Source organism: Leisingera sp., assembly GCF_982940295.1.
Window position 1 is genome coordinate 1 of sequence record NZ_CEYXRG010000003.1, and the last position, 221,310, is coordinate 221,310.

Consider the following 221,310-nt stretch of genomic DNA (forward strand, 5'->3'; position numbering starts at 1 on the left):
GGAAGCGGGTGGCGCAATGGGCCACGGCGGTGGCATGCTCCGGCATCGGTTCCGGCATTCCGGCCACCGCCAGGTATGCGTCGCCAATGGTCTTGATCCGCTCGCAGCCGTATTGCTCGACGATGCGGTCGAAGGCGGTGAATATGTCGTTCAGCTCCCCCAGCGTTACCGTCGGATCGGTGCGGGAGGCGAAATCGGTGAAGTTGACAAAATCCAGCATCACCACCGATACCTGCGGGTAAAGCTGCGGGGTGACGACGCCGAAGGTCTTGAACTCCTCGTAGACCTGGCGCGGCATCAGGTTCAGCAGGAGCCGCTCCACCCGCTCCTTCTCGCGCTCCAGCTCGCGGGTGTTACGCTCGACCATGGCGGAATAGCTGTCGATCATGCTTTCCAGCTCGCGGATGCGGGTGATGTTCTGGCATTCCACCACCAAAAGCGGCTCATCCAGATGGCTGGCTTGCGAGATGTTGATGGCGAACACCAGCGTGCGGCGCTTGCGCTTGATCTTCAGCTCCGCCGAATAGCGCAGCCCCTCCTCGCACAGCGGACCCAGATCCTCGCGGTTCAGCCCCTCAATCGCGTCGGTCAGCGACGCCTCCGGTCCCGGAGTGCCGAACCATTCCGCAAACGGCTGATTGTGAAAGACAAACCCAAGGTCCGAGGACCGCACCACCGCCACCCCGACGCCAATTGCGCGCAGCAGCTGCTCATTGATGGCGGCAATGCTCATGCTGCGTTCCGGGTGACGATGATGTTGCGCTTGGCCTCAATCGCGGCCAGCGTCGTGCGCACATCCGGCTCAGCGAGGCCATGCTGCTCCAGCGCCTCCTTGAGCAGGGCAGCCATTTCGTCGAAGTCCTCGTGGGTGATGCCGAGGGCCCTGTGCACCGCCTCCAGCCGCTCGTCGCTGAAGGAGGCCGGGCCGCCCAAGAGCGAGGAGATGAACTTGGTCTGGTGATCAATCAGCCGCGCCATATCAACGTCGGCGAAGTAATCGCCGATCTGATCGGAGTCGAGCGCCATCTCGTAGAATGTCATCACGACGCGGCTGATGGCACTGAACCCGCCGTATTTCTCGTAAATGGTTTGCGGCATGGCAGCTTTCCCCCATCAGGAAGCAGTGCCGCCGATGTTACGACAGTTTTGCGCAAAAGTTAACGCCCCTGGAACCTGACCGGGTCCCGGGCCGGAAATCACCGCAGTTTGCCTTGGGCGCAAACCCTGCCCCGCCTCAGGCCGCGCTTTCGCCTGCGCCCTGGTCGGTGAAGGTCACCAGATCGGAAACGATGCCCTGCAGACCTTCGATCAGCTCAACCGTTGGCTGGGCTGTCAGCAACGGCGCCATTTCCTGGATCAGCGGCAGCGGCAAGTCCCACCAGCGCAGTTCCTGCAGCTTGCCGCAGACCGCGTCGTCGAACCGTTTGCGCACCAGCTGCGCAGGGTTGCCCGCCCAAACCTCGTAAGGGCCCACATCACTGGCGACAGTGGCGTTCGGGCTGATCACAGCCCCGTTGCCGATGGTCACGCCGGCGAGCACAGTGGTATTGGTACCAATCCAGACGTCATTGCCGATGACAACATCGCCGCCCCCGTGCCGCGGGACGTGAACCCCGGCGCCGCCCAGTTCTTCGGTGAAAACCTCACCAAAGGGAAAAGCAGTGATCCGGTCCAGCATCGGCGAGGCATCCAGCAGGATCCGCACCCCCCTGCCAATGGAGCAATACGAGCCGATCGACACATTGGCCCCGCCGCCCTGCTCCTGGATGTCCAGATCCTCATAGCCGTGGGTGAAACGGCCGATTTCCAGCTGCCCATTGCCGATTGGGGCAGTCTTGAAGTTTCCCGGTGTTGCCATGCTCTGTCCTGCCTTCGCTATATGGTCACTCGAATTCGGGAACAAAGTAGAAAAACTTTCTAAAAAAAACCTGAAAGCGTCCCGTAAAAGAGGAGCGGCGCAGAGGAAGGGCTGCTCAGCCGCGCGCCCTTCCGTACCCATTCCGATGATGAATCAGCGCTTCAGTGCGACAACTTCCATACACATCCTGTATCTTTCGCTGATGCCGAAGCGGACCGGTTCCATTCCGACCTCCCTCAGCAAGGAATACAGACGGTGGCGTGAAAAGTTATGGAAATGCTCCATCTCACTCCAATACGGGTTTTGCTTCATACCGGTCGCGTAATCCCAGCAGAAACTCTCGGAATTCGGAATCGAAATCAGCAGCGGCCCGCCCGGCTCCAGAAGATCCACCGCCGCCTTCAGGAACGGTTTTGGGAAAGGCACATGCTCCAGCACGTCCATCATGCTGACGACAGAGCATTGCCTTCCGAGATCCAGCTGCTGAATGTCCTCGCAATACGCCTCGATCCCGATCTGCAAAAGCGCGTCAACATTCGGCTTGCGGAGGTCGACTCCAATGGGTTCAAAGCCGAATTCGCGGGCAGTGAACAGCAGCGAAGCATTGCCAAAGCCGATGTCCAGCCAAGGGCCGCTGGAGGCATAGGGCAGAACCTTCTCCACCATCTTAGCCGACACATGGCGGTTCTTTTCCATTTCATGGCCTACGGTCTTGTTTGGCGTCGTCTGTGCAAACAGGACGTCAAACACCTCATTCGTGAAATAGCCGTTTGTGAAAACATGGGAGCAAGGCGCGCATTTGTTCCAAATGATTTCGGGCTTGAAAACAGGGTTGTATTTCGTCTCTCTGGAGCAATCGCCGCGGTAAATTTCCGAAAACTCAGTCGCTTCGCACAAGGGGCAGCTTGTAAAATCGTGCCGTTCCTTCAATCCCATAACTTCTGTCAAATTTATCAGGCGCCGCGCCAGCGGCACATGCGTGGAAATTGACGGGCAGAACTTAAGATGCGCCTAAAATCGAGCGGGAATACTGCATAGAAAAAGGGGCCGCCAAAAGGCAGCCCCTTCCAAAAAACGTGAAGCGAAAATCAGCGCTTGGAGAACTGGAACGAACGGCGGGCTTTGGCCTTACCGTATTTCTTACGTTCCACAACGCGGCTGTCGCGGGTCAGGAAGCCAGCAGCTTTCAGAGCGCCGCGCAGCGCGGGATCATAGAGCTGCAGCGCTTTGGAGATGCCGTGCTTGACCGCACCGGCCTGACCGGACAGGCCGCCGCCCTTGACGGTGGCATAGACGTCAAACTCGCCTTCGACGCCGGCAACCTGGAACGGCTGGCGCAGGATCATCTGCAGCACCGGACGGGCGAAGTACTTGTTGATTTCCTTGCCGTTCACCTCGACCTTGCCGGAGCCCGGCTTGATCCAGACACGGGCAACAGCGTCTTTACGCTTGCCGGTGGCATAGGAGCGGCCCAGTTCGTCACGAACCGGCTCACGCGCGATGGTTTCCTCAGCCGCTGCTTCCACACCGGTTGCAGCTGCGAGCTCTTCGAGAGTGTTGATCTGATCAGCCATCGATATCAGCTCCGGGTGTTTTTCTTGTTCATGGATTTGACATCCAGAACTTCGGGGGCCTGGGCTTCATGCGGGTGCTCGGCACCGGCATAGATACGCAGGTTGGTCATCTGCTGGCGCGCCAGGCGGTTGCCCGGCAGCATGCGCTTGACGGCCTGGAACACGACGCGCTCCGGGTGTGCACCTTCCAGGATTTCCTGTTTGGTGCGCGACTTGATGCCGCCCGGATGGCCGGTGTGCCAGTAGAATTTTTCGTCACGCTTTTTGCCGGTCATCTGCACCTTGTCGGCGTTGATGATGATGACGTTGTCGCCCATGTCCATATGCGGAGTGAACGAGGCTTTGTGCTTGCCACGCAGGCGCATGGCAACGATCGATGCAAGACGGCCCAGAACAACGCCCTCGGCGTCGATCAGGATCCACTTCTTCTCGATATCTGCCGGAGTAGCAGAGAAGGTTTTCATGGCAGGTCAATCCTGTTTGTCGTGAAGGCAGAATCCCGGAACGGGTCCGCCTGAATGCGATGGACGGGGTTTACGGGGATCAGACTGCCGCGTCAACAGGGGTAAACAAGAATAAATAGTTGTATTACAACACTTTACAAAATAGGTATTATTTTACCCCACGATTTCAGACGCTGATCTGCTCCGGCGGGTTGTCCAGCAGGGCGCGCAGCCGCAGCATCGCCTCCTCGAACTGCTTCAGCGGCACATGGGCATTGATGGCAATGCGCACCGCATGCGGAGCGCGGCCGTCGCGCAGAGCAAATTCATCGGCGGACCGGATCTGCACTCCGTTGGCCTCTGCCGCGCGGGTAAAGGCCGCCGCCCGCCAGCCCGACGGCAGACGCAGCCACAGGAACGGCACATCCGGGTTCCAGGTGAGGTCAAAGCCGCCAAGCGCGTTGACCGCGACCCGCACATAGCGGGCCATCTCGGCGCGCACATTCTCCACCAGCCCGGGCAGCCGCGGGTCCGTCAGCAGGATGCGGACCAGATCGGCCAGCGGCTGCGACAGCCCGAAATAGCCGTATTCCGCCACCCGCCGCAGATCCGCCGCCCGCCCCTCCGGCGCCAGCGCAAAGCCGACGCGCAACGCGGGCGTCAGGATCTTGGAGATCGAGGACACATGCCAAGCGAGTTCCGGCGCCAGCGCCCGGTAGCTGGGCGCGCGGGACTCGCCCAGGCGGTAGCAGTCGTCCTCAACGATCTGCACCCCGTGGCGGCGGGCAATCCGGATGATTTCCTTGCGCCGTTCCAAGGGCGTGTAAAGCCCGGTGGGATTATGCACCTCGGGGCTGGTGCACAGGACCGTGGCGCCGGTCTTGCGGATGGCCAGTTCCATCGAATCCGGGCGGATGCCATGTTCGTCCATGGCTACTTCGACCACCTGCGCCCGCAGCAGCTCCGCCGCGCGGCGGAACCCCGCATAGGTCAGGTCCTCGACCATGATCACCGGCTGCGGCCCCTGCAGGATCGCCTGCAGCACCACCATCAGCCCGTTCTGGCCGCCGTGTGTTAGTACAATGTCATTTTCGGTGACGGTGCCGACCGGAGACTGCGCCACCCAGGCGGCAGCCGCCTGGCGCACCGGCAGATAGGCGTCGCGGGTCGGATAATTCAGGAATTTGCGCGCGTCGCCTTCGGCCACCTTGTGCAGCGCCTCGCGCACCGCGGCCACCTGCCCCATATCGGCAATCCGCGGGCTGAACAGGCTGACATGGCCGGGATCGCGCGCCTCAGCCAAATGCAACTGCCGCGACCATACGTCATCCGGCACCGGTTTCTTTTTTTCGGCTACAAAGGTGCCGCGCCCGACCTCGGCCTCCAGCACGCCCTCATCTGTCAGGATGCTGTAAGCCCGGGCAACGGTGCCGGGCGTGATGCTCAACTGATACGCGAGATCGCGCACCGGTGGTAGCTTTGTACCGATTTTCAAACTGCCGGCGTCAATGGCGGACCGAATCGTGTCTGCCACCTTTTTGTACTTCGGTCCCTTGGCCTCTCCCAGGCTCTGCGGCCAAATTGTACCCATTACAATCCATCCTTGGACAATACGCCTACCCCTTTGTATCAGAACACCACGACAAATCAACAGGATTGTATCAACACAATACGAAGGAAGCCTCCCATGGCACAGCACACGCAAATGGCACAATCGAATATGTCCTTTCTGAACAGCCGCCCGGCCCTGCCGGTGCTGGCGCAGTGGGCCGTCCTGTTTGCCGTGCTGGTGACCAAGTGGAGCCTGCGCCACCGAACCCGGTGCCAGCTGAAACACCTGAGCGACGCGCAGCTGAAGGACATCGGCGTGTCCCGCGCCGACGCCCATTATGAAGCGACTCTTCCGTTCTGGCGCCCATGATCCCCTGGGCAATAGAACAACCTGACGGCCGGGGTTCGCCCCGGCCTTTTTTTTTGCGCCCGTTTTCTTTCACCTGCCGCCGCCAGGCGGACCCCCCCCGCCCATGCGTTACCAGCCATGCGGAAATTAAAGGTTGAACGAATCTTTCATGGGTCCTACATGCCCCCTCACTTTCGGCACCGATCCCAACCCCGGACCCTTATCCGGGGGGGCGCTAAGGGCCGTCTGGATTGTCATCTGCTGGAACGAAGGGGAGCGCCATGAAAGACGCCAACCTCTTCCAACTGGGGATCGGTCTGGAGACAGGCGCCCATGAGGAAGATACCGCCCGCGGTGTAACTGCCGCGAATCTTGATGCTGTTGTTGATTCCGATCGCGAAGACCATTTCATCCGCAAGGATGGCAAGGTGTTTGCCGGCACGCATCTGATCATCGAAGTGATGAAGGGCACCGGCCTGGACTGCGAAGAGCGCATCCAGAACGCCTTCCGCAAATGTGTTGAGGTCTGCGGCGCCACCCTGCTGCACATCCACACCCACAAATTCTCACCCCAGGGCGTGTCCGGCGTGGCCGTTCTGGCTGAAAGCCACATCTCTGTGCACACCTGGCCGGAAATCGGCTATGGCGCCTTTGACGTGTTCATGTGCGGCGATGCAGAGCCGTGGAAAGCCGTCGGCGTGCTGAAAGAGGCGTTCAACACCGATATGGTGGAAGTGCGCGAACTGCTGCGCGGGGAGGAGCTGATCGCCAAAGAGGTGGCAGCATGAGCGATGCCGTCAAGAAGGAGTGGGTCACCGAGAGCCTGCACGCGCATTACGCCCAGCGTCTGCGCGTGGACGAGATGCTCTATGACAGCAACACCGAGCACCAGCGCCTGAAAGTGTTCCAGAACGGCCAATTCGGCCGCATTCTGACGCTGGACGACGTGGTGCAGACCACCGAAGGCGACAACTTCATCTATCACGAGATGCTGACCCATGTGCCGATCCTGGCGCATGGCAACGCAAAGCGCGTGCTGATCATCGGCGGCGGCGACGGCGGCATGGCCCGCGAGGCGCTGCGCCACACCTCGGTCGAGCATGTCACCATGGTGGAGATCGACGGCGGCGTGGTGGATTTCTCGAAAGAGTATCTGCCGATGCTGAGCGACGGCGCCTTTGACGATCCGCGCCTCAACCTTGTGATCAACGACGGTGCGCTCTTCATGAAAGAGAACACCGAAAAGTTCGACGTGATCATCGTCGATTCGACCGACCCGATCGGGCCGGGCGAAGTGCTGTTCACCGACACTTTCTATGGCCATGCCGCGCGGTCGCTGACCGAGGACGGCATCATCGTCACCCAGAACGGTGTGCCGTTCATGCAGGGCGATGAGCTGACCGGCACCCTGCGGGCGTTCCAGGCGCTGTTTGCCGATGCGTCGTGCTATCTGGCAACCGTGCCGACCTATGCCGGCGGGCCGATGGCGTTCGGTTGGGGCAGCCACTCGGACAAGGCCCGCAATGTGAGCCTTGAAGATCTGGAGGCACGCTTTGCCGCCGCCGGGATCGACACCGGGTACTACAATCCGGAGGTTCACAAGGCCGCATTTGCCTTGCCGAACTACGTGAAGAAGCTGTTCCCGTAAGCGGGAGGCATGAGGGGGCTCCGGCCCCCTTTTTCATGTCAGCGGCTGAGCCGGGTGATCGCGTTCAGCATCCTCGACGCAAGCATGAATGAAACCTGAACTAAGCCCGTTCCATTCAATTCGCCTGTCGCGCCAGCGGCAGGCACGCGTCCGCCCGCCCCACGGCGGGCGCGTTCCGCGCCCACCCGGGCGAACGCTTAATTTATTGATCCGGCCGAGGGGACGGCCCCGGCCCTAACGTTGCGCGCCGATCCCCCTTGGCCTGACTGCCAGTCTTTGCTAGGCGCGGCGAGAGCTTAATCACACGTGGCAGGCCAAATGCAGCGCGACCCCATCCTTGTTGTTGACCGCGAGACCGGCGAGACCTTTGAAGAGGTTGTGCTGGGCGAGAAATGGATCCGCTGGGCCTATCAGAACGCCAGCGCCAGACCGGTGGAGAAACTGCTGTTCCGCTCCGCCCTTATCAGCCGGCTGATGGGCGCCTGGTTCGATTCTCGGTTCTCCAGGGGCAAGATTGCCAAGGTGGTCGAGGATCTGTCGATCGATATGTCGGAGGCCACGGCCCCTACGGATAGCTACGGCTGTTTCAACGACTTCTTCGTGCGCCACCTGAAACCCGAAGCCCGGCCCTTCAGCGATGACCCGAAGGACATCGTCTCCCCCGCCGACGGCCGGGTGCTGGTGTTCCCGGAACTGTCGGAGGACGTCTTTGTTCCGGTAAAAGGCTTCCCGATGTCGGTCCGCACCATGCTGCCCGGTATTGCCGAGCGTTTCATCGGCGGCACGCTGGCCATCGTGCGGCTGTGCCCGGCGGACTATCACCGCTATCACTTCCCCGCCGCTGGCCGGATCACTGCGGCAGAAGACATCCCCGGCGCGCTGCATTCGGTGAACCCGATTGCGCTGGGGGCCGGGCCGGATGTGTTCGGCGAGAACAAGCGGACCTGGACGCTGGTTGAGACCGGCACATTCGGCAGCTACTGCTTTGTCGAGGTGGGCGCCTTTGGCGTCGGCTCCATCGTCAACACCCGTACGACAGGCGCGGTGCAGAAGATGGACGAGAAGGGTTACTTCAAGTTCGGCGGCTCCACCGTGGTGGTGGTATTCGAGCCGGGCAAAGTCCGGTTTGCGGATGACCTGGCAGCCAACAGCGCTAAAGGCCGGGAAACGCTGGTCAAAGTCGGCCAGCCGCTGGCCACCGCGCTTTAACGCTTGGGCGGGATCGAATAGGTCATGGAGGCGCGGGCGACCGGCTCCTCCATGCCTTCGGAGTACATCAGCACATCCGCCACCGCCAGAACCCGGCCCAGCTTCAGCAACCGTGCCTCTGCGATCACATCGGCACCTGCCACGGGTTTACGCATGAAATCCAAAGAGCAATTGGTGGTCACCGCCAGCGCCTCGCGACCCAGCCGCGACAGGATCAGCGCATAGATCGCGCAATCGGCCAGCGCAAACATCGACGGGCCCGACACGGTGCCGCCGGGCCGCAGGTGCCGCTCCGCCGTCAGCAGGCGCATCCGCAGACCGTGTTCATCCATCGCGTCGATGGAAAAGTCGTCTTTCACCTGCGGAAAGATCTCATGCAGGTAGTCCGTCAGACCTGCGACATCAAATGCCAGTGCCATGCTTTTCCTTTCCCTTCGCGCTGACTAGAGTTGCCGCAAGCTTTGGGAGGAGAGCAAGATGGCAATTCTGGAACGTTGCGACACAGGGAATATTGCCCGGCTGACGATGAACACGCCGGAGAAGCTCAACGCCCTGTCGGACGAGATGCTGGCGGCGCTGCAGGAACAGATAGATGCCTTGCGCGAAGACAGCAGCATCAAGGTGGTGATCCTGTCCGGCGCGGGCAAAGGTTTTTGCGCAGGCCATGATATCAAGCAGATGACCGCAGGCCGTGCGGGCGAAGATGGCGGCAAGGCCTATTTCCAGGATCTGTTTGCCCGCTGCACCAGCGTGATGATGGGGCTGCAGTCCCTGCCCCAGCCGGTAATCGCCCAGGTCCATGGCATCGCCACGGCGGCGGGCTGCCAGCTGGTTGCCTCCTGCGATCTGGCGGTAGCGGCGGAGGGCACCAGGTTTGGTGTCAACGGGGTGAACATCGGCCTCTTCTGCTCCACCCCGATGGTGGCGCTGTCGCGCAACATCCCCCGCAAGCAGGCGTTTGAGCTGCTGACCACGGGCGAGTTCATCGACGCTGCCCGCGCGGTGGAACTGGGGCTGGCCAACCGTGCCGTCCCTTTGGCTGAGCTGGAGGCGGAAACCGCCAAGCTGGCAGAAACCATCGCTGCGAAATTGGGCGCGGCGGTGAAGATCGGCAAACAGGCGTTTTATGAGCAACTGCAGATGCCGCTGGACCAGGCCTATGCCTATACTAGCGGGGTGATCGTCGAGAACCTGATGTACCGCGACACCATCGAAGGCATGGCCGCCTTTATCGAAAAACGCGCGCCTGATTGGCAGGAATAAGTTTTTCGGAAAATTTTCGGAGAGCTTTAGGCTTTGTTTACCAATCGAAACCTATTGTTTCCCTAAGACGCCAGCCAACTGCCTTTCAATTCGGGCGGAAAGATGGCAAAGATTGGGCAAGGCCGACGCACTGTCACTGGCCTGCACAATTTGGGCTGCTGCTGCGGAAGGGTCCCTCCAACCGGTTCTCTCTCACCGGTCGATCATTCCCGCAGCGGCGGCCCCAAATTACCCTGCCCCCGACGAACTGACACCCGGACGTCGCGCGTGCGCGGTTTCCGGCAGCTCTGCCGCAGCCCCACGCGCCCAAGCCGGTTGCACAGGCCCTCACCCTGCCCTATGTGGCGGGCATGACAGATCATTCGGCACAAACACTGCATATCGTGGGCGGCGGCATGGCCGGCTCGGAAGCGGCCTGGCAGGCGGCGAACATGGGCGTATCCGTGGTCATCCACGAAATGCGCCCCAAGGTGGAGACGTTTGCCCACCAGACCGGCAACCTGGGCGAGATGGTGTGTTCCAACTCCTTCCGTTCCGACGATGATGAGCAGAACGCGGTCGGCCTGCTGCACTGGGAAATGCGCCAGGCAAACGGGTTGATCATGACCACCGCCGATCAGCACCGCCTGCCCGCCGGCGGCGCCCTGGCCGTGGACCGCGAGCCCTTTGCCGAAACCGTGACCGCCAAGCTGAAGGCGCATCCGAATGTGTCGGTCTCTTACGAGGAGATCACCGAACTGCCCGCCGACGGCCACTGGATCTTTGCCACCGGCCCGCTGACCTCGCCGGAGCTGGGCAAGGCGATTCAGGCTGAAACCGGCGCCGAGGCGCTGGCCTTCTTCGATGCCATCGCGCCGATTGTCTATGCCGAGTCGATCGACATGTCGAAGGCCTGGATGCAATCGCGCTATGACAAGGGCGAAACCGAGGAGGAGCGCACCGCCTACCTCAACTGCCCGATGGACAAAGACCAGTACGAAGCCTTCATCGACGCGCTGCTGGCCGCCGACAAGACCGAGTTCCACGAGGGCGAGACCGCTGGCTACTTCGACGGCTGCCTGCCGATCGAGGTGATGGCCGAACGCGGCCGCGAAACCCTGCGCCACGGGCCGATGAAGCCGGTGGGACTGACCAACCCGCATCAGCCGGACGTTAAAGCCCATGCCGTGGTGCAGCTGCGCCGCGACAACGCACTGGGGACGCTGTTCAACATCGTCGGCTTCCAGACCAAGATGAAATACGGCGCCCAGACCGAAGTGTTCAAAATGATCCCGGGACTGGAGAACGCCAGTTTTGCCCGCCTCGGCGGCATCCACCGCAACACCTTCATCAATTCGCCCACCCTGCTGGACGCACAGATGCGGCTGAAGTCCAAGCCTAACATCCGGTTTGCCGGCCAGATCACCGGCGTTGAGGGCTATGTCGAAAGCGCCGCCATGGGCCTGCTGGCCGGCCGCCTTGCCGCGGCAGAAATCCTCGGCCGGGACTTGCCCGAAGTGCCGCAGGACAGCGCTATGGGCGCGCTGATCCACCACATCACCGGCGGTGCCGAAGCCAAGACCTTCCAGCCGATGAACGTGAACTTTGGCTTGTTCCGCCCGGTGGACGGCCTGAAAGGCGGCCGCCGCGGACGCAAGCACCGCTACAAGGCCTATACCGACCGCGCCAAGACCGTCTGGCAGGAGTGGCTCAGCAACTTTTCCTAGACGGAATACGGCCGCGGGGCCTAAACTTGCGGCATGAGCGAAAAGTTTCTGAACAAGGCCTATGACCTTGAAACACCGGAAGCGACCCTCAAGCACTACGACCAGTGGGCCGCTTCCTATGACGCAGAGATTGCCGAAAACGGGTATGCGACACCGGGGCGGATTGCCCAGGCATTGGCGAAATTCCAGAAAGACCTGAGCGAACCTGTTCTGGATTTCGGCTGCGGCACCGGCCTGTCGGGCATGGCGCTGCGGCTGCAAGGCTTTGAAACCGTCGACGGAATGGAGCCTTCCGAGGAAATGCTCGCCCAGGCCCGCAGCAAAGGCGTTTACCGGAAGCTGACCCAGATTGATGTTTTCAACAAGAAGCCGATCCCGGAAGGCGCCTACCGCCTGATCACCGGCTGCGGTGTGCTGGGTACCGGCGCGGCTCCGCCCGTGGTGTTCGACATGATCATGCGCGCCTTGCCGCGCGGCGGGCTGTTTGCTTTCTCCTACAACGACCACGCGCTGGAAGACCCCGCTTATACCGGCAAGCTCAACGAATGGCTGGACTGTTCGGCGGCACGGCTGCTATTCCGGGAACATGGGGATCACCTCCCCGGAATAAACCTGAAGTCCACCGTTTATGTGATTGAGAAGGCGTGACATTCACCACCAGATTTGCGCCGTCGCCGACCGGACCGCTGCACTTGGGTCACGCCTATTCCGCGCTGCTGGCGCATGATATGGCCGCGGCTGAAGGCGGCCGCTTACTGCTGCGCATTGAGGATATCGACCAATCCCGCGCCCGGCCCGCCTGGGAGGCGCAGATCTATGACGACCTGCACTGGCTGGGCCTCACCTGGCCGCAGCCGGTGATGCGCCAATCAGAGCGGCTGCCCCGCTACCGCGCCGCTCTGGACCGGCTGACCGCACTGGGGCTCACCTACCCCTGCTGCTGCAACCGCGCCGATATCGAGGCCGCGGCCGGAGCACCGCAGGAAGGCGTGCCGCAATTCGGCCCCGACGGGCGCATCTATCCCGGCACCTGCCGCCCCCGCCTGCCTGGCGAGGCCACGGAGCGCGACGTGATCCGTTTGAACATGGAAAAGGCCATCCAGACCGCAGAGCTGCGCAGCTTCGCCGAGACCGGACCAGAATTTGCCGGAACTCACCAGCTCGACCCCGAACAACTGATCTCAAGCGTTGGCGATATCATCCTGGTGCGCCGCAGCATGGGAAGCTCCTACCACCTGTCTGTGGTGATAGATGACGCGGATCAGGGCATCACTCATGCGGTGCGCGGGGCCGACCTGTTCGAAGCCACCCAGATCCATGTGCTGCTGCAATCGCTGCTGGGCCTGCCCACGCCTGTTTATCACCACCACCGCCTGATCCGCGACGAACAAGGCAAACGGCTCGCCAAACGCGACGACGCCCGCGCCATCTCCAATTACCGCGCCGAGGGCGCCACCCCGCAGGACATCCGCGGCATGGTTGGCCTGCCGCCTTCCTCTTGCTGAAAATACCCCCGCCGGAGGCACGGCCCATCAGGGCCGTCTCCTTTGGTTGCGGCTCACTCCACAGGCTTCATCAGCTCGACCTCGCCCCCCTCCCGCAGCGCGGTATAGAAACAGGTCCGCCGGTTGGTGTGGCAAGCCGCCCCGGTCTGGCGCACCAGCGCAAGCAGGCAGTCGCGGTCGCAATCGACCCGCAGATCCACCAGTTCCTGCACGTGGCCCGAGGTCTCCCCCTTGATCCAGAACGCCTGGCGCGAGCGCGACCAGTAGGTGACCCGGCGGGTTTCCAGCGTGCGCGCCACCGCGTCTGCATTCATCCAGGCCATCATCAGCACCTCGCCTGACGCCTCATCCTGCGCGATGCAGGGGATCAGGCCGGCATCATTGTAGGACAGGCTGGCGGGATCAAAGGACGCGGCAATGGACATGGATAAAAACCTTTTGCATCTGCTGTTCGGCTCCCTATGTATGGGGAACCACCAAGCAGGGAAAGCCCGGGAAAGCGATGTCTGGCGAATCCGATCTGATCAAGCTGTATTCTTCGCGCATTCTGGCGCTGGCGGCGGATATTCCGCATCTTGAGCGTCTGGACGCCCCGGACGCCACGGTCAAGAAACGCTCGCCGCTGTGCGGCTCCACCGTCACCGTAGACGTCACTGTAGACGACGGACAGATCGCGGATTTCGGCCAGGACGTAAAGGCGTGCGCGCTGGGGCAGGCCGCCGCGGCTGTTGTCGGCGCCAATGTGATCGGCCGCTCGCTGGCTGAGGTCGAAACCGCCCGCGACCAGCTGAAGGCCATGCTGACCCAGGACGGCCCGGTGCCCGATGCCCCCTTCGACGGGCTGGAAGTGCTGCAGCCCGCGCGCGAGTTCAAGAACCGCCATGCCTCCATCATGCTGGCGCTGGAGGCCACCCTGGAAGCGATGCAGACCGCCGCCAAGGAGCAATGCGCCTGACGGCGGCACCTTGCGTCACTGATTGTCATAGACAACAGAACCCGCAACCACCCTTGCAGCTTTGCAAGGGAATGATTTTTGTTGCCTTCGCCCTTCCAACAAAAAACCGCCGCGCATCCGGGCAGGATGGCGGCGGCAGTCATGCTCTGCGGTGCGGGACCCGGGCGGGCCAGGCTGGATCTTGAGGCAATCCATTGGGGGATCGGGACAGGCGGTTGATCCCTTGAGCAGTCCGGGACAGGAAAGGGCCGGCCCGGCACAGCAGAGGCATTCAGGAATAGAAACAGCGGGTCAGAGCAGGCCCGGCAAGTGCAGCGCCGCCACCAGCATCACCATCAGCGAGGCCGCGCCGATGGCGTCCTGCAGCAGGGTGGAATGGGCATTCTGAATCGTGGTTTTGATCTGTGCAATCATGGCTCGGGCCTCCTCCAGTCTGTCTTTTCGCTCTTTGGCAAATTTGTTGCCCCTTTGTTCTCATTTTTACCGGCACCTGTAAAGAACTTTTTGAGAACATTTGCGAACAGAGTGGAACATCAACCGGGAACACGCGCCGGAACGCTGGTTAACCCACTGAAATCAAACGGATTGCCTGATCCTGCTTCATCAGCCATAACAGCACCCGCGCTGCCTTGCCGCGGGCGCTCTCGAGCTTGGGGTCCGCCGCCAGCAGCGCGCGCGCATCGCTTTGCGCCACCGCCATCAGCCCGGCCTGGCGCTCCAGGTCGGCAATCCGGAACCGCGGCAGCCCGGATTGCGCGGTGCCGATCATGTCGCCCGCGCCGCGCATCTGCAGATCTGTTTCCGAGATCCGGAAGCCGTCCTCGGTCTCACGCAAAACCTCCAGCCGCTTGCGCCCGCCTTCGGTCAGCGGCGGCTGGTACATCAGCAGGCAGGTCGACTCGGCGCTGCCGCGCCCAACCCGGCCGCGCAGCTGGTGCAGCTGCGCCAGGCCAAAGATCTCCGCCCGTTCAATCACCATGATAGAAGCATTGGGCACGTTTACCCCGACCTCGATCACCGTGGTGGCCACCAGAACCTTGGTCTTGCCCTCTTGGAACGCCGCCATCGCGGCATCCTTTTCCGCGGGCGGCATCTGGCCGTGGACCAGACCCGCGATCCCCTCACCCAAGACAGCGCGAAGATGCTTGAAACGCTCCTCCGCCGCTGTCAGGTCGCTCAGCTCCGACTCATCGACCAGCGGGCAGACCCAATAGCACTGCCGTCCCTCCGCGATGGCCTTGCGCAGGTGGTCGACCACCTCCTGCATCCGTTCGGTGCTGATGACCGCAGTCTTGACCGGTTTGCGCCCGGGCGGTTTCTCATCCAGCACCGAGACATCCATGTCACCGTATTGCGCCAACGCCAGCGAGCGCGGGATCGGTGTTGCAGTCATCACCAGCACATCGGCGCCCTTGCCTTTTTCCGCCAGCTCCATCCGCTGGCGCACGCCAAAGCGGTGCTGTTCATCGACAATCGCGAGCCGCAGGTCCCGGAATTCAACATCCTGCTGGAACACCGCATGGGTGCCGACCAGAACATGAATATCACCGCGCTTTAGCGCAGCCAGCTTGGCCTTTCGCTCAGCCCCCTTGTCGCGGCCTGTTAGGATCTCGATCACCACCCCGGCCTCTTCGGCAAGCGGTGCGAGCCCCTCCATGTGCTGCTGTGCAAGAATGCCGGTCGGGGCCATCATCACCCCCTGCCCGCCCGCTTCAACTGCGACCAGCAAGGCCATGAAAGCAACCAGGGTTTTCCCTGCGCCCACATCGCCTTGCAGCAGCCGGTTCATGCGCTTGGGCGAGGCCATGTCGGCGGAGATTTCCTCGATCGCCCGGGCCTGGGCGTTAGTGGGCTTATACGGCAGCGTCTTCAAAACACGCGACTGCAGGCGGCCGGTCGCATGGCTTTCGATGCCCCGGGCCTTGCGCTCAGTTTGCCGCGCCAGCGCCAGGGTCAGCTGATGCGAAAACAGCTCATCATAGGCCAGACGCGCCCGGGCCGGCGCCTGCGGGCTCAGGTCATCCAGGCCTTGCGGCGCGTGAGAGGATTGCAGCGCCTCGTGCCAGGCAGGCCAGTTCTCCTTCAGCATCTGCGCCGGGTCGATCCACTCATCCAGCTCAGGCATCCGCGACAGCGCGCTTTGCGCCGCCTTGTACATGGTTTTCTGCGTGACCCCATGGGTCAGGCTGTAGACCGGCTCATACTCCGGTATCTCATGCGCCTCTTCCACCGGCAGCATGTGATCGGGGTGGACCATCTGCGCCAGGCCGTCAAACAGCTCCAGCTTACCCGAGACCACGCGGCGCGATCCCTCCGGCAGCTGCGCCTCCAGATAGCGGCTGCGGCCATGGAAAAAGACCAGCTGGAACTCGGTCTCCGCGTCCTCCACGTGGATACGATAGGCGCCGCCCTTGTTGCGCGCGGGCCGGTGGCGGCCAACGGTCACCTCAACCGTCACCGTTGCGGGCAAGTCCACACCGCGAATAGTCTCGCGCCGCCGGCGGTCGACCACAGAATAAGGCAGGGAAAACAACAGGTCGCGCGGCGTTTCTATATCAATCTGGAGAAGGTTCTGCGCGGTTTTCGGGCCGACACCCTGCAAGGTCTCGGCGCCCGCAAACAGCGGAAACAGGATCTCCGGACGCCCGCTCATGCCCCTGCAATCAGCTCCAGCCAGCCGTCTTCGTCCAAGGTTTGGATACCCAGCTCCGCGGCCTTCTTGGCCTTGGAGCCTGCGCCGGGGCCAGCCACCAGAATGTCGGTCTTCTTGGAAACGGAGCCGGAGACCTTGGCCCCCAGTGCCTCTGCCCGTGCCTTGGCCTCGGCGCGGGTCATCTTCTCCAGCGTGCCGGTGAAGACGACGGTCTTGCCCGCCACCGGGCTGTCCGCAGCCGGCGCATCGGGCGGCACGATGGTCAGTTTCGCCACCAGCCGGTCGATGGCAGCGCGCTCCTCCGGGTTGGCAAAGGCATCGGACAGGGACAGGCCCAGCACCGCGCCGATCCCGTCGACGCCGATCAGGTCGGCCCAGGCAGCCGAAGCCTCGGCCGGGACTTCGCAGGCAGCAATGGCAGCGGCCCGGGTTTCCGAGATCCGGGGCCGACGGCCTTCATCCGATGCGGCCTGTCGCTCGGCCTCCTCGGCTTCATCGGCGGCCCGGTGCGCCAGGGCGGCCGGGCGGGCCGCGTCAATTGCATCCGCCATACCCTGCCAGTCCCGATAGTGCAGCGCCAGATCGCGGCCGGCTACCTCACCTGCATGGCGGATGCCAAGGGCAAAGATCAGCTTGGCCAGCGGGATCGTTCGTTTTTCCTCGATTGCGGCAAAGAGGTTGTCGGCGGATTTCTCCCCCCAGCCCTCGCGGTTCTTCAGCTGCTGCAGGCCAGAGCCGTAATTTTCTTGCAGATCAAAGATATCCGCAGGTTCCTTGATCCAGCCATCGCTGTGGAACTGCTCAACCTGCTTGGCGCCCAAACCTTCGATATCAAAGGCCGCGCGGGAGACGAAATGCTTGAGCTTTTCCACCGCTTGCGCGGGGCAGATCAGCCCCCCGGAACAGCGGCGCACAGCATCGCCTTCTTCCCGTTCCGCCGGGCTGCCGCATTCCGGGCAGGAGTGCGGGAACAGATAGGGTTCGGCCCCCTCGGGCCGCTTGGACAGATCCACATCCGCCACTTTTGGAATCACGTCGCCCGCGCGGTAGATCTGCACCCAGTCGCCGATGCGGATGTCTTTGCCGCCGCGGATCTCCTCCCCCTTGGAATCCCGGCCCTGGATGTAATCCTCGTTGTGCAGCGTGGCATTGGACACCACCACGCCGCCAACCGTCACCGGAGTGAGCCGTGCGACCGGGCTGAGCGCGCCAGTGCGCCCCACCTGGATGTCGATGGCCTCCAGCCGGGTCCAGGCGAGTTCGGCCGGGAATTTATGCGCAATGGCCCAGCGGGGCGTGGTGGAGCGGAACCCCAACCGCCCCTGCAGCGCCAGATCGTTGACCTTGTAGACCACCCCGTCGATGTCATAACCCAGCGTGGCGCGCTGTTCCTCAATGCTGCGGTAGTGGTCAATCATCTCCGCAACGCTGGTGCAGAGACGGGTCAGCGGGTTGGTCTGGAACCCAAGCGACCGCAGCCGCGCGATCGCGTCCATCTGCGTCTCCGCCAAAGGCGCGCTCAGCTCACCCCAGCTATAGGCAAAGAAACGCAAAGGCCGGGCGCGGGTAATTTCGGCGTCCAGCTGCCGCAACGAACCGGCGGCGGCATTGCGCGGGTTGGCAAAGATCTTGCCGCCGCGCTCCGCATGGCGGGCGTTCAGTGCTTCGAAATCTGCGTGGCTCATATAGACTTCGCCCCGCACCTCCAGCACCTCCGGCGCGCCGTCCAGCTGCTGCGGAATATCGGCGATGGTCAGTGCATTGGCGGTCACGTTTTCGCCCACACTGCCATCGCCGCGGGTGGCGGCCTGAACCAGTTTGCCATGCTCGTACCGCAGAGACAGCGACAGACCGTCGATCTTGGGTTCGGCTGTGTAGCCTAGCGCGGCCTCCCCGCCCAGGCCCAGGTATTTGCGGATGCTTCGGTCGAAATCGGTGACGTCCTCATCCTCGAAAGCATTGCCCAGTGAAAGCATGCGAATCGCATGGGAAACTTTGCCAAAGCCGGGCGCAACCGGGCCACCAACGGACTCAAGTATCTTTTCAACTTGCGGTCTAAACTTGGGGAACGCTTCAACTAGCGTAAACAATCTGCGCTTTTCGCGATCGAAGGTACCGTCAGAGATTGCAGAAATGTCGAAGCCATGATGGAGGCGATCTGCTGACCAAATAAGAATCCTTAGTTCATTTATCTCTTCTTGAACTTCGCTCTCTGAGAGATCTGATACTGATTTTTCCACGCGCGGTCCCTCTTCGTTCTCACCCTTGGTGATAGGACGCCGCGCGCGCCGCGTCCAGCGCCTCTGTCAGGGGGCGATCACGCCGCTGGCAAAAATGAAAAGACCCGCCGCTTGGCAGGTCTTTGCAACCGGCGGCACGAGGTCAAGCGCCGCCCGGATCGTCACCCTTTCAGGCGCCGACCGCCATCCGCTGGCCGCCGGACATATGATCCTCCTGCGGATCACGCAGCACATAGCCGCGGCCCCAGACGGTTTCGATGTAATTCTCGCCGCCCGTCGCATTGCTGAGTTTCTTGCGCAACTTGCAGATGAAAACGTCGATGATCTTCAGTTCCGGTTCATCCATACCGCCGTAAAGGTGGTTCAGGAACATTTCCTTGGTCAGCGTGGTGCCCTTGCGAAGGGACAGCAGCTCCAGCATCTGGTATTCCTTGCCGGTCAGATGCACCGCCTTGCCATCGGCCTCAACCGTCTTGGCGTCCAGGTTGACCGAGATCTTGCCGGTCTTGATGATCGACTGCGAATGGCCCTTGGACCGGCGGATGATCGCATGGATCCGCGCCACCAGTTCCTCACGGTGGAAGGGCTTGGTCAGGTAGTCATCCGCACCAAAGCCGAACCCCTTGATTTTGTTGTCGGTGTCATCTGCCCCGGACAGGATCAGAATGGGTGTTTCAATGCGGGACATGCGCAGCTGGCGCAGCACCTCATGGCCGTTCATATCCGGCAGCCCCAGATCCAGCAGGATCAGGTCATAGTCGTAAAGCTTGGCCAGATCGATCCCTTCCTCGCCCAGATCCGTCGAATAGACGTTCAGGTTGGCGTGGGTCAGCATCAGCTCGATGCTTTTCGCTGTGGTCGGATCATCCTCAACCAAAAGAATGCGCATATTTTATTCTCCGCCTGTACACTGTTTCCCTCAGGTCCCGTTAACCTTGGTGGAAAAAAGTTAATGCCCCGTTACCATGATGGTTAATTTACGAATGCAACTCAAGGGCGGCTCATACTATTTTGCATCCGGGTTACGGAATTTCTTCAGCCTTGTGGTTTTCAGCGCTTCTTCACCATGGTCGGCCACGGCGGCGACCCAGCTGCGGAACTCTTCCTCGCTAAGGCCGTAACGGCGCATTGCTTCGGTCTGCGGCAGCAGCCCGTAGAGCACGCCGCGCACAACCGCAGCCTTGCGCGAGGCCACCCAGCGCTTGGTGGTTTCCGGCGGCAAATCCGCCCGGGTCATAATGGTTCCGTCCGGCAGGGTAACGGCCCGCGGGCCGTCGACTTTCTTCAAAAACATCCGTCTTCCCTTTGAAGATCTTTTTCGTTGGGGTCCGGCAGAAGAATTTCCGAACAGGCTTAACGGCGCGTGAACCACCCCCCTTGAGAGTCGTTAGGATTTTCCTATATTCTGCGGCGCCTGCCCCCTTGCCTTCAGGAGCTGCCCCATGGCGCTGGACCACAACACCACCTTGAACTCGCTTGGCTTTGCCAAACCTCCCTCGGAAACCCGGGTGGTTGTGGCCATGTCCGGTGGCGTCGATAGCTCTGTTGTCGCTGCATACCTGGCCGATCAAGGCTATGACGTGGTCGGCGTGACGCTGCAGCTCTATGATCACGGCGCGGCTCTGGCCAAGAAGGGCGCCTGCTGCGCGGGAATCGATATTCATGACGCGCGCCGTGTGGCAGAGGAGCGCGGCTTCCCGCATTACGTCCTGGATTATGAGAACATTTTTAAAGATGCGGTGATTGACGAGTTCGCCGACAGCTATCTGGCGGGCGCAACTCCGGTGCCCTGCATCCGCTGCAACGAGCGGGTGAAGTTCAAGGACCTGCTGGAGACCGCCAAGGATCTGGAGGCCGACTGCATGGCCACCGGCCACTATATCCAGCGCAAAATGGGCGCAAACGGGCCGGAGCTGCACAGCGCCGAGGATGCCAACCGCGACCAGAGCTATTTCCTGTTCTCCACCACACCGGAGCAGCTGGACTACCTGCGTTTCCCTCTGGGCCACTTGCCGTCCAAGGACGCCACCCGCGAAATGGCAGCCCAGTACGGGCTGGCGGTGGCGGACAAGCCCGACAGCCAGGACATCTGTTTTGTGCCCGATGGCAACTATGCCAGCGTGATCGAGAAACTGCGTCCCGGCGCAGCAGAGCCGGGCGAGATCGTGCATTCCGACGGCCGGGTTCTGGGCAGCCACGAAGGCGTGATTCACTACACCATCGGCCAGCGCCGCGGCCTTGGCATCGGCGGGCTGTCAGAGCCGCTGTATGTGGTGAAGCTGGATGTGGACAAGAAGCAGGTCGTCGTTGGCCCCAAGGAATTGCTGGCGACCCGCACCATCCCGGTGCGCGAGATCAACTGGCTGGGCGATGAGCCGTTCACCAGCCGCGACGAATGGCATCTGAAGGTCAAGGTCCGCTCCACCCGCCCCCCGCGCGAGGCGATCATCCGGCCGCTCAGCGACACCACCGCCGAGGTGGAATTGCTGACCCCTGAGGAAGGCGTCTCCCCCGGCCAGGCCTGCGTGTTCTACGCCACCGAGGGCAGCCGGATCTTCGGCGGCGGCTGGATCTGGCGCGGCTACTGAGGCACGGCGCTCTGTCAAGGAAGGCGCAGCCTCCGCGCGGCACGCGCGGCTTGTCCTTTTCAGAGCATGCCAAACGAAAATTGTACATGCGCCTGAGGGCAGTCCTGCCCTCAGGCGCTTCTCAGCAAAAAAAGATCCAGCGTTTCAAGTTTTCACATCGCCCAGCGTTCAGCGCCTCCACGACGGCAAGCTCCGCGCGGGTGCGCAAGCGCCAGCGCCACCAGAAGCCGCGCGCCGGAGGCTCCAGCCTCCGGCGCGCTTGCGTCTTAACTCCCGGGCAAACGGTCCAGCACCGCGCGGGCGGCCCGCAGCCCGGGCGCTTCGCCGCCCTCGCCCAGCCGTTTCATGGTCAGCTGCATGGCCTCCAATTGCGCCCCAGGGTCCGCGGCCAGCGCCGCCAGCTGCCTGGCAATCTTCTCAGGCGTGCAGTCGGGCCCCAGGCATTCCGGCACCACACGGGTCTCGCTCACGAGATTGACCAGCGTCACCGTGTCGATCAGCGCCAAGCGCTTCATGATCTGCCAGGTCAGCCACTGGAACTTGTAAGCGATGACCATCGGGGTGCCGGCGGCGGCCAGCTCCAGCGAGACGGTGCCGGAGGCGGCCAGCGCAAGATCCGCCGCGGCAAAGGCCGCGCGTTTGTGTGCCTTGGCGGTGGCAGCCTCAAACCGGTTCGGATCGACCAGCACCGTGCCTGCGGGCCAGCTTTTCAGCGCCTCCTGCACCAGCCCGGCCACCGGCGCGGCGGCGGGCACGACGATACGGTACTCCGGGTGCTGCGCCGTGAAGCGGTGCAATGCGCCGCCGAAATCCGGCGCCAGCCGCGCAACTTCGGAGCGCCGCGAGCCGGGCAGAGCCAGCACAAACGGCGAATCGCCCAGATCGAATTCTTCCCGGAATGCAGAGATCTCCGCATCCGTGGCCTGCGGTTCGGCCACCACCGGATGGCCAACGAAATCGCAGTCCATCCCTGCGGCTTCCATGTAAGGCGGCTCAAACGGCAAGAGCGCCAGCACGTGGTCAATCACTTCCGCCATCTTCACGGCCCGTTTTGGCCGCCAGGCCCAGACCGAGGGTGCCACATAATGGACGGTGCGGATGCTGCTTTGTTCCTTGACCAGCCGCGCCACGCGCAAGGAAAAGTCCGGGCTGTCGATGGTGATCAGAACATCCGGGCGGGTCTCCAGCACCGCGTCAGCAGTTTCCCGGATCCGGCGCTTCAGATGGCGGTACTTGGGCAGCACCTCCGCCAGCCCCATCACCGACAGCTCATCCATCGGAAACCGCGAAACCAGCCCCTGCTCCGCCATCAGCGCGCCGCCGATGCCATCGAAGCTGACGCCAGGTGCCAGCTGTTTCAGCCCTGCCATCAGCGCCCCGCCCAGCCGGTCGCCCGAAGGCTCACCGGCCAGGATGAACACCCGAAGGCTCATGCCTCACGCAGCCACAGGAACAGGCCCAGCCGGTCACAGGCCGCAACCACCGCGTCCTGGTCCAGCACGATGACGCCGCCCGCCTCCAGCACGATGCCTGAGAGACCGGCCTTCGCAGCAGCCTCAACTGTTTCCACCCCGATCGTCGGCAGGTCAGCGCGGCGGTCCTGCGCGGGCTTGGGTGCCTTGAACAGCAGCCCGCCCTGCCCGTCCGGGCGATCCGCCAGCGCGGACAGCATCCAGTCGGTGCCAAAGACATTCTCCACCGCGATGGCCTGCCGCTTGCGCACGGCACAGGACTGGCCGATGTCGGCAGCGGACATGGCAGCGACGATCTCTGCGCCGCGCTCCGCATCCGTCTTGTCCAGCTCGCCCGGCTGCACCTTGGTCGGCACGCCTGCGGCCATCAGCAGATCCGGGGCAACCTCATGCGCGGCGAGCACATCGAAACCGGCCTGCTCGAAAATCCCGATGATCGCCCGCAGCGCGCCGTCATCGCCGGCGGCAAGCGCACCCTGCAGTACCGGCACCAGCGGCAGTGTGGCCGCATCAATCGCCGAGGGGTCGATATTCGGACGCTGCACCGCGCCTGCCATGCAGATTTCGGTGACCTCTGCGGCCTTCAGCCTTTCGAGAAAGGAGCCAAGCTGTTCGAACCGGAACGTGATTTCGGGATCCACCGCATCCGGTTCCGACCCCTCCATGGCACAGATCAGCGGACGGCCCACAGCGCGGGAGGCCACCTCAGCAGGCAAGCCGCCGGTGCCTGCAATCAAAGCCAGCATGGCATCAGCCCCCCGGTGTCAGGAAGGAGCGGTCGCTTTCACCGGTGATGAAGGCAACGATCTCCTGCACGTATTCGCTGTCGGTCTCCCCCCCCAGCCGCTTGGCGCGTTCCTGGAAGGTGCCTTCGCCCTGCGCCAGCATCTGGAAGGCCGCCCGCAAGGCGGTGATGTCGCTGCGGGCCACGCCACGGCGTTTGAGGCCGACCAGGTTGAGGCCGTCCAGCTCGCCACGCTGCGCCTGCACCAGGCCATAGGGGATCACGTCGTTGGTCACCATGGTGACCGCGCCGATGATCGCTCCCTTGCCGATCCGCACCCACTGGTGGATACCGGACAGGCCGCCGATGATGACGTCATCTTCCAGCACGCAGTGACCCGCCACCGCGGCAGAGTTCACCACGATCACCCGGTCACCGACCTGGGCATCATGGGCAATGTGGCAGCCTGCCATGAACAGGCCGTCGTCGCCGATTTTGGTCAGCCCGCCGCCGCCCTCGGTGCCGGCATTCACCGTCACATGCTCGCGGATACGGTTGCGCTTGCCGATCACGGTCCGGCACTTCTCGCCCTTGAACTTGAGGTCCTGCGGGATCTCGCCCAGCACGGCAAAGGGAAAGACGACCGTCTCGTCCCCGATTTCGGTGTCGCCGGTGACGACAACGTGGGACTTCAGAACAACCCGGTCCCCCAGCACCACGTCGGGGCCAACCACGCAGAACGGGCCGATTTCGCAGTCCTTTCCAAGTTTGGCGCCCTTTTCGATCACGGCACTGGAGTGAATCCGGCTCATGTTCATCCGTCCTTCTGCACGTCGACCATGGCCGAGAATTCGGCCTCTGCCGCCACTTCGCCATCGACGGTGGCGCGGCCGGTGAATTTGAAGATCTTGCCGCCGGGTTTGCCGCGCAGGGTCTCCACATGCATTTCCAGCACATCGCCCGGCACCACCTTGCGGCGGAATTTGCACTTGTCGATGTTCATGAAGTAGATCAGCAGATTGGTGTCGACCATATCCATGCCGACCCCCAGCATCACGCCTGCGGTCTGCGCCATCGCCTCGACGATGGTCACGCCCGGCATGATCGGGGTGCCCGGGAAATGGCCCTGGAAGTGCGGCTCGTTCATGGTGACATTCTTGATGCCGCGCGCCGATTTGTAGCTGTCGATATCGACCACCTTGTCGACCAGCAGGAACGGGTAGCGGTGCGGCAGGATCCGCTGGATCAGGTGAATGTCAGCGCTTTGCAGCTCGGTGGTCATGGTTGGTTTCCCATTTCTTCAAATGTGCTGCGCCGTCCCTAGCAAGCAGGCGGCGTTTGGGCAAGTTCGCCGGATCAGCGATCGCCATCCTCTTGCGCGGCGCCGTCCCCCAGCACCGCGTCAACCCGGGCGATGGCCAGACTGGTGATGTCGGCGGCATCCGCGCTCAGAAAGACCGAGGAATGATCAAGGATCGCGCCCGCGCCGGTTTCCCGCAGGATCTGCTGCAGCACCGGCAGCGAGGCGTTGATGAATTCGCGCCGGGCCTCTTCACCCATCTGGTTGATTTCGCGCAGCTTTTGCTCCTGACGGCGGCGGGTGTCCTGCACTTTCTGGTCAAAGGCATCGGCCAGAGCGCGGAACGCTTCCGGCTCCATCCCGCTGCGGCGCTCCGTCAGTTCCAGCTCTTCGCTGCGCAGTTCGGCCTCGATGCGGCGGTTTTCCGCGGTCAGCACCGCGCCCTCCGCCTCCATTTCCCGCTCAACCCGCTTGCCAAAGGCGCTTTCGGAGAACAGCCGCTCCGGCTGGATGGTGAGGATGCCGCTTTGCGGCAGCCCCAGCTGGTAGCCGCGCCCCGAACCCGGCGCCGGCTGCACCGTGTCCTGCGCCAGAACGGAAACAGGCCCGAAACAGGCCAGCGCCACGGCAAGACCGCGCGCCGCCCAACAGCCGGGAGCCTGCTGCCGCACCAGATCAGAACCTCGCCTGCAGGGTCAGGTCAAAGGGTTGCTCCTCGTCGAAGTCCTCTTTCTTGAGAGCTTTGGAGAAGTTGAACCGCAGCGGGCCAAAGCCCGTGGTCCACAAGAGCGAGAAGCCGACTACGTGACGGAAGGACCTGTCACGCCCCACGATGCCGTTGCCGGAGTTAAAACCTGCGGTGTTGACGTTCTGCAGCCCCCAGAGGCCGCCGACATCATAGAACAATGCGCCGCGCAGCCCCAGTTCTTCCGGCAGGCCGAGCGGGAACTCCGCATCAAAGCGCGCAACCGCATAATAGTTACCGCCGAGGAAATCATTATAAAATCCGCCATTCGGATTTCCGTTATTCTGATCCCGCGGCCCGATACCGCCGGGCTCAAAGCCCCGGATGACAGAGGGGGTCAGAACGAAGCGGTCGATCGTGCGGCTGTTGCCGCCGCCTTCCCATTGGAACGCCCCTGCTTCCAGGGTCGCGCGCAGGGTGACCTCCTCATTCCAGATGCGGCGCTGCGCAACAAGTTTGGTGGTTGCCTTGATGTATTCGGAATCACCGCCCAGCCCGGCATAATCAGCTCCGATTTCGACCAGAAAACCTGCGTTGGGGTCGAGCCCGGTCAGACGGCTGTCGTACCTGTAAGTGACACCGAGGGCGCTGGATGTAAGCTCACCCTGCCTGATTTCGCTTTGGATAACCGGACCCGCCAGATTCTGGTTGGTGTCATCATCATCAAACTGCATCTCGTCCGCGTCCCAGGTGTAGCGGACCTGCAGCGACGAATCCTCGCCTGTGTTGAATGTCAGCGCCGGACGGAAGAAGACGCGTTTGGTTTTATACTCCGAGAAGCTGGAGTCCGTTTCGTTCAGACCAAGGTCCAGATCGAACTTCAGCTCCCGTCCCAGCAGGAACGGTTCGGTGAAGCCAAGGACGTATGAATCCGACTCCGTCGCCGTGGCGATATTGAACGACAGCCGCTGGCCGCGGCCCAGGAAGTTGTTTTCGCTCAGACCAACACTGACACCGAAACCGTCGGTGACCGAGTATGCACCGCCGAGGTTCAATGAACCGGTCGGCTGCTCCTCGACGTCCACGTCGACAATGACCTGATCCGAAGAGCTGCCCTCGCGGGTTTCCACATCAGCGTTGGCGAAGAAGCCCAAGGCCCGGATCCGTTCGGCGCTGTTGCGGATCGAACGCGGGTTGAACGGGTCGCCTTCGACAGAGCGGAACTGCTGGCGGATCACCCGGTCCAGAGTGGTGGTGTTGCCCTCGATGTCGATCCGCTCGACAAACACCCGCGGACCGCGCGTCAGCACGAATTCGATATCCAGTGTCAGGTCCCGGTCGTTGCGGGTGACGCGCGGCTCGACCCGCAGAAAGTCGATTTCGTTGCGGACGGCCAGCCCCTCCATCCGGTCAATCGCGTTCTCGACCAGCGTCGGGGAATAGACCACTCCGGGGCGGATCTTCAGTGTGGAACTGAACAGGTCGGCGTCAGCTTCCGGCATTTCACTGGTCACCGAAATGTTGCCGAACCGGAACTGCTGGCCCTCGGTCACATCCACAACCAGGAAAACGGCGTCACGTTCCTGGGTGACTTCGGCATTGGCGCTGTTGACCCGGAAATCCACATAGCCGCGCGACAGGTAGAAGTCCCTCAGCACCTGCTTGTCGAACTCCAGACGGTCTTCGATCAGGGTGTCCGAGCGGATGAAAGTGCGCAGCAGACCGGCCTGCTTGGTTTCCAGAACCCGCCGCAGGCGGCGGTCGGAATAGACCCGGTTGCCGGTGAATGACACGCGCTCAACTTCGATGGTGTCGCCTTCGGAAATCTCGAAGACCAGATCGACGCGATTGTTGGTGCGGCGGATGATACGCGGGGTCACGCGGGAGGCCAGACGGCCCTGAACGCTGTAGGCTTCTGCAATCAGCCCAGCGTCGCGCTCAGCCTGCGTGGGGCTGAAGACCCGGCGCGGTGCGGACTCGATGATGTCGCTCAGCGCGTCGTCCTTAAGGCGGCGGTTGCCCTCGAAACTGATTTGATTGATGGTCGGAAACTCGGTGACCTTGATCACCAGAGTGTTGCCGCGCGGCACGATTTCGACTGTTTCAAATACGCCACTGTCAAGAATACGCTGATAGGCGTCGTTCAGCTCGCCCGCGCTGACTGTCTGGCCGCGTTCGATGCCGGTATAGGCGACGACAGTGGACGTCTGAATCCGCTGGTTGCCCTCAACCTGAACCGAGGTGAAGCGGTAGCTTTGCGCCTCCGCCGGCAGCGGCGACAACGCGTAACCCAGCGCAACTGCCAAAGAAATGGCAGAAACTTTACGGTACAATATATTGATGCCCGACTTGCGCTCACTACAGGACTTGCCTGTAACTTTCCCCCAAACCATTTTTTCTGAACCCGATTATTATAGCAGCTTTGGCAAGTGCGTACCGGGTTTGAAAGCGGTTGTCAAAACCATCAAAGCGCATTCTGGCAGCATCCGGCGCGGCGGGCTTGCGCGCCGGTTGCGGGAATCACAAAGTAGCGAGCCAGGCACCTGCGGTCAGGGCGCCGAGAATGGCAAATCCGGTCAGCGCCCGGTCCCAGTTCAGCCGCATCAGCAGCCCGAGGCCGCGATAAGAGTGCGAGAGTGTCTGCATCGGTCATCCCCCTGTCCAAGTCCACCTGCCCGCGGTGCAGCGCTTTGGCAGCCGCCGCGGGTTGATGAAACGTTAACGGGGGAATGTGGCAGCAGTTGGGCGGCACCGTGGCCGCCCCTTGGCACTCCTGCCTGCCGGATCAGCAGAACAGGTCGTTGCCGATCGCGAACACCATCAGCGACAGCACGATGGCAATGCCGAGCGACATCAGCACCCGCACCGCCCGGTCGCTTGGCGGACGGCCCGCCACAGCCTCATAGGCGTAAAACATCAGGTGGCCGCCATCCAGCGCAGGCACCGGGAACAGGTTCAACAGCCCGACTGCGGTCGACAGCACAGCGATAAAGCGGATAAAGCTTTCCGCCCCCTGACTGGCCATCGCGCCGGAGGTTTCGGCGATGCCGATCGGCCCCGACAGGTTGCAGGTGCTGATGGCGCCGGTGATCATGTGCTTCAGACCTGACAGGGAAGTCTCGACCACTGCCCAGACCTGGTAGGCGCCAGCCGCCAGAGACTCGCCAAAGCCGGCCGAGTCGGTCGCAGGCTCAAACGCCAGCCCGCCGATGATGCCGATCCGCCAGCGGGTGGTAAAGCCGCCGTCCGGCAGCGGCTCATCCGTGCGGCGGGGCGCCAGGGCCATTTCGACACTTTCGCCGCCGCGCAGCACATCCAGCACCAGAACCTTGCCGTCTGCGGCTTCGACGTGCTCCTTCAGCTGGTCGAAGGACACCAGCGGCTTGCCGTCTACCGCGACGATCAGGTCTTCCGGCTGCAACCCGGCGTCCGATGCCGCGCTGCGCGGCACCACGCCGCGGACATAGGGCGGGTACAGATACGGACCGATGACGCTGAGCTCAGACCCGCCGCGGCGCACCTGGTACTCCAGCGGCTGCTGCTGCGGCAGTTCCTTGCGGAAATCTTCCCAGGCATCGGCATCCAGGTAGCTTGGCACCGCCAAGCCGCCTGCTGCAATCAGCTCATCCCCCTCTTGCAGCCCGCTTTCGACACCTGGCAGCGGCGCCATGTCCCCAACGGTCAGCGGATCACGCATCACCCCCTGCGACATGGCAACGGCGGCAAAGATGATTGCCGACATCACGAAGTTGAAGACCGGGCCGGCCGCGACGGTTGCCGAGCGGGCCCAAAGGGGGGCGCCATGCATGGTCCGGCGCAGGTGCTCCGGATCCTCCGCAGCCGCCTGCATAGCCTGCGCATCCTTGCCCGAGGCCGCATCGGCATCGCCAAGGAATTTCACGTAGCCGCCAAAGGGAAGCGCTGCGATCTGCCAGCGGGTGCCATGCTTGTCCACCCTGCTCCACAGCACCGGGCCGAAACCGATCGAGAACACTTCTGCGTGAATGCCCGACCAGCGGCCGACGATGTAGTGGCCGTATTCATGAACGGCCACAATCACCGACAGCGCGACGACAAAGCTGGCGATCGTATAAAGAAAACCGCCAAACTGCGGGACAAAAGCAAGTATGTCCAAAGATCTACCCTATGTGTTTTTCTGCGGCCCTGGCGGCCTCTTGACGTGCGAGATGGTCAACCCGGGTCACGTTATCAAGTGTCATTGCGGCATCGATGAGGCCGCTCTCCGCCGCAAACCGCTCCAGCACGGCCTCGGTTACCGCGGCCATTTCGGTAAAACGGATGCGGCCGGCAATGAACTCATCCAGCGCCTGCTCCTTGGCCGCGTTGAACGCCGCGCCCATCATACCGCCCCGCTCCATTACCTCATAGGCCAGCCGCAGCGCCGGATAGCGGGCGGGGTCAGGGGCGCGGAAATTCAGCTGGCCGATCCGGGCCAGGTCCAGCCGTTCAACCGGCAGATGCTGGCGGTCCGGCCAATGCAGCGCATAACCGATGGCATGCCGCATGTCCGCCGCCCCCAGATGCGCCATCAGCGCGCCGTCGTTGAAACCGACCAGAGCGTGAACCAGGGATTCGGGATGCACCAGCACCTCGATCTGATCCGGGCGCGCACCGAAGTATTCCCGGGTTTCAATGACTTCCAGCGCCTTATTGAACATCGACGCGCTGTCGATGGTGATCCGCTGCCCCATGTCCCAGTTGGGGTGCGAGGACGCCTGCGCCAGGGTCGCTTTAGGCAGATCCTCCAGCGGCCAGTCGCGGAACGCCCCGCCTGAGGCGGTGATGACAATCCGCTCGACCGCTTCGATGTCCTCGCCGACCAGTCCCTGGAACACCGCCGAATGCTCGCTGTCCACCGGCAGCAGCCGGGCGCCATGCTTTTCCGCTGTCTCCAGCAGCAGCCGGCCTGCGCAGACCAGCGACTCCTTGTTGGCCAGCGCCAGGGTTGTGCCGTGTTTCAGCGCCTCCAGTCCCGGAGCCAAACCAGCCGCGCCGACGATGGCCGACATGATCCAGTCTGCCGGGCGCGCGGCCGCCTCGACCAGGGCCGCCTGCCCTGCGGCTGCCTCTACGCCGGACCCTTCCAGCGCCGCGCGCAGATCGGGCAGACGGTCTTCATAAGCGGTGACAGCCACCTCAGCCCGCAGCGCGATGGCGTCCTCCGCCAGTTGCGCGATATTGGCGCCGCCGGTCAGGGCCACGACATCATAGGCTTCAGGCGCGCGCCGGATCAGGTCGATGGTGTTCTGCCCGATCGACCCGGTAGCGCCGAAAATCGAAACTTTCCGCATAGTTTTTCCTGCCTGGTTATCCCCAGATGGCGGTCACGGCCAGGAACATGGCCGCGGCGCCCAGCATCCCGTCGAAACGGTCGAACAGCCCGCCGTGCCCGGGGATCAGCGCGCTGGAATCCTTGACGCCCATCTTCCGCTTCAGCGCGCTTTCCGCAACATCGCCGGCCTGGCTGGCCATCGCCAGCAGCACTGACAGCACCACGATACCAAAGCCCAGCCCCATCTGCGCGGCAAACAGTGCGCCCACGAGGGCGGCGGCCAGCCAGCCGGCAGCGGTGCCGCTCCAAGTCTTCTTGGGGCTGACGCGCGGCCAGAACTTGGGCCCGCCAATGATCTTGCCCGCAAAATACCCTGCCACATCGGTCGCAACCACAATGCCGATCAGCCACAGCATCCACTCGACCCCCATCTGGCCGCGCAGCCAGATGAAGCCGAAGCCCGCAAACAGGACCCAGATCGCGCAGCCGGAGAAATAGTGGCGGTTGCGTTCGAACTGGCTGAACCCGGCCGCAACCGGCGCAGCCAGCAAGGGAACCACCCAGATCACCGGCAGCAGCGCCGCCAGCAGCACCGCAACGGCAGAGACTGCGCCCAGCTGCAGCGCAAGGCCGCCGCGTTCCGGCGCCAGCATCCGCACCAGTTCCCAGATCATGCCGCCGCAGCAGAGCGCGATCATTCCGTCAAAGACCAGCCCGCCGGCCCAGACGGCATAGCCGCCCGCAAGGACCATCACGATGGCCGACAGCACCCGCGGCAGCAGGTCGGCCCAGCGGCCCTTGGCAGCGCTCATGTCTTGACTGCCCCGAAGCGGCGGTCGCGGCGTCCATAGCTGCCGCACAGCCGCGCCAGTTCCTCAGCGGTGAAATCCGGCCACAGGGTGTCGATGAACTCATACTCCGCATAGGCCGACTGCCACAGCAGGAAGTTCGAAATCCGCGCCTCGCCGCTGGTCCGGATCACCAGATCCGGGTCCGGCAGCACATGGGTGTCCAGATACCGCGGCAGGGTTTCCTCATCGACGTTTTCCGGGTCCAGACGGCCCTCGGCCACGTCCCGCGCCAGCCGCTTGGTGGCCCGGGCCACCTCATCGCGGCCGCCATAGTTCAGAGCGATGGTGAGCTGAGTGCCGCCGTTGCCTTCGGTCTTGCGCTCAAGCTTGTCCATCAGGTCAATCAGCTTGGCATCCAGCCGCACCCGGTCGCCAATAAAGCGCACCCGGACATTCTTTTCTGCCAAGGCATTCATTTCCTTGGAGATATAGCGGCGGAACAGGCTCATCAGACCGGCCACTTCGGTCTGTGTGCGTTTCCAGTTTTCGGTCGAGAAGGCAAAAATGGTCAGATATTCCACGCCCAGACTTGGGCAGCACTCGACAACTTCACGAACCCGGCGTGCACCGGCATGGTGGCCGAACAGCCGCGGCCGCCCGCGGGCCTGCGCCCAGCGGCCATTGCCGTCCATGATGATGGCCACGTGGCGCGGGCCAGAGCGGACCGCCGGAGCTTCTCCGGCGGGGCTCATCTGCGGATTTGCATCTCCCGGCATAATGCGCCGTCAGACCTGCATAATCTCGGCTTGCTTGGTCTCAAGCGCCTCGTCCACATGTTTGATCATCTTGTCGGTCAGCTCTTGCACCTCAGCTTCCCAGAACTTCTGATCATCTTCCGACATGCCGTCGGCCTTGGCCTTCTTGATCTGGTCCATGCCGTCGCGGCGGACGTTGCGGATCGACACGCGGGCGTGCTCGGCGTACTGGCCGGCAACCTTGCCCAGCTCGCGGCGGCGTTCCTCGTTCAGCTCCGGGATCGGCAGCATGATAATGGTGCCGTTCAGCTGCGGATTAATGCCCAGGCCGGATTCGCGGATCGCTTTTTCCACTTTGCCGACCAGGCCCTTGTCCCAAACATTGATGGTGACCATGCGCGGCTCAGGCACGTTGACGGTGCCGACCTGGTTGATCGGTGTCGGCGAGCCGTAGGCATCCACCATCACCGGCTCCAGCATCGAGGCCGAGGCGCGGCCGGTGCGCAGCGATGCAAATTCAGTGCGCAGGTTGGCCATGGCGCCGTCCATGCGGCGTTTCAGATCATCGGTATCCAGTTCAAAATCATCAGACATGCTGCTCTCTCCCCTTATCTGAGGCGGTCTTCCCTTGGCTCATAAGCCATTGGAAGGCTGATGTATAGCGATCATGCGGGGGAATTGCCGCCCCTCTTGAGCGATACGGTGCTCCGGCGTGCGCTCCCGCATCCTTGCAAATAGCCCGTCCGCAACGCTTTTCCTGCTATTGCTGCGGCCGGGCGGGACCAGATTGCGGGCTGCGGACGCCGGGCCCGGCCGGTCCCTGCCTGCGGCAGAAAGAACGCGGGCCGAAATTAAAGCCCGCGCTCAGATTCCCGGACCATAAGAGGCGGTTAGCCCTGGACCTTGGTGTAGGTTCCCTGACCCGACAGGATACCGCGGAATCCGCCCGGCTCATCCAGCGGAAAGACGATCAGCGGCAGGTTGTTGTCGCGTGCCAGAGCAATGGCAGAGGCATCCATCACCTTCAGCCGCTTGGCGAAGACGTCGTCATAGCTGATCTCGTCATAGCGGACCGCGTCCGGGTGTTCCTTGGGGTCCTTGTCATAAACGCCGTCGACGCCGTTCTTGCCCATAAAGATCGCCTCGCACGCCATTTCATTGGCACGCAGCGTCGCAGCGGTATCGGTGGTGAAATAGGGGTTGCCGGTGCCGGCCGCAAAGATGCAGACCCGCTTCTTCTCCAGGTGGCGCACGGCACGGCGGCGGATGTAGGGTTCCGCCACCTCATCCATCCGGATCGCCGAGATCACCCGGGTAAAGACACCCATGCCTTCCAGTGCCGACTGCATCGCCAGCGCGTTCATCACCGTGGCCAGCATCCCCATGTAGTCGGCAGTGGTGCGCTCCATCCCCTGGGCCGAGCCGGACAGTCCGCGGAAGATGTTGCCGCCGCCGATCACCATGCAGATCTCGACGCCCATGTCGCGCACCGACTTCACCTCGCGGGCGATGCGCTGCACGGTCGGCGGATGAAGGCCGAACCCCTGGTCGCCCATCAGTGCCTCGCCGGAAATTTTCAGCATGACGCGTTTATAGGCGGCGGCCGGATCCAGCTCCGGCTTGTCTTGCGGTTGAGGCATGTTGCGCTCCAGAAGATGTGAGGGTTAATTTGCGCGCAAAATGGAGTAAATCGCTGCGGGTTTCAATGCGCGCAGCGCGGTTTCCGCCGAGTTTTGCGGAACCGGCATCAAAGACGGATCGCAACCGCATGAACCTGCCCGACATCGACCCGGATCTGCCTGTGCTGATCGCAGGCCCCACCGCCTCAGGGAAGTCCGCCCTGGCGCTGGAGATTGCCGCCCGTCAGGGCGGCATCATCGTCAACGCTGATGCCAGCCAGGTCTATGACTGCTGGCGTGTGATCACCGCCCGCCCCTCGCCAAAGGAGGAAGCCCAGGCGCCGCATGCGCTGTACGGCCATGTGGCGTATGACGCGGACTATTCGGCCGGCCACTGGCTGCGCGAGGTGCTGCCGCTGCTGGACGGCCCGGAGCGGTTGATCATTGTCGGCGGCACCGGTCTGTATTTCACCGCGCTGACCGAAGGCATGGCCGAAATTCCGCCCACGCCGCCTGCGGTGCGGGCCGAGGGCGACGCGATGCCGCTGGAAACGCTGCGGGCAAAGCTTGACCCCGGAACCGCCAGCCGCATTGATCTGCAAAACCGCGCCCGTGTTCAGCGCGCGTGGGAGGTTCTCAAGGCCACCGGACGCCCGCTGGCCAGCTGGCAGGACGACACCCCTGCCCCGGCGCTGCCGCTGTCCCGCTGCACCGCAATGGTGCTGAATTCGGACAAGGCGTGGCTTGAGGGCCGCATCCGCAAGCGGTTCGGCCTGATGCTGGATCAGGGCGCGATGGCAGAGATTGAGGCGATGCAGGACCGCTATGACCCCGCCTTGCCCTCCTGCAAGGCGATCGGGGTGCCGGAGCTGATGGCCTATGCCCGGGGGCAGCTCACCCTGGCGGAGGCCGAAGAGCGCGCCGCCATCGCCACCCGGCAGTTTGCCAAGCGCCAGCGCAGCTGGTTCCGCGCCCGGATGAAGGATTGGCGGCAGGTGGCGCTGCCGTAAACGGACGGCGCCCAGCAGGCGGGTCAGTAAAATACCACTCAGTTTCCGCTTTTTCCGGCGGAAACTTGCCAGAATCAGCGTTTTCTGGCCTGTTGCGGCAATCTTTTTTACTGCCCAAGGCAACAGATGCCATTTGATCCAGATTTTTCCGGGGACATTCATACCGCCCCGCTGCCCAGCCTGAGCCCTGACGGCGCCTGGCAGACCTCTCTGTCGCACAGCCGCCGCGAACACCTGCTGATCTGGATCACCCGCGGACAGGGCCGTATGTGTCTCAATGGCGGGCAGCGCGGATTCGGGCCGCACAGCGCCATCTTCATCCCGGCGGGCACACTGTGGTCTGCAGAATTCTCCCGCCAGTGCCTGGGCCACGTTCTGACGATGACCGGTCCGCTGCTGCCGCCCTTTCCCGAAACGCCCTGCCACAAGCGCTTCACCAGCCTCCAGGAGCAGACCCGGCTGACCACCCTGTTCGAGGCCATCAGCCGCGAGCAGGCCGCACAGGCACCATTCTGGCGCCGCGCGGTGCAGGCGCAGTGCGAACTGGCCGCCATCACCCTGCGGCGCCAGCCAGACACCAGCGGCCAAGCCGCGCGCCAGACTGCGGCGCAGCGCCTGTGCCGGGCCTATTGCCAGCGCGTGGCCGGGCTGCAGGACCGGCAGGCCGCAATGGCGGATCATGCCGCAGCGCTGCAGGTGACGCCGACCCACCTGACGCGGGTCTGCAAGGCCGAGACCGGCAGGACCGCCGCTGCCCTGCTGACCGAACGCCAGCTTCATTCCGCACGCACTCTGCTGATCGCCTCCGACCTGGCCATTCGCGACATCGCCTCCCAGCTGGGCTTCGGCAGCGCCGCATATTTCACCAGATTCATCACGCAGCACACCGGCCAGTCCCCAAGCGCCCTGCGTAAAAAAGCACGCGCGAAATCCCAATAGGTTGATCCGCTTGCAGATTCTCGCATGTTTGCCAGCTGGCGCCTGGTTTGGCCCCTATTACTGGGCAGTTTTGAACAGTATGCGGCCGTATGCCCTTTCCGTTTACAAAAACGACGCCGCAAATGTCGTATTTCTACCGTGAAACGACGAAACTGTGCATTGACGAAAGGGCATATCTCTGCCCGAATGCAGCTATGGGGAAACTTTAATCCGAAACGTGCTTCACAAACGCTCAGCCAGCCGCTGAGCCGATAGCCGTTTCGTAAGATAATACAAACAAACGCTACAACAGGGAGACCTAAATGACCAAAGACACCATCAACGGAGCCCCGGTGCACTGGGCAGCAAAAATGCATGCCAAGGAAGTTCTGGAGGGCAAGCTCGGCCGCCGCGAATTTCTGACCCGCACCACCGCCCTGGGTGTAACCGCAACTGCAGCCTATGGCATGATTGGCCTGGCCGCGCCGGCCAAGGCCGCTGAGGGCATGCAGGAAGGCGGCACCTTGCGCGTGCAGATGGAAGTCCGGCCGCTCAAGGACCCGCGCACCTACGACTGGTCGCAGATGGGCAACCTGACCCGCGGCACCCAGGAATACCTGGTGGAATACAACAATGACGGCTCCATCAGCCCGATGCTGCTGGAAAGCTGGGAAATCAACGAAGACGCCACCGTCTACACGCTGAATGTCCGCCAGGGCGTCAAGTGGAACAACGGCGACGACTTCACCGCAGAGGACGTGGCCCGCAACATCGCCGGCTGGTGCGACAAGTCGGTCGAAGGCAACTCCATGGCCGGCCGTTTCGGCACCCTGATCGACGCCGACAGCGGCCAGGCCGTCGAAGGCGGCATCGAGGTGGTGGACAGCCACACCGTGAAGCTGAACCTGCCGTCCTCGGACATTTCGCTGATCGCCGGCATGGCCGACTATCCGGCAGCCATTGTGCATTCCTCCTTCCAGACAAACGACTTCCTGAGCAACGTAGGCACTGGCCCTTACGTGCTGACCGAACTGGAAGTGGGTGTGAAGGCGGCACTGGAGCGCAATGCGGACCACACCTGGTGGGGCGAAGCCGAATTCGGCAAGCCTGCGCTGGACCGCATCGAGTACATCGACTTCGGCACCGACCCGTCATCCTGGCTTGCGGCGCTGGAATCCGATGAAGTCGACATGCTCTATGAATCGGTTGGCGAATTCATCGATGTGATGGACGGCCTCGGCTATAAAAAGTCTGAAGTCGTGACCATGTCCTCGATCGTGATCCGTCCCAACCAGCTGGCGGAAATCGACGGCAAGAAGCCTTACGCAGACAAACGCGTCCGCAAGGCGATCCAGATGGCGGTCGACAACTCGGTCTGCCTGGAACTGGGCTATGGCGGCCGCGGCGAGCCTGCGGAAAACCACCATGTCGGCCCGATCCACCCGGAATACGCCGAACTGCCGCCGCAGAAAGTGGACCCGGAAGGCGCCCGCGCGCTGATGGAAGAAGCCGGCATGCTGGACTTCGAGCATGAGCTGCTGTCGATCGACGACGACTGGCGCCGGAACACCACCGACGCGGTTGCCGCGCAGCTGCGCGACGCTGGCATCAAGGTGAAGCGGACCGTGCTGCCGGGCTCGACTTTCTGGAACGACTGGGCGAAATACCCGTTCTCCTCCACCAACTGGAACCATCGCCCCCTGGGCGTGCAGATCTGGGCGCTGGCCTACAAGTCCGGCGAAGCCTGGAATGAGTTCGGCTGGGCGAACGAGGAGTTCGACGCTCTGCTGGCCGAAGCCCTGTCGATTGCCGACGCGGACAAGCGCCGCGAGATCGCCAAGAAGGGTGAGATGCTGATCCAGGAGGAAGGCGTGACCATCCAGCCGTACTGGCGCTCGCTGTACCGCCACATGCGCGAAGGTGTCATGGGCGCGGACATGCACGTGTCCTTCGAGCACCACCACTACAAGTGGGGCTGGGCCGCTTAAGCCGGCTCCCGGCTCCGCTCCGGCCTCCTGCACCGCCCCGCCCGGGGCGGTGCAATCCAGCTAAGACGATAAGAGACCCGCACCTGCACACGGGTCCGATCCGCCAGACTGACAGGGGACCCCATGGGACTTTTCATTCTCCGACGCTCGGGCGTGATGCTGCTGACGGCCTTGTGCCTGACGTTCATCGTGTTTTTCCTGACGAACCTCTACCCTAACCTTGAGAAACTCGCCAAAACCCAAGGCAACTTCCGTATGTCGGATGAGGCTGTGGCCAGCTGGCTGGATGCCAACGGCTATGGCGGCACGATGGTCTCCAAGTACGGCCAGTGGCTCGGTGTGCTGCCGGGCTGGACCCGCGAGACCGAGACAGGCATCACCGGCCGCTGCATCACTGGCGCTGTCAGTGCAGAGCAAGCCGCCGAAGCCCCCACATTCTGCGGCATTCTGCAAGGCGACTGGGGATATTCGACCCGGTTCAAGGATGAAGTCTCGTCAATCATCACCGAAAGGCTCGGCAACACCGGCCGCCTGATGTTCTGGGTGCTGGTGCTGATGGTGCCATCGGCACTGATCATCGGCGTTCTGGCGGGCATGCGCGAAGGCTCGGCCACCGACCGGACCCTGTCCACCGCGTCGATCCTGACCACGGCAACGCCCGAATACGTCTCGGGCGTGATCTTCATCGCCGTGTTCACGTCGTCCACGGTCGGTTTGAAGTGGTTCAAGGGCACCGCAACCTCAGCGATGGATAATCCGACATTTGAGAATTTCTTCCTGCCGGTGCTGACCATTGCGCTTTACGGCATGGGATACATCGCCCGGATGACCCGCGCCTCGATGACCGAGGTGATGACGGCGCAATACATCCGCACCGCGCGCCTCAAGGGCGTGAGCTTCCACAACATCGTTCTGAAGCACGCGCTCAGGAACGCGCTGATTGCCCCCTTCACCGTTATCATGCTGCAGTTCCCCTGGCTGCTGAATGGCGTAGTGATCGTCGAAACCCTGTTCAACTACAAGGGTTTCGGCTGGGTGCTGGTGGAAGCGGCGGGCAACAATGACATCGAACTGCTGCTGGCCGTCTCCGTGGTCTCAGTCGTCGTGGTGCTGGTCACCCAGCTGATCTCCGATATCGGCTATGTGTACCTGAACCCGCGTATCCGGATCTCTTAAGGAAGGCAGCTGAGCATGGAACCTCTTGGTTTTTTTGAAATCACCCTGCGGATCATCTACCAGCTGTCGCCGGTCTGGATTTCACTGGTGATCCTGTTTGCACTCTCGATCGGCTTCAAACGGCGGCTGGGTCTTTACGGCAAACTGTTTGACAGCCCCATCGGCATGATCGGCTTCGGACTGGTGATGTTCTGGGTGTTCACCGGCATCTACGGTGCCATGGACATGATCGTCACCCATGACCCGCTGACCCAGGTCTCGGGCATGAAGAACAAGCTGCCCGGTACCCCGGTGCGCGGTGCAGGCGAAGAAGAGTACCAGTATTACCTGCTGGGCGGCGACAACCTGGCCCGCGACGTGTTCAGCCGGCTTGTGAAAGGCGCCTGGGAAGTCATCAAGATTGCCCCGATGGCCGCGGTCTTTGCCTTTATGGTGGGGATCACTCTGGGCCTGCCCGCGGGCTATTACGGCGGCAAGCTGGACACGGTCCTGTCCTTTGCGGCGAACCTGATCCTGGCCTTCCCGGTGATCCTGCTGTTCTACCTGCTGGTGACACCCGAGATCGTTGCCACCGGCGTGCCGAACTATATGGCGATCATTCTGTTCATCTTCCCGATCATCTTTGTCGGGGTGCTGCTGAACTCGCGCTATTACACCCGCCCCAAGCTGCGCAACTGGCTGCTGCCGGTTGTGCTCGGGACCATCATCTGGTTCTACCTGCAGCTGGTGTCCAACGGCGGCTACCTGATCAACACGCCGGAATACGCGATCTGGGGTCTGCCCCGGGCGATGGACCTCTTTGATATCCCTGGCGGTATCCTGGTGGTGTTCGTGTCTGTTGTCTTCGTCAACTCGCCCACGGTGTTCCGCATCGTGCGCGGCCTGACGCTGGACATCAAAACCCGCGACTATGTGGCGGCCGCCCAGACCCGCGGCGAGGGGCCATGGTACATCATGCTGTGGGAGATCCTGCCCAACGCCCGCGGGCCGCTGATCGTCGATTTCTGCCTGCGCATCGGCTACACTACCATCCTCTTGGGTACTTTGGGCTTCTTTGGCCTTGGCCTGCCGCCGGAAAGCCCGGACTGGGGATCGACCATCAATGACGGGCGCAAGCTGCTGTCGATCTACCTGCACCCGGCCCTGCCGCCTGCATTCGCGCTGCTGACACTGGTGCTTGGTCTGAACCTGCTGGCCGACGGCCTGCGCGAAGAGAGCCTGAAAGACTGATCCGAACCGGCGGGACCGGGGGCCAGCCCCCGGACCCCCGGGATATTTGAGGCCAGATGAAAGGGATCCCGTCCCTTCCAGCCTCAACAGGGAGACAAGAACATGATCAAAATGGCAGACTACAACGGCCCGATCCTGGAGATTGACAAGCTGTCGATCTCCTTCTTCACCCGTCTGCGCGAAATCCCAGCGGTGATGGATTTCTCCGTGGCGGTGCAGCCGGGCGAGGCCGTGGGCCTGGTCGGCGAAAGCGGCTGCGGTAAATCCACCGTGGCGCTGGGGGTGATGCAGGACCTGGGCAAAAACGGCCGCATTGTCGGCGGGACCATCAAGTTCAAGGGGCGCGACCTGAGCGAGATGAGCGCGGAAGAGCTGCGCGACATCCGCGGCAATGAGATCGCGATGATCTATCAGGAGCCGATGGCCTCGCTCAATCCGGCGATGAAGATCGGCAAGCAGCTGATGGAAGTGCCGATGATCCACGAAGGCGTCAGCGAGAAGGAAGCCTATCAGCGCGCCCTGGAAGTGGTCACCGACGTGCGCCTGCCCGACCCGGAGCGGATGCTGAACTCCTTCCCGCACCAGCTGTCGGGCGGCCAGCAGCAGCGTATCGTGATCGCGATGGCCCTGATGTCGAAACCCTCGCTGCTGATCCTTGATGAGCCCACCACCGCGCTCGACGTGACGGTGGAGGCCGCGGTGGTTGAGCTGGTCAAGGATCTGGGCAAGAAATACGGCACCTCGATGCTGTTCATCTCCCATAACCTAGGACTGGTTCTGGAGACCTGCGACCGCTTGTGTGTGATGTATTCCGGAGAGGCCGTGGAACGCGGCTCGATCCACGACGTGTTCGACGAGATGCAGCATCCCTATACCCAGGCGCTGTTCCGCTCGATCCCGCTGCCGGGGGCTGACAAAAACGCCCGGCCGCTGGTCGCGATCCCCGGCAACTTTCCCCTGCCCCACGAACGGCCGCCTGGCTGCAACTTCGGCCCCCGCTGCGACTATTTCGAAGAGGGCCGCTGCGATGCCGACCAGGTGGTCCCGATGCGGCCGGTAAAGGGCAATGACCGGCACGAGACCCGCTGCCTGCGGTTCGAGGAGATCGACTGGAACGCGCCGCTGACGCTGGGCGAGCAGAAGGAAAAGACCGCGCCCGGCAACGTCGTTCTGAAGATGGACAACCTCAAGAAATACTATGAGGTTGCCGCCAATGCGCTGTTCGGCGGCGGTGAAAAGAAGGTTGTGAAGGCCAACGAGACGCTGAGCTTTGAGGCGCGCGAGTCTGAAACCCTCGCCATCGTCGGCGAATCCGGCTGCGGCAAATCCACCTTTGCCAAGGTGCTCATGGGTCTGGAAACCGCAACCGAGGGCCAGATCCTGCTGGATAACCGCAATATCGAGCAGATCCCGATCGAGGAGCGCGACACCAAGACCGTCTCTGACGTGCAGATGGTGTTCCAGAACCCGTTCGACACGCTGAACCCGTCGATGACTGTGGGCCGCCAGATCATGCGGGCGCTGGAAATCTTCGGGGTGGGCGGTTCCGAGGCTGAACGCCGCAAGAAGATGCTGGAGCTGCTCGACCTGGTGAAACTGCCGCGGGCCTTTGCCGACCGGATGCCGCGGCAGCTCTCGGGCGGTCAGAAGCAGCGTGTGGGCATCGCCCGCGCCTTTGCCGGCGGCGCCCGCATTGTCGTGGCGGATGAGCCGGTCTCGGCGCTGGACGTGTCGGTGCAGGCTGCCGTTACCGATCTCCTGATGGAGATCCAGCGCAAGGAAAAGACCACACTGCTGTTCATTTCGCACGACCTGTCGATCGTGCGCTACCTCAGCGACCGGGTGATGGTGATGTATTTGGGCCATGTGGTGGAGCTGGGAACCACCGATCAGGTGTTCGCACCGCCCTACCACCCCTATACCGAAGCCCTGCTGTCGGCTGTGCCGATTGCCGATACCTCGGTCGAAAAGGAGCATATCGTTCTGGAAGGCGACATCCCGTCGGCGATGAACCCGCCCCCGGGCTGCCCGTTCCAGACCCGCTGCCGCTGGAAGTCAGAAGTGCCGGGCGGATTGTGCGAGCGCGAGGTGCCGCCGGTGCGTCAGCTGGGTGATGGCCATCAGGTCAAATGCCACCTGAGCGACGAGGTGCTGGAGCGGATGACACCGGTGATCAAGGTCGCCGCTGAGTAAAGCCGCGCAATCTCAAGTCTAGACATCAGGCAGGGGCCCGCCCCTGCCTTTTTCACTCAAGCACCGGCGGCCTGCCGGTCCCAGGCCTGCCATGAGCCGATCCATTCGGATCCGCCAAGCGCACCGGCCAGAGGCTCAAGCTCTTCCTGGTAACGCCGCCACTTGCCAAGTGCGCCTTTGTTGATTTTCTCCCGGACCTGGAGGAGCGACGCCGTGTTCACCGCGGCTTCGTTTTCCTCAGGACGCAAACAGGCCTCGTGCCAGTCCAGGCCGGCATGCGCAAGCAGCGCCCGGATCTGCTCCTCGGGGTGTGAAACAAGCGCTTCATAGGATTGGATCCGCAATTGGCTGCCCAGTTTGCTCTGGTAGTCCTGAACCGACAACAGAACGCTGCGGGTGATGTGGCCGATCCACTCAAGCCGGGCAGAGAATCCATTACCCGCGTGAAAATTGGTTTTGAAGTTTGACAGGCCGGTATCCAGCGGATGCCGTGACATGAAGACGAACCTGGCATCGGGCAGCAGGACATGCGCAAGCCCCAGCTCAAAGCAGTTCAGCGGCATCTTGTCGAGCACGACACGCCCCTCCGGACGCTCGTTCTGAAAGGCGCATTGGTAGAAATACGCCCGGAACTGGCGAATTGCCTCCTCGTCGAGCTGACCGAACCAATCCCACCAGCCGGTGCCGCCGCCGCGGGCCGCAACATATTGCCGGACGGCACCGGCAGTCTTGTCCAGTGCGCTGCTTTCTCCGATACTGCAAATCTCTGGATGCCGGCTGAGAGAGCTTTCCACCAGCGTGGTTCCAGAACGCGGCATCCCGGTGATAAACAGCATGCGGGAGGCGTCAGCATCTGCCTGTGCGTCAGCGGCGCGGCAAGCCTCAAAAACCTTGGCCTGATCCTTCACACGCGTACCGATACTCTCAGCATCGTAATCCGCATCCTTAAGTTCATTTGCCGATTTGTAATGGGCAAATGCCAGTTTGAAGTTCCCCTGTTTTTCCTCGATCCTGGCAAGGGTTGTATGCGCCAGAACCTGCTCCGCGACAGAGACCGTGGCGGATGCCGCCAGCGCCTTGAGGCGCGAAACATGGCGGCTGTCGACCGGAACCGGCTGCACCAGGTTCAATCCGGCGATGAAACTGACATTCTCCGGCGACAGCTCCAGGGCCTTGCGATAGGCAGCGGCAGCACCGGTCCTGTCGCCGGCAGATGCATTCATAGCCGCGAACTTTCCCCAGGCCGCCGCGTTGGCGGGCAAGGCGTCCAGAAGCAGCTCCATCAGTTTCAAGGCCGTCTGGCAATCGCCCACCCGGAAATAGCAGACCGCGGCCCGGTCCAGCACAGTTGCGTCGCCAAAGTCCGACCTCAGCACCGGGATGAGCAGCTGCAGCGCCTGCGCGAACCTGCCCCCGGCCATCAGCTGGTCCACGGCCGCTAGACCGCTGCGGGGGGATGTTGCCAAAGCACTTTTGTCCAGCGTCCGGGTCATGGGGCCTCCTTGCTCCGCCGTTTGGGAACAAGGTTAAGGCCACATGGTTTACAAGCAGTGAAGAGGACACGCGGAGCCCAGCTGCGGCCTGCCGAGACCTGCTGGAGCGCCGGACACAGCCAGTCGCGGGTCTGAGAGGTGTCAGCTCAGCAGCAGCACCGCGATCATCAGAAGGTTCATTGACGCAAACTGCAGCAGCTTCGGCGCAAGGCTGCCCCTGACAGCCGCAAACAGGGCTGCGGCCACAGAACCCGCCAGCCCCGCCAGGGCAAGGCTGCCGCCAATAGCGCCGGCCAGCCCGGTGCCAGGTCCCCATGAGGAACCAGGCAGCATCATGCCCTTCAGGCCGACACCGATCAGGATACCCGTCACGGCCCCCGCCAGGCTTGCCACCGCACTGCGCGGCTGCCGCGGCAGCCGCCCGGCCAGGACGCTGTCAATCATCTGCCGGGTCGGAACTGGGCTCGGCTGCCAGTTGATCCTGCCGATCCGCTCGTCGAAGCTATTGATATACAACACTTACCCTCCATTTCCCGCCGCCAATTTCACGAAAAATTAAGGCAAATGCGTGACGCTGGAACGGAGTTAACGGGGCATTAAGGGGTGTTACTGCGGTATTAACCAAGCCGGGAACAGCCGTCTCAGCTGCCCCAGATCTTCCTCACATAATTGCGGGTTTCCTTGTAGGGCGGGACCCCTCCGTGTTTCACCACCGCCTCCGGCCCCGCGTTATACGCCGCCAAAGCCAGCCGCCAGGAGCCGAATTTGCGGAACTGCCGTGCCAGGTAGCGGGCGCCGCCTTCAAGATTCTGCTTTGGTACCGACGGATTGACCCCAAGCGCCCGCGCAGTGGCAGGCATCAGCTGCGCAAGCCCCAGCGCTCCTTTGTGCGACTTGGCATTCGGGTTCCAGTTGCTCTCCTGCTGCACCAGCCGCAGGAACAGGTCCTCTGGCACTCCATGCTGGCGGGCTGCTGCGCGCGCCATCTCCAGATACTGCCCCCGGTACTTGCCATTATATGGCAGAGTGCCCGCGGCGGAGGGAATCCCGTAAGTCTGCGGCTGCAGCCTGGCAGAATTCTTGTACTGCGCAGCGGCGCGGCCATCCAGAACCCTGGTGTGGGCGGCAAACAGGTCGCGCCTGCTCTTTGTGCTCAATACATCGGCCGCAACTGGCTGCCCTGCTGCCATGACCGCGATCACCAACCCCGCAACGGCTTTGCGCATTTCCGCTGTCCTGATACTGTCCCACTGCGGGCAATATACCCAATGCGAAACAAAATTAAAGCAACACAGGCGTGAACCACCGCAAATCCCGCGCCGGCGGCGTCCAAAGCATCCACAGATGCCTGCTTTTCACGCTGGTCATGGGGCTATACTGTCGCCGGAACGCGGCGGGGCCGGATTCGAGCCCGGCCGCTGCTGGACACGACGAACAGAAACTAAAGGACGGAACCCTATGGCCGGCTCACTCAACAAAGTCATGCTCATCGGCAACCTGGGCCGCGACCCCGAGGTGCGCAGCTTCCAGAACGGCGGCAAGGTCTGCAACCTGCGCATCGCCACCTCGGAAACCTGGAAGGACCGCAACACCGGCGAGCGCCGCGAAAAGACCGAATGGCACTCCGTCGCGATTTTCAACGAGGGCCTGGTGCGCGTCGCAGAACAGTATCTGCGAAAGGGTTCCAAGGTCTACGTCGAAGGCCAGCTGCAAACCCGCAAGTGGCAGGACCAAAGCGGCCAGGACAGGTATTCGACCGAGGTGGTGCTGCAGGGCTTCGGTTCGACCCTGACCATGCTTGACGGCCGCGGCGAAGGCGGTGGCGGCGGCGGCGGTTATGGCGGCGGCCAGGGCGGTGGCGGCTACGGCGGCGGCAGTCAGGGCGGCGGCTACGGCGGCGGCTATGACAGCGGTTCGCAAGGCGGCGGCAGCAGCAGCGGCGGCGGATACGGCGGCGGCGCCTCCCACAACATCGACGACGACGAAATTCCGTTCTAAGGCCAGTCGCCTCGGCAAGCGTGCCATTTCCGAACACAGAGAAGCTCCCAGGCGGTCAGCCTTGGGAGCTTTTCAAATTGTCGCGGTGCTTTCCGGTGTTTTAACGGTTTGCACGGCAGCCTCCTGCCCCGGCGGCAGAGCCGCCCCCTCCGGAAAAAACAGGGCCGGCAGGCGGATGCTCCTTCGCACTCTTCGCATTCTCCCCGAAGTTTCAAAGGTATGCCGAACTGAACACCACACCGCCGGTTGACTTCGAGCCGGTTGGCCCCAGCGTTCCGGACGTGCACCGCCCCGTTCTCCCAGGTAGCCGAATATTAAGAGACCGGATGCATGCTGAATGCAATCATGGCGATAAATGTGTGACAAAGGTTCTGGTTATGAGTATGCGCTTTTTGCAGCACCTCTCCATTAGGGTGAAGATCACAATGCTGCTGGCAGCGCCGCTGCTCCTCAGCCTCTGGTTTATGGGTAACAAGCTGGCCGAACTGTACCAGCGCGCACAGGTGAACACTGTGCTGGCCGGGGAGCTGCTGGACAGCACCAGCAGCCTTGTGCACACGCTGCAGGTCGAACGCGGGATGAGCGCAGGCTACCTTGGCGGAGCCTCTGCGGCGATGCCGGAAGCGCTGCTTGATATCCGCAAGAAGAATGACGCCGCTATAGCCGGATTTCTCTCCCGCCTTAAAGGTATCGACCGCGGCCAGCTGAGCGGCGAGGCCCTTCAGTCCATCGGCGTTGCACAAACGGAGCTGGACCGGATAGAGGGTGTCCGCCAGCAGATCGCCGCCCGGTCCTTACCTGTGCGCGCCGCGGTCGGATATTACACCGCTTTGAACACCGCGCTGATCCAGACCGGGCTGTCCATAGCCCAAACAATCGACGACCCCGGCATCTTCAACGAGGCTGTTGCCCTGTCGCTCTATTTGCGGGCCAAAGATGCGGCCGGGCTCGAACGCGCTGCCGGCGCTGTCGGGTTTGCCAATGGCTGGACGCCCGCTGATTTTCAGGCTTTTGCCGTCAGCCACGAGCGCTTCAAAGAACGTCTGGCACGTTTTCTCGACTTTGCCACCGCCGAAGAACGCGCCGCGGTGAACAGCCTGAAAAGCACCCCTGAGGTGAAGGAGTTCGAGGAATTCCAGCAGGCAATTTTGGCCGGCCGCGACCTCTCGGGCATGAACGGGGACGCGTGGTTCGCAGCCGCGACAGACATGCTGAAGGTCCTGCGCGGCAGAGAAACCGCCCTCATTCAGAACCTCAAAGACGGCATGGCGGCGTACGACGCGCAGAACAATCAGCAGCTGACCGAAATGGCCGTCCTTGCTGCGGTACTGCTTGCAGCCGTTCTCGCCCTCAGCCTGGTCGTCGCCCGCGATATGACCAAGGGGCTGTCCGTGCTGAACAGCGCCTTGAGGAAACTTGCCAAAGGTGACGCCAGCACCGAGGTTCCCGGCGCGGGCCGCCGGGACGAGATCGGCGCAGTCGCCCGCAATGTCGTCGAACTGCGCACGGTGACCCAGCAGAAACAGGCAGAGGAAACCCGGATCGAACGGACACGCCGCGAAGAAGTCCTGCTGGTGGCCCGCCGTATCGGCGCAGCGTTGACGGATCTGCAGAACAAGCGGCTGGACCACCCGATCAAAGAGGTCTTCCCAGAGCAGTTCAAATCGATCCGCACGGACTTCAACAACTCCCTGCACGCGCTGAGTGAAGCGCTCTCCGCCATCGGCGAACTGAGCACGAGCGTCGACGAAAGCACCCGGTCGATCGCAGAAGCCTCAACAGATCTGGCACACCGCACCGAGGCCGAGTCGGCGACGCTGGAGAAGACCACGCAAGCCATGCGCGACTTGACCGCCAGCGTGCAGGATTCGGCAAATAACGCGGATCGTGCCGAACACCTGGCGGACAGTGCCCGGAACCAAGTCAAATCCTGCGACCAAGTGGTGAGAAAAACCGTTGCCGCCATGGACAAGCTGCAGGAATCCTCTCAGGAAATCTCGCAGATCACCAAGGTGATCCAGGATATCGCCCTTCAGACCAACCTGCTGGCGCTGAATGCCGGGGTCGAGGCGGCCAGGGCCGGAGACGCGGGCCGCGGCTTTGCGGTGGTCGCCAGCGAGGTCCGGATGCTTGCGCAGCGCTGTGCGGATGCGGTGCAGCAGATCGACGAGCTTACCGCCCGCAGCTCCGAACAGGTCAAGAACGGCGCCTCGCTGGTCGATCAGGCAGGCCAGGCGATGTCCAGCGTGAACGAACAGGTCGGGGAAATTTCCAGCCTGGCCGTAGAGATCGCCGCCAACATCAAGGAACAGTCGGTGCAGATGGGCGATGTCAATACTGCCGTCGGCGAGCTGGAAGTGATGGCACAGCAGAATGCCGCCATGGCCGAGCAGACCACCGCCGCCACCACCTCCCTCTCGGAGCAGGCGCAGGATCTGCGGGTACTCGTCACCCAGTTCACCGTTCCCCGGGCGTCTGGCCCGCTGCCCGCGCTGACCCGCCCGTCCGGCAGAGGGGAGCCGCACATTAGCATCGGCTTTGACGCCGGTCAGCCCGGATTTGACTCCGGCAGCGCCGCGGCCTGAGCCGGGCCGCCGCCTGCACTGAATACAAACAGGGCAGCCGCTGCGGCTGCCCTCTTGGTTTCCTGTCTAATCCCGCCCGTCAGGCGCCGGCGCTGCGCAGCACCGACAGGACCTGCTCCGGCGGCACGTCTCCGGTCACAAAGGCCTCGCCAATGCCGCGCGCCAGGATGAACCGCAGCTGGCCCGCGACAACCTTCTTGTCCTGCCCCATCAGCTCCAGCAGCGCCTCGGCGCCGGGCAGCTCGCCGGGGATATCGGCCAGATCGGTCTTCATCCCCATCGCCTTCAGATGCGCCCGCACCCGGCTAGGGTCTTCCTGGGAACACAGCCCCAGTTTCGCCGACAGCTCAAACGCCAGCGCGCAGCCGATCGCCACGCCCTCGCCATGCAGCAACCGGTCCGAATAGCCGGTCGCGGCCTCCAGCGCATGGCAGAAGGTATGGCCGAGGTTCAGCAAGGCCCGGTCGCCCTGCTCGGTCTCGTCGCGCACGACGATGTCCGCCTTCATCTGCACCGAGCGCGCCACCGCCTCGACCCGTGCGGCGACATCGCCAGCCGCCAGGGCCGGGCCGTTTTCCTCGAGCCAGGCAAAGAACACCGCATCGCCCAGCAGCCCGTATTTCACCACCTCACCATAGCCGGACAGGAAGTCGCGCGGCTTCAGCGTTTCCAGAACCGAGGTATCGGCCAGCACCAGCGAGGGCTGATGAAAGGCGCCGATCAGGTTCTTGCCCTGCGGCGCGTTGATGCCGGTCTTGCCGCCCACGGAACTGTCGACCTGCGCCAAAAGCGAGGTCGGGATCTGCACAAACCGCACCCCGCGGCGCAGAACAGCAGCGGCAAAACCGGCCAGGTCGCCGATCACCCCGCCGCCAAAGGCGACAACCACGTCGCCCCGCTCCACCTTCTGTTCCAAGAGCCACTCCACCGACCGGGTGAACTGCGGCCAGCCCTTGGTCGCCTCGCCCGGCGGCAGGGCCAGCGCCGTCATTTCCACGCCCGCAGCCGCCAGCCCGGCGCGCAAGCCGTCCAGGTGCTTCTCCGCCACGGTCTCGTCGGTCAGCACCGCCACCTGCGGCCGTTTCAGCAGCGGCCTGATACGCTCGCCCGCCTGCGCCAGCAGCCCGGGCCCGATCACGACGTCATAGGCGCGGTCGCCCAGAGGCACGTGAACCGTACGTTCCATCATTTCCACTCCAGTACATCAGGGCGTGCCTTCAAGGCGTCCAGCACGCGGTCAACCATGGTTTCGATTGCGGCCTGGCCGTCAGAGGCAACCGTCAGATCGGCCTTGGCATAAAGCGGCACCCGCTGCTCGTACAGGCCCCGAAGCGTCGCATAGGGATCGGCGGTGCGCAGCAGCGGCCGGGTGTCGCGATGGCGGACCCGGTTCCACAGCACATCCAAACCTGCGTCCAGCCAGACAGAAACCCCTTTGGCGGTGATCACCTCACGGTTCTCCTGCGCCAGGAACGCGCCGCCGCCGGTCGACAGAACTCCGCGCTCCTCTTCCAGCAGGCGGGCAATCACCTGCCGCTCCTTCTGGCGGAAAAACGGCTCGCCGTCGCGGGCGAAAATCTCCGGGATGGTCATGTTGGCAGCGGCCTCGATCTCATGGTCGCTGTCCAGAAAGGGCACATCCAGCCGGGCCGCCAGCGCCCGCCCCACAGCGGTCTTTCCGGCCCCCATCATCCCCACCATCACGATGGTTTTCTTCAGTTGCCCAGGCACCGGGCCCGCCGCCTTCTGGCCGCTGATTTGCTCTTTTTCGCTCATTCTTCAGTGAATGACGTGATCTTGCGCAAAAGGGAATATATAACTTGGTCAAAAGAGCAGGAAACAGGCATTGGACACGATATGGGGCGTTTGATTAAGTATCTGGTCTATTTGGTAGTTCTGGCCGGTATCGGGCTGGTTGGCTACGCCTATGTGGGGCCGTGGTTCGGCGCCGATTTCCGCGCGCCCAGCGCCGAAGTGCGCAAGCCGGTGGTGCTGAATGCGGATTAAGGCGGCTGCCGCAGGGGTTATGCTGGCAGGCAATGCCTTCGCCAACGAGCCCCTGGCAGCGATTGACTGGCTGAACCAGCCGCAGCCGCGCAGCGGCCTGCCCGGCACCGTTCTGCTGGAACCGCCGGTCACCGGCACCGCGACGGTGCCGCCGGTGTCCGTCACCCCGCTGGAGGCGCTTCTGCCGCCTGTCGGGCTGGTTCCGGCTGCCGCAACGGGGCTTCCGCCCGACATGTGGCGCGGCAGCAGTGCTGATGAGGTCGCCCGCCTGATCGAAACCGTGCCGGTGCGCGGCAGCCCGGCGATGCAGGCGCTGCTGTTCACCCTTCTGCTGTCGGAAAGCCGCCCGCCTGCAGCCTCCAAGGACAAGATCCTGCTGGCCCGGCTCGACCGGCTGCTGGCGCTCGGGGCTGCGGACCCATCGCAGGCGTTGGCGGAACATGCTGGCCCGGCCAAAAACAAGGAGCGGTTCGCCCGCTGGTTCGATGCCACCCTGCTGACCGGCAGCGAGGATGCCTCCTGCAAGGCGCTGGCCGCCGAGCCGCATTTGACGGACAGCTATGACGACAGAATCTTTTGTGCGGCGCGGCGCGGCGACTGGCCGACTGCGGCGCTGATGCTGGAAACCGCCCATGCGCTGGAACTGCTGCCCAAGGAGCGGATGGACCTGCTGGACCGTTTCCTCAATCCCGACCTGTTTGAGGGGGCGCCGCCGCTGCCCCATCCGGCGGAACCGGATCCGCTGACCTTCCGCCTGTTCGAAACGATTGGCGAGCCGATGCCCACGTCGCCGCTGCCGCCGGCCTTTGCCGCGGCGGATCTGCGCGACATTGCCGGCTGGAAAGCGCAGCTGGAAGCGGCGGAGCGGCTGGCCCGCGGCGGCGCGCTCAACCCCAATCAGTATCTCGGCCTGTTCAGCGACCGCAAACCGGCCGCATCGGGCGGCATCTGGGACCGGGTTGCGGCGGTGCAGCAGCTGGAGCACGACCTGAATTCCGGCCGTGCCGAAGCAGTTGCCGCTTCCCTGCCCCGCGCATGGGAGGCGATGCAGCAGGCGGGCACTGAGACCGTTTTTGCCGACCTCTTTGCCGAGCCGCTGGCGCGCGCCGGGCTGGACGGCCCCGTCAAAGCGCTGGCCTGGCGTATCCGCCTGTTGTCTCCGCTCTATGAACTGGCCGCGCATGACACCCCCGCGGAAGGAACCCGGGAGCAGTTCCTGGCAAGCCTCGCCCGCGGACGCCCCGGCGAGGTCCCGACCCCGTCGCCGCTGGCGGAAGCCATTGCGCTGGGGTTCGCCGCAGAACCGCCCGTCCCCGCCGTGATCCGGCAGTTGCTGGACAATGGCCAGCTGGGCGAAGCGATCCTGCGCAGCATGGTGCTGTTTGCGCAAGGTTCCGACGGCAACCTGGGCGACCTGACCGCCGCGCTGGCCGCTTTCCGTGCGGTTGGGCTGGAGGACACCGCCCGGCGCGCCTCACTGCAGCTGATGCTGCTGGAGCGTCAGTGACATGGCAGCTCCTTCCGCGAACTTCCAATGGATCTCTACCTTCCTCGATGCCCAGGCAGCAGAGACCGGCGCGTCGCAGAACACGCTCCTGGCCTATGGCCGCGACCTCAAGGACCTGACCGCCTGGCTGGAGCACCGCTCCCTGGATTTCCTCACCGCCTCCCAGGACGATATCGAGGCGTACCTGATCAATTGCGACGCCCAAGGGCTGGCGCGCTCCACCCGGGCCCGGCGGCTGTCGGCGGTCAAGCAGATCTACCGCTTCGCCTTTGAGGAAGGCTGGCGCGAAGACAATCCCGCGATCCAGATCCGGGGACCGGGCCGCGAGAAACGTCTGCCCAAAACGCTCGAGGTGATCGAGGTCGACCGCCTGCTGGACGCGGCCCGCCAGACCGGCCGCAGCAAGGCCGACCGGCTGCGCAACACCTGCCTGATGGAGCTGCTCTATGCCACAGGCATGCGGGTGACCGAGCTGGTGTCGCTGCCGGTCTCCGCTGCCCGCGGCGACCCGCGGATGCTGCTGATCATGGGTAAGGGCGGCAAGGAGCGCATGGTGCCGCTGTCGCCGCCCGCGCGCGAGGCGCTGGCAGTCTGGCTGCAAGTCCGTGACGAGGCAGAGGCCGCGCGCGAAGCAAAGGGCAACCCGGCCTCCCGCTTCCTGTTCCCGTCGCGCGGCAAATCCGGCCACCTGACCCGGCACCGCTTCTACCTGCTGATCAAGGAACTGGCAGTGACCGGCGGCGTCTCACCGGACAAGGTCACCCCCCACACGCTGCGCCATGCGTTCGCCACCCACCTGCTGGCCAATGGCGCCGACCTGCGCGCGATACAGGCGCTTCTGGGGCACGCCGACATTGCCACCACCGAGATTTACACACACGTATTGGACGCCCGGCTGCAAGAACTGGTGCTGGAGCATCACCCGCTGGCACAGGATCAGGCCTGACGCTTGAAGCGGCGCGGGCCAGACCCCATAACTGTGCAGACATTCTCAACAACGGACTCCAAATGGACCCCGCCACTACTGTTTTTGACAGCGATTTCTGGATCACCGCCGGCTCGATTGCACTGTTGCTTGTGTGCTCCGGCTTCTTCTCCGGCTCCGAGACCGCGCTGACCGCCGCCTCCCGCGGCAAGCTGCGCAGCCAGGCCGACAAGGGCTCTGCGGGGGCCAGGCGCGCGCTTGTGATCACCGAGGACAACGAGCGGCTGATTGGCTCGGTCCTGCTCGGCAACAACGTCGTCAACATCCTCGCGGCCTCGCTCGCCACCGCTCTCTTCACCCGTCTCTTCGGCGAAGGCGGTGTTGCGATGGCGACACTGGTGATGACCCTTCTGGTACTGGTCTTTGCCGAAGTTCTGCCCAAGACCTACGCCATTTCCAACGCTGAAAAGGCCGCCTCGGCCGTCTCGGCGCCGATCGCTGTCATCGTCAAGGTGCTGTCGCCGGTGGTTGGCGCGGTGCGGCTCTTCGTGCGCGGTGTGCTGCGCATCTTCGGCGTGCAGATCGACCCGGACAGCCACATCATGGCGGTGCGCGAGGAGATTGCCGGCGCCCTGCACCTGGGCCATTCCGAAGGCGTCGTCGAAAAAGAGGACCGCGACCGCATCCTGGGCGCGCTGGACCTGTCCGACCGCTTTGTCGAGGAAATCATGCTGCACCGCTCCAACATCGAGATGATCGACGCGGATGCGGAACCCGAAACCATTCTGGAGCAATGCCTGCAAAGCCAGCACACCCGCCTGCCGGTGTTCCGCGGCGAGCAGGAGAACATTATCGGCGTGGTTCACGCCAAGGATCTGTTCCGCACGATGTACACCGAGGCCGGCGGTGCCGAGGGCGATAGCGAACGGCTCAAATCCTTCGACATCACCAAGGTCGCCAAGGCCCCCTATTTCGTGCCCGAAACCACCACCCTGGACGAACAGATGCGCCAGTTCCTGCGGATGCGCTCGCATTTTGCCCTGGTGGTGGACGAATACGGCGCCCTGCAGGGGCTGATCACGCTGGAGGATATCCTGGAAGAGATCGTTGGCGAAATCACCGACGAATTCGACCCGGACGAGGAAAGCATCGTCAAGAAAACGACCGAAGGCTCCTATCTGGTCGACGGTGCCGCCACCATCCGCGACGTGAACCGGGCCACCGAATGGAACCTGCCGGACGACGAAGCCAACACCATCGCGGGCCTGGTGATCCACGAGGCGCAGATGATCCCCACCAAGGGCCAGGTGTTCTCCTTCCACGGCTTCCGCTTTGAGGTGACCGAACGGGAAGGCAACCGGGTCACGGGGCTCAAGATCCGGCCCCTGTTGTGAGCCCAGCTATGCGGCTTGTGATGAGGCAGGTGCAGTCATGACGCGCGCGGCGGTGCTGGCCTGGAACGGGTTCGACCGGGTCGTGCTGGAGCTGTTCCGGCAGCTCCGCTGGTCCTTCCTGCCGCCGCTCCTGATCTATTTCGCCTATGGCGCACAGGGCATTACCACCGTCGCCGCCTCGTTTTTTGTCAAAGAATACCTGGACTTGTCCGCCGCTTTTCTGGCGGGGCTGGCATTCTGGGTCGGCTTGCCCTGGGCGCTGAAGATGCCGCTGGGCCATTTGGTCGACTTGATCTGGCGCTGGAAATACCTGCTGATCCTTGCAGGCGCGGGGCTGATGGCCGGCAGCTATGGTATCCTGGCCGCCATCGTTTTGGAGCCGGCGATGATGGGCGCGGTGATGCCGCTCAATGCCTGGTACGTCACCGCCGCGCTGCTCGCACCTTGCGGGTTCGTGCTGCAGGACGTGGTGGCTGATGCCATGTCGGTGGAGGCCGTGCCGCACACCGACGCGCAGGGCAATCCCTTGCCCGAATCTGAAACCAAGTCCCTGCACACCACCATGCAGACCTTCGGCCGCATCGCGCTGATCGGCGGCTCCAGCGCCGCCGCGGCCCTGAACGTCGCGCTGTTCGACGGCGCCGATGCCCTGCCGCAGCCGGAGAAAGGCGCGCTTTACGGCTTTGTCTTCACCCTTGCGCTGCTGATCCCGGTGATCTCGCTATCCGGCGTAGCGCTGGCGATCTGGCAAAAATGGCGCAAGGCTGCCCAGCTGCGCCGGGCTGGTGTCGCGGAGAACGAGATCCGCAGCCGCATCGAACTCCCGCGCGAGCCGGTCGCCCCGAACCATTGGTATTTCATCGGCGGCGGCGCCTTTGTCGCGCTCTCCCTCGCCGTGGGTCTGGGCGACGTGCCCTATTCGCAGGAAATCGTCTTTGCCGGCTCCATGGCCATCGTCCTGTTCCTGATGCGCCAGCTGGTCGCCGTGCTGCCCATGGATCAGGCCCGCGCCCTGATCGGCACCGCCATCATCATCTTTGTCTACCGCGCCACCCCTCTGCGCGGCCCCGGCGCGACCTGGTTCGAGATCGACGTCTTAGGGTTTGACCAGCAGTTCCTGTCCGTTCTATCTCTCATCACCTCGCTGCTGACGCTGGCGGGTATGCTGATTTTCCGCCCGATGATGGCCAGCCGCCCGATCGCTTGGATCGTTGCCTTCCTGGCGATAACCGAGGCGGTCCTCAGCCTGCCCAACATCGCGCTCTACTACGGCGCCCACCACTGGACCGCTGCGATGACCGGCGGCGTGGTGGATGCCCGCTTCATCGCAATCGTCGACACCGCCGTGGAATCGCCGCTGGGCCAGGTCGCGATGATCCCGATGCTCGCCTGGATCGCCCGCAACGCGCCTTCGGGGCTCAAGGCGACCTTCTTTGCCGTCATGGCCTCCTTCACCAATCTGGCCCTCTCAGCCTCCAGCCTGGGCACCAAATACCTGAACGAGATCTTTGTGGTCACGCGCAAGGTCACAGATTCGGCAGGCAACATCACCACCCCGGCGGATTACTCCCAGCTTGGCATGTTGCTGATCACGGTTGGCGTCATTCTCCTGGCAGCCCCGCTGACGGCGATTTTCATCATCCAGAACAGCCGCTTCCGCACCTCTGAATAACCCTGAGCAGCGCAGACGGCCTGGAAGCGGCATACCGTGCCGTTTTTCTTCTGGACTACTGTTCACTTCTGTACAGAATGCGGGAAACACCTATTCAGGGAGGCCCATATGAAAACCACCACCCGCGTGGCAGTGATCGGCGGCGGCGTCGTCGGCTGCTCTGTCCTCTACCACCTGACCAAGCTCGGCTGGTCCGACGTCATGCTGATCGAACGCTCGGAGCTCACCTCCGGCTCCACCTGGCACGCGGCGGGCGGTTTTCATACGCTCAACGGCGACACCAACATGGCGGCGCTGCAGGGCTACACCATCAAGCTCTATAAAGAGCTGGAAGAGATCACCGGCATGTCCTGCGGCCTCCACCACGTCGGCGGCGTCACCCTGGCCGAGACCCAAGAACGCTTCGACATGCTGAAGGCGGAGCGCGCCAAGCACCGCTTCATGGGGCTGGAGACCGAAATCGTCTCCCCCGAAGAAATCAAGAAAATCGCCCCGGTCACCAACGTGGACGGAATCATCGGCGGGTTGTATGACCCGCTCGACGGCCACCTCGACCCCTCCGGCACCACCCACGCCTACGCCAAGGCCGCGCGCATGGGCGGTGCCACGATCGAAACCCACTGCAAGGTGATCGAGACCAACCAGCGCCCTGACGGCACCTGGGATGTGGTGACGAACAAGGGCACCATCCACGCGGAACACGTCGTCAACGCAGGCGGCCTCTGGGCGCGCGAGGTCGGCGCCATGGCCGGTGCCTATTTCCCGCTGCACCCGATGGAACACCAGTATATCGTCACCGACGAGGTGCCGATGATCGCCGAAATCATCGACGGCGGCGGCGAGCATCCGCATGTGATGGACCCGGCCGGCGAAAGCTACCTGCGGCAAGAGGGCCGCGGCCTCTGCATCGGCTTCTACGAACAGCCCTGCAAACCCTGGGCGGTGGATGGCACCCCCTGGGACTTCGGCCACGAGCTGCTGCCTGATGACTTCGACAAGATCGAGGATTCCATCGCCTTTGCCTACAAACGCTTCCCGGCGCTGGAGGCCGCAGGCGTCAAATCCGTAATCCACGGCCCCTTCACCTTTGCCCCCGACGGCAACCCGCTGGTCGGCCCGGTGCCCGGCATGCGCAACTACTGGTCCGCCTGCGCCGTGATGGCCGGCTTCTCCCAGGGCGGCGGCGTCGGCCTGATGCTGGCCCAGTGGATGGTCGAGGGCGAATGCGAGCGCGACACCTTCGCGATGGACTGCGCCCGCTTTGGCGACTGGATCACCCCGGGCTACACCCGCCCGAAAGTCATTGAAAACTATCAGAAACGCTTCTCCATCGCCTACCCGAACGAGGAGCTGCCCGCGGCCCGCCCGTTCCGCACCACCCCGATGTACGACATCTTTGACGGCATGGGCGCCGTCTGGGGCGCGCAATACGGCATGGAGGTCCCGAACTACTTCGCCGAAGGGGACGAGCCGCGGTATGAGACCCCGTCCTTCCGCCGTTCCAACGCCTTTGACGCCACCGCGCGCGAGGTCAAAGCCGTGCGCGAAAACGTCGGCATTAACGAGGTCCACAACTTCGGCAAGTACCTGGTCAAAGGCACCGGCGCCCGCGCTTGGCTCGACCGCATCATGGCCGGCCGGGTGCCGCAGCCGGGCCGCCTGTCGCTGACCCCGATGCTGTCGCCCAAGGGCCGCCTGATCGGCGATTTCACTATCTCCTGCCTCTCGGAAGAAGAATTCCAGCTCACCGCTTCCTATGGCTCGCAGGCATACCACATGCGCTGGTTCCTGCAGAACCTGAACGAAGGTGTGTCCCTCGAAAACATCTCCGACACCCGCAACGGCTTCCAGATCGCAGGCCCCAAGGCCCGCGAAGTCCTGCAAGCCTGCACCCGTCAGGACATCTCGGACATGCGCTTCATGGATGTGCGCCGCCTGACCGTGGGCATGGCCGACTGCATCGTGCAGCGTGTCAGCTACACCGGCGATCTGGGGTATGAGATCTATTGCGACCTGCCCAGCCAGCGGGCCCTGTGGGACGTGCTCTGGACCGCAGGCCAGCCGCACGGCATGAAGCCCTTCGGCATGCGGGCGATGATGTCGCTGCGCCTGGACAAATTTTTCGGCTCCTGGCTGCGGGAGTTTTCGCCCGACTACACCGCCGCAGAGACCGGACTGGACCGCTTCATCTCCTTCAAGAAGGAGGCGGATTTCATCGGCCGCGCCGCAGCTGAGGCCGAACGTGAGGCAGGCCCCGCCCGGCAGCTCTGCGCCTTTGAAGTCGAAGCAGACGATGCTGATGTGGTCGCCTATGAGCCGATCTGGCTCGACGGCGCGGTCGTGGGCTTCTGCACCTCAGGCGGCTATTCGCACCACGCGCAGAAATCCATTGCGCTGGGGTTTGTCCCCACGGGGACAGCCAGAGAAAACCTGGAAGTGGAAATCGAAATCCTCGGCAAGATGCACAAGGCCCGCCTCATCACCCAGCCGCTGTTTGACGCCGACGGCGCCCGGATGCGCGGCTGAGACTGAAAAACACGGGGTTCAGGTCAGTGTACCTGACCTGAACCCGCCCCGTTGCCACGGGAGAGAACGCTGACGCCGCGGCACTTGCGCAACACAAACGTCAGCACCGTTACCCGAATGTTTCGCGCGCGAAACATTCGGTCATCTCTTATGACCTTTCCCGGACCTCATATTTTCTGGCCCCCGCTCTTCATCTTTGCAAAAATACTCCCGCCGGAGGCATCCGCCATTGCGGCCAGGAACCAAGGACCGGAATCGCATGACCGCCATCGCCATTCTCCTGCTCGCCGCCGGTGCATCCTCGCGGATGCAGGGCCGTGACAAGCTGATGGAGGACGTGGTCGGCCAGCCTCTCCTGTCCCTGGTCTGCCGCCGCGCCGCACTGACCGGACTGCCGGTCTTTGTGACAGTGCCCGGCACGGCTCATCCCCGCGCAGCTGCCATTGGCACAGCAACACCCGTTCCAGTCCCGGACGCGGACGAAGGCATGGCCGCCTCGATCCGCCGCGGGGTCGCGGCGCTGCCCAAGGGGTGCGGCGGCGTGATGATCCTGCCCGCCGACATGCCGGAGGTGGAGACCCAGGACATGCTGCACCTTGCTGCGCATTTCCACGGAGCTGAAAGCCCCATCGTTCGCGCCTCAGCCGAGGACGGAACCCCGGGCCATCCGGTGCTGTTTCCCAGCCGCTGCTTCGCGGCCTTGCAGGCACTCAGCGGCGATCAAGGGGCCCGCAGCCTGCTGAAACAGGAAACCGTGCAGATGGTTGCCCTGCCCGGCCGTCACGCGCTTAGCGACCTGGACACGCCTGAAGACTGGGCCGCCTGGCGCCGCCGCCGCTGACCCGCGCCGCTGAATCAGAGAAGGCAGGGCACAAGGCCCTGCCTTCCTGCGCTTCGCTCTTATCTGCCATTCCCCCAAACGGCAGCCGCATCTCTCAATGCACAAGCAAATGCGCCTCGTGTTTGCGCAGTGACCGGCGCGCCGCGGTATAGGCCGCGCGGCCTTGTTCCGATTTCAATTCCGGAAACAGCTCAAACAGCTCGTTGCGCTGGGCATTGTCCAAACCGCGCAGGGAGTGGTCGCCGGGCTGGAAGCTTTCGGTCCAGGCACCGTCCGACAGCACAACCTCATGCTGGTCGAACATGAAGTGAATGTAGGTGACCTTGGACACCTCCACCCGATCGACACCAGCCAGCCCGGTCAGATGCTTGGCAGCCACCAGAACCTCGCGGTCCTCGAAGTACAGCGCGGTCTTGTCGTTGGCGACCAGCACCCGGTGATTGGGGCTGACCATCATGTCGCGCTCCGGCAGGCCGTTGCCCAAGGCGCCTTTGCGGATCAGCACCGGCTGCAGATGCGAAGCGGAGGCCAGATCGGCTCCCTCCAGCGTGCGCGCCGCGATCCAGCGGATTTCCTGGATGCCATTGTCGCGGGTGATCACCCGGTCGCCGGCTTGCAGGTCCTCGACCAGGCGCTCGCCCTGCGGGGTGGCGATCAGCGTGCCCGGCGTGAAGCAGGGAATGATCTGCTCGATCTCGCCAAAGGTCATCGAGCCGGTCACGGCTCCGTCGCCGTCCAGGAAGTTGACGGTGCCGGAGATGCTGTTGCCATCCGCATCCTCGGTGACGCCGGTCAGCTCAAACGGGCCGGAGCCGGTCAGGTCCAGCGTGTCGAAGTCATCACCGCCTGAGCCGCCATCCACAACGTCGCCGGCGGTGCCGCCGAGGAAGGTGTCGCGGCCATCACCGCCCGACAGGGTGTCCGCCCCGTGGCCGCCGGTGATCAGATCATTGCCGGCACCGCCATCGACGAGGTCGTCGTCGATGCCTGCGTCGATCGTATCGTCTCCGGTGCCGCCATGGATTTCGTCATCGTCATCCTGGCCATAGATCAGGTCATTGCCGGAACCGCCGTAGATGGTGTCCATACCGTTGGTGGGGTCCGGATCCGCCGGGCGGCCGTCGCTGCCGTCATCGGTGATGTTCAGCCCGTCCGGGAATGCCGGGTTCAGGCCGCCGAAGATGGTGTCATCGCCGCTGCCGCCGAGGATAGAGTCCGAACCCTCGCTGCCGGTGATCACATCCGCATCCGCGCCGCCGTCGATGGTGTCGTCGTCGATGCCGCCGTCGATCACATCCATGCCGGTGCCGCCGTCGATCAGATCGGCATCGTCGCCCGTCGAGATGGTGTCATTGCCGGCCCCGCCCAGCACCGTATCCATGTCGTCGGACGGGTCCGCATCCGCCGGAATAAAGGGGATGTCCGGGTCGGTGCCGGTGTAGCCCGGAAAACCGCGGTCCGGCAGCGGCACACCGCTGTCCTTGGAGGTGTCGATCACATCGTCACCGCTGCCGCCGTCCACCGAGTCCGCACCGTCGCCGCCGTCGATTGTGTCGTTGCCGCCGCCGCCCAGGATGGTGTCGTCGCCCTCGCCGCCAGTCAGCGAGTCATCTCCCGGAACCACCGGATCCCGCGGATCGGAGGAATAGTCGTAATGGGTGTTGTCAAAGGTGGTGCCCGAGGTGCCCAGATCGACAGTCAGCGTGATGTCGTCGAAATCCCGGTCGCCAAGGCCGGGCAGATCTTCAAAGCCGATCTGCACGGACCCGTCCGGGTTCTGGCCAAAGCCCTGGGTATGGACCAGCCCATCGGGGTTCAACCCGGCATTGCTGCCGTAACCCGAGGAATAGTATGTGCCCTTGGCGTTGGAGATGCCAACACCGACAATGGCGCCTTCGGGTGCGTCGTAGGTGAAACTGCGGCCAATGTTGCCATTGGCGTTATCTGTCAGGACCACCACATTGCTGATCTCGCCGGTGTCCGGGTCGATGGTGTAGGCGAACAGCTGATTTACGATCCCCGCGGTGGAGCCGTCGATCGTGATGGTGACCGAGTCCGGGACGCCGGACACACCGTCGCCGAGGATCAGATCGTCACCGCTGCCGCCGTCAACCGTGTCGTCGCCTGCGCCTGCATAGATGCTGTCATTACCGGCGCCGCCGAGAATGACATCATCATCCGGACCTGCCGCCGGGTCGATGGCATCGGCGTTGTCGACCATGTCGCCTTCCGGATCGCCGGTATAGGCGGCGTCAATCCGGTCGTCGCCTGACGTGCCCTCTACGATCCCGTCCAGTGCCGGATTCGGCTGTTCGTCACTCATTGTCATTACCCTTTCCTCACCGGTCAGGCGAAAAACCCCATCTGCCGGGTCCGCCGGACAGCCGCACAGCCATGCGGCCTGCCGCAGTCAAAACACCAGCCCACGCGGATTGGGAGCCAGAACGCGAACGCCCTGGTTTGCGCGCCTGAACAGCGCGCAATCGGTAAGCATCAGCTTTCTGATCAGTGGTGTGCCCGTGAAAAACGGCACCGGGACTTGTTTAAATCTTCAGCAGTCCACCACAGTCCAGCAGCTCGCAGAACTCGCCCCCCCAAATGGGCTAATCCATGCATACTTTAGGCACCCCTGCCCTCAAAGCCAAAAAATTGCCTAAAATTCCTCACATTACGGATATCCGCCGGGCAGCAGCGGCCGGTTCATAGACTGCCCGAGCCCGCATTGTTTCCACTTCAGAAAATTAAACGCGCTGCAACTTGTCGAAATATGCCAAATTTAGCATTCAACTGCCGGATTAGCCCAGATTTGTTTCCATATTCGAAACACCCGCGAAGGATCAGGTCACGCCTTTGTTCCGCCGTGTTTGTCCGGCACGGCTGCGGCAAAGGGGCTGGATTTGGTTTCAATTCCCGGAAATTTCTGAGTTTGTTTCCACAGGGCGGCAGCCCGGCCCGTCCGCGCATTCGAATCAAAGCCCGGGCCGGGCAGCCGAAGCGGCCCATCCCGAAAGCAAAATCCGCTGAAGACTTTATACAAACCCGCGATACCTGGGTGCCGCAGACCCGGTGCCCGCCCCGGCTGCTCCAGCCAATACGCGGCCCGGCCTGAAATCAATCAGCCCGCTCCATAGAAAACGGGCTATACTCAGCCTCATCAACAGACAGGAGATCACAATGCTGTACCCCCTCGCCTCGCTTGAAACTGAGAAGCTCAACGCGATCCGGGCTCTGGAAAAGGATATCGGAAGCCCTGTTGTGGCGCTGGCCGAGGTTGAGGCGGATAGTGCTTCGCTGCCGGAAGACCAGCTGAAGAAACTGCAGGAACTGGAAGAGGAACTGGGTGTCGTTCTTGTGGCCGTCCGGCCGAACTGATCCTGCCCGCAAACGGGTCACGCCGGCTGTCCAACCGGACGACTGGCACCGGCACCAGCCTGTTATCCAAACCTATTTGCGGGGTTATGGCGGAGAGACAGGGATTCGAACCCTGGAGACGGTTTCCCGCCTACACACTTTCCAGGCGTGCGCCTTCGACCACTCGGCCACCTCTCCGTTGAGGGGGCTTTTGAAGGATTGGAGGGGGAATTGCAAGAGCCGAAATGGCAAAAAATGCACCTTCCCCCCAATCTTTTTCAGACCTCCAAATGCAGGTAGACGTGGCGGTTCTGCTTGCCCTTTTTTTCCACCTTGCCGAGGCGGATTTTCCCGATCTCGCCGGTGCGTTTGACGTGGGTGCCGCCGCAGGGCTGGAGATCAATCTGCTCATCTGCGGTGCCGATGCGCACCAGCCGCACCTGACCTGCGCCGCGCGGCGGTGAGACCGACATGTTTTTTACAAGCTGCGGATTGGCGTCGAGTTCGGCGTCGGTGATCCAGTCCTCACTCACCTCCAGATCGCGGTCGATCAGCGCCTGCAGCTGGTCCTGCAGCGCCTGCTTGTCTTCCGGAGCCTCTGGCATGTTGAAATCGAGCCGGCCCTTGGCTTCGCTGATCGACCCGCCGGTGACCTCCAGCGGGATCACCACAGACAAGAGATGCAGCGCCGTGTGCACCCGCATGTGGCCGTAGCGGCGGTCCCAGTCGAGCACCTGGGTCACTGTGGTGCCCGCGGGAGGCAGGGCGGAGCCGTCCTGTGGCACAAGCACCACCGCGGCCTCATCCCCTTTGACCGTGGTGGCGATGGTGCACTGCCCTTCGGCCCACAACAGTTTGCCGCTGTCGCCGGGCTGGCCTCCGCCGGTGGCATAGAACAGCGTGCGGTCCAGGATGATGCCGCCCTGCTCCGTATGGGCCAGGACCTCGGCCTCGGTCATGCGGGCATAGGCATCCTTGCGGAACAGCAGGTCACTTGTCGGCATCTGAATCTCCATCTCCGTCTCCATCGGCATCCTCGCCGGGGTCTTGTTGCAGATCGTCCAGATCCGGCTTCGGCGGAGCCTTGACGGAAGCAGCCGCGGGGGCGGAGGCCGGGGTGCTTGCCGGCTCCTCTGCGCCAGGGGCTGCCGTGGCCTGGGCCAGCGCCTCCGGGTTGCGGATCCAGATGTCGCGCTGCATGAAGGGGATCTCGATCCCTTCTTCCTGGAACCGTTTGGCGATTTCGTAGTTCATGTCGGATTTCACCGACAGCACCCAGTTCACGTCGCGCAGGATGGCGCGTATCTCGAAATCGAGGGAATCGGCGCCGAAGCCCTGGAACACCACCGAGGGCGCGGGGTTCAGCAGCACCATCGGATGGCCCTTGGCGATCTCGGCCAGGATCGCCTCTACCTTGCGCGGGTCGGTGCCATAGGCGACGCCCACCGGCACGATCACCCGGCCCACGGTGTTGCCGCGGGTGTAGTTGGTGACGGTGCCGGAAATCAGGTCGGAGTTCGGCACGATCACATCGGTGCGGTCGAAGGTCTCAATCCGGGTCGAGCGCACCGAGATGTCGCGGACATAGCCCATCAGCCCGCCGACCTCGATCCAGTCGCCCTTGGAGACCGGGCGTTCGATCAGCAGGATGATGCCGGAGACGAAGTTGGACACGATCGTCTGCAGGCCGAAACCGATGCCGACCGACAGCGCACCGGCGACGATGGCGAGCGATGAGAGGTCGAGTCCCGCCATAGAGATTGCAACCACCGCCGCCAGGAAGATGCCGACGTAGCCAAGCCCCGAGGTGATCGCGTTCTGGCCGCCCGGATCGATCTTGGTTTTGGGCAGCAGCGAGTTGCGCAAGCTCCCCTGCACCAGACGCGTCAGCGCATAGCCAACGGCAAAAACCAGGGCAAAGGTCAGAAAGGCCGTGGGTGAAATCCGGGTGCCGCCGATCTGAAAGCCTTCCAGGAACCGCGACCACAGCTCTGTCAGGTCGGCCACCCGCGCGCCCCAGATCAGCGCCAGCAGCGGCAGTGCCAGGGTGACCAGCAGGAAACCGATGATCACGGCAAACAGCGAATCCCGTGCCTCTGACCCTTTGCCGGACAGCCAGCCGTAGACGTCGCCCAGGAAGCGCTGCAGCACCAAGAGGGCGGCCAGCAGCGCCAAGGTGGAAACCGCCGGATAGATCAGCGCCTCAGCCGCGTTCACGTAGCCAAAGGCCGCCAGCACCGGCGACACAAAGCCCAGCAGATAGACGGCGCGGCGCACCAGCGTCATCACCCGGTTCGCACCGGCTGCGATGGCGCCATCGTCATCGGCTTCGTCTTCGCTCTGCTGCTGGCGGCGTTTGGCGCCGATCCGGTGCAGGCGCAGCAGCACCAGGGCCGCGGCCATAATCAGCGGGAAGCTGGCGACCGCATGGGCCTCTGCCGGGATGCTGTCGATGTTCTCCATCAGGGTCAGCGCATCCTGCAGAACCAGGATCACCGCCAGGATATCGACCATCAGCCGGGTTTCATTGAGGCGCCCCTCCTGCACCGGCACCAGATCGTTTTCGATCCGGCCGGAGAACAGCTGGTTGCCCAGCCAGTGAAAAGAGAGGATCAGCAGCGCCCAGCCCGGCAGATAGTCCAGCAGCACAGAGCCGCGGAACCCGAGGATGCCGGACAGGTCCACCGCCGCCACCAGCAAGAGGATGCCGATAAACGGCAGGATCACCTCAAGCAGCGAGACGACAAAGCCCCAGACGCCGCGGCCGCTGCTGCCGAACTGGCGCAGGTAGTCGCCTGCTGCATGGGCCCAGGGCCGGCCGCGCAGCAGCAGCAGCGCGGAAGTCGCCAGCAGCAGAATCAAGGCGGGCAAGCTGTTCTGCACCCGCTCGGCAGTGGTGGCGCTGCCGATGCGCGAGGCGGTTTCATTCAGCAGTGAGCCGGCAGACCGCGACAGAGTGCGCCACGCACCGGGCCAGTTTTCAGGATTGAGCGGCGACGGCCCGCGCTCCAGCAGCTTGCGGGTGCGGCGTTCGCGGATGATCTTGTCGATTTCGGCGATAAGGCCGTTGGCGCGGCTGAAGGCTTCCTCCGCCACAATACGCGGAACCTTGAGATCCTTCAGCTGCTGTTCCAGCGAACTGCGCAGCTGTGCGATGTCTTCGGGCTCGCTCTCGCCCTCTGCGGGCGGCTCGCCCAGGGCGGCAAGCTGGCCTTCCAGCGTCTGGAGGCGGTCGCCGTTTTCGGTGCGCGCGTCCAGGAAGTTCTGGCGGTAGCGCGCCAGCTCCTGGCGCAGGGTCTCCAGCGCGGCGCTGGAGGCCCGCCTGGCGTCGATCACGTCTTCCGCACGGTTCGCGGTCTTGAGCCAGTCCTGGTAAACAGCCCGGGATTCAGCATTCAGCTGCGCCAGGGCAGGCATAGCGAGGCCGGCCACAAGGGCCAGCCCCAGCAAAACAGTCCGCAACGCGGTTATGAAAGGTGTCATACGTCCTCAAAAACGCCGGGGATCGACGCAGGCGTATGGGTCATCCAATCCGGCACCGGCAGGTCTTTCTCCCGCAGGAAATCCGGATTGAACAGCTTGGACTGGTAGCGGGTGCCATAGTCGCACAGAACGGTGACGATGGTTTTGCCCGGGCCCATGTCCTTGGCCATACGCACAGCGCCTGCAATGTTAATGCCAGAGGAGCCGCCCAGCACCAGGCCTTCCTCATGCAGCAGGTCAAAGACATACGGCAGCGCCTCGCCATCCGGCACCTGATAGCTGTAATCAGGCGTGAAGCCTTCCAGGTTCTTGGTGATCCGGCCCTGGCCGATGCCCTCAGTGATCGAACTGCCCTCAGAGGCCAGCTCGCCAGTTGTGTAATAGGAATAAAGCGCAGCCCCCAGCGGATCGGCCAGTCCGATCTTCACGCCCTTGGGCTGCAGCGCTTCGGCCACGCCTGCCAGGGTGCCGCCAGAGCCCACGGCGCAGACAAAGCCATCGACCTTGCCGCCGGTCTGCTCCCAGATTTCCGGGCCGGTGGTTTCCACGTGGGCCTGCCGGTTGGCGACATTGTCGAACTGGTTGGCCCAGATCGCGCCATTCGGCTCCGTCTGAGCCAGTTTTTCCGCGAGGCGCTGGGAATAGCGCACGTAGTTGTTGGGGTTTTTGTAGGGCGCCGCAGGCACCTGGACCAGCTGGGCGCCCGCCAGGCGCAGCATGTCCTTCTTTTCTTCGGACTGGGTTTCCGGGATCACGATCACTGTCTTGAAACCCATCGACGCGCCCACCAGGGCCAGGCCGATGCCGGTGTTGCCGGCGGTGCCTTCAACAATGGTCCCGCCGGGCTTGAGCTGGCCGCGGGCCACCGCATCCTTGATGATATAGAGCGCCGCGCGGTCCTTGACCGACTGGCCCGGGTTCATGAATTCAGCCTTGCCCAGGATCTCGCAGCCGGTCTCTTCGCTGACGCGGTTCAGGCGGATAAGAGGTGTGTGGCCGATGGCATCAGCCAGATCACGTGCAATGCGCATGGTATCCCTTTCGATCTGTTCCCCAAGATGTAACCAAGCGTCCCGGCGTTCACAAGGCGGGAAGCGGCTCAGGAGAATGCGTTGCGCAGCCGGGTGCGGTGGCGTGCCAGCCACAGCGCGGCGGTCACCAGCGGCATGTCCTGATAGATCTGGCCGTCCACCCCCAGCATCAGTTCTTCATAGCTCAGGATCTTGCTGCGGATGTCCTCGCCCTCGCCTGCCACTCCGCCGCCGCCATTGACATCAGAAAGGTCCGTTATGCCAATGAAAACATGTATCAATTCTGCCAGTGCCCCGCTGGAGGGATAGACCTGGGCCACCGGCTCCAGCCGTTGAACCGTGACGCCCGCCTCCTCCTGAGCCTCGCGGATGGCGGTCTGTTCCGGCGTTTCGCCCGGGTCGATCACGCCCGCCACCGGCTCCCACATCCAGGGGTGCGCTTCGCCCATCATGAAGGGGGGTGCGCGGAATTGCTCCACAAGCAGGACCTGATCGCGGACCGGGTCATAGGGAAGCACCACCGCCGCATGGCCCGCCATCGAGGCACAGCGGTGCACCACCGGACTCATGCTGCCGTCGTAGCGGCGGAACTGCAGCTCCATCTCTTCCATCGCAAAGAAGTTCAGATGAGCGCGGGTGTGGCTGTGGACGATCACGTCCTTGGACAGGTCATGTTCCGGATCGCCCGGGCGCGCCTGGGCTGCCAGCCAGGCAGCGGCGCGGCGGCGGACAGTGGGGAAGCAGCGGGCCACCTCCTCAGCGGTCATACGGCCGTGGTAGGCCATCACCTCTTCGGCGGCGCGCAAGGACAGCGCGCCCCACTCCTGCACCCAGGCCGCCAGGTCCCAGGGCTCCGCCGTCTGCCACAGACCGGGTTCGGGGAAATAGACCTCTGCCGGGGCCGTGCGGCCATTCTCCAGCTGCACGGTGACCGGTTTCAGCGAGTAGCCAAAGCCGCCCTCGTAAAAGTTGAGTGCGTCCTGATCGGCGGGCGAAAGGTCCTGCACCAGAACGCCGTTGGCGGTGGCATCCGCACGCTCCTCGATCGCCGGAAACGGCTGCCCTGCGACCTGGTAGACCCCGTGCCCGGGCAATTTCGCAGCCTGCGCGTTCAGCGCTGCGCCGCTGCGGCCGAGTACCAGTTCGAGCAAAGGAAGATGGCGCAGCGTGCCAAAGAAGAAGAGATTAGCCACGGTCGGTAACCTGTTGTTAATGAATTATTATCAGCGCCAGCGGCGGGAAGCGTTTTCGGTCGCAAGCCCCGCCAGCACTCCGCCCACGGCCAGGGGCACCAGCACGGATGGCACAGCGATAACAAAGAAATAATCCAGCGCAATGACAAAGATCGCCGACAGCGCCTCAAACGGGCCGTCGTAGCGGTGGCGCATGGCGAGGCGGAACATCTCCCAGGCGCCCTGGATGAACAGCGCCCACAGGACCATCACCGCCATGCCGGTGATGCCGTTATTGACAGCCGGGACCAGGCCGCGGCCTGCCCGGCTGCCCATAAAAATCCAGCCGCAGAGCAGGCCCAGCACCACATTCACATGCACGAAATAGCCGAAATCTGTGCCCTCCGGCATCAGCGGCATAACCAGGAAGGACACGAAAAACGCCACCAGGCCCAGGCAAATTGCGGCGGTCAGTCGGGCTCCGGTGGGCATATGCGGTCAGGTTCCGTGCGGCAGTTCAGTCAGCGATGAGCAACTGTAATCTGCGTCACGTCGCAATTTCCAGTCTTAAAGGCGGCCGCGCAGGAAGTGAGGTAAAAGTTCCACATCTTGTGGAACCGCTCGTCAAAGCCCATGCCGGAAATCTGGTCCCAGCGGGTGTTGAAGGTATCGTGCCAGCGGCGCAGGGTCTGGTTGTAGCTGTCGCCGAACTCGATCGAGCGCACGACGCCGAGGCCCGCCTTCTCCACCTGCTCGCGCAGCACCTTCGGTGACGGCAGCATACCGCCCGGGAAGATGTGCTTTTGGATGAAATCAACCCCCTTGCGGTAGACCTCCCAGCGGCGGTCGGCGACGGTGATGATCTGCAAGGTGGCCTGGCCGCCGGGCTTCAGCCGGTCGCGGATGGTGCTGAAATAGGCGGGCCAGTATTTCTCGCCAACTGCCTCGAACATTTCGATCGAGGCGATGCCGTCGAACTGGCCACGGCAGTCGCGGTAATCCTGCAACCGCAGCTCAACCCGGTCGGAAAGCCCAGCCCTTTCAAGTCTTTCGCGGGCAAACTTCAACTGTTCCTCACTGATTGTCAGCCCCGTGACCCGCAGCCCGCGCTGGCCGGCAGCATATTCGGCAAAGCCGCCCCAGCCGCAGCCGATCTCCAACACGTGGTCGCCGGGCTTCACGCCCATCTGGTCCACCATCGAGGCGTATTTGGCGGTCTGCGCCTTTTCCAGGCTGTCCTGACCGCTTTGGAAAAGGGCGCTGGAGTAGGTCATCGTGTCGTCCAGCCACAGGCCATAGAAGTCATTGCCCAGGTCGTAGTGATAGGAGATGTTCTTTTTCGCCTGGCGGCGGTGGTTGCGGTGGAGCCAGAAGCGGAACCGTTCATAAGCGCGCGCCAGGCCGCTGCCCGGGAAGCCGTCATAAACAGTGTTGGCCCCCATATGGACCAGATCCATGAAGGCTTGCAGATCCGAGGTGCTCCACCATCCTTCCAGGTAGGCGTCTGAAAAGCCCAGATCGCCTTCGCGGATCAGCCGGGCAAAGCAGTCCGGGTTGTGGATGTGCAGATCAGCCACTGGGCCAGGGTTGCGCCCTTTTGCGGAGAATACGCGGCCGTCCGGCAAGTGGATATCCAGCTGCCCGACTTCCATTGCCTTTATCCTGGCAAACACCGCTGCAAAGTAGCGCGGCAGGTTTTCCTGTCCCTCAGCGGACGTGAACTTCATACGCTTCCCCCTGTACGAAATACGGAAGTGCTACAGGGAAAAGCTAGGCCGCAGAGGGCTTTCTGGCAAGAAAACTGTGCGTTAGCGGTTTTCACGGACTTCGTGATAGGCCGTGAGCGCGCGTTCCCGGCCGGCCTGCAGGATGACAACAGGCTCCGCGCGGGCACCGTCAGGCGCGAGGCGCCAGGACAGCGGCGTGGCGTCGAAAAAGTCCAGTGCGGTTTGCGGCGGCTGTCCCTGGCCTTCGGCAATCCAGCGGCGGGTGTAGGTGCCGTCGGGGTCGAATTTCTCCAGCTGCCCCGACGGATTGAAGACGCGGAAAAAGGGGGATGCATCGGGACCGGAGCCTGCAACCCATTGCCAGCCCATGGCATTGGACGCCGGGTCCCAGTCCACCAAAGTATCCGCAAACCAGTCCATGCCGATTTTCCAGTGCGCCATCAGATGCTTGGTGAGAAAACTTGCGGCGATCATCCGGGCCCGGTTGTGCATCTTGCCGGTGACGTACAGCTCCCGCATGGCAGCATCGACAAAGCCGTAACCTGTCTGCCCGCGCCGCCAGGCCTGCACCTGCGGGGTGATGTCCTGCGACCAGGGGAAGGCCTGCCATTCCTCGCGCCAGCTGTCCGTCAGGATGTGCGGCGAGTTGTACATCAGGTGATAGGCAAACTCGCGCCAGACGATCTCTTTCAGGAAGTGTTCAGCCCCCTGGCTGCCGCGTTCCAGCGCTGCGCGGCCCTGGCGCCACATGCGGTGCGGGCTGATCTCGCCCCAAGCGAGGTTTTCCGACAGGCCGGAGGTGGCGTCCTCGCCCGGGAAATCGCGGCGGGCCTTATAGGCGTCCACCTTGTCTTCCAGGAACGCGTCCAGCCGGTCCTGTGCTGCCGCTTCTCCCACCCGGCAGTAACGGGCCACCACATCCGCGCCGCGGCGCATTGCGGCGCCCATCTGCCAATCGGCCAAATCCTCACTGGCGGGCCAGATGTCCGGTGCCTGCAGTTTTGCTGGCGCGGGCCGCAGGCTGTCCGCATCACGGCCCCGCACCGCCTTCCAGAACGGGGTGTAGACCTTGAACATGCCGCCGGCCTTGGTCTCTGCCGTCCAGGGTTCGAACAGCAGCCGGCCCCCGTGGGATCTGACCTCGACGCCCTGCTCCTTGAGCTGCTGCTTGATTTCGCTGTCCCGGGCGATGGCCTGCGGGTCGTAGAGACGGGACCAGTGCACGGCCCCTGCACCGGTTTCTTCGATCAGATCCCGCAACACCTCCAGCGCCTTGCCGCGGCGCAGGATCAGGCGGGAGCCTGCCTTGGCCAGTTGCCGTCCGAAGTGCTCCAGCCCCAGGCCGAGACGGAATTTGGGGGCGGCGCCCAGCGTCTCATCCTGATCGTCCAGGATGTAGACAGGAAGGACAGGGGCGCCGCTGTTCACGGCAGCCGTCAGGGACGGGTTGTCACACAGGCGGAGATCACGCCTGATCCACCAAATCACCGGGGGACGGCTGCTCATGTCGATTTCCTTGTCCAGTTCGCGTTACAGCACCCGGTCCAGCGCCTCGATCAGCTTGGCGACCTCGGCTTCGGACGTGTAGTGGGTGAAACTGATACGCAGCACGCCTTGGGCTGGATCAATGCCCATCCCCTCCAGCGCGCGGACGGCGTAGAAATCGCCGCCGCCGGCCATGATGCCAAATTCTGCCAGCTGGGCGGCCACCGGTTCCGCGGCACGGTTCAGTGCCAGGGCAACCGTCGGCGCGCGGTTTTCGGCAGTGGACGGCCCCAGCAGGCGGACATCATTGCGGTCCTTCACAGCGTTCAGCAGCGGCTGCAGCAGCTTCACCTCATGCGCGCGCATCAGGTCGTGGACAAAGGCGCCGGTTTCCGCAGCGGTGCCCGCGTGGCCATGATGGGACGCCAGCGCCTCAGCGTAATCCGCCATACCGGCAGAGGCCGCCACCTGGGCGTGGTCCGGGCCTGCCGGGGTGAAGCGTTTGTAGAGGCTACCGGCGTTGAAGTAATGTGCCTGGTTCGGCAGCAGCTCGCCCAGCGCCTTGCGGATGACCATGATGCCCTGATGCGGCCCATAAGTTTTGTAGGCGGAGAACAGGTAGATATCGGCGCCGAGGTCATCCACATTGGGCAGCCCGTGCGGCGCGTAGGAGACGCCGTCAACACAGACAAAGGCGCCTGCGGCGTGGGCCATCGCAGTGATCTCTGCCACCGGGTTGATCTCCCCCACCACGTTGGAGCAATGCGGGAAGCAGACCAGGCGGACGTTTTCGTCCAGCAGGGTTTCCAGCTGCGCCAGGTCCAGATGGCCGGTCTGCGGGTCGATCTGCCACTCGCGGACCTCAATCCCCTCCTCTGCCAGCCGCCGCCAGGGGCCGCTGTTGGCCTCGTGGTCCTGGTTGGTGACGATGATGGCCTCGCCCGGTTTCATGAACTTCCTGAACGCCTGAGCCAGCACATAGGTGTTCTGGGTGGTCGAGGGGCCAAAGCTCAGCTCCTCTGCGGCAACGCCCATCAGGGCAGCCAGGCGGGCGCGGGCCTCGTCCATCTCCTCGCCTGCCAGGCGCGAGGCCTCATAGGGCGCGTAGGGCTGCACCTTGCGCTGGGTGTAAAACCGGGTGAGCCGGTCAATCACCTGGCGGCAGGTGTAAGAGCCGCCCGCGTTTTCAAAAAACGCCTGGCCCTGAAGGCTGGGTTCGGCAAAGGCCGGAAACTGGGCCCGGACGAAATCAATATCCAAAGCAGTCATTGCAAATCTCTCCTCAATCGCTGCGGTCCGATGGGAAGGCCGGCACATGCCAGGGATCTCCCCGAACATGGCAGGTCTTCCAGCCGAGCCGCGCTCCCGCACAAGGATTGAGGGATCGCAGGCAGCCCTGCAAGCCGGAATTCCCGGCTCAGGACGCAAGCGTGATAGCGTCCCGGCGCCGCGGCGGTCAAGCCCGCAGGCTGATGCCAGAAACTGGCAACAGGGCATGAGACCTTGCCCCCCAGGCAAACATGGAGGATTTGACATGGCCTTTACTCCCAAGGATTTCCTGGTCTGGGGCGAGCTGCCCGTGAGCGATCTGGACGCGGCAGTGACGTTTTATTCCAAGGTCACTGGTGCGGACCTGAGCATCGACACCAGCGGCCCCAACCCGATTGCGATGTTCAAGCCCGCCGATCAGGCGGCCGGCATCGCGCTGCATCTCTACCCCGGAAAACCCGCGGGCGACGGCCGCGGCCCGACACTGCACCTGGCGGCCGAGGGCGAACTGGAGGATGTGATGGAACGGGTCACAGATGCCGGCGGCAAGGTGGTGTCGGAGACCATCGCCATCCCGCCGGGGCGGTTTTTCTATGCCACCGACCCGGACGGCAACTCGCTCGGGTTCTTCAAGTACAACGGCTGACAACGCAAAACGCCCCGGCTGCACGGCCGGGGCGTTTTGCCGTTTTCTGAAGATGCCTCAGCGCGCTTCGGTCAGCAGCCCGCGGAAGATTGCCCAGCACATCAGCAGCAGAACCACGGTGAACGGCAATCCGGTGGAGATCACCATCGCCTGCAGCGCCGCCAGACCGCCGCCCAGCAGCAGCACGATGGCAACGGCACCCTCGAAGATGCACCAGAACACCCGCTGCGGCACCGGCGCATCGACCTTGCCGCCTGCGGTAATGGTGTCGATCACCAGCGAGCCGGAGTCGGACGAGGTCACGAAGAACACGACCACCAGCACGATCCCGACAAAGGAAGTGATCCCGGCCAGCGGCAGCTCACCCAGCATCTTGAACAGCTTGAGTTCCAGCGACGCGTCCTGCGCCCCGGTGAAGCCGTCGGCCAGCACCTGATGGATCGCGGTGCCGCCAAAGACGCTCATCCACAGCACGCAGACAAGGCTCGGGATCAGCAGCACGCAGATCACGAACTCCCGCACCGTGCGGCCACGGCTGACGCGGGCGATGAACATGCCCACAAACGGCGACCAGCTGATCCACCAGGCCCAGTAGAAGGCGGTCCAGCCCTGGCTGAAGTTCACGTCCTCGCGCCCGATCGGGTTCGACAATGCGGGCAGGTATTCGATGTAGGCCACCAGGCTGGTGGCAAACCCCGTCAGGATCGCCACGGTGGGTCCGGCCAGCAGCACGAAGACCAGCAGCAGAAAAGCCAGCCCCATGTTGATTTCCGATAGCACCTTGACGCCGCCGTCCAGGCCGCGCAGCACCGAGATCAGGGCAACCGCCGTGATCGCGGAAATCAGGATCACCTCTGTGGTGGCACCCATCGGCACCCCGAACAGCTCATTCAGGCCGGCATTCGCCTGCGTCGCCCCGAACCCCAGCGAGGTGGCAAGACCGAACAGCGTGGCGAAGACCGCCAGGATGTCGATGATATGGCCGGTCCAGCCCCAGACACGCTCCCCGAAGATCGGGTAAAAGGCTGAGCGGATGGTGAGCGGCAGGCCCTTGTTATAAGTGAACAGCGCCAGCGCCAGTGCCACGATGGCGTAGATCGCCCAAGGGTGCAGCCCCCAATGGAAGATCGTTGCCGCCATGCCCAGGCGCACAGCCTCCGCCTCATTCCCGGCAGCTGCGCCCAGCGGAGCCCAGTCAGAGCGGGCACCGCCGCCCTCCGGCTCGGCCGTGCCGCCAAACGCGGTGGAGAAGTGGCTCATCGGCTCGCTGACGCCATAGAACATCAGGCCAATGCCCATACCCGCCGCGAACAGCATCGCGAACCAGCCCATGTAGGTGTAATCCGGCGTTGCCTCATTGCCGCCCAGCCGCACGCTGCCCCAGGGGGAGACGATCAGAAACAGGCAGAACAGCACGAACAGGTCTGCCGCGCCGAAGAAGAACCAGTCAAAGGTGCTGGTCACCGTCGGGCGCAGCCAGTTGAAGAATGCGCCCGCCTGCTCCGGCAGCGCCAGCGCGTAGAACACGAAGGCCACGATGACGAGGCCTGAGACCAGGAACACCGGGTTGTGGATGTCGACACCGAACGGGCCGATCTGAGTTTCGATGTTATCCTGCCCGATCTCGTATTCGGTATCGATGATATCCGCTTCGCCTTCCGGGGCGGGGATACCCTGATTTGTGGTTTCGTCAGCCATTGCGGCCTCCTTCCCTGTAAACTTCGGCCCAATACTCTTTGGCCCCGCAAGCTGGCGCCTGCGCTTTTAAAGGACCCCCACGGTCAGCTTTCACGAACGACCAGCACCGATACCGGTGCCTTCTCGGCCACGCGCCCGCCGTGGGCGTGGAACAGATAATCGCTCACGCTGGGAACATGGCTTGCCATCACGATCAGCCCGGCCCCGGTATCGCTGCAGGCCTTAACCAGGGTGGCATCCAGGTCCACCGCCGGATCGTGGCTGACAATGGCATGGCCCGAAGCGGTAATGCTGTGCTTGGCTGCCTGGCCGGACGCGAACTCATCGAGTTTTGCCGCATATTCCTGCGGGTTATGCGCCACCTTGCTGGGCTGGGGTGAGGTTACCCCCACGAAAATCACTTCTGCGTTGTAGAGATGCGCGAGATCCGATGCCATTTTCAGCGCCCGCTCAAGGCGGTCGGCGTGGGCCAGATCGACGGGCACCATGATTTTGGAATACACGGTCTCCCTCCTCTTGCTTCAAATTATATGCACCGCCGGCGCGGGGCCGGAAGAGCACCGGGCGGAGCGCTGCAGAGGCCGCGCAATTGCGGCAATGCTCCGTCCCTCTGGTCCGCGGAAGAGCCGCGGCACACATGAAAAACGCGCGGACAGCGCCGCGCGTTCATCCGGTAGATGCAATTTATTATAAGGATTTAGGCGTTGACGTCCACCACGACGCGGCCCTTGACCTGGCCTTTGAGGATATCCGCACCCAGTTGCGGCAAGTCGCTGAGTGTAGCGGGCTGGATCATCGCGTCCAGCTTGTCCATTGGCAGGTCCTTGGCAATCCGCTGCCAGGCGCGCACACGGTTGTCGTAGGGCTGCATGACCGAATCGATGCCCAGCAGGTTCACGCCGCGCAGCAGGAAGGGGATGACGGTCGCCGGCAGCCCGGCACCGCCTGCCAGGCCGACTGCCGCCACCGAGGCACCGTATTTCATCTGCCCCAGCACCCGCGCCAGCATGGCGCCGCCGACGGCGTCCACGCAGCCCGCCCAGGATTCGCTTTCCAGCGGCCGCTTGGTGGTCTCGTTGATCTCCTCGCGGGCCACGATCTGGGTTGCGCCAAGCGTTTTCAGGTAGTCAGCGGTTTCCGGGCGGCCGGTGACACCAGCGACCTCATAGCCGAGGTTCGCGAGAATTGCGGTGGCGACCGACCCCACGCCGCCCGCGGCACCTGTGACCAGAACCGGTCCGTGGCCCGGCTCGAGGCCGTGGTCCTCAAGCGCCATCACCGCAAGCATCGCGGTGAAGCCTGCAGTGCCTACCGCCATCGCGTGGCGGGTATCAAGACCTTCGGGCAGCGGCACCAGCCAGTCCGCGCGCACATTGGCCTTTTGGCTGTAGCCGCCCCAATGGGCCTCGCCCACGCGCCAGCCCGTCAGCACAACCTTATCGCCCGGTTTGTACCGGTCATCCGAGGAGGCCTCGACGGTGCCGGCAAAGTCGATGCCCGGCACATGCGGGTACTTGCGCACCAGCCCGCCGCCCGGACCGATGCAGAGCCCGTCCTTGTAGTTCACGGTGGAGTATTCCACCGCCACGGTCACCTCGCCCTCGGGCAGCTGATCCAGGCTGATCTGCTCGACCGCGGCAGAGGTCTTGCCGCTCTCTTCGTCCTTGTTCACAACCAATGCGTTGAACATCTGCCTTCTCCTTAAATCCAGAATGTGTCGCGCACGGAGGCTGTGCGCATACCGTCAGGTGTTTCCACCTCAAGTTTCGTGCCCGCATCCCAATGGGTCATGCGGATCATGCCGATAGAGACGTTGGTCTCAAAGTCCGGCGACCAGGCGGCGGAGGTCACCTGCCCCACCCGCTTGCCATTCGCAAAGGCAGGCCATGGCCGGTCGCAGCCTGGCACGGCATCGCCGTCAATCGCAATCGGGCGGATCTGCTGCACCGGCCCCTCCTTGGCCACCCGCAGCAGGGCGTCGCGGCCGATGCAGCCAATTGCCGTATGGGTGTTGCAGAACTTGCCCAGGCCGCATTCATGCGGGGTATTGTCGTCGGTCATGTCGTTGCCGTAGCTCAGCAGACCGCCTTCGATCCGTTCGATCAGGTTGGGGCAGCCGGCCCGGACCTGCAGATCCTCGCCCGCTTCAAACAGACGGTTCCACAGCGGCATCCCAAGATCGCCGCCTTCGAGGTAGATCTCATAGCCGCCCTGCTTGGAATAGCCGGAGCGCGCGATCACCATGTCGCGGCCCTCGAACTGGAAGATGCCGAAGCGGAAGAAGCGGATCTTGCGCACCTCCTCGCCAAAGACACGGGCCATCAGGTCGTCCGCGCGGGGGCCTTGGATTGCGAGCGGCGAGACATCCGGCTCATCCACCAGCACATCCAGCCGCCAGCCGTTGGCGATGCCCTTGACCCACAGCAGCAGGTCGCTGTCGGCAATCGAGATCCACCAGCGGTCGTCGCTCAGCTTGACCGCCACCGGATCGTTCAGCATGCCGCCGGTCTCGTCGACGATGGGCACGTAGAAACACTGGCCTGCCGTCATGCCGCGCAGGTCCCGCGGTGTCAGCATCTGCATCAGCCGCCCGGCGTCGGGGCCGCGCAGCTCCACCTGGCGCTCGCAGGCCACGTCCCAAACCTGCACGTGGCGCTTCAGATGGCGGTAGTCCGCTTCCACGCTTTCGAAGACAGTGGGCAGCAGCATCCGGTTGTAGACCGTATAAGCCTTGACGCCGGCGGCTTCGACGCCTTCGGAAAACGGGGTGCGCCGAAGGCGGCGCGACGGGGAAATCAGGGCCATGGCTATTCCTCCCAGAACCATGTGCAGTATGCCCGGCGGCCGCAGACGAGCCGCCGCCGGAAAAGCCGCTTATTTCGGGCCGTGCCAGTCGATCTGGCAGATCTCGGCAGAACGGCCATCGAAATCCCAAACCCGGCCAAAGGCGCGGACGCGGCCTTTGGTGGCGGTGGCGACGGTGATGTCGGGGCCCATCCAGTATTCGGTGTTGGTGACAACGATGTCCTTGCCGTCCTTACCCTCAACCGGGACCACAGCGCCCTGGATCTTTTTGCCAACCATCAGGCGGCGCTCCTTGCCTTCGGTCTCGAAGGTGACCGGCGCGCGTTCGGCGCCCAGGAACTCGCCCACCAGCATGGAGAACAGCCCGGTGGTGCCGCGCGCCGCGCCCGAGAAGATCGCGACCAGCGCGTCATAGGCGTCTTCCGAGGCGCGGTCGTCGATATAGGCCGCCGCTTTCCAGTTGCCGCGGCCCATGTTGCCGGGGATCTCCAGGAACAGGCCGACGTTCAGGCCCGACAGGTCAACCCCGCCGTAATCGCCCGCGTCGATGCGCACACCCGCCCAGGCCTGGCAGTGGCCCTCGGTCGGCGGGTGCTTGCCCAGCGACACCACGCAGGGGCAGAACACGGTGCAGTTGCAGTTGAGGATAAGCTCCCCCTTGATAGTCCAGGGCACGGTGCCCGTTGCGGCGTCCAAGGCCATGTCTTAGTCTCCCTCTCAGATAATCCCTGCCGCCAGTGCCAGCGCCGCAATCACCAGCCCCGCACCCAGCGGTTTGGTGATGTAGCGGCCCAGGTCCGGCAGCTTCTCCAAAATCATGATCACGGTCGCGAGGCCCATGAAGGCGATGTTCATCGTGCCGCCCGCGAATGCCAGCAGCATCAGTGCCCAGCAGCAGCCCAAGCACACCAGACCCAGCCGCAGCCCGTTGCGCAGCGGGCCCTCGTCCCAGTGCTGCATGAAGAACACCAGCGGGCGGCGGCATTTGCTGAGGCAGGCTTCCTTCACTGGCGAGAACTGGTAGCCGCCTGCGACCAGAAGCAGCCCTGCCGACAGGTAGCGCGAGTTGCTGTCGCCAAAGGCGGTGAGCAGATCTGCCTGGAACAGCCCCAGCTGCAGTACGGCGGCCAGCGCCGAAAAGCCCAGCCACACCGCCAGATAACCGCCCACCAGCCGGGTGAAACTGGTGTCGGGCGCGGTATGGGACAGGTCCTCATAGGTGGCAAAGGCGGGCAGCGCGGTCGGCGCCATCATCGCCGCCGACATCAGCGCCCACATCATCAGCATCTTGCCAAAGCCCGCCGCATCCGGGGTCAGCGTGCAGAAATCGCGCCAGAAATCGGGCCCGTAGATCGCGCCAGCCGCGCGCAGCTCGGCCGGCACCGACATCGCATAAAGCAAGACCCACGCACCCAGGATCAGCCCGAACAGGCCCAGCCAATGCCAGCCTCCCATGGTTCTGATCCGTTGTGCCAGAATGGCTTTCATGGCGCGCTCCGGGTAAGAGGGTCTGCGACTCACGTCTTGAGTTTTAAATGTCAGACTTTTAAATGTCAGACAAATGATTTCTTGCCGGGCCAGATCCGGCATTACGCAGCGTCAGGATACCGGGTATGAAGATTGATCCCAACAGCTCCGCCGATCTTTCGGTTCAGATAGCCCAAGCGATCAAGGATGCCATCATTTCCGGCGAGCTGATTGTCGATGAGCGGCTGCCGTCGGAGGCGGAGCTGTCGGATCACTTCCAGGTCTCCCGCCCGACGGTGCGCGAGGCGCTGAAACGGCTGGCGGCGCAATCGCTGATCCGCACCCAGCGCGGCGCGGCGGGCGGTGCGTTCGTGAACCGGCTGAGTTTCGAGGACGCCTATTCGCAGCAGATCACCACGTCGACCCTGCTGCTGAGCATGAACGCGGTGAGTTTCGATACCGCCTGCGAGGCGCGCTACGCGCTGGAGCGTGCCTGTGCACCGCTGTCAGCCGAGCGCCGCAGTGCCGACCATCTGGCGACGATGCGGGCGGAGATCTTCCGCCAGGGGCAGCCGGGCCTGACCGACGAGGCCTTCTGCGCCTCTGACGTGGCGTTTCACCGGGCACTGGTGGATGGCGCGGGCAACCCGGTGCTTTCCTACCAGCTGGCCGGCGCGGTGGAGGCAATGCAGCCCTTGATGAACATGATCACCTTCACCGCCCGCGACCGGGAGGCGATCACCGGCCTGCATTCCCGCATTGCCGATGCCATCGAGGCAGGCGACGGCAGCGCAGCAGTCTCCGGCCTGCAGGACCTGGAGAGCGAAACCCGCAAGCTGGCTTCCGACGTCTTTGCCGCGCGGGCGCAAAGATAGGCAGTCAACACTTTGTTAACCATGACCCGGGACACTGGCGGCATGGTCAAACCCGGCTCTGCCCTTTCCCCCGAAGTCTGGCTGCGCGATATCTTCGCCTGCAAGGCGGTGCAGAACGGCCAGGTGCTGCGCCGCAAGATCCGCGACATCGAGCGCTATGCCGGGATGGAGGCCTTTCTGGCCGAAGTCCGCGCCCGCGGGTTTCAGGCAGTGCTGAACCGCGAGCAGGTTGTCGTCTTCTGCAACAGCGCCCCGATCCGCAGACTGGTGTGACGGCGCCGTTTTCCGGCGCGGAAAACGGCCAGAAATCCTGCGAGGATTTCTGGCGGCACAGCACCAGTTTTCCGCGCCGGAAAACTGGCCGGAATCCTCGCAGGATTCCGGTTGCCCCCTTTGCAACCGCACAGAAGCGCATTATATAGCTGCTGTTCCCTTGTGGAACTATGGACATAAACGCGCTCGTAATAAGCGGATCGGACCCGGGGGCGGTACCCGGCGGCTCCACCAAAATCCTTCGTTTGGGGATCATGGGGCCGAAACAGGATCGACGGACGTCTAAAGGGGTTTGCTTTGTCTCGGCGGGGTGCCACCGTACCGGCCCAAACAGTACAATTGCAAACGACAATCGTGCTCCGGTTGCTCTGGCTGCGTAAGCAGTTCGAGGAATCGAAATCTAAGCCCTTGCGCCTAGCCGCGTAAGGCGGGGTTCGCAGGTACCTGGCAACAGAAACCTGCACTTCCTCCACCACTGCAGGGAAAGGGCTTCGGCTGGTCTGCGGTGAATGCCTAAAAACTTTATGTTAGAGCTGTAATTCCTGCAGCCACAGGCTAGGATGCCGGAGTATGTACCGGAACCGGCCTGCAAGAAAACTGCCCATGCCATTGCCTGCGCGATGTTGATATCCCGAAACTGCAACAGCAGCCCGGCGAACCCGGAGTGTTCCCCCCGACCTGCTCTGCCGCCCGCCGCCAGAAACACTGCGGCCAGCTGCCCTGCCCCACTGATGCCTGCCTGACCAGGCACGGCTTTACGCGACGAAAAGAATGACTCAGCCCCTCACCGAACCTGCAACTGAAACTGAAACTGAAACTGAAACCATAGTTACCCGCCGGGCCGCTGCGTCCGCACCCCAGACGGCCATGGCGGCGCCATTTGATCCGGCCAGCATGGCAGATATGCCTTTGACCCGTGTGCTTCACTACTGGTTCGAAGAAGTCTGGGGCAAAGGAAACCTGAATGCCGTTCCCGAAATCATGGGCCGCAACACGCTGATCTCCGGGGCGGTCTCTGCCCTGGCAGAACCGGAAAGCGATTACGGCGAGGTGGTCGCAGCGCTGCGCAACCTGCTGGGCCCGATCAAGGTGACCTTTACCCATGTGATGGAGACAGACGAATGGGTCTCTGTCCGGATGCTGGCAGCAACCAGCAATCCCCGCGACGGCGAGCCGTTTGAAATCACCGGCCAGGTCATGGCCCGGGTACAGGACGGCAGGATCACCGAGATGCACTCCAACATGGATTATTTTCGAATGTTCGAGAAGCTGGGGCAATTGCCGCCTGAGGCCATGGCCATCTGCCTGACCGGTGAGCGGCTCAGGTAGCTGGCGCTTACTCTCTGCCGGCGGCGGCTCCCGGGCTTGACAGGGCTGCCCCGGCTGGTCTTTTTAAAGACAGGGGGACAACCGCGAACGCCCCGTGAGGCGACAGCCCAAGGTTCGCATGTTAACCTTGCTTGCGAGGAGACATGCCCATGGCTGCCCCGAATGAAATCACCCCCGCCCAACTGCTGCGCCTGATTGGCACCCCCAACGCCCCGGTACTGGCCGATATCTGCACTGAAGAAGACTTTGCTGCCGACCCCTATCTGATCCCGGGGTCCTTCAGGCATTCGCATTCGGATATCGAGGGCCTCAAGGCCCGCCTGAACGGGCGGCGCTGTGTGGTGATCTGCCAGAAGGGCCTCAAATTGTCGCAAGGCGTGGCGGCTTGGCTGCGCAATGACGGGATCGTAGCGGAATACCTTCAGGGCGGCATGCACGCCTGGCGCGACCTCAAAGGCGCGCCGCGCCTGCCCTTCGAGGCCCTGCCCGCTCCAGTGGGCGGCAGAACCCTGTGGGTGACCCGGCATCGGCCCAAGATCGACCGTATCGCCTGCCCCTGGCTGATCCGCCGCTTTGCGGACCCGGAGGCGCGCTTTCTGTTTGTCACGCCCTCTGAGGTGACAGCCGTAGCCGAACGCTTTGGCGCCACGCCATTCGATACCGAGGATGTGTTCTGGTCGCACCGGGGCGAACAATGCACCTTTGACACCATGCTGGACGAATTCGGCCTGCGCACGCCCGCGCTTGACACCCTGGCCCGGGTTGTGAGAGGCGCCGATACCAACCGGCACGATCTGGCACCCGAGGCAGCAGGGCTTCTCGCCCTTTCGGTGGGACTGTCGCGCCAGTACAAGGACGACCATCAGCAGCTTGAGGCAGGCATGACCCTTTATGACGCGCTGTACCGCTGGGCCCGCGATGGCCAGGGCGAAGGCCACGACTGGCCCGCGGACCGCAAGGCATGAGCCATCCCGGCTGGGCGGAGATGTTCCGTGTGTTCGGGCGCATCGGGGTGCTGAGCTTTGGCGGCCCGGCGGCGCAGATTGCGGTGATGCACAAGGAGCTGGTCGAGGACCGCCCGTGGCTGAGCGAGGAGAGTTTCCTGCGCGGCCTGTCCTTTTGCATGCTGCTGCCGGGACCGGAGGCGATGCAACTGGCCACCTATACCGGCTGGAAGATGCGCGGCACCGCCGGCGGGCTGCTGGCGGGGCTGCTGTTCGTTTTGCCGGGCGCGGCGGTGATTGCCCTGCTGGCCTGGCTCTATGTGCAATACGGCACCCTCCCCGCGGTGCAATCGGCCTTTCTGGGCATCAAGGCCGCTGTTGTCGTCATCATCCTGCAAGCGCTGCGGCGGCTGGCGGCCAAGGCGCTGCGCCACAGGGTGGACTGGATGCTGGCCGGGTTCGGCTTTGCCGCGCTGTTCCTGCTCAACTTGCCATTTCCGCTGGTGGTGCTGGCCGCGGCGGTTACCGGATATTTTCGCAAGGCAGAAGACCCGGATCTGCCCGCCTCCGCCGCACCGTTTCAGGCGGCCAGCACACTGCGGACCGTTGCCGTCTGGGGCAGCCTTTGGCTGCTGCCGCTGATCGCGCTCAGCCTGTCCGGCGCGGGCTTTCTGGCCGATGTGGGCTGGTTCTTCTCCAAACTCGCCGTGGTGACCTTTGGCGGGGCATACGCGGTGCTGGCCTACATCAGTCAGACGGTGGTGAGCCAGTTCGGCTGGATCACTGCCGGGCAAATGATCGACGCGCTGGGACTGGCCGAGACCACCCCCGGCCCGCTGATCCTGGTCACCCAGTTTGTCGCCATGCTGTCGGGCCTGCTGCAGGACGGGCTGGGCCTGTTTCTGGCCGCGGGTGCGGTGGCGTTGTGGGCGACCTTCATGCCCTGCTTTCTGTGGATCTTTGCCGCCGCGCCTTATGTGGAACGCATAGCAGCGCATCCGCGGCTGGGCATGGCGCTGAAGGCGGTGACCGCCACGGTCGCGGGCGTGATCCTGAACCTGTCGGTCTGGTTCCTGATGCATGTGGCCTTTGCCGGAACGCAGGTGTTTGAGGCAGGCATCCTGCATGTTCCCGTCCCCGTCTGGGACAGCGTGGACACGCGGGCCGTGCTGCTGGTTTTGCTGGCGCCGCTGGCCGCCTGGACCGTGCGCGGCAATATGCTGCTGCTGCTTGCCGCGATGGCCTGCGCCGGTTTAGCCATTGCGGAATTCCCGTTTGCAATCAGCTGACTGCGACGGCCACCGGAGGGCCGTGCGGTTCCAAGAATTTTTTCGCTGACCGAAAGGGCGGTCTTTTGTTTCCGCCAGAATCTCTTATGCTTGAGAACAAATGAACAAGGGGTGACTGCATGTCCCGTGAAATCGACTATGGCAACCTGATGCACACTGCCATGCGCGGCCTGATCCGGACCGTGCTGCAGGACATCGCTGAGAACGGCTTGCCCGGTAACCACCACTTTTTCATCACCTTCGACACGGCACATCCGGATGTGGAACTGGCCGATTGGCTGTCCGACCGCTACCCGGGTGAAATGACCGTGGTCATGCAGCACTGGTTCGACAATCTGACTGTGGATGACGAGGGGTTTGCCGTCACGCTCAATTTCGGTGACTCGCCCGAACCGCTCTATATTCCTTATGACGCTATCCGCACCTTCGTGGACCCGTCGGTGGAATTCGGCCTGCGTTTTGAAAGCGCCGATGAGGAGCCGGAAAGCTATGCAGCGGTGCCGGACGCCGACGAGGAGCAGGACAATGTCCAAGCTCCTGCAGAAGAAAAGAAAAACGCCGATATCGTTTCACTGGACAGCTTCCGCAAATAACGCGGAAGACCATCCCGGTTAACGTCAGGCGGCCTCGCAGGCCGCCTTTTTCTTGTCCGGATTACTGCCGGGCCAGGAAAGTGCTCAACTGCCGCCGGGGCTCGCCGTTCAGGCGCGAGGTATACTCCAGATCCAGACCGCCTTCGGCCAAAGTCCGGTCGTACTGCTGCATCTCGTAATCGCCGTTGGGGTGGATATACAGCGAGAACACCGTCAGCTTATCGCCAGTAATCCGGCCCCAGACAAACGGCTCGCCCTCCATTGGATTGAGCGGCACCGAATGGCCAAAGACGTTGCGCGTCATGGCTGCGGAGAAGACACCGTTGCGGCCGCTGGGCAGGAATTCGATCTCATAAGTCTTGGATTTCCGCCGACCGTCGTCTTTTTCAGTGGTGGAGGTCCATTTGATGGTGAACCCCTTCTTCATTTCGCGGATCACAACACTCATGTCCCGGGGATCGGTGTCACCATCAGCCTTCACGATCTCGACGCTGCCGGCGTATTCGCCAACAAAACGGGAAATATCGGCGCGCGCCCAATGCGGCAGCAGCAAGAGGGCCCCCGCCACAAGCATAGCAGCTAGGCCCAATGGGATTTTGAGAGTTCGCAAATGCGTCGGCACGTCGCAATTCCTTCCGGATGTCCAAGCCTGCCCTCGCACTGTAATCATAGCATGGTTTCAGGCAATGGCATGTCTTGGATTGCGCCAATTCGGCACTATACCTGACCGCGTGATTGGCTATGCTGCGCGCAACTGGCCAATTGCACTGCAGCAGCGCGCAGGCTAAACGGCATACAATCGCATACGCAACGGAGAGAAGACGGATGTCCGAAACCCGCACCGAAACCGACAGCTTTGGCCCGCTTGAGGTCCCCGCAGACAAGTACTGGGGCGCGCAGACCCAGCGTTCGATCATGAACTTCCCGATCGGCTGGGAAAAGCAGCCGGTTGCCATCGTGCGCGCGCTTGGCGTGATCAAGCAGGCCTGCGCCATGGCAAACAAGGAGTCGGGCAAGCTGGACGCAAAGATCGCAGATGCCGTTATCCAGGCCGCCAGCGAAGTGGTGGCCGGCAAGTTCGACGACAACTTCCCGCTGGTGGTGTGGCAGACCGGCTCCGGCACGCAGTCCAACATGAACTCCAACGAGGTGATCGCCAACCGCGCGATTGAGATCCTGGGCGGCGTGATCGGCTCCAAGGATCCGGTGCACCCGAACGATCACTGCAACATGGGCCAGTCCTCCAACGACACCTTCCCCACCGCGATGCATATCGCCACCGCGATGATGGTGCGCGACGTGCTGGTGCCGGGCCTGACCAAGCTGGCCGAAGGGCTGGAAAAGAAGTCCGAAGAGTTCAAGGACATCATCAAGATCGGCCGCACCCACACCCAGGACGCGACACCGCTGACCCTGGGCCAGGAATTCGGCGGTTACGCCCATCAGATCCGTCAGGGTCTGGCGCGGGTCGAGGCGGCGATGCCCGGCATCTACGAGCTGGCGCAGGGCGGCACCGCTGTCGGCACCGGCCTGAACACCCAGAAGGGCTGGGGCGAGACCGTTGCCGCCAACATGGCCGAGATCACCGGCCTGCCCTTTGTCACCGCACCCAACAAGTTCGAGGCGCTGGCGGCGCATGACGCCATGGTGTTCCTGTCTGGCGCGCTCGCGACCATCGCGGGCAGCTGCTACAAGATCGCCAACGACATCCGCTTCCTCGGCTCCGGTCCGCGCTCCGGCCTGGGCGAGCTGATCCTGCCGGAGAACGAACCCGGCTCCTCGATCATGCCGGGCAAGGTGAACCCGACCCAGGCAGAGGCGCTGACCCAGGTCGCCGCCCACGTGATGGGCAATGACGCGGCGATCAAGTTCGCAGGCTCCCAGGGCCATTTCGAGCTGAACGTCTACAACCCGATGATGTCCTACAACCTGCTGCAGTCGATCCAGCTTTTGGGCGATGCCGCGGACAGCTTCACCGAGCGGATGCTGAACGGCATCAAGGCCAACGAGCCGCGCATCGACAAGCTGATGAAGGAAAGCCTGATGCTGGTCACCGCGCTCGCGCCGACCATCGGTTACGACAACGCCACAACCGTTGCCAAGACCGCGCACAAGAACGGCACCACCCTGAAGGAAGAGGCGGTCAAGCTGGGCTTTGTCGATGAAGCCACCTTTGACGCGGTGGTGCGGCCTGAGCAGATGATCGGGCCCAAGGACTGATGGCAGGTTCCGGTTCAGGGCCGGTCAATCTGAACCGGTACAGAAAAGAAAAAGCGCGGGCCGAGAAAAGGGCCCGCGCTGACCAGAACGCTGTGACCTTCGGACGGACCAAGGCGGAAAAAGACCTGGACAAGGCGCGCAACGCGCAAGAGGTCAAACGCCTGGACGAGCACAAGCGCGACGAATGAACTCCCGGCCCAAGAAGCATTCCTTGACCCTGCGCGGGCACCGGACGTCGGTGTCGCTGGAGGATGACTTTTGGGACGCCTTCCGCGAGATCGCAGCCACAGAAGACCGGGCAATCAACGACTTGGCAGCCGAAATTGACGAAAGCCGCGGCGAGGATTGCGGGCTGGCCTCCGCCATCCGGCTGTTTGTGCTCCGGCGGTTAAGAGCGCGTTAACCGCAAATTGCAATCATCGGTTCATGCCGGTACCTGCCCCTCTCTCTGCTGACGCTTGGCTGCAGCAATTGTTCCGTTCCCAGGCGGCGGCCAAGGGTGGTGTCATCCGGCGGCAGAAGCGCGATATAGAACGGCTGCTCGGCTGGGACCGGTTTCGGCAGGAACTGAAACGCCGCGGATTCCATGCCGTGGAAAACGCAGGTCAGGTCGTAATTTTCTGCAATCAGGACGCCGTGCGCATCATCCAGTGACGCAAATTTCTTCGAAGAAATTTGCCAAGAAAATTCGAATTTTCTTGGCTAGCGTTTCGAAAGCTGCAGCCATATCCCGTTTTTGGACCGCACCGTAAGATGCGCTACCGGCACCGGTGCTTTGCCCGCCACCGGTTCGACGCGGAACTGGCGCAAGATCATCGACAGGATCAGCGGCCCCTCCACCATGGCAAACCCCGCCCCAGTGCAGACGCGGGAGCCTGCGGAAAACGGGATATAGGCTTCCCGCTGGCACTTCTTGCCGTTCTCCGTCCCCCAGCGTGCCGGATCAAAGCCGTTCGGGTTCTCCCACAGCCGCTCGTGCCGGTGCAGGTGCCAGGGGCTGAGAACCATCTGCGCGCCCTTGGGCACGTCACGGTTGCGGAACTGTTCGGGACAGGTGGCCTCGCGCACCATCATCGGCACCGGCGGATACAGCCGCAAGGTTTCGCGGAACACATCGCGGCTGATCTTCAGCCTGGAGACAGCGGCAAAGCTCTCGTCGTCCAACGCCGAAGCCTCTGCCGCCACCTTCTCCTGCCACTCAGGGTACAGCGCCATCAGATAGAGCGCCCAGGCTAGGGCAGAAGCGCTGGTTTCATGGCCCGCGAGGAAGAAGATCGCCACCTGATCGACCATTTCGGCAGTATCAAACGTGCTTCCGGTCTCCGGGTCGCAGGTGGTCATGATTTTGCTCGCCAGATCATCCGGCGCGCTGCCCGCCTTGATCGCCACCATCCGTTCAGCCGTCAGTTGGGCAATCAGCCTCCGGATCGTCTCAGCGTTCCGGCGGGTGCCGCGGCGGAAGAACCGCGGCATCCAGCGCGGCAGCGGCACGAAGGCGGCCAGGTTGAGCAAGGGCTGGCTGCGCTGGTAGTCGCGGAACCGAATGAAGACCTGTCCGGCCACCTCATGCTCGATCGGAATTGAAAACAGCGTGCGGAAAATCACATCCGCCGCCGCGTGGGAGGTTTCCTCCTCGATCTCCACCGGTCCCGTCCGCCCTTCCAGCCGCTGGACCGCCGCCTCTGCCGCGGCGCGCATCGCCGGATAGGTATCCTTGAGCCGTCCCCCCTCAAACGCAGGATCAATGATCCGCCGCTGCCGCTTCCAGGCTTCGCCATTGGTCAGGAACACGGAATTGCCGAGCAAGGGCTTCAGACCCTCGGCAATGCGGTCCGACTTGGGGAAATCGTCCGGACGCTCCTTCAGTAAGAGCTTCACCAGATCCGGCTGGTTGACCAGGAAGGAGCGGAAAAACGGGGTGCGGAACTCGGCCATCCAGGCGCGGTAGAGGCGCGCGGGCTGGGCCGAGAGGATGTCCTGCCGGAACAGCCTCACATAGCGCCACAGAGACACCCGGTCGGGGCGCGCCGGCGGTTTCGGCGGCAGCACTTGCGTCATTCCGCGGCCACCGACGTGAATTTCGACACCGGCACGTCGATCCGTGACTGCGAAGGTTTGCGGTCCCTGTAGCGCTCTGCCAGCGTCAGCGGGCCGGCTGTGATCCGGAAGTAGTCATAATCGCCCGGCCGGTCGAAGGCGCAGAGATACTGGAAATGCAGCCGGAAGAAGCGCCAGCGCAGCTGCTGCCAACGCTCCGGGCTGAGGGTCTGGGTGAATGCGGCGGAGAACACCAGCGGCCAGCGTTTGCCCGCTGGCGCAACGCCGCTGACCGCGACCGGATCGCACAGCGCAAAGGCGCAGCCGTCGCCCGGGGCGGTGACATCCACCCAGGCAAGCTCCTCGCACTGCGATAGGTATTTCAGGTCAGCCCGCAAACGTTTGGCCTGCGGCAGGAAGGAAACCATTGGCACCACCTGCCCCAGTGTCAGGAACCCCAGCGCCGGGCGGGTGTCCGGAACGCCCTCCCGGATCTGGTCCGCCAGCACCGACACGCCCACATGCGCGCCGGAGGAATGGCCGACGACCAGCACCTCATCCAGACTTTTGTCCTGCAAGGCCTCGGCAATAAGAGCACGGAATTCCTTCATCCGCGTTTCCATCTCCGGCGGGATCGCGCCACGGAAGGCGGCCGAATGCGCGTAGTCGTGCATCAGGTAATAGGCGAAGAACTTGCCATCGCGTTCCTTGAACCAGCGCAGCAGCGCATATCCGGCGCCAAGGCCCAAGGCCCAGCCCGGCAGCCATGTGAAAGTACCGCCAACCCCGGCCGCGACTGCAAGAAGACCAAAAGCATGGGCAACACCCCAGGCCACCAGCAGCGCCAGCAGCGCCTGCAAGAGCAGCATTCCCACCGGGTAAAGCGCCGCAATCACCGGCCCCTTGCGCAGCCGCATCAGCCGCCTGAGCGCCCCGGTTGAGATATAGATCCAAGCGGTGCGCAACAGCTGCCAGTAGGTCCCGGGGATCGTCGCCTCCATGCTGCCGCGCACGATGTCGGACCAGACCAGCACTTCGATATCCGTCTCAGTCCGCTGCCCGTCCATCTCAGCGGCCGTGTGCCAGCCGTAGGGGCCTATGGTCCGTTTGGGGGACAGCGTCAGGCTGTAGCCGGAAATCTGCGCCTGCGCGGCACCCTCCTTGCGGTAGAGCTCGCGGTAGCGGCGCGGGTGAATCGGGTCATAGCCGGGGATGTAGAATACCCGGCGTTTGCGCACCTGCTGGGGGTTGGAACCGATTTGATCCACACTGTCCTGCTCTGACATTTCGAAGGCAGACTAGCAGCGCAATCCGGCAAGAGTAAGGCCGGGAGGGGCAAAGAAAAAGGGGCCCTGAGGCCCCTTGGAAATGCCGGGCTCAGCCCAGTGTTGCCAGCGCCGGGAAGGTCTCCAGCAGCCACCAGGAGAAGGTGGTGAACAGGCCGGTGACCAGCATGATGCCGACAAACAGCAACAGGCCGCCCATAGCCTTTTCAATCACACCCATGTGGCGCTTCATCTTGTTCATCAGCGTCATCGAACGGTTGAGGAACATCGCCGCCAGCAGAAAGGGCACGCCCAGGCCCGCGGCATAAACGCCCAGCAGGATGGTGCCGCGGCTGACCGAAGCCTCCGATGCGGCCAGCGACAGGATCGCGCCCAGCTGCGGGCCGATGCAGGGGGTCCAGCCAAAGGCAAAGGCCAGCCCCAGGACATAGGCACCCAGAGCGGAGCCGCCAGATTCGCCGGCCTCCATCCGCGCTTCGCGGTCCAGCAGCGGAATGCGGAAGACTGACAGGAAGTGCAGGCCGAAGATAATCACCACAACACCTGAGACTTGCGCGAAAAGCTCTTGATTCTGCAGCACAAACGCACCGAAAGCGGACGCCGTGAAGCCCAGCAGCAGGAACACCGTGGACAGCCCCAGCACAAAGAAGAGTGCGGCAATGACGGCCTTACGCCGCGCGGCAACCGTGCCCTGCATCTCGCCGATGGTAACGCCGCTCATATAGGCCAGATAGGGCGGCACGATGGGCAGCACACAGGGCGACAGGAAACTGATCACGCCGCCCAGCAGCGCCACCAGCATGGCAGGGAGCAGCCCTGCGTCGATGATCTCGATTCCAAACATGGTCCAACACTTATGCCAGCAGGCGGCCAACGTCACGGGGACGGCTGGTCACATCCTTGTGGACAGCATGAAACATCCCCCTTATCTGAACACCATGAGCGAGATCAAAGAGACCCTTGATGCAATCGGGCTGCTGTGCCCCCTGCCCGTCCTAAAGGCGCGCAAGCGGCTGAAATCGCTGCAGCCCGGCCATGTGCTGCAACTGCTGGCGGACGACCCGGCGGCTGTGATCGACGTGCCGCATTTCTGCAATGAGGCAGGGCATGAGTTCCTGGGCCACAGCGAAGGCGCAGACCATCAGATCTACCTGATCCGCAAAGGCGGCTAGGCCGCGATCCCCACAACCGCCCGTGCCTGGGAGCGCCGGAATTCTGCGTAAATTCCGGCTTGGAAAGCACATGTTTTCCGGGCGGTTTCCCGCGCAGGTAAACGATGGCCCGCGTGCCGTCAGGAGATCCGGAGTTGCCGGCAGCCTTGAATGAAAAAGGCAGGCCTGGCGGCCTGCCTTTTCCCTTACTCTTGTGCCTGGCTCAGCCGCCCATCGACCACCAGCCGCGGCGTTTCGGCTTGGGCGGGGCTGCCGGTTCCGGTTCAGCCGCGGCACCAGCCATGGCAGGCTCCGGCTGCTTTTCCTCTTCCGCAGCGACGGGTTCCGGCTGGGCTTCTTCAGCAGCGGCAGGCTGATCCTCCGCGGCTTCCGCAGCGGGTTCTTCAGCAGGCTGCACTTCAGCCGCTTCGGCCGCTTCCGCAGGCTCCTCAGACGGTGCGGCATCTTCCACAGCGGCCGCTTCTTCGGCCGGAGCGGCCTGTTCAGCTTCCGCAACCGGTTCTGCGTCCTTGGCGGCGGAGTCCTCGGCGCTGTCAGCAGCCGCTTGTTCCGCGGTCTCTTCAGCCGGAGCCTCCGCAGCAGCCTCTGCCACAGGTGCTTCGGCAGTTTCAGCCGCGACCGGTGCTTCCTCTGCGGCGGCTTCTGAACCTTCAGCATCTGCCGCGGTCTCTTCGCTGGCCTCCACGGCTTCCGCCTCAACCTGCTTTGACTTCGGCTTGCGCGAGCGTGTCCGGGTGCGGGAGCGTTTCTTCTCCTTCACCTCTTCCGCGGCAGGTTCTTCCGCTTCAGCGGCAGTTTCCTGCGCCTCTGCGTCCTCTTCCTTCGGTTGATCCTGATCTTCGGAAGTTTCGTCGCCGTTCTCACCCGCCTGGGCCTGATCGCCGTTTCCGGACTTGCGGCGGCGACGGCGGCGGCGCTTGCGCTTGGGCTTGTCATCCTGCGGCGCGGCTTCTTCAGCGGCCTCCGCGGCGACGGGCGCCTCTTCCTCGTCCTGCTGCGCCTCGTCCGCGTCCACCTGATCCATGATCGAGGTGTCAACCGACACCACCGGAGCCGTGGCCGCAGGCACAGTGCGTGACGCGGTCTTGAATTTCTCCAGAACAAAGTCCGGGCTCACCAGATGCGCGTCGCCTTCGATGCGCACGGACAGGCCGTAACGCGCCTCGATCTGGGCGATATGCTCGCGCTTCTGGTTCATCAGGAAGTTGGCGATGGACACCGGGCAGCGCACCAGCACCTCGCGGGAGCGGCGGCGGGTGCCCTCTTCCTCGATCTGGCGCAGGATCGACAGCGCCATCGAGTCGTCCGAGCGGATCAGGCCGGTGCCGTGGCAATGCGGGCACGGCGCGGTGGTGGCCTCGATCATGCCGGGGCGCAGGCGCTGGCGCGACATTTCCATGAGGCCGAAGCCGGAGATCCGGCCCACCTGGATGCGGGCGCGGTCGGTCTTCAGCTTGTCCTTCATGCGCTTTTCGACGGCAGCGTTGTTCTTGCGCTCGTCCATGTCGATGAAGTCGATCACGATCAGGCCCGCAAGGTCGCGCAGACGCAACTGGCGCGCCACCTCTTCGGCGGCCTCCAGGTTGGTCTTGAGCGCGGTTTCCTCGATCGAGGCTTCCTTGGTCGCACGGCCGGAGTTCACGTCGATCGCCACCAGCGCCTCGGTCACGCCGATCACGATGTAGCCGCCGGACTTCAGCTGCACCACAGGGTTGAACATGGCGCCCAAGTAGCTTTCGACCTGGTAACGGGCGAAGAGCGGCAGCGCGTCCTGGTAGTGCTTCACGTTCTTCGCATGGGACGGCATGATCATTTTCATGAAGTCCTTGGCGATGCGGTAGCCGCGGTCGCCTTCCACCAGAACCTCGTCGATCTCGCGGTTATACAGGTCGCGGATCGAGCGTTTGATCAGGTCGCCCTCTTCGTAGATCTTGGCGGGCGCGATGGATTTCAGCGTCAGTTCGCGGATCTGCTCCCACAGGCGCTGAAGGTATTCGTAGTCGCGCTTGATCTCCGCCTTGGTGCGCTTGGCACCGGCGGTGCGCACGATCAGGCCCGCGCCGGTCGGCACGTCCAGTTCAGAAGCGATGTCCTTGAGTTTCTTGCGGTCCGCAGCGTTGGTGATCTTGCGGGAGATGCCGCCGCCACGGGCGGTGTTGGGCATCAGCACGCAGTAACGGCCAGCAAGCGAAAGGTAGGTGGTCAGCGCCGCGCCCTTGTTGCCGCGCTCTTCCTTGACGACTTGCACCAGCAGCACCTGGCGCACCTTGATCACTTCCTGGATCTTGTAACGGCGCGGCCGCGGTTTGCGCGGCGGACGAATGTCCTCGCTGTCGTCTTCGTCAGCGACAGATTCAATGGTTTCATCCTTGGTGGCCGCGTCGGCCCGGCGGGAGCCGCCGTTTTCATCGCCCTCGTCACCAGCAGCATCATCGCTGGCAGGCTCTGCCTTGGACTCCCCGGCGTCCGCTTCGGCCTCAGCCGCCGCAGGCGCTTCTCCGGTCTCTTCCGCAGTCTCTTCTGCCGCTGCTTTTTCAGCAGGAGCAGCCTCTTCAGCGGTCTCTTCCACCGCTTCTGCAGGCTCTTCGCCCGCTTCGGCAGGCGCGTCCGCCTCGGCGGGGGCTTCGGCCTCGTCCTCCGGCTCTTCCACCGGGGTTTCCGCGACGCGCTCCACCGGCGAGGAGCCTTCGGGCACCTCGGCCAGTTCCGCCGGGACGTCCTCGGCTGCGGCGCTGTCGCTCAGGTCGATGGTTTCCATCCCGGCAATCTCGCCGGTTTTCTCCTCGGAGACGTCAACTTCCTTGGTCTCCACTGCATCATCAGAGGAGGCCTTGGCCGCCTTGGCGGAAGACTTGGACCGGCGCGACCGCTTGGGCTTGGAGGGCTTTTCTTCCTCGTCTTCGTCGCGGGCGCGCATCGCCTCGGCGTAGGCGCGTTCTTCCTCCATCAGGGCCTCACGGTCCGCGACGGGGATCTGGTAATAGTCCGGGTGGATTTCCGAAAACGCCAGGAAGCCATGGCGGTTGCCGCCATAGTCCACAAACGCCGCCTGCAGCGACGGTTCGACCCGGGTTACTTTTGCGAGGTAGATGTTGCCAGCAAGCTGGCGTTTGTTTTCGGATTCAAAGTCGAACTCCTCAACCTTGTTTCCATCGACCACCACAACGCGGGTTTCTTCCGCGTGGGTGGCGTCAATAAGCATCTTCTTTGCCATGTTTCCTTGGTGCACCTGCCCTGTGCGCCCGCAAGCTGTCTGCTTCCAGGCGGCCGCGCGCGTTTCGGGTGGTGTCTTGTCAGGGCGATCTGGGACGGCGCGGTGCAGCAGGTGGTCCCGGGGTCTGTGCCCGGCCTTCCTGCCTCAGTGCTCTTCGCTCTCGCGCGCGTCATCGCGGTTCTTCTCCGGCAGGCTGGCCGCAGCCTTCCCTGCCCTATAATCCCTGCGCCGGCTGTAATTCCGGCTCGGGCGCTACACTGCCCCCTTGGTCAAGGGGGCCAATCGGTCTGGCTGCAGCTTTCTCGGATCGTGCCGGACAAAAGCCGAAGCCAGCGAAACTCATCAGTACGGGGGAAGCCAATTGCCGGTTTCCGGCCCGTTGGGACAGCATAAGGCCTGTGGATAGGTAATGACAATGGTCATTCGTCACCGCAAAACCTGAAAATGAAATCAGATTGCCGCTATCCGGAAAGCCGTTAATTTTCCGTTTAAATTCAGCACAAAACCGGAATTCCGCAGGAACTCCGGCTGGAAAAAACGTGCTTTCCGGGCCGCTTCCCACGCCGGGAAACGGCCCGGAAGAGAGATCAGGCCAGATAATCCGAGCGCTGCAGGCCGTATTTCGCCATTTTCTCGTTCAGCGTCCGGCGCGGCAGGCACAGCTCGTCCATCACGCTGGCGATCGAGCCCTTGTGGCGGCGCATGGTGTTGTCGATCAGCATCCGCTCGAAGGCTTCGACGTACTCCTTCAGCGGCTTGCCTTCGGTGGTCATCACCGGCTGCATCTCCTCGTGATCGGACATCAGGAGCGACGCGATGGTGCCGGAGCCACGGCGCGATTGCAGGACCGCGCGTTCGGCGATGTTGATCAGCTGACGGACGTTGCCGGGCCATGGCGCCTGCAAGAGCTGCGCCGCTTCCTGGGCGCTGACCTGCGGTGCATCGCAGCCGTATTCTTCGGAGAATTGCTCGCTGAGGCGGGTGAACAGCGTCAGGATATCCTCGCCGCGCTGGCGCAGCGGCGGCACGGTGATGCGCAGCGCGGCCAGACGGTAGAACAGGTCCGGGCGCAGCGCGTCCTCGCAGGTTTTGCCGGCTTCCTGCAAGTTGGAGATTGCAATGATCCGGGTCTCGGCAGGTGTTCCCTGCTCGTTGATCACGCTCAGCAGCTTGGCCTGGAGGGTCTCGGACAGCGCGTCAATGTCTTCCAGCACCAGGGTGCCGCCGCGGGCTTCCTCAATTGCGGGCAGCATGCTGTCTTCGGGCTGCATCGGGCCAAACAGGCGTTTGGACAGCGCCTCCTCTTCCAGAGCCGCACAGGACACAAGCACGAACTTCTTGCCCGCCCGGCTGCCGACTGCGTGCAGCGCGTGGGCGACCAGTGTCTTGCCGGTGCCGGTTTCGCCGTCGATCAGCACGTGGCCATCGGCCTGGCCCAGGTCGAGGATGTCCTCGCGCAGGCGCTCCATCACCGGGCTCTGGCCGATCAGCTTCTTCATGATCTGGGAGCCGTCCGACAGCTCGCGCCGCAGCGCCCGGTTGTCTAATGTCAGGCGGCGGGCGCCGGTAGCGCGCTTGGCCAGTTCCGACATGCGGTCCGGGTTGAAGGGCTTTTCGAGGAAGTCAAAGGCACCCACGCGCATCGCCTCCACCGCCATCGGGACATCGCCGTGGCCGGTGATCATAATCACCGGCAGCGCAGAGTCGGTGCCCATCAGCTTCTTCAGGAACTGCATGCCGTCCATGCCCGGCATCTTGATGTCAGAGATCACAATCCCCGGGTAATCCGGCCCCAGCACCTTGAGCGCTTCCTCGGCGCTGGAGAAGGTCTCCGTGTCATAGCCTGACAGCGCCAGCCACTGGCTGATCGACTGCCGCATATCCTGTTCATCATCAACGATCGCGATTTTCATAGCCTGGGCCATGCGCGTTCTCTCCTAATCACTCCGGGCCGCTTCACTCAGCAGCCTCTATACCGTCCACCAGGACCGGCAATTGCATCTCAAAGACCGCGCCGCCATTCTGGCCATTGCGGGCGGTCAGCCGTCCCCCAAGGTCGTTGACGATCCCCGAGGAGATGGCAAGACCCAAACCGACCCCGTCGCCGGGCTGCTTGGTGGTGTAGAAAGGCTCGAACAGATTGTCGAAGTCCTTGATCCCCCCTCCATTGTCGCGCACCGACAGCGTTGCCGTCTCACCGGCCGCCAGCAGAATTTCCACCTCAGGGTCCGCCACGGATTTGGTGGCGTCCAGCGCATTGCGCAAGAGGTTGACCATAACTTGCTCCAGGCGCATCCGGTCGCCCATCACCATAACAGGTTCTTCGGGTAAAATCCGGGTGATTTTCACATGCCGCTGACGCAGCTGCGGCTCCATCATCGACAGGCTGGATGCCAGCGCATCACCCAAGTTTACAGGGCTGAACGCATCGCCGCCCTTGCGCGCGTAGGATTTGAGCTGACGGGTGATCGCGCCCATCCGCTCGATCAAATCGTCAATGCGCCCGAAGGAGGCCAATGCCTCATCCGGGCGGTTGCGGTTCAAGAGCAGGCGGGCGCCGGCCAGATAGGTTTTCATCGCCGCCAGCGGCTGGTTCAGCTCGTGGCTGACAGCGGCCGACATCTCGCCCAAGGCGGCCAGTTTGGAGCTCTGCGCCAGGCTCTGTTCGGCCACGGCAAGGGTCTTTTGCATCCGTTCGCGCTCGGCGATTTCCCGCTGCAAGCGCGCATTCAATACGCGGAGCTCTGCCGACTCCCGCTGGAACAGCGCCATCCGCAGCGCGGTCTTGCGGCTCAGCGCATAGAAGGCGAGCGCCAGAAGGATCGCGAATCCCATGATTTCCAGTGCCAGCACGGCATTTACGCGCTCCCGCACCGAGGAATAGGTGGTGAAGGACGCCATCCGCCAGCCCTGGAACGGCACCCGGGTTTCCAGCCGCATCACCGCCTCGCCCTGCAGGTAGGCGTCGGGCGGCAGCGCGGTCCAGTCGGTGGTGGCGCGGATCGCCCGCTGGATCGCGCCTTCGGGCGTCTGCAGCGTCAGCGCATCCCCCTCCTTGAGGCCGCGCCAGCGCGCTTCCGTCGCCAGGATGATGGTGCCGGTGCTGTCGGTGACCAGCACCGCGTCGGAGATCCCCGCCCAGGCGCGCTCGAACTTTTGCAGGTCTACCTCGACCACAATCGCGCCCAGGACGCCGGTCGCATCAATGATGCGGCGCGAATAGGTAAAGCGGTAGCCGCCGACCTCGCGCGGGATCACCGAGAACACCGTCGACTTGGCCCGCACGGCATCGACAAAATAGGCAGCATTGCGGTGGCTCTCGCCCAGCCGGTTGCGGTCGGTGGCAGCCACCGTCCGCCCGTCCTGCGCCAACAGCATGATGGAGGCCGCGCCGATCTCATCAACAAAGGAGATCAACCGCTGGGTGGACAGGGAGAAATCGCTGGACTGCAGCGCCGAGATCAAGGTCTGGTCGCGTGCCAGCAACTGCGGCACGATGGCGTGCTGGCGCAGCTCGCTGAGCAGGTTGCCGGAATAAAGCGCCAGCCGCAGCTCAGCCCGGTTGCGGGTGCTTTCGGTGAACCGGTGGGTCAGCGCCCGGTTGGTGGTCCAGACGGTGATCGCCGCGACCACCATGAACAGGACAAGCGCCAGCCGCGCCCGCCATGAAATCGTGCGGGAACCAGCCTTGGCCTTGCCTTTGGTCGTTTCAGAGCGCGGGGCGGTCATAACCAATACCTATTGCGGCCGCCCCGCATCCTCAAGTCACGCAGCGGTGACCATCCCCGCCAATGCGCGGAACACTGCCGCACCGTCGGTGCCGCCATGGCCCTCATCCGCGGCCCGCTCGGGGTGCGGCATCATGCCGAGAACACGGCGGTTTTCCGACAGGATGCCGGCAATGTCCGCGACCGAGCCATTGGGGTTCTCTTCATAGGTGAAGGCCACCCGGTCCTGGTCCTGCAGCGCCTTGACGGTGTCTGCATCGGCAAAATAGTTGCCGTCGTGGTGGGCAATCGGCACCCCGATCACATCGCCCGCGCTGTAGCCTTGGGTAAATACGCTGTCAGCGGTTGCCACCTTCAGGCCCACAGTGCGGCAGATGTATTTGAGGCCCGCATTGCGCAGCAGCGCGCCCGGCAGCACGCCGGTCTCAGTGAGGATCTGGAAACCGTTGCAGACGCCAATGGCATAGCCGCCGCGGTCCGCATGCGCGACCACCGCCTTGCAAATCGGCGACTGGGCCGCGATGGCACCGCAGCGCAGGTAGTCGCCATAAGAGAAACCGCCCGGCACCCCGACGATATCAACGCCCTCGGGCAGCGCGCTGTCCTTGTGCCAGACCATCGACACATCGAAGCCGGCCTGCTCGAAGGCCACCGCCAGATCGCGGTCGCAGTTCGAGCCGGGGAAGACTACTACCGCCGCCTTCATCACTGCATCTCGATGCTGTAGGATTCGATCACGGTGTTGGCCAGCAGCTTCTCGCACATGGCGGTCACATCTGCCTCGGTGGCGCCTTCGGCCAGATCCAAGTCAATCACCTTGCCTTGGCGCACGCCTTCGACCTTGTCAAAGCCCAAGGCTCCCAGCGCGTGGCGCACAGCCTCGCCCTGCGGATCCAGAACCCCGTTCTTCAGCATCACATGCACCCGTGCCTTCATCGCATCATCCCTCAGGTTTTCGATGGCGAAGCCCCATCCAGGCTTCATCTTTCCAAAAATACTCAAAGACCCGCGGCGCGGTCAGGCGCAGCGGGTCCCGTTTTCAGTTCACCAGCGTCGGTTTGCCCGGCGCAGGAGGATTGTTCGGCATCACGCCCAGACGGCGCGCCACCTCGCTGTAAGCGTCGGTCAGGCTGCCCAGGTCGCGGCGGAACACGTCCTTGTCCAGCTTCTGGCCGGTCTTGATGTCCCACAGGCGGCAGCTGTCCGGGCTGATCTCATCGGCGATCACCAGGCGCTGGAAGTCGCCTTCATAGATACGGCCGATCTCGATCTTGAAGTCGACCAGGCGGATGCCCACGGCCAGAAACACGCCGGACAGGAAATCGTTCACGCGCAGCGCCAGGCTCAGGATGTCGTCCATGTCCTGCTGGCTGGCCCAGCCAAAGGCCGCGATGTGCTCTTCGGTGACCAGCGGGTCGCCCAGGGAGTCGTCCTTGTAGCAGTATTCCACGATCGGGCGCGGCAGCTGGGTGCCCTCGTCGATCCCGAGGCGCTTGGAGATGCTGCCGGCCGCATAGTTGCGCACGATGACCTCCAGCGGAATGATCTCGCAGCTGCGCACCAGCTGCTCGCGCATGTTCAGCCGCTTCAGGAAATGGGTCGGCACGCCGATCTGCGCCAGCCCCAGCATGAAGAACTCGCTGAGGATGTTGTTCAGGACTCCCTTGCCCTCGATCACGTCGTGCTTTTCGGCGTTGAAGGCGGTGGCGTCGTCCTTGAAATACTGCACGATGGTGCCCGGCTCCGGGCCTTCGTACAGTGTCTTTGCCTTGCCTTCGTAGATTTTCTTGCGGCGCGCCATTGGGAACCTTTCGGGTCATTGCCGGGAATCCGGCCCTGCGATGTGCCGCTCTCATAGTGCAAGGGGACCCCAGCCGCAAGCTTGCTGCACGGGCCTGCCGCGCCATGGCTGCCGCGGCGGCAGCCCCCGGACCGGACCAAGGACCCAGCCGGCCATTGCCATGCCTAGGACAAATCCGCCCAAAGGCTTTGTCAGGCACTGTTTTTTCTTGCCCTGAGAGGCAATCATACTCCTATCATATCTAAGGTGCACAAGGTTAATGAGGATCAGCCATGACGACATTCGACGAACGCGAGCAGGCCTTTGAGGCCAAGTTTGCGCATGATGAGGAAATGCAGTTCAGGGCGCGGGCGCGCCGCAACAAGCTGGTGGGCTTGTGGGCGGCGGACCTTCTGGGAAAAACCGGCTCCTCCGCCACTGATTATGCCCAGTCCATTGTGGCCGCGGACCTCGAGGAAGCAGGCCATGAGGATGTGGTGCGCAAGCTCACCGGTGACCTGGGCAGCCAGGCCAGCGAGGAGCAGATCCGCCTGAAACTGCGGGAGCTGATGGTGCAGGCGCAGGAAGAAGTCCTCAGCGAAACCAGCTGAAGAGCCGTTGTGCGGCAAACGGCCTGACCGGCTGCCGCCGCCGGGCATGCACCGCTGCGGCACCGCCAAAGCTTCATTCGCCCGGGCCGCGCTGCAAACGGCGCCTGCTGCCCCTCACGCCGGGGCTGCAAGCCGCCGCGCCGCAAACTCATAATGAAGATGAGCAAAATGAAATTGCCCTTGCCCGCCCGGCGTGAGACAGGGGAAACAAACCACTTTGCCGCCCGCCCCGCCGGGGCGGCCTGCTGACACGGGACAAAACCGATGACAAATACTTTCAAACAGCTGCTGGACACCAAGGACGTGCTGCTGGCGGATGGCGCGACCGGCACCAATCTGTTTGCCATGGGACTGCAGTCCGGCGATGCGCCGGAACTGTGGAATGTGGACGAACCCAAGAAGATCATGGCGCTCTACCAGGGATCTGTCGATGCGGGCAGCGACCTGTTTCTGACCAACAGCTTCGGCGGCACTGCCGCGCGCCTGAAACTGCACGACGCGCAGGGCCGTGTGCGCGAGCTGAACCGCATCGCCGCCGAACTGGGCCGCGAGGTGGCCGACAAGGCTGAGCGCAAGATTGCCGTGGCCGGCTCCGTCGGTCCGACCGGTGAGATATTTGAGCCCGTCGGCGACATGTCCCATGCGCTGGCGGTTGAGATGTTCCACGAGCAGGCCGACGCTCTGAAAGAAGGCGGCGCCGATGTGCTGTGGCTGGAAACCATTTCCGCACCGGAGGAATTCCGCGCCGCAGCTGAGGCCTTCAAACTGGCGGACATGCCCTGGTGCGGCACTATGAGCTTTGACACCGCAGGCCGCACCATGATGGGGGTGACCTCGGCGGATCTGGCCCAGCTGGTGGAAGAATTCGACAACGGGCCGCTCGCCTTTGGCGCCAACTGCGGCACCGGCGCCTCCGACATCCTGCGCACCGTGCTGGGCTTTGCCGCCCAAGGCACAGAGCGTCCGATCATCTCCAAGGGCAATGCCGGCATTCCGAAATATGTCGACGGCCACATCCACTATGACGGCACGCCGGAACTGATGGGCGAATATGCGGTGATGGCCCGCGATTCCGGTGCCAAGATCATCGGCGGCTGCTGCGGCACCATGCCCGACCACCTGCGCCACATGCGCGCGGCGCTCGACAGCCGCCCGCGCGGCGACCGTCCGGCACTGGAACAGATCGTAGAGGTGCTGGGTCCCTTCACCTCCGACAGCGACGGAACTGGGGACGATGCGAATGCAGGCGGCGAGCGCCGCTCCCGCCGCGGCCGGCGCCGCGCCTGAAGGCAGCCGTTGGCGAACTCCTGAAAGAACGGCGCCGCATGTCCGCATGCGGCGCCTTTTTCTGTTCAGGCCGTATTTCCTTTCTGTTTCAGCGTCCCGCAAGCATCCGGGCGTAGGTTCCTCCTCCCGGCGGCAGGTCTGTCTGCGCCGGCCTGCAAATCCCTGTCCGCTCCAGCCTAGCCGACAATACTAAAGCCGCTGATCCCCGGCTCGGGATCAGTTCTCTCCGTCAGGACGTCCTTGACCGAGGCAGCGCCGGGGCCGCGCCCCATTCTGCGCACCATATCGGCAACGCTGGCAGTCGGCCCAATCAGCAGCGCCCGCACCGAGCCGTCCGGCTCATTGCGGATCCATCCCGACAGCCCATGGCGCACTGCTTCCGCCCTGGCCCAGGTGCGGAAAGCCACGCCCTGCACGCGCCCGGTAACGCGCGCCTTCACAGCTATAGAAGCCATTGGACACCTTCCTTCCCATCATGAAGGGCTTCAGCATAGCACAAAAGCGCCAGGCCGGCTGTTCAAGAATGGATCAGAACAGCGCCAGCTGATCGCCCGGCTGCGGCGGTCGCTTGAATAGATCGCAGCGCAGCTCCGCCGTCCGCTCCCTCAAGCCCAGACGTTTACAGGTCGCCTTGAACCGCTGCGCGATCATCTCAGCATAACGTCCCTCACCCCGCATCCGGTGGCCCCAGCGCGGGTCGTAATCGCGCCCGCCGTGCATCTCCCGCAGCCGCGCCATCACCTTGGCGGCCCGGCCCGGCTCATGCTCCGCCAGCCACTCCTGCCACAGCTCCGACACCTCCCGCGGCAGCCGCAGCATGATCCAGCTGGCGGCGTCCGCCCCGGCCTCCGCACCGGCGGCCAGCAGCGCCTCCAGCTCATGGTCCGTCAGCCCCGGCACGATGGGAGAGGTCATAACCCGCACCGGCACCCCTGCCGCCGTCAGCCGCCGGATGGCGGCCAAACGCCGGGCAGGCAATGGCGCCCGCGGTTCCATCCGGCGCGAAAGATCCGGATCCAGCGTGGTGACGGAGATCCCTACCCGCACCAGACCCTTGGCCGCCATCGGTGCCAGGATATCCAGGTCCCGCTCCACCATTGCCCCCTTGGTGACGATCGCCACCGGGTGATTAAATGACTCCAGCACCTCCAGGCAGGCGCGGGTGATGCCATAATCCCGCTCACACGGCTGATAGGGGTCGGTGTTGGTGCCAAGCGCCATAGTGGCCACCCTATAGCGCGGCGCCGACAGTTCCTTGCGCAGCACCTCGGCCGCATTGGGCCGGGCCACCAGCCGGGTTTCGAAATCCAGCCCCGGCGACAGCCCCAGATAGGCATGTGTCGGACGGGCAAAGCAGTAGATGCAGCCATGCTCGCAACCGCGGTAGGGATTGATAGACCGGTCGAACGGCAGGTCCGGCGACCGGTTATAGGTGATCAGCGACCGCGCCGTCTCCTGCCGCACTTCGGTGGGAATCACCGCGTCCGGCGCCTCCTGAAACCAGCCGTCATCCACCGCATCGCGCGCCATTTCAAAGCGGCCTGCCGCATTGCTGAGGCTGGCGCGCGCTTTGCGGCGTAACGTATCTGGCGTGAATTCCGGCTGCATGGGCGCAAAGTAACCGCACGCGAGGAACAAATAAAGAACAAATGGGCAAATTCGAAGATTTCCATGCGGAATCTTCATTATTCTTGCACCGAAATTGTCTCTATACGTCGGTTAGAACAGCGGCAATGTCGCAAATAATGCAGTCGGCAGGCGGCATTCTGTCACAAAAGCTTCTGAAATAGGCCAACACCGGGGGCTCCCCCCGTCAGCAAGGATTAGGCGCATGTCGGACGAAGAAGACATCATCCTCTCGGAACTCGATGACGAGGAACTTGTTCAGCAGATGTTTGACGACCTCTATGATGGTCTCAAAGAGGAAATCGAAGAAGGCGTGAACATCCTTCTGGAGCGCGGCTGGGTTCCCTACGACATCCTGACCAAGGCTCTGGTGGGCGGCATGACCATTGTCGGCGCCGACTTCCGCGACGGCATCCTGTTCGTTCCCGAAGTTCTGCTGGCGGCAAACGCGATGAAGGGCGGCATGGCCATCCTGAAGCCGCTGCTGGCCGAAACCGGCGCACCGCGCGTCGGCTCGATGGTGATCGGCACCGTCAAGGGCGACATTCACGACATCGGCAAGAACCTGGTTTCCATGATGATGGAAGGCGCAGGTTTCGAAGTCGTCGACATCGGCATCAACAACCCGGTCGAGAACTACCTGGAATCGCTGGAAGAGCATAAGCCGGACATCCTCGGCATGTCCGCTCTGCTGACCACCACCATGCCCTACATGAAGGTGGTGATCGACACCATGGTCGAACAAGGCCTGCGCGACGACTACATCGTGCTGGTGGGCGGCGCGCCGCTGAACGAAGAGTTCGGCAAGGCGATCGGCGCCGACGGCTATTGCCGTGACGCAGCCGTGGCCGTGGAAATGGCCAAGGACTTCGTTGCGCGCAAGCACAACTCGATGAGCGCCTGATTTGGCACGCAAAGGACGCGCAGCCCGCCTGACAGAGCGGGCTGCCTTCCGCCCGCCCACCGGGCGGACGCTTGAGGAAAGCTCCCTCACCGAACAGGGTCTGGCTGCTCCTGAAAAGAAAACCGGCCGCATCCTGCTGATCGCCTGCGGCGCGCTTGCGCGCGAGATCCTTGATATCAAGGAGAAAAACGGGCTGGATCACATCGACCTCACCTGCCTGCCCGCCAAGTTGCACCTGTATCCGGAGCAGATTACCGATGCCGTCGATGGCGCCGTCGCCAAGCATTCAGCGGTCTATGACAAGATCTATGTGGTCTATGCCGACTGCGGCACCGGCGGCGCGCTGGAACGCAAATGCGCAGAGCTCGGCGTCGAAATGGTGGCAGGCCCGCATTGCTATTCGTTCTTCGAGGGCAATGACACCTTTGCCAGACATGCCGATGAGGGTGAAATCACCGCCTTCTACCTGACCGACTTCCTGGTCAAGCAGTTCGACGCCTTCGTCTGGCGCCCGATGGGTCTCGACAAGAACCCGGAGCTGCGGGACATGGTGTTCGGCAACTACACCAAGCTGGTCTACCAGTCGCAGACCAGCGACCCCAAGCTGGTGGAAAAGGCCCGCCAATGCGCAGACCGCATGGGACTGGATTTCGAGCACCGCCACACCGGCTACGGCGATCTGGAGACTGCCATTTCCCGCTGGGCCAAGTAGCCTTCATCTTTCCCGAAATACTCCGGGGAGCGCGAGGGGCCGGCCCCTCGCCCGCTTTCCTCAGGCCTGCGCCATCGCGGTTTCGCGGATCCGCTCGATCATCGCCCTGAGACCATTGGAGCGCTGCGAGGACAGGTGCTCATTCAGCTCCAGCCGCCCCAGTTCCGCCTTGGCGTCCACCGCCGCCACCTGCTGCAGGCTCAGCCCGTTGTACAGCTTGCGCAGCACCGCAATCAGCCCGCGCACGATCATCGCGTCGCTGTCGCCATCGAAGCGGAATACCCCGCCCTCGACCGTGGCATGCAGCCACACCTGGCTGGCGCAGCCGTCGACCTTGGTGGCGGGCACCTTCAGCGCGTCGTCCAGGGGCTCCATCGCCTTGCCCAGGTCGATCACATGGCGGTAGCGGTCCTCCCAGTCCTCCATGAACTCGAAGTCCTCCACGATCTCTTCAAAGGCGGCTGTGGCCATCGTCCGTCTATCCTCAAAATCCGTATTCCGGGGCTGATCAGCACCTAAGCCCCTGCCCGCCTCATTTCAACAGCTTTTCAAGCTTCGGCCAATCGGGTAATCCCTTGCAAAGACATTTTGAATGGGCGGGGACAGATGCACAAACCATTGGCTCTCACATTGGCCTCAGCGCTGGTGCTGGCCGGCTGCGGCGGCTGGAAGGACTCGCGGGTCAACCCGTCTAACTGGTTCGGCAGGTCCGCTCCCGCAGAGGCGCCGGTGCCGGAAGGCACCAACCCGCTGCTGCCGCAGGAGAGCAATGCGCGCGGGATTTTCGCCAAGAAGCCGCCAGAGGACAAAAGCGTCCTGATCAGCCAGGTCACCGGGCTTCAAATCGAACGGACCGCCTCCGGCGCCATCATCCACGCGTCCGGCGTTGCCGCGCGCCAGGGGGCGTTTGATGTCGAGCTGCGCAAGTCAGAGACGGCAGAGGACGGTGTTCTGGCCTATGATTTCCGGGTGGTCTACCCGGAGGAGGCGACCCTGAAGGGCAGCGAGTTCAGCCGTACCCTTCACGCGGCCCGTACGCTGTCGAAGCAGGATCTTGAGGCGGTCCGCCTGGTTCGGGTGAACGGTGCCGAAAACGCCCGCGAAAGCCGCCGCCGCTGACGCCGCAGGCTTCGCCCGGATTGAAAAACGGAAAACGCCCGCATTTGCGGGCGTTTCTTTTTTCCGGCGTCGGAGTGCTGGATTAAAGTTCCACCACCTGCACCGCCTGCCCCTTGGCGGCGAGGCCGATCTTTCCGTCGCACAGCCGCAGCGCATCTTCGCCGAACACTTCACGGCGCCAGCCGCTGAGCGCCGGCACATCGCGCAGCCCCGCGGCAATGGCATCCAGATCGGCGCTTGGCGCGATCAGCTTGGCCGCCACGCCTTCGGCTTCGGTCTTGGCTTTCAGCAGCACCCGCAGCAGGTCCGCCAGCGCCGGGTTCACCTGCAGCTTCTCTTTGCTGCGGTCCAGACGGGGAAATTTCTCCGGCGGGCAGTTCACGCCCTTGGCCACCGCTTCCAGGATGCCCTCGGCAATCGCGCCCTTGCGGGCCTCCCGCAGCAGCAGACGGGAGCCGCCAAGTTCCGCCGCGGTGCGCGGCTTGGTCGAGGCCAGCTCCACCAGCGCATCATCCTTGAACACCCGGTTGCGCGGCACGTTATTTGACTGAGCATAGGTTTCCCGGAACGCCGCCAGCTCGCGCACCACCGCCAGGAATTTGCCCGAGTTGGTCCGGGTCTTCACGCGCTTCCACGCGTCCTGCGGCTGGATGTCATAGGTCGCCGGGTCGGTCAGCACCTGCAGCTCTTCCGCCACCCAATGGGAGCGGCCGCTCTTCTCCAGCTCGGCTGCGAGGAATTCGTAGATCTTGCGGAGATGGGTCACGTCCGCCAGCGCATAGGTCTTCTGCGCTTCGCTCAGCGGACGGCGCGACCAGTCAGTAAAGCGCGAGGTCTTGTCCAGCCCCTGCTTGACGATCTTGCGCACCAGCGTTTCATAGCCCGCCTGCTCACCAAAGCCGCAAACCATCGCTGCCACCTGGGTGTCAAACAGCGGCTTCGGAAACACGCTTGCCTCGACCCAGAATATCTCCAGATCCTGACGCGCGGCATGGAACACCTTGACCACATTTTCGTCGCGGAACAGCGCGTAAAGCGGCTCCAGTGAGATACCATTGGCAAGGGGATCGACCAGAACCGCGTCGTTTTCACCGTCGCCGTTGAAGGCTAGCTGAATCAGGCAGAGCTTGGAATAATAGGTCCGCTCGCGCAGAAATTCGGTATCCACCGTGACGTAGGGATGCTGTGCAGCGGCATCGCAGAAGGCCTGCAGTTCTTCGGTGGTGGTCAGGGTTTTCATCAATTACCGCTTTTCAATCTCACGTGGGCCGGGCCGTGATACGCGCTTGTTCCGGGCAATGCAAACAGGTGCACCGGACACCGTGAATTTGTGCCGCAAGCAGCACAGCCACTGGTGCAGCAGGGCTAAACGCTTCAATCCTTGTGATGATAGCACCGCCAAACATTCATTTTTATGATGCAAAGCCAACCCCTAGATTGGGTGTGTATCGCAAATAGGAGAACCACCGATGACTGCACTCGACCATTCCCCCGCAGAACCCGCAGGAGTCACACCTTTTCGCGGGATGATTCCGTTTTTGGCTGCCGCTGCTTTGCTCGTACTGCTTGGCCTGATCGCACTTCTGGCCCCTGCCCCGCAGCAAGATCCGCTGGACTGGCACGGCAACAGCGCAACCGTTCAGGACAGACGCTAAGGCAGCAGGACCGGGGTTTTGTCGCCAGCGGCAAACCGGCGCAGTACTGCCGGGTACAGTTTGTGCTCCTGCACCAGCACCCGCGCCGCCAGCGTGTCCGGCGTATCGCCCGGCAGAACCGGCACCCGCGCCTGGCCCAGGACCGGGCCGTCGTCCAGGCGCGGCGTCACCTCATGCACGGTGCAGCCATGCTCAGCATCGCCGGCCTCCAGCGCGCGGGCGTGCGTGTGCAAGCCCTTGTATTTCGGCAGCAAAGACGGGTGGATGTTCAGCATCCGGCCTTCGAACTGCGAGACGAACCCGGCGGTCAAAACCCGCATGAACCCGGCCAGGCAGACGATGTTCGCGCCCGCGTCGAAGATGGGTTTCACCAGCTCGGCCTCAAAGGCTTCCCGGTCGCCCTTGAACGGGCGGTGATCCACCACGGCCGTGGACACGCCCGCGGCGGCAGCCTTGGCCAGCCCGCCGGCATCAGCGTTGTTTGACAACACCAGACAGGGCCGCGCCGGATGGTCCCCGGTCATGCTCTCCAGCAGCGACACCATGTTGGAGCCGCCGCCGGAAATCAGGATCGCGACGCGTCTGTGGCTCACAGCAGCTTGCCTGCGTAGCGCATGCCGGCGCCTGCGGTGACTGTGCCCAGGCGGGCGACGGTCTCACCCTCGGCTTCCAGCACCTTCGCCAGCTCATCGGCGCGGTCCGCGGAGACGGACAGGATCATGCCGATGCCGCAGTTGAAGGTCTTCAGCATCTCCGCTTCGGCAATGCCGCCGGTCTCCGCCATCCACTTGAACACGGGCGGGAGCTCCCAAGCGTTCAGGTCGATGTCGGCCCCCAGATCTTCGGGCAGCACGCGCGGCAGGTTTTCGGTCAGGCCGCCGCCGGTGATGTGGGCCAGCGCATGCACGCCCCCTGCCCGCACCGCCGACAGGCACTGCTTCACATACAAGCGAGTCGGGGTCAGCAGCGCCTCGCCCAGGGAGCCTTCACCAAACGGGCAATCCGCATCCCACCCAAGGCCCGAGACCTCGACCAGCTTGCGCACCAGGGAATAGCCGTTGGAGTGCACACCGTCCGAGGCGAGCCCCAGCAGCACATCGCCTTCCACCACCCCCTCGGGCAGCGCGGAGCCGCGCTCCATCGCGCCGACGGCAAAGCCTGCAAGGTCAAAATCGCCCTCGGGGTACATGCCCGGCATCTCCGCGGTCTCGCCGCCGATCAGCGCGCAGCCGGAGCGCACGCAGCCCTCGGCGATGCCTTCGATGATGCGTGCGGCCACGTCGGTTTCCAGCTTGCCGGTGGCAAAATAGTCGAGGAAGAACAGCGGCTCAGCCCCTTGGCAGACCAGATCGTTCACACACATCGCCACCAGGTCGATGCCGACGCCATCCACCACACCGGTGTCGATGGCGATCCGCAGCTTGGTGCCGACACCATCGGTGGCGCCCACCAGGATCGGGTCGTTGTAACCGGCGGCTTTCAGATCAAACAGAGCGCCGAAACCGCCCAGCCCGCTGGCCACGCCGGGGCGGTTGGTGCGCTTGGCGGCCGGCTTGATCCGGTCGACCAGGGCGTTGCCCGCATCAATGTCCACACCTGCGTCTGCATAGGTCAGGCCGTTTTTGCCGCTGGTCATCACTTGGCTCCTTCCAACACGTTGCGGCAGCCTTTAGCGCAAGGCGGAACAGAAGGAAACAAGCGATTGCATCCCGGCACAGAAGGCCGCGGTTGCGGCGCTGCGGTGCAATCGCCGCTTGACCTCCCGCCCGCCATTTTCTAACCACGGGACTATGGCGGGCCTGTAGCTCAACGGTTAGAGCAGAGCGCTCATAACGCTTTGGTTGCAGGTTCAAATCCTTGTTAGTAGGTATAAACTTACTGATTGATTGATCTAGTCAACAAGTAAATGGATTCAAGACTGGTAAGTCAGAACGAATATTACTGGTATGACTTACTGATAGGCGTACTAGGAAGAAAATTCGGTCAGATGGCCGAACACCCTTGGCGTCACAGCAACATTGCTGTACTCAACGCCTGCTCCTGGGGGATTAGCTCAATTGGTTAGAGCAGAGCGCTCATAACGCTTTGGCTGGGGGTTCAAGTCCCTCATCCCCTAGGTGAGCAGTCATTGAGATACAGAGAAATTTCTTCGGGAACTATATAGCATGTGATTGCTTCTAAAAGTGCTCCATCTGTGGGCTTTTCAATTTTCACGCGGCTCAAATTCCGTCGACTGAAACAAGAACAAGCAGAAACCACAGGGTAGGATCGGTCTCATTCTTGCGATCCAAATTACCTATTAGGCGCCATACGTCAGTTTGCTAGCAAACCCCGCCCAAACCAGCCATCCGCCGCCGGTTCATACTACTGCAACCACAGCCCGCTTTACCGCCATTCTCTGCAGACGCGAACTGGCAAAGGCCAGCCGATATGCACTGCGTCCGTGCAAAATACACACTGAACTTTGCTCACGTTGTAACTTTCACATTACTTCCTGTTGCTGATTGGCAGCAACTTCATTCAATGCCACTGTTCACAAGGTGACCTCCACAGTTAAAGCTCAACCAGCAAATATTTGTGCTTTTTTAGACCGAATGCCGCTAACGCGGCATACAAAGAGGGGTGACCTACGGCCCTTTTGATGGAGAGCGGTCACCCCTCTTTGTGGTAAATAACGGCCGCTTCGACAGGTCTCCAAACTCGAGCTTGTCCCTTTTCAAGTGCGACAGTGCGCAGAAGTGATTTCAAAGAAGCACTAAACGCAGCACCTACGAGAAATCCTGCAGATATAAGAGTGGTTCACGCATGCTTGGGATTTACGTTCGCAAATGCTATTGCAGCGGCATAGCTTTTAGACTGCCTTGCTTGGGCATCACGTCGGGTTACAAACACCCCTGCAGACGGCGGCAATCAGCCCGGTGAGGACAAGACCACTTCCTTTCGACCTTCTTTTCTCCCACAATAAGGGCGGGAAGCCGTCATTCGCTGCGGGTGGGATTGCTCTGCGCTAAATGCACTAAAGCCGACTCTAAACTAGGGATTTAACGCAAATTCGTGGACACCGAAAGCTAAGCGCAGCTACGGGCTGTGTATGTTAGGTTGCTTTAAGAATGAACCCTTCAACCGAAAAAATGGTGGCTTCAACCTTTTCGAGTGCTGCATTTACGCGTTCTAGAACCTCGGATGTAGTCACAAGGATTTGCCGCTCTGTTCCGGCGCTTGACGCGCTTGCCGCAAAAAATGCCGCTAAATCCAGCTCCCGCATCTGTTGCTGCCCGGGTTCATCGAATACGGCGAAACCGGCGTGATTGGTCTCAAACCTCTTCGACAATTGCAGAAGAGCAAGGATGTAAGACCACTTCAAGCGAATGCCGTCACTGGCAGAGGCCTCAAACCCGATATCTTTCACTACCCTATCGCCATCGTCATCTTCCGTGACGACTTGTGGGCGGAAGTCGTCGGGTGAAAGTGTGATGTCACTCGCGCGAAAGGAAGAGAAACGGAAGCGTCCGAGCAAGTGCTGAAGGACGCCTTGAAAGGCGTTGATCTTTGATTGATCCGCAGCAGTGAGGTTTCCCGGACCGAGTTCCTTAAATTCAGCACGGACGCGAGCCCATTCGCGGGCGATCGCTCGCAAGCCGTCTACGGTTCCGTCTATTTTCTCCTGCTGCGCTTGCCAGCGTTCAAGACGGGCTTCCAGACGTACGATTTCTTCCAGTTCGGAGCGTGCCGGGCTCTTAGTTGGCCGGAGGAGGTCGCGCTTTAGCGACCTAATCTTGGAGCGCTGTTCCTGAACATCTTCGCGCAAGGATTGATACCTTACGTTTATCAGGTCCAGACTGTCAGATGCCGATCCGAGCATCGCGCGGTACAAGTCAAGCTGGGACTTTATGAAAACGATGTTTTCTTCCAGCCCCATGGCTTCGCGGCTGACTGCAGGGAGTAGTTCGGTTGCCACGGCTTGCTGACAAGTGGGACACGTATGATCAGTTGCCGCCGCCCCAAGTGTTGAGCCGAGTTTTTGCAGTTTTAACGCGTCTTGATTGCGGAGAAGGTCGGTTTCGAGTGCCTCCACACGATCCTTGAAACCTTGCCGTTCACTGCGGGCAAGTTGGAAGTCTTGTCGAATAACTTGGATTTGTGAGTTCAAATTCGCATAGTGTTCTTCAGCTTCAGCTAGTTCGGATTTGAGCCCGTTTTCGGCGTCATCGACCACGGCAAACTCAGTCTCATCAAAGGCGCCGATCCGGTTTCGGATTTCCTCCTCAACGCTGGCGAGAGAGCGCCACTCTTCACCGTAGTATACGGAGAGCTGCACTGTACCTTCCTGACCAAAGCTGGCGGTCGGTTCGTTGGGAAGACCTTCGATCCGAACCAGCGTGCCTTTTCCGTCGATGGCCTCTTTGCGAAGTTCGCGATAACGTGTCTGAAGAACTAATTGCTCTTTGCGAAGCTCACTCCTTCGGCGGCGCACTTTCCCGGCATCAAGATCGAGAATGAATTCCATAACCCGACGGGGGAGATCTTGTATTCCCAAATAGGTCGGAAGGGGCCCTTGGACGGCCGACCAACCTCGCTTTTGCTCAACAAAGAACATTGGGAAAAGTGTTTCGATATAAAGTAACCCCTCGTCGCCATCAAACCGAGGTACTTGGGGGAGGACCCAACCGACGAACTTGGCGAGATGATGATGGAAGCCGTCCTCGCGAATCGCAGCGCCAGCGTCGTATAGGAAAAAGTCACGCTGATTGCCAAGGCCGAGGTCGACTTCATCAAGTCGACAATCCCAAGTCTGTACAAGCTTTTGCTCGGCCACGCCGGTGATATCGCGCCGGACAGTCATGTATTCGCCGTCTTCGTTGACGAGTTCGATCGCGACATGAGACTCGAGGACAGCTTCGTAGGGACTATCAGGATCGCTTTGTATGCGTTCACGCATGGCATATGGCAGGGGAACATCAAGCTTCGGACCAATGGCGCGTTCGAGTCCGAGCCCGTAGATGATGGACATCAGGGTAGTAGATTTTCCTGATGTATTGTCAGCCTGAATGACGTTGAGGCCAGACGACAATGGGACATCAACACCATATGTATTCTCAGCGGTTATCGACCGGAGCCTAATGTGCCGGATTTGGATCATAGAAGGCGTTTTCCTACCAATAACATTTTCTGAACAAATCCCTCGGTGATTTTCACGGCTAGCCCTTTCATAAAAGACCTTTCATCGACCAGCACATCGCCAATGGAATCAATTTCTTTTGCCGCTTCGATCCCTTTTTCGGTCAGGGAGAGTGTTGTCCGATTGCTGCTGACAGACCAATCAGCGAAGCCTTCTCCAACGAGAAAGTCGAGAGCGCGTGTAAACGCCGGCTCCACTCGCAAACGCCACGTGTATGCTGGTATCTTTTCTTCCAATATCGCCTCGAGTTTTTCTCGCGACGCCTGTGAGCGAAGGGCGTCGTTAAGGACATGCAGTTTGGCAAATGAGGCTTTTTTCCCGCGTGAATGAAACAAGGCTAGAAGGGTGACAGATATGCGCCAAGATATCCGCATATCCCCCGCGCAGGGTTTGGGACGCTCCCTGAAGACAAAGCTGGAGGCAGGGTCGTTCATTGCGATGAACCTTTCGCGGATGCTGTGAAGTCGAGTGGGCACTCGATAAGCCACGTTCCGATCTGTCCCATCGCAATCGCGCGGATGGCATTCGTCTCCAAAGTTGGGAGTGCAGAAACAAGTGCCTGATACAATCGATCTTGCTCGCCGGTCAGGAGATCCCCGGCTGGCCCTGATACGGTACCGGACGTTTCGAGCCGGTCTTCTTCCAGGGCGATGGCCGTCGTTGCCTTTTCCCAAAGTTCGGGTGCGTCACGTTTCAATTGCTCGAGAGCATTCTCAGCTCTGATATGAGTGCTAATGAATCGGTGCTTTCTCCTAACCGCTTGGTCTGGTTCGAGCTGCGGAAACCCGCGTCCAATTTTTTGATCCAGCACCTCATCAATTGCATTGCCGGTATCCGCTATTTCGTCAGCGCCCGGAGTTTTCAGGTCTAGGCTGGCACCGCACGCTTCCAACCTGATCTTCTCAATCTCCCTCGAGAAATCCTCCTGACAGTGAACAAGCCCGCGGAAATCAGCGTCCAGAAAGGGCAAACCTGTTTCATGAATTTCGTGTGCTTTGTTTGCTACCGTTGTCACGACGTCTTTGTCATCCAAGAACGGGCACAACAATATCCAACGGCGCACTTTGGTACCGCTCAGTAGCTTCGAGATTTTGCCTTGGTTTTTTGTCAGCTTATTGAGATCACGATTGGCTTTTGCACGCATGGCGCTCGCTGCTTTGCTGGTATCTCCGGTCTCCTCAGGTGCGTAGCTCTGGTAAACGCACCCGTCGGTAGTGATGCATTCGATGCCAAGATCACCGTTCACGCGAGCCGGTATCGGCTGCACATTTTCAGCGCCATGACGTTCCCGGACAAGCCGTAGGCTGAACTGCTCCCATTCGTTTCCGTCCCAGTCACGCGGATATTTTTCAATCATGTTGCGGAGATACTCGTAGTGGTTGCGTCACTATGTTCTTGGCGCTGTCAATACGTCAAGATTTAACTTCCTCGCCTCACATGCTACATGGCTTGGTCGCCTTTCAGAAGCGAAACCGCTCGGAGCTGGCTTCCGTTTTCCGAAGGAATCGGACGTTTCAACCAAGTTTTCCAAGAAGAAGTTGGTTGCTTCTGATTTCTACTCGCTTTTTGGATGACCGCTTTGCGGAAGCCGCGCCGCAGCATCAATTGCCGGCTTCGACGGCAGTTGGCCGAGGTTGCCGTTCATGGCCGTCGGCAATAGCCATGGTGTCTACTGCCTAAAGACCCCGGACATTTCTTACTTCCTTATTTTTGATGAGGGGGGTAGGTCCAAGGTTTTTTACTTGGAACTGCTCTTGCCGCTCTTGCATATTCGCCGACGCGTCATATCTGCGAACCATCAGGGCCGATGCAAAATACCGCATCGCAAAAAGAGCCGCCTGTACACTCAGGAGCCGAACCGTCGGATCAACCGATGGCCGCTGACCCAACCCCCGCTTTCGCGGAGGAGGTCTTCGGCGTGCGGTTCACGAGATCTCCGTCCACATCATGAGCCGCAGGAGAAGACATATGCCAAATATGATTGACCATACGGCCCGTGCCCGGCGCGCTTACAAGATACTGCGCCGATGCGCTCGGAAGGGGCAGCGGATCACATACAAGGACCTCACCGATCCGCTTGGACTTCACCACCGCAGCGCCCGCTGGTTTCTTGGGGTGATGCAGACTTGGTTCAGAGAGAACGGCTATCCGCCGATGCAGGCACTAGTGTACGCAAAACACACCGGTATTCCTGGAAAGGGATACGTAGCCAGTTCGAGGGGGGGCGAGCTATATGATCACGCGCTTCGTGACGTCTGGAGCTTCCCCTGGCCGAAGAAGCCGCCCTTCTGACATCGTGGATTCCGAGATCGCCATGACCGCGCATATTATTTAATGACCACGAGGCAATGTGCGGTCGCGGCGAATGGCTGGTGTGGTGAAGCTGCGCCGCAGAATTTGGCGATGGACGGAGCGGCTGCTATGGGCCGGAATCACGTATTGACCAAGCGCCAAAACCCATGTTTTCGACTGTGTTCCTTCCTGAGCATGTCGAGGAACTGCGGGTGGGAGGGGTGGTCACCATAATCTGTTATGGTGGCATTGCAGGACCGGCATTCGGCCAGATGGCGCGCCGCGTGGCGGTAGCGCGTGGATTTTCCGCCGGTCAGCGTGTCCAGCACCATGGCACGGCGCATCAGTGTGGCGGCGAGCGGATGCTCGGCCTCGAGAGCGTCTGCCGCGCTCGTGAGGGTGTGATAGGAATCCCCGTTCAGTTCCTCGGCCCGCGCCACCACGATCCGCGCCGCGCGGCCGAGAGATGGCCAGTTCACCAGAAAACTGATCGCCGCACCCAGATGCGGATAGGCCTCGGCAAAGTCCAAGGCAGCCTCTTCTGCCTCGATGTCGTCGAAATCGGGAAGCAATTTCAGGTACTTTCGAAGGCAGGGCGCGCTGAGGGTTTGCTCGAAGGTCCTTCGCAGATGCGCCATCAACTCCTCCGTCTTGCCCTGTTTTTCGAGGCATTCTTCATAGACTGCGTCGAGATCGTAACGGAACATCCGGATGGACTTGCCGTCCTCGGCGGTGCGGGCACGGGTGACGATGTCGAACGCCTCATCAACGCGCCCCGCATCCAGCAATCTGCGCGCGACGTCGGGGGCGATGGTGCCATAGGTCAGCTGTTCTTCGGAATAGCGTGCCATGTAGGCATCGACATCCCCCTGGGCGTCCGCCACATCCGCAAGGATGATCGACCGCGTCACCTGCTTGTTGCGCCGCACGCTGTCTTCGGCAGAAGACATGAGGCCGTAGCCCCGGTATTGCTCGAGTTCCTGCTCGGTCGGCGGAGCGTCCGCCCATACTTGCGTGATCTGCTTGAGATGCTCGAGCCCCTCCTGCCCCAGCGCCTCCGCCGTCGCGGGGATAATCCCGTCGAACTCGCCGTAGCCCGCATCTGCGACAGCGTCGAGAACGCGTTCCGCCAGGGTGGTGCGGTCCTGGGAAACGGTGGGCGATAGTTTCGCGATCAGGTCCACCGCCTCACACATGACGCCGCCAATCGCGCCGTTGCTGTCATCCGTGCGCTCGTGGACCGAGGGAGCCAGGTGCAGGAACGACCAGAGCAGTTCGAACGCTTCGTTCGGGTCATCGGGGGCGATGGTGTTTTCGATCATTGCCAGGAGCCCCTCCAGATCCTTGACCAGCGCCCTTTGCTTACGCCAATCGACGAAGCTGGTCGCGCGGCGCAGAGAGGCAAAGCGTTTGCGGAGATCAGCGGCAACTTCCTTAGGACCTTGGGCCGCACTGAGCTCCATTCTCGCGCGGCGCTGTAAAGCGGCGCTACCCTGGACAAGATCCATGACCAGTGCGGCGAGGTTCTCCGCGCCCAGCTTTTCAAGGTTGGCTTGGTTCAGGGTTTTCTTGGACATGGTGAGGCGCCGGGCTCCATTGCAATGAATGCCGCGGACAATGTCGTACAGGTCTTGCTGCGGCAAGCACCAATGACCGCTTCCAGGAAGCTGCCCGAGACTATCGAACGGCAGGTCTGGGCCGTCCTCAACGCTTAGCCGGAACCTAATCGGCTGGATGCTGCGCTGCTTCCGATGACCTTGAAGAGCCCAAGGACGAAGCTGCTCCACGGCATTGGCGCGGGTGGCTTCTTCCTTGGGTCCTGAGGCCACTGTTCACGCCAGCCGGATGCAATATCTCCCTCCGGTATTGCGGTTCACTATACAAGACAAACCAATTCGTTCGCTGGTACCGGCAATAAGATATTGTCGACATTCAGGTCGCTGCAGAGCAAGACAAACCTATTGGAATTTGCAAGCTGCCCTAATGTCAGCCTCACCCGAAATTGGCGCACCGCCGCTGCCCCGCACTACCCAAGGGATCGCCTGTGTGCTTTCCGGGATGGTCCTGTTTGTCGGGCAGGACGTTCTGATGAAGGACATGTTAAGCCATTACCCGGTTTGGATGCTGATATTTGTCCGGTCCATCGTAGCCTTGATCACTCTACTGCCGCTCGTCCTTTGGCTAGGCGCACCGCATCGCATCTTCACCCCTCTCTGGCCGTGGTATCTGGCGCGGGCCATGCTTTTCGCCTCCGGATTCGCGATGTTCTATTCAGCATTTCCCTTCATGGGACTGGCTGAGGTCACTACGCTGTTTTTCTCGGCACCTTTAATGACAGCGGCACTTGCGGCTCTTTTTCTACACGAAAAAATCGGGCTTCACCGTGCAGCAGCACTGCTTGTTGGCTTCACAGGTGTCGTAATTGCAATGAACCCGGCAGGCAACAGTTTTGGCTGGATTGCCATCCTTCCGCTCCTTTGCGCTCTCACTTATGCCATCAGTCAGACGATTGTGCGCAAGATCGGTGAGCAAGATACCTCGCTGACCATCGGTCTTTACACAATCTCATTTTCAGGTGTTCTGATCGTACCGATGGGATACGCGGTGTCGCAGATGATCGTGATCACACCTGAATTAGGCCACCTCCGCATGGGCTGGCCGCTGCCTCAGGCGGAGGGCGTTGCCATGCTCGCTTTGCTGGGGAGTATCGGAACAGTGGCCTACACGCTGGTTTCCCGCGCCTATCAAATCGCTAACGCCAGCGTGATTGCACCTTTTGACTACAGTTATTTGCCTCTGGCTGCGGCCCTCGGATATCTGCTGTGGGGAGAGGTGCCGCGTTACACGACTTTCGCCGGAATGGTTCTGATCGTAGCGAGCGGACTGTATACCGCATACCGGGAACTGCGCGTCAACCGGACCGAGGCCGACAATCCCCCCATCGCCCAGACCGTCTTTACGCCAGGTGCTCCCGCGGTGGTACTGGCGGATGCGCTGGATGCGGAGGCGGTGGAACTTGATGAATCTGAAGAGCAGCTGAACTGATCGACGGGCCGCTGGGGCTCAGGATTACATATCCAAGAAGCGAGTGCGTGCCTACGAGCTAATTAGCAATGGATTCGATGCCTGGTTGCAGTACGTCGATGCCGAATTTGCGAACAGAGCTTTTTGCGATACTTAACCCATTTTCTCTCATCAAGCGAGCATGGTTAAGCAGACAACTAGGAGCAGCCCGATGCCCCTCCGGCGTTCGGCCTCTGCCGCTCCGACTGTGTTCTATAACGTTTCACAGCTTAGCGCAGCACGTGACCGGCACTCTGCTGTCGCCCCAAAACCCGCTACACTTGGCAGCTTGTTCTTTTCAGCCTACCAGCCACATTCCGCATTTTGGTCCAAAGAGGCTTCAAGAAGACAAGTGCCACCAGGTCCTACGGCTCTAGTACAGTATTTGCCGGACTGGTTAGGACCTGCCTGTCCTGCGAAACAAAATCCGCGTCGGCATCTTTTCTTTCCCGGCGTCGATGCCATCTAATTCCATGTCTGCTCTGTGCTGCCGCTCTGCGGGACCGCGGCACGCGCAGCCGGACCGCTGGACAGACGGAAAGTCTCACGCCGCAGCGTACAACCCGCCCCGCGTGATCAGCCCATGCCCATCGAACTTTTCCGCAACGCAGTTCTGCAGATTGCAGCCGCGTGCGTGCTAGCCTTCCCCATTGCCGTCCAGGCGCAATCCGCCCCGCCGCCGTCCAAATTGGATTCCACCGGTTCCTTTGCGCCGATCGTAGAGGATCTGCTGCCTGCCACCGTGATGATCAGGACCTTTGGTGGCTATGCCGCAGCCGGCAAGATCACCTCCGGCCGCGCTCTGGCACAGGACGACCCATCGTCTCCGGAGCCAGGCGGCACCACGGCAAGCGGCTTCATCATCAGTGCTGACGGTCTGATTGTAACTAATGCCCATGTCGTGAATGGTGCAGTTTCCATAACTGTCAGCCTTCTAAACGGCCGTTCTTATGAAGGAAGCCTGATCGGGCAGGATGAGCACACCGATATTGCGCTGCTGGCAATATCAGCAGATGAGCCGCTGCCGGTTCTTGGCTGGGGCGATCCCGGCAGCCTCAAACCCGGACACCGGGTGGTGGTGCTGGGCAATCCCTTCGGCCTTGGCCTGTCTGCGACCGAGGGCATTGTCGCCGGGCTGGACCGCGATCTGCTGACCAGCCCTTATGACCGGTTCATCCAGATCGACGCTTCGGTGGTCAGCGGCGACTCCGGTGGCCCGCTGGTCGATACAGGCGGCCGTGTGGTGGGCGTCAACACTGCCATGATGTCCTGGTGCGAGGGCTGCACGGGGATGGGATTCGCGGTACCGGCCGACCTCGCGATGGAGGTCGCCGCCCAGTTGCTGGAAAACGGCCGGGTGCCGCGCGGTTATATTGGCGCCCAGAGCCAGCCGCTTACGCCAGGGCTGGCCACGCTCACAGATGCGCAGGGGCAGGCAGGCGAGATCATCACCAGGGTTGAGCCCGCTTCTCCGGCCATGGCCGCCGGGCTGCAGCCAGGAGATATCGTTCTGGCGGTGAACGGCACCCACGTTACCGCCACACAGCATTTGGTTGAGTTAATCGCCGGACTGCCGGAAGGCAGCGTCGCAGAGCTATCGCTGTGGCGCAACGGCACGCCGTCACAACAGGCGATCAGGATCGCCTCTGCCCCGGCAGGGATGGCAATGCAGGAACCGCAGAGCGAGGTGGAACTTTCTCTTTTTGGTCTAGTGCTGGCCGCGGTTCCAGCGGATGACGAAACACGGCGCGAACTGGCTATCCCAGCTGATGAGAAGGGCTGGCTGCTGGTGTGGACCGGTGGCGCGGAACGGCCCGGCAGCCTCGCCCCCGGCGATGTGATCACCCACCTGGACGGAATACCGCTGCCCGATCTGGCTGCTTTCCGCACTGCCGAAGCCAGGCTGGCCTCTAGCCGCAAGGATGCCGTCCTAGCCCGGGTTTGGCGCAACGGATCCGCCCTGTTTGTTCCGGTCTGGAGCAAGTCAGTGCATCGTTCAGTCAAGTCTGGCAGCTTCACGGAAGAGTAAAAATGCAGCCCATTTCAGCCGCCTCACCTGCGGGTTTTCCACGGTCGGCCCGCGGACGGAAGCCCTTGGCAAAAAACCGCCAAAATTCTGTGTAAGCGCCTGCAAAACTTCTTGATTTTATCCTGAATTGGCCACAGGTTTTTCTTGTCCCAGAGCTGCGACAGCAACGACGATTGGCGCGCGACGGCACTCTGGGCGCAAGGAAAACCATGGATGGACCATCCCCTTGCTGCAGGTCCCGGCGTTCAGGAAAGCCAGGACCCACCAGAGACCGCCGCGGACCACGCTGATCTGCAATTGCCAGACCACGCTAAGGCCCGCATCTCCCCGCCCCTCCTTAGAAACCGCCGGGCACGGCCACCGAAATTCCCGGCCGGGGAAAGGACAAAAGCTTTCCGCAAGATCTACTTCCCGAAGGCCGCCGCGGAAGACTGGAACGACTGGCGCTGGCAGATGCGCAACCGCATCCGCAGCCAGGAGGTGCTCAGCCGGATCTTTGACCTGAGCGATGAGGAACAGGAGGCACTGGCCCAGCATCAGGGCGGGCTGCCGGTCGGCATCACCCCCTATTACGCCAGCCTGATGGGGCTGGATGATCCGGATGAGCCGCTGCGGCGCACCCATATTCCCGTCGGACAGGAATACTTGCAACTCCCGGGAGAAGCAGGTGACCCGCTGGGCGAGGACCACGACACCCCGGTGCCGGGACTGGTCCACCGTTACCCGGACCGGGTGCTGTTTCTGACCACCGGCACCTGCTCGACCTACTGCCGGTATTGCACCCGGTCACGGATGGTGGGCCAGGCGGGCGGTGAATACCAGTTTTCGGTCTCCCAGTGGAACCGGGCGCTGGACTACATCGCTGCGCACCCCGAGGTCCGCGATGTGCTGCTGTCCGGCGGCGACCCGCTGACCATCGCGGATGACAAGCTTGATTACCTTCTGGGACGCCTGCGCGCGATCCCGCATGTGGAGTTCATCCGGCTTGGCACTAAAATGCCGATCGTCTTGCCGATGCGGGTCACCCGCGAGCTTGTGCGGATGCTAAAACGGCACCACCCGCTGTGGATGTCGATCCATGTCACCCACCCCAACGAGCTGACACCAGAGGCCACAGAGGCCTGCAAGCGGCTGGCGGACGCGGGCATCCCGCTCGGCTCGCAAACCGTACTGCTGAAAGGGATCAATGACAGCGTCGATATCCTCAAGCCGATGTACCAGGCGCTGCTGATGCGGCGGGTCAGGCCCTTTTACCTCTACCAATGCGACCCGATCACCGGCTCCGCCCATTTCCGCACGCCGGTAGCCAAGGGGCTGGAGATCATCGAGGGCCTGCGTGGCCATACCACAGGCTATGCGGTGCCGCAGTTCGTCATCGACGCCCCCGGCGGCGGCGGCAAGATCCCGCTGCTGCCGGATTATGTTGCGGGGCGCGACGGCGGCGACCTGATCCTGCGCAACTTCGAAAACAATCTTTACCGTTACCCCGATCCGGGCGGCAGCCTGGGCGCATCAAAGGGACACCGGCCATGCTGATCGGCCTGACATACGATTTACGCGACGACCACCGGGGCAGCGGCCTCAGCGTTGAGGCGATGGCCGAGTTCGACAGCCCGGAAACTATTGCCGCCATCGAAACCGCCCTGCGCGCAGCAGGACATCAGACCCAGCGGGTCGGCCATGTCCGTATACTGGCGCAGCGGCTGGCGGCAGGCGACCGCTGGGATCTGGTCTTCAATATCGCAGAGGGGCTGCAAGGCCGCGCCCGTGAAGCGCAGGTCCCTGCCCTGCTGGAAGCCTTCGGTATCCCCTATACCTTTTCCGACCCGCTGACCCAGGCGCTGGGGCTGGACAAGGCGATGGCCAAGCGGGTTGTACGCGATGCGGGCATCCCGACAGCCCCATTTGCGGTGCTGGAGACTCCGGTGGACGATAGCGGACTGGACCTGCCGTTCCCGGTCTTTCTGAAACCGCTGGCCGAAGGCACCGGCAAGGGGTGCGAACATGCCTCCAAGGCGAACGGTGTGGACCAGGCCGCTGCCGCTGCCCGCTCCTTGCGCCAGCGCTTCTGCCAGCCGGTTCTGGCTGAGAGCTTCCTGCCCGGGCGCGAATTCACCGTCGGCATTCTCGGCAACGGGGCAGATGCGCGGGTGATTGCGGTGATGGAAATCCTTCTGCTCGACTCGGCAGAGGCGGAAATCTACAGCTTCCAGAACAAAGAGCATTGGGAAACCCGGGTCATCTACCGCCTTGCCGAAGACCTGGAGGCACGCGCCGCTGGCGCCTCCGCACTGGCCGCCTACCACGCGCTCGGCTGCCGCGACGCGGCGCGGATCGATTTGCGCTCTGACGCTGGCGGCACGCCGCATTTCCTGGAGGTGAACACCCTGCCGGGCCTGCACCCCAGCCACTCCGACCTGCCGATCCTGTCGGCCAAGGCTGGGCTTGATTACCAGGGGTTGATCGGCGGCATTCTGGATGCCGCCATCCGCCGCTGCCGCCTGGCGGACAGCACAGAGGCACTCAGCGCAGCGCAATGAAACCGCTGTCCATCATCGTTCTGCACGGGGCGAGCGGAGACGATCCCGACGAACGTGACACCCGTGATACTGCGGAGGCAATCCGCGCTGCGTTGTGCCGGCAAGGTTTTGACGCCCGGCTCGCACATGTCTCGGGCCGTCCTGCTAAGCTACCCTGGGCGGCAAAAGACCGCCCAGGGCTGGTTTTCAACATGGTGGAAGCCATCGACCGCGACATGCAGCGCGCGGCTGAGGTGCTGCCGCTGCTGGAAGAAGCCGGTATTCCCTATACCGGCTGCTCAGCGGCGGCACAGTTGGCCGCCCTCAAAAAGACTGCGCAGAAGCGGCTAATGACCCGGCATGGCCTGCCGACACCGGCCTGGCCGCAATCCGGCCCTGCCCTCGCGAAGCTCGACCGGGTAATTGTCAAATCCGTCACGGAACATGCCTCGCTGGGGATCGATGCTCAATCAGTTGTGTCCGGCGCCCACGCAACTGAGGAGATTGTCCGCCGCGAGGCCCGTTTTGGCGGCAGGTTCTTTGCAGAGGAATATATTCCCGGGCGCGAATTCAACCTGTCGCTGCTGGAATGCGGCGAAGACATAAAAGTGCTGCCGCCCGCCGAAATCCTGTTTCAGGATATCACCTCCGATGCCCCCTGCATCGTCGATTACGCCGCCAAATGGGATGAAACCGCACACAGCTACCATCACACACCCCGGCGGTTCACCTTTCCGGAGCGCGACAATGCTCTGCTGGGCCTGCTTTCGGATCTCGCCCGGCGCACCTGGCAGATCTTTGGTCTTTCTGGCTACGCGCGTGTGGATTTTCGGGTCGATGAGGGCGGCCGGCCCTGGATCCTGGAAGTGAACACCAATCCCTGCCTGGCGCCGGATGCCGGTTTCGCCGCCGCCGCTGAGCAGGCCGGGATGGGCTATGACGCCCTGATCGCGCATCTCGCAGCGCTCCCCCTCGCCGCAGCTGAAAGGGACCCGCGCCATGTTCCGCATCCGCAAGATTGCTGATGCCCATGCCCCCGCCAGCCAGGCCGCAATCGGCAAGGCCCTGGCGATCTTGCGCGCCCAGTTTCCGGGCAAACGGTCCGCCGATATCGACGCGCTGCCGGAGCATCTGAACAATCCGTTTGCCAAACGGTTCATCCCGTCGCTTTTTGTCGCGGAGAACGGGCGCGGCGACGTTCGTGGCACTGCCCTGCTGCTGTTCGACCCGGAGCTCGATTTCGCCTTCCTGGACATTCTGGCGGCGACCCCGGTAGAGACCGCAGGATCCGGCACCGGCGGAGCACTCTATCAGCGGATCCGGCAGGAGGCAGCCGCGCTGGGGGCTGCGGGGCTTTACTTCGAATGCCTGCCCGATAATCCTGAAAGCGTCCACGATAGCGCAGCCCTGGCCCAAAACGCGGCCCGGCTCAAATTCTACGAACGCTACGGTGCCCGGCCCATTACCGGCACCGGCTATGAGTTGCCGCTCTCGCCAGAGGACACCGATATACCGCATCTGGTGTTCGATGGTCTGGGCCAGTTTGACCTGCCGCAAGCGGAACGGCTCAAGGAGATCTTCCGTGCCATCCTGGAACGGAAATACTCGGACCTCTGCCCGCCGGAATATGTCCGAAAAGTAGTGGCTTCTGTCACCTCGGGGGGCTACGGGTTGCGGCCGCCGCGCTATGCCGTCCGCGCGGTCAGCATGCAGCCGCCGACCGGGCTGCAGATTCCGATGGTTATCAACGATCGCCACGACATCCACCATATCCATACCCGCGGCTATGTCGAAAGCCCGGTGCGAATTGCTGCCGTTACCGCAGCGCTGGACGCCACCGGTCTGTTCGCCCGCCTGCCGCCACGGCATTTCCCGGACCGCTGGATCAAGGCGGCGCATGACCCGAAACTGGTGGAGTACCTTCGCAGCGCCTGCGCCGAGGCGCCGGAAAAAGGCGCGGTTTACCCCTATGTCTTTCCGGTCCGCAATACGGCCCGCCGTCCGCGCGAACGCACCGTGCTGGCTGGATACTGGTGCATCGACACATTCACCCCGATCAACCGGAATGCCTGGCCTGCCGCCCGCCGCGCTGTCGATTGCACACTCACCGCTGCAGAGGAGGTGCTGAACGGCGCCCCTGCCGCCTATGCACTGGTCCGCCCGCCCGGCCACCACGCCGAATACAAGACCTTCGGCGGTTTCTGTTACCTCTCCAACGCCGCTATTGCCGCCAACTTCCTGTCCCGGCACGGGCGGGTCGCGATGCTCGACATTGACTACCACCACGGCAACGGCCAGCAGGATATCTTCTACACCCGCGCCGACGTGCTGACGGTCTCCATCCACGGCGACCCCAGCTTTGCCTACCCTTATTTCACCGGCTTTCGCGATGAAACAGGACAGGGCAGCGGCGCCGGGTACAACCTCAACCTGCCTCTGGCCGAGCAGGCAACGCCTGGAGACTTCCACACCGCGTTGCAAGGAGCACTGGCACGGATCGCGGAACATGATCCGGGTTTTCTGGTCCTTTGCCTTGGGTTTGACACTGGCCGCGGCGACCCGACCGGCACCTGGAAGCTGAAGCCGCAGGACTTCCGCCAGACTGGCGCCTGCATCGGGCGGCAGCCGTTTCCCATTCTTGTGGTTCAGGAAGGCGGCTACCTGGTGCGCACCCTGGGCGACAATGCTGCTGCCTTTTTCAGCGGACTGGCAGAGGGGATTGCGCAGCGCGCGAAACCGGCGGCATCGCCCCGCCCCGCCCTGTCCCCGAAACGCCGCTGGCGCAAGACCCTGCGGGCCGGAGACGCCGCCCGGATCACGCAGCTGGTTGCGGAAACCGGCAAATTCTCCACGGAGGAAGTCGAAATCGCTGGCGAGCTGGCGCAGGAGCGGCTCAGCGCCGGAGCTGCCTCCGGCTACCACTTCCTGCTGGCCGAATCCGGCACCGAACTGCAAGGCTACGCTTGCTTCGGCCCGGTGCCGGGCAGCGATCACAGCTGGGATCTTTACTGGATCGCGGTAGCCCCGTCCCAACAGGGCACGGGCCTGGGGCGGCTGCTTATGCAACGCGCCGAGGCTGCGATCCGTCAGGCACAGGGCCGCAAGGTCTACATCGACACCTCCAGCAGCCCGCTTTATGCGGCAACGCGCCGGTTCTATGAACGGATGGGTTATGTGCTGCGTGCCGAGTTTCCAGATTTCTACCGCGACGGCGACGGTAAAGCAGTCTTCGAGAAAACCCTGGACCGCTGAAAGGAAGCCGCGTGAGGTTCTTCTCCAAGCTGTTCAGCCGCGGTACCGGCCGCCGCCATAGCGTCCAGGCGTATCGCCGTTTTCCACTTCGTTGGCGTCGCAATCCGGCGGCAGGTACCGCCGCTCTGCCGCTTCCTGCTGGAGCGTTTCCGCCGGTTCCCACCCATCCTCCATGAGGGTTTCCGGACGCGGCGGCGGCGTATCCCCTTGGCGCAACTCAGTGCGCGAACCGGTTCGCGGAATCAGGCGCAGAAGCTCCCCCGCCAGAGCATGTGCCGCCTGTCTGGCGGCTGCCAATGTGGTATGGCCTGCCAAAACCATAAGCGTAGTCCTCAGATGCGCCACGCCAGGCGGGCGCGGTTTCGATCCCTTTTAGTTCTGCCGGGGCGGGCGCGGGCTGACCCGCCAGGATGCCCCAGCAACATAGTCCCGAAGTTCAGCTGCCTCCTGTTCCGCGGTCAGCAGCCGGTAGCGGGTGACGTCCAGAATGCTGATCACCGCAACAGGTTCCCCATCTTCAGTAACTGGAATATGGCGCACATGGTGCTTTGACATCAGCCATTCCAGCCGCTGCACAGATTGGCGGGCATCGCAGGAAATGACGGGGTGCGTCATCACGCTCCGCACCCGCAAATGACCGGGCAGCTTCTGGTGGGCCTCAAGATAACGCACGATATCACTGCTGGTCAGAATGCCGGCCATCGACCGCTTGTCCGAGGACACCAGCAGCGCTGATGTATCCTCCTGCGCAAGCAGAGCGATGGCCACATCCATGGGTGAGACTGGAGCAATCCACTGGATGTCTGTTTCCAGTTCATCAAGCAGTCTGCGAATTGTCATGGTGATACCCCTTTCCGAAACAAGGGTTCAGCCGGAACAAGCTGCAGGAACGCCGCCGCTCCAGCTGCTACAACTCTGTCACCGGGTCTTCCAGAACTCCGGCGGCGACCGCATCCGCCATTTCCTCGTCATCCACGAAACCGTCCGCATCTGCATCAATTTCCGCAAACAGTTCGCTGGTCACGCCGGAATAGACAGCCTGCAGTTCCTCCAAGGACGCCTTGCCGTCGCCGTCTGTATCAATTCCGGCACTCATTGCATTGGCCGAAACTGCCGCCAGGGCCGCGAGAAGAGCGCCAAAAGCTACTCTGCTCATGTGTTTCTCCATCAGAAACCCGGCAACCCGTCATGAGCTGCCTATCGTTGACATGGGAGCGGCAAGCGGTAAAGGCAAGGGACCAAAGTAAACTTTTAAAAAAGCAAATTCAGTTACTTACCCAACCCCGCGCAAACCCGCCCCTTTCCGCATCCCCTAGCTGCCCACCAGACTCAAGCCAGCGGCCACAACAGCGGGATCAAGAGCACGGTAACCGCGCCTGTGACTATGTTCATTGGCACGCCGATACGCAGGAAATCCGCGAACTTGTAGCCGCCTGCTCCATAAACCAGAGTGTTTGTCTGATAACCAATCGGGGTGGCGAAACTGGCGGATGCCGCAAACATCACCGCCACGACAAATGGACGCGGATCCACTCCCAGGGCTGCCGCAAGCCCCGCTGCCAGCGGCGTCATGATCACCGCAATCGCGCTGTTGGTCAGAACTTCGGTCAGCACCGAAGTTACGGCATAGACAATGGCCAGCGCCACCCATGGCCCTGCCAAGGCCATCAACGGTTTCAGCGCTCCAACAATCAACTCGACGGCGCCGCTACGGTCCAATGCGCGGCCGATAACAAGCATTGAAACAATAAGGATCAGCAGACGACCGTCCACCGCCGAAAACGCCTCGTCCGGCTCGATGCAGCGTGTCAGCATCACCAGTGCCGCTCCAATCAGCGCCAACGCTAGGATCGGCGCCGCATTAAACCCAGCCAGCACCACAACTCCCAGCAGGATCGCCACTGCCAGCGGCGCCTTGCGGTGCCGGAAGGCGCGGGCCTTCCGCTGCTCCAGCCTCACTAGGCTTTGCTCCAGAGCTAGCCGCTGAATGTCAGCAAGCGTTCCCTCCACCAGCAACGTGTCCCCTACCCGCAACACGGTATTTTCCAGACGCCCCCCGGCAGAGGCGCCTTTTCGGTGCAGCGCCAGGGGATAGACCCCAAACCGCCGCCGCCAGCGCAGCCGCCCCAAGGTGCGACCCACGGCCTTTGACCCCGGCCCCACCAGCAGTTCAGCAGCTTGTGACAATCGGGTGCGGCCGCTCTCTAAGTCCGGAATCCCGGCTCCCCGCGCGGTTCCTTCGCTGAAGGCCATCAGTGCGCTGTCACGGGCTTTCAGCACCACAATATCTCCGGCCTCCAGCCGTACCGCCGCCAGATCGCCGCGCAGTGACGCATCACCGCGCACCACGTCTATCACTCGCGTACCGCCCCGTGTCAGCTCCAGCGCCGTAAGCGGTGGCGCGCCAATCAGCGGCGAGCCCGCTGGGATGAAGACATCCACCAGCCAGCTCTTCACCTCCCGCTCAGCCGTCTGGGCAGTAACCGTTACCCTCTCCGGAAGCAGATGCCGCCCGGCCAGAGTCAGGAACCCGCCCCCCGCCAATGCAACCGCAAGCCCCAGCGGCGCAATCTCGAACAGCCCGAACGGAACCATCCCCAGGCCACGGGCGACCCCGTCCACCAAGAGGTTGGTTGAGGTGCCGATCATAGTGACCGTGCCGCCCAGAATCACAGAATAAGACAAGGGGATCAGCAGCTTGGACGGGACCGTGCCGGCCTGCCGGGCGAGGCCGATAGCAACCGGGATCAGAACCATTACCACCGGCGTGTTGTTCAGTACCGCCGAAGCCGCAGCCGCCACGGAGAAAAAGGCAGCTACCGCCAAAACGGCATGGCGTTTTGCCATCCGCGCCATAAAGCTGGTCAGCCCTTCCAGCACCCCGGTCCGCACCAGCGCGGCACTCAGAATGAACATCACGCCAATTGTTGCGGGCGCTGGATTCGCCAGTGCCGCTAGCACTTCCTCCGTGCTTACCAGTCCCAGCGCCAGCGCGGCGCAGGCACCGGTGAAGGCCACCAGATCCGCAGGCCGCCGCTCGCTGGCAAAGGCCGCAAAGACCATTGCCGTCAATGCCAGCGCCAGCGCCGGAGCAAAGTTGCCCGGATCTATGAACACCGCTCAGCTCCCCTCATGCCTGCGCCCTCCAGACATAAACCGCAAACCCTGCGAGCAGGCACAGCCCGGCAATGCGGCCCAGACGCTGCCCGCACATTAAAAGCAGCATCAGGAGGACCGATACCGCTGCCATTACCGGCAGGTCGAAGACCAGGAACCGCCGGTCTACCGGTATCGGCACGATAACAGCGGTCAGTCCCAGGATGCCGAGCACATTGAAAATGTTCGACCCGGCAATATTGCCCAAGGCAATTTCCGGTCGGCGCCGGTAGGCCGCTACCAGTGTTGCTGCCAGCTCCGGCAACGAAGTGCCCACAGCAACTACAGTAAGGCCGATAAAAGCCTCTGGTACGTCAAGGCCTCGCGCAACCGCCACCGCTCCGTCGACCAGCAGCCGGGCACCGGGCAGCAGCAGCGCCAGACCTGCGGCAGCAGCCAGCAGCGGCCGCCATAGTCCAGTCGCGGTTTCCGGCTTCCCATCCACGAGAGCTGCGCCTGCACGCGCGCTCTGGTACGCCAAGCCTAGATATGCCGCCAATGCAGCACACAGGACCGCCCCCGCAGCGCGGTCCACCTGTCCTTGCCAGAAAGGCAGAAACAGCACCTGAGCAGCAGCAGCCATGACAACTGCATCCCTCTTGGGTACGGCACGTGCCAGCGGGATCGGCCGAACCAAAGCTGCAAGCCCCAGGATCAGCAGAATATTGCTGATATTGGATCCCACTACATTGCCAATGGCAATGTCCGGTATGCCGCGCAGAGCGGCATCCAGAGACACCAGAAGTTCCGGCATAGAAGTGCCAAACCCAACCACAGTAAGCCCAATGAGAAACATCGGCAGGCCTAGCTTCTCTGCAACTCCTGCCGCTCCACGCACCAGCAATTCGCCGCCAAGAAACAGGCCCGCCAGACCCGCGGCCAGGCTTGTAATATCCATCCCGTTCATATTCTTGAACTCCGGGAAACAAGCCCCATGCCCAGCCACGGGCGCACCCGGATGCAGAGCGCCTGCGCTGGAAGCCGCAAAACTGATCCCATATCCATTGTCCTGAACATCCGCATCCCGAATCCGGGCTCATTGAACCGGCGCTGCCACGGCAGTCCGCATGCCCAGGCCGGTTTACCTTCCGCAAATGGGATGCGGCAGCCGGTCCTGCAAGAGAACCTGCTAAAGGCCAGCGTCGCGTTCTCGAAAATCCGGCCAACAGCTGAACCTCTGTTTAACCCCGCAAATTTGGGTCTCGGATTCTTATAGATCTTTGGCCCTTTGCGCCGGTCCCCCGCCTTGGCTTACCTGAAGCTGATTTCCGCCCAGGCAGCCAGTCTGGCTTACAAGCAAACCTGTCGCGCAAACCCTTTTGTTCCTAAAGCGGGCACCAGCAGCAACTAGCCGATGGCGCCCAGGCCATTGCCCGCCGTCAATGAATCTTCCGCTGCGATCCGCCACCGTCACGTTGCGGGAAATTGGTCCCGCAGAGACAAGGTGAACATCATGACCGATCCAAGATCCACACCGAAGAAGCCCAAGCCGGCGCCGGCAAAGCCGGCGTCTGCCTCCGGAAAGCCTGCCCAGTCCGCATCGGACTCCGGAAAGAAATAACCTGCAGTCCTGGGTGTCAAAAAATGAGTACAGTAACCAGTGCAGGGATATTGGCCGCAATGTCCCTGGTTTTTGCCAGCGGCGCAAACGCGCTTACGATCACCAACACCAGGAGCGACTCAGTAACTGTCACTTTCAGTTCCGGCAGCGATAGTTTTGAGATCGCGCTGGACCCGGGTGAATCCGCAACTGAAGCTTGCGGCGAAGACTGCCTGCTAAAGCTTGCAGACGGAACCGGGCAAACGTTCCATCCCGATGATCATGTTCTGATCGAAGAAGACGGGTTCGCAACCGCTGAATGACAACGACTGATGAAGTCCTAGGGCTTTAAAAATATCCGGGCGCCTAATCTGTCGGCGCCCGGACCTCTGTTCGGAACTAATTTGCCGCCTATCCAGCCGCTGCACCCTTTCGGTCCGCAGCGCGCTGCAGCGCTTTGCGCAGCGCCTCGCTGGCAGTGTCGAGCCAGATGAAATCCAGCTGCTTACGGGTGCTCTCGGGAATGTCCTCCAGATCGCGCCGGTTGCGCGCGGGCAGCATCACCCGGGTAATCCCCGCTGCAGCGGCGGCCAGCACTTTTTCCTTGATCCCGCCGACAGGCAGCACAACCCCGCGCAGCGATATCTCTCCAGTCATCGCGGTATCGCTGCGCACAGTACGATCCAGAAACAGGGAAGCCAGCGCGGTGTAAATCGCCACCCCGGCGCTGGGGCCGTCCTTTGGCGTGGCGCCGGCGGGCACGTGGACGTGAATGTCAACGCTGTCAAAGCTATTGGCCTCCAGGCCCAGACTCCCGGCCTGGGCCTTCAAAAGCGACAACGCGGTCTGGGCGCTTTCCCGCATCACCTCACCCAACTGGCCGGTGAGGATCAGCCGCCCCTTGCCCGGCGCTCGGCTGGCCTCGATAAACAGGATGTCGCCTCCGGCAGGCGTCCAGGCTAGCCCGGTGGCAACACCTGGCGTACTGATGCGCAGCGCGGTCTCATTTTCAAACAGCGGCGCACCCAGCGCGGCCTCCACTTGATCCACCCCAAGCTTGTTTTTCGCTGGCTTGCCTTCAGCATAGCGCACAGCTGCAGCCCGCAGGACGGCGCCGATCTGACGTTCCAGCTGGCGCACCCCGGCTTCCCTGGTATAGCTGCGGATTATCAGCCGCAGCGCCGGCGGTGTGAACCGGAGGCGCTCGTACATCAGACCGTTGGCCCTCAGTTGCCGCGGCACCAGATAGCGCTTGGCGATCTCCAGCTTTTCTTCTTCGGTGTAACCCGGCAGGCTGATTACCTCCATCCTGTCCAGGAGCGGCCGCGGAATGCCTTCCAGCATGTTGGCCGTGGTCAGGAACACCACTCGAGACAGGTCGAAATCCACCCCAAGGTAATTGTCGCGGAATGTGCTGTTCTGTTCCGGGTCCAGCACTTCCAGAAGCGCTGCGGAGGGATCGCCCTGGATACCGTGGCCCAGCTTGTCGATTTCATCCAGCATCAGCACGCAATCCCGGCTGCCGGCCCGCCGCACCGCCTGAATAATACTGCCGGGCAGCGCCCCGATATAGGTGCGCCGGTGGCCGCGGATCTCGGCCTCGTCATGCACTCCGCCCAGGCTGACCCGGCCAAAGGCCCGCCCCAGGGCGCGCGCAATCGACTGGCCCAGGGAGGTTTTTCCAACCCCTGGCGGCCCGGCAAAGCACAGGATCGGCGCCCGGCTTTCAGGTGACAACTTGCGCACAGCCAGGAACTCGATGATCCGCGCTTTGACTTTTTCCAGCCCATAGTGGTCGGCGTTCAGAATGCCCCGCGCTTGGATCAGACTAACCGGTCGACCGCTTGGCGCCTGCCAGGGCAATTCCACCATCCAGTCGAGCCAGTTTCGCAGAACCGCCCCTTCCCCCGCAGCGTCAGACAGGCGCGCATAGCGGGCCAGTTCCTTGCGTGCCATTGCCTCGGCTTCCGGTGGCATGCCGGCCCGAGTGATTGCCTCACCCAGTTGAGCAATCTCCTCCGCATTGCCGCCGTCCTCGCCCAGCTCATGCTGGATTGCCGCCAGCTGCTCGCGCAGGATTGCCTCGCGGTGGCGTTCGTCAAAAGCGGCGCGCGTCTGTTCGCTGATCTCTCGGGTGATGCGCAGCACTTCCAGCCGCCGCGCCAGGATCTTCGACACCTTGTCCAACCGGGCAGCGATATCGACGGTTTCAAGGATCTCTTGCCGATCCTCAATTGGAATGTCGGAATAGGCCGCTGCCAGATCCGCCAACGCCCCCGGCTCGGTGGCTGCTTGGGCCGCCTCCTCCAACCCAGCGGGGCTCTGCGGCAACAGCGACAGCAGCTCTGCCGCTTGGCTTCTGAGATGCAAAAACCGGGCCTCGACCTGCGGCAGATGGCTGGTTACATCTGGCAGGTTCAGCACCCGGCCCACCGGAAACGGCGGCCCCTTCAGCAACTCGACCAGCCTAAACCGGGCCACTCCCTGGCAGATTATGTGATGCGCGCCGTCGGGCGAAGTCATCAGCCGAAGGATATTCGCCGTGCAGCCAATGCGAAACAGATCCTCCGCCCTGGGATCGCTGACCGCCGGGTTGCGCTGCAGCAGCAGCCCTACAGGCCGCGACTGGCGGATCGCCTGCTGGATTGCCGCAATGGATTTGGCTCGCCCGGTAGAGACCGGGAAGACAGTACCGGGAAAGGCGACCACGTCGCGCACCGGCAGCAGAATCAACCCGTCTTCCGGCAACGGAACGTTCTGCATGTCCTGCAGCTGGGCCATATCTGAAGCGCTGGCTTGGTTCATGCCGTCTCTCCCTCTCCGCTCTTGCACAGCCGGATCAGCAAATGCCCCCGCACCGTCTGCCGCTTGACGGCATAGGTGCCCGGCGGGATCGGAATGCGCCGTTCGAACCGGCCAAAGGGCAGCTCTAGCCGGATCACTGTGGCATGGCACAGCTCCGGCGGCGGCTCCCGCCGCCCCCGGATGATCAGTTCGTTGTTTCTGATGCGCACCTCAACCTCATCGGCCTTGGCGCCTGGCAACACCACATAGACAAGCAGCTCGCCGTCGGTTTCCAAGAGATCCACCGGTGGTTCCCAGCAGGGCTGCCCGTCCTGCAAGGATGTGAGCAGAAACAGCTGGCGGCAGAACTTCTCTGTCGCCGCAAGCTGCGCCATCGCTTCGGAAAGCAACATGTTCTCAGGAGGCTGACGGTCCATGCTTCACCAAAGTTTATCCTAGTATCCCTTACCCGGAGTTTCTGCCGCAGGCCTCAGAGCATCCGCCTGCCAAGCGCTGGGTCAGGTTTTCCTCCGCCAGGGGCCCTGCGCGATGCACCAACCGGCCAGCACCATGATAACCCCACCGCTTAGAACCGCCGTCCATGCAACCGGCTCATTGTCAGTAAATCCAAGTGTCCAGGGCGAGAGGACCAGCCAAAGACCAATTGCCACGCAGCCCCATTCCTCCCAGCTGTTTCCTGTGTACTGGGCTGCGGCCGCCAGGACTGCGGCTGCCGATCCGGCTGCGATGAAGCTCCAGCTGACCGGGATGGCCAAACCGCCGTCGGCTAGCCCTGAATTATGAAGCCAAGGCGTGACGGCGAGCCAGCAACCCAGGGCGGTGATGATCCAATTCTGCCAATGCTTGCGTATCATCGGCACGTCCTTTCCCGAAACGGCAGAAAACTGCCTTACCTCCAGTTTGCCGCATCGGCACAGGATTTCATTGACAGCAGTCAACCCGCCGGGCCGCAGGCCCTACGCTGCCTGACTGCCAGCCGGGTGCTCTGGAGCCTTTCCAGCGCGTTGCCCTGCCGGCTGATGCCCCCACGGCGCAGGCTGAAACCGCGGAGTTTCCGGCAATCCCTGCCAGTACCGGGCCATTCGCCCGGCTTCTTCGTGGTAATCATCCATCATCTTCTGGACATGGCGCCACTGCACCATCTGGATCTCGTCAAGACTGATGCAGCCCAGTATGCAGTGCTGCGTTTTGACGTTTTCGTCGAGACGGGCCATGGTGAAACTGCAGGCCTCTCCCCAGACTTCTGCACAGACCTGCATTGCCTGCGCTACTGGCAAAGGGACCGTTCGTTCCGCAGCCATGGCTGGTCGCTCATTCTGAATTTGCTGACTGGACACTTTCATAACACCCTCCGGGAGTTTGCTCCGCAACAGTTTGAACAAGGCCACCCAAAACACACCCCTGCCGGAGGGGCATTGACAGCGGTCATAAGCCGACTGGTTCCTGCCCTGCCCGCTCGGGTCCCGGCAGGTTTTGGCTGATCAAGCGCCGCGAAAGAAAGCTTCGCCGATGGCAGACGGCGGCTGCGTCACAATGTGAGAATTATTCGACCGCAGTACTCTCGATGCTGCCTTTCCCTCCCCTGCGCCACGCTCGCCCTTGGCGATCTGCTGCAACACCCCCATATTGCTTACCGCCGCCTGTTTAGGCGTCGGCATGACAATGGCTTGGCGCTGCTCCAGCTGGCTCAGCCCCCGGCACAGGGTCTCCGCCGTCATATCCAGCAACGAGGCCAAATCCCGGCGCCGCAGGTCGATAACCACAACGGCACCTTCGCTACAGTTGCCCTGACCAGCGCCTGCCCCCCCAGCCTCGCGCAGCAGCCAGCTGGCTATCCTACCCAATGTGCCGCCGCTGCGCAGCAGCACTGCCCAGTCCCACTGTGCATTCAACTGGCGGGTGACGGATGCAAGCAACTCCCGGCTCAGCTTGGGTTCCATCTGCATTAGCGTCTCCAGCGCAGGCAGCGCGATCCAGCATAGCATGACATCGCTCGCGGCCTCCCAGGCAACGCCCGGCCGCTCCGGAAACACCGGACCAACCCATTCACCTGGTAGCAGCAGCTGCAGCACATGCGCCGCGCCGGCTTCCGTAATGCTTACGATTTTCACCGCGCCTTCCACGATGATGCCGCCGTACCCGGCCTCTTCGCCCTGCGGCACAATCGTTTCCCCCGCCCGGAACCCGGCCAGACGGGCCCGGCTTGAAAATGAAGCAGAGGCCTGCTCCCCCGCTGCTGCGCAAATACCCAGGTGGCTAACCGGGCACGCCCGGCAGCGCCCTGCAGAAACAGTGGCTGTGAATTTCCCGTAATGCATTCCGGCTCTCCCCCCAGACAGGATGAACCAGGCAGGCACGGCGCGACTCACCAGCGCAGCGCTGCCAGCGGAGTGCCAGTCTGCGCCTGCCAGCCGCTTTGAGGAAGAGACTGTTTTGTAAAGAATTGTGCGCAACGCGTTCCCGGAACAACGGAACATTCACCGCAATTTTCGTGATCCGCGGCGGGCAGCAGCCCGCCTTTCCCCCTTACGGCCTGCTATCCCCAATGCCCGCCGCGGACCATTGCCGTGCTCAGGCTGGTTCAGCCGGCACTGACTTCAATTGTCCGTTCTGCGGCAAGCGCTGTTTCTGATTTGGGAAGCGTCACCAGCAGTATCCCATTGGCATAGCGCGCCTCAATACGGCCTTCATCCACATTGTCCGGCACCCTCAGTCGCCGCTGGAATTTCCCCCAGCGCCGTTCGCTCAGGTGATACCCTTTGCCGGCATCATCCTTTTGCTCAGTCTTTTCGCCCTGAATAGTCAGGGTTCCGTTGGCCAGTTTGATGTCGATATCTTCCAATGCAACACCAGGCAGCTCTGCCGAAACCTTGTAGCCATCTTCTGCTTCAGTCACGTCAATGGCAGGGAACGGCTGCATCACGCGGCCCACAGGTTCCCCGTCAGGAAAGCCGCGTTGTAGCATATTCATCGGCTCAAGGGCCGCAAACATCCGGTCAATCTCGTCCCGCAGGCTGCTGAAGCCCATCCAACTTGCTGGTAAGGAGGCGTCTGACCTGCCGGCTGGAAGTTTCGATGTCTTGGACATACCCAAAGCTCCTCTGTCCGATTGATCCTTCAGCCGGTTGTCCTGGCCGGATTTCCCGGCTGAAGGAGGTTCCGCGGCAGCCGGAAAGCTCCGGCTGCATCTAGCCGTCATGGGGACAAGCTGCGTACCGCACATATGTCGCAGATTCCCGGCTGTACGGCATTGATGGCCGTCAATCGCCCCCCGGCCCCGGTGTGGCACAGTTGCGGAAGGACCGGAGCAGCGGAGGCGCTGGCATGGAGTTCAAGGATTATTACCAGGCGTTGGAGTTGGAGAAGGACGCCGGCAGCGAAGAGATCAAGCGAGCCTACCGCAGACTGGCGCGCCAGTTTCATCCCGACATCAACGCCTCTCCCGAGGCCGAGACGCGGTTCCGGGCGATTACCGAAGCCTACGAGGTGCTGAAGGACCCAGAGCGGCGCGCCGCCTATGACCGGCTTTGGAACCAGCAGCAACAATCCTCCGGCGGGGCCTTCACACCGCCGCCAGGCTGGCAGCAGGGGTTCAGCTTTACCAGCGGCGGCACTGATCGGGGCGAAGTTTTCAGCGACTTCTTCGAAACCCTGTTCCGTCGGCCCTCGCCCTTTGCCAAGGCAAGGCACGAACGCAGCAGCAGCCAGCATGCCCGCATCCGGATCGATATCCCGGACGCCTACACTGGCGGCAGCCGTGTGCTGACGCTGCAGACCCCTGTAGCAGCCGAAGATGGGACCGTACAGCTGAAGTCCCGCGATATCCCGGTCTATATCCCCAAGGGGATTGTGGAAGGCCAGCACATCCGTCTGCCCGGCCAAGGTCCGCAGTCTCCCGGCGGCGGTCCGCCCGGCGACCTTCTGCTGGAAGTGTTTTTTGCACCCCACCCGGTTTACCGGGCCGACGGCAAGGATCTGTATCTCGATCTGCCGCTAGCGCCTTGGGAGGCGGCTCTCGGCGGCAAAATCCGGATGCCCGCGCCAGTTGGCAGCCTCGCGGTGAAAGTGCCGCCCAACGCCCGCAATGGCCAGATCCTTCGCCTTAAGGGCAAGGGGCTGCCAGGATCGCCCTCCGGCGACATCTACGCCACTCTCAAGATAGTAAACCCAAAGGTCACGACCGATGCCGCTCGCAGACTGTTTGAGCAAATGGCCCGGGAAATCCAGTTCAACCCGCGCGCCAGCATAGGGGGATAAGCGCATGAAAACCACCGCACCGGAAAGCCAGATTCTCGACAGTCTTACCCTGCAGGAATTATGCCGTTTCTGCCGCGCCGAAGAGAGCTGGGTCGTGGAACTGGTGCAGCAAGGCGTCTTGGAACCCGAAGGCACCGGAGCGGCGAGCTGGCGCTTCCACGGCCTATCCATAACCCGCGCCAAGAAGGCGCGGCGGCTCAGCTGCGATCTGGGTATCAATGCCGCCGGCGTGGCACTGGTGCTGGACCTTCTGGAGCAGCGGGAACATCTCTTGCGGCGGCTCGGCCGGTACGAAAACCTCTGACTGGCGGTTCGCGGGCTGTTGACGGCGGTCAATGCCGTTTCGGCCCGGAAGGCTATCCTCCCAACGTTCAGCACAGGAGTGCAGCTATGATAGTCAGGCAGGCCATGTCACGTGCAACTGCGACCGCTGGGACGAATACTCCCATCCGCAATATCGCGCGTATCATGCAGCAGCAGAACACGGGTGCGGTTGTCATCGGCAGCAGGGACTGCCTGCTAGGCATTCTCACTGACCGGGATATAGTGATCCGGGTGCTGGCAGCCGGCGGCGACCCCGCCACGGTGACCGCCGGTGAAGTTATGACCCGCAACCCGGTCTATTGCAGTGCCGATGAACCTTTGGATGATGCGGTCTTTCTGATGGAGATCGGGCGGTTCCGGCAAATGCCGGTGCTGGACGGAAAAGGGCGGCTTTGCGGAATGCTCAGCCTAGGAGGCGTGCCACAGCGGGCGGCGCAGGGCCAAGGGAGTGAATCCGCGGCATGATTTGCCGGGAGACGCAGGTGTCATACCAGGAACGGCATCATCGCGCTGGCAAAGCTGAGGACCAGGAAAAACCCGGCCATGTCGGTGATCGTGGTCAGCAACGGCCCGCTGGCGGCAGCAGGGTCCTGGCCGGCACGTTTCAGCACCAAGGGGACGATACCGCCGATTGACACAGCCACAAATGTGTTCAGAGCCAGCGCCCCGCCGATCACCAGCCCCAAAAACGGATTGCCCTTCCAGCCCCAGGCCACAAGCCCGATCAGGATACCTAGAACAATCCCGTTGATCACACCAACTGCCGCTTCTTTCTTCCAAATACGCCAGACATCAGCGGGACGTGCCAAACCCAGAGAAAGCTCGCGCATGCTGACCGCAACCGCCTGATTGCCGGAGCAGCCGCTCATGTCCGAAACCATTGGCAGAAAGACGGCAATAGCTATCACCGCCGCCAAGGTCTCCTCGTAGGCTGCAATAACGCTCGCAGCGATGACGTTGAGAACGATATTTGCCGACAGCCATTGCAGTCGCCGGCGGGCGCGCAGTTTCAACGGCATCGTCCGCAGTTCGTCTCCAAACACCCCTTGCCGCCGCAGGTTCTCCGTCTCAGCCCGCGAAAGCAGCGCCTCATCCACGGCAGAGCGCGAGACCACACCAGCCAGCACCCCGCCCGCCTCCACAACCGGAAGCCCCAGAAACGGATGTTCATTGAAAATATCCTGAAGCTCCTCCAGCGGCGTGGTGGCCGGAACAGTCAGCGGCGCTGTCATGATCTCCGTCAGGCTGGCCCCCCGGCGGGTAGTCAGCAGCCGTCGCAGCGAAACCACTCCTACAGGAACGCCGCTGGAATTGACCACATAGGGGTGCTGACCACGATACCGTTCGAAATCCTCGGAATCCGAAACGAAACGCCGCAAGACATCGCCGACCTTGTCAGATTCCTGAAACGTGAAGGCCTCTGCTGCCATAAGACCGCCGGCGAGGTGGCCTTCGTAACTTGAAAGACGCCTGACGTCAGCTGCATCAGCCGGCGTCAAACGAGCCAGAATAGCCTCCGCCTCCGTATCATCAAGACCGCCGATCACATCGGCCCTGATGTTCGAACCCAGCTCATCAATGATCCCGGCGGCGGTCCCGGATTCCAACCCCACCACGAGGCTGGCAGCCAGCTCGTTCGGGGCTTCCTCGACGATTTCCGCAGCCCGCGCAGCAGGAAGAAGCGACAGCGCAAGGCTCCGGTCCTCTGGCGGAAGGTTGGTCAGCTCTCGCAGCGCATCACTAAGTGCAAGCGGCTCCAGCACCTCTGCCAGCGCCGCACCGTCCCGCTCCGCCAGTGCCCGGTTGAGCCGATCTTCGGCCTCGTTCACGTTACCGGGGTCTGTCCTGGTATCGGCCATGTTTTTCTCATTCTGTCTGTGCGGCAGCGGAAACAAACCATCGAAAGGCAGTGCCGCCCGGCTGCAACTTCACCACAAGGCTTCAGTCTGCTGCACCGGAAGCCGCAAGGCCGCGTTAGAAATCCATACCGTCCAAGCCACCCGGATAAGCGGAGTGCGCTGCCGCCTTGGGATGGTCCACCACCACCGCTTCGGTGGTCATCATTAGACCGGCAACCGACACTGCGTTTTGCAAGGCGATCCGCACCACCTTGGCAGGATCCACGATCCCCGCCTCGAACATGTCGACCAAACAGTCATTCTGCGCATCGTAGCCCCAGGCGGTGTCGTTCTTCTCCAGCAGCTTGCCTGCGATCAGCGCTTCGTCCTTGCCCGCATTACGGATAATCCGGCGCACCGGCTCTGCCGCCGCTTTGCGGACGATGGCAATGCCGGCCCGCATATCGCCGTTTGCGGCTTCCAGCCCATCCAGCGCCCGCGCCGCATAGAGCAGCGCTGCGCCGCCGCCCGGCACAATCCCTTCCTCGGTCGCCGCGCGGGTGGCATGCAGCGCATCCTCGATCCGGTCCTTGCGCTCCTTAACCTCCGCTTCGCTGGCACCGCCGACCTGAACAATCGCGACACCGCCGCTCAGTTTCGCCAGCCGCTCCTCCAGCTTTTCTCGGTCATAGTCAGACTTTGTTTCTTCGATCTGCTGCCGGATCGCTTTGCAGCGCGCCTCTATTTCCGGTTTGGCACCGCCGCCGCCGATCAGCGTGGTGTCATCCTTGCTGACCATAACCCGCGCCGCCTGCCCCAGCATGTCCAGCGTGACATTCTCTAGCTTCATACCCAAATCGGCGGAAATAACTGTGGCTCCGGTCAGCACCGCAATGTCCTGCAGCATCTCCTTGCGGCGGTCGCCAAAACCGGGCGCCTTTACCGCAGCACATTGCAGGCTGCCGCGCAGCTTGTTGACGACCAGCGCCGCCAGCGCCTCCCCGTCCACATCCTCGGCAACCACCAGTACCGGCTTACCGTGTTTGATCACCGACTCCAGCACCGGAATAAACGGCGCCAGATTCGAGATTTTCTTGTCAAACAGAAGGATGAACGGCGCTTCCAGCTCCACGCTGAGGCTGTCCGCCTCGGTGATGAAATAAGGGGAAAGGTAACCGCGGTCGAACTGCATACCCTCCACGGTTTCCAACCGGGTTTCGCGCGACTTGGCCTCCTCGATGGTGATCACCCCGGTTCGCCCTACCCGCTCCATCGCTTCGGTCAGAATTTGCCCGGCCTCGGTGTCGCCATTGGAAGCAATGGTTGCAACCTGTGTGATTTGCGCGCTGGTGTTCACCGGGCGCGAAAGACCCGTCAAAGCTTCCACCAAGGCTTCGGCGCCGCGGTCAATCCCGCGCTTCAGGTCCATCGGGTTCATCCCTGCTGCAACCGCCTTGCAGCCTTCGCGCAGGATGGAGCGGGCCAGGACAGTGGCAGTGGACGTGCCGTCGCCTGCCAGCTTGGCAGTGCGCTCCGCCACTTCGCGGATCAGCCGGATTCCAGTGTTTTCCACCGGGTCCGGCAACTCAATGGACTTGGCAACGGACACGCCGTCTTTGGTCGAGCGCGGCGCTCCAAAGCTTTTTTCGATCAGCACGTTACGGCCGCGAGGACCCAGCGTCGCGTTCACCGCATCGGCAAGAACATTTACACCGCCCAGCATACGGTGCCGGGCGTTCTCGGAAAAAATGATGTCTTTCGCACTCATAGGACTGATCCAGCCAAAAGTTGTCTCGTCCCGCGAAAATGTGCCATGCGCCTGATCTGTAAAAGCGCTTCAGTGATGATTTTTTCTCACCGGTGTTATCGAGTATTCGAATACATCATATTTTTCAGTGCCCTACACGCCACCTACCGCCTCATCCCGCTCCACGGTTCCGCCACCGAGGGCATACTGCCGCAAAAACTGCACCGCCTGCCCCGCATACTCACCGCGTTGACCTTCACTGATCACGGCATAGGCCGAATAGCCAAACCGCGGCGCCCCTTCGATCCGGCGCAGCCAGCCCGCCCTCAGATCCGCCGCAACCAGCCGTTTAGGAAAGTAGGCGGAGGCCGGCACGTTCCTCAGGTGCTGCAAGGCCAGCGTTCCGATGTCCAGCTGCAGCCCTGGCGTGCGAATGTCCGGCAAGACCAGCAGGTGATCGGCGCGAAATTCCGGTCCCCAGTCGACCAGCACATACTCGGTGCCGAACGGATCCGTGCTGGTGTCCGGGTCGCTGCTGACCAGCACAAATTCATCCTCGAACAGCTGCTCCACCGCCAGCCCCGCCGCCGCTTGAGGTCGGTAGGCGACCATCAGGTCCAGTCCGCCTTGGCTGAACAGTTGGACCAGAGCGTCAGACGCCATGGTTGATGCCCGCACTGCCACTTCCGGGAACGCCCGCCGCAGACCCGGCAAGGCCCCAGTCAGGAACCCGTCCCACAGACTGGAGGGCGCCCCGACTGCCAGCACCGTCTCCATCCCAGCAGGCAGCGCCGCATCCAGTTTGGCCTGCATCCAGGTCCGCGCCAATGTCTGCGCATGGCGCTGAAAATGCCGCCCAGCCTCTGTCAGCGCTGCCCCAGTCTTGCTGCGGTCAAACAGGCTCCGCCCCAGCTGCTGTTCCAGCGCACGGATGCGCAGGCTGACGGTCGACTGAGCCACATGCACCCGCTTGGCGGCCTCCAGAAAGCTGCCGGTTTCGGCAACTGCCAGAAAGGTCCGTGCCAGCTCGATATCCATGGCTCATCTCCATTGCCGGGCGGCACAGTCTAGCAGAAGCTGCCCGCGTCCCGAAGCGCGGATGTGCAACTCTTGCCCGCCGTCAATGAAACTTCCGGCAATTGGTTCAAACTGGTGCCACCGTGGCGAAAGGCGCTGCGGCGCGTTCGGGAAGCCAGCTATGAAAGACACCACTCTCAGACGGGAAATCATCGAGGAACTGGACCTCGTCCCCAGCATAGACGCAGCCTCAATCGGCGTCTCAGTGGAGGATGGGATCGCGACTCTCACCGGCCATGTTCCCACCAGCGCGCAGAAACAGGCAATCGGCAAGACGGTCAAACGCGTCAGCGGCGTGCGCGCTGTCGTGATGGAAATTGAGGTGCGGCCCATCGGCGAGCATCTGGACGCTGACGATGAAATCGCCAGGCGTGCGGTTGAGGCACTGCGCTGGGGCGACTCGGTCCCCAAGGACACGGTCAAGGTCGAGGTCGAGCACGGCGTCTTGACTCTCACCGGACAGGCTGGCTGGAGCTACGAGAAAGCCGCGGCCGAACGGGCTGTGCAGAAGGTTTCAGGTGTAAAACAAATCATCAACCAAATCGGGATCACCTCGGCTGTCAGCCACACAAACGTTCGGATGAGCATTGAAACCGCCCTGCGGCGCGACGCGGCCAGGGAGGCCAAGGGCATTCAGATCAAAGTCGACGACCGCGCGGTCACTTTGACCGGTCGGGTCCGCACCGAGGCTGAACGGGATGCTGCCCGCCGCGCTGCCTGGGCGGTGCCTGGCGTCAGCAGCGTAGTCGATGGTCTCAGCGTGGAACCGTGATCTGTCCAACTCAGAGAAGGTTCGCACAATGAACCGCGCCCATTGGCAGGACTGCGTGAGTTTCACTGCTGGCCTCTGGCTTTTACTGGCACCGCTTGCCTTCCGCATCGACTGGCCTGTCGGCCTTGACCTCACGCATATCGCCATGAACTCCCTGGCATCCGGTCTAGCGGCAGCGGCACTGGCCATGCTGGAAATGTTTGTCTTTCTCAGATGGCTGGAACTGGCCATCACGCTGCTTGGGCTTTGGGTAATCTGGGCGCCTTGGATGCTCGGTTTCTATCTGGTTCCCGCCGCACTGGCCCAATCACTGGTCTGCGGCTCTGTGCTGGCGCTGATGGGAGGCTTATCACTGCTGCAACCTACTTGGGACGACATGCCCTGACCCTTTTCTCCATCGGGTAGCGGGCCATGGGAGACAATAGCCCCATCAGTCTTGTCAGCCGTCAATGCGCGCTTCGCAAAACCGTTCAAGATAGTTCTGGAGCGGCGAACAGCGAGGATGCCATGCCCGCACCGGACACGATACGTAAAGCAGCTTGCCAACCCCAGGGCCCCCTTCAGAAGCCTACCGCATCCTGTTCCACGCTTTTTTGCCGCCTGCCCGCATCGGATCAGAGAGTTTGCAGCATGGCACGACAGCCCCAGCACCGCTGAATGCGCAGGTTCCGGAGAACCTCATGAACTCGGACCGCAACTGGTATGTCATCATCAATTCGCACCGTGCGCGGATCCTGCAGGGGTTGCCCAAACCCCATAGCCCCGTAGGGCTGGAGATTGTGCTGCAGGCTCCAGAACGGCACGTCCGCGGTATCATCGCAGGCAAACCCGGGCACGCCTTTGCCCCCAACGGCAGCGGGCGCCGTCCGGCCGCGCAATCGCACCACTCGCCGCAGCGGGCCGACCAGTGCGAATTCTTGCGCGATGTGTCCGAATTCCTGAAGTCGGCGCTACGTGATCAGAACTACGACAAGCTTGTATTGTTTGCTTCGCCCAGCATTCTGGGTGTCTGGCGCGATGAAGTGCCAGTCAGTCTGCAGGCAAAAGTGACACGGGAATTTGCAAAGAACCTGGTCCGCCTGCCCTACCATTCGCTGGCTGACGCAATTCGCGAAGCACTCTCCTCCTGAAACACTGCACCTCTCTTCACGGCCGTTGACGGCTGTCAATGCACTTTGCGGTGCAAACTGCCAGACTGCTGCCGCCGCCGCCCGCTGAACGGGCTGCGCGGCAGAGCGAATGCCCTTGCAACCCTGTTCCTAGCGAGGCCGCGGGCATTCCGGCAGGCCGGATCCGCCCCGGCGTTCCGGCCTGCGTCCTACCCCTAAGCTTTTCCTGCTGCCAATAGGGCCCGGCGGACCGCCCGCGCCAGCACCTGCAACGAATAAGGCTTAGCGATCAGCTCGGAGCGAGCCATAATCCGCCGCCGCCGTGGCACCATGCGCGAAGCATAGCCCGAGGTCAGCAGAACCCCGACCCCCGGAAACCTGCGGCGCAGCAGCAGCGCCAGGTCATAGCCCGAAAGCCTGCCCGGCATCACAACATCGGAAAACACCAAGTCTACCGGCTCCCCCTGTTTCAGCAGCGCTAGTGCTGCCTCGCCGTCGGCGGCCTCCAGAACGGCATAGCCTAACACTTCCAGCCGCTGCAGGACCGCTTCCCGCACCAGCGCGTCGTCCTCTACCACCAGGACCAACTGACCGTCGCCAAAGGGCAGATCCGCATCCACCCCGTTGGCCAATTCCTGGGAGTTTTCAAGGGTGCGCGGCAGATAAATGCTGACCGTGGTGCCTTCCCCCGGTATGCTGTCGAGCAGCAGGAAACCGCCCTCCCGGGCCACTGTCATTCCGACGCTCGTCAGCCCCAGGCCACTGCCTGCACCAGCGGGTTTAGTGGTAAAAAAAGGCTCCATCGCCTGCGCGGCGACATCGGACGGCATTCCGCTGCCGGTGTCAGCGACGGAGATACGCACATAATCACCAGGCATCGCACCGGTTATTCGGGCAGCCTCCGCAGTCGTCAGTTGAACATTCTTCGTGGCTATCGTGACCGCACCGCTGCCGTCAATCGCATCACGCGCATTCGCCACTAAGTTTAAGATAGCACCGTCCAACTCGCTTGGGTCGGCTTTTACCGACCAGACATCCGCGCCGGGATGGAACTGCAGCCGGGTATCCTCACTCAGGATTCTTTCCACGACCTGCCAAGTGTCGGTGATATGCCGGTTCACTTTAATCACAGCCGGTTCGGACCTCCGGCCGCCCGCCAGTGACAGAAGCCGCTTATTGAAGCTGGCTCCCATCTCGGCTGCCTCGCTCGCCCGCCGCAGCAATCCGCGCGCGTCCTCATTCCGGATACGGAACGCCGCCAGTTCCAGATTGGCGAGGATCACCGTCAGCAGGTTGTTGAAGTCATGAGCGATAACACCAGCCAGCCGCCCGATGGTTTCCAGGCGCTGGCGCTTGGATTGCTCCATCTCATGGGCACCGTCCGCCTCCGCCGCCTCGCAATACAGGCTGAGCCCCGCCACGGCTCCGTCCAGGTCTGCTACAGGCTCTATCCGCCACCGCAGTACTACCGTCCGGTGACCGCCCGTCGCAAAACTGTCCATTCCTGCGCTGCCACTGCCCGTCTCCAGCGCCCGGTGCAGAGCCGCGCACCAGGCCGCGGGGCTATCTGGACGCAGTTGCTGATGCCGCACCCCAGCGAGATCGCGGGCCCCGAACCCGTGCAACCCTGCCCAGGCCTTCGACCACGCGGTATAGCGAAGATCCGCGTCCAGAAACGCCAGTGCCGCCGGTGCAGCTGTGATGAACCGCACCAGCCCGCCGTCGCGGGATGCGGCTTCCTGTCCGGTAGATGGCTGTCTCTGCTTGGCCACCAACAGCGCTCCGTTCTGTGCCTCCGGATATTACCACAGCAATCCGTCTCGAGGGAGCAGCACAGTCGCAAGGGGTCAGATTGACGGCAGTCAATGCAGAAACACACCAAAGTGGCAATATCACTAGGGCGGCAGAAGGCCGCGGTTCAAGACATGAGGATGAACCAATGAAACGGCAATTGAGTAAACAGCACTGGCAAGACTGGATCACGCTGATTGTCGGGGTCTGGCTGATACTTTCCCCCCGGCTGCTCGGCTTGCCAGATGGTGGTGCAGAACCAGCTGCTGGTGTTTCAGCCGCCACCTGGAATTTCATGATCATTGGCGCCGTCGTCGCGGTTCTTGCAGCCTTTGAGCTGTTCGCCTTCCGCGAATGGGAAGAATGGATTGGCGCAGCGCTCGGCGCCTGGCTGGTGATCTCACCATGGGTGCTCGGGTTCCAAGCTTCCTTCCCCGCAACGGCGAATGCCGTGGTCAGCGGTCTGATAGTCGCCGCTCTCAGTGGCTGGACCGCCATCGAAGTTTACCGCGGCGGCCACGCTTAACACATCCCAGCGCCAGCCTGCCGGACAAAATGTCGGCGGGCTGGCTTCTGCGTACCTGCCGATATTGAAGGGGCCCGCTATGGCTCAGAAAATCCTTGTGGCAACAGACGGCTCCAAAGCTGCGAAGCGGGCAGTTCAATTTGCTGCAGGCCTGGCTGCGGGTCTGGAGGCAGAGCTGATCATCCTGCACGTCCTGCTGCACGGCCGACGCGCAGAAGAACTTATGAATCTGGCAGCGGCCGAGCACATCGTGGACCACGTAGCGGGAGAATTGGCGCTCACCAATGTGCCTGAAAACATCAGCCAGCTACTTTGTGAAACCAGCCGTGCCGGCACCATTGCGCAGGCCGTGACCGCAATCGGACGGCTGATCCAGCGATGGGCCGAGAAAACCGCCCGCGCCGCAGGGGCCAGCAACATTCGAACCCTGACCCTGCCCGGTGATTACGCCGAAGAAATCCTGAACGTCGCCGAACTGGAAGGGTGCGACATAGTCGTGGTCGGGCAGAAAGGGCTGGGGCCGACGCGGCGATTTCTGCACGACAGCGTCTCAGATCAGGTGCTGCGCCGTGCGCAATGCACAGTAATCTTCGCCCGCTAAAGCTAGACAATGCAGAAAGATCTGCCATGGCAAGTTTAGACCACAGTACCGTGCAGCCTGAAGTCGCACCACTGGACTTAGAGGTGCCACTGGACACAGTGTGTTACATCATCGCCCTCGCCAGAGACTATGACGGATAATCGGACTGCACCGACCCCTCTGCCAGCGGCATGGACGAGGACGACATGGCGCTTGGAATTCTTGAGGACCGCCCCTCCGATCCTGTGGAGGAGGAACTGATCTCTATCATATCCGACCTCAGCCTGGATGCGCAGATGGACCTGGTTGCCCTGATGTGGCTGGGGCGTGACGGCACCAGCATTGACGACTGGCCGGAATTGCGCGCCATGGCAGAAGACCATCAGAATGGCAGTACCGCCGGATACCTCTGTGGCACCCCCATGTTATGTGACCACCTGGCAGCTGGCCTGGATCTGATTGGCCTCAGCTGCGGTACATTCGACGCGCGGTACGGATAGGGGCCCGCACCGCGCAATCGCCTTGATGGTTGGGGTTCACCGCAAACGGGGAAACAGCTTGGCTCGCATCAACCTTGCGAACGCGCTCAGCTTGGTCTTTTCCGGCCTCACCTGCCGCCGCCCCAGCAAATGCTGAACACACCTTTGCTCCACCGAGTAATAGCTTGCGATTTCGGCACAGCTCAGCCCCAAGTCGGCCAGCGCAGCGACGGATTTCTCCGGTTCCGCCCCAAGCTTTTCGCAATCGCAAAGCAGTCCCCCGGCGGTCCCTCCAGTTCCGATTGTCTCGAAAGTCCAGGGAGTGCTCTCTGGCGCGATCTCATGGTCATCACCAGCAGCCTGCAGCGGCAGTTTATCTGGGTGGGGCATTGGACCGGCACTCTTCACAGACAACTCCCGTAGCAGATACAGGACGCATAACCGCACAACATTGACGGGCGTCAACGGCGGCAGCTTCCCGCCTAGAAATATCCCCCTTTCCGCTTATAGCCTCGGCTCAGCCGCGCCGCCATTGACGGCTATCAATGGCCGGTCGCGGGGCGCTTTCTAACCTGAACCCGCTGGCGCGTATCTGTAAGGCGCCTTTTGGTTTTGGAGGTGAGAGTGAGAGTATTCACATATGCAGTCCCAGGTTTGGCCGCTGCCGTTGCAGCCGCCTTTGCCCTGCTCGCAGTGCCGGTTGAACCGCTCGGCAATGTCGATTCCAACAACGACAGAAAACTCAGTTATCAGGAGCTGACCCAAGCCTACCCGGATGTCAGCAGAACCCTTTTTGCCTCAATGGACTTCAGCCGGGACAGTTTCCTGGACGGGGCGGAATATGACGCCGCCGCCACAGCGGGCTGCCTGGAGACACGCAGGCTGGCGGCGTCGGTGCTACAGCATTGCCTGGCTCCAGCGCGGTGCGCTCTGGACCACCACGCCGGTCAAGTGAACGCTTTTGAAAGCCGGCCCAGCTTGTGGGCGGAAGAGAACCGTGAAGCGTAAACCCGCCGATCAGGACTGCCGCCCTAATAGCGTTGACGCCCGTCAATGAAACCCGTTTGACCGTGACTATCCTGCTGTTGCCGGTCCGTAAAAAGTACGCACCGTTTTGCAGTGGAGATTACCATGAAAGTTTACGCACTTACAGCTGCTGCTATGGCCATGGCGGCAAGTGCTGCCCTGGCAGCGATGTCGGACGTTGATGCCGACGAAGACGGCATGGCGAGCTACGAGGAACTGACAGCGGTCTACCCCGATGTCACTGAAGACCAGTTCACCGCAATGGACGCCAATGAGGACGGCAGCCTCGATCAGGAGGAAATGGACGCCGCGACTGAAGCGGGAACTTTGGCTGCGCTGGACTGAATCTGCGGCTGAAGCCATCGCAACAGGGCGGCCCTGCTGGGCGGTTACCACCCGCCAGCAGGGCCGTTTCGCGTCTGACACCAGAAGACTGGTTACCCCGATTGGCAGCAGATCCCCCATTTCACCACGCCAATCAAAAAGCCGGCCCTAGGAAAGCGCCAGGGCCAGCAAGATGAGCAGTCCAAGGACCACCGGTTTTGCCGATGTCATACGCGTTCCGGATTCAGCACGGCGAAATCGATCACTGGCACGATCAGGCGCGAGACCAAGCCGGCTGTACTTTCTCCGTTCTGACACATCCGCTGCAAGCCGGCCGCTGTTTCCGAACCGATAAACTCCTCACCGCAGGCCGGGCAAACTAGGGCCGGAATGTTCTCCACGACCATCAGTTCCGCTTCTCGCCAGACCGCGGTCTTGACGTGCTGCCGCTCTAGCTGGTTTTGACCGCAGCGGCCGCACAGCGGCAGCTGCCCGGTTCCTTCAAGGCGGTGCTGAAGTTCATCAACATTGGCGATGTTCGTTTTCATGACTCGTACTGTCCCATTTTGGCGCACCGAAGGCCGGTTGGACCCTGGCCAGGTGCAAAAACTTCATTGAGCCGCTGCCCCATGTGAAACCCCTGGCCCTAGGGCCATGGAATCGGCAGGGACGGCAGCGGGGATTTGCATGGTGCGCCGTGCCGCAAAACCTGCAATGACAGCCGTCAATGAGGACCGCACTTGCGGGTCGCAGAGGGTTTTGGCAGCTAACAGTTGAACCGCCCCGCGTGGCTTCCCCCGCAAGTGGGAAATGGCTACAATGGGCCAGAACTGGACATATGCTCTCATGGCTCAGATTTCTGTCCTTGCCGTTGAAGACGAACCCGATGTGAGGGAAACGCTGCGCATTGGGCTGGAGGGACAGGGCTGGACTGTGGTTGAGGCCTGGGACCGGGAATCCCTGTTCGCGGCCATCAGGGACCACCATATAGACATTGTCACCCTGGACCTGAAACTGGGCCAGGAGGACGGGCTGGACCTGGCCCGGGAACTGCGCCAGCAACGCAACCTTCCAATCCTGATAATTTCCGGCAGGACCGAACCATTTGATCGGGTTCAGGGCCTGGAAAACGGCGCCGACGATTACGTGGTCAAACCTTTCCTCGTCCGGGAGGTTATCCTGAGGATTGCAGCCATCCTTGAACGGTATCGGACGCCATCAGTAGCCGGTAGCAGGATCACACTGGGCCGCAATGTGCTGGATATAAAGCGTGGAATAATCCTCCGTCCGAATGGACAGACCATTGATCTGACAAACATGGAACAGCAATTGCTGGAACTTTTTCTACGCTATCCTGGCCGGGTACTGAGCCGCGATGACATCTCAATGGCTTTGCACGGCCGCGACTGGGCACCATTGGACCGAACCATTGACGGCCATGTCGCACGGCTTCGGCGAAAGATCGAGGAACCTGGAGAAGCCCCGGTTCTGATCCGCTCAGTTCGCGGGATAGGCTATGTCTGGAACAGTAACTCCCTTCCACAACAACATGACAACCCGGCACAATAGATACACGGAAGGTTGGAAGGCTCTGCAGTTCGGGACGTTATTTCTGGTCGCCAGGAAAACACTAACTATGGATTTTCGCAAACTAGCACAGCGTGTTGTAAACCTTGCAACCGGTCAGTTGGAGTGTCCCACTATCCAGCACATCTCCACAGCGAATAGGCCTTCACAAGCGCTGGTCCAACAACACATTCGGCTCAACGACGGCCAAGATTTCCCGAGTTTCAACACCGATGGCGCGCGCGATGACAATAAGCTCTACAACGTCAATGCGACGCTGACCGCTTTCGACCCTAGCGACCATAGACTGGTGACAGTTTAGCTTTTTCGCAAGGTCCGCCTGCGACAGGCCAGCCGCCTTTCTTGCTTCGACCAAGACTTGGCAGAGCACTTCCTGACCTTTGCTGTGAATAGTGTTGCTCATTGCCGCTTCGCCTTGCTCAGCGGCACAATGATCTATAAACCAGATTATCTAAAATTTAGATATTTCACGGCATTGGAGCGAGCGTGATCGACTACCCTACTGGTTTTGAACCGAAATTTTTGTTGAAAAGCGGACTGCATCTCAGCACCGCACGAGAGGAATCGCTTTGAAACGACAAACTCAGGAATTCGATCAACGTTCGCGCCTGGCGCTAGTTGTCCGACCCGTTTTTGCGTCCGATCTGTGAACTGAAGTGCAATGGAGCAACCGATTTCCGTCAGCACCGATGATTTGCCAATGCAGCTCATGGGCATGCTGCTGCACTTTCTGATCGAATCTGAGAGCCCGGACGAGGCACTTCGGTTCCAGCAGCTGATGCATGAGCACCGGGACTTTTTCACTACCGATGATCCCGGTGTCCGCGAAGCACTGAACTGCGTGGCGCGGCAAGTCGACGCCGTGGTGGAGATGGCAGGGACAGCCCCGGAATTCGCGCCGGTCTGATTCGCCCAATCCCCCGTGACATAACCAGACCCGGCCCGCGGCGGTTCTCCCCGCCTGCGCCCGGCCGCTTCATGCCCAATTCCAGATTTTCCCGGCAGGTGCCCCATATGCGGTGCCTGCCCTCTCTCCCGCCTTGCGCAAATGGAGCTCTCAATGAACAATTCATCAACCGCCACGCCTGCCGCCTTCCCGCTCACCATTCACCCCCACTGGCGCGCCGCCGCCGAAGCCAAGGGCTTCGGCATCCTGCAGCGGGTCAAGGACCGCTATCACCTGCTCCTGTCCTGCCACACCTGCCGACGGACACACGCCAGCAAGATCTTTGTTCTTATGAACAGCCAGCCGCAGTGCCCGCACTGCATTCACGACCGATGGCAGGCCGATGCCGAAGCCGCCGGGCTGCAGTGGGCAGGCCGCGACCCGCAAAGCCGCCATCACGGCTTCTACATCGCGGACTGCCGACACCGTTTGCGCCGCCAGTTTGAGCTGATCAAAAGAGCTGCCGCCGGGACCTGCGACGTACGCTGCGAACTCTGCCAGCAGCAGAAGGAGCAAGAAGAAGCCGAAGCCCAGGGCTGGGAGCTGATCGGACCGGACCCGGACGGCGGCCCGAACTATCGCCTGTACCGGCATCCAGAATGCGGCCATGAACAAAGGGTGGCCCGTGCCAACATGCAAACTGGCCGGTTCGGGTGCGGCTTATGCGGAGAGGACTGGCCCGCAGCACCAAGCTACCTCTACGCGATGCAATTCCGGCTGGCCTCCGGGTTGCGCCTTGTCAAGCTTGGCTTTTCACGGAACCCGGATTCCCGCCTGCGCCACCAGCTGCTGAAGCACCGTGACCTGGACGCGAAGATCCTGAAGACCGTTCCGATGGCAACCGGGCAGCTGGCCTTGCAGGCCGAGAAGCGGCTGCACGCGAAGCTGCAGGCGGGGTTTTCCGATCAAGTCGCACCGCCAGAGCTCTACAGTGACGCCCTGCGGGTCCGCAGCGAGGTCTATTTCGCCGATGCGGCCCAGGTGATCTTCGCGATGCTCGACGCCATCGAGGCAGAAGAAGACAGCTAAGCGCCCCCCTCCTCTTCAATTTCCAACATCTCCCGCCCGGTTTCACCGGGCGCCCGATCCCTTTTGCCCGTTCACAGGAGGCTTGCCATGAGCCAGCTTGATCTCTCCAACCCCGCGCGTCCCGATTGGTGGCAGTTCGCCGAAGACTGCGCCCGCCGCTATCATCTCTATCACAGAGAGCTGCAGCAAACTCGGCGCAAGACACTCAAAGAAGACGCACCAGACGACAGTGCTGGCGCCGAGGAGCCGCTTGTGCCCCCAGCACCGGATCAACCCCATTCTTTGCTGCACCATCTGAGCAAGCACCCCGACGCGCGGCATCTGCCGCCGGATCTGTGGGAAGCGCTTGAGCAGCAAGGCGCCGACCCATATGCCTGTGACGACACAGGCCAATGGTTGCCGGGCACAGACCTGCCGCCAGACAAGCTGCTGCTTCTTCTGCAGATCGCCGCGGCCTTCGGCTCCCCGGCTGCAGTGGACGCGCAGCTTGCCCGTGGCGCCGTACTGATCCTGCACAACATTCCAGTTCCCGGGTTTTCCGGCGTGGAAAATCTCCTCAACCACGCCCTGCTGCCGCCGGGCTGGCAGGCCTATGACGCCCGGCGGCAGGTGCAGCTGCCTCAGCGCGTGACCCTCGCTGTCCCCAGCGTCCGCGAGGGCGAGATTGAGCAGCGGCACTTCGATGAACTGCAGGATCTCATCATCAAAGGCTTGGCGCACAGCCAGCCTTTGTGGATCTGCTTGCCGGATGAGATGGCACTGCCGGCGCCGCTGGTGGCGGAGCACTGTCATCAGCTGACACTGCCGCAGGTGGACGCGGATTTTCTGATCGCCCTGCTGCGTCAGACCCACAGCCGCACGGGCCGCATTGATGAAGCCGCCGCCCGCGCGGCGCTGCCCCCGAACGGCCAGCTGCAAGAGCTCTCCACCCCCGCACTCTCTTTTGCCCTGCGCGCGCCCACAGCGAAGAAGATGGCGCAGCGCCTGTCCCAGGCACTTACCGCCCCGGCAACGCCGGAACCCGAAGCCGGAACACCACCAAGAGAGATCACCGGCATCGGCCCGTCCTATGACACCGCCCGGCAACTGGTTGCAGACCTGCGGCTCTGGGCCGAAGGCGACGTGGCCTGGAATGAGATCCCGCACTCCTTGCTGCTTTTTGGCCTGCCAGGGACCGGCAAGAGCCACCTCGCGCGCGCGATGGGCCGGAGCGCCGCTGTCAATTGCGTCGAGACCAGCTGCGCCGAGTGGCAAAGCGCCGGTCATTTGGGCAACCTGCTGCTCGCGATGCGAAGAAGCTTCGATGAAGCCCGGAAGAATGCGCCCTGTATCCTTTTCATCGATGAGATCGACGCGATCGGTTCCCGCGACAGCGCCGGCGACAACAGTGCCAGCTATAGAAGGCAAGTGGTTGCTGGTTTTTTGGAGCAGATGGACCGCATCAGCCGGGAGGCAGGGATCATGGTCGTCGGTGCCTGCAACCACCCGCAGCACATCGACCCCGCGATTCTGAGAGCCGGACGGTTTGACATCAAGATCGAGATGCCGCTGCCAAGCATGGCGATGCTGCAGCACCTCCTTGCTGAGCGGCTGCAGGACGCAGTCCCCGAGGATGCGATGTTGGAGCTGGCGCGGGACTGCATTGGCAAAACCGCTGCCGACGTGGACGCGGCGGTGCGCTCTGCCCGCAGTGAGGCCCGGCACAGCGGCTGCGCGCTCGATCTGCAGCTTCTGCGCCGCCATTTGCAAGTCATGGCACAGGAGGAGAACCACGACCTGCTTTACCGCATCGCCATTCATGAAGTCGGTCACGCCATCACCTCGTGGAGCTACGGCGAGACGATCACGCGGATCAGCCTGTCTCCATCTGGCGGCACAATTGAGCGGGATGTTCCCCCGAACGCGGGTCTGCCGGCAGACTTTGAACGCCAGCTGTATATCCACTTGTCAGGGCGGGCGGCGGAGCGGCTCGTCTGCAATACTGTTTCTGCCGGGGCCGGCGGGGGCGCCACGTCCGACTTGGCACAGGCTGCGCGGATGGTCCTGGCGATGGATTTTGAACTGGGTTTAGGGGCCTTCGGCAACGGCTGGTTTGGACCGCAGGATCCCTCCCGCTTGACGGACAGCGAACGCCAGCGCCTGCGGGAGCGGCTCGACTACGCCGAGGACCAAGCGCGCGCGCTGCTGTACCCCCATCAGCAGTTGCTGCAGGACATGGCTGTAGACTTGGTGCAGAAACGAGAGTTCGATGCCAAAGCGGTCCGGTCCTGGCTGCATGACGTGCCGCGCAAAAATGGTCCGGAGCCGGTCCAGGACCAGTAGATGCGCCCGCCAACCAAGCCGCTCCGCCGCGAGGTTTGCACAATTCTTATGTGCAAACTTCCGCGGTGCAGGCCCGGTTGGTCCAAAATCCGGAACTCATCCGCGGGGAGCGCGAGATCAATCGTTGGCGTCAAAACCAACTGAGGGTCAAACCTGAGTGTGCGGCAGAAAAGGAATAGACTATGAACGCCGAAGTCCCCTCCCAGCAAATTGCCCCTGAAGTTACCGGCAAAATCGCCTTGTTGCGAGCGCATACAACGTCCCGATTACCATGCATTATCCCGATGGCGTCACCAGCCCGTCATCGTGACAGAGCCGGAAAATCCAGCTTCTGGCGGTCCAAGGTTGGGGCTCAGAGCACAAACCCGAATACTCACGTTATGAACGAGGGACCAGTGGGGGGCAGGTCAAAGGGTGAGCAGACGGTCCCGGTCAATCTCCTAACATCTTCATCAGAACTGACACCGCATCCTCCGCACCCAAATAACCTAGAGCAGGATGCATCAAGTCTCCTGCATTTGGATCAAGTGTAATATCGAAATCTCGGCTTAGAACGTCGAATAGACTTTTGAGCCTTCTGCGCTCCATCAAATCCAAACCTGTCACCAAGGGCTTCACCAATTCTCGTTTTTCTAGACTGTGCTTTTCTCCCAATTTTAGCGTCGCATTTTTGATGTCACGCTGAGTTAGATTGGCATAGGCCCCCCGGAGAATCTTGTTTTCTTTCCGTAACTGATCGTTCTCACGAAACACCTCTTCGAGCAGTGCGCGGCTCTTTTCAGAGGTCATTTTCTCCATGAGCGTCTCATGGAGTTTTTCCCGCTCAGTTAATTTCTTTCGAGCCTGCTTCCTGGTTCCGCGGCCTGCATCCCTGCAAGCTTGGATCGCCAACTTGACAAGCTCGTTCATTCCATCTGTGTCATTTGTGATCGTGCTTAAAGCCGGTGAACCGTGATAGTGTTCTTTCAGGTACTGGCCGACGTCCGGAATTACATTCAGGGATACTCCACGGTCTACCATTTCGTTAAGCGCCGCCCACAGGCGTTCCAAGCTCCTCAATTTCTTAGGGCTCTTCGCATTAGCCCTAAGTGCTTGATAGAAACTTTCTACTTCCGCTAAATTAACCAAGGGCATTGCGCTTCTCCAAACATCTCCCGATGTGGTAGTCCATTGCTGTTTCTCCACGGTTTGCTGCTGTTTGACCTCCCACAGCAGTTTTCAGAGCCTCAAAGTCGCCGACCAAAAACTACTTGTTCGGATCCACGCGTAAATACCGTATAAATCATTGACCTGTCGATGAAGTCACTCTTCGTCGTATTGAATATGGGCATGATGATAAGACGCCATTGAGACCCCTGAGACTTATGGACGGTCAAGCAATAGGCGAGGTCAATATTGCTCGAGTCCGCTCTTGTCAGCTTGACTTTTTCTCCCTCAAACTCGGTCAACTAAGCTTCTAGGATACGTCCCAGAGTACCATTTTTAGTCCTCTTCTTAAGCCTGTTGCCAAATAGACCAACGGGTCTCCGACTCTGATATCAGGTCTACCCAACATGGCTGGGCGGTTTGGTTTCGCGTAGTAGCCTGATCTCCTTATCTCGGTGGTTGTTGGCGATGGGGATTTGTTTATCTTGATGATCTCTAAGCTCAGTCAAATCTGAAAGCGGGGAAAGAATGCCGCCTGCAGTAAATTCCTCCTCAGCCTCTCAAATATTCTATAAGAAGTTTATTGGTTGAGAATGCCGATCTAGCAAAGCCACATTCAGTGGAGATTTCACTTCTGTTAAGCTGACCTCGGCGAATGTAGTCAGACCGATCATCCCGCGCTTTTGCTCTGCGATCCAATTGTTGAAACAATCAACACTCTTTACTTAATTTTCGCGGTACTCCTATTCACTTTCTAAACCCTCCAAGACACCATCACTGATAGTTGACCCGTCGCTCATTGCTAGGATGCCATCGCCAACTTTAATCTCCCTAAAATTTTGAACCTCCTTCTCAAAGTCATTGATCAAGCCGAACTCGGCCAAACTTGTTATTCCGGAGAAGAGATCATTCACACCTTTCTCACCAACGTTTCGGCGCAGGAATTGTGTGAGTTTTACCGATGCCTCATGCTGTATATCTTCCGGTAGTCGGATCAGGAGATCGTCGAAACCATTTTCTGAAAGTAGTTTTTGGATAAGTAAGCGATGGCGCGACGGGGCGGAACCTTGGCCGACTTCGGGGTGAAGAAACTGTGCTTCGGATACCATAGCTGTCAACGCCTCCTCGGACGTCTCTACCAGAACTGCATCTAGGTCGGCTTCCTCCAACCCAGTGATCAACGCATTGCCTTTTCCTCCACTCTTCGCTTTTTGCAATAGCACGATGGATTGGTTAATCCGTTGAGTGCGGAAGCTGAGATCAACCATGAGCTCGTCGATCTCATCACTTAACTTATTGATATTTTTCTGGCTTTGCGCCGTTTTAAACTTGCTACCAGATGCCAACAAATTGGCGTGCCGTTTAATCAATTCGGAACGAGCCCGAGCCTTTTCCCGCAACGTGTAGACCAAATTCGTATGGACGATTACCTGTCCAGAAAGGAACATCGGCCCGGTCAAGTTGAACCTACATCTTCCGCAGGAGAATTCGTTTCGAGTGATTGCAGTGTATTCTGCTTTTTTCGTCCATTTCTTGTCCTCTTGCTGAACCACCATTCCTTCGTGGCAACGAGTACACGCGACAGGGCAAATGCCGTCAATCCGCGTATGCCACAGACCTGGCTCCAATTCTCGGAACGCATTATTGTGGTCAGATGGAAACACAAAGGCATCCCTGAAGCTGTCATCAGACTGCTCATACAGAAGCGTTAGATATTCGTCCGTTTCCAACCTTTCCAATTTTGCTGCTGCATCATTCAAAAGGTCACTGATAGTCGCTGGGTTTGTTTTATTGTAATACAACGTCATAATAAGGTTCGCGTGTCCTGCGACGAACTCCGACACGATGTGAACTGGCAGACCCGCTTCAATAAAGTGTGTAATTAGCGAAGCTCTAAGTGCGTGAATGGTGAAGTTGGATGATATTTTACCTTTCTCGTCTACCTCCACCAACTGAATTTCACGCTGCTCCTCCGACAAGATTCTGTCTTGTATTTCCCGAAGAAGCAAAAGAAATAGGCTCACAATTTTACTTGATCTCAACGGCGCCAAAGTCCTGATATCGGCAAATTTATTTATTGTCCTCTGTCTTCCGGCATCGCGAAAAAGGAAAACAAACTCTGTAGCCAGTTCGCTGTCAGGTGTGTTGTCGCAAGGCAGTTGGCAGCGCTTCAACAATTTATCCGCAGGATTAAACTTGGTTTGCCAATCTCGAAGATCGCACAATTTTCCAAGAAGATCTTTCTTGTGCCACGGGATATCATAAGAGTCTTCAACGCCTGGAGCCTTCTTCACGCTAGATTTGTTGGTATTAATCCGAAAACCTGGGAATGCTTGCTCGCCGAGCGCGGTTGACATAATCTGACAAAACCCACTTTGGCGGCCTTTCATAGCTTTGGCATTGGTGTTGAAAGTCTGATTTCCCGACGCATCTACCAAGAATTCATCAAACTCACCGCTATCTAAGTAGCGAGCTTGAAGACCGCGCAAAGGAAGAGAGAAAAGAGTCTCGAGAAGAACCGCTGGACCAGGGAAGTACTTTTCCATCCAACATTGTTCTTCTGGATCATAAACTTCCGCGCGGCACATTCGTTGTTTCCTGGGCCAAGCGGCGTCATTTTCTGACAAGATTTTCAGCGCCATTTCCACGATAGTTACCGGCAAGATCGACTTCTGCGTCTTCGATGGCCTTTCACCAATGGACGTCACACCGGTCGGGTATTGCCCGAGCCTACTTGGAACGTGATTTCTCGAATGCCCATACAGATGGGGTCGGTTTTTTATGATATAGTCGAACATCTGCCCAGGAGTCGCAGCGATTCTTGCCAACGCTTCCGGTCCACCTCCCCCCTTTCTCATCAACTCCTCATTTTGATTGAGAATGAACTCCTCGAAGGTCAGGCCGCCGGCCAAATTGTTGCTTCCTCCCGTTTGAACAAAGTCAGCTGCAGTCAAATCTTCTGGGCTTGACAAAATATCTCCATAAGTTCGCAGCCATTTCAGTAGCCCTTCTCTTAGGTATTTGGCCTTGTGAACTCGAGTTGTATTTGTCCGTTCTTGATTCTCCAGATACGCCGAAAAGATATGCTGCCATCTTTCAAACGAAGGGTGACCAATCTCAGGATCTAGAACCCACCACGAATTTGCTTCGCTGCATGCATCACGTCGTTGTCCGGGTGTAATGTGTGCTCGCCAGTCTTTTGAAAAATCACTTGGAGGACCGGCGAGGTCTTTCAACATTTTTGAGGTGGCTATTCTAAAGTTCTCTCGGGTCTTCTCGGTTTTACCCAAAGCGTTTGCATAGGCTAACTCTACAAAATCGCGACAGAACTTGAGAGATACTTCGGAATAGTGACGGCAATTCGTTGAGCGAAGAAGTCTGGCGTGAGTGAAATAGTATCGACTTTCAGCCGCAGAAATCAATTGCCTTTGACCCTCGGAATTTGGATGAATCTCCAATACAATTCTGCTCGAGAAATCCGATCCAGCCTTTTTTACCTTTGTTTTCTCGTTCAACCAGTGAGATTTGTGTTCCATCACCCAGGGAAATAACGCGACTCGCTGCTCCGTCAGAATATTCAGAACAACATTCTGCCCATCTAAGTGCTGCCTATGCCACACCCCCGGAATGAATGTTTTCAAGTACTCATCGAATGCCCGCGCTACGTCATCAAGTGTTTCAGCTCCGTTCAAGCCTTCATTCAGTCGTTTTACAGTGATGTGGAAACGCCTGTTTTTTGGAGAATGCCGAATCCAGGACTGAACCTCTTCATCAATCGCTAAGGCGATACTCTTCCATTTGCCCACCGAGTGCTCAATCAAAGCAAGGCGAATTGGGTCCAGGTTGATAAAAAGGCCGTTAGGGTATCTATTAGCGGAAGTAGTCACATAGTCGGTACGGATCGGATCATCTGAGCTTGTCACTGCTTGCCCCAATTTTTGCTGTAGTGAATAATCCTGCGGGGTCGCTCTTGTATTTGAAAACGAGAAGATCGATTGGTTCCCCTTGAGGCATGTAAGTTTCTCCACGCTTCAACGTAGCTTCCAATGCCGTTAACTCTCGGTTGACTTCAACCTCGGTCGCCGAGGTGTAAGCTAACTGGGCCTCCAAGGTTTTGTGGTGCATGCAGGTCTGGATAACCAAAGGGCTGACATTTAGGGATTTCAGCGATTGGCCATAGAAGTGCCTGAGACCGTGCGGATGCACGCCTTTAGATCTGTCGGGGTTAAGCCCAATTTTTCTGACCGCGACGTTGAAAGCGTCACGCATTGCGGTTTTGGTCCATGGATCACCAAAACCATCGGAGTTGGAGGAATTAACAAACAAGTATGGGTGATTGGCCCCTTCAGGTAAGATATTCAGAATGTATTCCCGGTGTGCAGAGTAGAACCACTCTTGAAACGGAATTCCATGTATGGATTCCGGCAAGAAATGTGCGACAGAGTATGGTCCTTCTTGATCACTGTCTTTTTCCGTCATCGCCATCGATTTGAACCCAGCAAACTGAGCTCCAGATAACCGAGTCCGTGGTAATCGGTAATAGACCTCACGTAGAAATTGTTGTCGTGAAACAAATGAACCTTGGTGTTTCACCCTCCCATGCTCTGGGTGCAACAAACGGACGTGTTTTCGAGTCACATCGCGCACAAACATATGGAATATTTCGCTGGAACGGAGCCCTGCACCAGCACACAAGAGAACCGCCATTAACAGATTGAGGTTGTATTCACTTGCCAGCCCAGTATACTCAGACCTCCTGCGTTTACGACGACAACCTTCGACTATCAATTCGCCGACTGCGTCAAACGGAAAGTGTCTTGCTCTTACCGTGGCAGATTTGTAAGCCGCCCTATCAGGAAATGGGTACCGACCCTTTCGATCTTCTTGCGCAGTTTCAGAAATGTGATACAAAAGAGATCTATTGTCGCCCTCCCTCCTGCGGGCGCTCACAGCCCTGTATGTCGACAAAGCGAAGCTCTTAAATCCTGCGTTCGAGAGTGCGTTGTCTTTAACCTCAGCAATAGTCTCCAAGAATTTACTTAGGTACTGCTTTGTCTTTCCCAAATCGGCCGGAGAGAGTGCCTTCCAATACAGATTAGAATTGTCCAGCTCTGGCACCCAACTTGACCCATACTTTTGGCTTTCGACAAACTTCGCAATTAAAGTTCCCGCCATTTGTTCGGATGCAATGACACAATCAGGAACAACCACCCGATAGAAATCATAAAACCTTGCTATTGCACGGACAGCTTCCCCTTGCCAGGTTCTAGATTTATCTCGATGTGGAACTCTAGTGATGAAATAGAACGCTTCAAACAGAATGCGCCCACCGTCTTCGTCCGTGACAATAACCGGCACACCAGGCTGCCGTGCGTCGAAACCGATCTGAACGATAGTGTAGTGATGCCCGGTGGTGCGCCGCATATAGCTACTCGTTACTAGTAATAAGTAACCTGTACTACCAAACACCACTTTTCATCAACAGTTTTGATCAAGTGAAAGCAAGAACTAAATCGACCCACGCCCCAACTAAGCCATTATAAAACTTGTAATTTTCATGCTAACGAGCAACGTGACTGAAATATCTCTGGTAACCCCGGCCATACTACTAACTTGAATCCTGCCGGGCCTACCACATCAGCTGCCACAACAAAGTATGCGGGAGAACAACGCCGCGGCGCCGGCGTGTCCGGTCCAGCGGTAAAACGCCTTGGCAAAGAGGAGCCAGCGCCAGCGTGCTACCGGACCAGGCTCACTCTCAGTACCATCCTGCAACGGTTGCGGTGGTGTTTGAGGCTTCCACACCGACAGCAGAAAACACGAATGTCTCCCCGGCCGTCACAGAATAGGTAATGACCGTTCCAGCCTCGTCACGCAGGCTGAGATCACCGGACGCAAGTACTCGCAGCACCCGTGGCCGGACAGGCAGATCCACCCCGTCCTGCGGGGTAATGGCCAGGTGATGCGTGGCCGGGCTTTCCAGACCGCGGCGATGGCTGGTGAACGGGTCGATCTGAGGCATGAGAGAACTCCAAACTAAGTTTCGCTCCGGGGCAGGTTGGCCCGGGTCCAGAGTGATACCTGCAAAACAACAACATCGGGGAAAGCCGGCGTGCGGTGCGCCGCGGTCTCGCGCAACACCCGGATAGACAGAGTACTGCCAGGGCGGCCTCAGGATCAGCGGGCGATGACGATATCCGCCTTCAGCCCGCCAAGGTCGGCGCTTTCCCCCAGCCGAAGCGTCCCGCCGTGCGCGCGCGCAGTATCCGCTACGATCGCCAGTCCGAGGCCGACACCGGAACCCCGGTTCTGGTTGCGCGCCGGATCCAGTCGGGTAAAGGGCCGGACCGCATCGCCGCGCTGTTCCGCAGGGATGCCCGGGCCGTCGTCCTCGACCCGGATGCGCAGTGACCGCTCCGTCAGCGCCACCGAAACCCGGGCCTTGGTACCGTAACGCACGGCATTGGATATCAGGTTCTCCACCGCCCGCCGCACCGGCTGGCGCCGCAGCATCACCTCTCCTGCCCCGCTCATCTCGCCCAGCGACACCTGGTTCTCCTGGCGCTGCCAGTCGCTGATAATGGTGCGCACCAGCTCATGCGGATCCACCGGTTCCGGCTCGCTCACAGCTGCCCCGCGGGAGAAATCCAGGAAAGCGTCCAGCAGAGCCTGCATCTCATCCACGTCACGCAGCATCGGCGCCGCGTCCTCCTCGTCCAGCATCGCCAGTTCCAGCTTCATCCGGGTCAGTGGAGTGCGCAAATCATGACTCACACCCGACAGCATCAGGGTGCGCTGTTCGATCTGCCGTTCGATCCGCGCCCGCATATCCAAAAACGCACTGCCGGCAGCGCGCACCTCGGTTGCTCCGCCGGGCGAATACGGCTCCACCCGGCCGCGGCCAAAGGCTTCGGCGGCATTTGCCAGACGCTTGATCGGGCGCAGCTGGTTGCGCATATAAAGAAAAGAGATCAGCATCATGAGGAAGCCGAACAGCATCATGGTGACGATCAACTGATGGGGCGCTGCCGCGGTCAGGCGGCGGCGGTCAAAGCTCAGCTCCACCAGCCCGTGCGCGGTGTTGAAGTAGACCAGCACCTTACGATCAGCCGGAAAGCGTGCGGCCAGGAACCCTGGCAAAGTCTTCTCCAGCTCGTCACGGACCACCCGGCCGGAGAATTCGATCAGGCTGAACTGGTCCTCAGGCAGCGGCGCACCGGGCGCCAGGTACCGGGCTTCCATTTTCAGCGGCTGCAGCAGCGGCGCCATTTGCGTCAACGCCGTCTCCTGATCCGGCGCCGAATCCGCCACCTGGCGCAAAAGTTCAAACTCGCGCTGTATGGTGGCGGTCATCTGCACCGTCACATCTTCCAGATCGCGCTTGATGAACACCACGGAGACCACGATCTGCAGCGCCACGATCGGCACCACCAGGATCAGGGCCGCCCGGGCATATAGGCTGCGCGGCATATATTGTTTGAGCCAATTGAAGGACATGGGCTAAGCCTATAGGGCGCCAGGAAAAGAGGAAAGACGATCCACCGGCGCATCAGTGCAGGAAAACAGCAGCGGGGCAAGACCATGCAGGCACAAGATGATTTCAACCCGCAGCCTGGCCTCGCCGTTGAGCTGGAGCCGGGCCTGCGCCGCATTCTGGCGCCGAACCCCTCTCCGATGACCTACCGCGGCACCAACACCTATCTGATCGGAACCGGCAGCCTGGCGGTGATCGACCCGGGCCCCGACTCCGCGCCGCATCTGGAGGCGATTCTCGCCGCGGTCCGGCCAGGCCAGCAGATCACCCATATCATCGTGACCCACTGCCATCTGGATCACTCCCCCCTTGCGCGCGGCCTGAGCCAAGCCACCAGCGCGCCGGTTTTTGCCTTTGGGGGCGCGGACGCGGGACGCAGCGAGGTGATGTCCCGGCTGGCAGGCAGCGGGCTGGCCGGCGGCGGCGAAGGCATCGACACAGGGTTTGCGCCGGATATCACCGTTGGCGACGGTGAGGTCATCACCGGCGACGGCTGGGAGCTGGAAGTGATTCACACGCCCGGTCACCTCGGCAACCACATCGCGCTGGCATGGGAGGACGCCTGCTTTACCGCCGATCACGTGATGGGCTGGGCCAGTTCGCTGGTGTCGCCGCCGGATGGCGACCTCACCGATTTCATGGCCTCCTGCCGCCGCCTGCGCCAGCGCCGCTGGCGGGTGTTTCACCCCGGCCACGGCGCGCCGGTTACGGACCCTGCCGGGCGGCTCGACTGGTTGATCGCGCACCGGGAATCGCGCGAGGCCGCGATTCTGCAAGCGCTCGCCGAGACCCCTGCCACTGCCCGCACGCTGGCGGAGCAGATCTATACCGAGACACCGCCCGCCCTGCTGAAGGCGGCCGAGCGCAACGTGTTTGCCCATCTCGTGGACCTCAGCGGCCGCGGCCTGGCGGCGCCGCAAGGCCCCCTGTCCGCGGCTGCAGTATTCGAACGGCGCGGCGGCTGATTTTTTTTCAAAAAATGCCCTGCGCCCTCTGGACGCCCAATACGGGGGGCGCTATACGGCACGAACCGTTCCGGCGTAGCTCAGCGGTAGAGCAGTTGACTGTTAATCAATTGGTCGTAGGTTCGATCCCTACCGCCGGAGCCATTCACATAATCACGTGATAACAGGCTGTTAGGCCCGACCACGCGCAGCGTGCCGCACGTGTATTTCCAGCCCCATCCCAGCGGCCTTTCCGCACTGTTTCACCGCAAAATCCGGCACCTCCACTGCCAAGTGCGCAGTGCCGCCGCAACCGGTTTCCCGCCCTCCGACGCCAGGCTCAACCGATTGGAAACCGGGGGCAAAAAAATCTGCCGAAATGCCGATTTTCCTCTGGACGCCACAGGTTGGAACTCTTATACGACGCCTCACATTCCGGCGTAGCTCAGCGGTAGAGCAGTTGACTGTTAATCAATTGGTCGTAGGTTCGATCCCTACCGCCGGAGCCAACAAACCCTTGAAGTGCTTCAACAAATCGGGGTTTGTTACATCCTAGATGATTTTGGTGGGCAAGTTCTTGACCATTTCCTGCCCACCAAATCTCAACCCTCACCACGTTCATCGCCCTCATCCTTCCGCTTAAGCATGTCGATCCGGCGCTTGTCCGCCATCGCATTGGCCACGTCGTTCGATGTTTTGTCCGAGTGGATGTCTCCCTTGGCCAAGAACTCGTAGGCGTCTTCGTCGTTCTTAAACCTGCGCATCTTGTAGCGATTGCTCAGTGCCAAGCCCTGCCCGGCAGGCAGTTGGCGCATCAGTGTCATGCTCATGTTCTCGTCCTTCTCTCGCAAAAGAAAAGACCCGCCGAATGGCGAGCCTTGGTGTCGTCTGTGCTGTGCTCTGGCCTAGATCAGTAGCTTTGCAACGGCGGTCGCAACAGCGGTTGCTGCGCCCATGAGGACAGCGCCCACCGTCAGCGGGTAAAGCCATGTCTCAAGCCTGAGCTTCCCAGCCTCAGCCACGAGCTTGTGGGTCTCGGCCCTGTCTCGCTCGATCTGGGTGAGCACTCGCTCAAGGTCTATGTCGGTCACATCACTCACTCGTATGGTTCTCCTGTAATGTGGCCTTGCGGCTGGCCCCGGTCAAGCCAGCCACCTTGTCTCACGTATGCCGGTGCCCATCGGCTTCGATGCACACCCACATGCCAGCCCACTTGACGCTGATGCATCCGTCCCAGCCCATGATGGGCACGACACTGCGGCGGAAGGTCAGATAGCTCTGGCCCTCGCTTTGACGCAGCCACAGGACGCGCAGGCTCTGCTGCTGTTGGCGCAGCTGCGCCGTATAGGTTTCTGGTGCTGTCCCGCGACACCACAGCAGAGCGGTTGGCCCAGTTTCAGGAATGCAGATGCGGCACCAGGATCATTGCGGCACTGGCCCAGGCCTGCTGGAATGGAGCCAGCGGAAGGTTTTCTCCCAGTTCGGTTTTCTCAATGGCCAGCATTGCCGAGCGCAGATCCGACAGCCCCAGGACCGCGGCTGAACCTGCCAGCCGGTGTGCTTCCTTGCGCTGGAGATCCTCCAGCTCCGCAGACCCCTGGAGCATATCCTGAAACTGATTCACCTCCTCACAGAAGGACACCAGGAAACTGCGTGCGCGGTCCTGCCCCAAAGCCTCGAAGAACTGGTGAATGTCAGACTCGGTTCTGGGGAGCGCCTTGACCCCGCCCCCAGCCCGGCGGGCAATCACACCGGCAAGCTCCGCCTTGTTGACCGGCTTGGTCAGCACCTCGGCAAAGCCGGCCTCCAGAATGCGGGTGTGATCCTCTGCTGCTGCATGGGCGGTCAGCGCCACGATGTCTGTGCCTTCGGCCAGCTGCCCGGCACGGATGCGGCGCAGCGCCTCTATCCCGTCGACCTCGGGCATGCTGATGTCCATCAGAACCAGGTCGAACCTGCCTTCACTGGCGGCTTGCACCGCCTCGGCACCGCCCGGCACTGCGGTGACTTGGTGCCCTTCCTGGCCGAGCATGATGGCCAGCAGCTCGCGATTGATGTCATTGTCTTCCGCGACCAGCAGCCGGCGACCGCCTTTATGCTGCGGCTTGTCCTGATCGGTCTGGCGCGGCAGCGCTTTGGCCGCTGGCAGGGCAAGGGAAATCGTGAACAGGCTGCCCTCTCCCGGCTCGCTTTCGCAGGTGACAGTTCCTCCCATCGCCTCCACCAGGCGCTTGGTGATCGACAGCCCCAGCCCGGTGCCCTCGCTGCCCCGGCCATAGCTGGCATCCAGCGTGATGAAATCCTCGAAGATCCGGTCAAGATCCTCCGCTGCGATGCCCTGGCCGGTGTCCGCCACACTGAGTTCCACCGTTTCACCGTCCGGCAGGCGCATCACATCGACGCTGACCGCGCCTTCGCTGGTGAATTTCAAGGCGTTGCCGATCAGGTTCAGAAGCACTTGCTGCACGGCGCGGGGGCGGCCGGCGACCACCGGTTTGCCGCCCAAGCTGCAATGCAGAGACAAGTCGATTCCCCGCCCCTTGGCGCTGGCTTGCTGGCTTTCCACCAAACCGCCGGCCAATTCTTCCAGATCAAAGATCTGCAGCTTTTCCGAGTCGGCGCCGGATTCCAGCCGCGACAATTCCAACACGTCGTTGACATGATGCAGCAGCAGTTCACCCGAGACCCGCATGGCCTGGAGATAGCGGCGCTGCTCTTGCGTCGGGCCGGTCCCCTCGATCAGATCGAGGGCCCCCAGCACCCCTGTCAGCGGTGTCCGCATCTCGTGGCTCATCACTGTCAGCAAGTTGTGCTTGGCCCGTTCGCCTGCCAATGCGTCGTCGCGGGCGCGCCGCAACTCTTCCTCCACCGCAATCCGCTCAGAGATATCCCGCAGGAAACTGACAAACACCATGTCGGTGCCCGATTGGCTGACCGAGACCGAAAGCTCCACCGGGAATAGTTCGCCGGACTTGCGGCGCGCTTCCAGCTGGAGCCGGCCTTTTCCAACAACCTGCGTTTTGCCGGTTTGAAGGAAACGCTTCATACCGGCCTCATGCGCCTCCTGCAGATGATCCGGCACGATCAGGTTGACCATCGGCTGGCCGACAGCCTCCTCCCCGCTGTAGCCGAACACCGACTCCGCGGCACCGTTGAAAGCCTGGATCCGCCCGTCGGCGCCAACAACCAGGATGGCGTCAAGCGACGAGGCAATCATTGCCTCCATCCGCGCTGCGGCGCGGCTGCGTTCGATCGCCATTTGACGGCCCTTGCGGTACAGCCGCCCAAGAAGCAGCGCCGCCAGCGCCAACGCCAGCACCAGGGCCAGCACAACCCAGCCCAAGCGGGACAGAATGGTGAAGAGTTTCAGCCGTTTGTCCTTGGAATCGTCGACCTGCAGGACAACGCCGAACAGAGCCAGTTCGCGCACGTTAGCGCTATTATCCTCCAGTTCCTCCGCAAGGTCCGGCAGACCGCGTAAAAGCGCCTGATCGCCGCTGTCCACCACCGACGCCATCCTGTCCAGCCGGTCCTGCATCTGCTGCAGCAGGCCTGTCCCAGCGGGGCTGCGGCGAAGATCTTCGAACAACGGGCTTTCGCGAAAGGTGGAGATCCGGCTGTAGTATATATCGAACTGGCGCCGTAGCCGGGGCAAATCCTCGGGTGCGCTGGCGGTCAGTACCGCAGTCTGCAGCTTGAGATGCTCTACCTCGGCCTGCGACAGGTTCCACTGCATGTTGTCGGTGGCCGCAGTCGACAGGCCGTCCAGTTCCTGCAGCACCTGATGGCCCAGCCGCACCGATTGCGCCGCCAGCGCTGCGGCAATCGCCAGCACCAGAGCCAGCACCCAGCGCGGCACCGATGGAAACCCGTGCAGCATCAGCAGCCTGCCCCCTGCCTGCCGGTCATTGCCGGATTACGATACGGTCCAGTTGCCAGATACTGCGCGAATAAACTTCCTCGGTCCGGTAATCCGGGTTACTGTCATAGGGGTACACCACCCAAAGCGGCCCTTTGCTGCGCAGCGACATTTCCGCGCCATTGCGCTCAAAAGCAACAATAGGCCCGCCTTCAACCGCGTCCGACACCGGAATTTCCACCGAATAATCGTTCACCGCATGCGCCACCATCTGGCCGCCGCTGACCCCCATCCGCTCCATCAGAACCGCCAGCGGAACGCCGGTGAACTGCTGCGGGCCGGTGGTCCAGATGGTCTCCGTCTCAAAGGTGACGGGCTCCAGCTCGCGCAGGTCCTCGATTGTGTATTGCGCCGCATAGTCTGACTGGCCGTCCATGCGTACTGACAGCAGCACCTGCGGATCATCACCTGCGGAAACCGCAGCCGCAAAAGCCAAAACCAGCATGGCAGCAAGCGCACCTGCCCGCGATATCATCTCTCTCATCTGCAGCTCTCCTCTTGCCTCAACAGATCTGCCGGAAGCATGCCACATTGGCGCGGCCCCGAAACCGGCACCGGAGGATAGGATCCTGACCTTCCTTAAAGGGTGCCCAGCCTCAAGCGTAGCGCCAGCACCCTAATGTTGGCTTACCGGTCACCGCCCGGCTGGCCTAATATCAATAATATTCCGCCAAGTTCACAGGAGCTGCAGCACAGTCTTCATTTCAGACGCCCCGCGTTCCAAGGTTGACAGTTTTGAAACACTTGCGGCTGTAGACTGGGACCGTGGGTTGCAGAACAGGTCCAGGGGCTTCATGCGAATTTTGCTGGCAGACGATCACGACATGGTTCGGGAAACGATCTCCGCCTACCTCCGGTCAGAGGGCGGCGCCGAGGTCGCGCTGGCCACTGATCTGCCGGGTGCAATCGAACAGATCTCCGGCGAGGGTCCGTTCGACCTGGTGCTGCTTGACTACAATATGCCGGGTATGATGGGGCTCGACGGGCTGGCCAGGGCGCTGGCGGCTAACGGCGGCAAGGGCGTGGCCATTCTGTCTGGAAGCGCGCCCGCAAGAACCGCGCAAGAGGCGCTGGGCGCCGGGGCAATCGGCTTCATCCCCAAGACGATGGGGGCGCAATCGCTGCTGAATGCGGTCCGGTTCATGAGCGCCGGCGAAATCTATGTGCCGGTCGACCTGATGCGCGAAGAATCCGCGGCAAGCACCCACCCGCTGGCCCAGAAGCTCAGCCCGCGGGAGCTGGAGGTGCTGAACGGGCTATGCCGCGGCTTGTCCAACAAGGAAATCGCCCGCGAACTGGACCTGCAGGAAGTGACCATCAAGCTGCATGTGCGCACCCTGTGCCGCAAGCTGGATGCCAAGAACCGCACCCAGGCAGCGCTCACCGCCAAGGAGGCCGGGCTGTTCTGACCCAAGCCATCGCCTGCCGAACCGTATTCAGAGCAAACTGGCCGGCAGAGCCGCGTAGCCCCTGAACCGGATACGTCCGCCGGGCTCCCGGCCAGGCAGCAGGCGATACTCCGGGAAACGGCGCAGGAACCGTTCGATTGCGACCTTCCCCTCCAGGCGCGCCAGCGTCAGCCCGACGCAGACATGCGGGCCGCCAGCAAAGGCAAGATGCCGGTTCGGGCTTCGGGAAATGTCGAAAGTTTCAGGGTTTTCAAAAACTTCAGGGTCGCGGTTGGCAGCGCCGATCACCAGATGCAGGTTGGTGCCCGCAGGCACGCGGTGTCCGCCGATTTCAACTTCTGCGGTCGTTTCCCGGTTGCCCAACTGGTTAGGGGAGCGGAACCGCAGCATCTCTTCTATCGCGGGTTTGATCAGCTCCGGCGCCTCCATCAGCCGACGCTTCTGCTCCGGATTGTCATGCAGCAGTGCCAGCCCGTTGCCGATCAGGTTGGTGGTGGTCTCATGGCCGGCATTCAGGATGAAAATGCAATTCTGAATAAGTTCGATCTCGCTCAAGGTGCCCTCTGCCCCCTCGCCGCGGATCAGCCGAGTCAGCACATCGGTTTCGATATCGCCAGGGCGGGCCCGGCGCCGGGCAATCAAACCGCTGAGGTAGTCCTTGAACTCCTCCACCGCCCGGTGCCTCGCCGCCAGTTGCTCCGCGCTCAGCACTGGCTCCAGCGCGCCGAGGATGGCCAGCGACCAGTCTCTGAGCGGTTCGCGTTCCGCCATCGGCACATCCAGCAGGTTGCCTATGATCTGGATCGGGATGGAGGCGGCAAAATCCTCAATGAGATCCGCCTGATCCCTTCCGGCCATCTCCTCCAGCAAGTGATCCACCGTGGCAATCAGCCCCGGCTCCATCTTCGCAATCGCCCGCGGGGTCAGGGCCGAAGTCATGATCTTGCGCACCCGTGTGTGCAGCGGCGGATCGGAGAACACCAGCGAGGTGGTATGATGCTCAAACAGCGGCGAGCCTGCGCCGTACTTGGGGGCAAACACCTTCTTCTTATCCGAAGAAAACAGCGTGGTATCTCGGTAAATCCGGTCCAGATCGGCATGGCGGCAAATCAGAAGCGACCCGTCCGGCTGCGGCAGCACCGGAGCGTCACGCAGCAAGGCGTCGTAGAAGGGAAACGGATCCTCCGCAAATCCGGCTGGCGGGGCCGCCAGATCAAAACCCTCCACGTTCACAGATGCTTGCTGGCTTTTCCTTCATCGCCGTTCTCCCCCGGTTCCGCTTGCCCTGCCCGCAAGGCTTGCGGCGGGAAATGCGACTGTCAATCAGGCGCGTCACCAAGGGACCCAGCGTCAGACAAATCCTGCGCGGTTAACGAACAACGCGCTTTCCATCGTGACAACGCGGCCCGCACCCGATAGAAACAAACCATGAACACAGCAATTTCCTCCATCCGTAATCTTGGCCCTGCCTACGAGGAAGCCTGCCACCGGGCTGGAATCGCCTCTGCCGAAGAGCTGCGCGCCATCGGTCCCGATGCAGCCTATGCACGGCTGCTGCAATCCGGCACCCGGCCGCATTTCATCGGCTACTATGTTCTGGTGATGGCTCTGCAGGGACGCCCTTGGAACGACTGCAAGGGCAAGGAAAAGGAGGAGCTGCGCAAGCGCTTTGACGCGATCAAGGCCGACGCCCGGCCGCAGCACAGCTCGAAGCTGCTGGCGGAACTGGACGCCATCGGCGTGCGCGCTGTGCCTGCTGATCTGAAGCCCGTGTAAGCTGCGACGGCCCCATCTCGCCAGCCTCCAAGAGAGGCCCCCTGTCTTGCCGCTCCCACCCTTCATGCAACTTTTTCCCGGGTTCAGCCGTTAACCATGCAGGAATGAGTGCAACAGAAGGAGTTCCGGCATGGACCTGATCCGCATCATCTTCGCAGTTCTGCTGCCGCCGCTTGGCGTTTTTCTCCAGGTTGGTCTTGGCAAGCACTTCTGGCTGAACATTCTGCTGACCCTCCTGGGCTACATCCCCGGCATCGTGCACGCGGTCTGGGTCATCGCAAGGACGCCGAGCCATGCCTGATCTGCCGCAACACCACGAACAAAAGCTGCAATCGCTTGAGCGCCTGGCGCAGCGCATGGACCGGGCGTTCCGGATCCCTGGGCTCGGGTTGAGGGTCGGCTGGGACAGCATTGCCGGCCTGGTTCCGGGCATCGGGGACGCTCTGGCGCTGGCGCCCGCCGGCTACATCATCTACTCGGGCTACCAGATGGGCGCCTCCACCGGCACATTGGCCCGGATGGCGGCGAACACCGGCGTCGATGCCTTGATCGGCTCCGTGCCGCTGGTGGGTGACCTGTTCGACGTCGCGTGGAAATCTAACACGCGCAACACTGACCTGCTCCGCCGCCACCTGGAGGACCGCGCATCAAAGGGTGAGCCCCTGCCCAAGCGCCTTGGGCGCCGGGCGTTTTCGAAACTGACCGCAACGCGGGAACTGGGGCGCTCGCTGTCTTACGTGAAGAGCAGGCCCGTGCCGCCGCAGGATCAGCCCGCGATACGGCAGCATCCGCTGAACCGCTACCTCGATCCATGAAAAAAGGGGCTGCAAGCCTGAAGCTGCAGCCCCTTCCGGTGTCAGACGGTGATCCGATAGATCAGCCGACCAGCTCGATGCCGGAGAAGAAGTAAGCGATTTCCACGGCGGCGGTTTCCGGAGCGTCGGAACCGTGCACGGAGTTTTCGCCAACCGATTCAGCGAATTCGGCGCGGATGGTGCCAGCTGCTGCGTCTGCCGGGTTGGTGGCACCCATCACTTCGCGGTTTTTGGCAATGGCGTTTTCGCCTTCCAGCACCTGCACAACCACCGGCGCGGAGGACATGAACTCGCACAGTTCATCGTAGAACGGACGCTCGGCGTGCACTTCGTAGAACTTGCCAGCCTGTTCCTTGGTCATGTGGATGCGCTTCTGCGCCACGATGCGCAGGCCGGCTTCTTCAAACTTGGCATTGATCTTGCCGGTCAGGTTGCGGCGGGTTGCATCGGGCTTGATGATCGAGAAAGTGCGTTCCAGAGCCATTTGGCATTCTCCTGATTGATGGGCCGCGGGGCGTATCCCCGGGCCGGAAACTCCGCGCGCCGCGTAACATGGCTGGAGGCGCTTGGGAAGACGTTTTCAGACCGCGCGCAGGCGCGCGTGCCTCCAGCGGGGGTATTTTCGGCAAGAGGAAGGCGGCAGGCCGATTGACAGCCTCCGGCACCTGCGCCACACCGCTGATCATGTTACGCATTCAGGACATCACCTATTCGGTCGAAGGCCGCCCGCTGATCGACAGTGCCTCTGCCACCATTCCCACCGGCCACAAGGTTGGCCTGGTCGGGCGCAACGGCACCGGCAAGACCACGCTTTTCCGGCTGATCCGGGGCGAACTGGCGCTGGAGGGCGGCAGCATTTCCCTGCCTTCCAAGGCCCGCATCGGCGGTGTCGCGCAGGAGGTGCCCTCCTCCAATGTCTCGCTGACCGACACGGTGCTGGCCGCCGATACCGAACGGGCCGCCCTGCTGGCCGAAGCTGACAGCGCCACCGACCCTGCGCGGATCGCCGAGATCCAGACCCGTTTGTCGGACATCGACGCCTGGTCGGCGGAGGCGCGCGCTGCCTCGATCCTCAAGGGCCTGGGCTTTGACGACGCCGACCAGAAACGCCCCTGCTCCGACTTTTCCGGCGGCTGGCGGATGCGGGTGGCGCTGGCGGCGGTGCTGTTTGCGCAGCCTGACCTGCTGCTGCTGGACGAGCCGACCAACTATCTCGACCTTGAGGGCGCGCTTTGGCTGGAAAGCTACCTGGCGAAATACCCGCACACGGTGTTGATCGTCAGCCACGACCGCGGACTGCTGAACCGGGCGGTGGGCTCGATCCTGCACCTGGAGGACAGGAAGCTCACACTTTACCAGGGCAACTACGATACGTTCGCCGAAACCCGCACGGCGCGTCTGGCGGTTGCCGCGGCTGAGGCCAAGAAGCAGGAAGCCCGCCGCGCCCATCTGCAAAGCTTTGTCGACCGGTTCCGCTACAAGGCGTCCAAGGCGGTTCAGGCCCAGTCGCGGCTCAAGATGATCGCCAAGATTAAGCCGATCACCACGCCGCAGGAGGCCGCCCTGCGCGCATTCACCTTCCCCGAGCCGGAGGAGATGTCCCCGCCGATCATCCATATCGAGGGCGGCGTCACCGGCTATGGCGACACGGAAATCCTGAAACGGCTGAACCTGCGCATCGACCAGGACGACCGCATCGCGCTGCTGGGCAAGAACGGCCAGGGCAAGTCGACGCTGTCGAAACTGCTGGCGGACCGGCTTGCGCTGATGGCAGGCAAGATGACCCGGTCCTCCAAACTGCGCATCGGCTATTTCGCCCAGCATCAGGTGGATGAGCTTTACGTCGATGAAACCCCGCTCGACCACCTGCGCCGCCTGCGCCCGGATGAGGCGCCCGCAAAGTGGCGTGCGCGGCTGGCAGGGTTCGGCCTTGGCGCTGCGCAGGCGGAAACCGAGGTCGGGCGGCTGTCCGGCGGCCAGAAGGCGCGGCTCAGCCTGCTTATCGCCACTATCGACGCGCCGCATATGCTGATCCTCGACGAGCCGACCAACCACCTGGACATCGAAAGCCGCGAGGCGCTGGTGGAGGCGCTGACGGCCTATTCCGGCGCGGTCATCCTGGTCAGCCACGATATGCACCTGCTGAGCCTCGTGGCGGACCGGCTTTGGCTGGTCTCGGAGGGCACCGTGAAACCCTATGATGGCGACCTGGAAAGCTACCGCACGCTGCTGCTGGCGCGGGAGAAACCGGCAGCAAAGACCGATACGTCAAAGCCCGCCAAGCCCAAACGCGCCCCCCGCGATGTTCTGATCGCACTGCGCGCAGACGTTCGAAAGTCCGAGGCGCGGGTGGAAAAGCTCAGCGAAATGCGTGAAAAGCTTGACGAAAAGCTTGCCGACCCTAGCCTGTACGAACCGGGAAAAGCGTCGGATATGGCGGTCTGGCAGAAAAAGCACGCTGAATGCATCGAGGCGCTGGAGCGGGCTGAGGGCCTGTGGATGGACGCACTGGAGAAACTGGAGCAGGCCGAAGCGCAATGATCGACACCGCATTCCTGATCACTTCATTCGTCACCCTGTTCGTCATCGTCGACCCGATCGGCCTGACCCCGGTATTCCTGGCCCTGACCCAGGGCATGTCCACGTCGCAGCGGCGCACCATTGCGATCCGTGCCACGATCGTCGCAGCGATCCTGCTGGCGCTGTTTGCCGCGCTGGGAGAAGCGGTGCTGGGTTTCATCGGCATTTCCATGCCCGCTTTCCGCATTGCCGGCGGCGTGCTGTTGTTCCTGACGGCGCTGGACATGCTGTTCGAACGCCGCAACAAACGCCGCGAGGACCGCAGCGAAGAGGATGACTTCGACGACCCGTCGGTCTTTCCGCTGGCGATCCCGCTGATGGCCGGACCCGGCTCGATCGCCACGGTGATCCTTCTGACCGGCCAGCAGCCCGGCTTCACCGGCTTTGCGATGGTCATGGGCACGGTGCTGGCGGTGCTGGCGATCCTTCTGGTGATGTGCCTGTTTTCCGGCCTCTTCGAACGGCTGCTGGGTAAGACCGGCATCACGGTCGTCACCCGTCTCCTGGGGATGCTGCTGGCGGCGCTGTCGGTGCAATTTGTGCTCGACGGGCTGCGCGCCTTCGGCTTTGCCGCCTAGCATACCGCCCTGGACCGCCTACATTCTGTTCAGGAGGTGCGCGAATGGGCGACTATGAGATCGGGCGGTTCATCTATCTGGCGATCCTGCTGGTGGCAGTGGGGTCCTGGGTTTTCGTGCAGAACCGCCAAAGCCTTGGCAAGACACTGCAGATGTTTGCCGTCTGGGGCTTCATTTTCCTTGGCGTGATCGCCTCTTACGGGCTGTGGCATGACATCCGCCAGACTGTGCGCCCCCAGCAGAACGTTGCGGTGGATGCCGGCCGTGTCGAGGTGCCGCGCGCACCGGACGGGCACTATTACCTGACCCTGGATGTGAACGGCGCTGCCATTGAGTTTCTGGTGGACACTGGCGCCAGCCAGGTCGTTTTGAATGAGCGAGACGCCCGGCGCGCCGGAATCGATACGGAAAACCTCGCCTATCTCGGCCGGGCGCAAACCGCAAATGGCGAGGTGCGCACCGCCTCAGTCTGGATTGATGAAATGTCCCTGGGGGGCATTACCGACACCGGCGTGCGGGTTTGGGTCAACCAGGGGGCGCTGGATCAATCGCTGCTTGGAATGGGCTATCTCCAGCGCTGGTCCAGCATCGAGATCCGCAACGGCGCCCTGGTCCTGACGCGGTAGCCGCAGCAGACAGTCCAGCCCCGCAATTCGGGTTATTGAGCCGGATCAAGGAATTCCGGCTGCTTAGCTTCTAAGCTGGAGGGGAACTTCGGCACCAGAAAGGAGCAAGATATCCCCGTGACAGAAGAAGAACTGGTACAACTGAGAAATAGTTACAGCAAGCTGAAAGACGAGGCCGTCAGGGACCCCGCGTTCTTCTACGACGCATTGTTCCGTCACGCGCCTGAGCTGCGGCAGCTCTTTCGGGAAGACCTCGAAGGCCAAGGCATGAAATTCATGACAACGCTGGGCGTCATTCTTGCCAAGCTTGACGATGAAACAGCGGTCGATCCGCATTTCCAGGAGCTCGGCAAAAGGCACGCAAGCCTGGGGGTTCATGTCTCTCACTTTGCACCGATGGAGGAAGCACTGGTGGATTCCCTGCGCAACGCGCTGGAAGAGGACTTCACTCCGGAACTCGAAACCCTGTGGCGAAAAGCCTTTGAGAAAATTTCCGGCCGCATGATCCAACGCGGCGGCATTCAGAACAGCTGACAGCAGTCCGCCCCTTGCCTCATCCGGCGTCAGGATCCGCCGAGATGAAACCGAGGATGGGGTAAACCCGCCCGAAAGCGCCTGGGTTGCTTTCCAGCCGCACGGCGGACCAGTCATTGGCGGCCGACACATCAATGACTGCCATTCCCAGCGAGACCTTGTTGCGGTGCCAATTCGCGTGGTTAACCTCGATCCTGCGGGAATCTTCGACCTTGGACACTACCGCGACATGGCCCAGCGGGTTGGAGCGGGTTGCCTGAAAGGCCATCACTGCACCGGTCTGCGGTTGCTTTCCGCGGCTGAATTGACCCTTGGCCTGTGACCACCAGGTCTTGGCATTGCCGTAAATCTCGATGCCGCTGGCGTTGCGCGCAAATGGAACGCACCAGACACGCTTGCCCTTGGACCGCAGGGACTTCACTTCCTGAACCGCAAAATCCAGGCGCTCGACATCAACTTCGGTCCGGCTTACGGACCCGCCCTGAGGGCCGCCGCAATTTGCCAGCACAAGCAGCGCCGCCCCAACAACAGGCAGCAGCCGCGGCCGCAGAAACACACGCTTGAAAGTCATCTGTCCCCCCAGTGTTCTGGTACTTTTGACCGGGAGGATTACTGTGCCACCCGCGATCACGCGAGTATTTCCTGCACAAATGAAATAAAACTGAACAAAACTGGCGGAATCCCGCCGATCGCTTGGGCGGGGCGGCCTATTTTTCGGCCTTCTTTTCCCAGCGCCCGCTTTCTTCGGACCAGTACTGGGCGGAGCAACCGGCGTCCGTCAGGCTTTTCCATTGGGAGCGGGCATGCTGGACGGCCTCCGGGTCGGTGCCGTCGAACAGGATGCAGACGCGGCTCAGCGCCTGCACTTCTTCGGCGCTGACGGCGGCTCCATCCACCGCCATTACGCAATCAGGGGCGTTGGCCGCCTCCGGTCCCGCGGTCAGCAGAACCGGCTGCAACGCATCATGTGGGCCGCCCGCCAGGCCATGGGCCAGAAAGCTCTCCTCCGGCCCCAGCCACAGACGGTCATCCAGCCAGGCCATGCGCTCGGGGTCGCGCCCGCGCACCGCAATGCGCCAGCCCGCCCCGCGCGCCTTGTCCAGAAGCACCGGAAGGGTCTCTTCCAGCGGCCTGCGGGTCAGATGATAGAAATAGGCAGCCCCCATCTGTGTTTATTCCGCCTCGAACTTATCCGCGACCAGCCGGTTCAGAGCCATCACGCCCCAGCCTGTGGCCCCTTTGGGCGCATAAGACGTGTCCGATTTGACCGAGGCCACGCCCGCAATGTCCAGATGGATCCACGGCATATCGTCCTTGATGAACCGCTGCAGGAACTGCGCCGCGGTAATCGACCCTGCGGGCCGGCCGCCCACGTTCTTCATGTCAGCGATACGCGACTTCAGCTGGTCGTCATAGGCCTTGCCCAAGGGCATCCGCCAGGCGCCCTCATCCTCAGCGCTGGCTGCTTTCAAAAAGGCATTGCACAGATCATCGTCATTGGAAAACACACCGGCATTCTCATGCCCCAGGCCGATGATGATGGCGCCGGTCAGCGTCGCGAGATCAATCACTCCCGCCGGTTTGAACTGTTCCTGCGCGTACCAAAGCACATCGCACAGCACCAAACGGCCTTCGGCGTCGGTGTTGATGATCTCCACCGTGTCGCCCTTCATAGACTTTACCACGTCGCCCGGACGGGTGGCATTGCCCGACGGCATGTTTTCCACCAAACCCACCAGACCGACAACATTGGCCTTGGCCTTGCGCAGGGCCAGCGCTTTCATGGTGCCGGTCACCACGCCTGCGCCGCCCATGTCCATGGTCATCTCTTCCATGCCGCCGGCGGGCTTCAGGGAGATGCCGCCGGTGTCGAACACCACGCCCTTGCCGACCAGCGCCAGCGGCGCGGCATCGTCTGCACCGCCCTTCCACTGCATCACAGCCACCTTGGAGGGGCTGTCGGAGCCTTGCCCGACGCTCAAGAGCGTGCGCATGCCCAGCTTTTCCAGGTCCGCCTCTTCCAGAATCTCGACCTCCAGGCCGATCTCTTTCATCTCCTCGATACGGCGGGCGAACTCCGTAGTGGTCAGCACATTGGCCGGTTCATTGATCAGATCGCGGGTCATGTGCACGCCCTCGGCGACCGCCAGAAGCGGTGCAGAAGCGGCTTCCACATCCGCCGGCGCCTTGCAGGCAATCACCACCTCGCCTTCAGGCTTGTCGTCTTTCGGCGACTTGTGGTTGTCAAACTCATAGCCCCGCAGCGCGATCCCCTGGGTCAGGTCGGCAGCCTTGTTCATGCCGCCGGCCATTACCGTCAGACGCTTGCCTGCGGCTCCCTTGGCCAGATTGGCGCCTGCCTTGCGCGCCTCCACCGGCGTCAGCTTGCGCGGCAGCACCAGCACGTCCAGCGCTTCCGCCTGCATCCCCGCAGGCCAGCTCACAGAGATCACGTCGCCGTTCTTGGCCTTCTTGAACCCCTCGGACTCGATCAGCCGGGCAATGGCGCCTTTGCTCAGCCGGTTGGCGCTGCGCGCCGCCTGATCCATGCTGCCCTCAGGCGTGACCATCACCGCCACGCGGCCGGTCATCTCTGCCAGCGCCTTGGGATCGTATTCGGCAAAACGGATCGGGGTAAGACTGCTCATTTTTCGCGAACTCCTGCTGGTGTAATCTGATTGTTGGCTCAAGAGGTATCCTGCGCAGCGGCGCTTGGCCAGACCCGGCCGTGCGGTCCGCTGGTCCGCAATCCGCCGCCGATCCTGACGCCCGGCGAGAATGCAGTTTTCCCCGCCACGCAAATCCACTAAGGTCCGGCAAAATAACAATGGCAAGATCTGGGGGGATCGGGTGTCACGCTACGACAGATATGTGCTGTCACAGTATCTGCTCTTCTTCGGCTTCTTTGCCCTGATTCTGGTTGCCGTGTTCTGGGTCAACCGGGCCGTGGTGCTGTTCGACCGGCTGATCGGCAACGGCCAATCTGCGCTGGTGTTTCTGGAATTCACCGCCCTGACCCTGCCGAACCTGATCCGCATGGTGCTTCCGATTGCCGCCTTTGGCGCCTCGGTCTGGGTCACCAACCGGCTTAACAGCGAGAGCGAGCTGACCGTGCTGCGCGCCACTGGCACCAGTCCCTGGCAGATGGCGCGGCCCGCCCTGGCCTTTGGCATCATCACCGCATTGATGATGTCAGCACTGACCCACTACCTGCTGCCTGCCTCGATCAGCCAGCTCGAGGTGCGCGAAAGCGAGGTCTCCCGAAATATCACCGCCAAGCTGCTGAGCGAGGGCGACTTCCTGCACCCGGCGGACGGGGTCACCTTTTACATCCGCCAGATCGACCCGGACGGCACCCTGAACGATGTCTTCCTGTCGGACCGCCGTGACCCGGAACTGACCGTGACCTACACCGGCGCCCGCGCCTTTCTGGTGCGTGACGAGAGCAGCGCGCATCTGATCATGGTGGAAGGCATGGCGCAGCGGCTGGACCACACGACGCAGCGGATGTCGACCACGTTCTTTTCGGATTTCTCTTACGATATCAGCACTCTAGCGCGGCAAGCTGAGAACCCGGCCCGCAACATCCGTGCCATCCCAAGCCTTGAGCTGATGACCGGCACAGAGGCCATCGCCCGCACCGATGGCTATTCCGCAGGCGCCCAGGCGGAGGAGCTGCACCTGCGCTTTGCCCGCGCGCTGGTCTGCGTGGCGGTGGCGCTGATCGGGTTTTCAACCCTGATGCTGGGCACCTTCTCCCGCTTCGGCGTCTGGCGTCAGGCCTTCCTGGCCTTTGTCGTGCTGATCTTTGTCGAGGGCCTGCGCGGGGTGGTGTCGGAGCCTGTATTGGATAACCCCAGCCTGTGGCCGCTGATCTACCTGCCGACCTTTCTGGGGATCGCGGTGGCGCTGGTCTTCCTGATCCTGGCGTCCCGCCCCAAGCGCATCCGGCAGGAGGCCCCCGCATGAAGCTGGATCTTTATTACGCGCGCCGCTTCCTGCAATGGTTCTTGGTGATCTGCGCGGTTCTGATGACGCTGGTGGTGCTGATCGACCTGAACGAGCAGATCCGCCGCTTCGAAGGCGCAGAGCTCGGCCTGCCGCAGCTGGTTGGCCTCAGCCTGCTGAACATCCCGGCCGCGCTCAGCGAGTTCCTGCCGCTGATCATGATCCTTACCACCATTGTGCTGTTTGTCGGCCTCGCCCGCAGCAGCGAGCTGGTGGTGACCCGCGCCATTGGCCGCTCCGGCATCCGGGCACTGGCGGCGCCGGTGCTGGCGGCAGCCGCGATCGGCGGACTGGCGGTCACCATGCTGAACCCCATCGCGGCAGCCACTGCCAACCGCTATCAGGATCTGGCTGAGACCTACCACAATGGCGGACCCTCGGCGCTGTCGCTCAGCGGCGAGGGCCTGTGGCTGCGACAGGGCGGCGCCCGCGGACAGTCGGTCATCCATGCAAAAGGATACAGCGGCGATGCCGCCGACATCACCCTGCATGACGTGTCTATCCACGCCTATACCAACGCCGGGGGCCCGGTGCGCCGCATCATTGCCGAAAGTGCCCGGCTGGATGGCAGCAACTGGGTTCTGTTCAACGCCAAATCCTGGCCGCTTGCCGCTGGCATCAACCCGGAATCCGGTGCCGCTGCGCATGACGAACTGCAGCTGCCGACCACGCTGACCACCGACCGCATCCGTGACACGCTGGGCACTTCCAGCGGTATTTCGATCTACGACCTGCCCGCCACGATCCGCGAACTCTCCGCCGCGGGCTTCACCACCAAACGCTATGAGGTCCGGTATCAGGCGGAACTGGCCCGGCCGCTGTTCCTGATCGCCATGGTGCTGGTCGGCGCGTCCTTCACGATGCGGCACGCCCGCTTCGGTGGCACCGGCCTGGCGGTTCTGATGGCGGTGCTGTTGGGATTCGGGCTTTATTTTATCCGCAATTTCGCGCAAATCCTTGGCGAGAACGGGCAAATTCCGGTGGCGCTGGCCGCTTGGGCGCCGCCTGCCGCTGCAATATTGTTGACCTTGGGACTGCTTCTCCATGCCGAAGACGGGTAACCTGCGCCGGGCGCTGCTTCTTTCCGCCGTGCTGCCCTGGCTGGCGCTGACAGCCCCTGACCTGCAGGCGCAGACAGCAACGCCCCCTGATCCGGCGCAGCCCGCGATGCTGGTGGCCGATCAGGTCTTCATCACTCCGGACCGCACGTTGGTGGCTGAGGGCAACGTCGAGGCGTTCCAGGGCAATATCCGGCTGCGCGCCCGCAAAATCACCTTTGACCAGAGCACCGGCACCCTGCAGATCGAAGGCCCGATCCGCATCGACCAGGATGGCGACATCACCATCCTGGCCAACGCCGCCGAGCTGGACCGCGACCTGCGCAACGGCCTGCTGACCGGAGCCCGCATGGTCTTCCAGCAGCAGCTGCAGCTGGCCTCGCTGCAAATGACCCGGGTCAGCGGCCGCTATACGCAGCTGTACAAGACCGCTGTTACCTCCTGCCACGTCTGCGACGACGGCCGCCCGCCGCTGTGGCAGATCCGGGCCGAGCGGGTCATCCACGACCAGCAGGAACGCCAGCTCTATTTCGAGAGCGCCCAGCTCAGGGTGCTGGATGTGCCGGTATTCTATTTCCCAGCGATCCGCCTGCCGGATCCCTCGCTGGAGCGCGCCAGCGGGTTTCTGGTGCCGTCTGTGCGCTCGACCTCGAACCTCGGGACCGGGGTTAAGGTGCCGTATTTCTTCACTCTCGGCCCGCACCGCGATCTGACACTGGCCCCCTATATCTCTTCCAGCACCCAGACGCTGGATGTGCGCTACCGCCAGGCGTTCCGCCGCGGCAGGATCGAGTTCAACGCTGCCTACACGCGAGACGACCTGTTCTCCGGGGAGGACCGCGGGTACATCTTTGGCGATGGCCAGTTCGACCTGCCGCGCGACTTCCGCTTTACCTTCGACGTCAAGGCGGTCTCGGACGACGCCTACGTCGCCGACTACGGCTTGCCTGATCTGGACCGTTTGCGGTCCGAGGCGGTCCTGACCCGGTCCAAGCGCGACAGCCTGTTCCGCACCTCGCTCACCCACTACAAAACACTGCGCGAGAGCGAAGAGCAAAGCGATATCCCCTCCGGCATCGCAGAAGCCTTCTACCAGACCCGCTATTTCCCGGCCCTCACTGGCGGTGAACTGCGGCTGACGCTGCAGGGCCACGGCCACCACCGCAGCTCCAGCATTGAAGGCACCGCCACCGACAGCAACGGCCGAGACCTGTCCCGGCTCAGCGCCGATATCGACTGGCGCCGCAGCTGGCGTTTGGGCAACGGTGTCCTCGCGGAATGGGAAATCGGCGCCGCCGGCGATGCTTTCCGCGCCTACGACGACGCCTTCTTCACCGACGAGGTCACCCGCCTCACCCCGCGCAGTGCGCTGACCCTGCGCCTGCCGATGATCCGCCGCGAAGCCAGCGGGGCCAGCCAGTACCTGGAGCCGATCCTGCAGCTGGGATGGCGTGACGAGGGCGGCGGCAACGTGGTCAGCGAGGAAAGCCGCTTTGTCGAATTCGACCAGGGCAACCTTCTGTCGCTGTCGCGCTTCCCCTCGACCGATGCCCGCGAAGACGGGCTGACCCTTGTCTACGGCGCCAACTGGGCCCGCTATGCGCCCACCGGCTGGCAGGCCTATGCCACTGCGGGCCAGGTACTGCGCAGCGACGCCGACGGCCGGTTCACAAAAAGCTCCGGCCTGGGCGGCACCACATCGGATATCCTACTGGCGGGCCAGATCAAATACGGCGACAGCCTGGCCATCTCAACCCGCGGCCTGCTCAATGGTTCGCTGAACTTCTCCAAGGCCGAATTCCGCGGCGAATGGCACACCAGCCGCTCCAGCCTCTCCGGCACCTATCTGTGGCTCGGCACCGACCCGGAGGAAGACCGGGCCGAGGAAAGCTCCGAACTGTGGGTTGACGGACGCTATGACATCAACCCCAACTGGTCCGCCAGTGCCCGGCTGCGCTATGACATAGCCGGTGCCCAAGCTACCCGCGCGGGCCTTGGCGTGGCGTACAGCAATGAATGTGTGACGGTCGACCTTTCGGTCAACCGCCGCTATACCTCAACAACAAGTGTTGAGCCGACAACGGATTTCGGCTTTACCATCTCGCTGAGCGGATTTTCCGTAAAAAGCGGCAGCAAACAGTACAGGCGGTCATGCAGCAAGACGTGAATACCCGGTTCCCGGCTCCTTTCCTTTCCCGTGCTCTCAAAACTGCCGCCGCGCTGGCGCTGGCAGCAGGGCTGGCCTGGAGCGGCCTGCCCGCGGGCGCACAGAACCTCTTTGCCCCGGCGGTCACCGTGAATGATCAAGTCATCACCCGGTATGAGCTGGAACAGCGCGCCCGCTTCCAGGCCGCACTGCGAGTGCCGGGCGATCCGCTGGAAACCGCCCGCGAAGAACTGATCAACGACCGTCTCAAACTGGATGTGCTGGAACAAGCAGGGATCGAACTCAGCGACGAAGACATCACTGCGGGCATGGAAGAACTGGCAGGACGCGCCAACCTGTCGCTCAACGACTTCGTCACCGCGTTGCAGCAGCAGGGTGTTTCGCCGCAGACACTGCGCGATTTCACCAAGGTCGGGCTCGGCTGGCGCGAGTACACCCGCGCCCGCTTTCTGTCCCGCGCCCGCCCCACGCCGGAAGAGATCGACCGCGCCATGGGCACGGCGGGCAGTGGCAGTGTCCAGGTGCTGCTGAGCGAATTCATCGTGCCGGTCAACGACCAGAACGCCGCCCAGGTCGAGGAACTGGTGGAGCAGGTCGCCCAGCTCAAGGGCTATGACAGTTTCTCCGCCGCTGCCGCCCAGTATTCAGCCGCCGGCAGCCGCAGCGACGGCGGCCGCCTGCCTTGGATGCCGCTGACCAAGCTGCCGCCGCAGCTGCAGGAGGTTGTGCTGGCGCTGCAGCCCGGTGAAATCTCCGAGCCGCTGCCGCTGCAGGGCGCCGTGGCGCTGTTCCAGATGCGCGGCCTGCGAGAGGTGGAAGGCGCTGCCCCGCGCTACACCGCGATTGAATATGCCACCTATTTCCTGCCCGGCGGGCGCACACCCGAGACCCTGGCCGCCGCGCAGCGTGTGGTGAACAGCGTCGACACCTGCCAAGACTTCTATGGTCTTGCGCAAGGGCAGGATCCATCTGTTCTGGCGGTTGAAAGCCTGCCGCCCTCTGTGATCCCCAGCGATGTCGCACTGGAACTGGCCAAGCTGGACCCGGGTGAAACCTCCACCGCACTGACCCGCAACAACGGCCAGACCCTGATGGTGCTGATGCTCTGCGGCCGCACCGCCGACCTCGGTGAAGGCGCCAACCGTGAAACCGTAGCCAATGCGCTCGTGGCACAGCGGATGACCTCTCTGGTCGACAGCTATCTGGAACAGCTGCGCGCGGATGCGCGGATCGACATCAAATGAGCCGGCCCGGGCCCATTGCACTGAGCTGCGGCGAGCCAGCAGGCATCGGCCCGGAAATTGCCGTCAAGGCCTGGGACGCCCTGCGCGCCGCCTGCCCGTTCTTCTGGATCGGCGACCCGCGCCACCTTCCCGCAGGCACCCCCGTTCAGGAAATCGCCGCCCCGGCAGAGGCTGCGGCAGTCTGCGCCGACCACTTTCCAGTGCTGTCCCTCCCCTTCGGCGGCAGCGCGGCCAAGGGCACAGCCGACCCGGCCAACGCCGCCGGAGTGGTCCAATCCGTTGAGACCGCCGTGCGGCTGGTCCAGCAGGGGGAAGCCTCTGCCATCTGTACCGCCCCCATCCACAAGAAGGCGCTGATCGACGGCGCAGGCTTTGCCTACCCCGGCCATACCGAATTCCTCGCGGCGCTGGCGGGCCGGGACCGCGTGGTGATGATGCTGGCCAGCGAGCAATTGCGTGTGGTGCCCGCCACCATCCACATCGCGCTTGCCGACGTGCCAAAGGTGCTGACCCCGGGCCTGCTGCGCGAAACCGTTGAGATCACCGCCGCCGGGCTGCGCGATCAATTCGGCATCAACTCCCCCCGCATCGCGGTCGCGGGACTGAACCCGCACGCGGGCGAAGGCGGCGCCATGGGATCTGAGGAACTGGACTGGATCAACGGCCTGATCGGCGAAATGCAGAAGGAGGGGCTGGACATCACCGGCCCGCACCCCGCCGACACGATGTTCCATGCCGCCGCCCGCGCCCGGTATGACGCGGCAGTCTGCATGTATCACGACCAGGCACTGATCCCGATCAAGACGCTGGACTTCGACCGCGGCGTCAACGTGACGCTGGGCCTGCCTTTCATCCGCACCTCACCCGATCACGGCACCGCTTTTGACATCGCGGGCACCGGCCGGGCCAACCCCTCCAGCCTGATCGAGGCCCTGAAGCTGGCGCAAGCCATGGCCGCCAGCACTTGATTCTTCTTCTGGCGGGAAATATCCCCGCCGGAGGCATGAAAATTCTGGCGCACGGCCCGCGCCATGTCCCAAGGTACAGATGACATGAGCGCCATCGACTCCCTCCCCCCTCTGCGCGAAGTGATCGCAAAGCATCAGCTGTCCGCCCGCAAATCGCTGGGCCAGAACTTCCTCCTGGACCTGAACCTGACCGCCAAGATCGCCCGCCAGGCAGGCGACCTCACCGGCTGCGACGTGCTGGAGATCGGTCCCGGCCCCGGCGGCCTGACCCGCGGGCTGCTTGCCGAGGGCGCCCGCCGGGTGCTGGCGGTGGAGAAGGACAGCCGCTGTCTGCCCGCGTTGCAGGAGATCGCCGTCGCCTACCCAGGCCGCTTTGAGGTGATCAACGGCGACGCGTTGGAGATCGACCCGCTCGAACACCTGACGCCCCCGATCCGCATCGCCGCCAACCTGCCCTATAACGTCGGCACCGAACTGCTGGTGCGCTGGCTCACGCCCAAGGAATGGCCGCCGTTCTGGCAAAGCCTCACCCTGATGTTCCAGCGCGAGGTGGCTGAGCGCATCGTGGCGCAGCCCGGCTCCAAGGCCTATGGCCGCTTGGCGATCCTGGCCCAGTGGCGTGCCGATGCCCGCATCGTGCTGTCGCTGCCGCCCGGCGCCTTCACCCCGCCGCCCAAGGTCTCCAGCGCTGTGGTGCATCTGGACGCCCTGCCGGAACCGCGCTTCCCGGCCGATGCCGCGATCCTGTCGCGTGTTGTCGCCGCCGCCTTCAACCAGCGCCGCAAAATGCTGCGCGCCTCATTGAAGGGCATCTCTCCCGATATAGAGGCGCATCTGACCGCCGCCGGTATCCCGCCGACCGAGCGTGCAGAACAGGTGAGCCTTGAGGCCTTCTGCGCGCTGGCCCGCGAGCTGGCCAAGGCCTGAGCCTTCTTCCCCGATTTCTTTGCCGGAGCCTGATTTCCCGATGACCCAACCGGTTACGCCCCGCCCGACCTTGCTGTCCGTGAACGTCAATGCTGTTGCCTACCTGCGTAACCGGCGCGAGGTGCCCTGGCCCAACCTGATCGACATCGCCCGCGCCATCCTGCAGGCCGGTGCCCATGGCATCACTGTGCATCCGCGCCCGGATGAGCGGCATATCCGGTTTTCCGACCTGCCGGACCTCGCCCGCCTGATCGCCGATGAATTCCCGCAGGCGGAGTTCAACATCGAGGGCTACCCGACCCGCCATTTCATTGACCTGGTGCTGGAAAACAAACCGCATCAGGTGACGCTGGTACCCGACACTCCCGAACAATCCACCTCTGATCACGGCTGGGACTTTGCCGCCGATGGCGAAATGCTTATGCCCATAGCTGAGGAGTTCAAGGCCGCGGGCATCCGGGTTTCCTATTTCGTGGACGCCAATCCGGCTGAGCCGGCGCTGGCGCAGCAGGCTGGCGCAGACCGGATCGAATTCTACACCGGGCCTTACGCCAACCAGACCGCGCCTGACGCCATTCAGCAGGAACTGGCCGGGATCAAGGCCACCGCGGACGCCGCCCGCCAGCTTGGCGCAGAGGGCAGCAGCCCTGCGCTGATGATGAACGCAGGCCACGACCTGACCGTGGACAACCTGCCCGCCCTGCGCCAGGCCATTCCTGATCTGGCCGAGGTGTCCATCGGACACGCCCTCACCGCCGATGCGCTGATGCTGGGTTTCCCCGAAGCAGTACGCCGCTACCTGCGGGTGCTGGGCCACAAAGCTTGACTGCCTGGCGATGCAGCCAGCCCGGCGCTTGACGGCCCGCCCCCCGGCTGCCCTATGCTGCGTGCACCAGCCAGCCAACAGGCACAGGAGCAGCGGATGGAGTTTTCATCAGAATACCGCGGCCATACATCTGAAATCATCAGCCTTTTCCGGGCGGTTTTCGCCGCTTCGGAGGGGGACGCCGAAGGCGATCTGATCGCGGGCCTCGTCCGCGATATCTTCGCCAAAACGCCGGAACAGGACTTTTTCGTCTATTCGGCTTGGGACGGCCATACGCTTATCGGCTGCATCATCTATTCTCGTCTGCGTTACGATCAGGACAGCCGCACGGTGTTCATCCTGTCGCCGGTTGCCGTTTCAACCAGCCGGCAAAGGCAGGGCACCGGTCAGGCGCTGCTTAGGCATGGGCTGGACGAGATCCGTAAACAGGGCGTCGACGTTGCCGTCACCTATGGCGAACCCGGCTATTACAGCAGGGTTGGCTTCCGCCAGATTACCGAAGCGCAGGCCGCCGCCCCGCTGTCCCTGAATTTCCCGGAAGGATGGCTGGCGCAGCCCCTCAACGGCGAAGAGCTTGCCCCGTTGCGCGGCCCTTCGGCCTGTATCGAAGCCTTGAACAACCCCGATTACTGGTAGCGTCAGGTAAAGGCCGCGTCCGACGTCAGCGTTAGCTGCTGCTAACAAAACGCCTCCCGAAAGGAAAAATCCCCCGGGGCATCGGCACCGGGGGACTTCTATCAAATTTGGTTCTGCACCGCTTATTCAGCCGCTTCCGCCGGACCGTCTTCGGTCTTGGGTTTGGGCTTCGCGCGCGAGCGGGTGGTTTTCTTCGGCGCGGGCTTGGCTTCCGCATCGCCGCCGTCTCCAGCCGGTGCCGCATCTTCGGCCTTGGGCGCGGGCTTGCGTGTCCGCGGCTTGCGGGCTGGGGCCTTTTTCGGTGCAGCCTCAGCCGGAGTGTCCGCAGGTGCAGACTGGCTTTCCGGGGTTTCCACCAGACCGCTGTCCGCGCCATTGCCGTTTTCGCCGCGCGGGTCGATCACCTCAGGCTGCGGCGAGCCAGCCGGATCCGCTGCCGGAGCAGCCGCCGCAGCTTCACGCTCCTGGCGCTCCAGGCGTTCGGCCCGCTCACGGTCGCGCTCGGCCTGGCGTTCGCGGTTCTGCCGCTCCTGCTCTTCGCGGCGCGCCTCGATTTCGCGCTGTGCCTCGTTCAGCATGCGCAGATAATGCTCTGCGTGCTGCTGGAAATTCTCCGCGGCAACCCGATCATTGCTCAGCTGCGCATCGCGGGCCAGCTGATTGTATTTGTCGATGATCTGCTGCGGCGTTCCGCGCACCTTGCCTTCGGGACCGGAGCTGTCAAACACGCGGTTGACAACATTGGCGCCATTGGGACGGTTCCGGTTCGACTTGGAACGTGAACGTGATTTGGACGATCTCATCTGCCTAACGTCAGCCTTGAGTTAATGCGCCGTAGACCCATTCGTGCGCGCCTCAGCGCCGGATCATCAGCTTTTTTGGGCTTGATGCCGCGGGAAGGCTTGCAAAGCTTTCTCCTCAAGCGGCTCCCTCTGAGTAACCATTTTACGGAGCCCCAGACAAGGGGCACAATAGTATTTTCTGAGTTTTTTCTTTCGAAATCGCGAATTTCCGCGTCAAATGCTGCTCTTCATGCTGGAATGCGCCCGCACCACCCGGTCGCGGCCGTCCAGATCCTGCAGCACGGCAATGCCGCTCAGCCCCGCCGTTTCCAGCAGCGCGCTGACAGCCTGCCCCTGCGTTGGGCCTATTTCCAGCAGCACCCTGCCGCCCGGCGCCAGGTGTTCCCCCACCTGAGCCGCAATCTGCCGGTATGCTCCCAGCCCGTCGCCGCCATCGGTCAGCGCAATACCCGGCTCATGCCCGCGCACCTCTGCCGACAGGTCTTCCATCTCGTCCAGCGCAATATAAGGCGGGTTGGAAACGATAAGGTCGAACTGCCCCTCGACCCCCTCGAACCAGTCCGATTGCTGGATATCAGCCCGCGCCTGGACCCGGTGCAGCACCGCATTCGCACTGGCCTGCAGGCAGGCAGCCTCGCTGATGTCCACACCCAGCCCGGTCGCCTCCTGCCGTTCCGCCAGCAGCGTCACCAGAATGCAGCCGGAGCCGACGCCGAGATCCAAGACCCGGCTATAGGGCTCCGCCAGCGCCGCCTCGATCAGGATCTCGGTCTCGGGCCGCGGGTCCAGCACATCGCGCGAAACCTTAAAGCGGCGGCCATAAAACTCCCGTTCGCCGATCAGATGCGAGACAGGCACACGCACGGCCCGCAGCGCAATCAGCTGCTCATAGCGTTCGGCCACTTCCGGCGCCAGCTCCTCCGGCGCGATCAGCGTGACCCGGCTGGCCTCGATCCGGGCCGCATGGGCCAGCAATACCCGCGCATCCCGCGCCGGGTCCTGAACCCCTGCCGCCCGCAGCCGCGCCGTTGCTGCCGCCATCGCCTGTGCCGCCGTCTCTGCCATGCCTACTGCCCCATCTCGGCCAAGAGCCGCGCCTGATTGTCCGCTGTCAGCGCGTCGATAACCTCATCCAGATCGCCGCCCATCACCTGATCCAGCTTGTAAAGCGTCAGATTGATACGGTGATCGGTCATCCTGCCCTGCGGGAAGTTGTAGGTGCGGATCCGCTCCGAGCGGTCGCCCGAGCCCACCTGGCTCGCCCGGTCCGCCGAGCGTTCGCTGTCGATCCGCTGCCGCTCCATGTCATAGAGCCGCGTTTTCAGCACCTGCATGGCAATCTCGCGGTTGCGGTGCTGGGACTTTTCCGAGCTTGTCACTACAATCCCGCTCGGCAGGTGGGTGATCCGCACCGCCGAGTCGGTGGTGTTCACATGCTGCCCGCCCGCGCCCGAGGCCCGCATGGTGTCGATGCGAATGTCATTGGCATCAATATGGATATCCACGTCCTCAGCTTCCGGCAGCACGGCCACCGTCGCCGCTGAGGTATGGATGCGCCCGCCGCTTTCGGTCGCCGGCACCCGCTGCACCCGGTGCACGCCGGATTCATACTTCAGCCGGGCAAAGACATCCTCGCCCTTGATATGGGCTACCACCTCCTTGATGCCGCCCAGCTCGGTCGCCTGTTCCTCGATGATGTCGAACTTCCAGCCCTGCCCTTCGGCATAGCGCTGGTACATGCGCAAAAGGTCACCCGCAAACAGCGCCGCCTCATCGCCCCCCGTACCGGGGCGTATTTCCAGCATCGCCGGACGGCTGTCAGCCGCATCCTTGGGCAGCAAGGCCAGCTGCAAAGCGTGCTCGGCCTCAGGGATCGCCGCCTTCAGCGCCGGGATCTCCTCCGCCGCAAGATCCTTCATATCCGGGTCCGCCAGCATCAGCTCAGCCTCTTCCAGATCGCTCAGCAGCTTACGGTAGGCCGTGACCTGCTCCGCCACGGGGCGCAGATCGGAATACTCCTTGGCCAGCGCCGCAATATCCCCGCCCCCGGCGCCATCCGCCATCGCGGCTTCAAGATACTGAAACCGCTGCAGGATCTGTTCCAGCCGTTCTTCGGGAACCATGGGCGCGCCTATTCTTGTTCATGTTTTGGCCAATTTGCCCCCATGTGATATGCTAGAGCCATGCGACATGCCAGAGTCCTTATTGCCACAATCCTCCTCACTCTGCCCTGCATGGCACTGGCGGATGTGAAGGGTCCAGGCGGCAAAACCATCGATTGCTACTGCACGGATAAGTCCGGCGCCCGGGTCGAGCTGGGTGAGCTTCGCTGCCTGCAGGTGGACGGGCGCATGTTCATGGCGCAATGCCAGATGTCGCTGAACGTGCCGATGTGGCGCGAGGTACAAAGCAGCTGCCTGTCGGCGTCGCTGGGGGAAGTGCCCGGCATGTCGAGCGCACCGACGCTGGTGCCGCAGCTCTGATCCGACGTGCCGCCGACAGGCCCCGCAAGCAAGACGTCCTCGATCAATCCACAAACGGCGTGGAGCCGTCCCAACCCGAGCTGTTCGCCGCTGGTGTCACCACCGGGCCCGCCGCGGCTGGCTGCGCGGCCACGGTGTAGCTCTGCCCGGCGCCTGCCACGGCGAAGCCATCCGCTGCGGCCCCGCAGAAGCCCGAGAATATCTTGTAGTCCGGCGCAGATGGCAACACCCTGACACTGAAGTCCACGACCGGCGCATTGCCGCAGAAGTTATCAGCGGCATGCGACCTGATCTCTTCTGCCGTCCAGCCGGAACCGGCACTACCGCTGAACCGGCCGTTTCCGTCATCGTCGAACTGCAGCTCGTTGCTGGCAGGCACACCGCCGCAAGCCGCAAGAAACGCAAAGCAGGACAGTGACAAAGCAGGTTTGGCAAATTTGATAATCATGGAAATCTCTTCCTTAGTAAAACCAGCGATGCCGACCAACGAACACGAAATCCACCGCCTTTGGAAGGCCTAAGATCTTGTTTTCACATGACACCCTTGATGCGGCACATACAAACACACTCGAACACACACGAATTGGCATCTTCAGGGGCAACCCTGCCCCTGAAGCGCTTCTCAGCAAAAAACCAAGGCTCTGCCGCCCCAGGCGGAAGAGCCCGCGCCGCGCCCAGCGCGGCGCCCGGCCCAACTGCCGGGTGCTTTTTCCAGAAACCCGCGAGCAGGCGGGAGCACGCCTTGCCGTTACTCGCTGGCCGAGGCCTCTTGCGGAGCCTCTTCCATCTCTGCCAGCCAGCCATTGATCCGCTCCTTGTTGGCGCCCAGATCGGAGCGGCCAAAGCGCAGCCGGGCATAGACCTTCAGCAAATCGCCGTCCTGCGCTGCGGTGGTGTAGTCTGGAAACCCCAGCAATTGGGTGCGGGTAATATAGGTGGCCATCCCGTCGTCCGGGCCGCCAGCCAGAACGCTGGTGCGCGGCGCGGTGCTGGCGATCTGATGGAACCGATCCAGCCCGTCCGGGCCGGTGCGCACCACCCGGAACACACCGCCGCGGAATTCCTTGTCCTCGGTGAACTCCGGCTGGGTGTTCCAATCCAGCGGATCGCTCGGCGCCAGCCGGATGAACCCCAGCCCGGCGACCACAGCGGCCAGCACCAGCCAGCCAAACAGCATCAGCCGCTTCATTGCGGTTTCAAGGTCAACCCTTGCCTCCTCCCTGCGCGGCCCTCCCCCGGCCTATACGCTTGAGGCCGGACCGCTTATCTCGTTGCCACCCCCGGCAGTACGCACAGCAGCTCATAGAGCAGGTTTGCGCCCACCAAGGCGGTGTTGCCCGAGGGATCATAGGGCGGCGACACCTCCACCAGGTCGCAGCCCACGATATTGACCCCCTTCAGGGACCGGATCAGCTCCAGCGCCTGAGGCGTTGTCAGCCCGCCGATTTCAGGCGTGCCGGTGCCCGGCGCGTAGGCCGGGTCAAGGCTATCAATATCATAGCTCACATAGACCGGCCTATTGCCGATATCGCGGCGAATTTCCGCACCCATCTGATGCAGCTGCCGCCCCCACAGCTCCTGCGCCGGGAAGTGCTGAAAGCCCCAGCTTTGCGCTTCGGTAAAGTCCGTTGCCGCATAGCCGGTGCCGCGGATGCCGATCTGATAAGTCTTGTCCGGAACGATCAGCCCTTCCTCGAAAGCGCGGCGGAACACGGTGCCGTGGGTTTCGCGCTCGCCGAACATCTCGTCGTTCACATCCGCGTGGGCATCCACGTGCACCAGCGCAACGGGGCCGTATTTTTTTGCGATGGCGCGCAGGATCGGCAGGGTGATCGAATGATCACCGCCCATCGCCACCGGGATCACCCCGCCCGACAGAATCGCCTCATAGCTCTCCTGGATGATCCTCAGCGAATCCGGCAGCGAGAAGGTGTTGATCGCCAGATCGCCGATATCGGCAATGTTCAGGCTGTCGAACGGCGCCGCGCCGGTGGCCATGTTATAGGGCCGCAGCATCGCGCTTTCGGCGCGGATCTGCTTGGGACCGAACCGTGTGCCCGACCGCCAGGAGGTGCCGATATCCATCGGAACCCCCAGAACCGCAACATCCAGGCCGTCCAGCGAGGTTGCCTGCGGCAGCCGCATAAAAGTGTTCGGTCCCGAAAACCGGGCCAGGTCATTTCCGCTGATCGGTTGATTGAAGTCAGTCATTGTCTCTCATGTTCCAGCCCAGAAGGCAGATGATCTCCGTCGCCACATGTGCCCCGGCAATAGCAGTTGCGCCGCTTGTGTCAAAGGGGGGAGAGACTTCCACCACGTCACCGCCCTTGATATTGATGCCGGCAATCTCCCGCATAATGCGCGCGGCCTGGGCCGAGGTCAGCCCGCCCCAGACCGGCGTGCCGGTGCCGGGCGCATAGGCCGGATCCAGGCAGTCGATGTCAAAGGTCAGGTAAGCGGGGCGGTCCCCCAGGATCGACTTGATCCGCTTTGCGGTCTCCATCGGTCCAATCTCGTGCACGGTGGGGGCGTCGATGATATTGACCCCCAGCGTGTCGTCGTTGGTGGTGCGGATCCCCACCTGGACAGAGGTCTTGGGATCCACGATGCCCGACTTCACCGCCTTATAGAACATGGTGCCATGATCCACCCGGTCCATGTTGTCATCGGGCCAGGTGTCTGTATGCGCATCGAACTGCAGCAGTGAAATCGGCCCGTATTTCTCGGCATAGGCTTTCAGGATCGGAAAGCTGATATAGTGATCCCCGCCCAAGACGACAGAGGCCGTATCCGCCGCCAGAATGCCCCGGATATGCTCCGTCAGCGCCGCCGGAAACTCCGGCACATTGGCATGGTCAAAGGCCAGATCGCCGTAATCCGCAATCGCCAGGGTGCTCAGCGGCTTATGCGGCCAGCCATAGGGCTCATCCGGGCTTTGCAGGGCAGAGGCTTCGCGGATCGCCCGCGGCCCCAGCCGCGTTCCGGGCCGGTTGGTCACCGCCTGGTCGAACGGCACTCCGGTGACGGCAATATCCACGCCGGTCAGATCCTTGGTGTACTTGCGGCGCAGAAAGGACGTCGCCCCGCCAAAGGTGATCTCGAAACTCAACCCCTTCAGATCCTCGCGGGTGAAGGCGTGATCGATCATGTGCTTTGCGTCTTCCAGTGCCATGACGGTGCGTCCCTGTTGTGAGAGTTCTTTGTTTGATCAAATACCCGCTGCGCAAGCGGGTGTCATCTGGCCTGGGTTTTACCCGCTCACCGGCTGGGCCCGCTCCACCAGCCGGGCAAAGAAGGAGGCTCCCACCGGCGAAATCTCATCGTTGAAGTCGTATTTCGGATGATGCAGCCCGGCGGTATCCCCCTGCCCCAGGAACAGGTAGGAGCCGGGCCGCGCCTGCAGCATGTAGGCAAAATCCTCCGCCCCCATCTCGCGCCCACCATCCGACTCCACATTCACGTCGCCCGCGATCTCCCTGGCCACATCGACGGCAAAGGCGGTCTTCTCCGCGTCGTTGAAAGTCGCCGGATAGCCGATCTCATAATCCAGCTCCGCCTCGACGCCATAGCTGGCCGCCTGCCCCGCCACGATCTCCTTCATTCGCCGCATCACCATCTTCTGCACCTCCGGGTTAAAGGTGCGCACGGTGCCGTTGATATAGGCGGTGTCCGGGATCACGTTGTCGGTGCTGCCGGTGTGGATCTGGGTGACAGAGACCACGAGATCCTCCAGCGTATGGTGATTGCGCGACACAATGGTCTGGATCGCCTGGGCAATGCCGCAGGCCGCCATCACCGGGTCGCGGGTCTCATGCGGCATGGCGCCATGGCCGCCAACCCCCTGAATATGAATGTGGAAAGTATCGACCGCGGCCATCAGCGCTCCCGGCGTGGTCAGGAAATGCCCAACAGGCAGGCCCGGCGAATTGTGCAGCGCATAGACCTCACCGATGCCGAAGCGCTCCATGATGCCTTCCTCGACCATGATGCGCGCACCGCCAATCGCCTCTTCCGCGGGCTGGAAGATCAGCGCCACCCGGCCCCTGAAGTTGCGCGTCTCCGCCAGATATTTCGCCGCCCCCAGCAGCATCGTGGTATGCCCGTCGTGACCGCAGGCGTGCATATTGCCTTCATGGCCCGAGACATACTCCACCCCGGTCTCCTCCGGGATCGGCAGCGCGTCCATGTCGGCGCGCAACCCGATGGTCGGCCCGTCCCCCTGCCCGTTGATGATCGCCACCATACCCGTTTGCGCGATCCCTTCATGAAGTTCATCCACTCCGAACTCCCGCAGCCGCTCCGCCACAAACGCCGCCGTCTTGGGCAGGTCCAGCGCCAGCTCCGGGATCTGGTGCAGATGCCGCCGCCAGGCCTTCATCTCCTCGGCGAAATCGGCAATACGGTTCACTACGGGCATTGGGGTGGACTCCTGCTCCAGACTCGGGATGATGCATCTGACACCGGAAAATGAGCAGCCGCAATGCAAGAAACTGACCTGATCCACGACGAAACCGCGGGCATCGAAAGGCTCCTGGAGATCATGGCGCGCCTGCGTGATCCGCAAACCGGCTGCCCCTGGGATATCGAACAGGATTTTGCCAGCATCGCCCCCTATACCATTGAAGAAGCTTATGAAGTTGCCGACGCAATTGAGCGCGAGGCTTGGGATGAACTGAAAGGCGAACTGGGCGATCTGCTTTTTCAATCCGTCTTCCACGCCCGGATGGCGCAGGAAGCCGGCCACTTCACTTTCCAGGATGTGGTCACCACCATGTCCAACAAGATGGTCTCCCGCCACCCGCACGTGTTCGGCGACGAAAGCCGCGAGAAATCAGCCGAACAGCAGACCCGCGACTGGGAGGCGATCAAGGCCGCGGAGCGCGCAGGCAAGGAGCAGAAAGGCACGCTGGACGGCGTCGCCGTCGGCCTGCCCGCCCTTTTGCGCGCCTACAAGCTGCAGAAACGCGCCGCCCGCGTCGGCTTTGACTGGCCCTCCGCTGACAACGTCATCGCCAAGATCACCGAGGAATGCGCCGAACTGGTCGAGGCCCGCGACAGCCTCTCCCAAGCGGAAGTCGAAGAAGAGTTCGGCGACCTCCTGTTTGTGATGGCCAACCTGGGCCGCCATCTGGGTGTCGAGCCCGAAGCCGCGCTGCGCGCCGCCAACGCCAAGTTCACCCGGCGGTTCCAGGGCGTCGAGGCCAAGCTTGCCGCCCGCGGCAAACGCCCCGAGGACAGTGACCTGGCCGAGATGGACGCGCTTTGGGACGAAGTCAAAGCAGACGAGCGCGCCTGAGCACTCCCCTCGGCTTCATCTTTCCTCAAATACTCAATTTCCGGCCGCCAGCGGCCGGGCAAGCCGCAAATTGCTGCCGCAGAAAACCTTAGGAAATTCGCACTGCCCCGCCAGTCGGCGGTTCAATCCCGGCCGAACTGCGCGTAGTGTCGTGGCTCACGAATTGCGGAGCCAGCGATGAGCGCCAGGAAAATCATCATCGACACCGACCCGGGGCAGGATGATGCCGTCGCCATCCTGCTCGCGCTGGCCAGCCCTGACGAGCTGGATCTGCTGGGCATCACCTGTGTCGCGGGCAATGTGCCGCTGCCGCTCACCAGCAAGAACGCCCGCATCGTCTGCGAGGCCGCAGGCCACACGGATGTGCCCGTCTTTGCGGGCAGCAAGGCGCCGCTTTACCGCCCGCTGATCACCGCGGAACATGTGCACGGCCAGACCGGCCTCGACGGCCCGGAGCTGTGGGAGCCGCAGATGCCGCTGGCCGGGGACAATGGCGTCGATTTCATCATCGAAACCCTGCGGGCGCATGAACCGGGCACCGTCACCCTCTGCACCCTGGGTCCGCTCACCAATGTCGCCGCTGCCTTCAACACCGCACCCGACATCATCGAACGGGTGCAGGAGATCGTGATGATGGGCGGCGCCTATTTTGAGGTGGGCAACATCACCCCGGCAGCCGAATTCAACATTTATGTCGATCCGGAAGCCGCTGAAATCGTGTTCAGATCCGGCGCGCCGATCACCGTGATGCCGCTCGATGTGACACATAAGGTACTGGCGACCAAGCCGCGGGTGGAGGCGATCCGCGCTCTCGGTACCCGCGTCGGCCATTTTACCGCTGAAATGCTCGATTTCTTCGAGCGCTTCGATGTGGAGAAATACGGCTCCGAAGGCGGCCCGCTGCATGATCCCTGCGTCATCGCCTGGCTGCTGAAGCCGGAGCTGTTTTCGGGCCGCCATGTGAACGTGGAAATCGAAACCTCCTCCAGCCTCACTCTCGGCATGACAGTCGCAGACTGGTGGGGTGTCACGAACCGCACACCCAACGCCTTGTTCATCGGTGATGCCGACGCGGACGGCTTCTTTGATCTTCTAACCGAAAGGCTCGCCCGCCTATGAGCGCCGCCCTGCATCTCGCCAAGCCTGAGCATCTGGACACCGTGCTGCCGCTGGTCGCCGCCTTCCATACCGAATCCGGGCTGGAGAGCAGCGACGAGCACCGCCGCGCCGGGATCGAGCCCCTCTTGAACGGCCACCCCTATGGCGCCGTCTACCTGATTGGACCCACCCGGGCGCCGATCGGCTATATCGTGATCACTTTCGGCTGGTCAGTTGAGTTTGGCGGCATGGACGGTTTTGTCGATGAACTTTACATCCGCCCTGCGGTGCGCGGCCGCGGCATCGCCACCGAGGTTCTGACCGAGCTGCCGAAATCACTGGCCACTGCTGGAATGCGCGCCCTTCATCTTGAAGTCGACCGGGAAAATGAAACCGCTCAGCGGCTCTACCTGCGCACCCGGTTCCAGCCGCGCAAGAACTACATTCTGATGACCAAGACCCTGTAACTCTGCGGCAGCCAATACGTTTCCGGGCCGGACTTCGCGCTGAAATGCGGTCCGCCCCAGCCGTGCGGCGGAAGCTTGCCGCCCGGCACCCGGCGCGGGCGGATCGGCGCCGCAGCGGAAAATTCACCCCACAAACCGGAACCATCCGTCAGCAGGTGGCGTTATAGTGCCATCCGCGGCCCTCAAACAGGCCGTCCGGACCAACGAAATTGGAGGAAAATCATGAATTTCCGCTGGATTCCCGTTCTCGCCACCAGTGCCGCCCTGGGCCTGGGCGCCTGTACCAACCTGACCCCGGAACAGCGCACAGTCGCTGGCGTGGCAGGTGGTGCCGCAGCCGGCCTGATCGCTGCCGATGCGCTCAAGGCCGACGACGACTGGCGCCTGATCGCCGCACTGGGCGGCGCAGCAGCTGGCACTTTGGTTGCACAGAACAACCAGACCCAGCAGTGCGCCTATTCTCGCGGTGACGGCACCTATTACACTGCCCCCTGTTAAAGCTGCCAACTGGCGCCCCGCCCCCGGTCAGGGCGCCAGTTGCAGGCGCTAGCCCCCCGGTCGCCTGACTATAGCCCGGCCAGCAACGGGTAATTGTCGGACATGTCCATCCGCATCACCGGATCGCCGGCCGACGCCGGCTGACCGCTGATCGGGTATGTCCCGGCCCCGCTGCACCCCACAAGTGCTGAAAGAACTGCACAGATCGCCACTGTGCGCATAAACCGCGTTTTCATGGCCTGTCCCCCCTTTCCCGCAGCACCCGTGCGCCGCGCAAGATCAACCTAGCATGACGCCTGCATGAGCGTCTGTGATCCGGGCCACACATGCAACTTCCGGAAGGTAACGCCCTGAAAAACGCGTGTTTTCTGACAGGTGCCAGCTCTTATGCTGCGGGTTTTCCAGCCCCAGCCGCGCCAAGGAAACGGGGCAAGCGGATCAGACTGCCGCCAATGACGGGCAATCGCTCGCGTCAAGTTCCAGCACCGGGTCGTCGGGCCCGCACTCCTCACCGCTGATTGGATAAGTGCCGGGTTCGGTGCACGCAGCAAGCAGCAGCGGCAGAGACAAAAAGGCAAGGATGATGATGCGGACGGGGGTCATGTGAGGCTCCTGCATTGACGGTGAGCGGGTACAGAATGCCCGTTTCCGGCAAAGCAGGCCTTGATGCGTGTTAAGGCCCGGCCATGACTGTTCCGGGCGCGCCGACGATGGCGCTGCGCCTCAAGAGTTATTGCAGAGCCCGCCTTGCGTAAGACCGACAGCATACACGGCTGGACGTGACATTCCCCCGAAAAAAAGCGCCTCGAACAATCGTTCAAGGCGCTTTGCGGCTTCCAGCTGAAGACGCTCTTACTTCAGGATCGAACGGCCCGCGTATTCGGCCACTTCACCCAGCATTTCCTCGATGCGGATCAGCTGGTTGTACTTCGCGAGCCGGTCAGAACGCGCCAGCGAGCCGGTCTTGATCTGACCGCAGTTGGTGGCAACCGCCAGGTCGGCGATGGTGGCATCCTCGGTCTCGCCGGAGCGGTGCGACATCACGTTTGTGTAACGTGCGCGGTGGGCCATATCGACCGCCTTCAGGGTCTCGGTCAGCGAACCGATCTGGTTCACCTTCACCAGCATCGAGTTGGCGCAGCCGCGCTCGATGCCCTCGGCCAGACGCGCCGGGTTGGTCACGAACAGGTCGTCGCCCACCAGCTGCACCTTGTCGCCGATCTCCTGGGTCAGGGCCTTCCAGCCGTCCCAGTCATCCTCGGACATGCCGTCCTCGATCGAGATGATCGGGTAGTCGTTCACCAGCGCTGCCAGATAGGCCACGTTCTCTTCGGACGACAGAGTTTTGCCCTCGCCGGACAGCACGTATTTGCCGTCCTTGTAGTATTCGGTCGCCGCACAATCGAGCGCCAGGTAGATCTCCTCGCCCGGCTTGTAGCCCGCCTTCTCGATGGATTTCAGAACGAAATCCAGCGCTTCGCGGGTGGAGGCGATGTTGGGAGCAAAGCCGCCCTCGTCACCGATCCCGGTGGAGAGACCCGCCGCCGACAGTTCTTTCTTCAGAGTGTGGAACACCTCGGAGCCCATGCGCACGGCTTCGCGGATGTTGTCCGCGGCCACCGGCATGATCATGAATTCCTGAATGTCGATCGGGTTGTCGGCATGCTCGCCGCCGTTGATGATGTTCATCATCGGCACCGGCAGCACACGTGCCGAGGTGCCGCCGATATAGCGGTACAGCGGCTGGGTGGTGAAGTCTGCCGCGGCCTTGGCCACCGCCATCGACACGCCCAGAATTGCGTTGGCGCCCAGGCGGCCCTTGTTCTCGGTGCCGTCCAGCTCGATCATCGCGCTGTCCACGGCGACCTGCTCGGTTGCGTCAAAGCCGACCAGCTCCTCGGCAATCTCGCCATTCACCGCGGCAACCGCTTCCAGCACACCCTTGCCCATGTAACGGGACTTGTCGCCGTCGCGCTTCTCTACCGCCTCATAGGCGCCAGTCGACGCACCCGAAGGCACGGCGGCGCGGCCCATGGTGCCGTCTTCCAGGATCACGTCGACCTCAACCGTCGGGTTGCCCCGGCTGTCGAGGATCTCACGGGCGTGAATGTCGATAATGGTGCTCATCTGTCCATCCTTGGTTTGGCCTGAAAGCGGCGCGTTCCGTTGCCAGCGTCATACCAGCCGCGGGGGAAATGTAAACCACGCTCGTTATCGCTAACACGTCTAAATCCGGCAGGTTAGGGCTAACAAAACGCTGTTTGCGCCAACAGGGCGGAGGATTTCTGCCAGGCGGGACCTCAGGCCGCAGCCGCTTCCGCACGGCGTGCCCGCCGCGCCAGCCGCTGCTCGCGGACAAAGGTATACAGCCCAGATCCGATAATCAGCGCCGCCCCGCTCAGGGTCAGCGTGTCGGGCCGCTCGCCAAAAACGATGACGCCCACCAGAATCGAAAACAGCAGCCGGGTATAGCGGAAGGGCGTCACCGCCGAGGCATCTCCCACCCGCATCGCAGTCACGATGCCATAGTAGCCCAGCACCCCGAACAGCACCCCGCCTGCCATCATCAGGTATTCGTTCTGCGCCATCACCTGCGCCTCGCCAGGGGTAAAGGCCAGCAGCAGCAGCCCCGCAGGGATAACTGCCAGGAAGGCCTGGAAGCTGACCACGGTTGATGGCACCGCGCTGTCCATCACCCGTGTCATCAGGTCCCGCGTGGCCACGCCCAGCACCGCAATCACCACCAGCAGGGCCGCCGGTTCAAAACTGTCGAGCCCCGGGCGGATGATCAGCAGAACCCCGGCAAAACCGGTGCAAATTGCCAGCCAGCGCCGCCAGCCGACCTGCTCGCCCAGAAACAGCGCCGCGCCCATGGTGATCACCAGCGGCGTCGCCTGGAACACGGCGGCCACGACTGAGATATCGACCAGCGCCAGCGCCGAGGCAAACCCCATCGCCGACACCGCCTCGGTCCCCGCCCGCAGCACCGGCCGCAGCCGCCAGCTGCGCGGCGCGAACAGACGGTGCCCCTGCATCTTCGCCATCACAGCAAAGACCAGCCCGCTGCCGATACCGAGGAAAATCAGGATCTGCCCGACCGGCAAGGTGCCAGACAGCTGCTTGATGAACATGTCTTCAAGCGTGAAAAATGCCATCGAGGCAATGACCAGCAGAATGCCTTGCAGGTTGTTCATGAGCGCGCGTCCATCGTTCTGCCCGGCGGGGCTGCCGGGTTCCGTGGGACAAAAGCGGCAAAATACTCCCGCAGCAACTCCGTTTCCGACCCGCCGCGATGACAAGACGTGAGCACACGTATCAATTTCCGTGATACGTCGGGCGCCACCTGCCGCCTCAGTCCTGCTTGCGCGGCACCCCGTAAAGCTCCAGCTTGTGCCCGCGCAGCTCGTAGCCCAGCTTGCGGGCGATCCGCTCCTGCAGCTCCTCGATCTCCGGGTCGCAGAACTCGATCACCTCGCCCGAATTCATGTCGATCAGGTGGTCGTGATGCTCGCGGTCGGCATCCTCATACCGCGCCCGCCCGTCGCCGAACTCCAGCCGCTCCAGAATGCCCGCTTCCTCGAACAGCTTCACGGTGCGATAGACGGTGGCAATCGAAATCCCGGCATCCATCGCGCTGGCACGGGTATAAAGCTCCTCGACGTCAGGATGATCATCGCTGTCCTGCAGCACCTGGGCAATCACCCGGCGCTGGCCGGTCATGCGCAGGCCCTTGCGCTCGCAGCGGGCGATAATCGTCTTTGCCATTTGCGTCCTCGCGGTTTTCTGGGCTTCCTCTTTAACGGATGCAAACTGCGCCGAAAACAGGCTTTTCACGCGCATCAGCAGTTGACAAACCGCTTATCCACAGCCATTTGGCACCCAGGCATCCCTCCCTGCCGCGTGAGCAGAGACCAATACCGGCCGCACCGCATGTGCGTAACAGAACACCCGGGGTCTAGTGATATGCCGCCATTCCCAAAATCACGCGTGGGGATTGCAGAGGCCAGCGGCCTGGCATCCGGCCAGCGCGCGCCCGAGGTCCCTGCCCCGCATGAAACCGCTGCCGTGCAGCGGACCCGGCCAGTGCAGACCGCAGGGCCGTGAAAGGACGATACGTGACTGAATTTTCGACCATGGGGCTGCCTGAGAAGCTCCTCGCCCGCCTCCAGGACATGGGTCTGAACGACCCCACCCCGATCCAGGCCCGCGCTATTCCTCATGCCCTCAACGGCAAGGACGTGCTGGGGCTGGCGCAGACCGGCACCGGCAAGACGGCCGCCTTTGGCGTGCCGCTGATCGCGCAGATGATGCAATACGGCCGCAAGCCCGCCGCCAACACCGTGCGCGGCCTGGTGCTGGCCCCGACCCGCGAGCTGGCCAACCAGATCGCCGACACCCTCAGGGGCCTGACCGAAGGCACCCCGATGAAGGTCGGCCTGGTGGTCGGCGGCGTCTCCATCAACCCGCAGATCTCCCGCATAGCCAAGGGCACCGACATCCTGGTCGCCACCCCGGGCCGCCTGATCGACATCCTCGACCGCGGCGCGCTGGACCTCGGCTCCTGCGACTTCCTGGTGCTCGACGAGGCCGACCAGATGCTGGACCTCGGCTTCATCCACACCCTGCGCAAGATCGCAGCGCTGCTGCCGACGGAACGCCAGACCATGCTGTTCTCGGCGACCATGCCCAAGCAGATGAACGAGATCGCCAACTCCTACCTGCAAAGCCCCGTCCGGATCGAGGTCTCGCCTCCGGGCAAGGCTGCCGACAAGATCACCCAGTCGGTGCATTTCATCGCCAAGGCGGAAAAGCTGAGCCTGCTGAAGGAGTTGCTGGCAGAGCACAAGGACGAGCGCGCGCTGGTCTTCGGCCGCACCAAATACGGCATGGAAAAGCTGATGAAGGTGCTGGATAAGGCAGGCTTTGCCGCCGCCGCGATCCACGGCAACAAAAGCCAGGGCCAGCGCGAGCGCGCCCTGGCTGCCTTCAAGTCCGGCGACATCAAGGTACTGGTTGCCACCGACGTGGCCGCCCGCGGCCTGGATATCCCGGACGTCAAGCACGTCTACAACTACGAGCTGCCGAATGTGCCCGACGCCTATGTGCACCGCATCGGCCGCACCGCGCGCGCAGGCAAGGATGGCGCCGCCATCGCCTTCTGCTCGCCGGATGAGATGGACGAGCTGAAGGCGATCCAGAAGGTGATGAAGATCACCATCCCCGTCGCCTCCGGCCGCGCCTGGGAAGCGATGCCCGATCCGGCCGCACCCGCCGGCAAGCCAGGCGGTCGTCCCGGCGGACGCCGCGGCGGCGGCAAACCCGGCGGTCAGCGCCGCCGAGGCGGTCGCGGCGGCGGCAACAGCGGCCAGGGCAAACCTCAGGGCAGCAAGCCCGGCAACGCCCAGCGCCGCGGCCAAAAGCAGCGCGCACGCTGAAGCTTCCCCGCCAGCGCCCGGTCAAGGGTCCCGCAGGGACCGCGCGGCACGCGCGGCCTGCCCTTGACCCGGCGCTGGCGGAATACACACTCGAAATGGCGCCTTAAGGGCAAACCTGCCCTTAAGCGCCTCTCAGCAGAGAAACTCTGCGCTGCGCAGCAGCGCCCGGCCCAAGGCCGCCAAGGCGCGCCAGGCGCAGCCTGAAGCTCCTGCGGGCGCGGGAGCCCTCCCTTGCCAGCAGCAGTCAAACGGCAGTCAAACCGCCCGCAAATCCGCCCAGACCGGCAGATGGTCGGAGGCGATATGCGCCGGCCGCGCGCCATGCACCCCATGCGCCACCGCCTCCAGCCGCCTGCAATGGGCGATCCGGTCCAGCGCTCCCAAGGGCCGCAGTGCGGGAAAGCTGGCCTTCGGCGGCAGAAAGGTCAGCGCCGGGGCAATATGCTCCAGCACCGGAGACCGCGACCATTCGTTGAAATCCCCCGCCAGGACCACTGCCGCGTCATCCGCTTCCGCCGCACGGGCCAGCGCGTGCATCTGCTCGCGCCGGGCGCGCCCCGTCAGCCCCAGATGCGCGCCAATCACCCGGACCAGCCCGGCTTCTGTCTCCAGCAGCGCCCAGACCGCGCCGCGCGGCTCCAGTCCCGGCAGTGTGATATGGCCCTTGGCCCGCAGCCGCACGCCATTGCGGAACAGCACCGCATTGCCATGCCACCCCAAGGATCCCGCCCCGCCCAGATCCGCGGCCTGCCAGCCGGTTTCCTCGACCAGGAAATGCGGCAGCGCTGCGGGACGCGGCGGCAGGCGCTTGTCGGCCTCCTGCAGCACCGCCACATCAGCGCCCAGGCCCGACAGCACCTGCAAGGTGCGCTCCGGCCGCCGGCGCAAGTCCATGCCGACGCATTTCTGGATGTTGTAGGTGGCAATCCGCAGGGTGTCCGGCGGCGGGGGCTTCGACATCTGCTCTCTCTCCGGGGCTTGCAGGGAGTGTGGCGCAGAATGCGGCCCATGCACAACCGGCATCAGGCCGCAACCGGCGCAGGGGGCGGTCTGCCCCCTCTTGAGCCTTCAGCTCAATTCACCCCCGAGGATATTTTCAGCCAGATGAACAGGGGATCAGGTGCCGCAGAACGTCGCCTGCACCACTTCTTCCGGCAACGGCGGGCGCTGCAGATCCGCGTGGTCCGGCTGGTCATCATAAGGGTGGGCCAGCACATCGTTCAGCCGGTGGAACAGGGCGTAGTCGCCCGCCACCGCGCCGGCGATCATTTCCTCAATCCGGTGGTTGCGGGGGATGAAGGCCGGGTTTGCCCGGCGCATCACCGCCTGCGGGTCCGGCTCTCCCTCCAGCCGCGCCTGCCAGCCTTCCGCCCAAGCATCAAAGGCCTCGGGACCGGTGAACTGGGCCCGCGCCGTGCCCTTGGCCAGCGCCCGGAACGTGTTGGTGAAATCGCTCTGGTTCTCTGCCATCCGCCCCAGAAGGGAGGTGACAAGCTCCAGGTCGCCCTCCTGCGCCGAGGTGATCCCCAGCTTGGCCCGGAAGCGGCCGAGCCAGGCTGCTTCTGTCAGGTCCGGCATCGCGTGCACGATCTCCGTGGCCTCCTCCACGCCCTCCTGCGGGTCGTCCATTTGCTGGATCAGAGCCGTGGCCAGCTGCGCCAGGTTCCAGACCGCGATCGTGGGCTGGTTGGCATAGGCATAGCGCCGCCCGCGGTCGATCGAGGAAAACACCGTGTGCGGGTGGTACACATCCATGAAGGCGCAGGGCCCGTAGTCGATGGTCTCGCCCGAGATCGAGAAGTTGTCGGTATTCATCACCCCGTGGATGAAGCCCACCCCCATCCAGGCGGCGATCAGCTCCGCCTGCGCATCGCGCACGGCCTTCAACAGCCCCATCGGGCCTTCCGCTTCCGGGTAGTGGCGGGCAATTGCATAGTCCGTCAGCTGCCTGAGGCTCGCCTTGTCGCCGCGCGCGGCGAATACCTGGAATGTGCCCACCCGCAGATGGCTCGCCGCCACCCGGGTAAGCACCGCACCGGGCAAGGCCCCCTCGCGCCAGACTGTTTCACCGGTTTCCACCGCCGCCAATGCGCGGGTGGTCGGGATGCCTAAGCTGTGCATCGCCTCGCTCACCACATATTCACGCAGCACCGGCCCCAGCCAGGCGCGCCCGTCGCCGCCCCGCGAATACGGTGTCCGCCCCGATCCCTTCAGCTGGATATCCCGGCGCTTGCCGTCTGTTCCCACCGTCTCCCCCAGCAGGATCGCGCGCCCGTCGCCGAGCTGCGGATTGTAAGTGCCGAACTGATGCCCTGAGTAAAGCTGCGCCAGCGGGTCCGCGCCGTCCGGTACCCTATTGCCTCCAAACACCTCCGCCATCTCCGCCGCCTCACCGGGTGTGATCCCCATGATCCGGCCCAGATTTTCGTTAAACGCCACCAGTCTGGGCGCCTTCACAGCCTGCGGCGCCAGTTTGGAGTAGAACTGCCCCGGCAGGGCAGCATAGGTGTTGTCAAAGGGGATCATGAGTGTCATGGCCCAAACATATGACTGGAATAGAGATTTACCAGCACCAATAGAGGGAGAGCAGCAATGGACGCAGACCGGATCATCCAGCACCTGGGCCTGCAGCAGCACCCGGAGGGAGGCTGGTACAAGGAAACCTGGCGGGCCGGGAATGAGGGCCGCCCGACAGGCACCTGTATCTACTTCCTTTTGAAGACAGGCGAGGCCAGCCACTGGCATCGGGTCGATGCTGCTGAGATCTGGCTCTACCACGCCGGCGCGCCGCTGGTGCTCTCGATGGCGGCAACGGACGAGGGTCCCGCGCAAGACCACCTGCTGACCCCGGACCTGACCCATGGCGCGCCCCAGCTGATCGTGCCGCAGGGCCACTGGCAGGCTGCGCGCAGCACCGGGGACTACACGCTGGTCAGCTGCACTGTCTCCCCCGGTTTTCAGTTCGAGGGTTTCGAGCTGGCCGCACCGGGTTTCGACATCCCCCGCGCCTGACCCGCCCCTTGCAGCGAATCGCCGGGCGTCCAACACTGCCCGCATGGATCACTCCACCCTGATCAAGGCGCTGCCGCCAGAGACCAAGGCCGCCCTGACGGCCCGTTCCGACGCAGCGGGCCTGCGCCACCTGGCCCTCTACCTGACCGCCCTCGCCGCCTGCACCGCAGGCATTGCCTTGCAAGTGCCGCTCTGGCCGCTGCTGATGCTGCCGCAGGGCATATTGCTGGTGTTCCTGTTCACGCTCAGCCACGAGTGCACCCACCAAACACCCTTCCGCAGCAAATGGCTGAACGAGGCCGCGGGCCATGCCTGCGCCCTCGCCATCGCGCTGCCCTTCACCTGGTTCCGCTATTTCCACCTGGCGCATCACAAATACACCAACGATCCCGTACGCGACCCGGAACTGGAGCACGGGCCGCGCCCGGCCACCTTTCCCCAGTGGTTCAAATACCTGAGCGGCTGGGGCTATTGGCGCGGCATGGCCGGGACCCTCTGGCGCAACGCCTTCGGCACCATCAGCGCGCCTTACCTGCCGGAACGGCGCCACGCAGACATGCGGCTGGAAGCACGGGTGCTGCTGGCCCTTTACGCCGCCGCGCTGCTGAGTCTGCTGGCGTCGCCGATGGCGCTGTGGCTGTGGATCCTGCCGCTGCTGATCGGCCAGCCGGTCCTGCGCGCCTATCTTCTGGCAGAACACGGCCTCTGCCCGCCTGTTGCCAACATGCTGGAAAACTCCCGCACCACCTTCACAAACCGGCTGGTGCGCTTCCTGGCCTGGAACATGCCCTATCATGCCGAGCACCATTCATTCCCCAACGTGCCGTTCCACCAGCTGCCCGCCTTCCACGCCATTGCCCAAGAGTATCTGAGGTCCACGTCGGACGGCTATGCTGCGTTCACCGGAGACTACCTCCGCCAGCTTTCCCGCTGATCCGCGCGCCACAGGCGGCAAATTTCTTCAGAAGAAATTTGGCAAGAATTTTCTGAAAATTCTTGCGCCTGGACGCAGCCGGTCATTTCCCCGGCACGCTCACCACGCCGCCGCCGACGCAAGCGCTGACGCCAGTGGTGCCAGGCGCCGAGGTTGGCATGCCGCGCGCCACCCGCACCGCCAGATGGGCAAAGGCCTGCGCCTCCAGCATGTCGCCGTCCAGGCCTGCGTCCTCCACCGGCTTCACCGGGCAGTCCAGCGACACCCGCAGCATCTCCATCAGCACAGGGTTATGCCGCCCGCCGCCAGTGACCAGCACCATCTCCGGCGGCTCCGGGCAATGCTCCATTCCCTGCGCCACAGCGGCTGCGCACATGGCGATCAGGGTCGCCGCCGCATCCGCATCGCTCAGTTCGTTGACCAGTCCGACCATTTCCGCAAAATCGTTCCGGTCCAGAGACTTGGGCGGCATTCTTGCAAAATACGGCTCCGCCAGGAACAGCTCCAGCGCGCCGGTTTCCACAGTGCCCGACCGCGCAACCTTGCCGTCCGCATCCCAGGGAATGCCCAGCCGCTCCTGCACCAGATCATTGACCGGCGCGTTGGCGGGCCCGGTATCAAAGGCCAGGAGCGCGCCCGGCTCCTCTGGCCTGTCGAACCGCGGGTCCACATAGGTGAGGTTGCCCACCCCGCCCAGGTTCAGGAAACACAGGGGCCGTTCGGCACCGATGTATTTGGCACAGGCAAAGTGAAAGAACGGCGCCAGCGGCGCGCCCTCTCCGCCCATCGTCACATCGTCTGAGCGGAAGTCCCAGACCACCGGCTTGCCCAAGGTCTCGGCCAGCGCAGCCCCGTCACCCACCTGCAGCGTCCCCTGCCGCCGCGGCGCATGGGCCAGGGTCTGGCCGTGAAAGCCGACAATCTCCACATCCCCGAACGCCGCCAGCGCCGCGGCATGGGCTGCGTCACAGACCTCCGCAGCGGCGTCCACCTCCGGCCCGGTCCATTTCCCCAGGCCCGCGCGCAGCACGCTGCGCTCCTCTGCGGAATACTCGCGGTAGCTGCTCTCTCCGAACCCGTGAATGCGCGCGCCGTCGGTCACAACCACAGCCGCATCCACCCCGTCCAGCGAGGTGCCGCTCATCGCCCCCAGCGCCCTGACCGCACCTGTTTTCGCAATGGCCTTGCTCATCGCCCCTGCCCCTCTCACAGAACCGGGCCGTTCCGCCCGTTTGCGCGCCACACTACAGCGCATATTTTGCCGGGAAAACAGGTTCCAACCGGCGCCAATGCGATTTATAGGGCATGGTGCAAAACCATAGACCGAGGCATGTTATGACCTACACACCGAAATCGGATTTCGTCGCAGTCATGATGGAACGCGGGTTCCTCGCGGACTGCACCGATTATCAGGGGCTGGATGAGGCCCTGCTGCAAGGTGTGCGCCCGGCCTATATCGGCTTTGACGCGACAGCCAAGTCGCTGCACGTCGGCTCGCTGATCCAGATCATGATGCTGCGCTGGTTCCAGAAGACCGGCCACCAGCCGATCACCCTGATGGGCGGCGGCACCACCAAGGTGGGCGACCCCTCCTTCCGCGCGGACGAGCGCCCGCTGCTGACCGAAGCGCAGATTGACGACAATATTGCGGGCATCAAGAAGGTGTTCTCCGCCTACATCGACTATGACAGCGACGCGCCGAACAAGGCGCTGATGCTGAACAACGCCGAATGGCTGGACGGCCTGAACTACCTGGAATTCCTGCGCGACATCGGCCGCCATTTCTCGGTGAACCGGATGCTGTCGTTCGAAAGCGTGAAGTCCCGCCTCGACCGCGAGCAGTCGCTCTCGTTCCTCGAATTCAACTACATGATCCTGCAAGCCTATGACTTCATGGAGCTGAACCGCCGCTACGGCTGCATCCTGCAGATGGGCGGTTCCGACCAATGGGGCAATATCGTCAACGGCATCGACCTCACCCGCCGGGTGATCGACCACGAGGTCTATGGCCTCACCTCGCCGCTGCTGACCACCTCCGACGGCAAGAAAATGGGCAAGACCGCCGAAGGCGCGATCTGGCTCAACGCCGACATGCGCTCCCCGTATGAGTTCTGGCAGTTCTGGCGCAACACCACCGATGCGGACGTCGGCCGCTTCCTCAAGCTCTACACCGAGCTGCCGGTCGGGGAATGCGAGCGCCTGGGCGCGCTGGCGGGTTCCGAGATCAATGCCGCCAAGGTGATACTGGCCAATGAGGTGACCACCCTCTGCCACGGCGCCGAAGCGGCGGCGGCGGCGGAAGCCACTGCGCGCGAAGTGTTCGAGAAGGGCGGCGTCGGCGATGACCTCCCCACCCTCTCGCTGTCGCCTGCCGACCTGGGCGACGGCATCTCGATCGTGCAGCTGATCGTGAAATCCGGCCTCGCCAAATCCGGCAAGGACGCCAAGCGCCTGATTGCCGAGAACGGCGCCAGGATCGACGACCAGCCGCTGACCGACGCAGGACTGATGATCGACGCAGGTGCGCTGTCCTCGCCGATCAAGCTGAGCGCTGGCAAGAAACGCCACGCCCTGGTGCGGCTGGACGGCTGAACCGTCTGGCATGAAACGGAAAAAAGGAGCCTCCGCGCTCCCTTTTTTTGTCGCCTCCAGGCTCTCCCGCCCATTCCAGCCCCATCAAAGATGAGCCTTCATGGTTGGACCCGGCACCGCGCTGCCGCGCGGCGAGGCAGCGCCTCGCTGGCTACGGCTGGCATCAGGCCAGCACCGGGTCAAGGGCCGCTCCAGCGGCCGTGTGCAGCACGGTTTACCCTTGAGGCGGAGCTGGACGGGATAGACTGGAACAGGCGATTAAGGGCAGACTTGACCTTAAGCGCCTCTCAGCAACCTATCTGCTGTGCAGCATCGCGCCGCGCAGCGGCGCCCGGCCCAAGGCCGCACAAAGGCGCAGTGGCGCAGCCAATGCGCCTGCGGGCGCGGGAGCTTGCCCGGCCGTTTCAGAACAGCAGCGCCTCCAGCAGCGTCAGCAGCACAAACACCGGCACCGACAGGCCGGTGGCAATCAGGAGCGCCGCCGCCTTGGTCATCCGCGGCGCAGCCGCCGCCTGACCCATGATCTGTTTTTTCTTTTTCATGCGCTCATTAACCCTGATTTAGGTTTCCAGCGCGTTAATGCGGGGCATGTATGATGCCGCCCCAGACCTCTCCGTGCCGCAAGCCCGGAGCGCCCTCAACCGCAACTGCGCACTCCAGCAAAGCCCTGAGTTCGCCCGGGCTTTGCGCGCCTGCGCTCAGACGCTGGTGACCATACCGCAACTGCAGGACACGCTGGTGCTGCGGCGGCGGCTGCCAGGCGGCCTGCAGCTGGCCATGGTAAACCGTGCAGTCATCGCGGAACCGGCATCCCTGCGGGAGGCGCTGCAGGCGCACGGACTGGGCCGCACGCCGCTGATCCTGTCTCCGGAAACCCCGGCGCCGGAGCTGGCCCGCATCGGTGCGGTGCCGCTGATGAGCCCGGCCCATGCAGCGCTGCTGGACCTCTCCGCCCCCCCGGATCAGCGCCGCGCCGCGCTGCACCAGAAATGGCGCAACCGCTTGAAACACGGCGAATCCCAGGACCTGCGCCTCACCCGCCAGAACCTGCCGCATGACCCTGGCCACTGGCTGTTCGCAGCTGACGCCAAACAGCAGGGCAGCCGCGGCTACCGCAGCTGGCCCATCGGCCTCACCCTTGCCTACGCGCAACAGAACAAGGGCCAGGCGAAACTGTTCCAGGCTTTCGAGGGGAAGGAACCCGTGGCCGCCATCCTGATCCTGCTGCACGGCAGCACCGCCACTTATCACATCGCCCACACCACCGCCCGCGGCAAGCAGCTCAGCGCCCATAACCGGCTGCTCTGGGAGGCCGCCAGCTGGCTCTCCGCCAAGGGCATCCGCCAGCTCGACCTCGGCCTGATCAACACCGAAGACACCCCCGGCCTCGCCCGGTTCAAACTCGGCACCGGCGCCAGGCTGCACCGTTTGGGCGGCACCTGGGGCTGGTGGCCGCCGCTTGGCCGCCTGCTGCGCCCGCTGGCAGCCCTCGACCGCCGCCTGATGGCCGACTGACTTCCGCGCCCCTGTGCCGCGACGCCCCGTCCCGCTGGACAGGCAGGCGCAGCGTGCATTATATGAACACATGTTCAGATAATCGGGAGGAGCCCCGCTCATGAAACTTGCACAGACAGCAGCCGTCATCACCGGCGGCGCCTCCGGCCTCGGCGAGGCCACCGCGCGCTGTTTCGCCGAACAAGGCGCACAGGTAACCATCCTCGACCGCGACGCCGAACGCGGCGCGCAGGTGGCAGAGGAAATCGGCGGCCACTTCGCCCAGACCGACGTGACCAGCGAAGACTCTGTTTCCGCCGCCATCGCACACGCGGTGGAAAAGATGGGCAAGATCACGGCCTGCGTGAACTGCGCGGGCATTGCCATTGGCGCCAAAACCGTCGGCAAAGAGGGCGCGCACCCCTTGGATGCCTACAAGCGCACCATCGACATCAACCTGGTCGGCACCTTCAACGTCGCCCGCTTGGCCGCTGTCGAGATTGCCAAAAACACGCCCGATGCGGACAACGCCCGCGGCGTGATCATCAACACCGCCTCCATCGCGGCCTTCGACGGCCAAAAGGGCCAGGCCGCCTATGCCGCCTCCAAGGGCGGCGTCGCGGGCATGTGCCTGCCGATGGCGCGCGACCTGGCGTCCTCCGGCATCCGCGTGATGACCATCGCACCCGGCATCTTCATGACCCCGATGCTGGCCGGCCTGCCGGAAGAGGTGCAGCAGCAGCTGGCCGCAGACGTCCCCAACCCCGCCCGCCTGGGCGACCCGCGCGAATACGGCCGTCTGGCGGGTTTCATCGTCGAGATGGGCTACCTGAACGGCGAGGTCATCCGCATCGACGGCGCCCTGCGCATGCGCTGACGCCCTGCTGGCGGGTGCGGGTCAAGGGCGGCAACGCCGCCGTGCGCAGCACGGTTCACCCTTGACGCGCAAACGGCGGATCACACAATCGAAATGGCGTCTTGAGGGGCAAACCTGCCCCTCAAGCGCTTCTCAGCAGTTTCTTCTTCATTGCGCAGCAATGCGCGGCCCAAGACCGCACGAAGGCGCCTTGGCGCAGCCAGGGCACCTGCGGGCGCGGGAGCATTGCCGCAATTGACAATCCCTGCTCTCCGCAATTCACTCCGGTCAGGAGGCCGCGATGAGCAAAACAGAACGGCAGAAAATGCAGGCGGGCGAGTGGTACTGTTGCCTGGACAGCGAACTCTCCGCGTTGCGCCATCAGGCCCGGGTTGCGGTGCACCAGCACAGCATGGCCCTCCCTGATCCGGCGGAACGGCTCAGCCCCCCGCTTGCCGCGCTCTTTGCCGCCCACGGCGAAAACTGCCTGATCGAAGCTCCGTTTCACTGCGCCTACGGCATCAACATCAGCCTCGGCAACAACGTCTATTTAAATGCGGGCTGCACCATTCTGGACACTGCGCCCGTGACCATCGGCGACGGCACCATGATGGGACCGAACGTGCAGATCTACTGCGCCCAGCACCACAAAGACAGGAACTTGCGGGCGAAAGGCCTCGAAATCGCATACCCCGTCACCCTCGGGGCCGATGTCTGGATCGGCGGCGGCGCCATCATCCTGCCGGGCGTCACCATCGGCGATGGAGCCATCGTCGGCGCAGGCGCAGTTGTGACCAAGGATGTCGCAGCAGGTGAAACCGTGACCGGCAATCCCGCCCGCCCCCGGCACAGGTAAACGGACGATCAAGGCAGCGCCCGCCGCCTCAACCTGCGCTTAGCATTTCCTGATGAATTCCAAAGCTTTACGGCAGCAACTTTGACCAAATGTTTCGCGCGCGAAACATTTGGTCAGCCTCGCTGCCCTAATTAAAAAGCCGCTTCAGCCTTCGGCCTTTTCCTCCAGCAGCAGCCATTCTTCCTCGGCCGCGGCCAGCTTTTCCTGACGCTCCACCAGAGCCTCTGTCGCCTTCTTGAACTTGACCGGCTCGCGGGTGAACAGCTCCGGATCTGCCATCAGTTCCTGCAGCTTGCCAATCTCCGCTTCCAGCCGTTCGATTTCGCCCGGCAGCGCCTCCAGCCGGTGCTTTTCCTTGAAGCTGAGGCCGTCCTTGGGCTGGCTCTCCTGCTTGGGTTTGGCTTTCGCAGGCTTCGCCTTCTCCGTCTTCTCAGAAACCTCCAGCGGCCCGCGCTGCGCGATGTAGTCGCTCCAGCCGCCGGCATAGGCCGTGGCCCGCCCGTTGCCTTCCATCGCAATCGTCGTGGTCGCCACCCGGTCCAGGAAATCCCGGTCGTGGCTCACCAGCAGAACGGTGCCGTCGTAATTGTCCAAGAGCTCCTGCAGCAGATCCAGCGTCTCCACATCCAGGTCGTTGGTCGGTTCGTCCAAGACCAAGAGGTTTGAGGACCGCGCCATCAGCCGCGCCAGCAACAACCGCGCCTTCTCGCCGCCTGACAGCGACCGCACCGGCGCCCGCGCCTGGCGCTCGTCGAACAGGAATTCCTTCAGGTAGCCCACCACATGCTTGGGCTGGCCGCGCACCATCACCTGATCCGCCTTGCCCGAAATCCCCAGCAAGGGGTCTGCGGTCAAGTTCTCCCAAAGGGTCGAATCGCCGTCCAGCTGGTCGCGGGTCTGGTCGAACAGCGCGATTTCCAGATTGGTGCCCAGCTGCACCTTGCCGGCATCCGGATCTTCCATACCCAAGAGCATCTTCAGCAGAGTGGTCTTGCCAGCGCCATTCGGGCCGACAAAAGCCACCCGGTCGCCGCGCTGCACCTTCAGCGAGAAGTCCTTGACGATCGGCTTGCCGCCAAACGCCTTGCTGAGGCCCTCCGCCTCGATCACCTTGCGGCCCGATTTGGGGCCCGCTTCCAGCGCCATCTCGGCGGTGCCCTGGCGCTTGATCTGGGCAGAGCGCTCCGCCTTCAGATCCTGCAGCGCCCGCACCCGGCCCATGTTGCGCTTGCGCCGGGCAGAGATGCCCTCCACCGCCCAGCGGCTTTCCGACTTGATCAGCCGGTTCAGCTTGTGGCGCTGCATGTCCTCGTCTTCCCAGACCTTATCGCGCCAGGCCTCGAAATGCTCGAACCCCTTTTCCTGCCGCCGCACCTCGCCGCGGTCCACCCACAGGGTGGCGCGGGTCAGCGCCCGCAGGAACGCCCGGTCGTGGGAGATCAGCACAAACGCCGCCCGGGTCGCCTTCAGCTCATTCTCCAGCCAGGTGATCGCCTCGATATCCAGGTGGTTGGTCGGCTCGTCCAGCAGCATCAGGTCCGGCGCCTCGGCCATCAGCTTGGCCAGCGCGGCACGGCGGCGCTCCCCGCCCGAGGCGGTCCCGACGGGCCGCGCCGGATCGAACTTCAGCCCCTCGCCCGCGCGTTCCACCTTGTACATCTCGCCGGGGTCCAGCTCGCTGGCGGCAAAATCGCCCAGCGTCGCAAACCCCTCCATCTTGGGGTCCTGCTCCATGTAGCCGACGGATTTGCCCGGCGGCACCACGATATCGCCCTGGTCGGCTTCAACAATCCCCGCCATCACCTTCATCAGCGTGGATTTTCCCGAGCCGTTGCGGCCCACCAGCGCCACCCGGTCGCCGGGCTGCACCACCAGATCGAGGTTGGCGAAAACCGGATCGCCCCCAAAGGTGAGGGAAATGCCGGACATCTGCAAAAGAGGAATACGTGCCATGCCAGCCAGCTACCCCGGCGGCAAAATCGCGTCAACGCTCCCTGTTCATCTTTCCATAAATACTCAATATCACCCGGCCACGGCACGCAGCAGCCGTTTGCGGCCCGCCGGGATAGCGCCGATCTCCAAGCCGGTGAAGACATGCAGCGTGTTCATCTGCCGGTCGACCACCGCATGGTCGCTGACCCAGCCGCCCATTGCCAGGTAGGTCCGCAGCAGGGGCGGCATCCCCCGCTGCGCTTTCTTCAAATCGGGCGCCTGCCGCAGCTCTGCCGCATAGCGGACGACCTCCGGCGCGTTCTCCTGCACCTGCCACTGGGGCGGCGCCAGGTGCCGCTGCTTCAGCAGCGCAAATGCGTCCAGGTAAGGCGCAGCAGACGTGCCGGCAAAGGAGGAGCAGCCAAACAGCATCTGCACCCCCTGCCCGTCAACCAGGCCTGTGATCGCCCCCCAGGCGATGCGCAGGATATCCGGGTCATGCCAGTCCGGGTGGATACAGAAGCGGCCCAGCTCGGCCATCCGGCCCGTGAAGCTCCGAAGCCCCGGCAAGTCATAGAATTGCGCTGCATAGCTGCGGCCCAGGTCCGCGCCGCGCTCCAGCACCAGCAGCCGGAAACAGCAGACCAGCTCACCGGTCGTGGCATGTTCGACCAGAACATGCGCGCAGATGCCGTCGAAGGCGTCGCAATCTGTTCCAACGGTCCGGAAACACAGGGCCCGAAGGTTTTGCGCCGCAGCGATATCCGCCGCTCCACAGGCAAGACGGGCGCTGTATTGCCCTTTGCTCAGCAAAATCTCCGGCTCGGCCATGGCTGCCCCCTGCTGCAGGCCCGCGCTGGTGCGGCGCGCATATCCTGACATAGGCGCTGCAGCACGGCGGTAAAGCCGGCTTACTCGGTGTTCAGGATCTGACCGGGGCCGAAGTTGCCAAGGTTGCCCAGCAGCTGGCGCAGGAAGGTGCTGTCCTGCACGCCGGAGCTGGTCACCCGGCGCTCCAGCGGCACCACTTTGCCGTCTTCCAGGCTGTAGCGGCGGATCCCCTCCACCACGCCCTGGGTGTCAAAGCTGATTGCCACCAGGTCCCGCGCCACCGGTTCCGGCGCGGCGGCGCCATAGTGGCGGAACCGGGTGGCCACATAGTAGTAACCGCTGTCGTTCAGCACACCGGTCGAGGACGGCACGCCGATGGTTTCGGCCACCGAATCCCTTGTATCGATCCCCGGCACCACCTCGGCCAGCTGGCCCGGCGTGGGCACATAGCCATGCTTGCGGTAGACCGATGTGCAGGCCGCCAGCGCCAGTCCGGCTGCCGCAAATACCGCGCCGCGCAAAACGGACTTGTAATGAAACGCCTTTGCAAACATGAGGGCCCCCCGAGCCGCGCCGCACTGCGCGGCTTGAATACGTCTTTCAACCCGATTACCTAATGACCGCTTCCGGTTCAAGAAACGAAAGTCCCCAACATGTCTGAGAGCACCGCTTTGCGGGTGGCGGACCTGCCGCAGAACACCCCGACCGCCTTTGAAATCACTCCGGGCAAGGAGGAGCTGGCCGCCCTGGCCGCAGAGCTGGGGGTCAATGCCCTGCGCAAGGTCCGCTTCACCGGTGAGATCAAGGCCATGGGCAAGCGCGACTGGCAGCTGACCGGCAGCCTGGGCGCCACCGTGGTGCAGGATTGCGTGGTGACGCTGGAGCCGGTGACCACCCGGATCGAGGAAAAGGTCAGCCTCACCTATGCGGCCCGCTACGAGACGCCGGAAGGCACCGAAGTGGAAATGCCCGAAGACGACAGCATCGAGCCGCTGGGCAGCCATATCGACCCGGCCGCAGTGATGGCCGAGGCGCTGGCGCTGCACATCCCGCCCTACCCGCGCAAGGACGGCGCCGAACTGGGTGAAGCGGTCTATGCCGAAGAGGGCGTGGCGCCGATGCGGGACGAGGACACCAAGCCCTTTGCCGGCCTCGCCGCGCTGCGCGGGCAGCTGAAAGATGAGGACTAGAAGCAGTTTTTTCGCACATGCGGAAATTGTTTCTGGCGCCGGGCGCGGCGCTGTCCTAAAAAACACCTTGCGCCGCCGGAGATTCGCAGTATTTTCGCGCGCTCATCGGAATTTTTGGTTGGACAATGCTAAGGCAGGCGCCTAAACGCACGTCACACCGATCGAACACGAATGCAATCGCGCCGCGGGGATGGCCCCAAGGCCCAAACAGACAAAGGTTGAGACATGGCCGTCCAACAGAACAAAGTATCCAAATCGCGCCGCAACAACCGCCGCGCGCACGATGCACTGGTTGCTGCGAACCCTAACGAATGCGGCAACTGCGGCGAGCTGAAGCGCCCGCACCACGTGTGCCCGTCCTGCGGCCACTACGACGACAAGGAAATCGTCGCGGCAGCTGACGAAATCGAGATCGATGAGGACGCGGCGTAAGCCACGGACAGGATCCTGATGCCAGGCAGGCTTTCGCATGACGGGTAAACCCGCGAAAAATCAGGCAGAAGCCGGCCGCATCATCATTTCTGTTGACGCCATGGGCGGAGACGCCGGCCCTGCTGTTGTAGTGGCCGGCATTGACATGTCGGCACAGAAGAACCCGGATATCGGGTTCATCCTGCACGGCCCCGCCGAGCAGTTGAAACCTCTGGTCGCCAAGAAGCGCGCCCTGAAGGGGCGCGTGGAAATTCGCGATGTCCGCGATGTGGTGACGATGGAGGACAAGCCCTCCCAGGTGATGCGCAACGGCAAGGGCACCTCGATGTGGTCCGCGCTGGAGGCGGTCAAGACCGGCGAGGCGGCGGGCGCTGTGTCCTGCGGCAACACCGGCGCGCTGATGGCGCTCAGCATGCTGCGCCTGCGCAAGCTGCCCGGTGTCAACCGCCCGGCCATTGCCATCCTGTGGCCGTCGCTGAACCCGCAAGGGTTCAATGTGATGCTGGATGTCGGCGCCGACGTGAAGGCGGATGCCGAGGATCTGCTGCAATACGCCCTGATGGGCACCTCTTATGTGCGCAACTCGATGGACATTTCACGCCCCCGCGTGGGCTTGCTGAATGTCGGCACCGAAGAGCACAAGGGCCGCGCCGAGCTGAAAGAGGCCTTTGGGCTGATCACCGACAATGCGGCGCAGGCCAGCTATGATTTTGTGGGCTTTGTCGAGGGCAGCGACATCCCCGGCGACGTGGCGGATGTGATCGTCACCGACGGGTTCACCGGCAATGTGGCGATCAAGACCGGCGAAGGCACCGCCCGCGTGATGCGCACTGCGCTGCGCGAGGCGTTCCAGTATTCCTTCCTGTCCAAGATTGCGGCGCTGCTGGCGATGACCTCGCTCAAGCGGCTGTCCAAGCGGATGGACCCGCGCCGGGTTAACGGCGGGGTGTTTCTGGGCCTCAACGGCACTGTGGTGAAATCCCACGGCGGCGCCGACGCCACCGGCGTCTCGGCAGCGGTGAAGCTCGCCTTCCGCCTGGCTCAGCACGGATTCGCCGAAAAACTGGCGGCGCGGGTTGCATCTGCCGGCGCGCATACCCAAGATAATAATGCCCCCCGCGCCCTGCGGGCGGCCACCGAAAAAGACTGAAATAGGCAGGCACCGGATGACGCGACGCGCGGTAGTTGTTGGCATAGGCCACTATCTCCCTGAACGGGTGGTTGAGAACGCGGAATTCGAGGCCTCACTGGATACATCGGACGAATGGATCCGGTCCCGGTCCGGCATCGAACGCCGCCATTTCGCCGCTGAGGGAGAGACCACATCGGATATGGCTGCCAAGGCTGCAGAGCGCGCTTTGGCTGACGCTGGCCTGACGTCTGAAGACGTGGACGCCATCGTGGT

Annotated in this window: 219 protein-coding genes, 5 tRNA genes and 1 other RNA gene (1 of these 225 only partly in view); 104 read left to right on the forward strand and 121 right to left on the reverse strand. The window is 62.5% G+C overall.

Annotated features, from left to right (window positions below):
- From AC4HIX_RS03290 to AC4HIX_RS03320, 7 genes are all read right to left on the reverse strand, one after another.
- Positions 1 to 733 (reverse strand): adenylate/guanylate cyclase domain-containing protein (locus AC4HIX_RS03290; protein ID WP_490397879.1); only part of this gene is annotated, 733 nt, incomplete at its 3' end.
- A complete protein-coding gene (locus AC4HIX_RS03295; RefSeq protein ID WP_490397880.1) occupies positions 730 to 1,098 on the reverse strand; it encodes a group I truncated hemoglobin in 369 nt (122 codons plus the stop codon). The genes AC4HIX_RS03295 and AC4HIX_RS03290, both read right to left, overlap by 4 nt.
- A gap of 136 nt (positions 1,099 to 1,234) precedes the next feature.
- Positions 1,235 to 1,858, reverse strand: a complete 624-nt coding sequence (locus AC4HIX_RS03300; RefSeq protein WP_490397881.1) for a CatB-related O-acetyltransferase — start codon at positions 1,856 to 1,858, stop codon at positions 1,235 to 1,237.
- Between the two features lie 153 nt (positions 1,859 to 2,011).
- Positions 2,012 to 2,794 (reverse strand): class I SAM-dependent methyltransferase, encoded by a 783-nt coding sequence (locus AC4HIX_RS03305; RefSeq protein WP_490397882.1) that lies wholly within the window; start codon positions 2,792 to 2,794, stop codon positions 2,012 to 2,014.
- A gap of 152 nt (positions 2,795 to 2,946) precedes the next feature.
- A complete protein-coding gene (gene rpsI, locus AC4HIX_RS03310; RefSeq protein WP_475043458.1) occupies positions 2,947 to 3,432 on the reverse strand; it encodes a 30S ribosomal protein S9 in 486 nt (161 codons plus the stop codon).
- 5 nt (positions 3,433 to 3,437) lie between these two features.
- Positions 3,438 to 3,896 (reverse strand): 50S ribosomal protein L13, encoded by a 459-nt coding sequence (gene rplM, locus AC4HIX_RS03315; RefSeq protein WP_008554374.1) that lies wholly within the window; start codon positions 3,894 to 3,896, stop codon positions 3,438 to 3,440.
- Positions 3,897 to 4,062: 166 nt separating this feature from the next.
- Entirely contained in the window at positions 4,063 to 5,466 is a 1,404-nt protein-coding gene (locus AC4HIX_RS03320; protein ID WP_490397883.1) for an aminotransferase-like domain-containing protein, read from the reverse strand.
- 96 nt (positions 5,467 to 5,562) lie between these two features.
- On the opposite strand from AC4HIX_RS03320, the gene AC4HIX_RS03325 reads away from it, so the two are divergent.
- From AC4HIX_RS03325 to asd, 4 genes are all read left to right on the forward strand, one after another.
- Positions 5,563 to 5,796 (forward strand): DUF1127 domain-containing protein, encoded by a 234-nt coding sequence (locus AC4HIX_RS03325; protein WP_008557434.1) that lies wholly within the window; start codon positions 5,563 to 5,565, stop codon positions 5,794 to 5,796.
- Positions 5,797 to 6,056: 260 nt separating this feature from the next.
- Entirely contained in the window at positions 6,057 to 6,563 is a 507-nt protein-coding gene (gene speD, locus AC4HIX_RS03330) for an adenosylmethionine decarboxylase (RefSeq protein WP_259937596.1), read from the forward strand.
- Positions 6,560 to 7,423, forward strand: a complete 864-nt coding sequence (gene speE, locus AC4HIX_RS03335; protein ID WP_490397884.1) for a polyamine aminopropyltransferase — start codon at positions 6,560 to 6,562, stop codon at positions 7,421 to 7,423. Before speD ends, speE begins: the two co-directional genes overlap by 4 nt.
- Positions 7,424 to 7,741: 318 nt before the next feature.
- Positions 7,742 to 8,632 carry an archaetidylserine decarboxylase gene (gene asd / locus AC4HIX_RS03340; protein ID WP_490397885.1) on the forward strand — a complete coding sequence of 297 codons (891 nt, stop codon included), beginning with the start codon at positions 7,742 to 7,744 and terminating at the stop codon, positions 8,630 to 8,632.
- On the opposite strand, the gene AC4HIX_RS03345 is transcribed toward asd, so the two are convergent.
- The gene (locus AC4HIX_RS03345) at positions 8,629 to 9,051 is read right to left on the reverse strand and encodes a PaaI family thioesterase (RefSeq protein WP_490397886.1); all 423 of its coding nucleotides are present in this window, start codon (positions 9,049 to 9,051) and stop codon (positions 8,629 to 8,631) included. The two genes, asd and AC4HIX_RS03345, sit on opposite strands and share 4 nt — an antisense overlap.
- Positions 9,052 to 9,109: 58 nt before the next feature.
- On the opposite strand from AC4HIX_RS03345, the gene AC4HIX_RS03350 reads away from it, so the two are divergent.
- The 4 genes from AC4HIX_RS03350 (at position 9,110) to gluQRS (ending at position 13,106) form a co-directional block, all read left to right on the forward strand.
- Positions 9,110 to 9,895: an enoyl-CoA hydratase gene (locus tag AC4HIX_RS03350; RefSeq protein ID WP_490397887.1), complete on the forward strand. Its 786-nt coding sequence runs from the start codon at positions 9,110 to 9,112 to the stop codon at positions 9,893 to 9,895.
- A gap of 350 nt (positions 9,896 to 10,245) precedes the next feature.
- The gene (gene trmFO, locus AC4HIX_RS03355; RefSeq protein WP_490397888.1) at positions 10,246 to 11,601 is read left to right on the forward strand and encodes a methylenetetrahydrofolate--tRNA-(uracil(54)-C(5))-methyltransferase (FADH(2)-oxidizing) TrmFO; all 1,356 of its coding nucleotides are present in this window, start codon (positions 10,246 to 10,248) and stop codon (positions 11,599 to 11,601) included.
- Positions 11,602 to 11,634: 33 nt separating this feature from the next.
- Complete coding sequence (locus AC4HIX_RS03360) at positions 11,635 to 12,249, forward strand: class I SAM-dependent DNA methyltransferase (RefSeq protein ID WP_490397889.1); 615 nt, start codon at positions 11,635 to 11,637, stop codon at positions 12,247 to 12,249.
- Positions 12,246 to 13,106 carry a tRNA glutamyl-Q(34) synthetase GluQRS gene (gene gluQRS / locus AC4HIX_RS03365; RefSeq protein WP_490397890.1) on the forward strand — a complete coding sequence of 287 codons (861 nt, stop codon included), beginning with the start codon at positions 12,246 to 12,248 and terminating at the stop codon, positions 13,104 to 13,106. Before AC4HIX_RS03360 ends, gluQRS begins: the two co-directional genes overlap by 4 nt.
- 53 nt (positions 13,107 to 13,159) lie before the next feature.
- Here the strand turns inward: gluQRS and hisI are convergent, their stop codons facing one another.
- A complete protein-coding gene (gene hisI / locus AC4HIX_RS03370) occupies positions 13,160 to 13,531 on the reverse strand; it encodes a phosphoribosyl-AMP cyclohydrolase (protein WP_490397891.1) in 372 nt (123 codons plus the stop codon).
- 77 nt (positions 13,532 to 13,608) lie between these two features.
- On the opposite strand from hisI, the gene AC4HIX_RS03375 reads away from it, so the two are divergent.
- The gene (locus tag AC4HIX_RS03375) at positions 13,609 to 14,061 is read left to right on the forward strand and encodes an iron-sulfur cluster assembly scaffold protein (protein WP_490397892.1); all 453 of its coding nucleotides are present in this window, start codon (positions 13,609 to 13,611) and stop codon (positions 14,059 to 14,061) included.
- Positions 14,062 to 14,352: 291 nt separating this feature from the next.
- Here AC4HIX_RS03375 and AC4HIX_RS03380 read toward each other — a convergent pair whose 3' ends face one another.
- From AC4HIX_RS03380 to sciP, 5 genes are all read right to left on the reverse strand, one after another.
- A complete protein-coding gene (locus tag AC4HIX_RS03380; RefSeq protein ID WP_024090279.1) occupies positions 14,353 to 14,475 on the reverse strand; it encodes a hypothetical protein in 123 nt (40 codons plus the stop codon).
- Positions 14,476 to 14,623: 148 nt separating this feature from the next.
- The gene (gene recG / locus AC4HIX_RS03385; protein WP_490397893.1) at positions 14,624 to 16,714 is read right to left on the reverse strand and encodes an ATP-dependent DNA helicase RecG; all 2,091 of its coding nucleotides are present in this window, start codon (positions 16,712 to 16,714) and stop codon (positions 14,624 to 14,626) included.
- Positions 16,711 to 18,906 carry an NAD-dependent DNA ligase LigA gene (gene ligA / locus AC4HIX_RS03390; protein WP_490398092.1) on the reverse strand — a complete coding sequence of 732 codons (2,196 nt, stop codon included), beginning with the start codon at positions 18,904 to 18,906 and terminating at the stop codon, positions 16,711 to 16,713. The genes recG and ligA overlap by 4 nt, the downstream gene beginning before the upstream one ends.
- Positions 18,907 to 19,123: 217 nt before the next feature.
- On the reverse strand, positions 19,124 to 19,843 hold the full coding sequence (gene ctrA / locus AC4HIX_RS03395; RefSeq protein WP_008556381.1) for a response regulator transcription factor CtrA: 720 nt from the start codon (positions 19,841 to 19,843) through the stop codon (positions 19,124 to 19,126).
- A gap of 117 nt (positions 19,844 to 19,960) precedes the next feature.
- Positions 19,961 to 20,248: a CtrA inhibitor SciP gene (gene sciP / locus AC4HIX_RS03400; protein WP_008557698.1), complete on the reverse strand. Its 288-nt coding sequence runs from the start codon at positions 20,246 to 20,248 to the stop codon at positions 19,961 to 19,963.
- 148 nt (positions 20,249 to 20,396) lie between these two features.
- On the opposite strand from sciP, the gene mnmA reads away from it, so the two are divergent.
- Positions 20,397 to 21,542 (forward strand): tRNA 2-thiouridine(34) synthase MnmA, encoded by a 1,146-nt coding sequence (gene mnmA / locus AC4HIX_RS03405; RefSeq protein ID WP_490397894.1) that lies wholly within the window; start codon positions 20,397 to 20,399, stop codon positions 21,540 to 21,542.
- A gap of 266 nt (positions 21,543 to 21,808) precedes the next feature.
- Here mnmA and lpxB read toward each other — a convergent pair whose 3' ends face one another.
- The 13 genes from lpxB to pyrH form a co-directional block, all read right to left on the reverse strand.
- Positions 21,809 to 22,975, reverse strand: coding sequence for a lipid-A-disaccharide synthase (gene lpxB, locus AC4HIX_RS03410; RefSeq protein ID WP_490397895.1), 1,167 nt, complete (start codon positions 22,973 to 22,975; stop codon positions 21,809 to 21,811).
- Entirely contained in the window at positions 22,972 to 23,760 is a 789-nt protein-coding gene (locus AC4HIX_RS03415) for an LpxI family protein (protein ID WP_490397896.1), read from the reverse strand. Before AC4HIX_RS03415 ends, lpxB begins: the two co-directional genes overlap by 4 nt.
- 4 nt (positions 23,761 to 23,764) lie before the next feature.
- Positions 23,765 to 24,550, reverse strand: a complete 786-nt coding sequence (gene lpxA, locus AC4HIX_RS03420) for an acyl-ACP--UDP-N-acetylglucosamine O-acyltransferase (protein ID WP_490397897.1) — start codon at positions 24,548 to 24,550, stop codon at positions 23,765 to 23,767.
- Positions 24,551 to 24,552: 2 nt separating this feature from the next.
- On the reverse strand, positions 24,553 to 25,020 hold the full coding sequence (gene fabZ, locus AC4HIX_RS03425) for a 3-hydroxyacyl-ACP dehydratase FabZ (protein WP_475052372.1): 468 nt from the start codon (positions 25,018 to 25,020) through the stop codon (positions 24,553 to 24,555).
- A gap of 74 nt (positions 25,021 to 25,094) precedes the next feature.
- On the reverse strand, positions 25,095 to 25,664 hold the full coding sequence (locus tag AC4HIX_RS03430; RefSeq protein WP_490397898.1) for an OmpH/Skp family outer membrane protein: 570 nt from the start codon (positions 25,662 to 25,664) through the stop codon (positions 25,095 to 25,097).
- 49 nt (positions 25,665 to 25,713) lie between these two features.
- Positions 25,714 to 28,116, reverse strand: a complete 2,403-nt coding sequence (gene bamA, locus AC4HIX_RS03435) for an outer membrane protein assembly factor BamA (protein ID WP_490397899.1) — start codon at positions 28,114 to 28,116, stop codon at positions 25,714 to 25,716.
- 127 nt (positions 28,117 to 28,243) lie between these two features.
- Positions 28,244 to 28,369, reverse strand: coding sequence for a hypothetical protein (locus AC4HIX_RS03440; protein ID WP_475052376.1), 126 nt, complete (start codon positions 28,367 to 28,369; stop codon positions 28,244 to 28,246).
- Between the two features lie 139 nt (positions 28,370 to 28,508).
- Positions 28,509 to 29,858 carry an RIP metalloprotease RseP gene (rseP, locus tag AC4HIX_RS03445; protein ID WP_490397900.1) on the reverse strand — a complete coding sequence of 450 codons (1,350 nt, stop codon included), beginning with the start codon at positions 29,856 to 29,858 and terminating at the stop codon, positions 28,509 to 28,511.
- A gap of 4 nt (positions 29,859 to 29,862) precedes the next feature.
- On the reverse strand, positions 29,863 to 31,035 hold the full coding sequence (gene dxr, locus AC4HIX_RS03450; RefSeq protein WP_490397901.1) for a 1-deoxy-D-xylulose-5-phosphate reductoisomerase: 1,173 nt from the start codon (positions 31,033 to 31,035) through the stop codon (positions 29,863 to 29,865).
- Positions 31,036 to 31,051: 16 nt separating this feature from the next.
- Complete coding sequence (locus tag AC4HIX_RS03455; RefSeq protein WP_490397902.1) at positions 31,052 to 31,828, reverse strand: phosphatidate cytidylyltransferase; 777 nt, start codon at positions 31,826 to 31,828, stop codon at positions 31,052 to 31,054.
- The gene (gene uppS / locus AC4HIX_RS03460; protein ID WP_490397903.1) at positions 31,825 to 32,583 is read right to left on the reverse strand and encodes an undecaprenyl pyrophosphate synthase; all 759 of its coding nucleotides are present in this window, start codon (positions 32,581 to 32,583) and stop codon (positions 31,825 to 31,827) included. The genes AC4HIX_RS03455 and uppS overlap by 4 nt, the downstream gene beginning before the upstream one ends.
- A 9-nt stretch (positions 32,584 to 32,592) precedes the next feature.
- Positions 32,593 to 33,156: a ribosome recycling factor gene (gene frr, locus AC4HIX_RS03465; RefSeq protein WP_019296156.1), complete on the reverse strand. Its 564-nt coding sequence runs from the start codon at positions 33,154 to 33,156 to the stop codon at positions 32,593 to 32,595.
- A gap of 296 nt (positions 33,157 to 33,452) precedes the next feature.
- Entirely contained in the window at positions 33,453 to 34,202 is a 750-nt protein-coding gene (gene pyrH, locus AC4HIX_RS03470; protein ID WP_475052385.1) for a UMP kinase, read from the reverse strand.
- Positions 34,203 to 34,330: 128 nt separating this feature from the next.
- Between pyrH and miaA the strand changes: the two genes are divergently transcribed.
- From miaA to AC4HIX_RS03500, 6 genes are all read left to right on the forward strand, one after another.
- Positions 34,331 to 35,191: a tRNA (adenosine(37)-N6)-dimethylallyltransferase MiaA gene (miaA, locus tag AC4HIX_RS03475; RefSeq protein WP_490397904.1), complete on the forward strand. Its 861-nt coding sequence runs from the start codon at positions 34,331 to 34,333 to the stop codon at positions 35,189 to 35,191.
- Between the two features lie 126 nt (positions 35,192 to 35,317).
- Positions 35,318 to 36,130, forward strand: coding sequence for an AraC family transcriptional regulator (locus AC4HIX_RS03480; RefSeq protein ID WP_490397905.1), 813 nt, complete (start codon positions 35,318 to 35,320; stop codon positions 36,128 to 36,130).
- A 302-nt stretch (positions 36,131 to 36,432) separates the two neighbouring features.
- Entirely contained in the window at positions 36,433 to 38,097 is a 1,665-nt protein-coding gene (locus AC4HIX_RS03485) for an ABC transporter substrate-binding protein (RefSeq protein ID WP_475052392.1), read from the forward strand.
- A gap of 123 nt (positions 38,098 to 38,220) precedes the next feature.
- Complete coding sequence (locus tag AC4HIX_RS03490; RefSeq protein ID WP_475052395.1) at positions 38,221 to 39,273, forward strand: ABC transporter permease; 1,053 nt, start codon at positions 38,221 to 38,223, stop codon at positions 39,271 to 39,273.
- 15 nt (positions 39,274 to 39,288) lie between these two features.
- A complete protein-coding gene (locus tag AC4HIX_RS03495) occupies positions 39,289 to 40,503 on the forward strand; it encodes an ABC transporter permease (RefSeq protein ID WP_475052397.1) in 1,215 nt (404 codons plus the stop codon).
- A gap of 102 nt (positions 40,504 to 40,605) precedes the next feature.
- Complete coding sequence (locus AC4HIX_RS03500; RefSeq protein WP_490397906.1) at positions 40,606 to 42,696, forward strand: dipeptide ABC transporter ATP-binding protein; 2,091 nt, start codon at positions 40,606 to 40,608, stop codon at positions 42,694 to 42,696.
- Positions 42,697 to 42,752: 56 nt separating this feature from the next.
- Here AC4HIX_RS03500 and AC4HIX_RS03505 read toward each other — a convergent pair whose 3' ends face one another.
- From AC4HIX_RS03505 to AC4HIX_RS03515, 3 genes are all read right to left on the reverse strand, one after another.
- Positions 42,753 to 44,189, reverse strand: coding sequence for a sulfotransferase (locus AC4HIX_RS03505; protein ID WP_490397907.1), 1,437 nt, complete (start codon positions 44,187 to 44,189; stop codon positions 42,753 to 42,755).
- Between the two features lie 141 nt (positions 44,190 to 44,330).
- A complete protein-coding gene (locus AC4HIX_RS03510) occupies positions 44,331 to 44,705 on the reverse strand; it encodes a hypothetical protein (protein WP_475052405.1) in 375 nt (124 codons plus the stop codon).
- Between the two features lie 125 nt (positions 44,706 to 44,830).
- Positions 44,831 to 45,415, reverse strand: coding sequence for a lytic transglycosylase domain-containing protein (locus AC4HIX_RS03515; protein WP_475052407.1), 585 nt, complete (start codon positions 45,413 to 45,415; stop codon positions 44,831 to 44,833).
- A 232-nt stretch (positions 45,416 to 45,647) separates the two neighbouring features.
- Here AC4HIX_RS03515 and ssb point away from each other — a divergent pair, with 232 nt between their 5' ends.
- Positions 45,648 to 46,187, forward strand: coding sequence for a single-stranded DNA-binding protein (gene ssb, locus AC4HIX_RS03520; protein ID WP_490397908.1), 540 nt, complete (start codon positions 45,648 to 45,650; stop codon positions 46,185 to 46,187).
- A 377-nt stretch (positions 46,188 to 46,564) separates the two neighbouring features.
- Entirely contained in the window at positions 46,565 to 48,772 is a 2,208-nt protein-coding gene (locus tag AC4HIX_RS03525) for a methyl-accepting chemotaxis protein (RefSeq protein WP_490397909.1), read from the forward strand.
- Between the two features lie 79 nt (positions 48,773 to 48,851).
- On the opposite strand, the gene aroB is transcribed toward AC4HIX_RS03525, so the two are convergent.
- Positions 48,852 to 49,958 (reverse strand): 3-dehydroquinate synthase, encoded by a 1,107-nt coding sequence (gene aroB / locus AC4HIX_RS03530; protein ID WP_490397910.1) that lies wholly within the window; start codon positions 49,956 to 49,958, stop codon positions 48,852 to 48,854.
- A complete protein-coding gene (locus AC4HIX_RS03535) occupies positions 49,958 to 50,548 on the reverse strand; it encodes a shikimate kinase (RefSeq protein WP_475052418.1) in 591 nt (196 codons plus the stop codon). Before AC4HIX_RS03535 ends, aroB begins: the two co-directional genes overlap by 1 nt.
- An 81-nt stretch (positions 50,549 to 50,629) precedes the next feature.
- On the opposite strand from AC4HIX_RS03535, the gene AC4HIX_RS03540 reads away from it, so the two are divergent.
- From AC4HIX_RS03540 to AC4HIX_RS03570, 7 genes are all read left to right on the forward strand, one after another.
- Positions 50,630 to 50,779: a hypothetical protein gene (locus AC4HIX_RS03540; RefSeq protein ID WP_490397911.1), complete on the forward strand. Its 150-nt coding sequence runs from the start codon at positions 50,630 to 50,632 to the stop codon at positions 50,777 to 50,779.
- Positions 50,769 to 52,286, forward strand: a complete 1,518-nt coding sequence (locus tag AC4HIX_RS03545; protein WP_490397912.1) for a hypothetical protein — start codon at positions 50,769 to 50,771, stop codon at positions 52,284 to 52,286. Before AC4HIX_RS03540 ends, AC4HIX_RS03545 begins: the two co-directional genes overlap by 11 nt.
- A 1-nt stretch (position 52,287) precedes the next feature.
- Positions 52,288 to 53,232 carry a site-specific tyrosine recombinase XerD gene (locus AC4HIX_RS03550; protein WP_490397913.1) on the forward strand — a complete coding sequence of 315 codons (945 nt, stop codon included), beginning with the start codon at positions 52,288 to 52,290 and terminating at the stop codon, positions 53,230 to 53,232.
- A 62-nt stretch (positions 53,233 to 53,294) separates the two neighbouring features.
- Positions 53,295 to 54,605 (forward strand): HlyC/CorC family transporter, encoded by a 1,311-nt coding sequence (locus AC4HIX_RS03555; RefSeq protein WP_490397914.1) that lies wholly within the window; start codon positions 53,295 to 53,297, stop codon positions 54,603 to 54,605.
- Positions 54,606 to 54,642: 37 nt separating this feature from the next.
- Positions 54,643 to 56,277 carry an MFS transporter gene (locus AC4HIX_RS03560; protein ID WP_490397915.1) on the forward strand — a complete coding sequence of 545 codons (1,635 nt, stop codon included), beginning with the start codon at positions 54,643 to 54,645 and terminating at the stop codon, positions 56,275 to 56,277.
- A gap of 108 nt (positions 56,278 to 56,385) precedes the next feature.
- Entirely contained in the window at positions 56,386 to 58,803 is a 2,418-nt protein-coding gene (locus AC4HIX_RS03565; protein ID WP_490397916.1) for a GcvT family protein, read from the forward strand.
- A 259-nt stretch (positions 58,804 to 59,062) separates the two neighbouring features.
- Entirely contained in the window at positions 59,063 to 59,644 is a 582-nt protein-coding gene (locus AC4HIX_RS03570; RefSeq protein WP_490397917.1) for a nucleotidyltransferase family protein, read from the forward strand.
- A 94-nt stretch (positions 59,645 to 59,738) separates the two neighbouring features.
- Here AC4HIX_RS03570 and AC4HIX_RS03575 read toward each other — a convergent pair whose 3' ends face one another.
- Positions 59,739 to 61,967, reverse strand: coding sequence for a Hint domain-containing protein (locus tag AC4HIX_RS03575; protein ID WP_490398093.1), 2,229 nt, complete (start codon positions 61,965 to 61,967; stop codon positions 59,739 to 59,741).
- 851 nt (positions 61,968 to 62,818) lie between these two features.
- Here AC4HIX_RS03575 and AC4HIX_RS03580 point away from each other — a divergent pair.
- Positions 62,819 to 63,016 (forward strand): hypothetical protein, encoded by a 198-nt coding sequence (locus tag AC4HIX_RS03580; RefSeq protein ID WP_475052437.1) that lies wholly within the window; start codon positions 62,819 to 62,821, stop codon positions 63,014 to 63,016.
- Positions 63,017 to 63,103: 87 nt separating this feature from the next.
- On the opposite strand, the gene AC4HIX_RS03585 is transcribed toward AC4HIX_RS03580, so the two are convergent.
- The 9 genes from AC4HIX_RS03585 to AC4HIX_RS03625 all read right to left on the reverse strand — a co-directional run bounded on the left by AC4HIX_RS03585 (position 63,104) and on the right by AC4HIX_RS03625 (position 73,162).
- A tRNA-Ser gene (locus AC4HIX_RS03585) sits at positions 63,104 to 63,193 on the reverse strand.
- 80 nt (positions 63,194 to 63,273) lie between these two features.
- On the reverse strand, positions 63,274 to 63,999 hold the full coding sequence (locus tag AC4HIX_RS03590) for an alanyl-tRNA editing protein (protein WP_490397918.1): 726 nt from the start codon (positions 63,997 to 63,999) through the stop codon (positions 63,274 to 63,276).
- A complete protein-coding gene (locus tag AC4HIX_RS03595) occupies positions 63,986 to 66,478 on the reverse strand; it encodes a DUF3772 domain-containing protein (protein WP_490397919.1) in 2,493 nt (830 codons plus the stop codon). The genes AC4HIX_RS03590 and AC4HIX_RS03595 overlap by 14 nt, the downstream gene beginning before the upstream one ends.
- Positions 66,475 to 67,509 carry a cysteine synthase A gene (locus AC4HIX_RS03600; protein ID WP_490397920.1) on the reverse strand — a complete coding sequence of 345 codons (1,035 nt, stop codon included), beginning with the start codon at positions 67,507 to 67,509 and terminating at the stop codon, positions 66,475 to 66,477. Before AC4HIX_RS03600 ends, AC4HIX_RS03595 begins: the two co-directional genes overlap by 4 nt.
- Positions 67,510 to 67,577: 68 nt before the next feature.
- Positions 67,578 to 68,702 carry an NUDIX domain-containing protein gene (locus tag AC4HIX_RS03605; protein ID WP_490397921.1) on the reverse strand — a complete coding sequence of 375 codons (1,125 nt, stop codon included), beginning with the start codon at positions 68,700 to 68,702 and terminating at the stop codon, positions 67,578 to 67,580.
- A 30-nt stretch (positions 68,703 to 68,732) separates the two neighbouring features.
- A complete protein-coding gene (locus tag AC4HIX_RS03610) occupies positions 68,733 to 69,173 on the reverse strand; it encodes a TrgA family protein (protein ID WP_475052448.1) in 441 nt (146 codons plus the stop codon).
- A gap of 29 nt (positions 69,174 to 69,202) precedes the next feature.
- Positions 69,203 to 70,408 carry a class I SAM-dependent methyltransferase gene (locus tag AC4HIX_RS03615; protein WP_490397922.1) on the reverse strand — a complete coding sequence of 402 codons (1,206 nt, stop codon included), beginning with the start codon at positions 70,406 to 70,408 and terminating at the stop codon, positions 69,203 to 69,205.
- A gap of 81 nt (positions 70,409 to 70,489) precedes the next feature.
- Positions 70,490 to 71,914, reverse strand: a complete 1,425-nt coding sequence (locus AC4HIX_RS03620) for a cryptochrome/photolyase family protein (RefSeq protein ID WP_490397923.1) — start codon at positions 71,912 to 71,914, stop codon at positions 70,490 to 70,492.
- A gap of 24 nt (positions 71,915 to 71,938) precedes the next feature.
- A complete protein-coding gene (locus AC4HIX_RS03625; protein ID WP_490397924.1) occupies positions 71,939 to 73,162 on the reverse strand; it encodes an aminotransferase class V-fold PLP-dependent enzyme in 1,224 nt (407 codons plus the stop codon).
- Positions 73,163 to 73,427: 265 nt separating this feature from the next.
- Here AC4HIX_RS03625 and AC4HIX_RS03630 point away from each other — a divergent pair, with 265 nt between their 5' ends.
- Entirely contained in the window at positions 73,428 to 73,808 is a 381-nt protein-coding gene (locus AC4HIX_RS03630) for a VOC family protein (protein WP_490397925.1), read from the forward strand.
- A gap of 57 nt (positions 73,809 to 73,865) precedes the next feature.
- On the opposite strand, the gene AC4HIX_RS03635 is transcribed toward AC4HIX_RS03630, so the two are convergent.
- The 6 genes from AC4HIX_RS03635 to AC4HIX_RS03660 form a co-directional block, all read right to left on the reverse strand.
- Positions 73,866 to 75,506, reverse strand: a complete 1,641-nt coding sequence (locus tag AC4HIX_RS03635; protein ID WP_490397926.1) for a BCCT family transporter — start codon at positions 75,504 to 75,506, stop codon at positions 73,866 to 73,868.
- A gap of 83 nt (positions 75,507 to 75,589) precedes the next feature.
- On the reverse strand, positions 75,590 to 76,009 hold the full coding sequence (locus tag AC4HIX_RS03640; protein WP_475052462.1) for a universal stress protein: 420 nt from the start codon (positions 76,007 to 76,009) through the stop codon (positions 75,590 to 75,592).
- A gap of 194 nt (positions 76,010 to 76,203) precedes the next feature.
- Complete coding sequence (gene acuI / locus AC4HIX_RS03645) at positions 76,204 to 77,196, reverse strand: acryloyl-CoA reductase (RefSeq protein WP_490397927.1); 993 nt, start codon at positions 77,194 to 77,196, stop codon at positions 76,204 to 76,206.
- A gap of 11 nt (positions 77,197 to 77,207) precedes the next feature.
- A complete protein-coding gene (locus tag AC4HIX_RS03650) occupies positions 77,208 to 78,311 on the reverse strand; it encodes a dimethylsulfoniopropionate demethylase (RefSeq protein WP_475052466.1) in 1,104 nt (367 codons plus the stop codon).
- A 69-nt stretch (positions 78,312 to 78,380) separates the two neighbouring features.
- Entirely contained in the window at positions 78,381 to 79,013 is a 633-nt protein-coding gene (locus AC4HIX_RS03655; protein WP_475052468.1) for a DUF1326 domain-containing protein, read from the reverse strand.
- A gap of 15 nt (positions 79,014 to 79,028) precedes the next feature.
- Positions 79,029 to 79,799: a DUF2182 domain-containing protein gene (locus tag AC4HIX_RS03660; RefSeq protein ID WP_490397928.1), complete on the reverse strand. Its 771-nt coding sequence runs from the start codon at positions 79,797 to 79,799 to the stop codon at positions 79,029 to 79,031.
- Between the two features lie 125 nt (positions 79,800 to 79,924).
- Here AC4HIX_RS03660 and AC4HIX_RS03665 point away from each other — a divergent pair, with 125 nt between their 5' ends.
- The 7 genes from AC4HIX_RS03665 to AC4HIX_RS03695 all read left to right on the forward strand — a co-directional run bounded on the left by AC4HIX_RS03665 (position 79,925) and on the right by AC4HIX_RS03695 (position 85,081).
- Entirely contained in the window at positions 79,925 to 80,653 is a 729-nt protein-coding gene (locus AC4HIX_RS03665) for a FadR/GntR family transcriptional regulator (protein WP_475052472.1), read from the forward strand.
- 21 nt (positions 80,654 to 80,674) lie between these two features.
- The gene (locus AC4HIX_RS03670) at positions 80,675 to 80,926 is read left to right on the forward strand and encodes an aspartate aminotransferase (RefSeq protein ID WP_490397929.1); all 252 of its coding nucleotides are present in this window, start codon (positions 80,675 to 80,677) and stop codon (positions 80,924 to 80,926) included.
- Positions 80,927 to 81,041: 115 nt separating this feature from the next.
- Positions 81,042 to 81,391: a transfer-messenger RNA gene (gene ssrA, locus AC4HIX_RS03675) on the forward strand.
- A 438-nt stretch (positions 81,392 to 81,829) separates the two neighbouring features.
- Complete coding sequence (locus AC4HIX_RS03680) at positions 81,830 to 82,255, forward strand: nuclear transport factor 2 family protein (protein WP_475052476.1); 426 nt, start codon at positions 81,830 to 81,832, stop codon at positions 82,253 to 82,255.
- 149 nt (positions 82,256 to 82,404) lie between these two features.
- Positions 82,405 to 83,220, forward strand: a complete 816-nt coding sequence (locus tag AC4HIX_RS03685; RefSeq protein WP_490397930.1) for a chromate resistance protein ChrB domain-containing protein — start codon at positions 82,405 to 82,407, stop codon at positions 83,218 to 83,220.
- Positions 83,217 to 84,488, forward strand: a complete 1,272-nt coding sequence (chrA, locus tag AC4HIX_RS03690; RefSeq protein WP_490397931.1) for a chromate efflux transporter — start codon at positions 83,217 to 83,219, stop codon at positions 84,486 to 84,488. The genes AC4HIX_RS03685 and chrA overlap by 4 nt, the downstream gene beginning before the upstream one ends.
- A gap of 119 nt (positions 84,489 to 84,607) precedes the next feature.
- The gene (locus AC4HIX_RS03695) at positions 84,608 to 85,081 is read left to right on the forward strand and encodes an SspB family protein (RefSeq protein WP_475052482.1); all 474 of its coding nucleotides are present in this window, start codon (positions 84,608 to 84,610) and stop codon (positions 85,079 to 85,081) included.
- Between the two features lie 61 nt (positions 85,082 to 85,142).
- Here AC4HIX_RS03695 and AC4HIX_RS03700 read toward each other — a convergent pair whose 3' ends face one another.
- Positions 85,143 to 85,655: a hypothetical protein gene (locus tag AC4HIX_RS03700; RefSeq protein ID WP_490397932.1), complete on the reverse strand. Its 513-nt coding sequence runs from the start codon at positions 85,653 to 85,655 to the stop codon at positions 85,143 to 85,145.
- A 251-nt stretch (positions 85,656 to 85,906) separates the two neighbouring features.
- On the opposite strand from AC4HIX_RS03700, the gene fumC reads away from it, so the two are divergent.
- The 4 genes from fumC to AC4HIX_RS03720 are packed head-to-tail and all read left to right on the forward strand — an operon-like array spanning position 85,907 to position 87,955.
- A complete protein-coding gene (gene fumC / locus AC4HIX_RS03705; RefSeq protein WP_475052486.1) occupies positions 85,907 to 87,301 on the forward strand; it encodes a class II fumarate hydratase in 1,395 nt (464 codons plus the stop codon).
- Positions 87,301 to 87,489 carry a DUF4169 family protein gene (locus AC4HIX_RS03710; protein WP_490397933.1) on the forward strand — a complete coding sequence of 63 codons (189 nt, stop codon included), beginning with the start codon at positions 87,301 to 87,303 and terminating at the stop codon, positions 87,487 to 87,489. Before fumC ends, AC4HIX_RS03710 begins: the two co-directional genes overlap by 1 nt.
- Positions 87,486 to 87,704 carry a ribbon-helix-helix domain-containing protein gene (locus tag AC4HIX_RS03715; RefSeq protein WP_475052492.1) on the forward strand — a complete coding sequence of 73 codons (219 nt, stop codon included), beginning with the start codon at positions 87,486 to 87,488 and terminating at the stop codon, positions 87,702 to 87,704. Before AC4HIX_RS03710 ends, AC4HIX_RS03715 begins: the two co-directional genes overlap by 4 nt.
- Before the next feature lie 23 nt (positions 87,705 to 87,727).
- Positions 87,728 to 87,955, forward strand: a complete 228-nt coding sequence (locus AC4HIX_RS03720) for an N-(5'-phosphoribosyl)anthranilate isomerase (RefSeq protein WP_490397934.1) — start codon at positions 87,728 to 87,730, stop codon at positions 87,953 to 87,955.
- 48 nt (positions 87,956 to 88,003) lie between these two features.
- Here AC4HIX_RS03720 and AC4HIX_RS03725 read toward each other — a convergent pair whose 3' ends face one another.
- The 3 genes from AC4HIX_RS03725 to AC4HIX_RS03735 all read right to left on the reverse strand — a co-directional run bounded on the left by AC4HIX_RS03725 (position 88,004) and on the right by AC4HIX_RS03735 (position 91,468).
- Positions 88,004 to 89,359 (reverse strand): cytochrome P450, encoded by a 1,356-nt coding sequence (locus AC4HIX_RS03725; RefSeq protein ID WP_490397935.1) that lies wholly within the window; start codon positions 89,357 to 89,359, stop codon positions 88,004 to 88,006.
- On the reverse strand, positions 89,356 to 90,624 hold the full coding sequence (locus AC4HIX_RS03730) for a hypothetical protein (RefSeq protein WP_490397936.1): 1,269 nt from the start codon (positions 90,622 to 90,624) through the stop codon (positions 89,356 to 89,358). The genes AC4HIX_RS03725 and AC4HIX_RS03730 overlap by 4 nt, the downstream gene beginning before the upstream one ends.
- Before the next feature lie 91 nt (positions 90,625 to 90,715).
- Complete coding sequence (locus tag AC4HIX_RS03735) at positions 90,716 to 91,468, reverse strand: cytochrome c biogenesis CcdA family protein (protein WP_490397937.1); 753 nt, start codon at positions 91,466 to 91,468, stop codon at positions 90,716 to 90,718.
- A 94-nt stretch (positions 91,469 to 91,562) separates the two neighbouring features.
- Between AC4HIX_RS03735 and AC4HIX_RS03740 the strand changes: the two genes are divergently transcribed.
- Positions 91,563 to 91,796, forward strand: coding sequence for a sulfurtransferase TusA family protein (locus AC4HIX_RS03740; RefSeq protein WP_259969652.1), 234 nt, complete (start codon positions 91,563 to 91,565; stop codon positions 91,794 to 91,796).
- Positions 91,797 to 91,998: 202 nt separating this feature from the next.
- Here AC4HIX_RS03740 and AC4HIX_RS03745 read toward each other — a convergent pair whose 3' ends face one another.
- The 6 genes from AC4HIX_RS03745 to purC form a co-directional block, all read right to left on the reverse strand.
- On the reverse strand, positions 91,999 to 95,010 hold the full coding sequence (locus tag AC4HIX_RS03745; RefSeq protein WP_490397938.1) for an Rne/Rng family ribonuclease: 3,012 nt from the start codon (positions 95,008 to 95,010) through the stop codon (positions 91,999 to 92,001).
- 587 nt (positions 95,011 to 95,597) lie between these two features.
- Positions 95,598 to 96,935 carry a sigma-54-dependent transcriptional regulator gene (locus tag AC4HIX_RS03750; protein ID WP_475052505.1) on the reverse strand — a complete coding sequence of 446 codons (1,338 nt, stop codon included), beginning with the start codon at positions 96,933 to 96,935 and terminating at the stop codon, positions 95,598 to 95,600.
- Positions 96,936 to 96,966: 31 nt separating this feature from the next.
- Positions 96,967 to 98,739: an ATP-binding protein gene (locus AC4HIX_RS03755; RefSeq protein ID WP_475052508.1), complete on the reverse strand. Its 1,773-nt coding sequence runs from the start codon at positions 98,737 to 98,739 to the stop codon at positions 96,967 to 96,969.
- Between the two features lie 36 nt (positions 98,740 to 98,775).
- Positions 98,776 to 99,444 carry a phosphoribosylformylglycinamidine synthase subunit PurQ gene (gene purQ, locus AC4HIX_RS03760; RefSeq protein ID WP_490397939.1) on the reverse strand — a complete coding sequence of 223 codons (669 nt, stop codon included), beginning with the start codon at positions 99,442 to 99,444 and terminating at the stop codon, positions 98,776 to 98,778.
- Entirely contained in the window at positions 99,444 to 99,674 is a 231-nt protein-coding gene (gene purS / locus AC4HIX_RS03765) for a phosphoribosylformylglycinamidine synthase subunit PurS (RefSeq protein WP_027243772.1), read from the reverse strand. Before purS ends, purQ begins: the two co-directional genes overlap by 1 nt.
- 103 nt (positions 99,675 to 99,777) lie before the next feature.
- Positions 99,778 to 100,539: a phosphoribosylaminoimidazolesuccinocarboxamide synthase gene (purC, locus tag AC4HIX_RS03770; protein ID WP_027237392.1), complete on the reverse strand. Its 762-nt coding sequence runs from the start codon at positions 100,537 to 100,539 to the stop codon at positions 99,778 to 99,780.
- A gap of 272 nt (positions 100,540 to 100,811) precedes the next feature.
- Between purC and AC4HIX_RS03775 the strand changes: the two genes are divergently transcribed.
- Complete coding sequence (locus tag AC4HIX_RS03775) at positions 100,812 to 101,129, forward strand: DUF1476 domain-containing protein (RefSeq protein ID WP_490397940.1); 318 nt, start codon at positions 100,812 to 100,814, stop codon at positions 101,127 to 101,129.
- Positions 101,130 to 101,393: 264 nt separating this feature from the next.
- The gene (gene bmt / locus AC4HIX_RS03780; RefSeq protein WP_475052520.1) at positions 101,394 to 102,416 is read left to right on the forward strand and encodes a betaine--homocysteine S-methyltransferase; all 1,023 of its coding nucleotides are present in this window, start codon (positions 101,394 to 101,396) and stop codon (positions 102,414 to 102,416) included.
- 176 nt (positions 102,417 to 102,592) lie between these two features.
- On the opposite strand, the gene AC4HIX_RS03785 is transcribed toward bmt, so the two are convergent.
- Both AC4HIX_RS03785 and AC4HIX_RS03790 read right to left on the reverse strand, forming a co-directional pair.
- Complete coding sequence (locus AC4HIX_RS03785; protein ID WP_490397941.1) at positions 102,593 to 102,871, reverse strand: acylphosphatase; 279 nt, start codon at positions 102,869 to 102,871, stop codon at positions 102,593 to 102,595.
- Positions 102,872 to 102,944: 73 nt separating this feature from the next.
- On the reverse strand, positions 102,945 to 104,024 hold the full coding sequence (locus tag AC4HIX_RS03790; RefSeq protein ID WP_490397942.1) for a PA0069 family radical SAM protein: 1,080 nt from the start codon (positions 104,022 to 104,024) through the stop codon (positions 102,945 to 102,947).
- 223 nt (positions 104,025 to 104,247) lie between these two features.
- Between AC4HIX_RS03790 and AC4HIX_RS03795 the strand changes: the two genes are divergently transcribed.
- Positions 104,248 to 104,946, forward strand: a complete 699-nt coding sequence (locus AC4HIX_RS03795) for a corrinoid protein (RefSeq protein WP_039178412.1) — start codon at positions 104,248 to 104,250, stop codon at positions 104,944 to 104,946.
- 1 nt (position 104,947) lies between these two features.
- Positions 104,948 to 105,658, forward strand: coding sequence for a DUF1638 domain-containing protein (locus tag AC4HIX_RS03800; RefSeq protein ID WP_490397943.1), 711 nt, complete (start codon positions 104,948 to 104,950; stop codon positions 105,656 to 105,658).
- Between the two features lie 60 nt (positions 105,659 to 105,718).
- On the opposite strand, the gene AC4HIX_RS03805 is transcribed toward AC4HIX_RS03800, so the two are convergent.
- A complete protein-coding gene (locus AC4HIX_RS03805) occupies positions 105,719 to 106,129 on the reverse strand; it encodes a SufE family protein (RefSeq protein ID WP_490397944.1) in 411 nt (136 codons plus the stop codon).
- A 135-nt stretch (positions 106,130 to 106,264) separates the two neighbouring features.
- Between AC4HIX_RS03805 and AC4HIX_RS03810 the strand changes: the two genes are divergently transcribed.
- A complete protein-coding gene (locus AC4HIX_RS03810; protein ID WP_490397945.1) occupies positions 106,265 to 106,777 on the forward strand; it encodes a hypothetical protein in 513 nt (170 codons plus the stop codon).
- 82 nt (positions 106,778 to 106,859) lie between these two features.
- On the opposite strand, the gene rnd is transcribed toward AC4HIX_RS03810, so the two are convergent.
- Entirely contained in the window at positions 106,860 to 108,017 is a 1,158-nt protein-coding gene (gene rnd / locus AC4HIX_RS03815) for a ribonuclease D (protein ID WP_475052538.1), read from the reverse strand.
- A 229-nt stretch (positions 108,018 to 108,246) separates the two neighbouring features.
- Between rnd and AC4HIX_RS03820 the strand changes: the two genes are divergently transcribed.
- A complete protein-coding gene (locus tag AC4HIX_RS03820; protein ID WP_490397946.1) occupies positions 108,247 to 108,432 on the forward strand; it encodes a hypothetical protein in 186 nt (61 codons plus the stop codon).
- Here the strand turns inward: AC4HIX_RS03820 and purN are convergent.
- Together purN and purM are read right to left on the reverse strand one after the other, a co-directional pair.
- On the reverse strand, positions 108,429 to 109,025 hold the full coding sequence (gene purN, locus AC4HIX_RS03825; RefSeq protein WP_490397947.1) for a phosphoribosylglycinamide formyltransferase: 597 nt from the start codon (positions 109,023 to 109,025) through the stop codon (positions 108,429 to 108,431). The genes AC4HIX_RS03820 and purN overlap by 4 nt on opposite strands.
- Positions 109,022 to 110,068: a phosphoribosylformylglycinamidine cyclo-ligase gene (gene purM / locus AC4HIX_RS03830; protein ID WP_490397948.1), complete on the reverse strand. Its 1,047-nt coding sequence runs from the start codon at positions 110,066 to 110,068 to the stop codon at positions 109,022 to 109,024. The genes purN and purM overlap by 4 nt, the downstream gene beginning before the upstream one ends.
- Before the next feature lie 161 nt (positions 110,069 to 110,229).
- On the opposite strand from purM, the gene AC4HIX_RS03835 reads away from it, so the two are divergent.
- A tRNA-Met gene (locus tag AC4HIX_RS03835) sits at positions 110,230 to 110,302 on the forward strand.
- Between the two features lie 172 nt (positions 110,303 to 110,474).
- Positions 110,475 to 110,548, forward strand: a tRNA-Ile gene (locus AC4HIX_RS03840).
- A gap of 978 nt (positions 110,549 to 111,526) precedes the next feature.
- Here AC4HIX_RS03840 and AC4HIX_RS03845 read toward each other — a convergent pair.
- The 4 genes from AC4HIX_RS03845 to AC4HIX_RS03860 form a co-directional block, all read right to left on the reverse strand.
- Entirely contained in the window at positions 111,527 to 113,443 is a 1,917-nt protein-coding gene (locus AC4HIX_RS03845) for a hypothetical protein (protein ID WP_490397949.1), read from the reverse strand.
- Positions 113,444 to 113,568: 125 nt separating this feature from the next.
- Positions 113,569 to 114,045 (reverse strand): hypothetical protein, encoded by a 477-nt coding sequence (locus tag AC4HIX_RS03850; RefSeq protein ID WP_490397950.1) that lies wholly within the window; start codon positions 114,043 to 114,045, stop codon positions 113,569 to 113,571.
- A complete protein-coding gene (locus AC4HIX_RS03855; protein ID WP_490397951.1) occupies positions 114,042 to 114,968 on the reverse strand; it encodes a hypothetical protein in 927 nt (308 codons plus the stop codon). Before AC4HIX_RS03855 ends, AC4HIX_RS03850 begins: the two co-directional genes overlap by 4 nt.
- A gap of 1,075 nt (positions 114,969 to 116,043) precedes the next feature.
- A complete protein-coding gene (locus AC4HIX_RS03860) occupies positions 116,044 to 117,480 on the reverse strand; it encodes a DUF6880 family protein (protein ID WP_490397952.1) in 1,437 nt (478 codons plus the stop codon).
- 406 nt (positions 117,481 to 117,886) lie between these two features.
- Between AC4HIX_RS03860 and AC4HIX_RS03865 the strand changes: the two genes are divergently transcribed.
- The 6 genes from AC4HIX_RS03865 (at position 117,887) to AC4HIX_RS03890 (ending at position 126,766) form a co-directional block, all read left to right on the forward strand.
- Complete coding sequence (locus AC4HIX_RS03865) at positions 117,887 to 118,948, forward strand: DMT family transporter (protein ID WP_490397953.1); 1,062 nt, start codon at positions 117,887 to 117,889, stop codon at positions 118,946 to 118,948.
- A gap of 601 nt (positions 118,949 to 119,549) precedes the next feature.
- Positions 119,550 to 120,995, forward strand: a complete 1,446-nt coding sequence (locus tag AC4HIX_RS03870; RefSeq protein WP_490397954.1) for a trypsin-like peptidase domain-containing protein — start codon at positions 119,550 to 119,552, stop codon at positions 120,993 to 120,995.
- A 213-nt stretch (positions 120,996 to 121,208) separates the two neighbouring features.
- On the forward strand, positions 121,209 to 122,531 hold the full coding sequence (locus AC4HIX_RS03875) for a KamA family radical SAM protein (protein ID WP_490397955.1): 1,323 nt from the start codon (positions 121,209 to 121,211) through the stop codon (positions 122,529 to 122,531).
- Positions 122,525 to 123,535: a D-alanine--D-alanine ligase family protein gene (locus AC4HIX_RS03880; RefSeq protein ID WP_490397956.1), complete on the forward strand. Its 1,011-nt coding sequence runs from the start codon at positions 122,525 to 122,527 to the stop codon at positions 123,533 to 123,535. The genes AC4HIX_RS03875 and AC4HIX_RS03880 overlap by 7 nt, the downstream gene beginning before the upstream one ends.
- Positions 123,532 to 124,539, forward strand: a complete 1,008-nt coding sequence (locus tag AC4HIX_RS03885) for a D-alanine--D-alanine ligase family protein (RefSeq protein ID WP_490397957.1) — start codon at positions 123,532 to 123,534, stop codon at positions 124,537 to 124,539. Before AC4HIX_RS03880 ends, AC4HIX_RS03885 begins: the two co-directional genes overlap by 4 nt.
- The gene (locus tag AC4HIX_RS03890; RefSeq protein ID WP_490397958.1) at positions 124,514 to 126,766 is read left to right on the forward strand and encodes a GNAT family N-acetyltransferase; all 2,253 of its coding nucleotides are present in this window, start codon (positions 124,514 to 124,516) and stop codon (positions 126,764 to 126,766) included. Before AC4HIX_RS03885 ends, AC4HIX_RS03890 begins: the two co-directional genes overlap by 26 nt.
- A gap of 33 nt (positions 126,767 to 126,799) precedes the next feature.
- Here AC4HIX_RS03890 and AC4HIX_RS03895 read toward each other — a convergent pair whose 3' ends face one another.
- The 5 genes from AC4HIX_RS03895 to AC4HIX_RS03915 all read right to left on the reverse strand — a co-directional run bounded on the left by AC4HIX_RS03895 (position 126,800) and on the right by AC4HIX_RS03915 (position 130,829).
- Entirely contained in the window at positions 126,800 to 126,940 is a 141-nt protein-coding gene (locus tag AC4HIX_RS03895) for a hypothetical protein (RefSeq protein ID WP_490397959.1), read from the reverse strand.
- A gap of 198 nt (positions 126,941 to 127,138) precedes the next feature.
- Positions 127,139 to 127,606 (reverse strand): CBS domain-containing protein, encoded by a 468-nt coding sequence (locus tag AC4HIX_RS03900; protein ID WP_490397960.1) that lies wholly within the window; start codon positions 127,604 to 127,606, stop codon positions 127,139 to 127,141.
- Positions 127,607 to 127,673: 67 nt separating this feature from the next.
- Positions 127,674 to 127,922 carry an EF-hand domain-containing protein gene (locus AC4HIX_RS03905; protein ID WP_058288136.1) on the reverse strand — a complete coding sequence of 83 codons (249 nt, stop codon included), beginning with the start codon at positions 127,920 to 127,922 and terminating at the stop codon, positions 127,674 to 127,676.
- Positions 127,923 to 128,095: 173 nt separating this feature from the next.
- On the reverse strand, positions 128,096 to 129,883 hold the full coding sequence (locus AC4HIX_RS03910; protein ID WP_490397961.1) for an SLC13 family permease: 1,788 nt from the start codon (positions 129,881 to 129,883) through the stop codon (positions 128,096 to 128,098).
- A 13-nt stretch (positions 129,884 to 129,896) separates the two neighbouring features.
- A complete protein-coding gene (locus tag AC4HIX_RS03915; RefSeq protein ID WP_490397962.1) occupies positions 129,897 to 130,829 on the reverse strand; it encodes a calcium/sodium antiporter in 933 nt (310 codons plus the stop codon).
- Between the two features lie 713 nt (positions 130,830 to 131,542).
- Here AC4HIX_RS03915 and AC4HIX_RS03920 point away from each other — a divergent pair.
- A complete protein-coding gene (locus tag AC4HIX_RS03920) occupies positions 131,543 to 131,785 on the forward strand; it encodes a hypothetical protein (protein WP_490397963.1) in 243 nt (80 codons plus the stop codon).
- Positions 131,786 to 131,873: 88 nt separating this feature from the next.
- Here AC4HIX_RS03920 and lon read toward each other — a convergent pair whose 3' ends face one another.
- From lon to AC4HIX_RS03950, 6 genes are all read right to left on the reverse strand, one after another.
- Positions 131,874 to 134,267 (reverse strand): endopeptidase La, encoded by a 2,394-nt coding sequence (gene lon, locus AC4HIX_RS03925; protein ID WP_490397964.1) that lies wholly within the window; start codon positions 134,265 to 134,267, stop codon positions 131,874 to 131,876.
- Complete coding sequence (locus AC4HIX_RS03930; RefSeq protein WP_490397965.1) at positions 134,264 to 134,659, reverse strand: Hsp20/alpha crystallin family protein; 396 nt, start codon at positions 134,657 to 134,659, stop codon at positions 134,264 to 134,266. Before AC4HIX_RS03930 ends, lon begins: the two co-directional genes overlap by 4 nt.
- Before the next feature lie 105 nt (positions 134,660 to 134,764).
- On the reverse strand, positions 134,765 to 135,121 hold the full coding sequence (locus tag AC4HIX_RS03935; RefSeq protein WP_490397966.1) for an SPW repeat protein: 357 nt from the start codon (positions 135,119 to 135,121) through the stop codon (positions 134,765 to 134,767).
- Between the two features lie 102 nt (positions 135,122 to 135,223).
- Positions 135,224 to 135,610 (reverse strand): hypothetical protein, encoded by a 387-nt coding sequence (locus AC4HIX_RS03940; RefSeq protein WP_490397967.1) that lies wholly within the window; start codon positions 135,608 to 135,610, stop codon positions 135,224 to 135,226.
- 138 nt (positions 135,611 to 135,748) lie between these two features.
- Positions 135,749 to 136,744 (reverse strand): Crp/Fnr family transcriptional regulator, encoded by a 996-nt coding sequence (locus AC4HIX_RS03945; protein WP_490397968.1) that lies wholly within the window; start codon positions 136,742 to 136,744, stop codon positions 135,749 to 135,751.
- Positions 136,745 to 136,848: 104 nt separating this feature from the next.
- The gene (locus AC4HIX_RS03950) at positions 136,849 to 137,355 is read right to left on the reverse strand and encodes an Hsp20/alpha crystallin family protein (RefSeq protein ID WP_490397969.1); all 507 of its coding nucleotides are present in this window, start codon (positions 137,353 to 137,355) and stop codon (positions 136,849 to 136,851) included.
- Between the two features lie 236 nt (positions 137,356 to 137,591).
- Between AC4HIX_RS03950 and AC4HIX_RS03955 the strand changes: the two genes are divergently transcribed.
- From AC4HIX_RS03955 to AC4HIX_RS03965, 3 genes are all read left to right on the forward strand, one after another.
- Positions 137,592 to 138,524, forward strand: coding sequence for a DnaJ C-terminal domain-containing protein (locus tag AC4HIX_RS03955; protein ID WP_490397970.1), 933 nt, complete (start codon positions 137,592 to 137,594; stop codon positions 138,522 to 138,524).
- Between the two features lie 4 nt (positions 138,525 to 138,528).
- Positions 138,529 to 138,828 carry a chaperone modulator CbpM gene (locus AC4HIX_RS03960; protein ID WP_490397971.1) on the forward strand — a complete coding sequence of 100 codons (300 nt, stop codon included), beginning with the start codon at positions 138,529 to 138,531 and terminating at the stop codon, positions 138,826 to 138,828.
- Positions 138,829 to 138,914: 86 nt separating this feature from the next.
- On the forward strand, positions 138,915 to 139,313 hold the full coding sequence (locus tag AC4HIX_RS03965) for a CBS domain-containing protein (RefSeq protein WP_490397972.1): 399 nt from the start codon (positions 138,915 to 138,917) through the stop codon (positions 139,311 to 139,313).
- Positions 139,314 to 139,333: 20 nt separating this feature from the next.
- Here the strand turns inward: AC4HIX_RS03965 and AC4HIX_RS03970 are convergent, their stop codons facing one another.
- The 3 genes from AC4HIX_RS03970 to AC4HIX_RS03980 all read right to left on the reverse strand — a co-directional run bounded on the left by AC4HIX_RS03970 (position 139,334) and on the right by AC4HIX_RS03980 (position 143,471).
- Complete coding sequence (locus AC4HIX_RS03970; RefSeq protein ID WP_490397973.1) at positions 139,334 to 140,677, reverse strand: magnesium transporter; 1,344 nt, start codon at positions 140,675 to 140,677, stop codon at positions 139,334 to 139,336.
- Positions 140,678 to 140,822: 145 nt separating this feature from the next.
- Positions 140,823 to 142,454 (reverse strand): chaperonin GroEL, encoded by a 1,632-nt coding sequence (gene groL, locus AC4HIX_RS03975; protein ID WP_490397974.1) that lies wholly within the window; start codon positions 142,452 to 142,454, stop codon positions 140,823 to 140,825.
- Positions 142,455 to 142,586: 132 nt separating this feature from the next.
- Positions 142,587 to 143,471 carry a LysR family transcriptional regulator gene (locus AC4HIX_RS03980; protein WP_490397975.1) on the reverse strand — a complete coding sequence of 295 codons (885 nt, stop codon included), beginning with the start codon at positions 143,469 to 143,471 and terminating at the stop codon, positions 142,587 to 142,589.
- A gap of 160 nt (positions 143,472 to 143,631) precedes the next feature.
- Here AC4HIX_RS03980 and AC4HIX_RS03985 point away from each other — a divergent pair, with 160 nt between their 5' ends.
- The 3 genes from AC4HIX_RS03985 (at position 143,632) to AC4HIX_RS03995 (ending at position 145,412) form a co-directional block, all read left to right on the forward strand.
- Positions 143,632 to 144,282 carry a BON domain-containing protein gene (locus AC4HIX_RS03985; RefSeq protein WP_490397976.1) on the forward strand — a complete coding sequence of 217 codons (651 nt, stop codon included), beginning with the start codon at positions 143,632 to 143,634 and terminating at the stop codon, positions 144,280 to 144,282.
- 28 nt (positions 144,283 to 144,310) lie between these two features.
- A complete protein-coding gene (locus AC4HIX_RS03990) occupies positions 144,311 to 144,667 on the forward strand; it encodes an SPW repeat domain-containing protein (protein WP_065267438.1) in 357 nt (118 codons plus the stop codon).
- A gap of 295 nt (positions 144,668 to 144,962) precedes the next feature.
- Positions 144,963 to 145,412, forward strand: a complete 450-nt coding sequence (locus AC4HIX_RS03995) for a host attachment protein (protein WP_490397977.1) — start codon at positions 144,963 to 144,965, stop codon at positions 145,410 to 145,412.
- A 194-nt stretch (positions 145,413 to 145,606) separates the two neighbouring features.
- On the opposite strand, the gene AC4HIX_RS04000 is transcribed toward AC4HIX_RS03995, so the two are convergent.
- Complete coding sequence (locus AC4HIX_RS04000; RefSeq protein ID WP_490397978.1) at positions 145,607 to 147,163, reverse strand: response regulator; 1,557 nt, start codon at positions 147,161 to 147,163, stop codon at positions 145,607 to 145,609.
- Positions 147,164 to 147,330: 167 nt separating this feature from the next.
- Between AC4HIX_RS04000 and AC4HIX_RS04005 the strand changes: the two genes are divergently transcribed.
- The 3 genes from AC4HIX_RS04005 to AC4HIX_RS04015 all read left to right on the forward strand — a co-directional run bounded on the left by AC4HIX_RS04005 (position 147,331) and on the right by AC4HIX_RS04015 (position 148,788).
- Complete coding sequence (locus AC4HIX_RS04005) at positions 147,331 to 147,708, forward strand: SPW repeat protein (RefSeq protein WP_490397979.1); 378 nt, start codon at positions 147,331 to 147,333, stop codon at positions 147,706 to 147,708.
- Between the two features lie 79 nt (positions 147,709 to 147,787).
- A complete protein-coding gene (locus tag AC4HIX_RS04010) occupies positions 147,788 to 148,309 on the forward strand; it encodes a universal stress protein (protein ID WP_490397980.1) in 522 nt (173 codons plus the stop codon).
- A 185-nt stretch (positions 148,310 to 148,494) separates the two neighbouring features.
- Positions 148,495 to 148,788 (forward strand): DUF3775 domain-containing protein, encoded by a 294-nt coding sequence (locus AC4HIX_RS04015; RefSeq protein WP_490397981.1) that lies wholly within the window; start codon positions 148,495 to 148,497, stop codon positions 148,786 to 148,788.
- A 36-nt stretch (positions 148,789 to 148,824) separates the two neighbouring features.
- Here AC4HIX_RS04015 and AC4HIX_RS04020 read toward each other — a convergent pair whose 3' ends face one another.
- Positions 148,825 to 149,157: a hypothetical protein gene (locus AC4HIX_RS04020; RefSeq protein WP_490397982.1), complete on the reverse strand. Its 333-nt coding sequence runs from the start codon at positions 149,155 to 149,157 to the stop codon at positions 148,825 to 148,827.
- A gap of 234 nt (positions 149,158 to 149,391) precedes the next feature.
- Between AC4HIX_RS04020 and AC4HIX_RS04025 the strand changes: the two genes are divergently transcribed.
- Together AC4HIX_RS04025 and AC4HIX_RS04030 are read left to right on the forward strand one after the other, a co-directional pair.
- Positions 149,392 to 149,775, forward strand: coding sequence for a hypothetical protein (locus AC4HIX_RS04025; protein WP_490397983.1), 384 nt, complete (start codon positions 149,392 to 149,394; stop codon positions 149,773 to 149,775).
- Positions 149,776 to 149,898: 123 nt separating this feature from the next.
- On the forward strand, positions 149,899 to 150,138 hold the full coding sequence (locus AC4HIX_RS04030; RefSeq protein WP_065267431.1) for a hypothetical protein: 240 nt from the start codon (positions 149,899 to 149,901) through the stop codon (positions 150,136 to 150,138).
- A 206-nt stretch (positions 150,139 to 150,344) separates the two neighbouring features.
- Here AC4HIX_RS04030 and AC4HIX_RS04035 read toward each other — a convergent pair whose 3' ends face one another.
- Positions 150,345 to 150,665, reverse strand: coding sequence for a YgiT-type zinc finger protein (locus AC4HIX_RS04035; RefSeq protein ID WP_490397984.1), 321 nt, complete (start codon positions 150,663 to 150,665; stop codon positions 150,345 to 150,347).
- A 298-nt stretch (positions 150,666 to 150,963) separates the two neighbouring features.
- Here AC4HIX_RS04035 and AC4HIX_RS04040 point away from each other — a divergent pair, with 298 nt between their 5' ends.
- Positions 150,964 to 151,686 (forward strand): response regulator transcription factor, encoded by a 723-nt coding sequence (locus AC4HIX_RS04040; RefSeq protein WP_490397985.1) that lies wholly within the window; start codon positions 150,964 to 150,966, stop codon positions 151,684 to 151,686.
- Positions 151,687 to 151,849: 163 nt separating this feature from the next.
- On the opposite strand, the gene AC4HIX_RS04045 is transcribed toward AC4HIX_RS04040, so the two are convergent.
- The gene (locus AC4HIX_RS04045) at positions 151,850 to 152,107 is read right to left on the reverse strand and encodes a helix-turn-helix domain-containing protein (protein ID WP_058288112.1); all 258 of its coding nucleotides are present in this window, start codon (positions 152,105 to 152,107) and stop codon (positions 151,850 to 151,852) included.
- A gap of 258 nt (positions 152,108 to 152,365) precedes the next feature.
- On the opposite strand from AC4HIX_RS04045, the gene AC4HIX_RS04050 reads away from it, so the two are divergent.
- From AC4HIX_RS04050 to AC4HIX_RS04060, 3 genes are all read left to right on the forward strand, one after another.
- Positions 152,366 to 152,611, forward strand: coding sequence for a hypothetical protein (locus AC4HIX_RS04050; RefSeq protein ID WP_490397986.1), 246 nt, complete (start codon positions 152,366 to 152,368; stop codon positions 152,609 to 152,611).
- 153 nt (positions 152,612 to 152,764) lie between these two features.
- Positions 152,765 to 153,679 (forward strand): GIY-YIG nuclease family protein, encoded by a 915-nt coding sequence (locus tag AC4HIX_RS04055; RefSeq protein WP_490397987.1) that lies wholly within the window; start codon positions 152,765 to 152,767, stop codon positions 153,677 to 153,679.
- 87 nt (positions 153,680 to 153,766) lie between these two features.
- A complete protein-coding gene (locus AC4HIX_RS04060; protein WP_490397988.1) occupies positions 153,767 to 156,001 on the forward strand; it encodes an AAA family ATPase in 2,235 nt (744 codons plus the stop codon).
- 432 nt (positions 156,002 to 156,433) lie between these two features.
- Here AC4HIX_RS04060 and AC4HIX_RS04065 read toward each other — a convergent pair whose 3' ends face one another.
- The 7 genes from AC4HIX_RS04065 to AC4HIX_RS04095 form a co-directional block, all read right to left on the reverse strand.
- The gene (locus AC4HIX_RS04065; RefSeq protein ID WP_490397989.1) at positions 156,434 to 157,135 is read right to left on the reverse strand and encodes a hypothetical protein; all 702 of its coding nucleotides are present in this window, start codon (positions 157,133 to 157,135) and stop codon (positions 156,434 to 156,436) included.
- Positions 157,136 to 157,227: 92 nt separating this feature from the next.
- A complete protein-coding gene (locus AC4HIX_RS04070; RefSeq protein ID WP_490397990.1) occupies positions 157,228 to 157,449 on the reverse strand; it encodes an ATP-binding domain-containing protein in 222 nt (73 codons plus the stop codon).
- Between the two features lie 250 nt (positions 157,450 to 157,699).
- Positions 157,700 to 157,858 (reverse strand): hypothetical protein, encoded by a 159-nt coding sequence (locus AC4HIX_RS04075; protein ID WP_490397991.1) that lies wholly within the window; start codon positions 157,856 to 157,858, stop codon positions 157,700 to 157,702.
- 32 nt (positions 157,859 to 157,890) lie between these two features.
- The gene (locus tag AC4HIX_RS04080) at positions 157,891 to 161,070 is read right to left on the reverse strand and encodes a VPA1269 family protein (RefSeq protein ID WP_490397992.1); all 3,180 of its coding nucleotides are present in this window, start codon (positions 161,068 to 161,070) and stop codon (positions 157,891 to 157,893) included.
- Positions 161,054 to 162,571: a tyrosine-type recombinase/integrase gene (locus tag AC4HIX_RS04085; protein ID WP_490397993.1), complete on the reverse strand. Its 1,518-nt coding sequence runs from the start codon at positions 162,569 to 162,571 to the stop codon at positions 161,054 to 161,056. The genes AC4HIX_RS04080 and AC4HIX_RS04085 overlap by 17 nt, the downstream gene beginning before the upstream one ends.
- 334 nt (positions 162,572 to 162,905) lie before the next feature.
- Positions 162,906 to 163,169: a spike base protein, RCAP_Rcc01079 family gene (locus AC4HIX_RS04090; protein WP_475052547.1), complete on the reverse strand. Its 264-nt coding sequence runs from the start codon at positions 163,167 to 163,169 to the stop codon at positions 162,906 to 162,908.
- 155 nt (positions 163,170 to 163,324) lie between these two features.
- Positions 163,325 to 164,644 (reverse strand): ATP-binding protein, encoded by a 1,320-nt coding sequence (locus AC4HIX_RS04095; RefSeq protein WP_490397994.1) that lies wholly within the window; start codon positions 164,642 to 164,644, stop codon positions 163,325 to 163,327.
- Between the two features lie 84 nt (positions 164,645 to 164,728).
- Between AC4HIX_RS04095 and AC4HIX_RS04100 the strand changes: the two genes are divergently transcribed.
- From AC4HIX_RS04100 to AC4HIX_RS04110, 3 genes are all read left to right on the forward strand, one after another.
- Positions 164,729 to 165,646, forward strand: a complete 918-nt coding sequence (locus AC4HIX_RS04100) for an MBL fold metallo-hydrolase (protein WP_490397995.1) — start codon at positions 164,729 to 164,731, stop codon at positions 165,644 to 165,646.
- 69 nt (positions 165,647 to 165,715) lie between these two features.
- Positions 165,716 to 165,790, forward strand: a tRNA-Asn gene (locus AC4HIX_RS04105).
- A 269-nt stretch (positions 165,791 to 166,059) separates the two neighbouring features.
- A tRNA-Asn gene (locus AC4HIX_RS04110) sits at positions 166,060 to 166,134 on the forward strand.
- A gap of 93 nt (positions 166,135 to 166,227) precedes the next feature.
- Here AC4HIX_RS04110 and AC4HIX_RS04115 read toward each other — a convergent pair.
- The 4 genes from AC4HIX_RS04115 to AC4HIX_RS04130 all read right to left on the reverse strand — a co-directional run bounded on the left by AC4HIX_RS04115 (position 166,228) and on the right by AC4HIX_RS04130 (position 170,019).
- On the reverse strand, positions 166,228 to 166,455 hold the full coding sequence (locus tag AC4HIX_RS04115) for a hypothetical protein (RefSeq protein WP_490397996.1): 228 nt from the start codon (positions 166,453 to 166,455) through the stop codon (positions 166,228 to 166,230).
- Positions 166,456 to 166,530: 75 nt separating this feature from the next.
- Entirely contained in the window at positions 166,531 to 166,725 is a 195-nt protein-coding gene (locus AC4HIX_RS04120; protein WP_490397997.1) for a hypothetical protein, read from the reverse strand.
- A gap of 296 nt (positions 166,726 to 167,021) precedes the next feature.
- A complete protein-coding gene (locus AC4HIX_RS04125; RefSeq protein WP_490397998.1) occupies positions 167,022 to 169,505 on the reverse strand; it encodes a hybrid sensor histidine kinase/response regulator in 2,484 nt (827 codons plus the stop codon).
- A 25-nt stretch (positions 169,506 to 169,530) separates the two neighbouring features.
- Positions 169,531 to 170,019: a putative pterin-binding protein gene (locus AC4HIX_RS04130; protein WP_490398094.1), complete on the reverse strand. Its 489-nt coding sequence runs from the start codon at positions 170,017 to 170,019 to the stop codon at positions 169,531 to 169,533.
- A 319-nt stretch (positions 170,020 to 170,338) separates the two neighbouring features.
- Between AC4HIX_RS04130 and AC4HIX_RS04135 the strand changes: the two genes are divergently transcribed.
- Positions 170,339 to 170,953, forward strand: a complete 615-nt coding sequence (locus tag AC4HIX_RS04135) for a response regulator (RefSeq protein ID WP_475052554.1) — start codon at positions 170,339 to 170,341, stop codon at positions 170,951 to 170,953.
- Positions 170,954 to 170,980: 27 nt separating this feature from the next.
- On the opposite strand, the gene AC4HIX_RS04140 is transcribed toward AC4HIX_RS04135, so the two are convergent.
- Positions 170,981 to 172,186: a cytochrome P450 gene (locus AC4HIX_RS04140; protein WP_490397999.1), complete on the reverse strand. Its 1,206-nt coding sequence runs from the start codon at positions 172,184 to 172,186 to the stop codon at positions 170,981 to 170,983.
- Positions 172,187 to 172,381: 195 nt separating this feature from the next.
- On the opposite strand from AC4HIX_RS04140, the gene AC4HIX_RS04145 reads away from it, so the two are divergent.
- The 3 genes from AC4HIX_RS04145 to AC4HIX_RS04155 all read left to right on the forward strand — a co-directional run bounded on the left by AC4HIX_RS04145 (position 172,382) and on the right by AC4HIX_RS04155 (position 173,544).
- Complete coding sequence (locus AC4HIX_RS04145; RefSeq protein WP_490398000.1) at positions 172,382 to 172,729, forward strand: TfoX/Sxy family protein; 348 nt, start codon at positions 172,382 to 172,384, stop codon at positions 172,727 to 172,729.
- A gap of 130 nt (positions 172,730 to 172,859) precedes the next feature.
- A complete protein-coding gene (locus tag AC4HIX_RS04150; protein WP_008553983.1) occupies positions 172,860 to 173,030 on the forward strand; it encodes a YqaE/Pmp3 family membrane protein in 171 nt (56 codons plus the stop codon).
- Positions 173,023 to 173,544 (forward strand): DUF4112 domain-containing protein, encoded by a 522-nt coding sequence (locus tag AC4HIX_RS04155; RefSeq protein ID WP_490398001.1) that lies wholly within the window; start codon positions 173,023 to 173,025, stop codon positions 173,542 to 173,544. The genes AC4HIX_RS04150 and AC4HIX_RS04155 overlap by 8 nt, the downstream gene beginning before the upstream one ends.
- A gap of 61 nt (positions 173,545 to 173,605) precedes the next feature.
- Here the strand turns inward: AC4HIX_RS04155 and ndk are convergent, their stop codons facing one another.
- Positions 173,606 to 174,028 (reverse strand): nucleoside-diphosphate kinase, encoded by a 423-nt coding sequence (ndk, locus tag AC4HIX_RS04160; protein WP_008556653.1) that lies wholly within the window; start codon positions 174,026 to 174,028, stop codon positions 173,606 to 173,608.
- A 200-nt stretch (positions 174,029 to 174,228) separates the two neighbouring features.
- Here ndk and AC4HIX_RS04165 point away from each other — a divergent pair, with 200 nt between their 5' ends.
- The 4 genes from AC4HIX_RS04165 (at position 174,229) to AC4HIX_RS04180 (ending at position 177,862) form a co-directional block, all read left to right on the forward strand.
- Positions 174,229 to 176,085, forward strand: a complete 1,857-nt coding sequence (locus AC4HIX_RS04165) for an ABC-F family ATP-binding cassette domain-containing protein (protein WP_490398095.1) — start codon at positions 174,229 to 174,231, stop codon at positions 176,083 to 176,085.
- Positions 176,082 to 176,702 carry a MarC family protein gene (locus AC4HIX_RS04170; RefSeq protein ID WP_475052561.1) on the forward strand — a complete coding sequence of 207 codons (621 nt, stop codon included), beginning with the start codon at positions 176,082 to 176,084 and terminating at the stop codon, positions 176,700 to 176,702. Before AC4HIX_RS04165 ends, AC4HIX_RS04170 begins: the two co-directional genes overlap by 4 nt.
- Positions 176,703 to 176,746: 44 nt before the next feature.
- Complete coding sequence (locus AC4HIX_RS04175) at positions 176,747 to 177,328, forward strand: retropepsin-like aspartic protease family protein (RefSeq protein ID WP_475052562.1); 582 nt, start codon at positions 176,747 to 176,749, stop codon at positions 177,326 to 177,328.
- Positions 177,329 to 177,445: 117 nt separating this feature from the next.
- The gene (locus AC4HIX_RS04180; protein ID WP_490398002.1) at positions 177,446 to 177,862 is read left to right on the forward strand and encodes a globin domain-containing protein; all 417 of its coding nucleotides are present in this window, start codon (positions 177,446 to 177,448) and stop codon (positions 177,860 to 177,862) included.
- Positions 177,863 to 177,881: 19 nt separating this feature from the next.
- Here the strand turns inward: AC4HIX_RS04180 and AC4HIX_RS04185 are convergent, their stop codons facing one another.
- From AC4HIX_RS04185 to AC4HIX_RS04195, 3 genes are all read right to left on the reverse strand, one after another.
- Positions 177,882 to 178,433 carry a CHAP domain-containing protein gene (locus AC4HIX_RS04185; protein WP_490398003.1) on the reverse strand — a complete coding sequence of 184 codons (552 nt, stop codon included), beginning with the start codon at positions 178,431 to 178,433 and terminating at the stop codon, positions 177,882 to 177,884.
- Positions 178,434 to 178,569: 136 nt separating this feature from the next.
- Entirely contained in the window at positions 178,570 to 179,028 is a 459-nt protein-coding gene (locus tag AC4HIX_RS04190) for a DNA polymerase III subunit chi (protein ID WP_490398004.1), read from the reverse strand.
- Positions 179,029 to 179,034: 6 nt separating this feature from the next.
- Positions 179,035 to 180,510 (reverse strand): leucyl aminopeptidase, encoded by a 1,476-nt coding sequence (locus AC4HIX_RS04195; protein ID WP_490398005.1) that lies wholly within the window; start codon positions 180,508 to 180,510, stop codon positions 179,035 to 179,037.
- Positions 180,511 to 180,712: 202 nt separating this feature from the next.
- Between AC4HIX_RS04195 and lptF the strand changes: the two genes are divergently transcribed.
- The 8 genes from lptF (at position 180,713) to AC4HIX_RS04235 (ending at position 189,696) form a co-directional block, all read left to right on the forward strand.
- Complete coding sequence (gene lptF / locus AC4HIX_RS04200) at positions 180,713 to 181,831, forward strand: LPS export ABC transporter permease LptF (protein WP_490398006.1); 1,119 nt, start codon at positions 180,713 to 180,715, stop codon at positions 181,829 to 181,831.
- Positions 181,828 to 182,931, forward strand: coding sequence for an LPS export ABC transporter permease LptG (lptG, locus tag AC4HIX_RS04205; protein WP_475052571.1), 1,104 nt, complete (start codon positions 181,828 to 181,830; stop codon positions 182,929 to 182,931). The genes lptF and lptG overlap by 4 nt, the downstream gene beginning before the upstream one ends.
- Entirely contained in the window at positions 182,915 to 185,095 is a 2,181-nt protein-coding gene (locus AC4HIX_RS04210) for an LPS-assembly protein LptD (RefSeq protein ID WP_490398007.1), read from the forward strand. The genes lptG and AC4HIX_RS04210 overlap by 17 nt, the downstream gene beginning before the upstream one ends.
- On the forward strand, positions 185,080 to 186,339 hold the full coding sequence (locus AC4HIX_RS04215) for a peptidylprolyl isomerase (protein ID WP_490398008.1): 1,260 nt from the start codon (positions 185,080 to 185,082) through the stop codon (positions 186,337 to 186,339). Before AC4HIX_RS04210 ends, AC4HIX_RS04215 begins: the two co-directional genes overlap by 16 nt.
- Positions 186,336 to 187,307: a 4-hydroxythreonine-4-phosphate dehydrogenase PdxA gene (gene pdxA / locus AC4HIX_RS04220; protein WP_490398009.1), complete on the forward strand. Its 972-nt coding sequence runs from the start codon at positions 186,336 to 186,338 to the stop codon at positions 187,305 to 187,307. Before AC4HIX_RS04215 ends, pdxA begins: the two co-directional genes overlap by 4 nt.
- A gap of 84 nt (positions 187,308 to 187,391) precedes the next feature.
- Complete coding sequence (gene rsmA / locus AC4HIX_RS04225; protein WP_490398010.1) at positions 187,392 to 188,234, forward strand: 16S rRNA (adenine(1518)-N(6)/adenine(1519)-N(6))-dimethyltransferase RsmA; 843 nt, start codon at positions 187,392 to 187,394, stop codon at positions 188,232 to 188,234.
- Between the two features lie 40 nt (positions 188,235 to 188,274).
- On the forward strand, positions 188,275 to 189,060 hold the full coding sequence (locus AC4HIX_RS04230; protein WP_490398011.1) for a pyridoxine 5'-phosphate synthase: 786 nt from the start codon (positions 188,275 to 188,277) through the stop codon (positions 189,058 to 189,060).
- Positions 189,061 to 189,156: 96 nt separating this feature from the next.
- Positions 189,157 to 189,696: a GNAT family N-acetyltransferase gene (locus AC4HIX_RS04235; protein ID WP_490398012.1), complete on the forward strand. Its 540-nt coding sequence runs from the start codon at positions 189,157 to 189,159 to the stop codon at positions 189,694 to 189,696.
- Positions 189,697 to 189,818: 122 nt separating this feature from the next.
- Here the strand turns inward: AC4HIX_RS04235 and AC4HIX_RS04240 are convergent, their stop codons facing one another.
- The 3 genes from AC4HIX_RS04240 to prfA form a co-directional block, all read right to left on the reverse strand.
- Entirely contained in the window at positions 189,819 to 190,499 is a 681-nt protein-coding gene (locus AC4HIX_RS04240) for a DUF4167 domain-containing protein (protein ID WP_490398013.1), read from the reverse strand.
- A gap of 213 nt (positions 190,500 to 190,712) precedes the next feature.
- Positions 190,713 to 191,564 (reverse strand): peptide chain release factor N(5)-glutamine methyltransferase, encoded by an 852-nt coding sequence (gene prmC / locus AC4HIX_RS04245; RefSeq protein WP_475052585.1) that lies wholly within the window; start codon positions 191,562 to 191,564, stop codon positions 190,713 to 190,715.
- A 2-nt stretch (positions 191,565 to 191,566) separates the two neighbouring features.
- Entirely contained in the window at positions 191,567 to 192,622 is a 1,056-nt protein-coding gene (gene prfA / locus AC4HIX_RS04250) for a peptide chain release factor 1 (protein WP_475052586.1), read from the reverse strand.
- Positions 192,623 to 192,682: 60 nt separating this feature from the next.
- Here prfA and AC4HIX_RS04255 point away from each other — a divergent pair, with 60 nt between their 5' ends.
- Positions 192,683 to 192,982 carry a hypothetical protein gene (locus tag AC4HIX_RS04255; RefSeq protein WP_490398014.1) on the forward strand — a complete coding sequence of 100 codons (300 nt, stop codon included), beginning with the start codon at positions 192,683 to 192,685 and terminating at the stop codon, positions 192,980 to 192,982.
- 43 nt (positions 192,983 to 193,025) lie between these two features.
- On the opposite strand, the gene AC4HIX_RS04260 is transcribed toward AC4HIX_RS04255, so the two are convergent.
- The 5 genes from AC4HIX_RS04260 to AC4HIX_RS04280 form a co-directional block, all read right to left on the reverse strand.
- On the reverse strand, positions 193,026 to 193,469 hold the full coding sequence (locus AC4HIX_RS04260) for a hypothetical protein (protein ID WP_490398015.1): 444 nt from the start codon (positions 193,467 to 193,469) through the stop codon (positions 193,026 to 193,028).
- Between the two features lie 261 nt (positions 193,470 to 193,730).
- A complete protein-coding gene (locus tag AC4HIX_RS04265) occupies positions 193,731 to 194,171 on the reverse strand; it encodes a DUF1499 domain-containing protein (protein ID WP_490398016.1) in 441 nt (146 codons plus the stop codon).
- A 74-nt stretch (positions 194,172 to 194,245) separates the two neighbouring features.
- Positions 194,246 to 195,193: an agmatinase gene (speB, locus tag AC4HIX_RS04270; protein WP_475052594.1), complete on the reverse strand. Its 948-nt coding sequence runs from the start codon at positions 195,191 to 195,193 to the stop codon at positions 194,246 to 194,248.
- Positions 195,186 to 196,154, reverse strand: coding sequence for an agmatinase (gene speB / locus AC4HIX_RS04275; RefSeq protein WP_490398017.1), 969 nt, complete (start codon positions 196,152 to 196,154; stop codon positions 195,186 to 195,188). Before speB (AC4HIX_RS04275) ends, speB (AC4HIX_RS04270) begins: the two co-directional genes overlap by 8 nt.
- A gap of 78 nt (positions 196,155 to 196,232) precedes the next feature.
- Positions 196,233 to 197,399, reverse strand: a complete 1,167-nt coding sequence (locus AC4HIX_RS04280; RefSeq protein ID WP_490398018.1) for a M20 aminoacylase family protein — start codon at positions 197,397 to 197,399, stop codon at positions 196,233 to 196,235.
- Between the two features lie 63 nt (positions 197,400 to 197,462).
- On the opposite strand from AC4HIX_RS04280, the gene mazG reads away from it, so the two are divergent.
- The 4 genes from mazG to AC4HIX_RS04300 all read left to right on the forward strand — a co-directional run bounded on the left by mazG (position 197,463) and on the right by AC4HIX_RS04300 (position 200,341).
- Positions 197,463 to 198,278, forward strand: a complete 816-nt coding sequence (gene mazG, locus AC4HIX_RS04285; protein WP_490398019.1) for a nucleoside triphosphate pyrophosphohydrolase — start codon at positions 197,463 to 197,465, stop codon at positions 198,276 to 198,278.
- Between the two features lie 177 nt (positions 198,279 to 198,455).
- The gene (locus AC4HIX_RS04290) at positions 198,456 to 199,397 is read left to right on the forward strand and encodes a nucleoside hydrolase (protein ID WP_490398020.1); all 942 of its coding nucleotides are present in this window, start codon (positions 198,456 to 198,458) and stop codon (positions 199,395 to 199,397) included.
- Positions 199,394 to 199,843, forward strand: a complete 450-nt coding sequence (locus AC4HIX_RS04295; RefSeq protein WP_490398021.1) for a GNAT family N-acetyltransferase — start codon at positions 199,394 to 199,396, stop codon at positions 199,841 to 199,843. The genes AC4HIX_RS04290 and AC4HIX_RS04295 overlap by 4 nt, the downstream gene beginning before the upstream one ends.
- Positions 199,844 to 200,065: 222 nt before the next feature.
- Positions 200,066 to 200,341 (forward strand): glycine zipper 2TM domain-containing protein, encoded by a 276-nt coding sequence (locus AC4HIX_RS04300; protein ID WP_475052610.1) that lies wholly within the window; start codon positions 200,066 to 200,068, stop codon positions 200,339 to 200,341.
- A 438-nt stretch (positions 200,342 to 200,779) separates the two neighbouring features.
- On the opposite strand, the gene AC4HIX_RS04305 is transcribed toward AC4HIX_RS04300, so the two are convergent.
- The 4 genes from AC4HIX_RS04305 to AC4HIX_RS04320 form a co-directional block, all read right to left on the reverse strand.
- On the reverse strand, positions 200,780 to 200,944 hold the full coding sequence (locus AC4HIX_RS04305) for a hypothetical protein (protein WP_490398022.1): 165 nt from the start codon (positions 200,942 to 200,944) through the stop codon (positions 200,780 to 200,782).
- A 249-nt stretch (positions 200,945 to 201,193) separates the two neighbouring features.
- Complete coding sequence (gene eno, locus AC4HIX_RS04310; RefSeq protein WP_475052613.1) at positions 201,194 to 202,468, reverse strand: phosphopyruvate hydratase; 1,275 nt, start codon at positions 202,466 to 202,468, stop codon at positions 201,194 to 201,196.
- A 173-nt stretch (positions 202,469 to 202,641) separates the two neighbouring features.
- On the reverse strand, positions 202,642 to 203,535 hold the full coding sequence (locus AC4HIX_RS04315; RefSeq protein ID WP_490398023.1) for a DMT family transporter: 894 nt from the start codon (positions 203,533 to 203,535) through the stop codon (positions 202,642 to 202,644).
- A gap of 157 nt (positions 203,536 to 203,692) precedes the next feature.
- Entirely contained in the window at positions 203,693 to 204,106 is a 414-nt protein-coding gene (locus AC4HIX_RS04320; RefSeq protein ID WP_490398024.1) for a Fur family transcriptional regulator, read from the reverse strand.
- Between the two features lie 350 nt (positions 204,107 to 204,456).
- Between AC4HIX_RS04320 and AC4HIX_RS04325 the strand changes: the two genes are divergently transcribed.
- On the forward strand, positions 204,457 to 205,776 hold the full coding sequence (locus tag AC4HIX_RS04325) for a DEAD/DEAH box helicase (protein ID WP_490398025.1): 1,320 nt from the start codon (positions 204,457 to 204,459) through the stop codon (positions 205,774 to 205,776).
- 255 nt (positions 205,777 to 206,031) lie between these two features.
- On the opposite strand, the gene AC4HIX_RS04330 is transcribed toward AC4HIX_RS04325, so the two are convergent.
- Entirely contained in the window at positions 206,032 to 206,736 is a 705-nt protein-coding gene (locus AC4HIX_RS04330; protein ID WP_490398026.1) for an endonuclease/exonuclease/phosphatase family protein, read from the reverse strand.
- 156 nt (positions 206,737 to 206,892) lie between these two features.
- On the reverse strand, positions 206,893 to 208,311 hold the full coding sequence (locus AC4HIX_RS04335; protein WP_490398027.1) for a protein adenylyltransferase SelO: 1,419 nt from the start codon (positions 208,309 to 208,311) through the stop codon (positions 206,893 to 206,895).
- A 57-nt stretch (positions 208,312 to 208,368) separates the two neighbouring features.
- On the opposite strand from AC4HIX_RS04335, the gene AC4HIX_RS04340 reads away from it, so the two are divergent.
- Together AC4HIX_RS04340 and AC4HIX_RS04345 are read left to right on the forward strand one after the other, a co-directional pair.
- A complete protein-coding gene (locus AC4HIX_RS04340) occupies positions 208,369 to 208,788 on the forward strand; it encodes a cupin domain-containing protein (RefSeq protein ID WP_490398028.1) in 420 nt (139 codons plus the stop codon).
- A gap of 43 nt (positions 208,789 to 208,831) precedes the next feature.
- Entirely contained in the window at positions 208,832 to 209,722 is an 891-nt protein-coding gene (locus AC4HIX_RS04345) for a fatty acid desaturase (protein WP_490398029.1), read from the forward strand.
- An 82-nt stretch (positions 209,723 to 209,804) separates the two neighbouring features.
- Here AC4HIX_RS04345 and AC4HIX_RS04350 read toward each other — a convergent pair whose 3' ends face one another.
- On the reverse strand, positions 209,805 to 210,914 hold the full coding sequence (locus tag AC4HIX_RS04350) for an anhydro-N-acetylmuramic acid kinase (RefSeq protein WP_490398030.1): 1,110 nt from the start codon (positions 210,912 to 210,914) through the stop codon (positions 209,805 to 209,807).
- 143 nt (positions 210,915 to 211,057) lie between these two features.
- Between AC4HIX_RS04350 and tyrS the strand changes: the two genes are divergently transcribed.
- Entirely contained in the window at positions 211,058 to 212,314 is a 1,257-nt protein-coding gene (tyrS, locus tag AC4HIX_RS04355) for a tyrosine--tRNA ligase (protein WP_490398031.1), read from the forward strand.
- Positions 212,315 to 212,718: 404 nt separating this feature from the next.
- Here the strand turns inward: tyrS and AC4HIX_RS04360 are convergent, their stop codons facing one another.
- Positions 212,719 to 212,856, reverse strand: a complete 138-nt coding sequence (locus AC4HIX_RS04360; protein WP_490398032.1) for a hypothetical protein — start codon at positions 212,854 to 212,856, stop codon at positions 212,719 to 212,721.
- Between the two features lie 46 nt (positions 212,857 to 212,902).
- Between AC4HIX_RS04360 and AC4HIX_RS04365 the strand changes: the two genes are divergently transcribed.
- From AC4HIX_RS04365 to AC4HIX_RS04375, 3 genes are all read left to right on the forward strand, one after another.
- Positions 212,903 to 213,829, forward strand: coding sequence for a GNAT family N-acetyltransferase (locus AC4HIX_RS04365; protein WP_490398033.1), 927 nt, complete (start codon positions 212,903 to 212,905; stop codon positions 213,827 to 213,829).
- A 100-nt stretch (positions 213,830 to 213,929) separates the two neighbouring features.
- Positions 213,930 to 214,685 (forward strand): SDR family NAD(P)-dependent oxidoreductase, encoded by a 756-nt coding sequence (locus tag AC4HIX_RS04370; RefSeq protein WP_490398034.1) that lies wholly within the window; start codon positions 213,930 to 213,932, stop codon positions 214,683 to 214,685.
- A gap of 280 nt (positions 214,686 to 214,965) precedes the next feature.
- The gene (locus AC4HIX_RS04375; protein ID WP_490398035.1) at positions 214,966 to 215,520 is read left to right on the forward strand and encodes a sugar O-acetyltransferase; all 555 of its coding nucleotides are present in this window, start codon (positions 214,966 to 214,968) and stop codon (positions 215,518 to 215,520) included.
- Between the two features lie 144 nt (positions 215,521 to 215,664).
- On the opposite strand, the gene AC4HIX_RS04380 is transcribed toward AC4HIX_RS04375, so the two are convergent.
- The 3 genes from AC4HIX_RS04380 to AC4HIX_RS04390 form a co-directional block, all read right to left on the reverse strand.
- Entirely contained in the window at positions 215,665 to 217,473 is a 1,809-nt protein-coding gene (locus AC4HIX_RS04380; protein WP_490398036.1) for an ABC-F family ATP-binding cassette domain-containing protein, read from the reverse strand.
- 69 nt (positions 217,474 to 217,542) lie between these two features.
- The gene (locus AC4HIX_RS04385) at positions 217,543 to 218,283 is read right to left on the reverse strand and encodes a GNAT family N-acetyltransferase (protein ID WP_490398096.1); all 741 of its coding nucleotides are present in this window, start codon (positions 218,281 to 218,283) and stop codon (positions 217,543 to 217,545) included.
- Positions 218,284 to 218,363: 80 nt separating this feature from the next.
- The gene (locus AC4HIX_RS04390; protein WP_475052641.1) at positions 218,364 to 218,837 is read right to left on the reverse strand and encodes an outer membrane protein assembly factor BamE; all 474 of its coding nucleotides are present in this window, start codon (positions 218,835 to 218,837) and stop codon (positions 218,364 to 218,366) included.
- 99 nt (positions 218,838 to 218,936) lie between these two features.
- Between AC4HIX_RS04390 and AC4HIX_RS04395 the strand changes: the two genes are divergently transcribed.
- The 4 genes from AC4HIX_RS04395 to AC4HIX_RS04410 form a co-directional block, all read left to right on the forward strand.
- The gene (locus AC4HIX_RS04395; RefSeq protein ID WP_490398037.1) at positions 218,937 to 219,473 is read left to right on the forward strand and encodes a YceD family protein; all 537 of its coding nucleotides are present in this window, start codon (positions 218,937 to 218,939) and stop codon (positions 219,471 to 219,473) included.
- A gap of 225 nt (positions 219,474 to 219,698) precedes the next feature.
- On the forward strand, positions 219,699 to 219,905 hold the full coding sequence (gene rpmF, locus AC4HIX_RS04400) for a 50S ribosomal protein L32 (protein WP_008558107.1): 207 nt from the start codon (positions 219,699 to 219,701) through the stop codon (positions 219,903 to 219,905).
- A 37-nt stretch (positions 219,906 to 219,942) separates the two neighbouring features.
- Entirely contained in the window at positions 219,943 to 221,055 is a 1,113-nt protein-coding gene (gene plsX / locus AC4HIX_RS04405; RefSeq protein WP_490398038.1) for a phosphate acyltransferase PlsX, read from the forward strand.
- 16 nt (positions 221,056 to 221,071) lie between these two features.
- A protein-coding gene (locus tag AC4HIX_RS04410; RefSeq protein ID WP_490398039.1) for a beta-ketoacyl-ACP synthase III crosses the window boundary here: on the forward strand, positions 221,072 to 221,310 show its beginning. The gene runs 736 nt beyond the window's last position; the window shows 239 of its 975 coding nt (coding positions 1-239); its start codon is at positions 221,072 to 221,074; its stop codon lies off the right edge, out of view.

What these genes read in the sequence shown, in the direction of transcription:
- AC4HIX_RS03295 (WP_490397880.1), bottom strand. Translation starts at nt 1,098, where the DNA reads ATGCCGCAAACCATTTACGAGAAATACGGCGGGTTCAGTGCCATCAGC.
- AC4HIX_RS03300 (WP_490397881.1), bottom strand. Translation starts at nt 1,858, where the DNA reads ATGGCAACACCGGGAAACTTCAAGACTGCCCCAATCGGCAATGGGCAG.
- AC4HIX_RS03305 (WP_490397882.1), bottom strand. Translation starts at nt 2,794, where the DNA reads ATGGGATTGAAGGAACGGCACGATTTTACAAGCTGCCCCTTGTGCGAA.
- rpsI (WP_475043458.1), bottom strand. Translation starts at nt 3,432, where the DNA reads ATGGCTGATCAGATCAACACTCTCGAAGAGCTCGCAGCTGCAACCGGT.
- rplM (WP_008554374.1), bottom strand. Translation starts at nt 3,896, where the DNA reads ATGAAAACCTTCTCTGCTACTCCGGCAGATATCGAGAAGAAGTGGATC.
- AC4HIX_RS03320 (WP_490397883.1), bottom strand. Translation starts at nt 5,466, where the DNA reads ATGGGTACAATTTGGCCGCAGAGCCTGGGAGAGGCCAAGGGACCGAAG.
- AC4HIX_RS03325 (WP_008557434.1), top strand. Translation starts at nt 5,563, where the DNA reads ATGGCACAGCACACGCAAATGGCACAATCGAATATGTCCTTTCTGAAC.
- speD (WP_259937596.1), top strand. Translation starts at nt 6,057, where the DNA reads ATGAAAGACGCCAACCTCTTCCAACTGGGGATCGGTCTGGAGACAGGC.
- speE (WP_490397884.1), top strand. Translation starts at nt 6,560, where the DNA reads ATGAGCGATGCCGTCAAGAAGGAGTGGGTCACCGAGAGCCTGCACGCG.
- asd (WP_490397885.1), top strand. Translation starts at nt 7,742, where the DNA reads ATGCAGCGCGACCCCATCCTTGTTGTTGACCGCGAGACCGGCGAGACC.
- AC4HIX_RS03345 (WP_490397886.1), bottom strand. Translation starts at nt 9,051, where the DNA reads ATGGCACTGGCATTTGATGTCGCAGGTCTGACGGACTACCTGCATGAG.
- AC4HIX_RS03350 (WP_490397887.1), top strand. Translation starts at nt 9,110, where the DNA reads ATGGCAATTCTGGAACGTTGCGACACAGGGAATATTGCCCGGCTGACG.
- trmFO (WP_490397888.1), top strand. Translation starts at nt 10,246, where the DNA reads ATGACAGATCATTCGGCACAAACACTGCATATCGTGGGCGGCGGCATG.
- AC4HIX_RS03360 (WP_490397889.1), top strand. Translation starts at nt 11,635, where the DNA reads ATGAGCGAAAAGTTTCTGAACAAGGCCTATGACCTTGAAACACCGGAA.
- hisI (WP_490397891.1), bottom strand. Translation starts at nt 13,531, where the DNA reads ATGTCCATTGCCGCGTCCTTTGATCCCGCCAGCCTGTCCTACAATGAT.
- AC4HIX_RS03375 (WP_490397892.1), top strand. Translation starts at nt 13,609, where the DNA reads ATGTCTGGCGAATCCGATCTGATCAAGCTGTATTCTTCGCGCATTCTG.
- AC4HIX_RS03380 (WP_024090279.1), bottom strand. Translation starts at nt 14,475, where the DNA reads ATGATTGCACAGATCAAAACCACGATTCAGAATGCCCATTCCACCCTG.
- recG (WP_490397893.1), bottom strand. Translation starts at nt 16,714, where the DNA reads ATGAGCGGGCGTCCGGAGATCCTGTTTCCGCTGTTTGCGGGCGCCGAG.
- ctrA (WP_008556381.1), bottom strand. Translation starts at nt 19,843, where the DNA reads ATGCGCATTCTTTTGGTTGAGGATGATCCGACCACAGCGAAAAGCATC.
- sciP (WP_008557698.1), bottom strand. Translation starts at nt 20,248, where the DNA reads ATGTTTTTGAAGAAAGTCGACGGCCCGCGGGCCGTTACCCTGCCGGAC.
- mnmA (WP_490397894.1), top strand. Translation starts at nt 20,397, where the DNA reads ATGGCGCTGGACCACAACACCACCTTGAACTCGCTTGGCTTTGCCAAA.
- lpxB (WP_490397895.1), bottom strand. Translation starts at nt 22,975, where the DNA reads ATGAGCCTTCGGGTGTTCATCCTGGCCGGTGAGCCTTCGGGCGACCGG.
- AC4HIX_RS03415 (WP_490397896.1), bottom strand. Translation starts at nt 23,760, where the DNA reads ATGCTGGCTTTGATTGCAGGCACCGGCGGCTTGCCTGCTGAGGTGGCC.
- lpxA (WP_490397897.1), bottom strand. Translation starts at nt 24,550, where the DNA reads ATGAGCCGGATTCACTCCAGTGCCGTGATCGAAAAGGGCGCCAAACTT.
- fabZ (WP_475052372.1), bottom strand. Translation starts at nt 25,020, where the DNA reads ATGACCACCGAGCTGCAAAGCGCTGACATTCACCTGATCCAGCGGATC.
- bamA (WP_490397899.1), bottom strand. Translation starts at nt 28,116, where the DNA reads ATGGTTTGGGGGAAAGTTACAGGCAAGTCCTGTAGTGAGCGCAAGTCG.
- AC4HIX_RS03440 (WP_475052376.1), bottom strand. Translation starts at nt 28,369, where the DNA reads ATGCAGACACTCTCGCACTCTTATCGCGGCCTCGGGCTGCTGATGCGG.
- dxr (WP_490397901.1), bottom strand. Translation starts at nt 31,035, where the DNA reads ATGCGGAAAGTTTCGATTTTCGGCGCTACCGGGTCGATCGGGCAGAAC.
- AC4HIX_RS03455 (WP_490397902.1), bottom strand. Translation starts at nt 31,828, where the DNA reads ATGAGCGCTGCCAAGGGCCGCTGGGCCGACCTGCTGCCGCGGGTGCTG.
- uppS (WP_490397903.1), bottom strand. Translation starts at nt 32,583, where the DNA reads ATGCCGGGAGATGCAAATCCGCAGATGAGCCCCGCCGGAGAAGCTCCG.
- frr (WP_019296156.1), bottom strand. Translation starts at nt 33,156, where the DNA reads ATGTCTGATGATTTTGAACTGGATACCGATGATCTGAAACGCCGCATG.
- pyrH (WP_475052385.1), bottom strand. Translation starts at nt 34,202, where the DNA reads ATGCCTCAACCGCAAGACAAGCCGGAGCTGGATCCGGCCGCCGCCTAT.
- miaA (WP_490397904.1), top strand. Translation starts at nt 34,331, where the DNA reads ATGAACCTGCCCGACATCGACCCGGATCTGCCTGTGCTGATCGCAGGC.
- AC4HIX_RS03480 (WP_490397905.1), top strand. Translation starts at nt 35,318, where the DNA reads ATGCCATTTGATCCAGATTTTTCCGGGGACATTCATACCGCCCCGCTG.
- AC4HIX_RS03485 (WP_475052392.1), top strand. Translation starts at nt 36,433, where the DNA reads ATGACCAAAGACACCATCAACGGAGCCCCGGTGCACTGGGCAGCAAAA.
- AC4HIX_RS03490 (WP_475052395.1), top strand. Translation starts at nt 38,221, where the DNA reads ATGGGACTTTTCATTCTCCGACGCTCGGGCGTGATGCTGCTGACGGCC.
- AC4HIX_RS03495 (WP_475052397.1), top strand. Translation starts at nt 39,289, where the DNA reads ATGGAACCTCTTGGTTTTTTTGAAATCACCCTGCGGATCATCTACCAG.
- AC4HIX_RS03500 (WP_490397906.1), top strand. Translation starts at nt 40,606, where the DNA reads ATGATCAAAATGGCAGACTACAACGGCCCGATCCTGGAGATTGACAAG.
- AC4HIX_RS03505 (WP_490397907.1), bottom strand. Translation starts at nt 44,189, where the DNA reads ATGACCCGGACGCTGGACAAAAGTGCTTTGGCAACATCCCCCCGCAGC.
- AC4HIX_RS03515 (WP_475052407.1), bottom strand. Translation starts at nt 45,415, where the DNA reads ATGCGCAAAGCCGTTGCGGGGTTGGTGATCGCGGTCATGGCAGCAGGG.
- ssb (WP_490397908.1), top strand. Translation starts at nt 45,648, where the DNA reads ATGGCCGGCTCACTCAACAAAGTCATGCTCATCGGCAACCTGGGCCGC.
- AC4HIX_RS03525 (WP_490397909.1), top strand. Translation starts at nt 46,565, where the DNA reads ATGAGTATGCGCTTTTTGCAGCACCTCTCCATTAGGGTGAAGATCACA.
- aroB (WP_490397910.1), bottom strand. Translation starts at nt 49,958, where the DNA reads ATGGAACGTACGGTTCACGTGCCTCTGGGCGACCGCGCCTATGACGTC.
- AC4HIX_RS03535 (WP_475052418.1), bottom strand. Translation starts at nt 50,548, where the DNA reads ATGAGCGAAAAAGAGCAAATCAGCGGCCAGAAGGCGGCGGGCCCGGTG.
- AC4HIX_RS03540 (WP_490397911.1), top strand. Translation starts at nt 50,630, where the DNA reads ATGGGGCGTTTGATTAAGTATCTGGTCTATTTGGTAGTTCTGGCCGGT.
- AC4HIX_RS03545 (WP_490397912.1), top strand. Translation starts at nt 50,769, where the DNA reads ATGCGGATTAAGGCGGCTGCCGCAGGGGTTATGCTGGCAGGCAATGCC.
- AC4HIX_RS03550 (WP_490397913.1), top strand. Translation starts at nt 52,288, where the DNA reads ATGGCAGCTCCTTCCGCGAACTTCCAATGGATCTCTACCTTCCTCGAT.
- AC4HIX_RS03555 (WP_490397914.1), top strand. Translation starts at nt 53,295, where the DNA reads ATGGACCCCGCCACTACTGTTTTTGACAGCGATTTCTGGATCACCGCC.
- AC4HIX_RS03560 (WP_490397915.1), top strand. Translation starts at nt 54,643, where the DNA reads ATGACGCGCGCGGCGGTGCTGGCCTGGAACGGGTTCGACCGGGTCGTG.
- AC4HIX_RS03565 (WP_490397916.1), top strand. Translation starts at nt 56,386, where the DNA reads ATGAAAACCACCACCCGCGTGGCAGTGATCGGCGGCGGCGTCGTCGGC.
- AC4HIX_RS03570 (WP_490397917.1), top strand. Translation starts at nt 59,063, where the DNA reads ATGACCGCCATCGCCATTCTCCTGCTCGCCGCCGGTGCATCCTCGCGG.
- AC4HIX_RS03575 (WP_490398093.1), bottom strand. Translation starts at nt 61,967, where the DNA reads ATGAGTGACGAACAGCCGAATCCGGCACTGGACGGGATCGTAGAGGGC.
- AC4HIX_RS03580 (WP_475052437.1), top strand. Translation starts at nt 62,819, where the DNA reads ATGCTGTACCCCCTCGCCTCGCTTGAAACTGAGAAGCTCAACGCGATC.
- AC4HIX_RS03590 (WP_490397918.1), bottom strand. Translation starts at nt 63,999, where the DNA reads ATGCCGACAAGTGACCTGCTGTTCCGCAAGGATGCCTATGCCCGCATG.
- AC4HIX_RS03595 (WP_490397919.1), bottom strand. Translation starts at nt 66,478, where the DNA reads ATGACACCTTTCATAACCGCGTTGCGGACTGTTTTGCTGGGGCTGGCC.
- AC4HIX_RS03600 (WP_490397920.1), bottom strand. Translation starts at nt 67,509, where the DNA reads ATGCGCATTGCACGTGATCTGGCTGATGCCATCGGCCACACACCTCTT.
- AC4HIX_RS03610 (WP_475052448.1), bottom strand. Translation starts at nt 69,173, where the DNA reads ATGCCCACCGGAGCCCGACTGACCGCCGCAATTTGCCTGGGCCTGGTG.
- AC4HIX_RS03615 (WP_490397922.1), bottom strand. Translation starts at nt 70,408, where the DNA reads ATGAAGTTCACGTCCGCTGAGGGACAGGAAAACCTGCCGCGCTACTTT.
- AC4HIX_RS03620 (WP_490397923.1), bottom strand. Translation starts at nt 71,914, where the DNA reads ATGAGCAGCCGTCCCCCGGTGATTTGGTGGATCAGGCGTGATCTCCGC.
- AC4HIX_RS03625 (WP_490397924.1), bottom strand. Translation starts at nt 73,162, where the DNA reads ATGACTGCTTTGGATATTGATTTCGTCCGGGCCCAGTTTCCGGCCTTT.
- AC4HIX_RS03630 (WP_490397925.1), top strand. Translation starts at nt 73,428, where the DNA reads ATGGCCTTTACTCCCAAGGATTTCCTGGTCTGGGGCGAGCTGCCCGTG.
- AC4HIX_RS03635 (WP_490397926.1), bottom strand. Translation starts at nt 75,506, where the DNA reads ATGGCTGACGAAACCACAAATCAGGGTATCCCCGCCCCGGAAGGCGAA.
- acuI (WP_490397927.1), bottom strand. Translation starts at nt 77,196, where the DNA reads ATGTTCAACGCATTGGTTGTGAACAAGGACGAAGAGAGCGGCAAGACC.
- AC4HIX_RS03650 (WP_475052466.1), bottom strand. Translation starts at nt 78,311, where the DNA reads ATGGCCCTGATTTCCCCGTCGCGCCGCCTTCGGCGCACCCCGTTTTCC.
- AC4HIX_RS03655 (WP_475052468.1), bottom strand. Translation starts at nt 79,013, where the DNA reads ATGGCCTTGGACGCCGCAACGGGCACCGTGCCCTGGACTATCAAGGGG.
- AC4HIX_RS03660 (WP_490397928.1), bottom strand. Translation starts at nt 79,799, where the DNA reads ATGAAAGCCATTCTGGCACAACGGATCAGAACCATGGGAGGCTGGCAT.
- AC4HIX_RS03665 (WP_475052472.1), top strand. Translation starts at nt 79,925, where the DNA reads ATGAAGATTGATCCCAACAGCTCCGCCGATCTTTCGGTTCAGATAGCC.
- AC4HIX_RS03670 (WP_490397929.1), top strand. Translation starts at nt 80,675, where the DNA reads ATGACCCGGGACACTGGCGGCATGGTCAAACCCGGCTCTGCCCTTTCC.
- AC4HIX_RS03680 (WP_475052476.1), top strand. Translation starts at nt 81,830, where the DNA reads ATGCCTTTGACCCGTGTGCTTCACTACTGGTTCGAAGAAGTCTGGGGC.
- AC4HIX_RS03685 (WP_490397930.1), top strand. Translation starts at nt 82,405, where the DNA reads ATGGCTGCCCCGAATGAAATCACCCCCGCCCAACTGCTGCGCCTGATT.
- chrA (WP_490397931.1), top strand. Translation starts at nt 83,217, where the DNA reads ATGAGCCATCCCGGCTGGGCGGAGATGTTCCGTGTGTTCGGGCGCATC.
- AC4HIX_RS03695 (WP_475052482.1), top strand. Translation starts at nt 84,608, where the DNA reads ATGTCCCGTGAAATCGACTATGGCAACCTGATGCACACTGCCATGCGC.
- AC4HIX_RS03700 (WP_490397932.1), bottom strand. Translation starts at nt 85,655, where the DNA reads ATGCTTGTGGCGGGGGCCCTCTTGCTGCTGCCGCATTGGGCGCGCGCC.
- fumC (WP_475052486.1), top strand. Translation starts at nt 85,907, where the DNA reads ATGTCCGAAACCCGCACCGAAACCGACAGCTTTGGCCCGCTTGAGGTC.
- AC4HIX_RS03710 (WP_490397933.1), top strand. Translation starts at nt 87,301, where the DNA reads ATGGCAGGTTCCGGTTCAGGGCCGGTCAATCTGAACCGGTACAGAAAA.
- AC4HIX_RS03715 (WP_475052492.1), top strand. Translation starts at nt 87,486, where the DNA reads ATGAACTCCCGGCCCAAGAAGCATTCCTTGACCCTGCGCGGGCACCGG.
- AC4HIX_RS03720 (WP_490397934.1), top strand. Translation starts at nt 87,728, where the DNA reads ATGCCGGTACCTGCCCCTCTCTCTGCTGACGCTTGGCTGCAGCAATTG.
- AC4HIX_RS03725 (WP_490397935.1), bottom strand. Translation starts at nt 89,359, where the DNA reads ATGACGCAAGTGCTGCCGCCGAAACCGCCGGCGCGCCCCGACCGGGTG.
- AC4HIX_RS03730 (WP_490397936.1), bottom strand. Translation starts at nt 90,624, where the DNA reads ATGTCAGAGCAGGACAGTGTGGATCAAATCGGTTCCAACCCCCAGCAG.
- AC4HIX_RS03735 (WP_490397937.1), bottom strand. Translation starts at nt 91,468, where the DNA reads ATGTTTGGAATCGAGATCATCGACGCAGGGCTGCTCCCTGCCATGCTG.
- AC4HIX_RS03740 (WP_259969652.1), top strand. Translation starts at nt 91,563, where the DNA reads ATGAGCGAGATCAAAGAGACCCTTGATGCAATCGGGCTGCTGTGCCCC.
- AC4HIX_RS03745 (WP_490397938.1), bottom strand. Translation starts at nt 95,010, where the DNA reads ATGGCAAAGAAGATGCTTATTGACGCCACCCACGCGGAAGAAACCCGC.
- AC4HIX_RS03750 (WP_475052505.1), bottom strand. Translation starts at nt 96,935, where the DNA reads ATGGCCCAGGCTATGAAAATCGCGATCGTTGATGATGAACAGGATATG.
- AC4HIX_RS03755 (WP_475052508.1), bottom strand. Translation starts at nt 98,739, where the DNA reads ATGACCGCCCCGCGCTCTGAAACGACCAAAGGCAAGGCCAAGGCTGGT.
- purQ (WP_490397939.1), bottom strand. Translation starts at nt 99,444, where the DNA reads ATGAAGGCGGCGGTAGTAGTCTTCCCCGGCTCGAACTGCGACCGCGAT.
- purS (WP_027243772.1), bottom strand. Translation starts at nt 99,674, where the DNA reads ATGAAGGCACGGGTGCATGTGATGCTGAAGAACGGGGTTCTGGATCCG.
- purC (WP_027237392.1), bottom strand. Translation starts at nt 100,539, where the DNA reads ATGGCGCGCCGCAAGAAAATCTACGAAGGCAAGGCAAAGACACTGTAC.
- AC4HIX_RS03775 (WP_490397940.1), top strand. Translation starts at nt 100,812, where the DNA reads ATGACGACATTCGACGAACGCGAGCAGGCCTTTGAGGCCAAGTTTGCG.
- bmt (WP_475052520.1), top strand. Translation starts at nt 101,394, where the DNA reads ATGACAAATACTTTCAAACAGCTGCTGGACACCAAGGACGTGCTGCTG.
- AC4HIX_RS03785 (WP_490397941.1), bottom strand. Translation starts at nt 102,871, where the DNA reads ATGGCTTCTATAGCTGTGAAGGCGCGCGTTACCGGGCGCGTGCAGGGC.
- AC4HIX_RS03790 (WP_490397942.1), bottom strand. Translation starts at nt 104,024, where the DNA reads ATGCAGCCGGAATTCACGCCAGATACGTTACGCCGCAAAGCGCGCGCC.
- AC4HIX_RS03795 (WP_039178412.1), top strand. Translation starts at nt 104,248, where the DNA reads ATGTCGGACGAAGAAGACATCATCCTCTCGGAACTCGATGACGAGGAA.
- AC4HIX_RS03805 (WP_490397944.1), bottom strand. Translation starts at nt 106,129, where the DNA reads ATGGCCACAGCCGCCTTTGAAGAGATCGTGGAGGACTTCGAGTTCATG.
- AC4HIX_RS03810 (WP_490397945.1), top strand. Translation starts at nt 106,265, where the DNA reads ATGCACAAACCATTGGCTCTCACATTGGCCTCAGCGCTGGTGCTGGCC.
- rnd (WP_475052538.1), bottom strand. Translation starts at nt 108,017, where the DNA reads ATGAAAACCCTGACCACCACCGAAGAACTGCAGGCCTTCTGCGATGCC.
- AC4HIX_RS03820 (WP_490397946.1), top strand. Translation starts at nt 108,247, where the DNA reads ATGACTGCACTCGACCATTCCCCCGCAGAACCCGCAGGAGTCACACCT.
- purM (WP_490397948.1), bottom strand. Translation starts at nt 110,068, where the DNA reads ATGACCAGCGGCAAAAACGGCCTGACCTATGCAGACGCAGGTGTGGAC.
- AC4HIX_RS03845 (WP_490397949.1), bottom strand. Translation starts at nt 113,443, where the DNA reads ATGTCCATCATCTACGGGCTCGGACTCGAACGCGCCATTGGTCCGAAG.
- AC4HIX_RS03850 (WP_490397950.1), bottom strand. Translation starts at nt 114,045, where the DNA reads ATGAACGACCCTGCCTCCAGCTTTGTCTTCAGGGAGCGTCCCAAACCC.
- AC4HIX_RS03855 (WP_490397951.1), bottom strand. Translation starts at nt 114,968, where the DNA reads ATGATTGAAAAATATCCGCGTGACTGGGACGGAAACGAATGGGAGCAG.
- AC4HIX_RS03860 (WP_490397952.1), bottom strand. Translation starts at nt 117,480, where the DNA reads ATGTCCAAGAAAACCCTGAACCAAGCCAACCTTGAAAAGCTGGGCGCG.
- AC4HIX_RS03865 (WP_490397953.1), top strand. Translation starts at nt 117,887, where the DNA reads ATGTCAGCCTCACCCGAAATTGGCGCACCGCCGCTGCCCCGCACTACC.
- AC4HIX_RS03870 (WP_490397954.1), top strand. Translation starts at nt 119,550, where the DNA reads ATGCCCATCGAACTTTTCCGCAACGCAGTTCTGCAGATTGCAGCCGCG.
- AC4HIX_RS03875 (WP_490397955.1), top strand. Translation starts at nt 121,209, where the DNA reads ATGGACCATCCCCTTGCTGCAGGTCCCGGCGTTCAGGAAAGCCAGGAC.
- AC4HIX_RS03880 (WP_490397956.1), top strand. Translation starts at nt 122,525, where the DNA reads ATGCTGATCGGCCTGACATACGATTTACGCGACGACCACCGGGGCAGC.
- AC4HIX_RS03885 (WP_490397957.1), top strand. Translation starts at nt 123,532, where the DNA reads ATGAAACCGCTGTCCATCATCGTTCTGCACGGGGCGAGCGGAGACGAT.
- AC4HIX_RS03890 (WP_490397958.1), top strand. Translation starts at nt 124,514, where the DNA reads ATGTTCCGCATCCGCAAGATTGCTGATGCCCATGCCCCCGCCAGCCAG.
- AC4HIX_RS03895 (WP_490397959.1), bottom strand. Translation starts at nt 126,940, where the DNA reads ATGGAGGATGGGTGGGAACCGGCGGAAACGCTCCAGCAGGAAGCGGCA.
- AC4HIX_RS03900 (WP_490397960.1), bottom strand. Translation starts at nt 127,606, where the DNA reads ATGACAATTCGCAGACTGCTTGATGAACTGGAAACAGACATCCAGTGG.
- AC4HIX_RS03905 (WP_058288136.1), bottom strand. Translation starts at nt 127,922, where the DNA reads ATGAGCAGAGTAGCTTTTGGCGCTCTTCTCGCGGCCCTGGCGGCAGTT.
- AC4HIX_RS03915 (WP_490397962.1), bottom strand. Translation starts at nt 130,829, where the DNA reads ATGAACGGGATGGATATTACAAGCCTGGCCGCGGGTCTGGCGGGCCTG.
- AC4HIX_RS03920 (WP_490397963.1), top strand. Translation starts at nt 131,543, where the DNA reads ATGTCCCTGGTTTTTGCCAGCGGCGCAAACGCGCTTACGATCACCAAC.
- lon (WP_490397964.1), bottom strand. Translation starts at nt 134,267, where the DNA reads ATGAACCAAGCCAGCGCTTCAGATATGGCCCAGCTGCAGGACATGCAG.
- AC4HIX_RS03930 (WP_490397965.1), bottom strand. Translation starts at nt 134,659, where the DNA reads ATGTTGCTTTCCGAAGCGATGGCGCAGCTTGCGGCGACAGAGAAGTTC.
- AC4HIX_RS03935 (WP_490397966.1), bottom strand. Translation starts at nt 135,121, where the DNA reads ATGATACGCAAGCATTGGCAGAATTGGATCATCACCGCCCTGGGTTGC.
- AC4HIX_RS03940 (WP_490397967.1), bottom strand. Translation starts at nt 135,610, where the DNA reads ATGAAAGTGTCCAGTCAGCAAATTCAGAATGAGCGACCAGCCATGGCT.
- AC4HIX_RS03945 (WP_490397968.1), bottom strand. Translation starts at nt 136,744, where the DNA reads ATGTTCCGTTGTTCCGGGAACGCGTTGCGCACAATTCTTTACAAAACA.
- AC4HIX_RS03950 (WP_490397969.1), bottom strand. Translation starts at nt 137,355, where the DNA reads ATGTCCAAGACATCGAAACTTCCAGCCGGCAGGTCAGACGCCTCCTTA.
- AC4HIX_RS03955 (WP_490397970.1), top strand. Translation starts at nt 137,592, where the DNA reads ATGGAGTTCAAGGATTATTACCAGGCGTTGGAGTTGGAGAAGGACGCC.
- AC4HIX_RS03960 (WP_490397971.1), top strand. Translation starts at nt 138,529, where the DNA reads ATGAAAACCACCGCACCGGAAAGCCAGATTCTCGACAGTCTTACCCTG.
- AC4HIX_RS03965 (WP_490397972.1), top strand. Translation starts at nt 138,915, where the DNA reads ATGATAGTCAGGCAGGCCATGTCACGTGCAACTGCGACCGCTGGGACG.
- groL (WP_490397974.1), bottom strand. Translation starts at nt 142,454, where the DNA reads ATGAGTGCGAAAGACATCATTTTTTCCGAGAACGCCCGGCACCGTATG.
- AC4HIX_RS03980 (WP_490397975.1), bottom strand. Translation starts at nt 143,471, where the DNA reads ATGGATATCGAGCTGGCACGGACCTTTCTGGCAGTTGCCGAAACCGGC.
- AC4HIX_RS03985 (WP_490397976.1), top strand. Translation starts at nt 143,632, where the DNA reads ATGAAAGACACCACTCTCAGACGGGAAATCATCGAGGAACTGGACCTC.
- AC4HIX_RS03990 (WP_065267438.1), top strand. Translation starts at nt 144,311, where the DNA reads ATGAACCGCGCCCATTGGCAGGACTGCGTGAGTTTCACTGCTGGCCTC.
- AC4HIX_RS03995 (WP_490397977.1), top strand. Translation starts at nt 144,963, where the DNA reads ATGAACTCGGACCGCAACTGGTATGTCATCATCAATTCGCACCGTGCG.
- AC4HIX_RS04005 (WP_490397979.1), top strand. Translation starts at nt 147,331, where the DNA reads ATGAAACGGCAATTGAGTAAACAGCACTGGCAAGACTGGATCACGCTG.
- AC4HIX_RS04010 (WP_490397980.1), top strand. Translation starts at nt 147,788, where the DNA reads ATGGCTCAGAAAATCCTTGTGGCAACAGACGGCTCCAAAGCTGCGAAG.
- AC4HIX_RS04015 (WP_490397981.1), top strand. Translation starts at nt 148,495, where the DNA reads ATGGCGCTTGGAATTCTTGAGGACCGCCCCTCCGATCCTGTGGAGGAG.
- AC4HIX_RS04020 (WP_490397982.1), bottom strand. Translation starts at nt 149,157, where the DNA reads ATGCCCCACCCAGATAAACTGCCGCTGCAGGCTGCTGGTGATGACCAT.
- AC4HIX_RS04030 (WP_065267431.1), top strand. Translation starts at nt 149,899, where the DNA reads ATGAAAGTTTACGCACTTACAGCTGCTGCTATGGCCATGGCGGCAAGT.
- AC4HIX_RS04035 (WP_490397984.1), bottom strand. Translation starts at nt 150,665, where the DNA reads ATGAAAACGAACATCGCCAATGTTGATGAACTTCAGCACCGCCTTGAA.
- AC4HIX_RS04040 (WP_490397985.1), top strand. Translation starts at nt 150,964, where the DNA reads ATGGCTCAGATTTCTGTCCTTGCCGTTGAAGACGAACCCGATGTGAGG.
- AC4HIX_RS04045 (WP_058288112.1), bottom strand. Translation starts at nt 152,107, where the DNA reads ATGAGCAACACTATTCACAGCAAAGGTCAGGAAGTGCTCTGCCAAGTC.
- AC4HIX_RS04050 (WP_490397986.1), top strand. Translation starts at nt 152,366, where the DNA reads ATGGAGCAACCGATTTCCGTCAGCACCGATGATTTGCCAATGCAGCTC.
- AC4HIX_RS04055 (WP_490397987.1), top strand. Translation starts at nt 152,765, where the DNA reads ATGAACAATTCATCAACCGCCACGCCTGCCGCCTTCCCGCTCACCATT.
- AC4HIX_RS04060 (WP_490397988.1), top strand. Translation starts at nt 153,767, where the DNA reads ATGAGCCAGCTTGATCTCTCCAACCCCGCGCGTCCCGATTGGTGGCAG.
- AC4HIX_RS04065 (WP_490397989.1), bottom strand. Translation starts at nt 157,135, where the DNA reads ATGCCCTTGGTTAATTTAGCGGAAGTAGAAAGTTTCTATCAAGCACTT.
- AC4HIX_RS04085 (WP_490397993.1), bottom strand. Translation starts at nt 162,571, where the DNA reads ATGCGGCGCACCACCGGGCATCACTACACTATCGTTCAGATCGGTTTC.
- AC4HIX_RS04090 (WP_475052547.1), bottom strand. Translation starts at nt 163,169, where the DNA reads ATGCCTCAGATCGACCCGTTCACCAGCCATCGCCGCGGTCTGGAAAGC.
- AC4HIX_RS04095 (WP_490397994.1), bottom strand. Translation starts at nt 164,644, where the DNA reads ATGTCCTTCAATTGGCTCAAACAATATATGCCGCGCAGCCTATATGCC.
- AC4HIX_RS04100 (WP_490397995.1), top strand. Translation starts at nt 164,729, where the DNA reads ATGCAGGCACAAGATGATTTCAACCCGCAGCCTGGCCTCGCCGTTGAG.
- AC4HIX_RS04115 (WP_490397996.1), bottom strand. Translation starts at nt 166,455, where the DNA reads ATGAGCATGACACTGATGCGCCAACTGCCTGCCGGGCAGGGCTTGGCA.
- AC4HIX_RS04125 (WP_490397998.1), bottom strand. Translation starts at nt 169,505, where the DNA reads ATGCTGCACGGGTTTCCATCGGTGCCGCGCTGGGTGCTGGCTCTGGTG.
- AC4HIX_RS04130 (WP_490398094.1), bottom strand. Translation starts at nt 170,019, where the DNA reads ATGATATCGCGGGCAGGTGCGCTTGCTGCCATGCTGGTTTTGGCTTTT.
- AC4HIX_RS04135 (WP_475052554.1), top strand. Translation starts at nt 170,339, where the DNA reads ATGCGAATTTTGCTGGCAGACGATCACGACATGGTTCGGGAAACGATC.
- AC4HIX_RS04145 (WP_490398000.1), top strand. Translation starts at nt 172,382, where the DNA reads ATGAACACAGCAATTTCCTCCATCCGTAATCTTGGCCCTGCCTACGAG.
- AC4HIX_RS04150 (WP_008553983.1), top strand. Translation starts at nt 172,860, where the DNA reads ATGGACCTGATCCGCATCATCTTCGCAGTTCTGCTGCCGCCGCTTGGC.
- AC4HIX_RS04155 (WP_490398001.1), top strand. Translation starts at nt 173,023, where the DNA reads ATGCCTGATCTGCCGCAACACCACGAACAAAAGCTGCAATCGCTTGAG.
- ndk (WP_008556653.1), bottom strand. Translation starts at nt 174,028, where the DNA reads ATGGCTCTGGAACGCACTTTCTCGATCATCAAGCCCGATGCAACCCGC.
- AC4HIX_RS04165 (WP_490398095.1), top strand. Translation starts at nt 174,229, where the DNA reads ATGTTACGCATTCAGGACATCACCTATTCGGTCGAAGGCCGCCCGCTG.
- AC4HIX_RS04170 (WP_475052561.1), top strand. Translation starts at nt 176,082, where the DNA reads ATGATCGACACCGCATTCCTGATCACTTCATTCGTCACCCTGTTCGTC.
- AC4HIX_RS04175 (WP_475052562.1), top strand. Translation starts at nt 176,747, where the DNA reads ATGGGCGACTATGAGATCGGGCGGTTCATCTATCTGGCGATCCTGCTG.
- AC4HIX_RS04185 (WP_490398003.1), bottom strand. Translation starts at nt 178,433, where the DNA reads ATGACTTTCAAGCGTGTGTTTCTGCGGCCGCGGCTGCTGCCTGTTGTT.
- AC4HIX_RS04190 (WP_490398004.1), bottom strand. Translation starts at nt 179,028, where the DNA reads ATGGGGGCTGCCTATTTCTATCATCTGACCCGCAGGCCGCTGGAAGAG.
- AC4HIX_RS04195 (WP_490398005.1), bottom strand. Translation starts at nt 180,510, where the DNA reads ATGAGCAGTCTTACCCCGATCCGTTTTGCCGAATACGATCCCAAGGCG.
- lptG (WP_475052571.1), top strand. Translation starts at nt 181,828, where the DNA reads ATGAAGCTGGATCTTTATTACGCGCGCCGCTTCCTGCAATGGTTCTTG.
- AC4HIX_RS04210 (WP_490398007.1), top strand. Translation starts at nt 182,915, where the DNA reads ATGCCGAAGACGGGTAACCTGCGCCGGGCGCTGCTTCTTTCCGCCGTG.
- AC4HIX_RS04215 (WP_490398008.1), top strand. Translation starts at nt 185,080, where the DNA reads ATGCAGCAAGACGTGAATACCCGGTTCCCGGCTCCTTTCCTTTCCCGT.
- pdxA (WP_490398009.1), top strand. Translation starts at nt 186,336, where the DNA reads ATGAGCCGGCCCGGGCCCATTGCACTGAGCTGCGGCGAGCCAGCAGGC.
- rsmA (WP_490398010.1), top strand. Translation starts at nt 187,392, where the DNA reads ATGAGCGCCATCGACTCCCTCCCCCCTCTGCGCGAAGTGATCGCAAAG.
- AC4HIX_RS04230 (WP_490398011.1), top strand. Translation starts at nt 188,275, where the DNA reads ATGACCCAACCGGTTACGCCCCGCCCGACCTTGCTGTCCGTGAACGTC.
- AC4HIX_RS04235 (WP_490398012.1), top strand. Translation starts at nt 189,157, where the DNA reads ATGGAGTTTTCATCAGAATACCGCGGCCATACATCTGAAATCATCAGC.
- AC4HIX_RS04240 (WP_490398013.1), bottom strand. Translation starts at nt 190,499, where the DNA reads ATGAGATCGTCCAAATCACGTTCACGTTCCAAGTCGAACCGGAACCGT.
- prmC (WP_475052585.1), bottom strand. Translation starts at nt 191,564, where the DNA reads ATGGCAGAGACGGCGGCACAGGCGATGGCGGCAGCAACGGCGCGGCTG.
- prfA (WP_475052586.1), bottom strand. Translation starts at nt 192,622, where the DNA reads ATGGTTCCCGAAGAACGGCTGGAACAGATCCTGCAGCGGTTTCAGTAT.
- AC4HIX_RS04255 (WP_490398014.1), top strand. Translation starts at nt 192,683, where the DNA reads ATGCGACATGCCAGAGTCCTTATTGCCACAATCCTCCTCACTCTGCCC.
- AC4HIX_RS04265 (WP_490398016.1), bottom strand. Translation starts at nt 194,171, where the DNA reads ATGAAGCGGCTGATGCTGTTTGGCTGGCTGGTGCTGGCCGCTGTGGTC.
- speB (WP_475052594.1), bottom strand. Translation starts at nt 195,193, where the DNA reads ATGACTGACTTCAATCAACCGATCAGCGGAAATGACCTGGCCCGGTTT.
- speB (WP_490398017.1), bottom strand. Translation starts at nt 196,154, where the DNA reads ATGGCACTGGAAGACGCAAAGCACATGATCGATCACGCCTTCACCCGC.
- AC4HIX_RS04280 (WP_490398018.1), bottom strand. Translation starts at nt 197,399, where the DNA reads ATGCCCGTAGTGAACCGTATTGCCGATTTCGCCGAGGAGATGAAGGCC.
- mazG (WP_490398019.1), top strand. Translation starts at nt 197,463, where the DNA reads ATGCAAGAAACTGACCTGATCCACGACGAAACCGCGGGCATCGAAAGG.
- AC4HIX_RS04290 (WP_490398020.1), top strand. Translation starts at nt 198,456, where the DNA reads ATGAGCGCCAGGAAAATCATCATCGACACCGACCCGGGGCAGGATGAT.
- AC4HIX_RS04295 (WP_490398021.1), top strand. Translation starts at nt 199,394, where the DNA reads ATGAGCGCCGCCCTGCATCTCGCCAAGCCTGAGCATCTGGACACCGTG.
- AC4HIX_RS04300 (WP_475052610.1), top strand. Translation starts at nt 200,066, where the DNA reads ATGAATTTCCGCTGGATTCCCGTTCTCGCCACCAGTGCCGCCCTGGGC.
- AC4HIX_RS04305 (WP_490398022.1), bottom strand. Translation starts at nt 200,944, where the DNA reads ATGACCCCCGTCCGCATCATCATCCTTGCCTTTTTGTCTCTGCCGCTG.
- eno (WP_475052613.1), bottom strand. Translation starts at nt 202,468, where the DNA reads ATGAGCACCATTATCGACATTCACGCCCGTGAGATCCTCGACAGCCGG.
- AC4HIX_RS04315 (WP_490398023.1), bottom strand. Translation starts at nt 203,535, where the DNA reads ATGAACAACCTGCAAGGCATTCTGCTGGTCATTGCCTCGATGGCATTT.
- AC4HIX_RS04320 (WP_490398024.1), bottom strand. Translation starts at nt 204,106, where the DNA reads ATGGCAAAGACGATTATCGCCCGCTGCGAGCGCAAGGGCCTGCGCATG.
- AC4HIX_RS04330 (WP_490398026.1), bottom strand. Translation starts at nt 206,736, where the DNA reads ATGTCGAAGCCCCCGCCGCCGGACACCCTGCGGATTGCCACCTACAAC.
- AC4HIX_RS04335 (WP_490398027.1), bottom strand. Translation starts at nt 208,311, where the DNA reads ATGACACTCATGATCCCCTTTGACAACACCTATGCTGCCCTGCCGGGG.
- AC4HIX_RS04340 (WP_490398028.1), top strand. Translation starts at nt 208,369, where the DNA reads ATGGACGCAGACCGGATCATCCAGCACCTGGGCCTGCAGCAGCACCCG.
- AC4HIX_RS04345 (WP_490398029.1), top strand. Translation starts at nt 208,832, where the DNA reads ATGGATCACTCCACCCTGATCAAGGCGCTGCCGCCAGAGACCAAGGCC.
- AC4HIX_RS04350 (WP_490398030.1), bottom strand. Translation starts at nt 210,914, where the DNA reads ATGAGCAAGGCCATTGCGAAAACAGGTGCGGTCAGGGCGCTGGGGGCG.
- tyrS (WP_490398031.1), top strand. Translation starts at nt 211,058, where the DNA reads ATGACCTACACACCGAAATCGGATTTCGTCGCAGTCATGATGGAACGC.
- AC4HIX_RS04360 (WP_490398032.1), bottom strand. Translation starts at nt 212,856, where the DNA reads ATGAAAAAGAAAAAACAGATCATGGGTCAGGCGGCGGCTGCGCCGCGG.
- AC4HIX_RS04365 (WP_490398033.1), top strand. Translation starts at nt 212,903, where the DNA reads ATGTATGATGCCGCCCCAGACCTCTCCGTGCCGCAAGCCCGGAGCGCC.
- AC4HIX_RS04370 (WP_490398034.1), top strand. Translation starts at nt 213,930, where the DNA reads ATGAAACTTGCACAGACAGCAGCCGTCATCACCGGCGGCGCCTCCGGC.
- AC4HIX_RS04375 (WP_490398035.1), top strand. Translation starts at nt 214,966, where the DNA reads ATGAGCAAAACAGAACGGCAGAAAATGCAGGCGGGCGAGTGGTACTGT.
- AC4HIX_RS04380 (WP_490398036.1), bottom strand. Translation starts at nt 217,473, where the DNA reads ATGGCACGTATTCCTCTTTTGCAGATGTCCGGCATTTCCCTCACCTTT.
- AC4HIX_RS04385 (WP_490398096.1), bottom strand. Translation starts at nt 218,283, where the DNA reads ATGGCCGAGCCGGAGATTTTGCTGAGCAAAGGGCAATACAGCGCCCGT.
- AC4HIX_RS04390 (WP_475052641.1), bottom strand. Translation starts at nt 218,837, where the DNA reads ATGTTTGCAAAGGCGTTTCATTACAAGTCCGTTTTGCGCGGCGCGGTA.
- AC4HIX_RS04395 (WP_490398037.1), top strand. Translation starts at nt 218,937, where the DNA reads ATGTCTGAGAGCACCGCTTTGCGGGTGGCGGACCTGCCGCAGAACACC.
- rpmF (WP_008558107.1), top strand. Translation starts at nt 219,699, where the DNA reads ATGGCCGTCCAACAGAACAAAGTATCCAAATCGCGCCGCAACAACCGC.
- plsX (WP_490398038.1), top strand. Translation starts at nt 219,943, where the DNA reads ATGACGGGTAAACCCGCGAAAAATCAGGCAGAAGCCGGCCGCATCATC.